This window comes from Arthrobacter sp. StoSoilB20 (assembly GCF_019977295.1).
In the GTDB taxonomy this organism is placed as follows: domain Bacteria; phylum Actinomycetota; class Actinomycetes; order Actinomycetales; family Micrococcaceae; genus Arthrobacter; species Arthrobacter nicotinovorans_A.
This window is the reverse complement of the sequence record NZ_AP024651.1, coordinates 681,512-912,197: the sequence shown is the minus strand read 5'-3', so window position 1 is coordinate 912,197 and position 230,686 is coordinate 681,512. Positions and strand designations below refer to the sequence as shown.

Genomic DNA, 230,686 nt, shown 5'->3' with positions numbered 1-230,686 from the left:
AGAACAAATTGGTCACGATATTGCGTTTGCTTGGCCGCAGACTCGCAGCACTGCCATTGATGATCCTGGGCATTACGTTGCTCGTCTTCCTCGTCCTGCAGGCCGCTCCCGGCGATCAGGCAAGCTCCGCCCTCGGTGACGGCGCCAGCGAAGAAGCGAAGCAACAGTACCGCCAGGACAATGGCTTGAACGATCCCCTGGTCCTGCAGTACTTCCGCTTCCTCGGAAAGCTCCTGCAGTTCGACCTCGGCGTTACCACCCCGCCGGCAAAGTCGGTGGCCTCCATGATCGGCTCGGCGTTCCCCCTGACGCTGCAGCTCACGTTCCTGGGTGTCCTGATCGCGATCGTGCTCTCGCTCGCGTTCGGCATCCTCGGCGCCCTCTACCGCGACAAGTGGCAGGACCAGTTGGTCCGTGTCTTCTCCATCGCCGCGATCGCCACGCCATCGTTCTGGCTGGGCATCCTGCTCATCCAGTGGTTCGCGCTCGGTGAGAACCCGATGTTCCCCTCAGGCGGAATTGCGACGCCGGAATCCGGCTTCGGCGGTTGGCTCAACTCCATGGCCCTCCCGGCGCTTGCGCTCGGCATCCCCGTCTCGGCGTCGCTGATCCGTGTGGTCCGTACCTCCATGGTGGAAGAACTGGACCGCGACTACGTCCGCACCGCCATCGGCAACGGTGTCCCCTACCGCGAGGTTGTCTCCAAGAACGTCCTCCGCAACGCACTCGTCACCCCGGTGACCGTACTGGGACTGCGCGTGGGCTACCTGCTGGGCGGCGCCGTCGTGATTGAAATGATTTTCGCCCTCCCTGGCATGGGCCAGCTGATCCTCAACGGCATCACCAACCTGGACGTCAACCTGGTCCAGGGCGTGGTGCTCACCATCTCGGTCACCTTCGTTCTGGTGAACATCGTGGTGGACCTTCTCTACCTGCTCATCAACCCCCGAATCAGGACGGTATAGCTCATGCGCAGCAAGCTCGCAGAACGGCTGAGTGCCCCGGGCATTCGCTTCAAAGCCCTGCCCTGGGGTTCCCGTATCGCCCTGCTCTTCCTCATCGTGATTGTCCTGGCGGCCATTTTCGCCCCGGTCATTGCCCCGCACGATCCCTTGGAGACCTTCATCCCGGCCACACCGCCGGGCGCTGAACACTTCTTCGGCACCGACCGTTTGGGCCGGGATATCTTCTCCCGCCTCCTTTTCGGCGCACAGTCGTCGTTGATGATCGGCCTCGGCGCCGTGGCTTTGGCCATCCTGGCCGGCGCGCTCCTTGGCTCCTTCGCCGCAACGTCCAGCAAGTCCGTGAACGAGATCATCATGCGGCTCATGGACATCCTCATGGCATTCCCCGGCATCGCGCTGGCCGCCGTGCTGCTGGCGGCGTTCGGTAACTCGGTGCCCACCATCATCATCGCAATTGCCATCATCTACACACCCCAGCTGGCCCGCGTGGTCCGCGCCAACGTGCTGGCACAGTACGGCGAAGACTACGTCCGCGCCGAGCGCGTGATCGGTGCAGGCCGTTTCTACATCCTGGTCAAGCACATCGTCCGCAACACCGCCGCTCCGGTGCTGGTGTTCGCTACCGTGATGGTCGCCGACGCCATCATCCTCGAAGCCTCACTCTCCTTTCTGGGTGCCGGAGTGCAGGACCCCGCGCCGTCATGGGGCAACGTGATTTCCTACGGCCGCAACCTGGTCCTGTCCGGTGGCTGGTGGGCAACCACCTTCGCGGGCCTGACCATCCTGTTGACCGTGCTGTCCCTTAACATCCTGGCCGAGGGCCTCACCGACGCCATGGTCAACCCGAAGCTGCGCCGCGCCCCGGCCGTAAAGGACGACGACGGCGCGTCAGCCGCCGTTGCTGTCGACGCCGAAGTGGCAACCTCCGTGGCCCAGCCCTCCGTCGTGGAGGAACACGAGCTCGACGGCGTCCGTGCAGCTTCCGGCGACACCGTCACCTCGGATGCAGGCACCTCAGCCGTCCTCACCGACGTGAAGGTGGCCGCCGCCAACCCGCACCTCCTCCTGGACCGTGAACTGGAACTGTTGGCCGCCATCGAAGCCAAACGCACCGACAGGCTCCCGCAGGTTTCCCCTGACGCCCGCAACGTCCTTGAGGTGAAGAACCTGTCCATTCGCTTCCCGGGCCGGTTCGGCGACATTGCGATCGTGGACAACGTCTCCTTTACAGTCCGCGAAGGCGAAACCATGGGCCTGGTGGGCGAGTCAGGTTGTGGCAAGTCGATCACCTCGTTGGCTGTCATGGGCCTGCTGCCCAAGACAGCCCAGGTCACCGGATCCATCACCTTCGATGGCAAGGAACTCCTGGACTCCAGCACCAAGCACAGCAGTCCCAAGGCCTATGAGGGCCTCCGCGGCGAGCAGATTGCCATGGTCTACCAGGACGCGTTGAGCTCCCTGAACCCGTCCATGAAGATCAAGGACCAGATGGAGCAACTCACCAAGCGTGGCGGCCGCAAGACTCCGGCAGAGCTGCTGGAGATGGTGAAACTGGATCCCGTCCGGACCCTCGCCAGCTACCCGCACGAGCTCTCCGGTGGGCAGCGCCAACGTGTGTTGATCGCCATGGCCCTCTCCCGCTCGCCCAGGATCGTGGTGGCCGATGAGCCCACCACTGCGTTGGACGTCACAGTCCAGAAGCAGGTGGTGGACCTCCTCAACGAACTCCGGGAGCAGCTCGGATTCGCCATGGTATTCGTCAGCCACGACCTCGCCCTGGTGGCTTCCCTCGCCCACCGGATCACCGTGATGTACGCCGGCCAGGTGGTGGAATCCGCACAGGCATCGGAGCTCCTGCAGAACCCCAAGCATGAGTACACCCGCGGCTTGCTCGGCGCTGTGCTCTCCATCGAGGCCGACGCCGTCCGGCTCCATCAGATCCCCGGCACGGTTCCCTCGCCACGGGACTTCGCCACGGGCGACCGCTTCGCGGCCCGCTCGCTGAGGCCCGACGCCGATCCCCACCAGCCACTGGTCCTCACCAAGGTTTCTTCGGTTGACACCGTCAACGGCGGCGATGCCGACCACTACTGGGCAAGCCACTTGAAGGAGGACGCGAAATGAGCCTCTCAATCCAGCAAGACCCTAAGCCGGTCATCGAACTCAAGGACGTCAAGGTCTACCACCGCGCACGGACCGGTGGGCTGTTCCGGCCGAACATCGTCAAAGCCGTGGACGGCGTGGACTTCACCATCAGCCGTGGCGAAACCGTGGGCATCGTGGGTGAGTCCGGCTGCGGCAAGTCCACGCTCGCTTCAGTGCTTGTGGGACTCCAGCCGCCGACGTCGGGCGAGGTCTTGTTCCACGGAAAGCCAGCCATCAAGCGGAACGCGGCCATGCGCAAGCAGTTTGGCAGGTCCGTCTCCGTGGTTTTCCAGGACCCGGCAACAGCATTGAACCCGCGTATGACCATCCAGGACATCCTCACCGATCCCCTGCAGATCCACGGCATCGGCAACGCCGCCTCCCGCGCTGCCAAGGTCAAGGAACTGTTGGCGCTGGTTGGCTTGCCGGAATCGGCAGCCGAGGTGACGCCGTCGCAGGTCTCCGGCGGCCAGCGCCAGCGCGTGGCGATCGCCCGCGCACTCGCGTTGGACCCGGACATCATCGTGGCGGACGAGCCGACGTCGGCCCTGGACGTCTCGGTCCGCGCGCAGGTCCTGAACCTGCTGTCCGACCTGAAGAAGCAGCTGAACCTGGGCATGGTTTTCATTTCCCATGACATCCAGACCGTCCGCTACGTCTCGGACCGCATCTGCGTCATGTACTTCGGCAAGATCGTGGAGCAAGGCACAGCCAGCCAGGTCTTCGACAACCCGAGCAACGACTACACCAAGAAGCTGCTGGGCGCCGCGCCGAGCCTGCTCCACATCTAGTTTTTCCCTTCACAAGCTACAAACAACGGAGAATTCTGTGTCCACTCAGTTCCAGGGCGTCATCCCCCCGGTCATCACCCCCCGCCACGCCGACGGCAGCATCGACACCGCGTCGCTGAAGAACGTCACCAAACACCTGATCGACGGCGGTGTGTCCGGACTTTTCGTCCTCGGCTCCTCCGGCGAAGTGCCCTACCTGACCAACGACGAGCGTGAGCTGGTGGTCTCCACCATCGCCGATGCCAACGCAGGAGCCGTCCCCCTGATCGTGGGGGCCAACGAGCAAACCACCCACCGTGTGATCGAAGAAGCGCGGAAGGTAGTGGACCTCGGCGCCGACGCGATCGTTGTCACGTCCATGTACTACGCGATCGGCAATGCCGCGGAAACCGAGACCCACTTCCGCGGCATCCACGCCGCCATCGACAAGCCGATCTTCGCTTACGACGTCCCGGTCCGCACGCACTTCAAGCTGCCCACCGAGCTCTTGGTCCGCCTCGGCCGCGATGGAGTCATTGCCGGCGTCAAGGACTCCTCCGGCGACGACGTCTCCTTCCGCCAGCTCCTGCTCGCGGCAAAAGACATCCCCAACTTCGACATCTTTACAGGCCACGAAGTAGTAGTGGACGGCGCCCTCCTGGGCGGCGCGCAGGGCGTTGTTCCAGGCCTTGGCAACGTTGATCCGGCCGGTTACCGTCGGCTGTTCGACGCCGCCCAGGCCGGTGACTGGGCCCTTGCTGCACGGGAACAGGACCGTTTGGCGGACGTCTTCGAGATCGTTTACACCCCCAACGGCCGTGTCTCCGGAGGTGCTGCAGGCTTGGGCGCGTTCAAGACCGCTTTGCAGGTGATGGGCGTCATCGAGTCCAACACCATGAGCTCGCCGATGCTGTCTTTGAATGATGCTGAGACCGCCGCGATTCGCGAAATCCTGGAGCGGAACGGGCTGGTCTAGGTTTCAATGACCGCTCCCCTGACCCAAGCCGCCCACGTGATCGGCGTTGACCTCGGTGGCACCAAGACGGCCGCCGGGGTTGTCTCCCCTTCCGGCGACGTGCTCATCTCGGAGACCATTCCGACGTTGAACCGGGCCGGTGGCGAAGCCATCCTCGACGCCACCGCTGCGCTGATCACGGGCTTGGCGGAGCGCGCTGCCGACGCCGGAATTTCGGTTTCCGGCGTCGGCGTCGGCTCCGCGGGGGTTATTGACGCTTCTTCCGGGGTTGTTGTGTCAGCGACCGACGCGATTCATGGCTGGGCCGGCACTGCACTTGTCTCCGGGCTGTGTTCCCGGCTTGCCCTGCCGGCCGCCGCGGTGCGGGCCGTCAACGATGTCCATGCGCACGCCCTGGGTGAAGCCTGGCTGGGCGCGGCCGCTGGTTCCTCCAGCTCGCTCATGGTGGCGTTCGGTACGGGCGTAGGCGGCAGCTTTGTGGTGGACGGCGCTCCCGTTTTGGGGCACCGGTTTGTGGGCGGGCATGTTGGACATTTCGCTTCCCCTTATGCCTGCGCTGACGGTGCTCCCTTGCCGTGCGTCTGCGGTGCTTCCGGGCACGTTGAGGCCATTGCTTCCGGCCCTGCCTTGTATCAGGCCTACCTTCGCTTTGGCGGTTCGTCCCTGGACGCAGCCGACACGCGGGGCGTGTTTGCGCTGGCGGCTTCGGCCTCAGACACGCACGACGACGGTGCTGCCGCAGCGTCCGCGGACAGCCGGGCTGCTGCTTTGCGTGCCGTCGAGGTTGGCGCAGCAGCGGCAGGCCAAGCCGTGGGCGGGCTCATTAATATCCTCGATCCCGAGACCGTGGTGGTCTCCGGTGGCTTGGCCGATGCCGGCGACCCCTGGTGGAAGCCCATGGAGTCTGCCCTGCGTTTGGAACTACTGGCACCCCTGGCTGCAGTGCCCGTCATCCGGGCAACCCTCGGCAACACCGCCGCCATTGTTGGCGCCGCGAAACTCGTCCTTGAAATAAGGGAAACATCATGATCCTCACGCCCGAAGGCCTCGAAGCCCTCCGTTCCCAGCTGATCGTCTCTTGCCAGGCGTACCCCGGAGAGCCCATGCGCGATCCCCGGACCACGGCGCAAGTGGCGGCATCAGCGGTCATCGGCGGCGCGGCGGCGATCCGCGTCCAAGGGTTGGCCGACGTACAGTTCACGCGCACCGCCGTCGAGGTCCCTGTTATTGGCCTTTGGAAAGACGGTCACGACGGCGTTTTCATCACCCCGACGCTTCGGCATGCCTTTGCCGTTGCGAACGCCGGGGCCCATGTTGTTGCGATTGATGGAACCCGGCGTCCCCGGCCGGATGGGCTGTCCCTATCCGATACCGTGGCGGGTATCCACGCAGAATCACACGCGCTGGTCATGGCAGATTGTGGCTCGTTTGACGATGCCGTGGCAGCCGTCGAGGCCGGGGCTGACTTGATCGGCACCACGTTGTCCGGCTACACCGGCGAGCGCCCCAAGACGGACGGCCCGGATGTGGAGCTGTTGGAGCAGATTGCTTCTGCTGGGTTGGGCAAGCCGCTCATCGCTGAGGGCCGGATCCACACCCCTACCCACGCACGGCAAGCCCTGGACGCCGGAGCGTTCGCGGTGGTGGTTGGTACAGCGATCACCCACCCGGCGAGCATCACGGGCTGGTTCAAGGGTGCGATGCAGGCTTAGCCCCTCGCGTTGCCCCTCGCGTTGCGGGGCCCGCTCTGCGCCCTAAAAGGCAGGCGAAGCCCGCAAAGCAGGCCTCACAACGGGGCGTAAGGCTGGATCATGGTCGCCACGGGCCTCTCCTGCGCGCGCGAGTACTGGGACCATCCGCCGACGAACAGCCTGCCCTGACCCATTCCAAGCTGTTCCATCACCAGCAGGTTGTGGCAGGCCGTCACTCCGGAACCGCAGTAGGAGATGATGTTCTGCGCGGACTCGACGCCGGCGCGTTCAAAGTTGGCGCGAATCTGAAGCTCGGGAAGCAGCTGTCCCGAGGGGTCAAGGTTTCCACGGCAAGGGACATTCACGGCGCCGGGTATGTGCCCTGGACGAGGGTCCACAGGATCCTGACGCCCTTCAAAGCGGTCGGTGTTTCTCGCATCCAATCTCAGGTACGCGGTGGAAGAAGCCTCGGAGATGTCCGCCAGAAGGTGCACCGGCCACGCGCGGGATGAGAAGTTTCCCTTCGGTCGGGACGAGGATTCCGTGCTGAGGCCGCCCGGATAAGCGGCCATGCCCCCGTTAAGGATGGCGGCTTTGTGCCCCGTTGACCGGAGCATCCAGACGAGCCTGGCGGCAATGACTCCCCCGGCGTCGTCATAGACAACCACCGTGTCAGCATCGCTGATGCCCACATCCCGCATGCCTTGGGCAAAGACCTCGGGATCAGGCAACGGGTTTCTCCCGGCCCCAGGAGACGCAGGGCCGGACAACCACTGATCCAAGTCGATGAAAACGGCCCCGGGAAGATGGCCGCTCTCGTAGGCGTCCTTCCCTGAAGATCCATCGAGGTACCACCGGGAATCTGCGAGAACAAACGTCCCGGGGTTGGCCGCACACCAGCTCCAGTCGACGAAAGGCTTCAGTTCTTCTTCCATGCACAGCAGCCTAGGCAGGAAATCCATATTTTGAGATATGTATCCCAATATATGGACAGAGCCGAGTTGCGAGGCCCACTCCGCACCCTCCAACTCACGCAAACCCTGCACACCGGGCCTCCCAACACACCACCCACACTTGCGAGGCCCGCTCTGCACCCTCCAACCCACGCGAACCCTGCACACCGGCCTCCCAAGACAAGGGTGCGTCTTGCCAGGCCCGCTCTGCACCCTCCAACGCACGCAAACCCTGCACACCAGGCCTCTCAACACACCACCCACACTTGCGAGGCCCACTCTGCGCCCTCCCACCCACGCAAACCCTGCACACCAGGCCTCACAACACACCACCCACACTTGCCAGGCCCACTCCGCACCCTCCAACCCACGCAAACCCTGCACACCAGGCCTCACAACCCCAAGGGAGCGGCTGTAGGCTTTCCCCATGACTGCCGAGAGCTCCCGGGAATTCGACGTAATTGTGATCGGCGCGGGCGCCGTAGGAGAAAACGTGGCGGACCGGGTGGTCCGGGGCGGCTTGACGGCGGTGATTGTTGAGAGCGAACTGGTAGGCGGCGAGTGCTCCTATTGGGCCTGCATACCCTCCAAGGCACTGCTCCGGCCAGGGAATGTCCTCCATGCAGCCCAGGTGGTGCCCGGCGCCTCCGAGGCTGTGACCGGAGTGGTGGACCCCCAGGCCGTGCTGAAAAACCGGGACTGGTTCACCAATAACTGGCAGGACGGCAGCCAGGTCGAATGGCTTGATAGCGCCGGCATCGAGTTGATCCGTGGACGCGGCCGTATTACAGGCCCACGTGAGGTTCAGGTGGACGGGATCGATGGCACCAACTACGCGCTCAAGGCCCACCATGCGGTGGTCATCGCGACGGGGTCGACCCCCACCATCCCGGACATTGAGGGCTTGAAGGATGTTCCCTTCTGGACCACCCGCGGCGCCACGGCAGCCAAGGAAGTTCCCCGGCGATTCACAGTCCTCGGCGGTGGCGTGGCCGGCGTGGAGATGGCCCAGGCTTTCGCCCGCCTCGGCTCGGACGTCACACTGATTGCCCGCGGCCGCCTGCTGAGCAGCTACCCGGAAGAGGCCGCCGACCTGGTCATGGCCGGGCTCCGCGCCGATGGGGTGACCGTCCACGTCCACACTGATGTGGAGAAAACAGAGAAGAACGACGACGGCTCAGTGACTGTGACGTTCGACGGCAAAAAGGTCACAGCCGACAAACTTCTGGTCGCTTCCGGGCGGCACCCGGCCCTGTCCAATCTGGGCCTGGACAACGTGGGCGTCGAAGCCCGGGACGGCAAACCGCTCCGCCTCACCACCGATCCAAGCGGGCTCGTGGAAGGTCCTGCAAGCGATGGCACCAGTGGGCTCTGGCTGTATGCCGCCGGAGACGCGGCCGGCAAGGTACTCCTGACCCACCAAGGCAAATACGAGGCCCGGGCCACCGGCGATGCAATCGTCGCCCGGGCCAATGGCAAGCTCAAAGGATCACCCGAACCGTGGAGCCCGTGGGCCCACACCGCCAATGACCATGCTGTCCCAAGCGTCGTGTTCACCGATCCCGAAGTTGCCGCAGTGGGCCCAAGCCTGGAGCAGGCGCTCCTGCAAGGCAGGAATGTCACCGGAGTGGAACTTCCCATCAACGTCTCCGGCTCCCAACTGTATTCACCGGACTACAAGGGCTGGGCGCAGATCGTGGTGGATGAGGATCGGAAGGTGATCCTTGGAGCCACTTTTGTGGGCCCGGGTGTCGCCGAACTGCTCCACTCGGCCACCATAGCCATTGTGGGCGAAGTGCCGCTGGACCGCCTGTGGCATGCGGTTCCGTCGTATCCCACCATCAGCGAAGTGTGGCTGCGGCTTCTGGAAAAGTACGGACTCTAAATCTCTATTTGAACTGACTGGTCAGTTTAGTTAGACTTTCTGCAGACACTATTTCTGCGAAAGGCTTCATTGTGCTGTCCGTACAGCAACTCCAGATCAACGGCCGCCGGGGCGATCTCCTTCCGGCAACGTCACTTCAAGTCCGCCGGGGCGAACTCCTGCTCGTCGCCGGAGAGGGCCAAGACCAGCGGACCGCTTTGGCGTTGGCTTTGAGCGGCCGCATGAAGCCAAGCAACGGCATCCTCAGCTGGGACACCACCACCAAGACCAAGAAGATCCGCCTGGCCAGCGCTTTGGTGGATTCCCCGGGCGTCAACGAGCCCGAGCAGCACCTCAGCGTCCGAGACCTCGTTACCGAGGATCTGTCCCTCATTCCCCGCCGTTACCGCGGCGCCTTGCTCAGCAAGCCCTGGCTGAAGGTCAACAGCTTTGAAGACATCGCCGGGCTCTGGATTGAACAAATTCCCGCCGCCCGCCGCCTGGAACTCCTGACGGCATTGGCCCTGGCAGATCCCGCCACCGACCTCCTCGTGGTGGACTCTCCCGACCGCCACAGCGCAGACCCCGCTGCCTGGCTGCCCCGGCTTCAGGCTTTGGCGTCCGACGCCGGGCGGCCGCTTGCCGTCGTCGCCGTCGTCGGTGCCCTACCGGACAACTGGACCGGAGCCGCCGCGGTCATCGGCAACTCAGTGACGCATCCGCCCGAACCGGAGGCGGAGAGCACCGCCGTCGAACCAGCCGAGCCAGCCACCGCCGTCGGACCAGCCGAGCCCGAGCCAGCCACCGCCGTCGAACCAGCCGAGCCGGCCACCGCCGTCGAGCCCAAAGCAAAGCACGCTGCCGCAACGGCACTCGACAAGCCGGAAACGCCCGCAACATCTACAACACCCACGGCGCACCAATCAGCCGCCGACCCTGAAAACGAAACCCTTCAAAGGACTGCAAAGTGACTGTTCTGCGGCTCGCCCGCTCCGAACTCAAGCGCATGACCGGCGGGCTCCTGCCCAAGCTGACCATCCTCGCCCTGACCATGGTTCCGCTGCTCTACGGAGCCGTGTACCTCTACGCGAACTGGGATCCATACGGCAACCTGAACCAGATCGACGCTGCCCTGGTGGTCGAAGATACGGGAGCCACGTCCTCTGACGGCACGGAGCTTCAGGCCGGCAGGAAAGTTGCAGACAGCCTGGTTGAGGGCCACGTCTTCAGCTGGAAGCAAGTCTCCAGCGCCGAGGACGCAGATGCCGGTGTCCGGACAGGTGAGTACGCTTTCGCCCTGCGGATCCCCAAGGACTTCTCCGCCAATCTGGCCTCCCCCGGCAGCTTCGACGCTGCCAACCAGGCCATGCTCCACGTCACCACCAACGATGCCAACAACTACCTCCTGAGCACCATCGTGGACAAGCTCACCACCGCAGTGCATTCCACCGTGGCCAAGGAAGTGGGCGAGGAAACAGCCAATCAGCTCCTCACCGGATTCGGCACCATCCACGCGTCCATCGTGAAGGCAGCCGACGGAGCCTCCGAGCTGGCCACGGGCGTGGGAAAACTCAGTGACGGCGCAGCTACCCTCCATGGCGGAACCACCCAACTGGTGACCGGCGCCGATCAACTCGTGGCCGGACAGACCCAATTGCGCGATGGTGCCGTTCAGCTCAACAACGGTGCAGGCCAACTCAGCTCAGGCCTCACCGAACTGAAAAACAAAACGGCAACCCTGCCTGCCGACTCCAAAAAGCTTGCCGACGGTGCCGCCCAGGTAGCTGCCGGAAACGCGGAGCTGAACGCGAAAGTCCAGGACGTCGTCGGCCAGTTGGAAGCGGCGGACAAGGGCCTGCGCACCAGAGTTGTAGAGTCCAACGCCCGGCTGGTCGCCGCCGGCGTTCTGACGCAGGAGCAGGCGGCCAAGGTCCTTGCTGACTTCGACGCCGCCGCGGCCTCGAGCCCCGTGACGGACGCCAAGGCAAAGATCTCCGGCGACGCCGCCAAGATCCAGCAACTCTCGGACGGTTCAGCCGCTGTAAGTGCCGGTGCCTCCAAGCTCGCCGCTGCCACGCCAACACTCACCGATGCCATCTCGAAGGCCGCTGCAGGTGCCGGCCAGCTCAGTACCGGCGCAGCAACGCTCGCGGCCGGACAGCAGTCCGCTTTGGACGGCGCAGCCAAGCTCGACGACGGCGCCCGCCAACTGGACGACGGCGCAGGCCAGCTCGCCACGGGTGCAGTGACGGCAGCCGATGGTTCGCACACCCTGGCCACGGAACTTGCCAAGGGTGCCGGGGATATCCCCAATCCGAACGATGACCAGAAGAGCAGCGTGTCCAAGGTGATCGCTGATCCGGTAGCTGTGGACAACGTCTCGCAGGCCAAAGCGGGCTCCTACGGCGCAGGCCTGGCACCGTTCTTCCTGACCCTGGCCTTGTGGATCGGCGTGTTCATGCTGGTCCAGGCCATGCGGCCCATCACCCAGCGGGCCTTGGCGTCGAACGCCCCCGCGTGGAAAATCGCCGTCGGAGGCTGGCTGCCGTTCTTCGTGGTCTCGGTACTGCAGGCCACCATCCTCACCCTCGTGGTGAACCTGGGACTGGGATTGAACCCGGCCCACCCCATCGGAATGTGGCTGTTCATGCTGGCCGCCGTGATGGCCTTCAGCGCGATCATCCAAGGCATCGTGGCGCTCATGGGAACACCCGGCAAGTTCGTGGTGCTGATTCTGCTGGTCCTGCAGCTGGTGTCCTCGGGCGGTACGTTCCCGTGGCAGACCACGCCTATGCCGCTGCACGTGGTGCACGAAGTCCTGCCCATGGGCTACGTGGTCACCGGCATGCGCCACCTCATCTACGGTGGTGAGCTCAGCATGATCTGGCCTACTGTCCTTGGCCTGCTTGGATACACTTTGCTGGGAATGGCGTTGTCCACGCTCGCCGTCCGCAAGCACAAGGTGTGGACCCTCAAGACGCTGAAGCCGGAGATCGCAGTATGAGCACCACCGAGCCGGGCACCACCGAGCCGGTCCCTGCCGAGCCGGGCGCCGCCGCAGGCGCTGCCGGCGCTGCTGCCGGAGAGAAGAAGCTCCGGCCCGGCCGCACCAACGCCACCAAGCAGCGCCTGTTCGAGGCTTCCATGGAACTGATCGGCGAGCGCGGAGCAGCCGGGGTGACGGTGGACGAGATCGCAGCCGCTGCCGGTGTGTCCAAAGGGACTGTCTATTACAACTTCGGCAGCAAATCGGATCTGATCGCCCAGTTGCTGCGCCATGGTGTGGACATCATGCTGGTCCGGCTCCAGGACGTTCGCGGCAAGGCCAACGATCCCCTGGAGTCCATGAACAACATGGTGGCCCAGGCCATGGAATTCATGGACGACTACCCTTCCTTCGCACGACTCTGGGTGAGCGAGAACTGGCGCACTCCCGGGGAATGGAGTGCTGTCTTTGCCGAACTCCGTGCCGAGCTGCTTGCCGTGATCGGTTCCGCGGTGGAGAGCGTGGCATCCGGATACAAGGTGAACGAGTCCATTGCCCGCGGTTCACTGGAGGCGGCAATTTTCGGGGCCATCTTTGTGGTGGGACTGGATCGCCAGACATACAACCCGGAACGGACCCGCGAGCAGAGCGTGGCGGCCGTGATGACCATCATGCACGGCTACGTCATCAAATAGCCTTGGCCGCCCCGTTGTGGGGCCCGTTCTGCGCACTCTCACTGGTGTTTAGGGCGCAGAGCGGGCCTCACAACGGTATCCAACTGCAATGTACGACGGCGTGGCGCGGCCACTGGGTCGGCGATGATTAACCTCATGCGTCACATGGGGAACAGCGGAAAGCTTGCGGTAGTGGCCGCCTTTGTATCCCTCGGGCTACTGGTCCTGGCAGCCGCAGTCCTTGAAGAACTGGTGTTGTACCTGTTTTTGGGCTCCATGCTGGTCTGCTATCTGGCATCGCTCGTCCAGGTCTTCAGCCGCCGTCGGTACTTGGTGGTCCTGCTGGCCGCAGCGGGGACCAGCCTGTTCATTGGTTGCAGCATCGCTTTCCTGCGGATGTGGGGAATTGCCTTCAACCAGGATGCCAACGCTTTGGGCAGTGCCGTGGGCACCAAGGATTCGGACATCTACTTCTACCTTGCCGCCGCAGCCGGACTGGGGACGCTGGCGGTGCTGTTCATCGGAGCGGTGGTGCCGTCCTTTGGATCCCGTGCCCCCGCGCCGGCCAAGCGAACACCGGCGCCGGCAAAGCGTACGGCTTCGGCGCGCAAACCCGCCCCTCGCGCGGGTACCCCCACCAAGCGCCCGGCCGGACCCCTTCCGCGTACTACCACTCCAGCTAAGGCTTCGACTGCAACGAAGAGCCCTGCCGTGAAGCGCCCAGCGCCCCGTACGCCAACAGCACCAGGCAAGCGACCGGCGTCGAGCGCTCCCTCTCAACGCAAGCCGGCTCCCAAGCGCTAACCACCCCCACGTTGCGAGGCCCGCTCTGCGCGCTTTCCCGCCACCAAACCCCGCAAAGCGGGCCCCACAACGCAACCACCCCCACGTTGCGAGGCCCGCTCTACACGCCTCCCCGGAACCAAACCGTGCAGACCAGGCCACACAACGCAACCAACCCCACGTTGCGAGGCCCGCTCTACACGCCTCCCCGGGACCAAACCGCGCAAAGCGGGCCCCACAACACAACCACCCCGCGTTGCGAGGCCCGCTTTACACCCATCCCCGCCACCAAACCCCGCAAAGCAGGCCACACAGCCAAACCACCCCTGCGTTGCGAGGCCCGCTCTACACCCCTCCCCGCCACCAAACCCCGCAAAGCAGGCCCCACAACGCAACCCCGCGGCGGCGAGGTCAGGAGTCGAAACCCAGCCCCACGGCGTCGAGCGCTTTGAGGATGAGGTTCCGCTTTCCCTGGTTGTGGTCGGCCCTGTCCATGGACCATCGGGTGAGGTTGATGCCCAATGAAGCCAGCGGCTCGGGAGGGAACGGGAGCGGCCGTTTCCGGACCATCTCCACACGGGTACGCTCAGTATCCAGCCCGGCCAGCAGGTCCAGCAGAACGTCAGCGGCGAACGCTGTGGCGCCCACCCCGAGTCCCGTGAAGCCCGCCGCATAAGCCACCCGTCCCTTCCGCGCGGTGCCGAAGAAGGCGCAGAACTGCGTGCTGGAATCGATGGGACCGGCCCACTTGTGCGTAAATTTCACACCCTCCAATTGCGGGAACGTGGTGAAGAAGTGTGAGGCGATCCGCTCCCACGTCGCCGGTTGGTACTCGTGCCGCTGGTCCACGCGGCGGCCCCGGAAGTAGAGGGCGTCGTACCCGCCAAAGAGGATCCTGTGGTCCTTGGTGATGCGGTAGTAATGGAACTGGTTGGCCATGTCCCCAATTCCTTGGCGCTTGGTCCAGCCAATGGACTCCAACTGCTCCGCGGACAGAGGTTCGGTCATGAGCGCGTAGTCGTACACCGGCACGGTCATGAGTTGGTTCCGCTTGAGCAGGGAGGGAAAAACGTTGGTGCCAAGGACCACATGCCCGGCTTCGACGTTTCCCCGTTCCGTCACCACCGTGACACCGTCTTCGTGGTCCTTGAGTTCACGGACGCGGGTGCCCTCGTGGATCACTACTCCCAGCTCCGTTGCCACCCGCGCCAGTTCAAGGCCGAGTTTGTACGGATGGACCATGGCCACGGAGTCCTTGTGCCAGCGGCCCGCCAAATACGTGGGGGAATTGACCTCGCCCCGGACGGCCTCCTGGTCCAGGTAGACGCTGCCGGGGCTGTCGTCCTCCTGGAGCCAAGCCACCTGGTGCGGTTCGACGGCGACGTTGAGCTCCCCGGTCCGCTCCCAATCACATTCCATGCCGTACTTCTGAACGGCTTCCTCCATGCGGTCCAGGTTCTCCATGCCCAGCCGGTCCAAAATCTCCAGCTCATCGGGCCAGCGGTTCTTGCCGTTCTCATGGCCGTGCGTGAGGCTGGCCTCGCAGAAGCCGCCGTTGCGGCCCGACGCCGCCCAGGCCACGTGCTCTGCTTCCAGCAGGATCACAGTCCTGCCGGGGTCCCGTTCCTTGGCACGAAGTGCCGTCCACAGGCCGGTGTAGCCGCCGCCGATAATGACGAGGTCGGCGGCAGCATTGCCGTCGAGCCGGGGGTAGTGCGTTGCTGAGTCCTTCAGGTCATCGATCCAGAAGGGCCGGTGGGCGGCACCTTCCAGCGCATGGGATACGACGGCGGCCTGCGGGACGTTCCGTTCGAAAACGGTGGTCTTCACGGGAGGTTCTCCTGTTTCAATGGTTGTATTCCCAGCCGGTCAGGCAATGACCGACTCGGCGTCCCACAAGGGCCGGGGACGGGAGGCGATGAGGTTCCGTGTGTACTCATCTCCGGGGTCCTCAAGGATTCTCGCGGTGGGCCCCTGCTCCACGATCCGTCCCTGGTGCATCACGATGAGGTCGGCGCAGAGCCGCGACACCACGGCCAGGTCATGGGTGACGAACAGGATGGTCAGTCCGAGTTGGTCCCGCAGTTCCTCCACGAGTTCCAACACCTGGGCCTGGACGGAGACGTCCAAAGCGCTGGTGGCCTCGTCCAGCACCAACAGGCGGGGGCGGGCAGCAAGGGCCTTGGCCAAGGCGACGCGTTGACGCTGTCCGCCCGAGAGGGCCCGGGGCTTGGCGTCGAACCGTTCGGGCCCGATCCCCACCCGTGCCAGAAGATCGCGTGCACTGTCCCTGGCCTCCTTGCGTCCTTGCTTTTGGTGCAGCCGGAAAACATCGGCCACGGCGTTGCCAACAGCGATCCGGGGATCCAAGGACAAGTACGGGTCCTGGAAGACAATCTGTACTTCCTTGGCCAGCACTTTCCGCTCGGTTGCCTTCAAGGGCCGGTGTGGCCTGGTGACTCCGCGAAGGGCGACTTCGCCTGCTGTCGCGGTTTCCAGCGCCAGCACCAGCCTGGCGAGCGTGGACTTCCCGGAGCCGGACTCGCCCACGATGCCCAAGGATCCGCCCTCCGGCAGGCTGAATTCCGCGCCATCCAAGGCGGTGATGACTTCGCCGCGGGGCAGGTGGTACGTCTTGGATAACCCGGTAACCTCCAGCAACGGAGGCCCTACCGGCTCAAGCCCGCGAGCCGCAGCCACGGCAGAGCCACCACCCACCTCAATGACAGGAGTCGCCTCCACCAACTGCCGCGTGTAGTCCTGCTGGGGCGTGAGGAAAACAGTCCGGGTTGCGCCGTGCTCCACCACTTCCCCGCGCCGGAGCACGTAGACCCGCTCACACAGGCTGGCCGCAAGGTTGAGGTCGTGGGTAATGAAGAGCATCCCCATCCCCCTGGACTGTTGTTCCTCGCGCAGGAGCCGCACGATCCCGGCCTGGGTGGTGACATCCAAGGCAGTGGTGGGCTCGTCGCAGAGCAACAGATCCGGGGAGTTCAGCAGGGCAGCGGCGATCATGACCCGTTGGAGCATGCCGCCGGAGAGCTGATGCGGGTACTGGCCCATGAGCTCCTTGGCCCGCCGAAGCCCCACCTGTTCCAATTGTTTGACGGCACGTTCGGTGGCCTCTGCCCGGGTCAGCCCGTCGAAGCGCACCAGGGTTTCGGTCAGGAAGTCCCCCACGGTCCGGACCGGGTTGATGCCCGCCCGGGGGTCCTGAAAGATCATCGAAGCATGCCTGCGGCGCAGCTCCATGAGCCGTTGCCTGGTGGCTGTCAGGGTGTCCAGGCCCTGGACGGAGACGCTGCCCGAGGACTCCGAGCCGCCGGGCAGCAACCCGAGCGCGGCACGCGTTGTCAGGGACTTACCTGAGCCGGACTCCCCCACCAGGGCGACCGCTTCGCCGTCGTCCACGTGCAGGGAAACGCTGTCCAGCAGCGGCGGCCTGCCCGGAAAGCCGAGCGTAAAGTTCTGAATCTGCAGCAGCTGGCTCATGAAAGTTTTCCTCCGATGCGGTCTGAGAGTTCCTCGCCGATGACGTTGACGGCCACTACCACCAGGACCACTACCAGTGCGGGCCAGAATGCGGGCAGGAGATATCCGCCCAACAGTGCGCCGCGGGATTCCTCGATCATGGCGCCCCAGTCGCTGGTGGGCGGCTGGACCCCGAGTCCGATGAAGGACAGCGCTGCGAGGTCGGCCAGCACGTAGCCGAAGTTCAGTGTTGATTGTGCGCCGACAGTGGGAACCAGGTTGGGCAGAACGCGTCCCAGCACCACCCAGGGCGTCCGGAATCCGAGTACCCGGTAGGCCTGGACATACGGCCGGCTACGCTCGGCGACCACCAGGGACTGCGCGAGCCTGGCAACGTAGGGAACATAGGCGATGGTCATGGCCAGGATGGGTGCAAAGAGTCCCTTGCCGAACAATGCGATGGCAAGCATGGCCATGAGCAGCGCCGGGAATGCGAAGAGGAGGTCGAACAGGCGGCCCAGGACCTTGCCCAGCCAGCCTTCGGACCAACCGGCCACCAAGCCCAGGAGCAGCCCCAGGACCGTTGATCCGATCACCACGATGGTGGGTCCAAGCAGCGAGGTCCGTCCGCCATGCATGATCCGGCTCAAAAGGTCACGCCCCAGCGCGTCGGTCCCCAGCAGATGCTGTCCGCTGGGACCGGCAAGGACGTTGTTGAGGTCCACATAGTCAGGGTCGTACGGCGCCAGGGCCGGGGCGAACAGGGATAGAAGTACGACGGCGGCGGCAACAGCCAGCGCGCCCCACGCCATGGGTGAGAGGAGGCTGCCATAGCGGCGCAGGCCTGCCTGTGGCAGCTGGATGGCCAACGTCATCGGGACTCCGTTCCGGCCGCGATCCGCGGATCAATGAGGGGTTGGATGAGGTCCACCACGGTGTTCACTACGACAAATGCGGCAACCACCACCATGACGATTGCCTGGACGACTGCGAAGTCCAGGCGGTCGATGGACTGCACCAGGAGTTGTCCGATGCCGGAGAGGCCGAAGGTCCGCTCGATGATGGCGCTGGAGACCAGGAGCCCGGCCACGAGCACGCCGCTCACTGTCAGGATGGGTCCCAGGGCGTTGCGCAACACATGGCGTGCCACCACGGATCCGCGGGTCAGCCCACGGCTGGTTGCCACTTCCACATGCTCACGGAGCAGTTGTTCGTTCATGGAGGAGCGCGTCACCCTGGCCACCATGGCGATGTAGGTGATGCCCAAGGCGAGCGCCGGGAGGGTCAGGTGCCAGATCCGGTCCGCTCCGCCGTCGCCACTTCCGAAGGAGGGGAACCAGCCCAGGCCTACGGAGAAGAGCGCAACCAAGGCGATGGCTGCCACGAACGGAGGCACTGCCCCGGCCGCGGTGAGGGTGATGAGGATGAAGCGGTCACCGAAGCCCTTGTTCAGGCTGGCCACGATGCCCGCGAACAACCCGAGGATGGTGATGAACACAGCGGCCAACGCCACGAGTTGCAGCGTGGTGGGCAGCCGGCCCAGCAGGACGTCGGAAACATTCTGGCGGTAGGTCAGGGAGCGGCCCCAGTCGCCGTGGAGTATGCCGCCGAGCCAATTAAAGTACTGTTCCCAGGCCGGTTTATCCAAGCCGAACTGGCGGGTGATTTCTTCGAGTGCTTCGGGCTTGGGGCTGCGTCCCCTCAGCAGGAAGCGGGCCGGATCTCCCGGAACGAGGAAGCGTGAGAAGAACACGGCCAGGGAGGCAACAAACAGTGTCAGCACCAGGGCCAACAACTTTTTCACGATATACATGGCCGGGCGTGCGGTGCCGGCTTTGGCCCGTTGACGGGTGGGACCTGCCGGGGAGGAAGCTGCCGGGAGCTTTTCTGCAACGGTCACGTCAGCGACCTCCTATCTGGGCTGCCCACGGGAAGTACATGTAATTGATGGACGGGTCCGCGCCGGTGATGCGCTTGCCCAGCCACATGGAGGTGACGGTCTCGTACAGCGGTCCCCAAACCACGTCTTCGCTGGCCAGCTTGGCCGCTTTGCCCGTGAGTTTGCCGCGGGCATCAGGGTCCTGCACTCCGTAGGCGGAGTTCACCACGTCATCGAATTCCGGGTTGCTCCACCCTCCGTAGTTGCTGAAGTCCCCGGTGCGCAACACGCTGTACATTTCCAGGGGCTCGGTGCTGGACAGGTACCAGGAAGTGACCAGGAGATCCACGTTCCTGCGGGCCTCGGGGTCGGAGAACAAGGTGGTGTATTTGTCGTTGGACATGGTCTGGATTTCCGGTTCCAAGCCGATCTCCTTGGCCGCGGAGGCTATGGCCCGGGCTGCGATGTCGAAGGCTGCATTGAGCGAGGCCGTAGCGAAGACGAAGGTGCTGCCCTCGGCCCCCGCTTCCTTGATGAGCCTCTTGGCTTCGGCAAGGTCATAGGGCGTGGACAACAGTCCGTCGAAGGCCTCGTCCGTTGTTCCCGGTTGAATGCTCTTCCATACGCTTTTGGTGGTCAGGGCATCTGTCTTCTTCGCGTACCCCTGCTCCGCGGCCTTGATCAGCGCGTCCCGGTTGATGGCCATCATGAGCGCTTTGCGGACGCGGACATCCTTGAACGTTCCGGCCAGGTTGGTAAAGACCATGCTCTGCACAGAGGTGTCCTTGCCGAAGTAGAGGGATCCTGCGTCTTTGTTGGCTTTGAGGATGTCGATCGCGTTGGACGGGATCGCGAACCCGCCGTCGATTTCGCCGGTTTGGAAGGCGTTGATGCGGGAGGTGGCGTCCGGGAGGATGGTGAAGGTGACCTGCTTCGATTTGGCTTTGAGGTCCGGATCCCAGTAGTCGTCGAAGCGTTTGAGGGTGATGCTCTCCCCCGCTTCCCATTGATCGAACTGGAAGGGTCCGGTGCAGTTCACGCCGGCTTTGGAGTTGCCGTAGTCCTTTCCAGCGTCCTCAAGGGTTTTGGCTGACTCCACAACCCCGGGGGCGCCAACCAGGGAAGCGTTGAACACGTAGTCCGGACGCGTGGTGGTGACAGTGACCTGGTAGTCGCCGGTCTTTACGATCGATTCCACATTTTGGTAGGACGACGCCCAGAACGAGCCCACTTCCGGGTCAAGGTGGCGGCTCAAGGAAGCTACGACGTCGTCCGCCGTCATCTCAGTGCCATCGTGGAACTTCACCCCTTGGCGGATGGTGTAAACCCATGTCAGGGGATCAGGATTCTCTACTCCCGTGGCCAGGCCGGGCGAGGACGAGAGGTCCGCGTTCCACCTGAAGAGCGATTCGCACACGTTGGACAGGACCGTGTTGTCCGGATAGTCGAAGGCGTAGGCGTAGTCCAGGGAGAAAGGCTCCGCGTACATGGCCCAGGTGAAGTTGTCGATTTCCTTGCTGGGAGGCTCGGTGGAGTCCGACACGGTGTACTTGGCACCGTCGGCTGCGTCAGTCACGCCGGCGGGCCGCACGCCGCAGCCGCCCAGGACCAAGCCGAGTACGACGCCGGCGACCGTCACCGCGGTGATGCGCGACGGCGTCGTCCGCTGTTTGGGTCGCACGGCGCCCTGCGAAGGTGTGGGTGCAGGTGTCTGCGCTTTTGGCTGCCTCACTGCGTCACCGCCGGTTGATGGCTACGGCGTGTTTCCGTGAGTGGGCTTTGGGCTGCCGCACGGTCATAGACGCACTCGCCCCCAATCCACGTCTGCGTCACCACTGCCCGGTGCAGTTCTTCCTCGGGGAGTTCGAAGATGTTCAGGTCGAGCACCACCAGATCTGCGAGTTTTCCAGGTTCAAGGGTGCCTGTCGCGGCATCGAGGTGGTTGATCCAGGCCGTACCGTGCGTGTAGGCGTCCACGATCTGCTTGAGGCTGAGCTTTTGTGACGCCGGGCCAAGGGGAGGCAGGTCCTCGCCGGGAGCAGTGCGGTTGACTGCCACATGGATGGCCGCGATGGGATCGGCAGTGGAGACCGGCCAGTCGCTGCCCGCCACTACAGTGGCCCCGGCGCTGGCCAGCTGGCCGAAGGGATAGTGCCGGTCCTCTGCGCCAGGCTCCAGGAAGGGGAGGGTCAGGGTGTCCATCTGTTCCTCATGGCAAGCCCAGAGCGCTTGCACGTTGGCGGCTGCGTCGAGCGCGGCAAAACGGGGAAGGTCTTCGTCCCGAACCACCTGAAGATGCGCAAGGTGGTGCCGGTGATCGTTGGCGCCGTTGGCCTCCCGGGCAGCCTGCAAGGCATCCAGTGCATCCGTCACAGCGCGGTCCCCGAGCGCATGGAAATGAACCTGCATGCCCTCGGCGTCAATGGCGGTCACGAACTCCTTCAGCTCCTCCGGTTCGAAGAACTCGATCCCGCGGTTGTCCGTGTGGTGTCCATGGTGGTCCAGGTAGACGTGGTGCATGGCTGCCGTGTAGTTCTCCGCAACACCGTCCACCATCACTTTGACGGTGTTGGCATTGAGGTGGAGGGGGTCGAAGGCGCCGGCGACGCTGTCCCGGCGTTCCACGATTGCGTCCAGTTGGGACATCCCGGCGGTCCTGTCCCACCACTGGCATGCCGTGACCCGGACCTTGAGGTCCCCGGCCTTCGCGGCGTCCTGGTAGACCTCAAGGTGATCGGCATGCCCGCCTTCCGGGATGGGAACCCAAGCGTCCTGCCAGGCGGTGATGCCCTGGGCGAGAAGTAGTTTCTGGGAGGCCATGAGGCCTTGGTACGCCAACTCATAAGGGACCTCCGGCTTCACCGGATTGAACAGGTCCATGGCGCCCTCGTGAACAGTACCTGCGGGTGTGCCATCTTCTTCACGCTCCAAGCGGCCACCCTCCGGATCAGGCGTTTCCTTGGTGATCCCGGCGGCTTTGAACGCCGCAGTGTTGGCCCACGCCCCGTGGTGATCCCTGTTGACGAGGTAAACAGGGCGGTCCGGCACCACTGCGTCCAGCAGCTGCCGTATGGGGGTGCCACCCGGAAACAGGTCCATGGACCACCCTGCGCCGAGGATCCATGGCTGGTCCGGGTTGTCCGCGGCGTAGCGGGCCACTGTTTCCACGGCTTCTTCGGCGCTGGCCACCTCCGTCAGGTCGCACTCGAGCAGCTCTATTCCGGCGAAAATGGGGTGGATGTGGGCATCCTGGAAACCGGGAAGCACCAGCTGTCCTTGGAGGTCCACGCGGCGGGTGTGCGGGGCGATGGTCCCCTGGATCCCTCCGGCGTCTCCTGCGTTCTGGGGGTTCTGGGCGTCTCCTGCGTCCTGGGGGTTCTCGGCATCCCGGGCGTCCCGGGCGTCCCGGGCGTCCCGGGCGTCCCGGGCGTCCCGGGCGTCCTGGGCGTTTTGGACAGCGATGATCCGGCCGCCCGCAATTGCTATATCCGCCCGGATGGGTCCGGCGTCTTTGCCGGTGTACACCCATCCGTTCTCCAACAAAATCTCTGCGTGCACGATTCGAGTCCTTTCAAGGGAAATTCAACTCTGGAGACAGACTATGAGCCGGATCACATTAAAGTCAACAGTGTTGACATCAGTGATGACAAAGACTTTGACTAGTCCTCGAAAGGAGGTGGCCATGAATCATGTAGGTTGATAGTCAACCGGGGAACGCATGGAAGGCGGACAAGCAGATGGTGCAGCCAGCACAGTCGACGGACCGCCGCACACGCCTGGATCCAGCCACCATCATCGACGCTGTCCTCCGGATTTCCAGCCAGGAACCCGGAGACCGGCTCACTGTCCGGCGGCTGGGACAGGAACTCGAGGTCGACGCCACTGCTGTTTACCGGCATTTCCGGAACAGGGATGCGATTGTCAGGGCCGCCTTGGACAAGCTGTTCATGACCTCGGTGGAGCGCACACTGGCAGTGACACGGGATAGGGACTGGCGCGCCCGGCTGGAGGCGTACCTGGACGAGCTCCTCAGGGTCTTCATGCAGCACCCCGCCCTGGGCAGCGAATCGTTCGCTACGGACACTTACGGTCCCGGCGAGTTGAAGGCCATTGAGTTCGTCCTCCAGTGCCTGACGGACGCCGGGCTGGAAGAAGACCGCGTGGTGCACTACTACGCAGCCCTTGAAAGCTACACCCTTGCGCTCGGTGCCGGCATTGCCGTTGAAATCCAACGGCTTCCCGACTCCGAGGGGCACGATCCCTGGCTCAACCCACGGGTCTTCACCCGCATTACCGGTCACCCCCTCCTTGAAAAGCATCACGCCGCACTGCAAAACCTCGATTCCCTGAAGGCATTCCAGGCAGGCCTCGCCGCCATCCTGGACAGCGCCGAGCGCGAAAGCACTCAGGGCTGACGCACCGCCTTTCGGCACCTTCGCAAAAGCCCCCGGACTTTCACCGGGCTTTCAGCCCCGAACTTTCACTGCACCGAACCTTTACCGCCCGGGACTTTCACCGGATCCTCACCTCGCTGCGCCAGATTTATTGCCCGTTTTCTGACCGGCTTTTTCGAATAGCCGCCCCGAAACGCAACCCATCCTCCGCACGCACGCCGCCACCCGGCGTCGTTCCTTCACCACTGTTCCTTCACCACTGCCGGACAGCGACGCCCGGCAGGGAAAGCACGGCACACCATGCATCAGTTCATCAATGGACAACTACTGCCCGGCACGTCGGGCACCACCCTGGACGTCATCAATCCGGCAACCTCCGAAGTGGTTGAAACCGTGAGCCTGGCTTCCGTGGCGGACCTCGAATCCGCGGTCGCAGCAGCCCGTTCCGCTTACCCCGCGTGGTCCAGGACCACGGCCGGGGAACGGGCCGGTATCCTGCAAAGGTTTGCCAGGATCATGGAGGAACGGGCCGCAGAGTTCTCCCGCGTGGAGAGTTCCCAGACGGGCAAGCCGTTGCGCCTGACCCGGGAGTTCGACGTCCCCGGAACCATCGACAACATCGACTTCTTCGCCGGGGCAGCCCGCCACCTGGAGGGCAAAGCCACAGCTGAATACTCCCCTCAGCACACCTCGTCCATCCGCCGCGAATCCATTGGCGTGGTGGGCTCCATCGCTCCCTGGAACTACCCGCTGCAGATGGCGGCGTGGAAGATCCTGCCCGCAATCGCGGCCGGCAACACCATGGTCCTCAAGCCCGCCGAGATCACACCCTTGACCTCCCTCCTCTTCGCGCAGGCGCTCACTGATGCGGGATTGCCCGACGGCGTGGTGAACGTGGTTGTGGGCGACGGCGCCACTGTTGGAGCTGCCCTCATGCGGCATCCGGACGTGGATATGGTGTCCTTCACGGGTTCCACCGCTGTAGGCCGCACGGTTCTGGAAGCTGCTGCCGTCAATGCCAAGCGCGTGCATCTTGAATTGGGCGGAAAAGCACCCTTCGTGGTGTTCGACGACGCCACGCTGGACGCCGCAGTGCATGGCGCTGTTGCTGGTTCGCTCATCAATACCGGGCAGGACTGCACCGCAGCCACCCGCGCCATTGTGCACCGGAGCGTGTACGAGGAATTCGTGGCCAAGGTCGCAGCCCGCTTCGAGGGGATCACCCTGGGGGTTCCTGGGGATGAGGACGCGGACCTTGGCCCACTGGCGTCATTCAAGCAGCGGGACCATGTGGCGGGGATGGTGGATCGCGCCCGGAGCTACAGCAAGGTGATGGCCGGCGGCTATGCGCCGACGGATGGGAGTTTGGGAAACGGCGCCTTCTACCGGCCCACCCTGGTGGTGGACGCAGGCCCGGACTCGGAAATCGTCAAGGATGAAGTGTTCGGCCCGGTCCTGGTGGTCCTTCCGTTCGATACGGATGACGAAGCGATCCACCTGGCCAACCACACCGTCTATGGACTGGCAGCGTCGGCCTGGACCAACAACCTGCAGCGGGCCATGCGTGCCACCCGCGAGATCAACGCCGGCTGCGTCTGGGTGAACGACCATATCCCGATCATTTCCGAGATGCCCCACGGCGGCTTCAAGCAATCCGGCTTCGGCAAGGACATGTCCGCCTACTCCTTTGAGGAATACACGCAGGTGAAGCATGTGATGGTCGAGCTGGACGGCGTTGTGGAGAAGGACTGGCACCGGACCATCTTCCGGCTGCGCTGATCCCCCACGTTGCGAGGCCCGCTCTGCGCGCTTTCCCGAGGTCTAAAGGCGCAGAGCGGGCCTCGCAACGGGAGTTTCCTTGCGGATTTTGCCTCGGGCGCCCAGCACAGCGATGGCCACTCCGAGGAGCAGTATCAGCCCGCCCATGATTTCGGTCAGCGTGGGAATCTCGTTGAGGACCAGCCACGCGGCTGTCATCCCTATCACCGGGACCAAAAGCGTGAAAGGCACGACGTCGGAACCCGGGTAGAGCGACAACAGCCGGTTCCAGATGCCGTAACCAACAAGGGACGCAAACACGGCAGTGTAGATCGCACTAAGAATGGTGGCCGGCTGCAGGTCCGTGAGCGTAGCCCAGACCGTGCCCGGGCCGTCAACCACCAGCGACAACCCCGCCAGGGGAACAGGTACCACCGCTCCCGACCACACCACCAGGCCCAAACCGGAGGCGGCTTTGGAATGCCTTGCCACCACGTTGCCGACAGCCCAGGACAAAGCCGCGGCCAGGACAATCATGAGGGGAAGCACCGGTGCCACAGCACTGCGCCCCAGCGCCACCACTCCCAGCCCTGCGATGCCGAGGACCACGCCGGCCAATTGACGCCGGCTGGGCCTCTCCCCCAGGAACTTCGAGGCCAGCAGGACGGTGAACAGCACCTGCGCTTGGAGCACCAGCGAGGCCAAACCTGCAGGCATCCCGAGCGCCATGCCCAGATACAGGAGGCCGAATTGTCCGGCGCTCATGAACAGTCCGACGCCGAGAATCGGCTTCCAGCCCACGTCCGGTTTTCGGATGAACAGGATGAAGGGGAAGACGACGAGGACAAAGCGCATCGCGACAAAAAGCAGTGGAGGAACTTCCCTGCCGTTGGTGTGCAGGCCGAGGTCGATGGCAACGAAATTGATGCCCCAGAGGACGGCGACCAGGACGGCGAGGGCAGAATGGCGAAGGTTCACAAGTACACTCTGACTTCCTTTAGCGTGAAGCACCAGCGTTGAATTGTGCATCCAACAGCGTAGATTTGCTTCATGATTGATATCCCCGCCTTGAGGGCGCTGGTTGCCGTGGAACAGCATGGCTCGGTAGTGGCGGCGTCCGAGGTGATGGGATTCAGCCCATCGGCGGTGTCGCAGCAGATCAAGAAACTGGAAAAGCAGACCGGCGTTACCGTTCTGGAGCGGAATGGCCGCGGCGTGCTCCTCACTGAGCGCGGACTGGCACTGGCCGGGTATGGGCGCCGGATCATGGGCGAACTGGAAGAGCTCCAGGCCACCTTGTTGGCTGATCCCGCGAAGCCGTCCGGCCTGCTGAGGCTGGTGGCGTTCTCCACCGCGTGCCGCGGGCTCGTGGGGCCGATGCTCGGGCGCATAGCGGCCAACCATCCCGCCGTGAAGGTCACGGTGCTGGCAGAAGACCCCCGCGAAGCGGTTCAAAGAGTGGCCAGTGGGGAGGCGGAACTGGCGGTCGTCCACAACTGGAACTCAGTGCCGCTGGTGATACCGGAAAACCTGGTGCACGAGGACCTCTGCATTGACCAAGCCGATGTCCTGGTCAACAGCACCCACCCGCTGGCGTCCCGCACCGCCGTCGAGCGTGAAGACCTGCTGGATGAGACGTGGATCAGTACCCCGGCGGGGGCTATCTGCAACGAGGCCCTGCTGCAGATCTTCGCCGGACTGGGCCGCGTTCCCGACATCCGCATTTATGATCCCGACTTCTCGACGCACGTTGCCATGGTGGAGCAGGGGGTGGCGGTGGCACTCGTCCCGCGTCTCGGAAGGCCGGAGCTGCCGCCGGGCGTCGTTGCGATTCCGGTCATCAACCCAGTGCAGCAACGATCCGTGGGCTTGGTCTACCGGAAAACGATGACCGCCAGCCCCACCATCCGGCAAGCAGTGCGCATGTTGCAGGACGTCGCCGCTGAAGACTTGCCGCTGCCACCAGTTTGATCGAAGTCACACAGGGGAACATTCGACGCCCCACCAGTTGTTAACTTAGGCTAACCTTACCTAGCTGTCCGCGCTGCTTGGAGCGCGATCGTCGAAACTCCTGAAGGGGCCCAACTGTGGAAGCAATCCTCTTTCCCACGGACATGAACCACCATCACACCTATGGCTTGGTCAGTTACCTCATGATCGATGACGGACTCTATCCGAGCGCCCACAACCGGCGGGACCCCTACGCCCTGCCGGCGTTCGATATCCGCGGGCAATGGGTCTATCCCAGCCGCTACAACGAATACATGGCACCCCAGTTGCCGGTGTACATGTTCGACGGCGAATACCTCGTCGCCACCGGACACGGCGATGAAGCGGCGGGCCTGCCCGTCTTTGAAATTCGCTGCATGTGCATGCCCCAGTTGGCCCACGGAGATTCGGGCAGCCAACAGTAGCCGGGGGCTGGGGGCAACGCCGCCGCTCCAACAAGCACCGGCGCTTCGGCTGCGGCTTTGCTGTAGGCGCGGCCTCGCTCCAGCCGCGCGCCGTCCTTTGGGGAGCCCGCTAGGTGCGGGGGACCGCGAAGTGCGTCAGCCGCGCGTCCTGCCCGTCCAGTTCAGCCCAGGATTTCTCCGTTTCCATTACCGTCAACGCACTCGTTGGGTAGCGGGTGGCGGCGTCCATGTACGCGTCGTGGTCCGAATCGCGCGAGGCCAAGTGCATGGCGAGATCCTGGACCCCGGGCATGTGCGAGATGATCATCAACGTGGTGACGGTATCGGGGACATGATTGATGACCGTCAACATACGGTTCGCTGAGGCTGAGTACAGGCCGTCCTCGAGTTTCGGCGTCGGCGCTTTGTCGCCCAGTTCATCGCAGACCCATGTGCATGTTTGCCGGGTCCTCAGCGCAGACGAGCACAGGATAAAGTCGGGCACCACGCCTTGCTCGAGCAACCATTTGCCGGCAAGCGGGGCCTCCCTGTGGCCCCGTTCCTCGAGGGGACGCTCGTGATCAGGCACCCCCATGGGCCAATCAGCCTTGGCATGCCGCATGATCACAAGGCGCTTGATGTGGTGATCGCTCATGGATCAACCCTATCCGCCCAAGGCACCGGGCGTTCCTGACCTTCTTTGAGAGGGAACCGCCCCGATAGCAACCGGATGCGGTTGCCTATGGGCTGCCGGCGCATCAAAGAGGGTCACGGCCCCAGGCGCCCCGGTCCCCCACCACCCACTTTGAACTCCGTACGCCCCCAACACGCGGAGGCAGCGGGCGTGCCAGGGGGCTTCCCCAGCCAATGTAGGTGGTAGCCGCACACACACCCGGCGCCCTGGACCCTTCAGCTGCGGAGGCCAATCCTCGTCAGGGCACGAAAAAGCCGAAAGGCGGCATATCCCGATAGCGCCGTTGTCGCAAGAAGAACGAGCGCAGGCACAGGGGGATGTTGCCGCCTTTCGGCTGCGGTGCTGCTTAGATCGAGTATTCCGGAGCGGCCCAGACGATGACCTCGGGGTGCTCGTAGAAACGGTAGCCCTGGCCACGGACCGTGCGGACGGTGTTGGCAAGGCGGCCCAGCTTGGAGCGGAGGCGGCGGATGTGGACGTCGATGGTGCGCTCGTTGGGGACCTCTTCGGCGTTGCGCCACAGTCCTTCAAGGAGTTCGTCGCGGCCCACGGTGCGGGTGCCGTTCTCCACGAGATAGTTGAGGAGTTCGAATTCCTTGAACGTCAGGTTCAGCGATTCGCCGTCCAGGTGCACTTCGCGGCGGGCGAGGTCGATCAGCACGCCGGAGGGGCGGGATTCCTGCTGCGGTGCCGGGCGGGCGGTTTCGGTGCGCTGGCGTGCGGCGACAGTCGGGTCACCGAAGGTTGAACGCACGACGTCGAGTGCGGACCCGGGCGCGCCGGCGGGGGCTACTGCCACGGCAGCATAGCTCTCTGCACCGGTCACGAGGGACTGGGCGTAGGCACGGATTTCCTGGGCCAGCTTGGCAATGGAGGTGCCTGCGGCCGCTGCGGTTTCTTCGTCAATGCCCATGTAGAGCACGAAGCCACGGGCTACGTTGTCGTTGGCAACGGGGCGGAGCCTGTCGGACTGGGCAATGACCGGCGTAGGCGCAGTCATGGGTGCCGGCTCGGCAGCGGGCACTGCCCGCAACTGGCCATAGGAGTTGGGGTTGTAACCCTGCGGAACGTAACCGGGGGCCTGCTGGCCTGCGCCCTGCTGGGAGGGAGCGTAGCCGGGGCGGTTGCCGAAGCCGGGGCGGAGCCCTGCGTTCGATGCGGCCTTGTTGGCGTTACGGACGGAGATGTGGACGTATCCAGATGCAACTGACATGGAGTGCTTACCTCAAAAGTGAATAGCCGTCATCGCGGCTTCGAATGCTGGTTGTCCCCGCAATGAGTTTGGGGAGGGGCGCCCAACGCTGGGCTAGGGGGCGAATGCCTGAAACTTCTTGGGGTGGAAAGTTAGGCTTGCATTCGACAACAGCGGTCATCATGGCCAGCGGGTGTGCTGGGCCAGGTTGCTGCGGCTGCAGGTGCTGTTGAGTTCTTGTTCACATTGGAAGTGTGCAACGTAACAATGGCAACACGCAAGTAACAAAGCGCAGAACCGTCCACATTTTGAGACGGAGAGGTCTATTGTGCCGTAAATCACAATTCAGTCGAGGGGATAAATGAACGCCATTTCATTCGGCTCGAGCAAGAAATAATTGCAATCCAGTGAACATTCTTCGGCCAATGGGGCATCATGTGCACTGACATTCCCGGGAACAGCCCGGCTGCGGAATCTCACGATCTGAAACACTTGTTGTCCAATCGTGGACGGCCCACTTCCGAAAAATCCGGACAAAAATCTGCTACAAGCCGTAGAAACAGGATTGCCAAGCGTTTCGGACACGCTGACTCCCACCTCGCTAGTGTTGACTTCACAGCATCCTCACAGGACGGGCAAAGCGCTGGCTAACCAGCAGAACGGAGAGTTGTCCCATGGCCTCCTCGCACTCCATGACCAACAACCTGCCCCAGCTCTCCCACCCTGATGGTTCTCCGATCCGCGCCTTGGTGGTGGATGACGAACCCAGCCTCGCCGAACTCATGAGCATGGGATTGCGCATGGCCGGTTGGTCTGTGTCCGTTGCCGGCGATGGTCCCGGGGCCGTGAAGCTGGCCAAGGATTTCCGGCCGGACGTCCTGGTCCTTGATGTCATGCTGCCCGGTTTCGACGGCGTGGAGGTCCTCAACCGCATCCGCGCCTTCGCCCCGGAAGTGCCCGCCCTCTTCCTCACCGCCAAGGATGCCGTGCAGGACAGGATCGTCGGATTGGCTGCCGGCGGCGATGACTACGTCACCAAACCTTTCAGCATGGAAGAAGTCCTCCTGCGACTCCACCGGCTGGTCCAGCGTTCGGGCGTCGCTGCCATGGACACCGCGGAACTGGTGGTGGGTGACCTCACCCTGAACGTGGACACCCGCGAAGTTACCCGCGCAGGCGAGGACATTCCCCTCACGGCAACCCAGTTCGAGCTTCTGCGCTACCTCATGGAGAACCCCAAACGGGTCATCAGCAAAGCCCAGATCCTGGACCGCGTGTGGGATTACGACTTCGGTGGGCAAGCCAACATCGTGGAGCTCTACATTTCCTACCTTCGCAAGAAAATCGAAGCCAACCATCCGCCGATGATCCACACCATTCGCGGCGCCGGCTACGTCATCAAGCCCGCGGACTAGGCGTTGAGCACACTTTCAGGAGTGGCCAGAAAATCCGGCCGCAGCTGGCTGAACCCCTCCACGTGGCATTTGCGTACCCGGCTGGTCCTGGTGGCGATGGCACTGCTGGTCGCTATCTGCGGGGCGGTAGGAGTGGTCAGCTACGCCTCCATGGACATGGTGTTCAACAAGCAGCTCGACAGGCAGCTCGAGCAGGCGTCCAGCCGCGCGAACGACTTCGGCAGGCCGCCGTCGAACTTTCCCTCCTCACCTTCGGGGAAGCCGGACCCGCTGGAGGCCAGGGGGCAGGCCGCCGGAACGCTCAACGCCAGGATCGACGGGTCCACTGTCCGCAGTTCAGGGCTCATTGACGCCCAAGGCAACCGTGTTGCGCTGTCCCCCGCGGATGAGCAAGTGCTGTTGGCGCTGCCCAAGAGCGGTGATCCGGTGGATCGTTCCCTCTCCAACGGGGACTATCGGCTGGTAGCGGTCGAGGCCCCCTATGGCGACGTGATCGTCACGGGCCTGCCTCTCGCGGACAAACAGAGCGCCGAGGCCTCACTGGTCTGGACAATGGTGTTGGTCTCGCTGGGCGGGCTGGTGGTCATCGGCCTCGCCGGCACCGTCATCATCCGCCGGACCATGCGGCCTCTGGAGCAGCTCTCCGAGGTGGCCACCAAGGTTTCACGTCTTCCGCTCGACGCCGGTGAAGTGGCACTTGCGGTGCGCGTACCGCCGTCGGCCGCCCATCCCGGAACGGAAGTGGGCAGCGTAGGCCATGCCCTGAACCTGATGCTGAACAACGTCTCCAGCGCTTTGGAAGCCCGCCAGGAAAGCGAAACCAAGGTACGCCAGTTCGTCGCGGACGCCTCACACGAGCTCCGAACGCCGCTCACTGCCATCCGCGGTTACACCGAACTGCTGAGGATGACCGAAAGCTTCACTGACGACGGCCGCAAATCCCTGGCCCGCGTGCAAAGCCAGTCAGAGCGGATGACAACGCTGGTGGAGGATCTCCTGCTGCTCGCCAGGTTGGACGAGGGCCAACCGGTCAAGGTTACCGATGTGGACCTCACCCAGTTGGTGATCGAAACGGTCAGTGACGAGAAGGTCATGGCGCCGGACCACATATGGCAACTGCAACTGCCGGACGAACCCGTCACGGTCCGCGGCGACTCCACCCAGCTGCACCAGGTCCTGGCCAATCTTTTGTCCAATGCCCGCAAACACACCGATGCCGGCACTACCGTGGTTACGGCCGTCATGCTCTCCGCCGATGGCAGCGCAGTGGTGACCGTGACAGACAACGGGCCGGGCATTCCAGAGGATTTCCAAGGCCGGATCTTCTCCCGCTTTGCCCGGGCGGATGCCGCGAGATCGGGGTCTGAAGGGACGTCGGGGCTGGGGTTGTCGATCGTGGAATCCATCGTCGAAGCGCACGGCGGTAGCGTGGAGGTCACGTCGCGCCCGGGTCGAACCGAATTCGCCCTGCGGCTACCTACCGTCACCGCCGAAGGGATGTAACGAACTCGGCAAGGCGACTCACCGGCGTCGTGATCTCTGTTACCTAAATGTGACTTCTGCGAATTCCTCCTGTACCGTCGAAAGGGTGGGTCGCCCCAACTGGCCCGCATCCGGGATGCGCCGAGCTCTGCCACTTCCCGGAGTCCGTTCTTACTCCGAGGCAGAGACGGGGGACCCAGAGTCTCCGGGCCCAGGCATTTATGCCGGACCCTTGGGGTGAAGCCGCAGCGACATGCGCGGCCGGATGACCTCATCCGAACCCGACAGCTAACTCCGCAGGCGCTGAGAGGTAATCACACATGTCTGAATTTAACGATCAGACGCGCCCTTCCGCGCGTCACCGCGATGAGCACAACGCACCGTTGACCAAGTCGCAAACCGTCCTCAAGAACGCTGCCCGCCAAGGTAAGTCCGGCCACCGCATGTCGGTTGTTGCCGGCGTCGTGGCCGCCGCGTTGGGCGTCGCATCGCTCGGTACTGCTGCCAACGCCACCCTGAACCTCCCTGAGGCCAGCCGCGTTGCAGAGACCCAGGCAGCTGCCCAGGTCAGCACTAACAAGACAGCCGAAATCTCCGCTTCCTTGGACGCAGCCGCCGCAAAGGGCGCTGCCGACCGGGCAGCCGTGGACAAGGCCGCTGCTGAAAAGGCTGCCGCCGAGAAGGCCGCCGCCGATCAGGCTGCTGCTGAAAAGGCTGCCGCCGAAAAGGCCGCCGCCGACCAAGCCGCTGCGGAGAAGGCAGCTGCTGACGCTGCAGCCAAGCAGGCCGCCGACGCCGCTGCTGCCGCCGAAAAGGCCGCCGCCGAAGCCGCTGCTGCAGCCCCGAAAGCCGTGGATGACCCCGCCGCTGCCAAGGCCTACGCCGCAAGCATCCTGGGCAGCTACGGCTGGAGCGCCGGCGAAATGACTGCCCTGAACACCTTGTGGGAGAAGGAATCCAACTGGAAGACCACTGCCACGAACGCTTCCAGCGGCGCGTACGGCATCGTCCAGTCCCTGCCTGCTTCCAAGATGGCCTCTGCCGGTGCTGACTGGCAGACCAACTACCAGACCCAGATCAAATGGGGCCTGAACTACATCAAGGAGCGCTACGGATCCCCGTCGGCCGCCCTGGCCTTCCACTTGGCCAACAACTGGTACTAAACCAGGCAGTTTGAAGACCGCGCCGGTTGCCGCCGATCGCACCAGTCCCCACTGGAGCGAACGGCGGGAACCGGCGCGGTCTTTGCATTTCACAGGTGACCGCCGTAGCTCACAGTGACGTCACAGCTTCCGCCTAAAGCCCTCATAATTGGCGAGCCCATGCTGGAGATATGACGCTCACAAATCCAACCACCAGCGCTCCCCCACGACGGTTCCACTCCGCGCGCTTCGGTGGCGGGGCGTTGCCTGCTTCGCAGCCGGAACTCTTGAACGTAAGGCCGGAGAACCCGCAGTTGCCCAGGCGCTCCCCCGTGGACACCGGGGCCGGCGTCCCCGTTCTCGATCTCACCGTCCCCGTGTTCAATGAGGAAGCGCACCTGGAGAAGAACCTCCGCACGCTTCACGGCCATCTCTCCGGCACTTTTCCGCACACTTTCCGGATCACGGTCGCTGACAACTCCAGCACGGACAGCACCCTAAGGATCGCCGAACGCCTGGCACGGGAACTTCCGGAACTGCGGGTGGTCCGGTTCCAGGAAAGAGGGCGCGGAAACGCCCTCCGCCGCCTCTGGCAATCCTCACCGTCACCCGTGCTGGCCTACATGGAAGCGGATCTGTCCACGGATTTGTCCGCCTTGGCTCCCCTCCTTGCGCCGCTGCTTTCAGGCCACTCCGACCTGGCTGTCGGCACGCGCCTGGCACCTGACTCGCGCGTGGTCCGCAGTGGTGGCCGCGAATTCACCTCCCGCAGCTACAACGCCCTGCTCCGCACCGTCCTGGGCACACGCATTTCCGATGCCCAGTGCGGCTTCAAAGCCGTCCGCGCGGACGTTGCGCACCTTCTCCTCCCGCATACCAAGGACGACGGCTGGTTTTTTGACACCGAGCTCCTCGTCATCGCCGAACGTTGTGGTTTACGCATTCATGAAGTCCCGGTCGACTGGACCGATGACCCCAACTCAAGTGTCGACGTCGTACGAACCGCGCTTGCCGACCTGCGGGGCATGGCGCGGCTGACCCGAGACCTTCGCCCCGGACGTTTTCCGGTCAGGGAGCTTCGGCTAGGACGGGACCGGACGGCTCCCGGAACCGGACTTGCGGGGCGTGTGCTTGGTGCGGTGGCGTGGACGTCGCTTTATGCCCTGTTCTTCGTGCTGCTCCGCAGTGTCGTGGATCCTTTGCCGGCGAACTTCATCGCCCTTGCCCTCATGGCCTCGACTACCCGCCTGCGCATCCAAGGACCGGTCATGCTTCTCCTGACGACGCTGCTGAGTACGGCTGCGCTTGCGATCCTGCCGGTAATGACGACGGCGGACCGCTGGCTTGAAGGAGCCGTGCTGGCTGCCGCTGGACTCGCCGGGCATATCGGCGGGTATGTGGCTGGCCGAAGAAGGCTTGCACCTGACGTTACGTGAGGATTTAGCGTATTCCCATGGGAACAGCGGAGAGCGGACAGTGGAGTATCGGCGAACTCGCCAAAGCCTGCGGAGTCAGCGTGCGGACACTCCATCACTACGATGAGATCGGCCTGCTGACCGCGAGCGGCCGGACGCCTTCCGGTCATCGACGGTACGGGGAGGGCGATCTTCGACGACTGTACCGGATCAGGGCCCTTCACATGCTCGGGATTCCGCTTGCTTCCATCACGACAGCGCTGGATGGACCCGGGAACGATGATGATGATCTCGGTTCCATGCGTGTCCTGCTGGACCGGCAATTACGGCATGTTCAACAGCACGCCCAACAAGTCCAGGCGCTTCAGGACCGGCTGGGTGAGCTGTTCAACCGACTGGACGCTCCAGCCATGCCCACCGCTGCCCAATTCATGTCAACTTTGGAGATGATCACCGTGTTCGAAAAACACTTCACACCGGAACAGCGTCGACAGCTTGCGGAGAAACGCCAGGAGCTGGGAGCAGAGAAGATCGAGGACTCAAAACGTCAATGGACCGCGCTGGTGGAAGAAGGCCTGGAGCATGTCCGGGCCGGTACTTCCATCTCGGATCCGGCAGTGCAGGAGTGGGTGCATTCCTGGGACCGCATCGGGGAGATGTTCCATTCGGGCGAGGATACAAAAACCGCGGCCCGCGCAGCCTGGCAGGAGAACGCCCAAACGATCAGCGCAGACCTGCCCTGGAGCGCCGAAGACCTGGCCGGCCTGATGGGGTACCTGCACAAAGCGAGGGCGCACGAGCCCCAGGCCTAAACTTCGGGCTCGACCTCCACAGCACCCCTGACTGCTGCAATGGAGGCGGCAACATCTCCGGCGTCGGTGGTCCAGTTGCTCACGGAAATACGCAGGATTTCACGGCCACGCCACGAGGATCCGGACATCCACACCGCGCCCTCGGCCATGAGCCGCTGCGTCACCCGGTGCGTCCGGTCGTCGCTGCCGAAGCTCACCGAGACCTGCGTGAACACCACATCGTTGAGCACCTCGACGCCCGGAATGGCGGCGAGTCCTTCGGCCAATGCCCGGGCGTTGGCCGCGAGGCGCTCAACCATGGAGATCACGCCATCGCGGCCCAGTTGCCTGAGTGCGGCCCATACGGGAATGCCACGGGCCCGGCGGGACATCTCAGGGACTTTCTCCAGCGGATCCCCCAGCCCGGTTTCGGTGGCTATGAGATAGCTGGTGTGGACACTGAAAGCACGCCTTAGGGATTCTGGCCTGGAGACAATCGCCAGGCCGCAGTCATAGGGGACGTTCAACGTCTTGTGGGCGTCCGTTGCCCAGGAGTCCGCGTCCTCCACCCCCGTCAGCCGACCCCGCAACGTGGGGCTCACAGCGGCCCACAAACCGAACGCCCCATCCACGTGCACCCAGGCTCCCCGATCATGGGCCACCGCAATGGCTTCCTCCATGGGATCAAACGCACCGGAATGCAGGTTTCCCGCTTGGAGGCAGACCAGCGAAGGCCCGGGCTGTTGGTCCATGGCCTCAGCCAGGGCATCGGGAAGGATCCGTCCTTGGTGGTCCGCCTCTACCGGAACGCAGGCCCCCAAGCCGAGGTACCGCAACGCCAAATCCACTGCAGCGTGGCGCTCCCGGCCGGCAAAGGTGGTGATGCGCGGGGCGCCGGTCAACCCAAGAGCCTCCAAGTCCCAGCCTGCCTCGTCCATCAGGTATTGACGTCCTGCCGCCAATCCCACGAAGTTGGCGGTGGTTGCGCCGGTGGTAAATCCGACGTCGGCGGTGGCGGGCAGTCCCAAGAGTTCCAGCAGCCAGGCGGCTGCAGATTCCTCGATCGCGGCAGCGGCAGGGGTGGCGAACCGAAGCCCCGTGTTCTGGTCCCACGCCGAAACAAGCCAATCCGCGGCCATGGCCGCAGGCAGGGTTCCGCCCATGACCCACCCAAAGAACCGTCCGGACTGGATTGCCATGAGGCCCGGCTCAGCCAGCGCGGCGAGCTCATCGACTACCTCGGCGGCATCTGTCGCTTCATCCGGCAGGCGCGGCAGGATGCTCTTGGCCACCTGATCGGCATCGGAGGACGGGCGGACTGGACGTGTTGGGACCGACGCAAGCCAGTCACCGGCGTGGACCATGGCCCGCTCCAGTGCAGCACCGTACGCCTCCGGCATCGCAGACATGCGCACAGCCTACGCCCGCTTGGTCCCTCGTGGAACAGCCTTTCGCCCGGCGGTACCAGCTGCGCTACTGGAGGGTCAGCGTGATGACGTGCCCGCCGTCGTCGTCCTTGACAGCGGTGACGGTCACGGCCGAGTAGTCCGGAATCTGCCACATGCCAGGCTCCAGGTCCGAATTGTGACCGGCAGCGGCTTTGCCCACCACCACGGTCCGCATCCCCGCCGCGCGCGCAGCAGCGATCCCGGCGGGTGCGTCTTCGAAAACCACGACGTCGGCCGGGTCGGCTCCCAGGAGTGCCGCCGCCTTCAGATAGCCCTCCGGATGCGGCTTGCCACGGCTGACGGACTCCGCAGTGACAGCAGTGGATGGCATGGTGAGTCCGGCTGCCTGCATGCGGATATCGGCAAGGATTTGATCTGCCGAGGTGACCAAGGCGATGGCATCATCCGGGAGGCCCGTCAGCAGGGCTTCAGCACCGGGAAGGGCAATGACACCGTCCGTCCGGGAACGTTCCATCTCGCCAAGTTCGGCCGTCAAAGCGGCGAAGTCGGCCCCTGCCGGGGCGTAGCGCCGCACGGTATCGCCTGCTTGGACACCGTGGGATGTGCGGAGGATTTCGTTGTAATCCAGGCCGTAGCGCTCAGCGAACTCGAGCCACACCTGCTCCACGACGGCCGTGGAATCCACCAGCGTGCCGTCCATGTCGAAGAGGACGGCACGGACAGTCAGCACGGGTGCGGCAGGATGGCTCATGGTTCCATCCTGCCGCACGCTCATGGGGTGGTGCTGAAGTGTGACTTAGCCATTGGGCCGCTGTGGGAGGTACTGCACCGCCCACTGGTTGCCGTCCGGGTCGGCAAAGTACACAAAGTGACCCCAGTCCTGGACGTCGACGTCGCTGACGTCCACGCCGTTGGCCTTGAGGTGCTCGTGGGCCTTGTTGATGTCCGCCACCACCACTTGCAGGTTGGGAGCCGAACCCGGAGGGGCGTCCGTGAGGCCCTCGCCGATAGCGATGGAACACGCCGAACCCGGCGGCGTCAGTTGCACGAAGCGGATGCCGTCCGTGGGACGCTCATCGAAATCGGCGTTGAAACCGACCTTGTTGACGTAGAAGTCCTTCGCGCGATCGACGTCGGAGACAGGGACAAATACCAGTTCAAGTTTCCAGTCCATGCGCCACAGGCTAACGGGCTGGGTGGGAAACCGGTAGGGGTCAATCGTTCCCTGTGAAGACTAGCCAGCCACGCCGTAGAGGCGGTCTCCGGCGTCGCCCAGGCCCGGCACGATGTATGACTTCTCGTTGAGTTTCTCGTCAATCGATGCGAGGACAATGTTGACGTTTGCGTCCGAGAGTTCCTCTTCCAGCTTGGCCAGGCCCTCGGGAGCGGCCAGCAGGCAGATGCAGGTGACGTCCGAAGCGCCGCGCTTGAAGAGGAACTTGATGGCCTCACGCAGGGTGCCGCCGGTAGCGAGCATAGGGTCCAGGACAAAGATCTGGCGGCCGGTGAGGTCCTCGGGGAGGCGCTCGGCGTAGGTGATGATGTCCAGGGTTTCTTCGTCGCGGGCCATGCCCAGGAAGCCCACCTCAGCGGTGGGGACCAGCTTGGTCATGCCCTCGAGCATGCCGAGGCCTGCGCGCAGGATGGGAACCACCAGCGGCGTGGGCTTGGTGAACGCCGTGCCGATGGTCTTGGTGACAGGGGTCTCGATCTCCACTGGCTGCGTCTTGACCTCGCGGGTGGCTTCGTAGGCCAGGAGGGTGACGAGTTCTTCAGTGAGTTGCCGGAAGACCGGTGAAGGGGTGTTCTTATCCCGCAGAACGGTGAGCTTGTGGGCGACCAGCGGGTGGTCCACGACGAGTGTGCGCATCCCCCAAAACTATCATTGAGACATGAGCGCCACCGAGCCGTATCACGCAGACCAAATGGCCTGGATGGGCCTTGCCCTGGACGAGGCCCGGTTGGCGCTGAAAACGGACGACGTACCCATTGGCGCGGTGGTGTTGGGTCCCGACGGCGGCGTACTGGGTTCCGGACGCAACGAACGTGAGGCGCATGGGGACCCGACCGCCCACGCGGAAGTGGTGGCCATCCGCCAGGCGGCTGCTTCGCTGCGACTTCGCGCTCAGGCTATGGGCGGCTCGGGTGACGGTTGGCGGCTTGAGGACTGCACCCTGGTGGTGACCCTTGAGCCGTGTGCCATGTGTGCCGGTGCCATTGTCCTGGCGCGTATCCCCAGAGTGGTGTTTGGCGCGTGGGATGAGAAGGCAGGAGCGGTGGGCTCGGTGTTCGATATCCTCCGTGAGCGCCGCCTCAACCACTGGGTGGAGGTCTATGCGGGTGTCCGTGAAGAGGAATGCGCGGCGCTTCTCAGGGAGTTCTTCGCCTCTCACCGGCTGCCGCCACCGGAGCACCGCCCACCCGCCTGACGAAGCCGAACATTTCGGGAGCAAGCCATGCCTGTCAGTTTCAACCACACCATCGTTTACGCCACGGACAAGCACCGTTCCGCGGAGTTCCTCGCCCGTATCTTCGGCCTTCCGAAGCCGCAACCCATGTGGTCCTTCGTCACGGTGGCGTAGGACAACGGTGTCACGTTGGACTTCCTTGAGGCGAGCGGTGCCATCGCCCCGCAGCACTACGCCTTTCTGGTGAGCGAAGAGGAATTCGACCAGATCTTCCTGCGAATCACCGCGGAGCACATTCCCTATTGGGCGGACCCTGCCCGTTCCCGAGCAAACCAGATCAACCACAACGACGGCGGCCGTGGAATCTACTTCTGCAACCCCGATGGGCATTTCCTTGAGGCGATCACGCGGCCGTACGGTTCGGGCTGACTTTGACCGTTTTGCCCGCGCGGCCGACGGTTGAGCTTAGACTGGCCCATGCTCGAAAAGTCGTGGGGAGCTTTTTGTCTTGCTGCTGTGGTGGTCGCAGGAACTATGACGGCATGCGGACAACAGGCATGCGATTCGATGCTTCGGCGCACTGACGTGAGCATCGATTTTTCCCGGCTTGGCGCGTCGTGGGGAACCTTGGAGTACACCGTCAACTGTCCGGGGCGGGAAGCATGTGTGTACACGCCGGACTCTGACACCAAGCGCCACGCCGCTGTGGCCGACAACCCCCTATGGATCGCCGCCGGAACAAAAACCATGGAAGTAACGGTCTACCTCACGGGCTCCACCACGCCCCTTGCGAAGACGACCGCCAAGTTGGAGTGGGATCCGCCGTTCGATCCCTCTGCCTGCTCGACCAGTGCTACAGCAAACTTTGTGGTTTAGTCGCCAGCGCGCTGAGGACAGTCGCGGCAGTGGCGTCCCAGCCTTGTAGATGCTCGCGGGCTTGGAGGGCATTGTTGCGCCAGCGCTTCTGCAGGGCGGGGTTGGTGAGCCAGGCGCGGAGCTTGTCGGCGAGAACTTTGGCGTCGGTGACAGCGCCAGCCCCGCTATCGCCAAGCGCTTCCTCCGCGCCCGTTCCCCGTCGTACCAGAACCGGAACCCCGTGGGCCAGCGATTCGGTGACCACCATGCCAAAAGATTCGGACTGCGACATGAGAACACTGAGGTCGGCCTTGTGCCACTCCTCATCGAGGGCGATGCCACTCAACTCGCCCGTGATGCTGATGCGGTCCTCAAGCCTGTAATGCTCGACGGCGGCCCGCACCTCCGCGGCGTACGCCGGGTCAGCGTTCTCCGAGCCGATAAGGGCGGCCTCCCACTCGAGGTCCTGCAAGCTGGCGAGGGATTCGACCAGGAGTGTCTGACTCTTGTTCGGCAGCAGTGCGGCCACGGCTACGATGCGCGGCGGCTGCGATCCCTGGGCGGGGTTTGCTTTGTCGGCCCCCGGCGTTGCGATGACGATGGTCTGCGGGCCGTGCCTCGCCTCGAGCTCAGCGGCGGAGTGGGAACTGGGGCAGATGATTCCGGTTGCGGCGGCCAGCGCCTTGGCTTCAAGCTCGCCATGGTCCGCCAACGCCATATGGGACAGGATCCAGACTTTGGTTCCTTTGCCCACGGCGCCGGCGACCTCCTCCGGCGCCCCACTCGCCACCAAGCCGTCGGCAATCACCGTTGTGCCGCCGTCGAGCGCTTCCGCGAATCGCTGCTTGTCCGCCGGGCTCCCAACCGGCCAGTCGCCGTCGACCCTTACGGTCTCAACGTCAGCGCCCAGGACGGTCAGATGCTCGGCGAGCTTGGCGTTGTACTTGTTTCCGCCGGAGCCGTGCCTGACGTTCCCCGGGACAAGGAAGCGGATGCGCACCTACTTGACCGGGAGCTCCAGCGAGTAACCGGCCCAGGCGTCGGGGTTTTCACGGAGGACGACGTCGATGCCGCTGAGTGCCGGGCCATCATCTGTGTCCTGGATCCGGGTGGCCATGGCGTCGGCGATGTGCTTGGCCAGTGCCTCGGTGGTGGAGAGCTTGCCCTTGAATGCCGGGTGCTCGTCGAGGTTCTTGTAGTTAAGGTCCTCCAGGATTTCCTCAAGGATTCCGCCCGCTGCGCCAATGTCCAGAACGATTGCGTCGTCATTGAGATCCGGGCGACGGAAACTGACTTCGGCCACAAACGTTGCACCATGGAGGCCCTGGGCCGGGCCGAACGCTTCGCGGGGAAGGCTGTGGGCGATCATGAAGTGGCGTCGGACGGTCAGGCTGAACATGTACTAATCCTCCGGGGTGGGGTAGGCGACCACGTGGCAGAAACCGCCGGGCCGTTCGAACAATTTAACGAGTGTGGTGGGCAGGTTCCGGAACTGGCATTCGCTGGTCAGGAATGTGTCGAACAGCGGGTCTTTCAGTTCTCTTGCCGCTTGCTCGAGTCGTTGGGCGTTGGTGCGCCTGTGCCGTCGCGGGAGGGCCACTGCACCCACCTGGCTGGAACGGATGTTCAGGCGGCGGGCATGGAAGTCCTCGCCGAGCGGCAGGGTAACTTCCTTATCGGCGAACCAGGAAAGCTCGATGACGTCGGAGTCATCGCCGGCCAGTTGCAGGCTCAATTTGAGGCCCTCGTTGGAAGCGGAACAGTGGAAGACGATGTCGTTGTCGCTTTTTGCAACCTCTGGTTCGGCGAATTCGATGTTGATGGTTTCCGCCAGCTTTCGCTTCTCCGGATCCGCATCCACCAACTGCAGGCGGCCCAGCGGATACTTCCGCAGCAGCGTCGCCAGGACGCCGCCCACCAAACCACCACCGACGACGGCGACCCGGTCACCCAGCCTCGGTCCGGCTTCCCAGAGTGCGTTGATGGCGACCTCAACGATGCCCGTGAGCACCGCGCGGCGGGCAGGGACGTCCTCGGGGATTGCGGTGAGCTGGCTGGTGGGGATCACGTAGAAGTCCTGATGGGGGTGCAGGCTGAAGACGGTTTTTCCTACCCACTGTTCCGGTCCTTGCTCGACCATCCCCACACTCAGGTAGCCGTACTTCACCGGGCCCGGGAAGTCGCCCTCCTGGTGCGGGGCCTGCATGAGGTCAGCCACGCGCTCCGGGACCCGGCCCTCGTGGACCACGCGCTCCGTGCCCCGGCTGACGCCTGAGTACAGGGTCCTGACGAGGGCTTCGCCTTCCTGCCTTTCCGGCAGGGCTTCCTGGCGCAGCTCACCATCGCCCGTCTCAGTGACCCAGTAGGCGTGGGCTTCGTGCCCGTGTTTCCGTTCGTGTTCCTGCGAAATCGTCATGATGCTTACGAATCTATCGGTGCGGAGCTGTGGACGGAAGTTGGCGTGGATTGAAGGGTACGCCACCTGCCTTTTGGGGAGGGTCCAGAGGGGCTCGTTTTGGGGAACGGGGCCAATCTCGGGTAGCCTATTTCAGTTGGTGACGTGTCCGAGCGGCCGAAGGTGCAACACTCGAAATGTTGTTTGGTGTAAAAGCCAACGTGGGTTCAAATCCCACCGTCACCGCCAATGAGAAAGGCCCTGCTTCCCTTTGTTTATGAGGGAGGCAGGGCCTTTCTCTTTGCCCAAATCAGGCGGGTGGGCACATTTTGGGCACACCCGCCAGAGATACAGCGTGATCTAGAGCGTCTGAAACTGAGTCCAAGTCCCCGTCAAAGGGATCCGCGTAGACGTCCAACGTCATTGCGGCCGAGCTGTGGCCAAGCACTTTTTGGACGGCCTTCACGCTGGCGCCGGCCGACACGGCTAAGCCGACAGCGGAGTGCCGGAGATCGCGCGGAGCGATCCTGAGGATCCCGGAACGCTTCACAGCGCCAGCAACCAGCTCATGTTGTCCTCGTGCACTCGTGGCAGCCGCATATGGTTACCGTCTTTGCCCGGGAACACCAGGTCATTGCGGCCTTTCCCTTCACACCGAGCCGCCAGCTGGTCGCTGAGGAATCGCGGGAAAGGGACAGTACGCTTCTTGTGATTCTTCGGGCCCGTCAACGGGGGTCGAAGCGCCGACCTTCCGCCTTGGAGGGCATAAGCGCCAGAATCAAAACAGCCAGTCCGCCGACTAGGGGAACAAGCCCAACGAACGCAAGCGGACCCGCAAGATTTGCGTCGTGCAAACGCCGCCAAAGCAACGACAGCTGCGGCACCAAAATGGCCAGCCCCAGAATAACGACGAGAATGAAACCTACCACCATGAGACTTCCAGTCGGGGCATTCACGATACCAGGAGCGGCCTCATAGAACACTTCTTGCCCGGTGGCCGGATCGAAACCCATGGATTGCACATTAGGGTTCTGTTGAGCCCAGGCAGTACTGGCCACGAACCCGACCGTCATCACGAGGTACGGGACCACCATCACCAGGAAAACGAAAAGCTGACTCCACCAGAACTCACTCCGCGAGGCGCGACCAGAGAACTTCGCATACTTGGCAAAGAACCGCTTCACCGACCTACCAAACGACGCACCATAGAGAGGACCAGCCAGCTCACCCGAACCTTTAACCTCCGCAACGCCTCCGCCTGCAGGATCAACAGTCTTCATATCCATCTGTCTTCATGTCCTTCCCAGAAATATATATAGAAACCAACAAACAACCATCTTCCGAACGCAAACGTTCCGCGCCGCAATATTCTCACCCGTAGAAGATAATATGAATGAACAGAACGAATAAACCACTGACCAGAAATGGAAACCTCACGCGCCCAGAATCGAATACTTTCTTCCATTAGAGCTCCCCGCGAAGGCTGCGCTTTACGGCAGCTCAAGCACCTGGGGGCATTCAACACAAATCACAGTCACCAACTCAATGCTAACGACGTTCGCCTGCAGTCAGTGTCAGACCAATCAATAGACCGGCTGCTGCACCCGCCCATAACGAACCGTAAGCGACTACGATGACCGGCACAACATGGGAGAGTCCGGCGACAGCCAAGCTTCCTCCTATGATTACAACCCCAAAAGCAACCGCAGAAACAAAGTTTGATTTCAAGTAAGTCAGCCCGCCCACACATAATACGGCGACCGCAAAAACCACAATGTTTGCAACCCAGACGGAAAACCCAAACTCCGACGCTCTTCTAATACACGTAATTAGAACCAGGGCACCTGGAAATAGAACCCCCAACCAGTAGTACCATTCGGGGGCTACCCGTTTAGTTGGAACATACGCCTTTTTCTTGGACACTAATTTAGTTCACTTCCACGACTCGTCAACAACAGCATTTGCGGTCAAACCAATTGCTCCATTCAATACTTCAGTACTCACATTAGTCTTAGTGAAGTAGTCGATGGGAGCAGAGGTACTTGTTCCAACAAGTTCCCTATACCCTTGCGGAGCAAGGCCTCGCAGGGCGGACGCCGTAGAGGCGCTGGTACCCGCCATGCTAGATGAAAGCAGAGCCTTTGCCGGGTTAAAGGCTTCTCCATTCACCCCGCTCTTCACCATCTCACCCGCAAATCCAGCGCCTGTGTTGATGCCCATAGATGAAACAACCTGAAGTCCTTTTGTAGCTGCGTGCCCAGCCGCAGGACTCAGTGCCCCGCTGATGACACCCGTGGAGGCACCTCCAGCCGCGCTACCCAACAGTCCTTGGGCTGTCCAGGGACCGCCCTTCTGAACGCGTTCCCGGACATAATCTACGGTTCCGGCTACACCTCCTGCTGCACCACTGCCGACCATGTCTTTCAACAAATTAGCGCCGAACCTCCGTGCAATGACTGCGGCATTGCCTGTGGCACGAGTCAACGTCGAAGTCGCAACATTTGAAGCCATACTTCGCGCAGCTTGGCCCGCCACCACTCTTCCAACAACCAGTGAAGCAGACTTAGTAACCATCATTCCCACGCCACCGCCGGCCACACCCATAACACCGCTCCCGATGGCATTACCCCAGTTGACTTGGCCGGTGGTTGCTTTTTGGATGACGACGTCGGCGCCGAAGCTCATCAATCCCATGCCCGCGAGTTGTCCGCCGGGGACGAACATCAACACGGCCCCGCCGACCACAGCGGCCCCTCCGACGACGTATTCCCAGTTGTCTCCGAGCCAGTCTCCGGTGGCGGCGATGGCGCCGCGGGACGACCCGTCGTAGGCTTTCAGGTCGGCATCGGTGAGGGGTTTCAGGCCGGTGGGGTCGGTGGTGTTGAGGGGGTTGTTTCCGGCGTAGGAGTAGGGGTTCCCGTCCCAGCCCGCGCCCAGGACGGGGGCGAGGGGGTCGGTGGAGAGGAATCCCCGGGTGGCCGGGTCGTACGCCCTGGCGCCGAGCCATTCGAGCCCTGCGATGTCGATCCCGCCACCGGCGGTCAGGCCGATACCGGCGGGCAACGCACCACCGAACCCAGCAGCGGAACCAACCCCTGTACTGGTTGTTGCGGGGCTGCCCGGGTGTGGGGTGGCGGGGGTGCCGAGGACGGCCCAGGGATCGTGCTGATCGGTCGGTCGGGCGGCACGCCACCCGGGTGTGGTCCACGCGTCGCCGATGCCGGTGACTCCGCCGGGCAGGGACACCACCTGGGTAGAGTTGGCACCGGCGAGGGTCGGCACGGGCGCTGCGGTGTCCCACCACAAGGTCGCCCCGTCCACGGTGGCGAGTTCACCGAGCGCGTCGACGTGGAGCCGGTGCCGGTTTCGTTCGGCCCCGTCCCGATCCTTCTCGATGGTGCCGGTGAGGTAGCCGGTGGGGCCCCAGGCGTATTCGGTCCAGGACCCGTCGGCCCCGATCACCCTGACCCGGCGGCCCAGCCCGTCATACACGTACTCAGTCCGGGCACCGTCAGGGTCCGTGACAGCAAGTAACTGCCCTGCGGCGTCATAGGCGAAGGTGCGGGCCCCAGTGGGGGTGGTTTCGCGGAGCAGCCGCCCACCGGCGTCGTACTCCCACCCCACCACCGAACCCGACGCCGACACGTTGTGGCTGTCGCTGGTGGTGGCGGAGACCATTTGCCCGGCAGTATCGTACCCGTACCGGGTCACGACCCCGCCCCTGGACAAGCCGGTAATCCGGCCGCCGTCCTCACGACCGATCAACGTCACATCAGCAGCACCCGGAGGGTTGGTGCCGTTGTCGGCGGTGGTGGTGCGGGTGTGCTCGCTGAGGTTCCCTCCCCGATACACCCACTCCTGCACCAGGTCCCCTGCGGTGGCGGTGGTGATCCGCCCGGAAGCGTCGTGGGTGAAGGCCGCATCCCCGAGCAACGGGTTCGACACCTTCACGACCCGGCCCGCGGCGTCGCGGATGTAACGGGTGGTGGTGCCGGTGGGGTCTGTGAAGGCGGTGCGGTTCCCGTCACCGTCATACTCCCACCCCAACACCTGACTCCCGGTCCCGGTCCCGTTGGAGCGGCGGGTGAGGAGGCCGCGGCGGTCAAAGCACAGTTCGTGCTCCACCGCATACCCCGCCCCGCCGGTATGGTCGGTGATGACCACCCGCCGGCCCGCCAGGTCACGTTCAATGGCGGCGATCAGGGCACCGTCCACCGAGGTGGACGCTTCCCGGCCCGCGGCGTCGTAGGCCCAGGTGGTGGCGTGCCCGTCCGGGTCCGTCTGGGAGAGTTGCCGGCCTGCCGCGTCGTAGGTCGCCGTGGTGACCCTCCCGAGCGGGTCCGTCACCGAATCGACTTGGTCCGTGGCCGTATACGTGCGGGTGGTGACCCCACCATTGGGGTCGGTGATGCGGGTGAGCCGGCCGCGGGTGTCGTACTCGAAGCCGGTCCTGCCACCCACCCCGTTGATGGTCCCGGTCAGTTCCCCGGCGAGGTTGTATTCGAAGCGGCGGGTCCCGTACCAGGAATCCTGGGCAAAACTCAGCCGCCCAACCTTGTCGTACCCGTACCGGGCCGTCCCGTCCCCGGGGGTGTGCTTCGCGGTCAACCGGCCACACGCGTCGTAAGCGAACGTTTCGACCTCACCGGTGGGCAGTCTCCTCGCGGTGAGGCGCTGGTCGACGTCGTAGGACAGTTCCGTGACCGCCCCGACCGGGTCAATGCTCTTCCACGGGCGGCCGCAGTGGTCGTACTCGAACCGGGTCACCGCCCCCGTCGGTGAGGTAATCGAGGTAATCTTCCCCGCAGCGTCACGGCCCAGGACCGTCAACCCGCCCTCACCATCGACCAACTCGACAGGGTTGCCCGCACCGTCATACGTGATGAGTTCCGCGGACCCGTCGACAGATTCGATTTTCGTGGGCCGGCCGTACTCATCAAAACTATAAGTATTCGCGGCGAACGCGTCCGTCAGGGACGCCGTCCCGGCCGTCCGGTCGGTGACCGCCCCGGTCCGGACACCGGTCGGATCGATCACGGCGGTCAGGGCACCGACCGTGTCGTACTCCCGCACCCAGTCATGCCCGGCAGGGTCCGTGATACCCACCAGCCGGGAGAGGTTGTCGTGGGTGAAGCCCCACCTGCCCCCGTCCGGCAACACCGCAGCCGTGAGGTTACCCAGCTCATCAACCACCCGCTCCACGACCCGGCCGAGCGGGTCGGTGGTGCGGGACAGTTCCCCGTTGGGGGCGTACTCGAACACCGTCCGGCCCCCATCCGGGGCGACCACCGCGGTGGTCCGGCCCGCGGCGTCGTGCTCGAACGCCCACACCGCCCCGTCCGGGTCCACCCGACGCACCAACACCCCGGCCTCGTCATAACCGAACCGTGTCTCAGCCCCCGACGGGCTCACCGCCGCCACCGGACGGCCCGCCCGGTCCCGCACAATCCTCGCGGTGTCACCTGCGGCGTTGGACGTTCCGGTCAGGTCCCCGAACCCGTCGTACTCAAAACCAATCATGACCCCAACCGGGTCCGTGACCTGGGTCAGGAGCCCGTCCCGCCACACCAGCTCGGTCCGGCCACCCAACGGGTCAACCACCACGGACGGGTCCCGGGACAGCTCATCGGCGTACTCATAGGTCACGACGGACCCGGACGCGGTCACCAGGGTGGTGATACGGTCCTGCTCGTCCCAGCCGTAGCTCAGGTCCGCGCCTTCCGGGGTCACGGTCCGGATCTTCCGGCCCCGGGTGTCGTAACCATGGACCGTGACCGCGCCGTCACGCTCGGTCAAGGACACCAGATTCGAGTGCCCGTCATAAGACATGGACTGGCGCCGGTCCTCCGCGTCCAGCACCCCCACCAGGCGGCCCTTCGAATCAGCGACCCAGGAATTCGACCGGGACCCGTCCTCATCAGAGACCACCGTGACCCGGCCCGGTAAATAAGCGAACCGCGTCCGCCGCCCATGCTGAGTGACCTGCATGATGACCCGGCCGGCCTCGTCATACGTGTTTTCGGCCTCCACCACACCCGCGGCCGAGACCACCGACCCGATCAAGCCCTGCTCGTTCCACCCATACCTACGGGTGCCGGTCTCCGTGCCCACGGTGACCAAACGGCCCTCGGCGTCGTACCCGTACTCAACCCGGCGCCCATCCGAGGAACGGACCACCCCGACCACACCATCAACGTAATCAATCTCCACAAACCGGCCCCGCACATGCACCAACCGGCACACCACACCCGGCACACCACCATCGACCGCAGTCTCCGCAACAGATGCAGCCGCGGCTTCACGGTGGGCGGAGATGGTCCGGCCGGGCCCTGCCCCGGTCCCGAGCCACACCCCGGCAGTGGTGTAAGCCCACCAACCGCCCTGGTTATCAGTCACAACCAACACCTCGGTAACACCTTCGGGGACCGAGGTCAGCTCCGCCAACCACGGTTCCTCGACCGGGTGGCGGGTGAGCCAGTAGTTCTCCCCGACGGCGCGGGCCCAACCCGCACCCTCACGCGGGAAGTCCACCGCCCGGCCGTCGGCCATCACCCACCGGCACCCCTCATCAGTCAAGGCCAGGTGCTGGTCCAGCACCGACGCCCACCCCGGACCAAACACCCCAACAGTGCCCAGGCCCGAACCGAGAGAGTTATACATCCTTGTGACCGCCAGGTCCGCGGCCGCCCCGGCGAACCCCAGATCCGTTTCCGGTTCAATAAAATTCCCCGTGGCCGTGTTCACCGGATCATTGGCATACCCGGACGAGGGCACCGCCCCGGCCGCCGTGGGCGGGTCAATGACCAACCCCGTCCGGGTCCCCGAAACCCCCGCCGCGGCCAACGCCTCGTTCACCGCCGCATCCGACAGGGTCGAGACCGCACCCTCACCCCCGGCAGCAGCAAACGCGTCCGCGACCACCACAGCCCACGCCGCATCCGCCTCATTGGCCTGCAAATACTGCCGGAACGCGCTCACCACACCAGCAGCGTCGATCCGGCCCCACCCGCACCGGTCCGCGAACGAAGACAACTCCCCCTCCAAGGACCCCGGCACCGACGCAATCCCCTCATCCAGGCCACGGGAACCCGCAGCGAAAGTCCGCAACGACTCCGGACGGGCCGAGGAGACCCCGCCCCCGTACCCGCCACCCGGGCCAGGGGTCTCCCGCGACCCCGACGCCGGGGCTTCGGACGGGAACGACGGCGCGTTCCCGGGCTCCATATTCGGACGCGCTTCCTCACCCCAAAGGCTGTCACCAAACTGCTCAAGCCAGTTGCGGTTGTTATGCCGCCGCACCCACTCGTTGTTCTCCCGACGCCGGTCATCCTCTTCCCGCGCACGCTCGATCATGGTGCCCACATACTCCGCGACTTTCCGCAACGCCGCGGCCAAGGACTCCGCGTCCCGGGACGCCGTCACCGCGTTCGCCGCGAACACCTCCGAAAAATGCCCCCGGAAATCCTCCCCCGCCCCGGTCACCAACGGCGTCCGCGACCCCGAATGCTCATCAACCCGCGACGCTGCGGACTCAAAAGCACCCTTCAACGACTCAGCAACCCCATACACAAACCGGCCACCATGGGCACCATCGGAATCCGGCAACAACGGCATCTCAACGAACTCGGTCACAACCACAGCCCCCCACAGAACAAGAACGCGAACAAAACCCAACAACCCACAAAAACCCGCACCACAACCCACACGGCACGACCCCGCACCACAACCACACGGCACGACCCCACACCACAGCCACCGGCACCACAGTGCAACGGCCGGGCAACCACACCACGCATCAACGCAGCACGATCACCCGGCCCCCACACTCACACCAAAAAAGAATCAGGCCCCGCCACCAGCAGAGAAAATATCCTGCGAAATCTTCTGCAACTGACCCCGCAACTGCTCCAGCTCTTCCTTGGCCTTATCCAACGCAGCCTTCGTCTCCGGCCACGTCGAACCACGGAACTCAGCAGCCAACGGACCATCCCACACATTCGGATCCGACAACACACGACCCTGGGCATCCAACGCCGAAATCTGATCCGTAAACCCACCAGTAATAATCGACTGCACCTGACCAATAGCAGCCTTGGCCTGCTCAGTAGACAACACACGCGACATAGAACTTTCCTCCCAATAAGAACAATCGCAACACCCAAGCCAAACCAGCCCAGGCAACCAGACGCACCCAAACTACCAACACCAACCAATAAATCCAACAAACAGAGAAACGCTTGTGGAAAAACATGAACCTGCCTGCCACCTGCGGTGATACTTAGCAGATGGATTAGTCCATTCGGGAGCGCAACCTTATGATACTCAAGGCACCGTGAACGGAAAGAGGGGGACGATCCATGCCCAGGCAGGCTAGTTTTAACCAGTACAAACCGGGGCGTCGTATCCCCCCGGTCCGTGCTCTGGGCATCGCCCTGATAGCGCTGGGACTGATCGCGACCACGTCGTGCACCCAGCCACCTGAGCCGGAGCCGGTGTCCAACCCGGTCAAACTCTTGCAGAGCGTCCGCGTGGGCCTGTCCCCGGCCGCCGGCGTGCAGAAGATCGAGGGCACCACCATCTCGGTGTCCGCTGCGGGTGACTCCTCGGCGGAAAACACCACATATGACACCGCCCAGGTTGTGGGCGAACTCCCGGTGCGCGTGAGCCTGCAGTACCGCGCCGGCGAGAAATCGGGTTCCGACCTCGCCGACTTGAAAGGCCATACCGGCCCGGTGGAGATCAACCTGACGCTTGAGAACCTCACGGTCAAACCACAGACCATCCAGTACGATGCCGCCGGCCAGGCCCGTTCTGACACGGCTTTGGTCGGTGCCCCGCTGACAATCGCCGCGTCTACCAAGCTCCCCGGCATCCGGGCGGACGACGTAACACCCGGCTCGGGCGACGGCACCACGGGTACCAACGGAGTCCTGAGCAGTACTGAAGACGGTGCCACCGTAGTCCAGTGGGCCACCGTCCTGGCTCCCCCGCGTTCCGGCGCCAGCACCACGCTGCGTCTCGCCGCCGACGTGAAAGACTTCCAGGTCCCCGAATTCGATGTCGCCGTCCAGCCGGGCCTCAATACAGACCTCAGTGCCAACGGTGTTCTTGCCAGCGCCTTCTCGTCCGGAACAGGCTCGGAGATGGAATTGCAGCGCCGCACCATTTCGCTGGTCTCTGATGTCAACACCGTCCTGGCGAAAGCCGGATCCACCATCACCGATGTCCGCCGGAACCTCCAGGCAACCTCGCAGACCCTTGGCGCAAAGACAGCCGGTGAACTGCGGGACAACTCCAAGGCCCTTGCCGCGACGATGTCGGACCTGAAGCAGCAACTGCAGGTTCTGGGCTCCGACCTGGAGTCTTCAACCACGGCCACCCAGTCCACCACCATGTCGCAGCTGAAACTGACGGTCTCCGCGGTGGATGCAATGCTGGGCGACACTTCCGCCACACCGCCGGTCACCCCCATTACAGGCGACGGCTGCACCGCTGAGGTGGCAAAGGCCGCGCCCGCATCCACCGTCTATTCCAGCGTTCTCACCATGTCCTCGCAGCTGGATGCCTATGCACAGGTCAGCGCTGGTTGCCGTGACACCGTGGCCGGCGCCCTCAAAGCGACGATGGGACCCGAGAACCCTACCCCTGCAGAGTGTGCTGAACAGGGTTCAATGACCTGCTCCCTCTACGGTTCCGCCGTCACTGTCACCGGAGCACTTCTGGGCCTGGTCCAAGAAGGCGACAAACTCGTCTCCGGCCTTCAGCCGCAGGTCGTGGAAGGTGCCATTAAAGACCAGGCGACGTCCGCCGTCGCACTTGAAAAGGTGCGCACGAACCTCGGTGCGATGCTTGACGGCTCCGGAACTTCGGAGGACTACAGCAAGGCACTCGCAGCGCTGGATGCAGCCATCAAGTCAGCCGAGGACTCTGCAACCGCAACCCGAAAAGCAGCCACCGCGGCGCAGAACAGTGTTGACACCCTCCGGCAGAAACTCATCGCTATCGCTGCCAATGCCAAGGCAGCAAAAGGCGAACTCGGTCAGGGAACCTGGCTGAACGGCTCCATGCTGCAGCAAAACCAGAAACTGGCCGACGAACTCTGCAAGCTGTCCGACGACGGACTCATCCCTGGCAAGGGCAAACTGTCCGCCAAGGACGTTGACAGGTTGCGCTCCTACCTGACGTCAGTGCCGTGCGAACCGACTGATGAAGACGGCAACCCCTCACCTGCGCTGAATCCGCCGCCGGGCTTCAAGGAGCCCCTGGACGTCCGACTCGAAGCTCAGTCAGCTGCCTGGGACGAAGTGCTCGCAGCGACTGACACCACCGCCGCCGACCAGGCAATTGGCCAGGCCTTCACGGCCTTGGAGGCTACGTTCGACGCCACCGACACCAAACTGGAGGCGATCAAGACCGCCGTCAAGACGCTCGACGGCGCCGCAACAGGAAACGTGAACGGAACCAAAAAGGGACTCGAGGCGCTCGACGCTGCCCTCGCTGACGCGATTGAATCTTCCGGCACGGTGACCACAGCACTTGCGAAATTGAAAGAGCAGCAGGACATGCTCGGCGACAAGATCAAGGAATCACTCCGCGACGTTTCGGCCGAAACTGCCGCCGAGGTCTACAAAACCGTGGACGAACAAGTGCGGCAGGTTGCCGACATCGGCGATGCCAGTTCCGAAGCCGTGACGTCAGCGTTCAACCGGTCCATTTCCGGGCTGAAATCCACCTCGGACGACGTTGTGAAAGACGCCGAGGGAACGGTCAACAAGCAGCGTGACGAGCTCCTGGGGCAGAGCGGTGACCTGACTGCTGCCCTATCCAAGAGCACCCAAGCTTCCTTGGACAACATCGCAGCCAGCACGTCGGGCTCCACCCGCGACGTCGAAGGTGCCAGCGCGCTTCTCGCGTCCAGCCTCAACAAGGTGATGCTGGACCTCGGGGACAGGGCGGTGAACGGTTCAGGCCTGCTCGGCTCGATGGCCACCAGCGCGGCAAAAGCGGACACCGCGGACTTCCAGTTGGCCCTTGCCTCGCAGAACGCCGAAGGCTACGCAAACATCCGTTCCCGGGACGTGGCAGGACTCCTGCTGCGTCAGGCCCAGTTCAAGGCCTCGCTCACCGCGGTGGATGAAATGCCGCCGTTCCAACTCGAAGTGCCGGCCGGCGCTACGTCTCAGACGCTTTACACACTGAAGATCGGCGGTGCAGCATGAGCCCCCGCGCACGTCTCATCGCCCTGATTGCTGCGGGAGCCGCCGTCGTCATTGCTGCAGCGGCAGTCCTGGTGATGACGCTGAACCGTCCTACGGAAGCTCCCCGGCCCGATCCTGTGGCCGCAACCGTTCCTGTTGCACTGAAGGCTGATGGCCTGCCAGCGGACCTTTCGATCGGCGTCGTCATGACGTTCGGCCAGTCCGGCGAGCCAGGTACCGAATACAACCGAGCAGCGCAGGGCGCCGTGGTGGCCGCGCAGCGCTTCGCCCAAAGCGGCGCAAAGGTCACCCTGCCCACCCAGAACGACCAAGGCACCGAAGACGGCGCACGTGCAGCTGTCGGCGCCCTTGCTGAGCAGGGTGTGTCCGGAGTCGTTGTTGCAAGCACCGGGCCTCAGGCCCTTGCCGCAGCGAAGGCGGCCGAGGAGCGCAACCTCCCGGTCATTCTGCCCTACGCCGAAGCCTCCGAACCCGCTCAGACCACGTGGACCACCGGACCCACGGCAGCGTCAGTACAGGCCGCCCTGAGTACCGCACTTGCCGGCAAGAGCCGGGTGCTGTTGGTCAGCGACGGAGGTCAGGCCCCGGCGTCCGTGACGGTGGCTGACACCCTGGCGCTCGAGGGTTTCACTGAGGTAGCCGACCTTGCCCAGGAAGCAGCCATCCGTACAGGCGACCAGCTCCGTCCTCCGGCCAAGGACGCGCCGGCAGATGCTGAAGGCATACGGATAGCCAACCCGGCTGACGCTGTTGTGGTGTCGGCGGCAACGCCGCAGCGCCTCGCCCGCCTGGTCCAAGCCCTCCAGTCCCGCGATGTGTCAGTTCCGCTGGTACTTCCCGACGGCGCCATCACCCCCGCGTTCGCATCCTCGCTCGCGGAGCTGGACGGCACCGCTTCAGGACAACTCGTCAGCGTTGCCCCGGCCACCGGAGATGCAATCGCACTCCAGCAGGATGCCCAAGGGCGGGGAATGTCCGCGTTCCTCTCCGGCATCAGATTGGCTGGAGGGAATCCGGAGGTCAAGAACCTGACGGTCGATACCCCCTTCTCCGCGGATGCGTGGGCCGCGGACGCCCGAAGCCATGATGCCGTGGTGGCCTTGGTTCGGGCAGCTGCATTGGCCGGGAGCAAAGAACCGTCAAAGGTCGCAGCGTCGCTGCGCACCTTGTCCCTCGGCCCTGGAGAAGGCCTCGCCGGACCCACACTGGACTTCTCGCAATCCCAGGCACTGACCGCTGATGCAATCCCCGTCTTCGCGTCCCCACAGGACCTCGGTCTTCGTCCGGCAGACGAAAACGCTCCACGGCTCGTCTGGGTTCCGGCGCCTGCCAGCCCCTAACAACCCTTTCTGTCCCCACGCCTGAGGGGAACAGTTCCACTACAGGAGGAGCGCCCGGTGCGTGTGCTGATCGACCTGGACGATCGTCGTTTCGAGTGCGAGGTTGCCCACGCTGCGCCCGCCATCACGTTGTCCGACTTAGTGGAAGCCGCCGGAGGACCCCGTGTTGGCCCTGAGGAACCTGTGTTCGTCAATGAAACAGAGGTTCGTGGGGCCACACCGCTGTCCGAGCTGATTCTGCTGGAAGGCAGCCGCATCTCACGTGCACCGTGGGCAATGCCGCACCGCGTGAGTGATTGGAGCCTCACACTGGCCGGCGGTCAGCGTACTGGGGGCGTGGCGGACGTTCCGCAAGGCCGCGACATGCTCATCGGCAGGTCACCCCACGCCGATCTCAGCCTCCCCACTGAAAGTGCCTCATGGGACCACTTCCGTCTTCGCCGTGAAGAGGAGGGGCTCCGCGTGGTGGATGGCGGGTCCACCAATGGCACTTTGGTCAACGGGGAACCTGTGGGCGAGGACGGGGTCCTGGTCACTCAAACGGCCACCATCACGGCAGGCGGCACGGTCCTTCTCCTCCGCCCTGCCTTGGACGAGACCCCGGCTCCCGCGCCAGGCAGCCTGCACAACCTGACGCCAGCAGCCACTGCTCCCTTTAACAGGCCACCGCGTCCAGGGCGTGCACCGGCCGGGGATCCTTTGGTCCCGCCGAGCCGCAAGGACGTCCCCCCGGCCAACAAGTTCAGCTACATCACGGTGCTGGCTCCGCTGGTCATGGCGGTTGCGATGGTGATGATCCTCCGTGACATGCGGTTCGCCATGTTCGCCATGCTCAGTCCGGTGATGGCCGTGGGCATGTGGTTCGAGCAAAAGCGCCGCCATGCCCGTGGCTTGAAGGAAGAGGCCGAGCGCTTCGACGGAGCGCTCAAGGAGTTTGAGAAACAGATCCGCACTGCCGCCGAGGTGGAAACCGCCCGCCGGCACAGGATGGTCCCCGATCCCGCCACAGTAGTTCGCCGGCCTGCGCTTCCGGCAACGTCACTGTGGCAGCGGCGTGCGGAATCGGACGACTTCCTGGCCCTGCATGCGGGCACCGGCGATGTGCCGTGGAAGCCGGAGGTGGACCGTGCTGCGGGCTCGCGCCCAGACGAAAAGGTCAAGGAAACCCTCACGGCAGCCCGTCTCCTGGCGGCACCCGTACTGGTGGACCTGACCGACGCCGGAGTAGTGGGCATCGTTGGCTCGCGGGAAGGCGCCCTCGCATTGGCCCGTTCCCTGGTGGCCCAAGCCGCCGTGCATGTTGGTCCGGCAGATCTGACAATCGGCGTTTTCTGCGACGCCGGACGGGCCGACGAATGGGAATGGGCCTCGTGGCTCCCCCACACGCGCCAAACCGGCAGCAGCACGGGTGAACGCTGGATGTCCGCGCACCGTGAGACCAGCCTGGCCATGCTGCGCATGCTGAAGGACTCAGTGGAAGAATTGCCCACTCCTGCACTGATGGTGGTCCTCGATTCCGACGTACTAACAGAGGGCAGGGATGCCCCGGCACGGGCCTTGCTCGGCATGGGACGTTCCCTGCCCGGCAGCAACGTCAACCCCCAGCAACGCCCACCCCGTGTGGCGGGCATCGTCATAGCGACGTCCGAGGAGCAGTTGCCAGCCTCCTGCACCACCATCATCAGGGTTGGCACAGATGCTGCCGCGACCGTTGAGCAGCCTGAGGACCTCACTCGCGTGGAGGATGTGATTCTGGCAGGCCTCGACCAGGAGGAAGCCCTGCGCTGCGCCACGCGACTGGCACACTTCGACGATCCTGAACTCAGCGTTCCAGGGGCATCCCTGCCCGCTTTGGTGCGGATGCCGGGCCTTCTTGGCTATGAGCGCCCCGACGCCGCGACCATTCGCAGGCTGTGGCGGGCCCCCACCGGGATTTCCACCCCCATTGGTACCGGCGAAAACGGGCCACTCACCCTGGACCTGGTCAAAGACGGTCCACACGGCTTGGTGGGCGGTACCACCGGCTCTGGAAAGTCCGAGTTCCTACGGTCCCTGGTGGCCGGACTCGCGGCCCGCAACGATCCCACCCGGTTGAACTTCATTTTGGTGGACTTCAAGGGCGGGGCCGCTTTCAAGGCCTGCGAGCGTCTGCCGCACACTATCGGAACCATCTCCAACCTGGACGAACAGCTGGCCGACCGGGCCCTGATCGCACTTGAAGCAGAGATGGAGCGCCGCCAACGGGTTTTCGCGGAGGCAGGCGAGGGCATCGACAACCTCAACGCCTACCTGGCCACCAACCCGGCCGAGCCGATGCCACGCCTGCTGCTGGTGGTGGATGAGTTCGCCATGCTGGCCAAGGATTTCCCGGACGTCCTGACCGCCTTGGTCAGCATCGGCGCCGTCGGACGCACCTTGGGGGTGCACATGATCCTGGCTACGCAGCGCCCGGCCGGTGTGGTCAGTGATGACATCCTCGCCAATACCAACCTTCGGGTAGCGTTGCGCGTCCAGAGCCGCGATGACTCCAACAATGTGATTGGCGTTCCCGCTGCCTCGGCCATCGGCAGGGCCCAAATGGGCCGTGCCTTCGTGAAACTCGGCCAGGACGACATCACGCCCGTCCAGACCGCGCTGGTCACCGGACAGGCACAGCTCGACGGCGGTCCCGCCGTCGATGTCCGCGACATCCGGCAATTCGGTGTCCCGGCCCCCGCGCCTGCGGTAGCCCGGTCCGCTGCTATGGACGAGAACGACCTCGACCTGCTCATCGACGCCGTGGTTGATGCCAATGTTGAAGCCGGATACGCCCCTCCGAGGCAGGTCTGGCCGGAAGCGTTGGGCGAGCGGGTGGAACTGGAGGGATTCCTGACGGATGAGTCTCCGGAGGGCGCCGTGACAGCCAGCCATCCAACAGTCGGCAGCGTGCAGGGGTCCACCGTTCTGGTGACCTTGCTGGACGAACCTGAGCTGCAGCGCCAGTCGCCCGCCGGCTGGGACTTGTCCGTGGGCAACCTGATGCTCATGGGCGTGGCGGGCTCAGGTACGAGCACCACCTTGGCGACCATCGCGTTGACCCTTGCGAAGGACGCAGATCCGGCCGATTTGGACCTCATGGTCCTGGACATGGGTTCCGGTGATCTTGAGATGCTTAAACGCCTGCCGCACACAATGGCCTATGTGGGGACCGGTGCCGGCGCGAAGGAGCAACAGGCACGGTTCCTGCGGCACCTGAACACAGAGTTGGAAAGTCGCAGGGCAGCACCGGGTACGCATCGGCGCACTGTGGTCCTGCTTGACGGCCTGGCCTCCCTGCGCGATGAATTCCAGGACTTCGAAGGACAGCAACTCCTGGGCCTGTTGTACCGGGCCTATGCCGACGGACCAGCGCTGGGGCTCTCCTTCGCCGTGACCACCACCCGGGCCAAAGCAGTTCCTTCTGTGATGAACGAAGTGACACTGCAGAAGTGGCTCTTCCGGCTTGCCGATACCTATGACTACTCGTCGCTCGGGGTGCGGGCGAAACACGTCCCGGCTGCCCTCCCGGGACGCTGCGTGGATCCGCGGACCTCCCTGCAGATGCACGTTGCTACTCCCGCAATCGGGATGGAGGCCGCGGTGGACCGTGTCCGGCAAAACTGGGCAGGTTCGCCCGCCAAGACCACGGCAATCCGGAGCCTGCCCACCAACGTCACCATGGCGGATCTGGGCGTGAAACCGCAACTGGAGACCGAACCGTGGCACATCCCTGTGGGCATCCGCGAAACGGACCTCTCACCGGCCTTCCTGGAAATTTATGAGGGCGAGCATGCCCTCATTGCCGGCCCGGCCCGTTCCGGGAAGTCCACCGTGCTTCTTGCTTTGGCCGAGGCTGTCCGTGGCGTAGCCACTTCCCGGGGACCGGCCCAGGTCTGGGGCATTTGCGACCGCCGATCCCCGTTGGCCACCGCTGATCTGGACCGGGTAGCCGTAGGCGCGGACGAAGTGCCTGCGTTGCTGGCTTCCCTGCGGATCGAGAGGGGTACGGTGTTCCTGCTGGTCGACGACTCCGAACGCTTCGAGGATGCCGATCAGTCCATTGCGGGGATTATCGCTTCAGGGCCTCCGGGGCTCTGCATCGTTGCCTCGGGACGGGCTGCTGACCTGCGTGGGCTGTACAGCCACTGGACCAAGTCCATCCGCAAATCGCGCTTGGGCGTGGTGCTCCAGCCCGACGTCAACTACGACGGCGAACTGCTGGGCGCCACCCTTCCACGGAAGGCACCCGTGGCGCTGACCGCCGGTCGAGGCTACCTTGGCGTCGGCGGGCAGATGTCGCTCATCCAGTCCTTGAGCCCCGGGAGCTAGCTTTGCAGGGGACCACAGGATGGCCTCGGGAATCAGATCGATAGCTTTGGAGAGTACGGACATGCAATTGGCACAAACCGGTCAGGCCCTGGGCGCGTCCTACCGCTTCGGCGAGCGCGTGGGCTCCGGCGCTGTTGGTGAAGTCTGGACCGTCACGTCCACCGATGGCCGCACCCTGGCAGCCAAAGTGCTGCGGCCGGAACATGCCGATGACCCCTCCCTGGTGGAACGGTTCGTTCGCGAGCGGTCCGTCCTGCTTGGTCTGCAGGACTCCGGCATCGTCACCGTACGGGACATGGTGGTGGAGGGTGAACGGCTGGCCATCGTCATGGACTACATCGCGGGTGGCTCGCTGCGAGACGTCGTCAAAGACAGTGGACCTTTGCCGTCCGAGGACGCCGCAAGAGTGGCCGCCGAGATTTTCGATGCCCTCGCCTTTGCCCACTCACGCGGCGTGACACACCGGGATATCAAGCCGGACAATGTGCTCCTGGCCCGCCCGTGGACTGAGTCTGAAAGCGGCGACGTGCGGGTCTCCGACTTCGGCATTTCCGACGTCGTGGGTGAGAAGATCCGTCAAACGACCGGCCTGATCGGCACTCCGCAGTACATGCCGCCCGAACTCATCAGCCAAGGGCGGTCCGGCCCCGCCGGAGATGTCTATTCCACGGGCGTCCTGCTCTACGAGCTCCTGGCCGGCCGCACGCCCTTCGCAGGTCCAGGCACGGACTTCAGCGTGGCCTACCGCCATGTCTCATCGCGCCCACCCCGTATTCCCGTCGACGATGCCTTGTGGGGTGTCCTCGAACGGATGTTGTCCAAGGATCCCGACCAACGCCCAACAGCGGGTGAGGCGGCTTCGAACCTTCGGCGCTTGGCGCCTGGACTTGCGGGCAAGCCCGCTCTTCCGCGGGGGACAGCGCCTGAAGAGTTCGACGACGTCGAGCGCCCGGCTACCGTCGTCCGCGGCGCCTTCACAGATGACGAACTCACCGCGTTCGCGGCTGCCCCACCTGCCGGCGTCGATGTCGTTGCCCCGGACCTGGGACAAGCAGGCAGCGCTACTATTGCCCGTCCCATGCCGCGCCGCGAAGTCCGTCCCCAGGCTGAGGAGCCGGCAAAGGAAAAGGACGCGACCCCGTTCTGGCGGACACGCAAAGCGTTGCTTCTGGGCGTCGGCGCGATCTTCCTGATAGTGGCTATGGTGGTGGGCTTCGTCCTTCTATCCCCCACCAGCACGCAGCCGGCCCCCACGCCGCCTGGACAACAGTTGTCGGCCCAGTTGCAGGACCCTGCCCTGCCGACCGGCCTCACCATTTCACGAAGCGCCACGTACGAGCCTTCGTCCGGTCAGGTCCGTTTGACGGTGTCCTACTCGGCGCAGAAAGCGCCGTTGTCCGGTGAGTTCCTGGAGGTCATTCCAGGTCTTGCCGATGGCGAAACCTGCCCGGCTGTGACGTGGGATGGCGGCACTGTGAGCCGTAACCAGGCTTCCATCACCGGCCTCGATGTTGAGTGCGGCTGGAAGGTCTCCGGGGTGGAGATTCCGGCCGGAGGATCTGTGCAACTGACCGCAAAGGTACCTGTTCAACCCGCTGACCAGAAGGCAATGGATGCCTGGATTCGCCGCGGATCGGCCGCAACCACGGCTGTCACGCAAAATCCTGCAGTCAAAGGCACCGCGTACCCGGTGCAACGACTCAAGGGCGTAGAGGTCCGCACCCCTGCACGCGTTGTCACGCCCAGCCCCCTGAAAATCACACTGGTCCCTGTGTGGGCCGGCGGTGCCGATGAACTCAATCCCCTCTACGTCAGCCCGGCCTCAGGTAAGGCATCCCAAATGCTCGCAGCCGTCACCGGTGGTGAGCAGGGGGTGCGGTTCGCCGATGGCTGCGGAGGGGCGCTGGCAGTGGACAGCTCAGGGCTCACCGTCACCGCCCTGCAGATCACGCCCCAATGCACGGTCCGGGCCAGCGTGGGAAACTTCACCGAGCTCAAGTCAGCCCCGTTCGGCATCACCTCGCGGGAGAACTCGGGCGAGTAGCTCCCCATGCGTCTCCGCCGAGGGGCGGGATCTCACCCCTTTCATGAGCTCAAAAGGCCGAAAGCTAACCCCTCGGCGAAGGGTTAGATCTCACCCCTTTGGGCCACTCAAAGAGACGAAAGCTAACCCCTCGGCGAAGGGTTAGATCCCACACCTTCGACAACCGCCGAGGGGCGGGATCTCAACTCTTTCACCCACTCAAAAGGGCGAAAGCTAACCCCTCGCCGAAGGGCGGGATCTCACACCTTCCACAACAGCCGAGGGGCGGGATCTCACCCCTTTGGGCCACTCAAAAGGCCGAGAGCTAACCCCTCGGCGAGGCCAGGAGTAGATTAGCTCCGGATGCCATCAGACACCCTCGGAACCTGCCCACCTCGGAGGCAATAATGGCCGGGCCCAACAGAACGGGCAAAAGCACGGACTACGAGTTCGTCACCGTGTGGCGCGTAGCGGGAACACGCCAGGAAGTGCTGGACGTCCTTGCCAACGCAGCGACGCTCCCCCAATGGTGGCCCTCCGTCTACCTGAAGGTCACTGCCGTGACCCCCGGCGGACCCGATGGCGTAGGCGCCACCTTCGACCTCCACACCAAGGGCTGGCTTCCGTACACACTGCGTTGGCGGCTCACCGTTACCGAACCGGTGAGCCTCGACGGCTTCGCCCTCACCGCAGAAGGGGATCTCAACGGAACGGGTCACTGGACATTCGAGACCGACGGCCCGGAAGTCGTCATCACCTACGACTGGCGGGTCAGCGCAGCCAAACCACTGCTTCGGCGGCTGAGCTGGCTCCTGAAACCAGTGTTCTCGGCCAACCATCACTGGGCCATGGCGCGGGGTGAGGAGAGCCTCAAACTGGAGCTCCGCCGTCGTCGTTCTCCATCCGGTGCGAAGCTCCCCGAACCCCCGCAACCCACCTTTGTCCGACGTGCGAGGGGTTAGCTCTCACCTCTTTCAGCGCTGCCAAAGTGCCGAGAGCCAACCCCTCGGCGCGAGTATCCACATAGCGACCCATCCGAGGCCAGAGCGGCGCCGAACTCCCGATAGAATCAAGACGCCGGCAACGAGCAAGCAAACAGGCCAGAGCGGCCATCGAGACAAGGGAGGACCACGTGCGCACATCGCGGACCCGTGCTCCCTTCCATGCGCTGCGATCGGGTGCCATCTCGCTTGTAGTGGTCCTGCTCGCCGCCGGCGCGCACGTGGTGGGCGGCGGAACGCTTCCAGCTGTTCCGGTCTTGCTTGCCCTTGTCGCATTGACGGCATTGGTTGCCACACTCGCTACGCGCTTCAAGCTGAACCTCGTCTTCATGGCGGGCCTCTTGGGCGCGGGACAATTGGCGCTGCACGAGGCCTTCACCGCCTTGGGGCCCATCAGAGCCACGGGTCCGGCAGCGAACCACCACCTCGGCGCCGAATCCTTGAGTCCCGGGATGGAGATTGCAGCAGCCCACACCCATGAGCTCGGGACCGCTTTTGGCACCCTGATGCTGGTTGGCCACGTGATCGCCACCCTCGCTTCTGCCGTGATTCTCACCAAGGGTGAGGAAGCCCTTTGGCAGTTGGCGGCCTGGCTGCGGCCCCTGCTCGCCCTTCCGGCGTTGGTCTTCAGGCCCGACGCCGGCGCCTCGCCTGTCGCAGTTGGCGCACCCGATGTCTTCATCCCCCGCCCCTGGCGGAACCTGAGGCAAGACAGCCGGCGCGGCCCGCCCGCCGTCGTCGTACTTCCTTAGTTCCGCCCGGCACCAAGGCGACGCATAAGCGCCGCAAACGCGAAGCCTTCGCGAGGTGACGGGCTCCCAAACCCGTACCCGCGCCGCCTCTGCCGGCGCCCCCGAAAGGCATTCCCATGAACAAGTCCGCCCTCCGCCGCACCCTTTCTGCTACCGCCGTCGCTGGCGGAACCGCCGCCCTGATGATGGCAGGGCTGGCCGGTGCTTCGGCCCACGTTTCTGCTGATCCGAATAAGACCGCTGCCAACTCATACGCTCTGGTCACCTTCGGCATCCCCCACGGTTGCGATACGTTCGGGACCACAAAAGTTGCCATTTCACTCCCCGAAGAGCTGAATGACGCACAGCCGACCGTCAACCCGAACTGGACCGTTGAGAAGGTCACCGAAACCCTCGCCGAGCCCAAGAAGCTGGACGATGGCACCACCATCACCAAGCGCACCAGCCAGATCGTCTACACGGCCAAGGCGCCTTTGGATCCGCACCTGCGTGACGCGTTGGTCTTGTCGGTAAAGCTGCCCGATGCAGCCGGCAAGACCATCTACTTCCCCACCTTGCAGACGTGCGAGCAGGGCCAGACTGACTGGTCCGAGATCGCCAAGGAGGGGCAGGATGAGCATGAGCTTAAGGCACCGGCACCGTCGGTCACCATCACCCCCGCGGCAGCAGAAGGTGACCACCACGCCGCGACAGCTGTGTCTACTGAGCAGGCCGCCGCAGTAACCTCCGACGACGGCTCGCAGGCCCGCAGCTGGGCCGGCCTGATCGCCGGCGTCGCAGGCCTTGCCCTGGGCGGTGCCGCATTCTTCCGCAGCCGTGCTGCCAAGCCCGCAGTGGCCAAGGCTGATTCCGCCAAGTAGCCGGCTCCGGGTTGGCGTCCGGAAGATTACGATCCGGACGCCAATCCAGGCTCTTGGCCGTGGCTCAATTGACTCCCGTCACAGCCGGGGCAAGGCTGGTGCCCATGTGGACTCAGCGCATCAAAACCGGACTTGTGACGACCACGGCAGCGGCATCACTGCTGCTTCTTGCAGCTTGCGGGCCAAGCCCCAGCCCCGCGGGAACCAGCAGTCCCCCGCCCACTTCCTCGACGCCGTCAGCGTCGTCGACGCCCAGTTCTCCTTCTGCGACGGCCACCACCACGCCATCGACTGCCCCTACGTCGGCTGCTCCGGCAGGCGCCACGGCATGCAAAGCAGCGTCCCTGACTGTGGCTACCGATTCAACCGGGGGCGGAGCAGCGGGCAGCATTTACGAGAAACTGATCCTGACGAACTCCGGCACCGCTCCCTGCATACTTGAGGGCTTCGCGGGTGTCTCACTGACCGCAGATGCCAACGGTGAGCCAATCGGCGAGCCGGCTACCCGTGAAACCACCACCCCCGTTACCAAGATCGAACTGGCCCCGGGCAAGTCGGCTTGGGCGGAGATCCGTTACACACAGGCCGGAAATTACGGCGATTGCACCAAGGTCCCGGCTGCCGGCTTCCGTATTTACCCGCCTAACGACACCGCTTCGCTGTTCGTCGCCGAGCCCCACGATGCCTGCAGCAACGCCGGTATCAAGCTCCTGACCATCACGGCATTCCAAGCAGTCTGACGCTGTCCCCACGGCTCCGTCTTATTCTGTCGGGGCCGTGGGGCATGATGGAGGAATGCAGGAGCCGCAGGCGTCGGATGGCGCCATCAGCCGTTTCAGCCAGGCAACCAGGGAATGGTTCCTCGGCGCTTTTTCCGAGCCCACGCCAGCGCAGGACGGGGCATGGAACGCCATCTCCTCAGGCTCGCATGCCCTGGTAGTAGCTCCTACCGGTTCCGGTAAAACCCTCGCAGCGTTCCTTTGGGCCTTGGACCGCCTGCACTCGACTCCATCAGACACCCTCCCCGGGCTGGAGAGCGTCCCGGCCAACGGCAAGGGCCGGGCCAAACGCCCCAAAACCAAAACCCGCGTCCTCTACATTTCACCGCTGAAGGCTCTGGGCGTGGACGTTGAGCGGAACCTCCGGGCACCGCTGATCGGTATCACCCAGACCGCAAAACGCTTGGGGCTGCCTGCACCACTGGTCACGGTCGGTGTCCGTTCAGGAGATACGACGGCGGCAGATCGCCGCACGCTGTTGACGAACCCCCCCGATATCCTCATCACCACGCCGGAGTCCTTGTTCCTCATGCTGACCTCCCGTGCCCGGGAAACGCTCAGCGAAGTGGACACCATCATCATCGACGAAGTGCATGCCGTCGCGGGCACCAAGCGCGGGGCCCATCTCGCCGTATCACTGGAACGTCTTGATGCCTTGCTGCCCAAGCCTGCGCAACGCATCGGACTCTCGGCCACGGTCCAACCGCGCGAGTTGGTGGCGCAGTTCCTGGCAGGCCAGGCCCCGGTGGAGATCGTGGCTCCGCCGTCCAAGAAGAACTGGAACCTCACCGTCACGGTGCCTGTGGAGGACATGTCAGACCTCCAGGGCGCTGCCGGCGCGTTCGATTCCGGCCCGGCTTCCGGACTGCAGCCCCAAGCCTCCATCTGGCCACATGTGGAGGAGCAGATTGTTGATCTGGTCCTTTCCAAGCAATCGACCATTGTGTTCGCCAATTCCCGCCGCCTCTCAGAGCGTCTAACGGCGCGACTGAACGAAATCTACGCCGAACGGCAGTTGATGGCTGTGGGCGGCGGGGAGTGGGCAGCACCACAGGCTGGACCCGGCGCTCAGGCATCCACAAGCCCCGCGTCCGCAAGCACCACCTCCACAGCTCCAGCCTCCACTGCCACTCCGGCTCATATGATGGCGCAGGCCGGCAGCACGACCGGCGCGGATCCCGTACTGGCCCGCGCCCACCATGGCTCGGTCTCCAAAGACCAGCGGGCCATGATCGAGGACGACCTCAAGTCCGGCAGGCTTCGGTGCGTGGTGGCAACATCCTCACTGGAACTTGGCATCGACATGGGCGCTGTGGACCTGGTCATACAAGTGGAGTCTCCGCCGTCGGTGGCCAGTGGCCTGCAGCGGGTAGGTCGTGCCGGACACCAGGTGGGCGAGATTTCCGAAGGCGTGCTGTTCCCCAAGCACAGGGCGGATCTCCTGCACACGAGCGTCACGGTGGAACGCATGCTCAGCGGGCAGATTGAACGCCTGAGCATCCCGACGAATCCCTTGGATATCCTTGCCCAGCAGACCGTGGCCGCAACTGCCTTGGGGAGCATCGACGTCGAGGACTGGTTCAGCACCGTACGGCGGTCAGCACCATTCGCGAGCCTGCCCCGGTCAGCTTTTGAAGCAACACTGGACCTGCTGGCGGGACGTTATCCGTCGGATGAGTTTGCGGAGCTGCGGCCACGCATCATTTGGGACAGGCACGCTGGAACCATCGAGGGCAGGCCCGGAGCCCAGCGCCTGGCGGTGACCTCCGGTGGAACCATCCCGGACCGCGGACTCTTCGGTGTCTACATCATCGGCACGGAAGTTGAGGGCTCCGCTTCCACTGGAAGCGCTGACGGCAGTGAGCCTACAGCCTCGGCCCGGGCGGCCAAGGGTGGGCGCCGTGTGGGTGAACTCGACGAGGAAATGGTCTATGAATCCCGCGTGGGCGACGTCTTTGCGCTGGGCGCCACCAGCTGGAAAATTGAGGACATCACGCACGACCGCGTGCTGGTATCCCCTGCCTTCGGCCAACCCGGCAAGCTCCCCTTCTGGAAGGGTGATTCACTCGGCAGGCCTGTTGACCTCGGCCGGGCCCTGGGAGCTTTCATCCGGGAGCTCTCGGCAGCGGACGAGGCACCAGCCATGGAACGCTGCCAAGCCAGCGGCCTGGATGCCTTCGCAGCAAGCAACCTGCTTCAGTACCTGCGGGAACAGAAGGACGCCACGGAGATTGTTCCCAGCGACAGAACCCTTGTGGTGGAGCGCTTCCACGACGAGCTTGGCGATTGGCGGGTAGTCCTCCACAGCCCCTTCGGGATGCCGGTCCATGCTCCATGGGCTCTGGCCGTAGGGCAACGGCTCCAACAACGGTACGGACTGGACGGCTCCGCAATGGCGGCCGACGACGGCATCGTCTTGCGGGTGCCCATGATGGAAGACGAACCACCCGGTGCTGAACTGTTCCTCTTTGACCCGGAGGAACTGGAGCAGATTGTTACAGCGGAAGTAGGCGGCAGCGCACTGTTTGCCTCACGTTTCCGCGAGTGTGCAGCCAGGGCTTTGTTGTTGCCCCGCCAGAACCCCGCCAAACGCCAGCCGCTGTGGCAGCAGCGGCAACGTTCAGCCCAATTGCTGGACGTCGCCCGAAAGTACCCGTCATTCCCCATCGTGCTCGAAACGGTGCGTGAATGCTTGCAGGATGTTTACGACCTCCCCGCACTCAAAGACATTGCCGCTTCTGTGGAGCGCCGTGAACTCAGAATCGTGGAAACCACCACGCAGCAGCCTTCCCCGTTCGCGAAGTCGCTGTTGTTTGGCTACGTAGCCCAGTTCCTCTACGAGGGCGACTCCCCCTTGGCAGAACGCCGGGCTGCTGCCCTGGCCTTGGACTCGACACTCCTCAATGAACTCCTGGGGCGTGTGGAACTGCGTGAGCTCCTGGATGCCGCGGTCATTGATTCCACGGAAAGGGAATTGCAGCGGCTCGCCTCCGACCGCAGGGTGCGCGGGATGGAGGGCGTAGCTGATCTGCTGCGTTTGCTCGGTCCGCTCAGTGTTGAGGAAGTCGCGGAACGGCTTCAAGGCGTGGAAACGGCTGAAACCATACAGCAGCTTGTCAGCGCAGATCCCCCTGTCACCGCAGATCACTCTGACAGCACTGACACGCTGGAGGGAACCGAACACTTGGACGCAACTCCCCCGGCCCCGCCGGGCACGGTCAAGGACGCCGGATCCCATCTCGCCGCGCTCCAGAAGGCCAACCGTGCACTCAAGGTGACCATCGGCGGCGTCGAGCGCTTCGCTGCGGTGGAGGATGCCGCGAGGCTCCGCGACGCAATCGGCGTGCCCCTGCCCATGGGTGTTCCGCTGGCGTTCATTGAGCCGGTCAATGATCCTTTGGGCGATCTGGTCTCCCGGTATGCCCGCACGCACGGACCTTTCACAGCCTCGGAAGCTGCCGCGAGGTTGGGGCTTGGCGTGGCGGTGGTCAACACAGCACTGAAGCGCCTGGCCGGGGACGGCCGGGTGGTGGAGGGTGAGTTCCGTCCGCATGCTGTTGCCGAACCCCAGCCCACGGCGCAAGGAACAGATCCGGAACTGATGTCGCCGGACGCACCACCGTCCAGCGAGTGGTGCGATGCGGAAGTCCTCCGAAAACTGCGTCGGCGTTCCCTCGCTGCACTCCGCGCCGAAGTGGAGCCCGTGGACACCGCCGCTTACGGGCGGTTCCTGCCGGCTTGGCAAAACGTCACCGCTCCCGGCAAGTCGCGCAGCCAGGCGCTGCGCGGACTGGACGGGATCATCACGGCTGTGGACCAGCTCTCCGGAGTTCCCATCCCCGCCTCAGCCTGGGAGCCGCTGGTGCTGGCAAGCCGGGTGGCGGACTACAAACCGGCCATGCTGGACGAACTGATGGCCGCCGGCGAACTCCTCTGGTCCGGGGCGGGGTCGCTGCCCGGAAATGATGGCTGGATCAGCCTCCACGTGGCCGACTCCGCCGAACTCACGCTCAACCCCTCCCCGGAGTTCGAACCCGGCGATGCCCAGCAGCGGCTCCTGGAGCACTTCAGCGCAGGCGGTGGCTATTTCTTCCGGCAACTTACGGACGTGGCTGGCGGCATGGATTCAGTGTTGAGTGACGACGCCGTGGTCTCGGCGCTGTGGGACCTGGTCTGGGCCGGCCGGGTCACGGGTGACACTTTCGCCCCCGTACGCGCCATGATCGCCGGTGGAAAGACAGCCCACCGGCAAGTCGCGAAAGCACCAAGGGCACGGGCTCCACGGCTGAGCCGCCTGGGCCGCTCCCATGGCACAGGTCTGCTGGGCTCCCCCGGACTTACAGGTGGCCGGTACGGGGCGGTTTCAGGCGGAATAGCTGCTGCGCCGCCGTCGGCCGTGGGCCGCTGGTCCGCCCTGCCTGCCCCGGAACTGGATCCCACCATCCATGCCCGTGGCACGGCCGAACTGCTGCTGGACAGGTATGGCGTGGTGACCCGCGGTTCGGTCATGGCGGAGAACATCATTGGCGGCTTCGGGCTCATGTATAAGGTGCTGGCCCGGTTGGAGGAAGCAGGCCGTTGCCGCCGCGGCTACTTCATTGAACATTTGGGAGCTGCCCAGTTCGCCGTTCCTGCAACAGTGGACCGGTTGAGATCCTTCACGGAGGACGCCCGCATTTCCAAAGCGGAGCCGTCGGCCCTGGCGTTGGCCGCAACGGATCCCGCGAATCCGTACGGAGCGGCACTTCCTTGGCCTGCGTTGTCCGTAGATGCCGGCTCCGGGCACCGCCCCGGACGGAAAGCCGGTGCGCTGGTGGTGATGGTCGACGGCGCGTTGGTCCTTTACGTCGAACGCGGCGGCAAGACGCTGCTCACCTTCAGCCAGGACGATACCGTGCTCACACTGGCAGCCCAGGCGCTGGTGGATGTGGTGCGCCGGGGCGCGGTGGACAAGCTCTTCATGGAGAAGGTTAACGGCCATGACCTCCTCGAAACCCCTATAGCCGTCGCACTGGCTGCGGCCGGTGCCTACTCCACTCCGAAAGGACTCCGGATCCGTGCCTGAGGGCGATTCCATTTGGCGCGCTGCGTCCCGGCTGAACGAGGCCTTGGCCGGGCAAACCATCACAGCCTCCGACTTCCGTGTGCCCCGCTTCGCCACCTTAAACCTTGCGGGCTGGACCATGACCGAGGTGGTACCCCGGGGAAAGCACCTCCTGATGCGCCTCGCCGGCCCCGTGGATGAGGAACCCGGTGCCAGCAAAAAGCCGCGCGCCCTGACAATCCACTCCCACCTGAAAATGGAGGGGAACTGGATGATCTATCCTCCGGGGGGCCGATGGACCAAGCCCGGCCATACGGCACGGTGTGTGCTCCGCACAGCTTCGGCTGACGCGGTAGGGTTCTCGCTGGGCATCCTGGAAGTGGTGCCCACTGCTGAGGAAGACAAAATTGTTGGACATTTGGGGCCGGACCTCTTGGGCCCTGACTGGGACGAAGAAGAAGCCCTGCGCAGGCTCCGGGCCGAGCCGGACGTCACCGTCGGTTTCGCATTGCTGGACCAGCGGAAGCTCGCTGGCATCGGCAACATCTACCGTTGCGAAGCCTGCTTCCTCTCCGGCATTCACCCCACACTCCCGGTTCGTGACGTTCCGGACCTGGCCAAAACAATCAACGACGCCAAACGACTCCTGGGTGAAAACCTCGGTCCCGGTCGGCGCACCACCCTCGGCCCGCGGGCCATGCGGCCCGGATACTGGGTTTACGGCCGGGAACGCCAGCCGTGCCGGCGATGCGGCACCACTGTCCGCCGCGCTCTCCTTGCTGCGCCGGATGGGACAGAGGAACGGGACATCTACTTCTGCCCGCGCTGCCAGCCGGCCCCGTAGCTTGTTGGGCACGGCTAGCTTGTTGGGCCCGTAGCTTGCTGGGCGCCGTAGCTCGTTTGGCCCCGTAGCTTGTTGTGCACGGCTGGATTGGCGGGCGCAGCTGGTTTGTTGGCCGGGGCTACCTGTCGGGCCGGCCAGCGCCGCAGGCCAGCGCGCCTCGAAGCAGCCTCTTCACGACGCTGTAGGAGCTGCCTCAACGGTTTGCACGGAGTCTGTTGCCGGACCAGAAGCCAAGCCGTCAGTTGTCTTGGCCCGTTCCGGGACCATGAATTTGGGCAGCAGTACTTGCACGATCGGGCCAATCGCCACGGCATAGACCACGGTTCCCACGCCGACGGAGCCTCCCAACAGGAACCCCACGGCCAGGACCACCACTTCGATGCCGGTGCGCACCAACCTGACGGACCATCCGGTACGGCGGACCAGGCCCGTCATCAGGCCGTCGCGGGCACCGGGGCCAAGCCTGGCCCCGATGTAGCAGGCAGAGGCGATGCCGTTGAGGACCACGGCTCCCGCAAGCATGGCGATCTGGCCGCCAAGGTGGGTGACCTCAGGAATGAGCCACAGTCCCAGATCGGCGAAGAGTCCTACGAGCACCGCGTTGGCGATGGTTCCGATCCCCGGCATCTGCCGCAACGGAATCCAGAGGAGCAGGACCAGGAAGCTGACCGCGATGACCACCACTCCCATGCTGAAACCGGTCTTCTGGGACAGGCCTTGATGGAACACATCCCAAGGATCCAAGCCCAGGCCAGCCCGGATGAAAATGGCCAAGGAGATGCCATACATCGCCAGGCCGATCAGGAGTTGTGTGATTCTTCGGGTCATCATGGTGTCCATCTTCCAAGAGAACTGGCCTTGTAATCCATAGCCAGTTTGGAATACTGGTCTTATGTCCGGCTCACTGAACCCCACTGCCCTCCTCCGCCTCCTGGGCGCTTGGAATTCCGGCGTCCTGCCCGCCTACCGCGAGTTGGCCGACGTCGTGCGTTTGTTGGTAATGGATGGGCGCATCCCGCTGGACGTCGCGCTGCCCAGCGAACGCGCGCTGGCCCAGACACTTGGCGTCAGCCGCACCACGGTCACGGCAGCCTATGCGAGCCTGCGCGAGCAGGGGTTCCTCACCGCCGGGCAAGGCAGCCGCGGACGGACATGCATCCCGCATCGCTCAACGCCGGTCAGCGCGCCGGGGCTTGCGGTTCCGGACGGGCTGCTGGACCTCGCCTATGCATCGCTGCCCGCCGCGGGTGAAGTTGTGCACAGGGCATTCGCGGAAGCACTGACCGAACTCCCTGCGCTCTTGCCGGGTTTCGGGTACGACGCCGTCGGAGTACCCGCCCTGCGTGAAGCCATTGCGGAAAGGTACACGGCCGAGGGCGTACCCACCACGGCGGGTCAGATCCTGGTCACCTCGGGCGCCCAGCACGCCCTGAACATCGTGCTGCGCACGCTTGCCGGAAAGCAGGACCGGGTCATGGTGGAACACCCCACCTATCCCAATGCCTTGGACGCCATCCGCGCTGCCGGCTGCAAGCCTCTTCCGGTCGCGCTACCGGCATTGGAGTCAAGTACCTCGCCGGCCTGGGATATCGATGCGATGGTCGCCACCATGAACCAGCAGCGACCCGCCATGGCTTACCTCGTGCCGGACTTCCACAACCCGACAGGACGCATTATGTCGGATTTGCAGCGGAGGCGCCTTGCCCGCGCCGCAAGCGCGTCCGGGACGGTGCTGGTGGTGGACGAGACGCTGCGCGGGTTGAACCTCGACGGCGCCCGCACCGCTCCGATGTCATCGTTCAGTTCGTCAGTGGTGTCCATTGGGTCGCTGAGCAAGTCCCATTGGGCAGGTCTTAGGACCGGGTGGATCCGGGCTGACGAAGCCATGATTACCCGTTTTGTTGCGACGAGGACAGTCATGGACTTGGGCGGACCCGTGGTGGAGCAATTGGCAGCGGCACGCTTGGTGCGGGCCTACACCGAGCCCTTGGATGCCCGGCTGGAAGAACTCCGGCATAACAGGGACGCATTGATGGGGTTGCTCGCCGAACACTTGCCGTCATGGGACGTAGAGCGGCCACGTGGCGGCCTGACTCTCTGGTGCCGGCTTCCTTCGCCTTGCAGCACTGCATTGACCGTCCTGGCGCCGGACTTCGGTCTCCGCCTGGCAGCGGGCCCCCGCTTCGGAGTGGGCGGGGCGTTCGAGCAGTACATGCGCGTGCCCTTCACCTTGCCGCCTGCGCAGTTGGAGTTTGCCGTCGGTGCGCTCCGCGCCGCCCAGGACAAGCTCGACGCCGCTCCGCACCTGCGGCGGACTCTCAGGGCCGAGCGGCCTGCCGCCGTCGCGGTCGCCTAAGGGGTGGCCCGCACCACCTCCGAAGTGACCCAACCGAGTCGCAGTTGATGCCGTTTTGAGGGTGCAAAACAGCATGTGCTGCTACTTGGTTTGGTTTGTGGATCGCGCCCGCGCGCCCATGCGTTGCTTCGCGGTGTTGCTGCCGGGGCCCACGGGAATATGCGAGGTTGCCTTGGCCAGGCCAAACTCCGGCATCCCGTTGTAAACCACTTCAATGCCCGACGCCGGAACCTGGTACGTCTCGTGCCATACGCCGATGTCCCCGCCGCCCGCGATCTCCTTCATGAATTTCCGCCAAGGGCCCAGATGCGGCGAGTCCTTGTCGGCGGCGAAGGCGCGGAGATGCTCCGGGCTTTCCCAATAGCTGAGCAAAATGGTGGTCCGCCCAAACCACTGTTCGCTTCCCAGCAGTCCAGCCTCTGGGTTCGACGCCAAGTGGCGCATCATCACGGGCATCGCGGAGGCCACTTGTGCCAGACGGCCTATCTTCCACCACCTGTTGGCACGCATTCCGATGAGGAAGACGGTCACGGCGTCCCGCCCGATGTCCGCGGTGTAGCGCCCGGGGAAAATCTCCTGTGCCATGTGCATCCTTCCAGGGTGCTGGTTTCATAACATTGTTATGAAACGATGTTATGAAACACTTGGAGACATGGCAAGACCCATCGTTCATGATCAACAGGTTCAGCAACGGCTTTTGGATGTCACCGCCGAACTCGTGGACCGGGAAGGACCTGCCCGCGTCACCCTTCGGGACGTCGCTGCCGCGGCGCAGACCTCCACTACCGCGATCTACTCGCTCTTCGGCGGGAAGGCGCAACTGCTGACGGCCGCCGTCGACGACGGTTTTCGCTCCTTCGGCGAGTCCCAAAAGGAAGCCGCCAAAGACGGACTCCTGGGACTCGGGCGGGCATACCGGGTGTGGGCGTTGGAACATCCGGCCCTGTACCGGCTCATGTTCGGCGGCGCCCTGGCCGCCTACGTGGATTGCAGCCCGACGCCGGAGGTCGCCTCGGATTCGATGCTCCCCCTGGTGGATGCGGTCATGGCCGCCCAGTCAACGGGCACCCTGGGCAAGGAGGGTCCCAACGTGGTGGCCATGGCCATCTGGGGGCAGGTCCACGGGCTGGTCAGCCTTGAACTGGCGCAAATGAATGACCCCGCCACGGACTGGGCCGGCATCTACGAGGCGGCCCTGGGATCCGTAGCACGGGCCTGGGCCGCCTAGTCACGCAGGAAAACCGCCCGACTTATGCGTACACCTTTTCAAAAAACGCACCCCAGGCCTTGGCCGTGAGTTCGGAATCTCCGGAACCACTGAAGTCGTGCACCGTCATGCCCACCGGAGCACCGAAGGCATTACGGCCAAAGAAGCGATAGAGGGCATCGCCCGTCCGCAAGCCCAGGAAGTTCTCGTTGGAGAAGTCGACCTCGCCGCTGAGCCGTCCCACGCCGTCGACGTCCACGTCCACGGCAGTCCCTGCTGCAGTGCCATCCACGCCCAAGGCCCGCTTCAACTGCACGAAACCGTCGGAAGTCTGGGAGGCGGCGGGGGCCTGGATATCTGTGAAGACCACCGGCTTGCCGTCGAAGTACTGAAGGTATTGGCCCAGCGTGTGGAGGTAGAACGCCGTGTGCTTGCTGGCGCCGTCGTACTGCTCGTCCCAGTTGTCAGCGAAGATGCCGCTATGGACGTAGTGGAGCTTGGCGCGGCCGCCTTCGAGCGGCTCCAGAACATGCTCCAACTGGTTGAACCAGCCATCCGGGCCGTCCATCCGGGACACCAAATGCGTGGGGAACTCCTCGGTGGTCTTCACAGCCGGCCACTGATCGGTGGGGAACATCCACGATGCCGTGTCTGCGGTGACGGCATTCCACACCCGCTCAGGGGTGCCGGGCAGTTCGGTGTCCGCCACGATTTCGAATTTCCGGTTGTCAGTCATTGCTGTGGTCCTTATCTGCTGTGTGATCGGTTGAGGTCTCTTGCTGCAGTGTTGCTTTGAGTGCGGGATGAAGCACGACGACGAGCCGGTGCTTGCGCGCCCCGCCCGCCTCTGCGGCAGCGCCGCCGTCGTGGTACTTGTCCACCAGCCGGGTCACCGCCACCCCCAGCTCTTCGGCAAAGGCGGCGCGCTCCGCGGCAGAGCGGAAGGTAATCTCGCCGTCGATGGCGAAGCTGGCCAGCTTCTTCTTGGCCAGGGCTGCGCCGGAAATAAGCTTGCCCATTTCCTGGACGGTTCGCGAGGCCAGGGAGAGCAGCCAGAAGGCGGAAAAGCGGTCGGCAAAGCGTCGGGGGTCCGGCGCCACGGATGCCAGGGCGATGGGCGAAATCAGGTACGAGGCCGCCGTCGCACGCACCACGCGCTCGGTGACGTTGCCCTTGCGGCGCTCCTCCACCAGCTCAACCAGGCCGTGCCGCTCGAGCGACTTCAGGTGGTAGTTCACCTTTTGCCGCGGCAGGCCGACTTTGAGGGCCAGTTGCGTGGCGGACGCGGGCTCGGCGAGCTCGTGGAGGATGCGGGTACGGATCGGGTCCAGCGACGCTTCCGCCGCGGCCGGGTCCTCGATCACTTCAATGTCCAACATGCTTCAAGTATGCTCACCGACAACTTTTCTTGTCAAGAACTATTTTCTCGTCGGTGGTCTTAGCGTTGTGAGGCCCGCTCTCCACGCTTTAGCGCAGCCAAAGCACGCAAAGCGGGCCACGCAACGCGGCCACAGTAGAATTGTCCGGTGATGCAATCCCCCCTCCCCGTGCGCGACGGCGTGAACGCCACCCGCCTCCGCCTTCCGGACGAGGGCCCGTGGATCACCGCCATGGACTACATGATGCACCGCTGGGGACACATAGATCCCCAAGGCATCGAGGACCGTTTCGACGCCGGCGAGATCGTTGGCGAAGGCGGCGTGCCGCTGGACCGGAGCACCAAGCTGGAGGACCACACCTTCATTTGGTACTACCGCACCCTCCCGCCGGAGACGCGGCTGCCGGTTGAAATCAACATCCTGCACCAGGACGAGCACATCCTCGTGGTGGACAAGCCGCATTTCCTGCCCACCACTCCCGGGGGTACCTACATCCAGGAATCCGCCCTGGTCCGCCTCCGGAACCTGCTGGATCTCCCGGACCTCATCCCCATGCACCGCCTGGACCGCATGACCGCCGGACTCCTGCTCCTCTCCACCAACCCCGAAACCCGGGGAAAGTACCAGGTCCTCTTCGAGAAGCGCCAGGTCCAGAAGGAATACGAGTGCGTGTCCGCCGCGACGCCCGCCGCAGGGTATCCCGCCGTCGAATTCCCCGCCGTGGTCCGCAACCGCATGACCAAGTCGCGCAGCTACCTGCTTGCCGAAGTCATTGACGGCGAACCGAACGCAGAAACGCGCATCGAACAGACAAAAACGTTCGACGCCGGCACTCACCAGCGCGCGCTGTACCGGCTGGAGCCACACACCGGAAAAACGCATCAGCTCCGGGTCCACATGGCATCGTTGGGCCTGGGCATCATCAACGATGCTTTCTACCCTGAACTGCTGGACAAGGCTCCGGACGATTACACCAAGCCGCTCCAGCTTCTGGCCCGTGGCATCCGGTTCGTCGATCCAATCACCAGGCAACCCGTGGAGTACCGCAGCCGGTTGGAGCTCAGCGAAGCCCACGGCTAAGGAACCGGCCGCCGCCGTCAGCGCGACCGCGTTACTGCCTCCCGCGTCACGGCCGCCCGCGTCACTGCCCCGGCGTCAGGTGGTCGAATACCAGGTTCGTTTGAGTGTTTGCGATGGCCGGATCCGAGGCCAGATGCACTGCGATGAAATCCCGGAGTTCCTTGGGAGTCCCGCAGGCTACGTGCATGAGGAAATCCTGGTCTCCGGCCAACAGGAAAACGCTCTGGACGTTGGGCAATGCCCGCAAACGCTGACCAATGGCCAGCATTTTGTTGCGCGCTTGGGAATTCACCCGTACCGAAATCAACGCGTACACCAGGAGCCCCAGGGCCTCGAGGTCCACGGAAGCATGGAATCCGCGGATGATCCCGGCGTCACGCAAAGCCCGCACCCGCCCGAGGCACGTTGAAGGGGCGATCCCTGCCTTCGAGGCAAGGACATTATTGGGGATCCTGGCGTCCGCCATGAGTTCTTTGAGGATCAGCCGGTCTGTCTCGTCGAGCCGAACCCGGTTCGGAAGAGACCCCTGAGTCCGGGCCATAGGTGAATCCGTCACAAACACTTCTCCAATTATTTTGTGATGCTTCGAAATCCTTGGTAACTACCTGAGCTGGATTCTATCTTGAACCGATTTGCAGAATCGACGAGGAGGTCGCGATGGGCAGTTTCAACAAGATCCAGGAACGTGAAGGTGGGCTCAAACGGCAGCTCACATCCCGGCAGATGACCATGATTGCCCTGGGCGGTGCCATCGGCACGGGACTCTTCCTGGGGAGCAAGTTCGCCATCGGCCTTGCCGGCCCCAGCGTGATCATCAGCTATGCCATTGGTGGGCTGATTGCCCTGCTCCTGATGGGCAGTTTGTCGGAGATGACTGTGGCCCACCCGACGTCGGGCTCGTTCGGTGCGTTCGCAGAGCACTATGTGAGCCCGCTGGCCGGCTTCCTGGTCAAATACATGTACTGGTCCTGCATTGTGCTGGCGGTGGGAACAGAGGTTACCGCCGTAGGTGAATACATGAAGCTCTGGTTCCCCAACGTGCCCTCACTACTCTGGGTCATCTTTTTCTCCGCGGTTCTGATCGCTGTCAACACCATGAACGTCAAGGTGTTCGGAACTCTGGAGTACTGGTTCTCCAGCATCAAGGTCTTCGCGATCATCGCCTTCATCGTGCTGGGCGCTTACATCGTGTTCGGCACCCGCACCGAAGGCACGGGTTTCCAGAACTACACAGCCGAAGGGGGCTTCTTCCCCAACGGCTTGTCCGGCACCTGGTTCGCCGTGATCGTGTCCATCTTCAGCTACCTCAGCATCGAAATGATCGCCATCGCGGCCGGGGAAGCAAAAGACCCCGCAACAGCTGTGAAGAAGGCCTTCCGCACCACCATCGCCCGGTTGCTTTTGTTCTACATCGTTACGCTTGCGCTCATCCTCGCCATCGCGCCAGTCAGCCAGATCCTGGCGGGCGGCAGTCCCTTCGTCACCGTCATGCAGAACCTTGGCATCCCCTTCGCGGACAGCCTGCTGACCTTCGTGGTCATCATCGCCGCGCTCTCGGCCATGAACAGCCAGCTCTACATTTCCACCCGCATGATCTTCAGCCTTTCCCGCAGCGGCGACGCTCCGGCCGTGTTCGGCAAGCTTCGTTCCAACGGCGCCCCCGTGAATGCCCTGGTGCTCTCCACGGCAGGAATCGCCATTGCCACGGTGGTCTACGCGATGTTCCCCGAGACGGCTTTCACTTTGATGATGGCCATCTCCATGTTCGGGGCAATGTTTACCTGGTTCATGATCTTCGTGACCCACTGGTTCTTCCGCCGCAGCATGAAGCGCAGCGGCACGGAACTTTCCTACAAGACCCGTTTCTACCCCGGCGGCACCATCCTCGGGGCCGTACTCATGCTCGCCATCGCCATCAGCACGCTGGGCACCTCGGCCTTCAACATGACGCTGGTCTTTGGCCTGCCGTCGTTGGCCCTCTTCACGGTGCTGTTCTACGTGGTCAAGCGCCGCAAACGCCACTCCGAGGCCGGCACGTCCTCGGATCAGGGTGAGGAGTCAAACACGGTCCGGAAGACCGCCGTCGTTCCTTCCGAAAACAGCACAAACTCCACCACCTCAAGCCGGCTGTCCGCTGGCGCACCTGAGGGAGACGGCGACGAAAAGGACCTGACGGCGTCGAACGCTACCTCTGCGACCTGACGAGCGTCCCAGCCGTAGATACCGGCGCTGATTGCGGGGAAGGCGATGGAACGGGCACCAAGGCCGGCCGCCACCTTCAGGCTTTCGTGGAAACAGGACGCGAGCAGCGCCGGGTCCGTCTGTCCGGCGTGCCGGTTTGGGCCCACGGTATGGATCACCCACGTGGCAGGAAGCAGGAACCCGGGGGTCGCGACGGCGGCACCCACCGGCAGCCCGTCCGGCAACTCCGTGCGTCGTAGCTCGCGGCACGCGGCAAGGAGCTCCGGGCCCGCGGCCCTGTGAATCGCGCCGTCCACTCCCCCTCCACCGAACAATGAGGAATTGGCGGCGTTGACGATCGCATCCACCGTGCGGGTGGTGATGTCTCCTTGCAGGACTTCGATTTCCATGGCGCCAGTCTCCCGCCGAAGCGGCAGGAGCGGCAAGTGCGGTACCTTGTGCCCATGGACATCACCGCCCCGGCTACATGGGGATCCGCTATCTACCTGTGGATCGTTCCCATGGTGCTGGGCGACGCCTTCTTCCCGCCCATTCCCTCAGAGATGGTGGTGATCACCGGAGGCGCACTCGCCGCCGACGGCCACGCCAACTTCTGGCTGATCCTGGTGCTCGCCGCCTTCGCATCCTGGCTCGGGGACATGGCGGTCTATGCGTTGTTCAAGCGGCGCATCAGCCACGTCCTGGACCGATGGTCATGGGGTCGGCGTGTCCACCGCGGAATTCACGAGGCCATCGCCAAAGCCGGCCGATCGTCCACCTACGGCGCCATCATCGGCGCGCGGTTTATCCCCGGCGGCAGGCTCGCCACCTCGTCCGCCGCGGGCATCGCCAACGTTTCGGTCCGCGGTTTCAGCCTCTGCGCCGGCTTGGGCGCAGTCCTCTGGGCCGTATGGCAAGTCGGCCTTGGCTACTTCACCGGGTCCACCACCAGGCTTCCCTTTTGGGCGAGTTCGCTGATCGGAGTGGGTGTAGGGCTGGTGATCGGCGTAGTGGTTGGCCTGATCGTCACACGGCGTCGCGGGAGCCGCTCCCCCGTGGAAGAACCGTTCGACGCCGACAACCCCGGCGACGTGCCCCAGCCTGACTAACGCCGGCGTTTCTAAACCGGAGACCAACGTCCGCGGTTGCGGCGCAGGACGTACAAACTTCCTGTAATGGCCACACGCTCGACGGCGTCACGCATCATGGCTGCCGACGTCCGGGCTTCGTCGTTCTCACCGCTGTAATCACGATCGCCCACGGTGAAGCGGAGGCTGATCTGGGGGACGCCGCCCACGATGTCCAACTGGTTCGACTCCACGTGGTGGCGGGTTTCCAGGGCTTCGACAGCTGCGGCCATCACTGATTCGGGCGCATTTCCCGGTTTGAGGCCAGTGATCTTCAATTTGGTTTGGAACGACGGCATCCCACCACCCTAACCCTCTGTCACATCCCCCACCCCGGGGCCGAACCCTCTGTCACATCCCCCACCCCGGGGCCGAACCCTCCGTCAGCAGGTGATAGAGGGATCCGTCCGAACCCCGGGGGATGTGGGAGAGCGTTGCCTAGCCGGTGTTGCGAAGGCCTGCGGCCACGCCGTTGACGGTAATGAGCATGGCGCGCTGGAGCCGTTCATCGATTTCGGCCCCGGACACGGACTCTTCACGTACGCGGCGGAGCAATTCCACCTGAAGGTAGCTGATCGGGTCCAGGTATTGGTCACGGATTTCCAACGAGCGCTTGAGCGTCGGTTGAGCATCGAGGAGTTCAATCTCGCCGGTCAGCCGCTCAATCTCGGCCACGGTGAGCTCATACTCGTCACGGATCATGTGGAACAAGCGGTGCAGTTCTTCCGGCACAAGAGAGGACACGTAATGTCCGGCGATCTCCATGTCGGTTTTGGCCAGCGTCATCTCCACATTCGAGATCACTGAGCGGAAGAAGTGCCAGCGGTCCATCATTTCGATGAGCTGATCGGTGTTGCCTGCCTCCCGGGCGGCCTTCAGCCCGGAGCCCACGCCGAACCAGCCCGGAACGATCTGCCGGGACTGGGTCCAGCCGAAGACCCAAGGAATGGCACGCAGACCACCCAGTCCCGCGCCGGAATCCGGCCGCTTGGACGGTCGCGACCCAATGTTCAACGAACCCAACTGCTCCACCGGAGTTGAAGCAAGGAAATAGGCGGGCAGATCGGGATCGTCGATCAGGGTCCGGTACCGGTGGAACGCTGAGTCCGAGATGGTTTCCATGACATTCGCGTAGCGCTCGCGCTCGTCCTCGGACGTACGGGGCGTCCGGTGCAGGGCCGAGCCCTGCATGACAGCTGCCAGGGAAAGTTCAAGATTTTCGCGGGCAAGTTCCGGCAGGGAGTACTTATCCGAAATGACCTCACCCTGCTCGGTGAACTTGATCTCACCTTCAAGGACTCCATTCGGCTGGGCCATGATGGCGTCGTAGGTCGGTCCGCCACCGCGGCCCACGGAACCACCCCGGCCATGGAACAGACGGACACGCACACCGTGTTTGGCCGCCACATCACGCAGCTTGCGCTGGGTCTTATGGATTTCCCACTGACTCGTCATGACGCCGGATTCCTTGTTGGAATCGGAGTAGCCCAACATCACTTCCTGGACATCACCGCGAAGGCGAACGAGTTCCCTGTACGACGGATCGGACAGCAGCTGGTCCACAATTTCCGCAGATGCGCGCAGTTCCTCCACGGTTTCCAGCAGCGGGGCGAATCCGATCTTGGCGTGCGGTTTCGCGCCGAAGAGGTCGATCAAGCCGGCCTCACGGGCCAGAACCGCTGCGGCCAGGACGTCATCGGCTCCACGGGTCATGGAGATGATGTAAGTCTCCACAACATCCGGTCCATACGTGTGGAGCGCTTGCCGGATGCTCCGGAAGACGTCGTAGGTGCCGTCAGCGGTGCCCTCAAGCTTAATGGGGTGCCCCGAAAGTGGGCGGTGGGAAGCCAATTCAGCTCCCAGGAACGCGAAGCGCTCCTCACGGCTCAGGCCGCCATAGGGCTTTTCCGTGCCGAGCCGGTCCACGAGCTGACCCACGGCATCATGGTGGTAATCGGCGTGTTCGCGGATGTCCAGCGTGGCCAAGTGAAGGCCGAAGGCGGCGAGCGCCCGGCGAACGCGGGCCAGCGCGCCGTCGGCCACCAGCGCGGCCGAATGGTTGCGCAGCGAATCCTCGAGCAGCCCGAACTCTGCCAGCAACTCGGACGTGGTGGCATAGTCGCGGCCGGGCTCATGATAGGTCGAGGCAGAAACGCGGCGCCCGGTGTTGATGAGCTTGGCCTTGATGCACGTCAGTTTGAGCCTGTACGGTTCCTGCGCGTTCAGTTCAAGAATGCGCTTGTCCAGCCCGGGCAGGTTCTTGAGGTCCTCCGTGATGGAGTCCAACAGCACCTGGTCGGCGCCAAAGAGTGCCGTGGAGTTGGAGAGCACAGAAATGAGTTCGTCGATCAAGGCAATGCTGATGCGCACGGCGTTCTGGTTCTGCAGTTGCAGGATTTCGCGGGTTACAGCGGCCGTGACGTTCGGGTTGCCATCGCGGTCTCCGCCAATCCATGAACCGAAACGCAATGGCGCAGCCGCTGCCGGAAGTGTGACCCCGTGCTCAGCCAGAAGCTCAGACAAGTCCGTCAGCATCTCCGGCATGGCGTCGGTGAGAATGCTGTTCAAGTAATAGATGGCGTTTCGCGCCTCGTCCACGGGCGTCGGGCGTACCTGGCGCAGCTCATCTGTCTGCCACATCTGGTCGATGATTTCGGCGAGTTGCCGGTCCTGTCGACGACGTGCGGAGGTGCCCTCAGTCGTCGGCTCCGCCAGGACATCCGAAAGCTTACGGACCTTGTCCAGCACGGAACGGCGGGAAGCTTCGGTGGGGTGCGCCGTGAATATGGGGCGGACGTCGAGTTCATTGATCACGTCCTGCAGGACCTGTGGACCAGCCTGTCCGGCAATCTCAGAAACAGCCTTCGCCAGCCAGCCATCCTTCTCCTGCCGGGTGCGGAGTCCGCGAACGCGATGAACCTGTTCGGCTGCGTTGGTGAGGTGGAAGTAAAAGGCGAAGGCCCGTACAAGGTCGGTCGCCTGGTCCAGCGGCAGGGAGGCGAGCAATTCACGGACCTGGGCGACGACGTCGTGCGCGCTCCAAGGCCCGGTGGCATCGGCACCGCCGCGCGCCGCTTCCTTGGATTCCTTGGTCAGCAAACGGACCTGCTCTACGAGGTCGAGCAGTTCGGGACCGTGCTGACGGACCAGCGATTCGCCCAGGAGGGTGGAAACGCGGCGCACGTCCGCTCGCAGTTCGGCAGCGAGATCAGTGTCTTGCGGGGCAGTGTGAACCATGGATGCATACCTTCGGGATCTGGTTTTGGCCCGTACACTGCGCTGGATACTGTGAGCCGGATTACTAGGGTTTCCTACGGGATCTTACCCGCACCGAACTCCACCCATGGAATGCGTCTCAGATTTTGGCGTCACGCTGCGGGGTCCGTCCTGTCCGGCAGAACCACCTTGCCGCTCATGAGCTCTTCGTGCGCGGCAGCAGGCCCGGCGGAGAGTTGTTCGTGCCGGCGCTGGCGCATCTCTTCAATCGCAGCAGCAGCCTCCACCCTTGTGGGCGCACCGGTTGCAGGTTCAATCATGGACAGGACACTTCCCAACGTTCCTGTTGCACCCTTCGTTGGAACTCCTCGTTGGACAAGCCGTGTGCCGGCCCAAATCGAGCCAAGTATCAGGGCACTGCTGACCAGGATTGCGACCACTGCATCCATCCCCATGCGGTCAGCGTACTCCCCGGGGAATCGGCTCAACAGCCCGCACCTCCCTGGTCCAGGCCTTCCTCAGTTCCTCCCAGTGCTGGTCCTCCATGAGGCTGGCCGGAGTCACAGACACCGAAGTGGCCCCGCCGAGCGCCGCCTCCCGCAAAGCTGTACCGAACACCCGCGCCGATATCCGGCCCTCATTGGACCAAAGTCCCACCGACAACGACATGCGGGAGCCCGCACGGCGGTTCATTGATTCAGCTAATTCCCTGGTCTTTGGTGACCGTTCGCTGTTGAGCCCCACGTACTCCCACACGTGAAGCCGGTCCGCCTCCGTGAGCAGGAGATCGTAGTCATGTCCGCTGTCCGCCCGGTCCCCGGACGGTGAATCGCGCGGCGAGCGCACGTCCATCTCCACCTTGACGCCGTGAGGTTCGACGGCGGCACTCACCTTGCGCACGATGTCCCCCATGGCTTCGCTGCGCCAGGTGTTGATACGCGGGTCTGACGCATCGATGGATCCGTCACCGTTCCGGGGCCAATCCGTGGAGCCGGTGGTGGCTTTGAAGTCCTCGAGGTCGTCGCGGCCAAACGTGAAGTCGTCGAACATGAGCTCAGTGATGTTCACCGCCGTGGGCGTGTACTTCATGGCGACAGCAGCAGCCAGGGAAGCCAGTCGTGTTCCGGCTTCTCCGTGCCTCAACGAGTTAACGCTCGCAAAGGAATCGGAAGCCGTCCCGTCAACACTGCGCCCCGCGATGGCGGGGTCGTCCTTCAGCGCGCGGCCCAAAAGGGCGTCGATGGTCAGGACGACATCGCGCTTGCTTCCGTCGTTCGCGGTCTCAAGCGCCGTGATGGACTCCGCCACAAAGTCCCGTCCTGATTGGGAGACCTCACTGGACTCCGAACCTGCGTGCCCGGGCCACGGGAAGGCCGTCCAGTCGGTGCGTCCAACGGAGATGGATACCGCCGTGGCACTGACTGAGTCCAAACGTTCTGAGAGTTTGCCAAGGTAGCCGGGCTCACTGTTCACCACGTCCTCAAAGCCCAGGTTGACCATGCGATCCCCTGGTACCGCAACTGGTTGGCCGGCACACCCGGCCAGCACCAGGCTCGAGGCCAATAGTGCTCCCGTTAACCCGGTAGCCGATCCGCGTTTCAAGCGCTCACCCCTTCCCGGATTTTAGCCTCTGCCGCTATCACGCTGACGACGCCGGTCCGCTGCAATTTGTTCCACTTGGCCGGGCTGCCCCTTATTTCCTTGACGATGGCGCTGGTCAGGGCCATCCCCACAAAGACTGAATAGAAGGGCCACAAAGGGAGGGTCCACAGGAAACGCAGATCCCGCCAGGAACGGTTGAGGCCGATGGAGAAACAGACCAGTGACAAGGACACGAAGAGTCCCAGCCAACCAAGAATCGCGAACACCTGCCCTGGCACCGGACCCACCCCGGCGATATACAGGAAGGGCAGGACAGCCAGGATGGCCAACTGCAGAACCGGGATTACCACCATCGTGATGGCGTTGAAGACAAGAAACATGCCAAACAGCCCGTAACGGCGCCGCCCGAGCATGCCCGCATGCATTCGCAGTGTTTGCAACAGCCCGCGCGACCAGCGAACGCGCTGACGCCAAAGTCCGCCCATGGTGGAAGGTGACTCAGCGTAGACCAACGCATTGGGTTGGAATCGAACACGGAAGCCTGCCTTGTAGACCCTCCACGTCAGTTCAAGATCCTCGCCCAAGGTGTCCTCGTGGAATCCGCCCAACTGCCGGACCAGGTCACTCCGGAAGGCGCCGATGTTCCCGGAGACTATCGGGAGGCAGTGCAGCAATGAAAGTGCCCTGCGGACAAGGCCCGTTCCAACATGGCTCAGGACAGCAAGCATCATGGTTTGGATACGATCAAGATTAACGGGCCGGTCGTCACCGCACACCGCACCAACCTTTGGATGGTCAAAACCTTCCAACATGTTCATCAGGGTGTCCGGAGCAAAGATCCCGTCGGCGTCAACGAACATCAGGATGTCGCCGTGCGCTGCGGCGATTCCATGGTTGAGCGCGGCGCCCTTCCCCGCGTTCGCCTGCGACAAAAAGCGCACTCTGTCGTACTGCTGCGACAGGCCCATCATGATCTCTGCGGTGGAGTCGGTGGAACCGTCATCCACCAGAATGACCTCAAGCCGCAGGTATCGGCTCGCCAGGATCGACTCCACACATTTGGTGATAACCACGGCCTCGTTATAACCGGGGACGATCACAGACACCAAGGGCCGCTGGCTGAGGACAGAGTAGCGATGCTTTGGAGGCTTGGCGCGGTGGAACCAATTGAAATACAGGGCAAGCGGAACGTAGGCGATCTTGACCACTCCGAAGCTTAGGATCAGCAAGCCGCCACATTGGACGAACATCAAGGCCACGTCAAGCAATGTCACACAGCCCGCCCAGGCAGTGTGCTCCGGGCGAAACTCCTCAGGACCCGCTCCAGGAGTTCCGGAACGTAGGCACTGTTGGCGCCAAACCTGGCGTTGACCTCCAGAACTACAGGCGTTCCGTCCCACATGCGGCGAATGTCAACATCGACCGGACCCACCAAGCCCAGCGCGGCGGATGCCTCTTGCGCCAAGCCTGCGACGTCGGCGGTCTCTTGCCCATCCACTCTTTTGACCGATAGCGCATTTCCAATCCGCCCCTGTTTGAGCTCCACCTTCTCCAGCACACCCACGAGCTCTTCCTGCCCGGAGTCTTGCCAGGGCCGAAAAACCACGGGCGCGTACTCTGTACCCGGCGCAAACCGCTGCACTATCCAGGAATCATCCAGAAAGGACCACGCCTCAGCGGCTTTCCTTGCGCCGTCGGCAGTCCTTTCCAGCAGCTGGACTCCGCGGCCACCCCTCGACACCCTGGGCTTCACCACCAAGGACCCCCCAAGGCGGGCCATTGCCTCGTTAATGGAACTGAAATCCCCGGGCAATGCGAAATCCGGAACAGCCACATTGGCGTTGGCCAGGCACTTCATAGTGAGGTACTTGTCGTTCGCGATCCGCACGGGTTCCGGGTCTGCAATCAGGACCTCTACTCCCGGGGCGAAACCATCCCTGGCGTCCGCCACCATCACCAGTTCGTCGCTGACCGTCGGCACTACCAGGTCTATTCCGTGGGCAGCGACGAGCCCGCGGAGTTCCCACAAGTAGCCGGGCGCGCTTGAGGGAGACACCACGGACAAGGCGTCCGCCGTCGACGCGGGAAACCGCTTCATATCGACACCCAGAACCCAGTGTCCGAGGTCCATCAATTGACGTGCCAGCGAGAAGCCTGCCGGCCCGCCAACACCCGTAACCAGCACGCGCACCATTAGAACTCCCCTACGGCTGAGCCGAGCAATCGAACAGGTTCGAAACCTTCTGCATACGCCGTCTTCACCTGTGAACCCCGGAAGGCCGCCAGACTGCGGACCCTTTCGGCGCTCATGTACGGCTTGCCCTTTTGATTCCGGTGCATGCCGACAGCATGGATTTTCACATCCACATATCCGGCGATGTCTACAAAAACGCTGGGATCAAACTGCCTGGTAGATGAGGGGCTCTCAAAACACAGGATCGAGGAGTGCCGCCGTGCCGCGCGCATGGTGGCGCTGTGGACCGCCTGATGATCCTGGTGGTAATCATGGCGGGAATGCGTGATGACGACGTCGGGATGGAAGTCCTCGATTGCTTTCTCGATCGCTTTCACCATCTCCTGCCCGTGCTCTGACAAGTTGGTGTCCTGGAATTGATGGACGTGAACTGCCGTTGCCCCCATGAAGTCCGAGCCTGCAGCAGCCTCAATCACCCGGATACTGCTGTCTCCGCCCTTGCTCCCAGTGCTCATCACCATGGTTCTGACGTCATGGCCGGCATCGGATAGCTTGGCGATCGTGGCTCCACAGGCCAATTCCAGATCATCAGGATGCGCGCCGATGGCGAGGACCCTTCGGGGTTGGAATGCCATTCTGGAAGGAATCCGGAACGCCGGTGCAACCAGGCACGCAAAGATCAAAGCTGTGCCTGCAACCACAACTACCGTGTTCAGCCAGGAAGGATGCGGCCGTCCGACGGCACACCCCGCCAGCGCCGCCAGCAGCAGAATGCCCAGCCCGGCCAGCGTCCAACGAAGCCGATGCGGTGAACTGAACTTCCGCACAAACCAGCTCCGGCCGGGCGGAATCAAAGCCCAGCCAGCCACCAGAATCCCCAACAATCCAGCAACGGCGAACAACGTTGCCTCCATAGTGCCCCCATAACGCATATCGAATCAGCACGGTTTCAATCTCCGAAGACCGCCGTAGAAGTAGTGGGTAGGGAAGAAAATTCGTGACGCCGCACGCCCAACCCGATTAGTAGCGGTAGTCAAACTCCCCCTTGGCCAGCCCGCTCCCGCTCAGGGAGTACGTCAGTACACCGTCGGTCTGATGGCGCCTGGATTGCACAGTGACATGGAAGTGCAGATCGCTGCGCTGGACTGAATCCGTTGTGCATGTGACTTCAGTGCCGCCCGCCATGGAACAGGACCATCCGCCCGGTGCTTTGATGGAATCCTCCACGATCCGCGAGTCCCTGCCGACGGAAAAGACCGCCGTGCCCGCCCCAAGCGGCCCGGAGCCTGAGGCCTTGAAGTCTATTTCCATGGCCACACCGCGGAAGTAGCCTTCATCAGTGCGCCTGGCAGTACCGGAAACCTTCGCCGGTCCAGGCGCCGACGGCACCTCCGAGGGTGTGGGCGCCGGCGTGGTTGGAGTGGACGTGGGCGTCGGCAGCGGATCCGGAACAAGCGGCGCGACTGGCTCCGTTGGCGGCTCCGGTTGCGGCACTGGTGCCATGGTTTCGAGCGGCGGAGGCGGAACCAAGGCCGAAGGGGCTGGCTCCGATGTGCTGGTTGTGGACGGCGATGGGGTAGCCGGCACCGGGTCCTTCTCCAGTGCCGGGGCGCCTGTTTCGACGGCACGCTCTTCCATATAGGCATCAGGGATCAGTTGATCCACTATGCCCACGGCTCCCAGCGCCAGCCCCACGCCCGCCGCAGCAATGATGGCCATGACGGCGGGTTTGGCCAAGGCAGGAACGGCAAACACCGCTTTTGTTGGCGCCATTCCCCCGAGGACGCCGAGTCCGCCCCCATGGACGGCCCAGGCAGCAGCCGGTATGCCCGTCACCAGGGGAAGAAGGACCACCCTCATGCTGTTCTCAACGTCCTTGAGCTCCGCAAGGGCTGCTGTGCACTTGGAGCAACCATTCAAGTGTTCGCGGACTTTGCGCTCCGTCGCTGTGGAGAGCCCGCCCCGGAGGAAGTTTCCCAGCTTGGTGACGAATGCGGCGCAGCCGTCATCAGGCTGGTCGGCAATGTGGAACTGGAGGTAGTGCCGCCTCAACCCCTCACGCGCGCGAAGTGCCAGTGCGGAAACTGCGTTGGCGGAGAGCCCAAGAATCGGTGCGACCGCCGCTGGCTTCATGCGCTCAACGTCCAGGTACCACAGCACGGCCTGCCACCGTTCCGGCAGGGCCCGGAAGGCTTTTGCCACTGTGTGTGATTCAAAGGCGCTGACTGCGGAATCGGAGTTTGGCAACATTTGGTCCAGGACGGATTCGTCGCTGCTTGGGAGGACCCTGCCGGCCTTTCGATTCCTTTGGTGCGACAGCCTGGTCACGGTGGAGAGCAAGTAGGCCCGGAAAAAGGTATCCGGCCCCTTGCCGGCCACCAGGCTTTGAAGCACGGCTTGGAATGCCTCCGCAACAACGTCCTCGGCATCACTGGGATTGTCAACGTTGCGCTTGGCTACCGTGGAGGCAATGGAAATATGGCGCTCATAAAGCCCGTCGAATGCGGACAACTCGCCAGCACGGACCAACCCGATGAGGTGTCCGTCGCTGTCGACGTCGACATCCATCTGGCTGCCCGTTTGTGACCTTCGTGCCATCTAAGGCGCCCCCAACCCGTTAATAATCCTGCCCATATGTATTGAGTGGGGGTAGACGGCAAGACGTGACGCGATTTATACACTGTCTTTAGCAACGAATTGTGCTCTCCGCTTCGTCACGAAACGGCTTTTCTGCACACTCTTCGGATATGACATCGTTCCGGACAAAATCATTCGCAGAGTGTACGTTCTCGCGGCACCTTTTGCTGCGTAGATGGCAGACCACCAGTTACCAAACAGGTTGGCGGTTCCGCGCCGACTGGTTCCTGCCCGAGGTCCGGAGCGTCGTCACTTCGCTCGCATCCAGCGCAACTGTTCCGGCCCCTGCTGCCAAGTCGCTCGGCGCAGCCCGCGCAAGGAATGGCGTGAGCATCAGCGAAACGATGACCGATTTCCGGGCATTGTTCTCCGCTGCGGAAAGAGCATTGGACATCGATGCCCTGCAATCACTGGCGGAAGGCTGGGCAGAAGTTGCAGAAATGGCGCCGTCGATCTCGTGCACGGATGTGTACACAGGGCTGGCCACCCAGGCGCATTTTCAGCGACGCATCCACGAAGTGTCGTCCATGGGGACAGGACCGGACTGCAGGGGCGCCCATGCCTTGGCCATCATCTCCCTTGCCGGGCCACGTGACAGCCGGACCCACTGCTGGACTCTGCTGGCCCGCTTGGGAGAAGCCGTCAAAGGCCAACTGCACGGCACTGGAGCGATGGCCATGTACCAAAACTCGGCCGTGCATGTGCTCTTTCCCTTCAGCGAAAGCAACCTTTGCAGGTTGGTGGAGTGCAAGGCCGCCCTGGAAGCTTTAGGGGATGGCGCCATGGGCCCTGCAAGGCTTCGGTTCTACCCACTGTCTTCGGCAGCTGCAGCGGCGGCTTCCGCCACGGCAACATCGGCACAGGACTCGGCTTGCTGAACAAAAGAAGCCGGTTTTACGTGACGCCGTCACGAACCGGCGAGGCCCCCCACTCATCTATTGACGGAGCATCTCACCACGGATTTTAAGGACCATCCAGCACATGAAAAATCAGATCCATCTAAAAACCGCGTCATTGATAGCCGCCGTTCTGGCGGTTGTCATGGCCGTCCTGGGGCTGGGCATGTCCGCTTTGCCCGCCAATGCTGCAGAGCTGACGGATGCGGAAATCACCTTGACGACGGAATCAGTGGTTTCCAGTCAATGGGACCAAGTGGATCTGACATGTGAATGGTCCGTGCCGGACAATTCCCAGCCAGGTGATACCTTCAGCCTCCAGCTGCCGACGCAACTGCGCTGGTTTGGGGTCACGTCATTTGATCTGCAGAATCCCGACGGCGAAACGGTGGCCACCGCCACCGCAAACGACTCCGGCCTGGTGGTGTTCACCCTGACCGACTTCGTGGCAGAACAGCCACTCAATGTTGGGGGAACGTGTTCCTTCAGTACCCAGTATTCGGTTGATCCAGGCGACGGCGGGGTTGAAGAACTGAGCTTTACCGTAGGTTCCTCAGTGCTGCGCGTTCCAGTGGTTGTCCAGCCCTGCACGTCGGATTGCGGCCCCTCCGTCCCGACAGAGGCAGGCAAGGCGATGTGGTGGGTTGATCCCGCCCAGACGGTTCTTGAGTCGGTCTTCTACATGCCGCCCATGTCCGCGAAGACCAATGACGTGGTGGTCATCGATACCCCGTCCGCCGGTATGGAGATCGACTGCAGCCAGGTAACACCGCGCGTTGGGCGCGTGTTGAACGACGACGGGAACATCACCGAGCCTTACGCCAACGAACAATACCCGGCGACCCTCGAGTGCACTCCGCAAAAGCTTACTGCGAGCTGGACCGGCCTTCCCGAAGGTCTTCACGTGGAGCTGTATGTAGTGACCCGCGTGACAGATCCGGCATTGGATGTCTACGAGAACAGCGGAATTGTCACGATCTCGGGCCAGGAAACACCGGTGGGCGCCCAAACCCGGCGGAGCAGCGGAAGCGGTACAGGCGACGGCAGCCCGACGCCCACACCCACGGCCACACCAACCCCGAGCCCCAGCACCACCGCCCCCACGGCAACCGCGACGCCCACACCAACCCCGAGCCCAAGCACCACCACGGCCACACCAACCCCGAGCCCAAGCACCACCACGGCAACCCCCACGGGTACTGCAACGCCCGTACCTAGCTCGAGCACCACCGAACCCATCGCTGTGGTGCCGACGGAAGCCCCATCGGCACCTGCCACGGCTGAGCCTGGGGAGCCGCTGGCAAACACGGGAGCGGAGGGAACGGCATTCGTCTTTATCGCGGCCGCCCTCTTGGCCCTTGGATCTTTGCTCGCCTTCGCGGGATCACGTTGGTCCGGCCGTAGGTCGCACTAACGCCGAAGGTGCACTAACAAGGCCCACTAAGGGCTGTATCGACTGATGGGCTGGGCACAAGTTGTCCGCCCATCAGTCGATTTCTTAGTCTCGGCCCGCGCTGGCATGAGTTGGGGGCCAGCGCGGGCCGTTCCACTCCACCGCCGTTCCACTCCACCGCCGTTCCACTCCACCGCCGTTCCACTCCACCGCCGTTCCACTTCAGCGTCCACCCGCCACGCCATGGCCCCGGCTCAAATTCAGGGAATGTCCACGCCCGGCCCATAGTTGAGGGAAGTGCAGCACGCGATGTGACATCAAGACCAGCCCGAGGAGACCCATGAGCTCGCCCACCACAGCAACCGATGCCCAGCTTGCCCGTTGGGAGCGGTTCCGTGCAGGCCGGCACTCGGCGCTGGCTTCCGGGCACGGCTGGCTGACCCTGACTTCGTTCCAGTGGCTGGAACCGGACCCGAGCGAAGTAGAACTCGCGCCCGGTCTTTGGTCTACCGACGGAACTACCGCCTTTCTGTCGGCGAGCGCAGCGGACGGCTTAACGTTCGTGGCCACAGGAGAGCCTGTCGAAGGGACCATCAGCGCAGCTCTTGAGGACGAAGAGTCATTGATGTGGGTTCAGTATGGTGGCGCCGACGGCAAGCAAGTGGTGGTTGAACTCGCCATGCGTGCGGACAAGTACGCCATCCGAACCCGTGACAACAGCTCTCCCGTGCTGACGGAGTTTCAGGGTGTTCCCAGCTACGACTACAACCCGGATTGGGTCATTCAGGGACGTTTCGAAGCGTATGACGAGCCCCGGGATGTTCCCATCGGCACTGCCAACCCTTTGGTGGACGGGGTCCACCGCTCCGTGGGTGAAGTGGTTTTCCGGGTCCCGGGTGTCCCCCATGAAGTCCGGCTCCATGCGGAGGAAGAGAAACTGGGTGCCCTCAACGTGACCTTCCACGATGAGACCAATGGCCAAACGACGGACGAGTGGCGAAAGGTCTTCATTCCGAAGCCCCGCCCCGATGGCTCGGTGGTGATCGATTTCAACCGCAGCATCAACTACCCCAGCGCCTTCACTCCGTACGGGACGTGCCCCATGCCGGTGCGGGGCAATTCAATTGATGTACGGGTGGAAGCCGGCGAGAAACTTCCCCAAGAGTGAAGAACCCGACCATGGCCGCCCGGACCCTAGGTGATCGCTGAAACCCCGGTTACTGCCCTGCCCACAATCAGCGAGTTGATCTCGTAGGAGCCCTCGTAGGTGTAGATGGCTTCGGCGTCGGCAAAGATTTTGGCGATCCGGTAGTCGGTGACGATTCCGTTCCCACCCAGAATGGACCGGCCCAAAGCCACGCTCTCCCGCATCCGGGCGCTGCAGTAGGCCTTGGCGAGAGCCACTTGGGCCATGTCTGCCCCGCCGTGGCGAACGCCTTGCGCGTCCGTGGAGATGTCTTCCTGAAGCTGGGCGATCCTGACCATCATTCCCATGCTGGCTACCGCGTTTCCCAGCATGTCCACCAAGTGTTGTTGGATGAGTTGGAACTTGGCGAGCGGCTTTCCGAACTGCATGCGTTCGACGGCGTACTGCCGGGCGACGTCGAACGCGGCCAGTTGTTGGCCTACCGCTTGCCAGGCAACCATGATCCGGGAGCCGCGCAGCAGGTGGTTGGTGTCGGAGAAGCTGCTGATCCCGGCAAAGCGGTCAGCCTCGGCGACCTGTACGTCAACAAAGCGAATGTCAGCGTTCTGCACGGTCCGCAATGCGATTTTGTTCTCGATGCGGCTCCGGGTGATTCCCGGCAAGGTCGCGTCCACAATGAATGCGCGTACGGCTCCGTCGGCTTCGTCTTTGGCCCACACCAGCATGTAGTCGCAAAACGTCCCGTTGCCTATCCAGCGCTTGGCACCGTTGAGCACCCAGTAGTCGCCGCCGTCGGAAGTTGCCTGGCGGATCCTCCGGGCCGTGGTCTCCATGCCACCTGCGACGTCGGACCCGTGGTTGGGTTCGGTGAGCGCGAAGGCGCCGGTGGTGCGCAGGTTGGAGGCGTCGTCGAGGTAGCGGTCCTGTTGTGAGTCGCTGCCAAAGTCGTAGAGCGACTCCACGAAAAGATCGTGATGGACCATGAAGAACGTGGCAATCGAGGTATCTACCCGGGTCATTTCGGCGATGACCAGGCCGGCGAACAGATGGGTGTAGCCTCGCTGTGCCGGCGCGCTGAGCCTAAGCGCTGCGATCTTGGGCAGGATGTGTTCCGGGAACTCGGCCTTCTCCCACCATTGCCCGGCATAGGGTGCGATCTCAGAAGCCAGGAAAGCCCGAAGTTCGTTGAGTTTCCGCTGTTCCTGGACGCTGAGCAAGGACTCGAAGTCGAAGAAGTCGGCGGTGGGCAGGTCTGCCACCGAGGAAGGAGACACGCCACCGGCGCCCCCGGCAGTGCCACCGGCGCCCCCGGCAGAGGCACCGGCAGCGCTCCCGGCAGACGTGTCGCCGCTGTAGTCGCCCATCATTTGAGACCCATGCGGATGGCGCCGTCCAGCCGGATTGTTTCACCGTTGAGCATGGCGTTCTCCACGATGTGGGCGGCCAATTGGGCGTATTCCGCTGCACGGCCCAGTCGCGCCGGGTGCGGCACCTGCTGTCCCAGGGAGTCCTGCGCAGCCTGCGGAAGTCCGGCCATCATGGGTGTTTCAAAAATCCCTGGCGCGATGGTGGCCACCCTGATGAGCGAACGCGCGAATTCGCGTGCCAGCGGCAGGGTCATCGCAGCCACCGCACCTTTCGACGCAGCATAGGCAGGCTGTCCGATCTGGCCTTCGAAGGCGGCAACCGAGGCGGTATTGATGATGACGCCCCGCTCGGGCCCGCCCAGTTCAGTGGATACCGGCTCGGTTTCGACCATGGCTGCGGCGGCGAGCCGGATCACGTTGAAAGTCCCCACCAGGTTGATCTGGATGACTTTGTTGAACGTTTCCAGGGGCAGTACGCCGTCGCGTCCCAAGACCTTGCCGGGGGTGGCGATTCCGGCGCAGTTGACCACGATCCTCAGCGGCCCAAGGGCTGCGGCAGCGTCGACGGCGGCCTGGACTTGTTGTTCATTGGTGACGTCGGCGGGGACAAAAACGGCCCGGGCATCGGCGCCGGAGGCATTCAGTTCTGCCGCGTAGGTCTCACCCGCCGATTGCGGCAGATCGACCAGCACTACCGACGCACCGGCGTCGAACAACCGCTTTGCGGTGGCGGCTCCCAACCCTGAGGCCCCACCCGTAACCAGCGCGACCGTACCCTTGATGTCCATCCATCCTCCTTGATGCAGACTTGATGCAGAGCCAAAATCCGTTAATGCATGTTAACTGGAATTGGGAGCCAGCGCACCCTCGATAGGCTGGGGCCATGCCAGCCGACGCTTATCCTGCCGACCAGCCGTTGCCCTCCACAGACCCGGGCGAGTGGGCATCGCGCGCCAACCAAGCCGCCCGTTCAGTCACGCGGACCTTCGGCCGGCGCCTATGTTTCCTCCCCGGAACGCACATCGGGGCGGTCACCCTCCCCACGAAACCCCTCCGCCAAATCGCCGGTCCTTGGCATTACTGGTGGCAGGCACACTATGTTGATTGTCTGGTGGACGCCGGCCGCCGCGAGCTGGCTGCGGCAACAAAGTTCGACGGCGCCTCCCGCCCCAGCGCGGGCCGGCTGGCTTCGCGACTGGTCACCACCATCCGGCTGCGGAACCTGTTGAGGTTCGAGAACCACTTTTACGACGACATGGCCTGGCTGGCGCTCTCGACGTTGCGGTTGGAGAAGCTGGCCGAGGAAACCAGGAACCCGGGCCGTCGACGCAATGCGTACGTCCGCAAGAGGCTGACGTTGCAGTTCGATTCCGCCTCTACGGACGACCTCGGCGGAGGAACATTCTGGAGCACCGCACGGGACTTCAAGAACACCCCGGCTACAGCTCCCGTGGCGCTCTACTTTGCGCGGACCGGCCGCAGCGAACGGGCCCAGTCGCTGGTGAACTGGCTCAACAGCAGGCTCTTGAACCCCCAACGTGGGGTCTACATGGATGGCCTCCGGATCCGCCGGGGTGAAACCGTCCTCGAGGACGCCGTGTACACCTACAACCAGGGCCCGGTTCTTGGTGCCTTGCTGGAACTCGGTGGCCGGGAGAACCTGGAGCGCGCCGCCCAGCTGGTGCAGGCAGTGTCCCGCGAGCTGACAGTTCCCGGCACGCGCGTCATCCGTGGAGACGGGACCGGCGACGGTGGACTGTTCACCGGCATCCTGGTCCGCTATCTGGCAGTTGCAGCGCGGGATCAGCGATTGCCCGCAACGGCCCGGGACACTGCCCGGGGGCTGGTGCACGCAACGGCCGCCGGTTTCTGGTCGGGCCGCCGCGAAGCTCCTGAATTGCGCGGCACCAAAGACCGCGACGGAGAACCGGCGGTTCTTTTCTCTCCCGACCCCCTGCGACCGGCGGCCGAAACGTATCCGCCGGGTGCCGCCGTCGAACTTTCCACCCAGCTTCAGGCGTGGATGACGTTCGAAGCAGCAGCTACCCTCACGCCGGCAAGCCCGGGCTAGGCCGGACGTTGCTTCTGGGGGTACGGCGTTTCGTGCCTGGCCAGCATCTCCACGAACCCTGCGATCTTGCGGGCCCGGGTTTCTGCCCGCTTCACGCCGTTGGTGCGGTGGATCAGGGCGAAGCGGTTCTGGGAGGTCAGGACGTCGAACATCGCCTGGGCTTCGGGCACGGCGGCGATGGCTGCGGCGAGGTCCTCCGGAACAACGGCGTCGGCAGGTCCGGCGTAGGCAGCTTCCCAGCGGCCATCGGCCTTGGCAGCGGCGACGGCGGCGCGTCCGGCGTCGGTCATCTTGCCCTCGGATTCCAGCCGGGCAATGTGCCCCACGTTCCGGGCCGACCAGATGCTTTTGCGGCCCCGCGGGGTCATCCGCTGCATGTAGCTTTGGTCGTCGCGGCTTTTCGACTGGCCATCGATCCAGCCGAAGCACAGGGCCTCATCCAGGGCGGCGTCGTAATCCAATTCGGTGATGCTGCCCCCCTTCTTGTGCAGGATCAGCCACACGCCCGGGCTCTCGGCGGCGTGCACTGAAAGCCATTCACGCCACGCGGCGCCGTCTTTGACAAGGAGTTCCGGGAGCTCAAGGGGCATGGGTCCATTCTGCTGTGAAAGAGCCCGCCCCTGACAAGGCCACGCGGCATAGGCTGGGAACTGACCGCCCACTCCAGGAGGACCCATGCTGCGATCCCGACCCACCCACTACACGTCCCGGCCCGGGCCCTGGGCCGAGCTCCTCCAAGCGCTGGGTTTGGTCAAGACTGTGGACGACGCCGGGTGGTGGGAGTTCGACGCCGGTTCGGGTCGCCTCGCGGTGGGGGCCGTGGAGCACGGACACCCATTGGATGGCTCCACGATCTTCGGGGTGGAGGTGGGGAACCTGGAGGAGTTCGCGCGCCGCACCGAGGAAGCCGGCACCCAGGCAGAGGTCCAGGAAACCCCGGACGGGCCCACGGTGCAGATCTCTGCCGAGGACGGATTCGGGTTCTTCGCCTTCCCCGCCAGCCGTGCAGTAGATGGCACGTGGGCAACCTCCGCCGACGCCAACTCCGCCCTGACGGTGGTAGCCACCTGGGTCAGCCCCCTGGTTGGCCTGGCAGCGAACGACCTGCGGAACATCGGAGCCCGGCCCCGTTCGGAGGACGATGAATCAGCCACCTTCACTACCAAGAACGGCGGGATCCTGAGGATCATCCACGGCGCAGCCAGCACCCATGGCGACCTCGCTTTTGAGTACGACGGCGGCCTGGAACCGCTGCTGCGCCGGCTCAGCGAAGCGAACATCGAGGCCAGGATCAGCGACGACGTCCTGTACGTCGCCAACCCGGATGCCTCAGGTGGCGCTGCGCCGGCGTCGATTGTGATCGAACCACTCCGGCAGGCACCGGCGGCGTAGAATCCTTGCGCGCATAGCATCCAGGGAACCGCCCGCGTCCATTCCGGCCCTCCAATACCGCCGAGAGCGTAACCCCGCAGCTACGGCGACGCCTCCAAGGAAGTTCGGCGGGGGATGGGGTAGAACTTAACCATGAGCGTACGTACACCCGACCCGTATCCAGGCTGGCTTTCAGATGAAGACCTCTTCGAAGCCCGCGGCCGACTCCCCATGGTCTACGTGGAGGCTGTTCCGGTCAGGTTGGATCCGCTCGGTTATGTGAACGAGGTTGGCACGCTTCTCCAGGGCGACGCCGACGGAAACATGGTCCGCTACCTCGTCTCCGGCCGCGTCCTCTACCGCGAGACCATCCGTGCCGCCCTCCTGCGCCACATGGAAAAGGACCTCGGCCCCCTCGCATTTCCGCAGTTGCCCATCAGCCCCGTTCCCTTCACGGTGGCCGAGTACTTCCCGGCCCCGTCGCAGACAGGCTTCACCGATGACCGCCAGCACGCTGTTTCGCTTGCCTACATCATCCCCGTAACCGGCGAATGCGAGCCGCGCCAGGACGCCCTGGAACTGACCTGGATGACGCCGCAGGAAGTGTTGGGCGAGAACGTCCAGCAGGAATTCGACGGCGGCCGCGGGAACCTCGTGCGCCAGGCGTTGGCTTTCTCGGGCATCGTTCTCTAGCGGGTCCCGGCCCCCGCGCCGGCTGGTCTTTGTAGACTGGACGGCGGACCCCAAGAGAACCAAAGGACTTCCGATGACTCACAGCCCAGCCACACAGCAGTACAGAGAGAAGCAGGCTGGGGACCTGCGGCCCGGAGATTTTCTCTACCCGCCAGGGGACGGGCCAGCCGCTGAAATCGCCGGCATCGAGGTGCAGGACGACGACTACGGCGTTGCCGCAATGCTGTTGGTGACAATGGTCGACGGCGGCACGGTGCGGATCGCTGTTGGGTCCAGTGTGCCCGTGGGTGACGGAGCAGGGGTTGGCCCTGCACTGGACCCGGACGGCTCCGACGCCGCAGGCTCGAGCACCGCAGGCTCAAGCACCGCAGGCTCAAGCACCGCAGGCTCAAGCACCGCCGACGCAAGCACCGTCGACTCGAGCACCGCCGACTCCGACGTCGCCGGCTCCAACACCGCCGACGCAAGCACCCCGGACTCCAGCACCTCCGCAGGGCGCGACGAAGACACCCAGGCCGGACCCGCCGTCGTCGTGCCTCCACGCCCGGAAACGCCACCGTCGTACACCGGACCCAGCCCCGAAGAACTTGCCCTGATCCCTGAACCGGAGGGCACTCCGGAGGCCGTGGTGAGTGCCGCGGCCGCCAACCACAAGGGCAAAAACGGTGTGCAGGTCCTCGCTGACCGCCTGACGAAGGGCATCAACACCAAGTCCGGAAGCTGCCTCCGGGACCTCAGCAACCTGGCGTTCGACCTCTGCATCGTGCTGCGGGACCCGGACCATGCGCTGGCCGTTGCCGATCTGCTGAACGTCCTTCCTTTCGACGGCAACCTGGACCGATGGGCATCAATTGAACGTGCTCTGGCGCTGTCCAGTTTCATCTGCCGCGAAGCGGGCCAAAGCGATCGTGCAGCCGTTTACGAGAAACTGCTGCGGGCCCCCGAATCCCAGGAGGAAGATCCCTTCAAGGCCAGGATCAACGCCCGGGTCAGGCAGCGCTCACTGAACGAACCCAATCTCTATGACAAAGAAATCTTCCGCGCGATCGATAACGGCAACCACGAAGCCGAGCGTGAATGGCGGTTCCTCAGGCTCGAAGCACTCATGTTCCTCCGCGCGCACGGTGGATCCAAGACCATCGGTGAGGAAGAGTTGGCCCGTCGGATCGGCAACGAACTCGAATCGGTCCGCGCCTGACTTCCCCTGCCCGGTTTATCCAGGAAGATCAAGGCCTGTTTTGTGGACACGAACGGCGGTAGATTCGGGGCCATGACGAACAATCTGAGCGTTGTAATTAATGCCGACGCGCAGCAGGTTTGGACAATGCTGCGCGAACCGTCGCTGGTGGCTCAATGGCACGGCTGGGAAGCTGATGACCTCACCGACGAAATCAAACAGATCTACTTCAACACCGATGTCGTGGAAGGGCCGGATCACACCAGCCTGACCGTCAACGGCGGGGATGTCTTCGAACTCCACCCCGTTTCCGGCGGCACGGAAGTGAAGATCACCAGGGCCGCCCTGGACCACGATTCCGAATGGGCTGAGTGGGACGAAGACATCACCCAGGGGTGGCTCACGTTCCTGCATCAGCTCCGCTTTGCCTTGGAACGGCATCCCCACGGGCAGCGCCGGACCCACTTCATCTCCGTTCCAGGCAAAGGCGGGCCGGCCATTGAAAAACTCGGCATGGGCGATTTGCCGCCCGTTGGGGAGGAGTACTCGCTCACGCTTGCCACCGGAGAGAAGATATCCGGCAAGGTTTGGTTCAAGAGCCGGCACCAGGTGGGCCTCACCGTCCACAGCTACGCGGAGCACGGCGACGGACTCTTGATCGTCGCGGAGCAGTTGCCGATTCCGGAAAAGAGGCCCGACGGCGGATCCATGGTGATTGCCTCCACGTACGGTTTGGGGGCGCACACCTTGGCTGACATCCGGTCATCGTGGGACAACTGGAAGGCCGCGAACTCCGGGGCTTAGGGCTTTTTCGACAGGCTGCTCCCGGTAAAGCTGGCACACTTGATACCGTGCCAGCTTCCGTTCCTGCCTCCGCTTCTGCTTCTGCATCTTCCACGACCCCGGCCTTGCCTGACTTGGCTGGCTCGCCTGGCTCGCCTGGCTTGGCTGGCTTGGCGGGACCGTCTGGCTTGCCTGGCTTGGCTGCCCGGCAATCGGAGTTCTCGTTCTCGGTGGGCAAGCGCCTGACGGAAACGTGTTCGCCGTCGGACGCCCAAGTGGACGCCAACGGCGGCGCTTTCCTTGGCCGCACCGGCACCATCACCACCCCGCACGGGACCATCAAGACGCCCGCCTTCATTGCCGTCGGGACCAAAGCGACCGTCAAAGCCGTGCTCCCGGAGTCCATTGCCGAACTCGGTGCACAGGCTGTCCTTGCCAACGCCTACCACCTCTACTTGCAGCCGGGACCTGAAATCCTCGACGCCGCCGGCGGACTCGGTGCGTTCATGAACTGGTCGGGCCCCACCTTCACCGACTCCGGTGGATTCCAGGTCATGAGCCTTGGCTCCGGGTTCAAAAAAGTGATTGACATGAAGAACGTGGATTCTTCCGGGCCCGACGACGCAGTGGCGCCCGGCAAGGAACGGCTCGCCCACATCGACGACGACGGCGTCTGGTTCAAATCCCACCTGAACGGGGACAGGCACCGTTTCTCCCCCGAGATTTCCATGCAGGTCCAGCACCAGATCGGAGCGGACATCATGTTCGCCTTCGATGAGCTCACCACGCTGCAGAACTCGCGGGCGTACCAGGAGGAATCCCTCGAGCGCACGCGGCTCTGGGCCTTGCGCTGCCTGGAAGAGCACGCTGCGTTGACGTCATCCCGTGCGGGCAAGCCATACCAGGCTTTGTTCGGCGTGATCCAGGGCGCCCAGTACGAGGACCTGCGGCGCAAGGCCTGCCAGGATCTGGGGGCCATGCCGTTTGACGGGTACGGGATCGGCGGGGCGTTGGAGAAGGAAAACCTTGGCACGATTGTGCGCTGGTGCAACGAGGAACTGCCCGAAAACAAGCCGCGCCACCTGCTGGGTATCTCCGAACCGGATGACATCTTCACGGCCATCGAGAACGGCGCCGACACCTTTGACTGTGTCTCCCCCACACGGGTGGCGCGGAACTCTGCGTTCTACACGCCGTTTGGCCGGTTCAACTTGTCCGGGGCCAAGTACAAGACCGATTTCGGCCCCCTGCAGGACGGCTGCGACTGCTACACCTGCCTGAACTATTCGCGGGCCTACATCCACCACCTGTTCAAGGCCAAGGAAATGCTCTCGGCAACCCTGATCTCCATCCACAACGAGCGCTTCGTGGTGAAGATGGTGGACGACGCCCGCTTGGCCATCGAATCCGGGGATTTCTTCGAGTTCAAGGCCGAGACCTTGGGGCGGTACTACTCCTAGCACGTCCAGGCGCGCCGAGATCGCCGGAGGTGAACGGGATCGCCGGGCCTGTCCGGCTATCCCGCACAGGCCCGGCGTCCCCGGTAAAGGTCCGGCGATCTCGCGCGTTGTCCACATAACGACGGCGGGGGCTACTTTCGGCTGTGCGCGTGACCGAGGCTGGGTAGATGAGTCAGAAACAAGCTACCGCCCTCCCACAGCTGGGAACGCTCTGGCGCACCCAGCAGCTCAATGAACTGGGACTCAGTTCACGCGCAATCGGCGCACTGGTGCGGCAAGGTGACCTCCTCCGTGTGCGGCAAGGGTGCTATATACGTCGCGCGGCGTGGGACAAGCAGCCGGACGACGTCCGGGGAAAGCAACTGATCCACGCGCATGCACACGGAACGTTAACCACGTCCAACGGTGGCTACGTCTACAGCCACACGTCCGCGGCCAGGCTGCACGGGCTGTTTCTTTGGAACGTGGATCAAACCATCCACGTCGCGCTTCCGTCCAACCCATCCAGCGAGCGACTCGGCAAGGATGTTCGCGGACACAAGCTGCGATTGACTCCCTCGCAGATCACCACAGTGGAGTACCTAAAGGTCACCGATCTGGAACGAACCACCGTGGACTGTGCCAGGACCCTGAACTATAGGCAAGCGTTGATCATCATGGACCACGCACTGCGGCTCGGAGCGGACAAGCATCTCATGCACGCCCACGCGAATTCCTTGTCCGGACGCCGAGGAGTCCGAACCCTGCAGAGGTGCTTGGCTAATGCTGACCCCCTGTCCGAATCCCCTGGGGAGACTTTGACCCGCGAACTGCTTGCCCGCCTCAAATTGCCCATGCCCGCGGCTCAGGTGGAGGTGCAAAGCAGGATTGGCCGCCACCGGATGGACTTCGCATGGAAAAAGGAAAAGGTTGCCCTTGAGTTCGACGGTGAGGTCAAGTATTTCAGGTACGAACGCACGGACCGCGTGATCTTTGAGGAACGACGCCGGGAAAAGGCACTTGTTGAGGACGGATGGTCCTTCATCCGCGTCGAATGGCGCGACCTTTTTCAGGAGCAGGAGTTCAAAGCGCGGGTTCTGAAGGCCCTCCGTAGGTGACAGGAGCCGGGCGTCCTTCGAGAGTCCTGCGTCTCACTGGTTTTCGAGAACGCCGGACTGCGCGAACACGCGGGAGCCGCGCGAGGTCGCCGGGCTTTTCCGGCGATCTCGTACAGCTCCCGCGTCCTGGGCGTCTTCCGGTGAACTCAGCGCCGGGCCAGCCCAAGCCTAGGCTGCCGCTGCCCCGTAGCTCGGCTCGCGCTTCTTGATCCAGCCGACCACCAGCACGGTAACGGGTACGAACAGGAACTCCACGGCCGTCTTGTAGACGAAACCAGCCAGGGCGTAATTCAGGAATGAGCCGAAGTCCGTGATGCCGATGACCGACGCCGCGATGCTGCAGAAGATCAGGGTGTCCACCAATTCGCCCACCACGGAGGAGCCCATGAGTCGTGCCCACAGGCTCTTTTCACCGGTGCGGGCCTTCATCCTCACCAGGATCCAGGAGTTGATGGTCTGTCCGGCAAGGAAGGCCAGCAGCGAGGCGAGAACGATCTGCGGTACGGGTCCAAGCGCACCTTCGATGGCGGCCTGCTTGCTTGTGCCGTACTCGTCGCTGAAGCCGGGGAGCACAATGATGATCCAGTAGCAGAGGGAGGCAAACACCGAGAGTGCGAACGAGGTAATGATGGCCTTGCGCGCAACTTTGAAGCCATAAACCTCGCTCATCACATCGCCCAGGATGTACGCGATCGGGAACAGGAAGAACCCGCCATCGGTGATGATCGGTCCGAGAACCACCCCTTTGGAAGCGCCGATGTTGGACAGGATCAGCACCACGGCCATGATGGCCAGCATGATGCCGAAATACGGGGAGCCGATCGAAGCGAAGCGCGGCGCGGGCTTGCTCAAAGTACTGGAGCCTGAGGGCGAGGGCATGGGTCATCCATTTCTTAGTGGTTCGCGCAGGCTCCTTTCCGAAAGGGCGCCCCGCTGTATTAGCACTGTGGTTGGTGGGGCATCCGGCCCGGCACCGGTTCCATTCTCCCACTCCTTCAGCCAGCGCTCACTCACATCCCCCGGGCATCCCCACCAACCCTCACTCACCTCCCCCGGGCATCCCCCCCAACGCTCACTCACATCCCCCGGGCATCCCCACCAACCCTCATCCACCTCCCCCGGGCTTCCCCACCAACCCTCATCCACCTCCCCCGGGCTTCCCCACCAACCCTCATCCACCTCCCCCGGGCATCCCCCCAACGCTCACTCACATCACCTTTTGAACACGTTCAGAAATGTGGCATACTCAAACTTGAACACGTTCAAAAACTTCCTGAGGAGCGACTCCATGGCAGCAAAGAGTGAGCAAACCCGCCAACTGGTAGCCGACGTCGCGCTGAAGATGTTCCGTGAGATCGGCTTCGAAAAGACCACCATGCGTGCCATCGCGCAGGAGGCCGGGGTGTCCGTGGGGAACGCCTATTACTACTTCGGCTCGAAAGATGAGCTCGTCCAGGAGCTCTACCTCCAGGTACAGGATGAGCACGCAGTCGTTGCAGCACAGGCACTGGAAGGCGTTCACGACCTCGGGGGCCGCCTGAAAGCAGTGCTGCACACCGGCATCGACGTCATGGCGCCCTACCACCAGTTCGGTGCCGATTTCATCGCGACGGCGATCCGGCCGACGTCGCCCGTCAACCCGTTCGGCGAGGCTTCCACCGCCGCCCGCGAGGCCTCGCTCGCGATCTTCCGGTCCGCCGTCGAAGGTTCCTCGCCCGCCGTCGCGAAGAAGCTGCGAGGGGATCTGCCCGAATTGTTGTGGCTGGCGTACATGGGCGTCGCACTGTTCTGGGTCTACGACCGCTCCCAAGGGCAGCGCCGCACGCGAAAGCTGATCGATGGCGCGGCTCCCCTTCTGGCTCGGGGCTTGTCCCTGGCGAAAATCCCCGGAGTCAGCAAAGTCTTCGACGACGTTCTGGGGCTCGTGCGCAGCGTCAAGGAAGACTCGTGATGCCGCGGACTGTGGTGATCGCCGGTGCTAGCGGGTTCATTGGCAGCTACTTCACGCGGCGGTTTATTGCTGACGGTTGGCATGTCAGGACGGTTGGGCGGGACGCCTCGGCTGACGCACAATGGGACGACGACGGCGCTATCGCCAAGGTGCTGAACGGCGTCGAACTGCTGGTGAACCTCGCCGGACGATCCGTGAATTGCCGTTACGACGAGCGGCACCGGAGGGAGATTCTGGACTCCCGGGTTTTGACGACACGTGCGTTGGGCCGGGCGGTTGCTGCGTGTGCCGAACCTCCCCGGACATGGATCAACTCGAGTACGGGCACAATCTACCGGCATGCTGAAGACCAGCCGCAGTCTGAGGCTTCGGGCGAGTTGGGTACTGGGTTCTCCGTCGACGTGGCCCGCGCATGGGAGGACGAGTTGGCGGCGGCCGGTGTTCCCCGTACAAGGAAAGTGCCGCTTCGAATTGCCATTGTGTTGGGAGCCGGGGGCGTCATGGAACCCCTCCACAACCTTGCGCGGTTGGGTCTGGGTGGGCATATGGGGCCCGGCACGCAGAAGTTCAGCTGGATCCATGTGGAGGACTTGTACCGCGTGGTGCTGTTCGTTCACGATCACGCCGAGCTGTCCGGTCCTGTGAACGCGGCGACGCCTTACCCCGTGGACAACCGCGAATTGATGTCGCTGGTCCGGAGGAGTTTGGGCGTACCTTTTGGAATTCCGACGCCCGCCTGGCTGCTCGAGGCCGGAGCCGTCCTCATCCGGACCCAGACCGAGCTGGTGCTGAAGAGCCGCTGGGTGGAGCCTCGGAAGTTGCTCGACGCCGGCTTCGCGTTTGAATACCCAACCCTGGCCGGTGCCCTCAACCAGATCGGGCATCGGCAGCCGAGACCCTCTCGCAGATGACCACCCCTCCAGCCCAAACCCTCTCGCACATGATTACCCCTCCAGCCCCAACCCTCTCGCACATCCTCGGGGACTGCCGATCTCCATCGCGCTCGCAGCCGGTACCGACCGCCTGGCATCTGGAAGCTCGTCCACATCAACGGACAACCATCGGTCTGCTAATCGAGCCTTTAGCCAAACCGTCTCTCATATGATCGGCGCCTCAGCCGATCCCCTCTCCCCTCACTTGGAGGTACTTATGAACCAGGAACCATGGACCGACGAGGACGAGTACGGGCTTGCGAGGCCACACACCGCGGCCGGGTGGCGGTACGCGTCCAGGGACCGGGTAGTACTCGGCGGCAAGGGGCTGGCCACGGGAATCGCCATAGCGCACGTCACCTTTTGCGTATTTTGGGGAATCCAAGCACCGGGATGGGCCATTATTTTCTTCGTTTACAGCCTGCTCCCGGCCTGGGCAATCGGCGCGGCGGTAGGGGCCCTTCTCGGCGTGGTCCTGCGTCCTGTCCGGAATCAGTGGGTTCACGTTTCCGTGTTTTTCGGCGGAGCCTTGCTCATGTGCGTCCCTTTTGGGGGACTTTCATCGACTGGTGCGATTCTCTTCTCGTCGTCAATTGCTCTGGCAGCCGGTGTTGGCCGCCTCGCCGCGTGGAAGCTCGTGCGCATCAACGAAGCGTCCACGCTTATCGTGTAGTTCGCCTTTGACTCATCGAAACCTGTGGATCCCCAGCGCGGGGACCTGAGAGAGCGACGCACCCCAACCAAGGGGATGCGAAAGAGCGACGCACCCAAACCAAGGGGATGCGAAAGAGCGACGCACCCCAACACCGGGGGATGCGAAAGAGCGACGCACCCCAACACCGGGGGATGTGAAGGAGCGACGCACCCAAACCAAGGGGATGTGAAAGAGCGACGCACCCAAACCAAGGGGATGTGAAAGAGCGACGCACCCAAACCAAGGGGATGTGAAGGAGCGACGCACCCAAACCGGGGGGATGTGAGAGAGCGATCGATCCCAACACCGGGGATGTGAGCGAGCGTCGGCAAAGCGACCACGGGGCGGCGGTGACGACAGGCCGCTGGCCGACCACCGCCGTCGAGCCTTCCAGACGCAAGCCCGGTCCAGACACAACACCCCGTCCAGACGCAAGCCCGGTCCAGGCGCAAGCCCGGTCCAGACGCAAGCCCGGTCCAGACGCAAGCCCGGTCCAGACGCAAGCCCGGTCCGGACGCAAGGCCGGTCAGACGCAAGTCCAGCTCTAACGCCGACTCCGAAACCGCCCCCACCCCAGCCGAAAACCTAAGGAAGTGTTAGGAAATCCCTTCCAGGCTAGGGCTGTGCCGTGCATCACCCATAGTTTGGAACATGTCCTCTTTCACCTTGGAGGACCTTTCTTAGTCGACGAAGAGCCATGCGCAAGGACGCCATGAGCACCCGCTTCATGGACAGAACGAACTCATGCAAGACACGGCCGCGGCAAAACGCTGCCGTCCAGGAAGGTTCATTGATGAGCACCCAACAAGCTGCGCCCCTGAGCGAAGCCGCCCAGACACGCAAGGCCGTGAGCAACATCCTCAAGGGCTCCGCGGGCAACCTCGTGGAGTGGTTCGACCTTTACGTCTATACCGTTTTCGCGGCGTATTTCCAGTCGCACTTCTTCAACTCCTCGGACGATCTCCAGGCCGGGCTTGAGGCGATGGCTGTCTTTTCGACGTCGTTCCTCATGCGTCCGATCGGAAGCTGGTTCTTCGGCCGTTACGCCGATCGGAAGGGCCGCAAAGCTGCACTGACGCTGAGTGTGACCATGATGTCGGCGGGCTCGTTCGCCATCGCCGTCTTGCCGACGCAGGACGTGATCGGCTTGTGGGCCTTGATCCTGCTGGTGTTCATCCGCTGTGTGCAGGGCTTCTCCGTGGGCGGCGAGTACGGCACGAGTGCCACTTACATGTCCGAGGCCGCGACGGCCAAGCGGCGTGGTTTCTTCTCCAGTTTCCAGTACGTCACGTTGATCGGCGGGCAAATGCTTGCCCTCTTGGTGCTGGTGATCCTGCAGAACACCATGAGCAAGGAAGACCTCACTGCATGGGGTTGGCGGATTCCGTTCGCCATTGGCGGCGTCGCTGCGCTGGTTGTTCTTTGGCTGCGCCGCTCCATGGAAGAGACGCTCTCCGCAGATCAGCTCCGTGCTGCACACGTCAAGGTTGAGGGCGAGGCACAGCCAGGCACCTTGAAGCTGCTGTTCACCAAGCACTGGAAGCCGCTGCTCATCTGCATCGGCATCACTTTGGGCGGCACGGTGGCGTTCTACACGTACACCAACTTCATCCTGAAGTTCATGAACGATACTTCCGGCATCGCCAAGACCGACACTTCCGTCATCAACTTCTGGGCGCTGTTCATCTTCATGCTGCTGCAGCCTGTGTACGGCATGCTCTCTGACAAGATCGGCCGGAAGCCGCTCCTGGTCTGGTTTGGTGTGACAGGGGTGCTGTTCACTTGGCCGCTGCTCTCCACGCTGGCCGGCACCAAGGATCCCTTCATCGCTTTCCTGCTGATGATGGGTGGGCTCCTGATGGTTGGTGGTTACACGTCCATCAATGCGTTGGTGAAGGCTGAACTGTTCCCGGCATCCATCCGTGCGCTTGGCGTGGGGCTCGGCTACGCCATTGCCAACTCGCTGTTCGGCGGCACGGTCCCGCTGATCGGCGCAGCTCTGCAGAAGTCGGGCCAGGTGGACATGTTCTTCACGTATGTCACGGCGGCCATTTTCATCTCGCTGCTGGTGTACATCTTCGCGCTGAAGAACAAGAAGGCCACGCACTTGGATACTGAGCAGGGCCATGCCTGGGTTGCGAAGGGCGCAGCGGACGACGGCGGCGCGAAGGATCGCGTCGACGCCTGACCTGGGTGCGTTGCGAGGCCCGTTCTGCACACTTTGGCTACTCCGAAGGGCGCAGGGCGGGCCTCACAACGTTAAGCTCTAGTAGCGAACCCCGCATGAACCACCCATAGCGACCCCCGCACCGACACCATCAAGCCAAAGGAACCCAGGACAGTGCACGTGCTCATCGTCGAGGATGACGACGCCATGGCGTCGGCCTTGAGCGCAGCCGTAGCCTCGGCCGGGCACAAACACACACGGGTGTCCCGGGGAGAGGACGCACTCCTGGCGCACCGGCAGCACGAGGTGATCCTGCTGGACCTTGGCCTCCCGGACCTTGATGGTTTGGATGTGCTGCGCAAACTCCGCCAGGTCACCCAGATCCCCATCCTGATCCTGACCGCGCGCGACGACGAACGCAGCGTGGTGCTGGGCCTGCGGTCCGGGGCTGATGACTATCTGGTCAAACCCGTGAAGCTGGTGGAATTGCTCGCCCGAATCGAGGCAGTGACGCGTCGCACCAACCGCTTGGGGCCCGAAGCTCCACACACCATAGTTCTCGGGGAACTGGAAGTGGACCTCGACCGCCGCGTCGCATCAGTCAGCAACAAAGAGCTCGCCCTCACAGCAACCGAATTCGACCTCCTCAGCCTCTTGGTCAGGAACGCAGGGTCAGTGGTGACCCGTGAGCAAATCCTGGACGCACTGTGGGGTGACGCATTCCTGGCGCATTCCAGATCCTTGGACGTACACCTCACAGGATTGAGGTCCAAGCTCCAACTTCCCGGCTTCATCATCAACGTCCGGGGCGTCGGCTACCGGGTTGAACAGCCGTGAAAGTCCGGGTCCTTGGCATCCTGAGCCTGCTGGTAGTGATCATTGTGGCAACGGTGTCCAGCGTGATCCTCACATCTGCCGGCCGCGAGCTCACCCAGGAGCTGCAAATCAACCGGGTGGCCGCCCTCAACCGCTTCGCCCAGCTCGCCAGCGACGCCGCCGAGGACAACAACACCACCCAACTCCAGCGGGAAATGGACCGGTACTCCGAGCTTTATGGTGAAGGACTCCTGATCCGCCTCCAGGAGAAAACCCTCCGGTCAGGGGACCTCAGCGAGGACCAACCCGAGGTCAGGGACGCGCTCAACCGGGCGAGCCTGAACCTCAGTGACACCACCCTGAATCCGGTCCGCGCCTTCGGCACCGGCAACGATTTCATCTCCAGGTCGTTCGGAACAGCCAGCCAGGTACTCGGCGAGGTGGTTCTTGAAGTCAACCTCGATGCCGCCCGGCAGAAACTACGGGAGCGTTGGCTCGTCGTCGTGCTTGCTGCCGTGGCGCTGGGGGCGCTGCTCCTGCTGGCCGCCGCGCGTATCACGGCCTGGGTTTTGCGCCCGGTCCACCGGCTGGGCAAGGCAGTCCATGAGCTCGAAGCCACCGGCAAAACCAGTCAGCTGCCCGAGGCCGGCCCGCCCGAGCTTCGCGAGCTGAGCCGGTCCTTCACGGCCATGGCCGCGACCGTCACCCAGAGCATGGAGTCCCAGCGCCGGCTCATTGCCGATACTTCACATCAGCTCCGGAACCCGGTGGGTGCACTCCGGCTCCGGGTCGACCTGCTGCAGCTCGCCCTGCGGTCTGCGCCGGAGAAGGAAGCGGCGGCCGGCGTCGTGGCCGAACTTGAGCGGGTGGAGGAAATGCTCGACGGCGTGCTGAAGCTGGCTACCGCCGAACACCGCGCCTCTGAAGGATCTGCCCGTGAGTCGCCTGAATCCGAGCATAAACGCCTGTCCGTCATCGATCCCTACCCGGTCCTGCAGGGTGAAGTGGAGAGGGCTGCGCCGGCTGCCCGCCGCGCCGGTTCGGAGCTCACCCTGGAAGGCCCTGCGCCCGAAAGCCAGATCGTCTGCGATCCCGACGAGCTCGCACACATGGTCGGGGAACTCCTCGCCAACGCCATCAAGTACGCCCCCGGGGCCCGCATCAGCGTGGCGACCCGGCCGGCGCAAGGAGGCACCGCCGTCGAGATTTCCGACGACGGTCCCGGCCTCCCAGCCGATCAACTGGTTGCCTCCACCACCAGGTTCTGGCGGGCTCCGCAGCACAGCAAAATTCCAGGCAACGGCCTGGGCATGACCATCGTGGAAAGGTTGGCCGAAGCCAACGGGGCGCGGCTGGTCCTGGAAACCCGAAGTCCCCACGGCTTGATGGCCCGTCTGGAATTCGCGCGGCCGGGGGACGGTTCGCATGCCTGATCCAGCTGCAGTATCGAGGCGGAACGCCCTCAAAACCGCCGTCACTCTGGGGCTCGGTGGCGCCCTGCTCGCAGCAACAGCCGGCTGCACCACAGAGGACCGGCCACAGGAAATCACGGTCGCCGGTGGCGAATCGGGCGGCTTTTATCTGGAATTTGCCACCCTCCTGGCCCACCTGCTGCAGCGGGAAGGGGTGGCTGAAAGGGCCGTGGCGCAAACCACCGGCGGAAGTTTGGAGAACATCCAAAGGGTCCTCTCCGGGGAGGCCACGTTGGCGATCGCGCTCGCGGACGCCGCCGCGCAGGACACAGCCCGCGCTCAAACCTCCCCCGCCGGCACTGACGCCGGGCAGCTCGTGGCGCTGGGAAAGGTGTATCAGAACTATGTCCACTGCATCGTCCGGGAGGACAGCGGGATCCGTACTTTTGCCGACCTCGCCGGGAAGACTGCCGCCGTCGGCGAAGTGGGCTCGGGAACCACACTGACGGCCGGGCGAATCATCGCCGCGGCCGGACTGTCCGACCCGGGCCGCGCCATGCAGCAGGTCAACCTCGGTTTGAACCATGCCCTGGCGTCGCTGAAGGACCGTTCCATCGATGTGATGATCCAGTCCGGGGGTGTTCCCACTGCTCCCATAGCCGCCGCGGCGCAGGATTTTGGCGTGCGGCTCCTGGACCTTTCCGAGCTCATTCCCGCGACTCGGGGCAATTCGGGGTTCTTCTACGACCGTGTCCTCATCCCCGCCGGCAGCTACGGAACCGCTCCCGCTGTGTGGACCGTCGGGGTGGCCAACCTGCTCCTGTGCCGCAAGGACCTGGCCGATCATGTTGTCCGGCAGACCGTTGAACTCCTGGTGGAGCAAGCACAGGACCTGGTTCCGAAATCCAGCACGGGCGTTCAGTTCCTTAGCCCGGAAACCTTGATTAACACCGCCGGCGTGCCCTTGCATCCGGCAGCGCAGGCCGCGTACCGGGCGCTGCACGGTTAGCGGACCGGGCGCTGCACGGTTAGCGGACCAGCCCGAAATCGGCATGGGGCCGCGCGAATGGCAAAATGGAGGACATGACTTCAGCCGTTGCCCCTGCCATTGCCTTGACCATCGCCGGCTCCGAAGCGACCGGTGGCGCCGGCGCGCAGGCCGACCTCAAAACCTTCCAGGAACTCGGAGTGTTCGGCATCGCGAACCTCACCTGCATTGTTTCCTTCAACCCGAACGACAACTGGAACCACCGCTTTGTGCCGGTAGACCAGCAAGTTATCGCAGACCAATTGGAAGCCACGACGGCGGCCTATGGTGCCGCTTCGGGCGCACCGTCAGTGCTGGATACAGTGAAGATCGGCATGCTCGGAAGCCCGGCAACCATCAGCACCGTGGAGAAGGCCCTCGCCGCCGGCTCGTTTGCCAACGTGGTCCTGGACCCCGTCCTGATCTGCAAGGGCCAGGAACCCGGCCACGCACTGGACACGGACCAGGCGTTGAAGGCGCAGATACTGCCGCTGGCTACGTTCGTTACCCCGAACCACTTCGAGGCCGAGTCGCTTTCGGGCCTGACCATTGCTGACGAAGAATCCCTGAAAGCCGCCGCCATCCGCATCCACGAGATCAGCGGCGCAGCAGTCCTGGCCAAAGGCGGGGTGCGGCTGGAAGGCCCCGACGCCGTCGACGTTTACTACGACGGCGAAACGCTGGAAGTCCTGCGCGCTCCGAAAGTGGGCGAAGTTGCCGTGTCCGGCGCTGGTTGCTCGTTGGCCGCTGCTGTGACGGCGGAGCTGGCCAAGGGTGCCACTCCTCTGGAAGCTGCGCGCACTGCGAAGGCTTTCGTGACGGCCGGCATCAAAAACCGCGTGTCCTCGGGCGCTCCGTTCGATGCCCTGTGGCAGGGCGGCGCAATGTCCTAGCTGTTCGAACTCAAACGAAAACAGCCGCCCCGGAGTGATTCCGGGGCGGCTGTTTTGTGTCCTTGTCAGCGCGAAACCTTGCCCATGAGCGAGGCGATCGGGCGCAGGAACAGGGGCCGGGCCAGGAACCACGCAGCCGCCGTAAAGACGATGGATGCCGCGAAGATGCCGAAGCCCCACCAGCTGTAGTCGTTGTTGGAGGCGTACATGTGGTTCAGGTTGTTCAGCGCGCCGGTAGCCAGCACCAGCGTTACGTGGACAATCACGAACGCCACGAAGTAGATCATCACCGGGAAGTGGACCTTGCGGGCAAGTTCGATCGGGTAGAACTTGTTGATCGCCGCCTTCTTGGGCCAGGCGCCGGACATCCGGATGCCCGTGATGATGGCCAGCGGGGCGGCGATAAAGACCGTGATGAAGTATGTCAGGAGCTGGAGGCTGTTGTAGTTGTTCCAGCCGTTTTCGACCGGCCAGTTCAGCGAGGCATATTGCAGGCCCGCAGAGACAGCGTTGGGGAAGACGTCCCAGCTGGTGGGAACGATCCTCAACCATTGGCCCGTGGCGAAGAGCAGCACTATGAAGATGATGCCGTTGAGCACCCACAGTGCATCCAGGGTCAGGTGGAACCAGAGGTCCAGGCTGATCTTTGTGGGCGGGTTTTTGGTCTTGATGAGTCCCTTGTTGTTCCGGGTCCAGTTGGCCGCCGGACGGGTGGTGGTGCGCACCTGCCAGCCGGACCGGATGATCAGGACGATGAAGAACATGTTAAGGAAGTGCTGCCAGCCAAGCCATGCCGGGAATCCGGTGGGAGTGCCTTCCGGAACGGCAGAGTGCCCGGGGTAGTCAGTGAGGAACTGTTGCACGGGCTGGAGGGTCCTGAGCCATTGCGCAACGAGCACCAGGATCAGTGCCACCACCAAAGCTCCTGCGGTGACGGCGACGGGTTTGAACCACCTGTTCGACGTGATCCCGGACGACTTGCTTGAAACGGACATCAGGCCGCGTTCCTCTCTGGCTTGTTTGGCTGCGACCAGTTGGCGCTATACAGCGATTCAACCAGTTGAAGCCCGACGGCGAAAACGGCACCCGGGTTTCGGGGCGTCAGACGTCAAAAATCGCAGCATTCGGATACATGCCGCAATACGTATTTCTAGAACAGACTTCCAGAATTATTTCCCGTACTGCACGAGTCAGTCAAGACCATGTGTTGGCTATGTGGATTCTTTCAGGAGTAGGATTCCAAAAAATAGCCGGTCGACACTCCGGTGTCTGTTCTACCGCCGAGAGGAGCCCGCGTGGTTCGCAAAACATCCGAAGCCGCCACCACTACAGGCTCCTGGCAGTGGACCCGGACCGCCGCCACCCAACGCAATCTGCTGGATGCGGCCGCCGCCGTGTTCGTTGAGCACGGCTTTACGGATGCGAGCATCTCGGACATCGTGGCCCGCGCAGGTTCCAGCGTTGGCAGCCTCTATCACCATTTTGGCGGGAAGACCGAACTCTTCCTTGCCCTGTGGGATGACTACCAGAACGAGCACGAAAGGCTTGTTGCGGCAGCCGTAGCCAAGGCACGCAAAGGCGGCGAGGACGATCCCCTGGCGCTGTTCAACGTGGGCAGCCGCAGCTACTTCGAGTACACCTGGAAGCACAGAGACCTGGAACGTGTATTCATCGAGGGCGACACTCCCCCCGGCTTTGAAGTCCTCCGACGCGAACGCGGGCGTGAATGGGTGCGCCAGAATTCCGTGCTCCTCGGGACCCGGGACGACACACTGGGGCGTTTGACGGTCGCTGTGATCACCGACATCGTGACCGTGTCCGGGCAGGAGGTTGCGTTGAGCGCCACCAAGCGTGCGGCCGATGAGGTTGTGGATGCTGCGGCGGTGCTGGTGGCCCGGCTGGTCCACTGAGGCCCACTCCCGTTTGTTGCCGCGTCAGCGGTTCGCGGGCGGGATGTCTTTCAATCGTTCCGCAAAGTCCTTGATTTCACTGATGCTGAAAGAAAGGCCACGGCGCACGTCAGATGCCGGTTGCCTCTCCAGCGACAAGCCTTCACGCCACATGCGTGCCGGCCGAATCGGCCGGGGCGTGAACCCGCCACCGCAGTTCGGGCAAACATTCAGCAGCAGGTCATCCACGCAGTCAGCGCAAAACGTGCACTCGTAGGTGCAGATCCGTGCATCCAGCTACGCCGGCGGCAAATCCCGATCGCATGATTCGCAATTGGGTCGAAGTTCAAGGGCCATGTGCCAAGACTGCTGCACGCGCACAGGATGGGCAAACTACGGGCAAGAACTAGGGCAGTTTTGCCTTGAGCGCGAGCAAATGCTCTCGCGTGAGCGTGGCTGCCGCTGCCGCATCCCTGCCGGTAATCGCATCGAGGATGCGCATGTGGGTGAGTTGATCGGCGTCGCTGCCGTGTTCGCCGCGGCGCCGGAGCAGTTCGATCATCGCTTGCCTGCTGCGCGGGGTGAAGGTGTCGAACAATTCGGTGAGGATCGGATTATGTGCAGCAAGGATGATGCTGCGGTGAAGGACCGTGTCCGCGTCGACGTGTTCCTCCACGCCCGAGCGGTTCAGATCCCGCTCCCCCGCCGCCCGCCTCATGGCCCGGAGGTCGGCAGGGGTGCGCCTTTCCGCGGCCAGCGCCGACGCTTCAACCTCGATCGCGATTCGCGCCTCGATCACCGCGGCGATGTCCGCGCGTCGAAGGACCTGGTCCCAATCGTCGGGCTCGTCGAGCGCCGTGACGAAGACACCGGCACCTTGGCGGGAGGCGAGCACGCCGCGGCCGGCCAGGTGCCGTATGGCTTCGCGGATTGTGGACCGGCCTACGCCGAGCTGCGGAGCGAGCGTCGTCTCTCCTGGCAGCTTTTGACCGAGTGCCCATTCGCCGCCGCGGATACGTTCCAGAAGTGCTTCAGCGGCCTGTTCGGCAAGCGGTTCGCGGCGCAGTTGTGTCATGGGACCATCATCCCTTATCCCCAAACTTATCTACTTGTCTGAGGAGTTGTGCTAGCGTAAACCCATGCTTTACGGGCCTCTTCTTCTTCGCCGCCACGGCGGGGCATAGCCAGACCGGCTCCCCGACGTGGAGTCGAAACGCGCGCCGGTCTTCGGACTACAACAAATGAAGAAGGACCCACGTCATGACCACCAATGATTTCCCCCGCGTTTGCACCCCCGCCGGGCCAGTACCCGCCGTCGCGCCCTTTTGGAACCGCCAGCGAACCTCGCAAATGCCATCCCACCGCTATCGCGATGTCTATTCCCGCGTGGAGGTTCCGCTCACGGAACGGGACTGGCCTACCCGTCGCCTGGTTCAGGCGCCGTTGTGGGTACCCGTGGATTTGCGTGACGGCAACCAGGCCCTGGCCGAACCGATGGACCCGGAGCGCAAGCGCCGCTTCTTCGAGCTCATGGTGAAGATGGGCTACAAGGAGATCGAGGTCGGTTACCCGTCCGCGTCACAGACCGACTACGACTTCGTGCGCCTGATCGCTGAGACTGACATCGCGCCTGAGGATGTGACGATCGTCGTGTTCACCCCAGCCCGGCGCGATCTGATTGAGCGCACCGTCGCATCGATCCGCGGCATCCGCAACCAGGTAGTGATCCATATGTACACGGCCACCGCACCCGTCTGGCGCGATGTGGTCCTCGATAAGGACCGGGACGAGCTGCGGGAGCTGATCCTAAGCGGTGGGCGCGACGTGCTCGAATTCGCCGGGCACCTGCCGAACGTACGGTTTGAGTTCTCACCCGAGGTGTTCAACCTCACCGAACCCGACTACGTCATTGAGCTTTGCGACGCCATGACTGAGCTGTGGGAGGCGACCCCCGATCGTCCGGTGATCCTGAACTTGCCCGCCACCGTGGAGATCGCGACACCGAACGTCTATGCCGATCAGATCGAGTACATGCACAAGGGCCTCGCCCGCCGGGACGCTGTGATCCTCTCCGTACATCCGCACAACGACCGAGGCACCGGCATCGCCGGTGCCGAACTGGCTATACTTGCCGGCGCCCAACGGGTGGAGGGCTGCATCTTCGGCAACGGAGAGCGGACCGGCAACGTTGATATCGCCACGCTTGCCCTGAACCTGCATGCCCAAGGCATCGATCCGATGATCGATTTCTCCGACATCGACGAGATCCGCCGCACGGTCGAGTACAGCAACCGCCTCGAAATCCACCCACGCCACCCCTACGTGGGCGACTTGGTGCACACCGCGTTCAGCGGAACCCACCAGGACGCGATCAAGAAGGGCTTCGCCGAGCACCGTGCACGGGCGGCTGATGAGGGGCGTCCCGAAGGCGGGCTTGAATGGCGGGTGCCCTACCTGCCGATCGACCCGGCCGACATCGGCCGCAGCTATGACGCCGTCATTCGCGTCAACTCCCAATCCGGCAAAGGCGGCATCGCCTATCTGCTCGAAACGGACTATGGCATCGAACTGCCGCGCCGCTTGCAGATTGATTTCGCCCGACGCGTACAGGAGCACGCCGACAGCACCGGACTCGAAATCAACGCGGCAACGCTGCTGGAACTCTTCGAAGACAACTATCTGAACCTGGGCACCGACGTCATCGAATTGCTCGACCTCGGATCCCTAAGTGAAAACAACAAGACCACTACACGCGTCAGCGTCCTCATCGACGGCATCCAGCGGAGCGGCAGCTACGACACCATCGGCCCCGTGGAGGCGGTCACTCAGCTGCTCGGCGAACATGGAATCCCGATCGATGTCCTTTCGCTGCACCAAACCTCCCTCACTGCGGGCGCCGACAGCGAGGCCCTGACACTCATGGAGTACCGCGATGCTCAAGGCACACGCTGGGCGGCAGGCAAGGATCGCTCCATCCTGACGGCGAGCGTGAAGGCCGTGATATCGGCAGCTTCCAGCTCGGCCGCCGTCGCCGCCTCATGAAACAGAGGCAAAGGCACTGCCCGGTCCCCTACCCGGTTTCGCGCCGGCTACCGGCGCATCTTCCGGATCGAATAATCCTTGGTCGCGTAGTCCCCGCCCTGAGGCACGCCGGGATCGAAGTCCTCCCGCACTGCCCATTGGGCAGCATCGTCTTCGGGGAGGAACCCGACGTCGTATCCGGCCTTTAGGTCCCACCACCGGTCGGTGTTCGCGGACACTGCGTAGAAGACGGCTGCGCGTTCGGTTGTCGTCATTGCGGCGAGGAACGCCCGGACCGCGTCTGATGGGCTAAGCCAGGTCCGCTGCTCACGCGCGGATCCGGGCCGGACCTCGTAGCTGCCAATGCGCACCGCGATGGTGCTCATCCCGAATTTGTCCGCGTACAGTCGGCAGAGGGCTTCGCCGGCCACCTTCGACACTCCATAGAAGCCATCCGGCCGGGGCGGCATCCCAGGTGAGACGGCGACGCCGGCTGGATACATACCGGTCAGGCGGTTGCTGCTGGCGTAGACCACACGGGACACACCAGCTCGCCGGGCAGCCTCAAGAACATGGTAGGTACCGACGATGTTCACCTCTGCCAGGTCGTGGAAGTCCGCCTCATCCGGGATCCCGCCGAGGTGGATCACACCATCTGCGCCCGTGAACATTTCCTCCAACAAACCCAGGTCACTGAGATCCGCCGTCACGATTTCATCATGTGGGCCAGCCGGCAACACCGGGCGAATATCAGTGGATACCAAGTCAACCCGCATTTCGGAAAGGGCAGTGCGAAGGGCAGCGCCGATCGTTCCAGCAGCACCCGTGACTACCCAGCGACTCCCCGCAACATCAACCATGCTCCAACCGTACTGCGGCTTCATGCGCAGTACGGTTGGACATTCCGCGTGGAGGAGCGTCGCACTCTGCGGCCGAACCCGGGGGATGTGAGCGAGCGTCGCACTCGAGCGCGGGGGATGTGAGCGAGCGCGGGGGATGTGAGAGAGCGTTGCACTCGAGCGCGGGGGATGTGAGCGAGCGTTGCACTCGAGCGCGGGGGATGTGAGCGAGCGTTGCACTCAAACCCGGGGGACGTGATAGAGCGTTGCACTCAAACCCGGGGGACGTGATAGAGCGTTGCACTCAAACCCGGGGGATGTGAGAGAGCGTTGCACTCGAGCGCGGGGGATGTGAGCGAGCGTTGCACTCAAACCCGGGGGACGTGATAGAGCGTTGCACTCAAACCCGGGGGACGTGATAGAGCGTTGCACTCAAACCCGGGGGATGTGAGCGAGCGTCTCACTCGAGCGCGGGGGATGTGAGCGAGCGACGGAATCAGCGCTCGGAGTGGGCGGCCAGGAAGGAGTACACCTCGGTCTCGTCCACGCCGGGGAACGCGCCCGGAGGCATCGCGGCAAGCAGGTGCGAATGTGCGCGCGCGGAGGGCCAGGCGTTACCGGCCCATTCATTGGCCAAGGACTCCGGCGGACGCTTGCAGCAGTTCGGGTCCGGGCAGTTGGAGGTTGCCCGGGCCGTGGTTTCCCGGCCGCGGAACCATTTCACGTGCTGGTACGGCACTCCGATGCTCAACGAGAATTCCCCGGCAGCGGAGCGCTCCGTCCGCGCCGTGCACCAGTAAGTGCCCGATGGCGTGTCCGTGTACTGGCTGTAGGCGCTGAACTTGTCCGGCACGTCGAACACCGCGCGCGAGGTCCACGCTTTGCAGGATGGCTGCCCCTCAATCGCGCCGGTGTGGTCCTGGGGGAAGGTGACGCCGTCGTTCTCGTAGGCCTTGTAGATGATGCCGGACTGGTGGGTCTTCTGGAAATGCGTGGTGATGCCCAAGTGCTTGGTGGCGAGATTCGTGAAACGGTGCGCGGCAGTTTCGTAGGACACCGCAAAGGCATCCCTGATATCTTCCACGGCGATTTCCTTGGCGGCCTTGGCTTTCTGCAGGAACTCCACCGTGGCCTGCTCAGGCAGAAGCAGGGCCGCGGCGAAGTAATTGGTGGCCACCCGCTGCGCCAGGAAATCGCCGTAGTTCCGCGGCGTTTCATGCCCCAGGACGTAGTGACCCAGTGCCTGCAGGAGAACCGAGCGGGGATCGTGATCCTGGCGCTGGTTCTGCGTCAGATAAATTCTGCGGTTCTTCAAATCCGTCACGGACCGCGTGGAATGAGGTAGATCGCCCACATGATGAAGGGAAAAGCCGAGGTTCTCCGCGATGTCCGCAATGACGTGCTGGCTCAGTGGACCCGTGGTGTAACCCACCCCTTTGAGGACCTTCTGCGCCTCCGCCTCATACTCAGGGAAATAGTTACCGCGCTCGCGCATCATGGCACGCAACTCGCCGTTCGCGCGGCGGGCTTCTTCCGGCGTCGCGACTTGCTCATTAAGTTTGCGTTCGAGCTCCTGGAGCAGCCCCACCTGCGACTCGAGCACATCGAGCGGCAGCCGCGAGCTGATGCGGATTTTGGGGAGGTTGAGGGATTCGTACAGCGGCCCGCGCTGGTACCGTTCCAGCTCGATTTCCAGCGCGGCCCTGCGGCTCGGCGGCTCCGCTCCGAGCAGCTGATCGATGGTCACGTTCAGTGACGCAGCGAGCTGCTGAAGCAGCCCCAATTTTGGCTCGCGCTTACCGTTTTCAATCAGGCTCAGCTGGCTCGGCGCGGTCCCGACGGCGGCACTCAGGTCGTCCAGCGTCAGCCCGGCCTGCTTGCGAAGATGGCGCACGCGGCGGCCAAGGCTGATGACGTCCAGTTCAGGGGACGCAGCGGACAACGACGGCGATGCTACTTCGCGATTCCAGCTCACAGGCGACATTTCTTGAGAATACGCGAAGAAGTGCATTTCTTTCCATAGTTTTCCTCTAGTAACCCTCTTGGAAGTGCAGAAAAGTAGGACTTACGAAAAAGAAATACAGATCCCGGACAAGCCGGCCGACGCAGCAACGGCGCAGCGGAGGCCGGCCCGGGCACCACATAGGAGATAAAAATGACCGCATCATTTGAACCCGCAGAGCAGTCCGCAGAGCAGCAGGCCGCAGCGCTGGAACTTGAATGGTCCGCCAACCCGCGTTGGGAAGGCGTCACCCGCGATTACTCGGCCACCGACGTCGTCCGCCTCCGCGGTCGCGTCTCCGAAGAGCACACCCTGGCCCGGCGCGGTTCGGAGAAGCTCTGGAAGCAGCTCACCGAAGAAGCACCCAACGGTGGCTACACCAACGCATTGGGCGCCCTGACCGGTAACCAGGCAGTGCAGCAGGTCAAAGCGGGTCTCCGCGCCATCTACCTCTCAGGCTGGCAGGTGGCCGCAGACGCCAACCTCTCGGGCCAGACCTACCCGGACCAGTCCCTGTACCCGGCCAACTCGGTCCCCCAGGTTGTCCGTCGCATCAACAACGCCCTGCTCCGCGCAGACCAGATCGAATATGCAGAGGGCGTCAAGACTGTTGAGGACTGGTTGGTCCCGATCGTCGCCGACGCCGAAGCCGGCTTCGGTGGCCCGCTGAACGCCTACGAACTCATGAAATCCATGATCACAGCCGGCGCCTCGGGCGTTCACTGGGAAGACCAGCTCGCATCTGAGAAAAAGTGCGGCCACCTCGGCGGCAAGGTCCTGATTCCCACCCAGCAGCACATCCGGACCCTGAACGCAGCCCGCCTGGCAGCCGATGTCGCCGACACCCCCACCGTGGTCATCGCCCGTACCGACGCCGAAGCAGCAACCCTGATCACCTCGGACGTTGACGAGCGCGACCAGGAATTCATCCTCCGCGAAGGTGGACAACCGGTTCGCACTGCTGAAGGCTTCTACAAGGTCCGCAACGGCATCGAACCCTGCATCGCCCGTGCCAAGGCCTACGCACCGTACTCCGACCTCATCTGGATGGAGACCGGAACCCCGGATCTGGAACTGGCACGCAAGTTCGCCGAATCGGTCAAAGCCGACTTCCCGGACCAGATGCTCTCCTACAACTGCTCCCCCTCCTTCAACTGGCGCAAGCACCTGGACGACACCACCATCGCCAAGTTCCAGCGCGAACTCGGTGCCATGGGCTTCACGTTCCAGTTCATCACCCTGGCCGGCTTCCACGCCCTGAACTACTCGATGTTTGATCTCGCCCACGGCTACGCCCGTGAAGGCATGAGCGCCTACGTCGAACTCCAGGAAAAGGAATTCGCCTCCGAGTCCCGCGGCTACACCGCCACCAAGCACCAACGCGAAGTCGGTACCGGCTACTTCGACGACATCGCCACCGCGCTCAACCCGAACGCATCCACCCTGGCCCTGGTGGGATCCACCGAAGAAGGCCAGTTCCACTAACCACTTCCGACGGCGCCTTGCCCTCGCTGGCCGCGGTTATCACCTCCGGCCTACGGACCGGCAACGCTCTGCCTGCTATCCCCAGATCCGCCCTTTGACCTCGTAGAACTCGGTCGAGGGCGGATATAGGGCCCCTTTACGCAGGCTGCCGCATTACCGGCCCTCCGGCCTCGTGCGGATCGCGCCTTCCGGACCATACCGACTGCCGGGTTGGGTGATCCGGAAGCGTGCGTAAAAGGGGCCCTGTCCCGGACGCCGGCCGAGCTCTGCGAGGCCAAGCGGGCGGGATGGGGAATAGCCCGCGGAGGATTACCCACTCCGGCACCCCAGGTGACCCCCAGCCCGACGCGGCACCGCCGTCGAACTTTTGCTTCTCATAGGAGAGATTGAAATGAACAGCTTCACTGACAACTTCACTATCAACGGCATCACCATCACCGCGCAGCCCATTTGCCGGCAGAACGAGGTCTTGACGCCGGACGCTCTTGAGTTCATTGGCAAGTTGCACCGGGCTACGGCTGATCGTCGTCAGGAGCTGATGCAGGCACGGCACGCCCGCCGCAACCAGATTTCCGGTGGCCAGGATCCCCGGTTCCGCCCCGAGACCGAGGGCATCCGGAATGACCCGTCGTGGCGTGTGGCTCCCCCGGCTCCAGGTTTGGAGGATCGTCGCGTGGAGATCACGGGTCCGGTGGATAAGAAGATGACCATCAACGCCCTGAACTCGGGGGCGAAGGTCTGGCTCGCTGACATGGAGGACTCCTCCACGCCGACGTGGCGGAACGTGATCCAGGGTCAGCTGAACCTCACCGACGCTTTGGAGCGCCGCATCGATTTCACCTCTCCTGAGGGCAAGGAGTACAAGCTCAAAGCTGCCGAGGACCTGCCCACCATTGTGGTTCGTCCGCGTGGCTGGCACTTGCCGGAGAAGCACATGCTCGTGGATGGCAAGCCGATCGCCGGAGGAATCGTGGACTTCGGTTTGTTCTTCTTCCACAACGCCCGCCGCCTGCTGGCCCAGGGCAAGGGACCGTACTTCTACCTGCCGAAGATCGAGAACCACCTCGAAGCCCGGCTGTGGAATGACATCTTCGTCCTGGCGCAGGATCTTTTGGGCATCCCGCAGGGCACCATCCGCGCCACCGTGCTGATCGAAACCATCACGGCGGCGTTCGAGATGGAGGAGATCCTGTACGAACTGCGTGACCATGCCGCGGGTTTGAACGCCGGCCGGTGGGACTACATCTTCTCCCTGATCAAGAATTTCCGTACCCGCGGACCCCGTTTTGTTCTCCCGGACCGCGGCCAGGTGACCATGACCCAGCCGTTCATGCGCGCATACACCGAGCAGCTGGTCAGGGCCTGCCACCGACGTGGTGCCATGGCTATTGGGGGCATGGCAGCAGCTGTTCCCAACCGGAAGGACGAGGCCGCCAACGCTGCTTCGTTCGAGAAGGTTCGTGCGGACAAGACCCGTGAGGCCAACGACGGCTTTGACGGCTCGTGGGTGGCCCACCCGGATCTGGTGCCGGTATGCCGGGAAGTTTTTGACTCAGTTCTCGGAAACCGCCCCAACCAGCTGGACCGTTCCCGCGAGGATGTCACTCCCGATGACCGCGCGCTGATCGACATCGCCAGCACCGAGGGAACCATCACCGAGGGCGGGGTTCGACTGAACATCGAGGTAGGCATCCGCTACATCGAGTCCTGGCTGCGGGGCAACGGGGCCGTGGCCATCCACAACCTCATGGAAGACGCCGCCACCGCGGAGATCTCCCGCTCCCAGCTGTGGCAGTGGATCCACGCCCACGCCATCACTGACCACGGCGACATCATCACCCGCGAATGGGTGGAGGACATGTTGGACGAGGAATACGCCCGGCTGGAACGCTTCGACGGAGACCGGTTCGCGGATGCCCGCGCCATCTTTGAAGAAGTCACCCTGGCCGAGGAATTTCCCACCTTCCTGACCATCCCCGCCTACGCACGTTTCCTCACCGAGGCCCGTGAAGAGGCCACGGAGGAGGAACTCGTCGCCGCCTAGGTCCAGTGACCTGAGGTAGCGACACCTATCAAGCCCCGACGCTGGGCTGCCTGCACTCTTCGCAACAAGTGACCCCGACCGCCGGGGAGGCAGCCCAGCAGCGGGGCTTACCCATGCCCAGCCCGCACTGACCCTGTTCCCGCCCGCACCACTTCGATGCCCCACTGCACACCATGCCGTGCGCACGGCACGTTCTGCAGGGAACCCCCGAATCGGCGAAGAAACCAGGGACCAGACGCCAGGGACCAGCCTCGGCTCAGACGGCCCGCTGCCCGCAGCTACCCACGAAGACGGGAACGCGGGGGCAGACCCACGGGACCACGAACCACCCGCCACCTCGATGCCCCGCTGCACACCATGCCCTGCGCACGGCACGTTCTGCAGGAAACCCCCGAATCGGCGAAGAAACCAGGGACCAGACGCCAGGGACCAGCCTCGGCTTAGACGGCCCGCTGCCCACAGCTACCCGCGAAGATGCGAACGCGAGGGGCAGACTCCACCACCGGACCAGGGACCAGCCTCGGCTCAGACGGCCCGCTGCCCACAGCTACCCGCGAAGATGCGAACGCGGGGGCAGACCCACGGGACCACGAACCACCCGCCACCTCGATGCCCCACTGCACACCATGCCGTACGCACGGCACACCCAGCAGGAAACCCCCGAATCGGGCACCAAAGGAGCAGGAAGCGCACGACGCCACCACGGGACCACGAACCACCCGCCACCTCGATGCCCCGCTGCACACCATGCCCTGCGCACGGCACGTTCTGCAGGAAACCCCCGAATCGGCGAAGAAACCAGGGACCAGATACCACGGACCAGCCTCGGCTCAGACGGCCCGCAGCCCACAGCTACCCACGAAGATGCGAACGCGAGGGCAGACTCCACCACGGGACCACGAACCACCCGCCACCTCGATGCCCCACTGCACACCATGCCGCGCGCACGGCACACCCAGCAGGGAACCCCCGAATCGGGCGTCAAGGAAGCAGGAAGCGCACGACGACGGCCCCCACGCGCGCAGCCGGCTCACCCACCTCGCGCAGACAGCCCACCGACCCGCACCCCTACCGCTGTCGGGCCACCCATCGCACGGACAACGTGGTGCACACGCAGAACATGAGCACCGAACCGAGGATCACGAGCAGCGGCACAGTCCAGCCGTCGGTCACACTGTGCACGAACCCAACAACCGTGGGTGCCAGCGCAGCGAAGCAGTAGCCCACCCCCTGCACCACGGCGGACATTTTCCCGGCTGCGGCCTGGGACTGGGCGAACTTGATGATGGCAATGAAAATCACCGTGATGCCGCCGCCCTGGGCAACTCCGCCCAGCGAAGACCACAGCCACCACCATGAAGGTGCCAGCAACAAACCAACGGGAACCGTCAGCCACAGCGCGCTCAAGGTGAACGCCACCGCCGTCGTACTGGCGAAACGGGCCAGGAGCGGCACGCCCAGGCCGCCCACAATGGCGAAGATCTGGAACAGCGAGGAGCCGGCACCGGCGTCGGCGGTGCCCATGGCGAGTTCATCGGACAGGAAACTGGGCAGCCAGGCGGTGACGCCGTAGTAGGAGAAGGCCTGCCCGGCGAAACCGAGGGTCAGGCCGACTGTCAGCCAGCGCACCCCCGCAACCGGTCCGGACAACGAGGCCGGTGGAGCGGGAACCGCACGGGGAACAAACGCCCGCCGCGCACCCACGGTTGGCACCCAAAAAAGGATCGCGGCCAACGCAAGCAGGGCACTGGCCGCAAGGGCAAGCCGCCAGCCCACCAGGTCAGCCAAGGGTGCGGTGACCACGGAGGTCAGGAATGATCCAATGTTGAGCGCAGCCGTATAGACGCCCATGGCCGTGGCCTGGCGCCGCGGGGCGAAGTCGCGCCGGATGATCAGCGGCACCGCGATGTTCCCGATGGTGATGGCCACGCCAATGACCACCGTGCCCACCATGACCGATGCCCCACCCCCACTGGAGCGGACCACCACTCCTGCCAGCACGCCAAGCAAGGTCAGCATCACGGCGAATTCGGCCCCGAACCGGCGCCCCGCCAGCGAAGCCAACGGAGAAGCGAGGGAGAAACACAGCACAGGAATGCCGGTCAGCAGGCCGAGTTCAACAGGCGAGAATCCAAGGTCCTGCTGCAGTGAATCGACCACGGGGGCCACCGCTACAAAGGGACCACGCATGTTCAGCGCTATGAGGCCGATGCACGCAAGAATCAGCCAACCGCGTGGAATTTTCGCGAGGAACTGGCTCACCGGATGGACCGATGCGGGGCAGGAAGCGTTTTCATCACTTTCATTGCTATCACGGCGCTACCCGCCAACGGGCATCGAGCAACCCTTAGCCCGCTGCTTGGAGCGTGGCCTCAATCACTGCCGGCGACAGGACATGCTGGGTGACCATCTGGCTGGCACCGAGGATGGCGGCGCGGTCACCGGCCATGGAAATACTGATGCGCAGGTGGGTGGTGGCCAGCGGCAAGGACCTCCGATAGACCACTTCGCGGATGCCGGCCACCAGGTGTTCACCGGCCTCCCCCACGCTGCCGCCGATGATGATCACGGACGGGTTCAGCAGGTTGACTACCGTGGCCAGTACGTCGCCGACATCGCGGCCGGCTTGCCTGAGCGCCTGGATCGCCTGCAGGTTGCCGTCGCCGACAAGTCGCAGGACATCGGCGCCGGTGGACGCTTCCAGCCCTTGGGACTGGAGGTGACGCGCGACGGCGGGCCCTGAGGCCAGCGCCTCAAGGCACCCATGGTTGCCGCATCGGCAGAGGACGTCGTCGCCGCGGGGGACGCGCACGTGCCCGAGGTCACCGGCTGTGCCGTTGGCTCCACGCTGCAGTTGACCGCTGCTGATGATCCCGGCACCGATCCCCGTGGCGACTTTGACGAACACGAAATTCCGATTGTCCGGCCAGTAGGCGGTGCGCTCGCCGAGGGCCATGATGTTGACGTCGTTGTCCACCAGGACAGGGACGTCGAGGGACTGCTGAACGTACGACACGACGTCGAATCCGTCCCAGCCCGGCATGATGGGCGGCTTCACGGGCCTCCCGGTATCGTGCTCCACGGGCCCCGGGAGTCCGATTCCGATGCCGGCGAGGTCGCCGGGTTCGCGCCCGGCTTCGGCCAGGAGTTCACGGCCGGCAGCTACCACCCGGCTGAGGACTGCGCCCGGCCCTTCGGCAACTTCCTGCGCCAAACGCCGCTCGGCGAGGACGCTGCCCCCGAGGTCGGTGACGGCGACAATCACGTGGGTGGCTCCGACGTCGACGGCCAGGACGACCCGCGCGGCGGGTTTGAACGCAAAGCGCGACGGCGGCCTGCCGCCACTGGAGGAGGCCTCACCTGCCGGGCCCACGAGGCCAGAAGCAATGAGGGCATCGATGCGGGAAGCCACCGTGGAGCGGGCAAGTCCGGTGGTTTCGGCGAGCTCGGCGCGGGTACGGGCTTTGCCGTCGCGGAGAAGCTGGAAGAGATTCCCGGCCCGCGAGAGATTACCGGCTTCTGGCGCGGAGCTGTTTCCGGCGTCAGATCCGGCAGTCGTAGTCATCCAATTAGTGAAGCATGATTGCTTATGCATGTCACCCAGTGGAAGTTTGTCGGAATTATCGTAACTTTTGCTGGACGCTCGGCAAAAGTCCCTCTAGGCTGAAATGAGTGCATGACCAGCCCATTCATGGGTGGAATCGGTGGCTCCCTGATAGGGCGCTCACTAGACTGGCGCCAAGTCCCTGATCTGCCGGAAATACCCACTCCCGAAAAGGAACCCGAATGTCTTACTCACTTCAGCTGTACACCCTCCGCGATGCCATCGGGGAGGACCTGCCGGGAACCATCAAGAAGGTGGCCGAGATCGGCTTCACGCAGGTGGAGCCGTATAACTTCGTGGCCACGGCCAAGGAGCTCGGCGCGGCGTTGAAGGAGAACGGCCTGACCGCGCCGTCCGGACACGCCCCGCTGCTGTCCCAGGACCAGGACGAGATCTTCGCCGCAGCCAAGGAACTGGGCATCACCACGGTGATCGATCCGTTCCTTCCGGCAGAGCACTGGCAGTCCGCCGAGGACATCCAGGCCACCGCCGCCAAGCTCAATGCTGCAGCGAAGAAGGGTGCCGGGTACGGCATCCGCGTCGGCTACCACAACCACGCCTGGGAGCTGGAGTCCACCATTGAGGGCAAGACCGCCCTGGAATACTTCGAGGGTCTGCTGGATCCGGAACTGGTCCTGGAAGTCGACACCTACTGGGTTGCCGTGGGAGGCCAGGACCCCGTGGAGCTCCTGGCCCGCTTGGGCGACCGCGTGAAACTCATCCACATCAAGGACGGCCCGGCCACCACCGACACCAAGGCCCAGCAGCCCGCCGGACAGGGCAGCATCCCTGTCCTGGACGTGATCGCCGCAGCGAAGTCCCTGGAGGTAGGAGTGGTGGAGTTCGATGACTACTCCGGCGATATCTTCGAAGGCATCACCCAGAGCCTGGCCTACCTGACCGCCGCGGCCAGCGCCGACGCGGCCGGCAAAGACCCAGCCAGCGCCGACGCAGCAAGCACAGAAGCAGCAGAAGGAGCGCAGGCATGAGCTACGCACCGTCAACCCGCAAAGGCCCCGTAGGGGTTGCCGTCATCGGTGCGGGCAACATCTCCAAGCAGTACCTGGACAACCTCACGGTCTTCCCGGACCTGAAAGTCCTGGTCATCGCGGACCTCTTTGTCGAGGCCGCCGAAGCCCGTGCCAAGGAATACGGGATCGCCGAATTCGGTACGCCCGAGCTGGCACTGAACCATCCCGACGTCGAACTCATCGTGAACCTGACCATCCCGGCAGCCCACGTCGAGGTGGCCACCGCCGCGGTCAGCGCCGGCAAGCATGTGTGGACGGAGAAGCCCTTCTCCCTGGACCGCGAATCCGGCCTGGGCCTACTCAAAGCCGCCGACGCCGCCGGCATCCGCCTGGGCACCGCACCGGACACGTTCCTCGGCGCCGGGCTGCAAACCGCACGCCGCATCATCGAACGCGGGGACATCGGCACCCCGCTGACCGGCATGACCACGTTCCAGACCCCCGGCCCGGAATCCTGGCACCCGAACCCGGCCTTCCTGTTCCAGCACGGCGCCGGTCCCCTGTTCGACATGGGCCCGTACTACCTCACCGCACTGATCCAGACCTTCGGCTCCATCCGCAAGGTGGCCGCCGTCGGGTCCTCCGCCAAAGCAACCCGCATCATCGGTTCCGGGCCCAAGGCCGGCGAGGAATTCGCCGTCGAGGTCCCCACGCACGTCTCCGCGATGGCACAGTTCGAAGGCGGCCAATCCAGCCACAGCGTCTTCTCCTTCGAATCCCCGCGCCAACGCATGGGCTTCGTCGAAATCACCGGCTCCGAAGCAACCCTGTCCCTACCGGACCCGAACTACTTCGACGGCGACCTGAAACTCTGGCGGGCAGGTGCGGAAGAACCCGAAATCATCCCTGCAACCGGACCAGCCAACGGCCGCGGCCTGGGCGTGCTGGACATGGCCCGCGCTCTCCGCACAGGCACGGCCCACCGCGCCACAGGTGACCTCGCCTACCACGTGCTGGACAGCATGGTCTCCATCACCGAGTCCGTGGAATCAGGCACCTTCGTGGACGTCACCAGCAACGCTCCCGTCTCGGCCGCCCTCCCCGAGGACTGGGCGCCCGAAACGGCGACCCTCTAGAGGCGGGGAACACTATGACTACCTGTGGAAACACGCCGCTGGGTGTTGCGGCAATCGGCTACGCGTTCATGGGCAAGGCCCACTCGAACGCGTGGCGGAACGTCGCCAGTTTCTTCGATGTCCCGGCCTTCGAGCAGAAAGTGCTTGTTGGCCGGGACGCCGACGCCGTTGCTGAAGCGGCCGCCAAGTACGGCTGGGCAGAATCGGCAACCGACTGGCGGTCGGTGATCGAACGGGACGACATCCACATCATCGACATCTGCGCACCGGGCTGGATGCACGCCGAAATCGCCATCGCGGCGTTGGAAGCCGGCAAGCACGTGCTCGTGGAGAAGCCGCTGGCCAACACTTTGGGTGAAGCCGAGTTGATGACCGCAGCCGCCGCGAAGGCCCGGTCCCGCGGTGTTCAGTCCATGATCGGCTTCAACTACCGGCGGGTTCCGGCCTTGGCGTTGGCACGCGAACTCATTTCCGAAGGCCGCCTCGGCACCATCCGCCACATCCGCGCCGCTTATCTGCAGGATTGGTTGACCGACCCCGAATCCCCTATGAGCTGGCGCCTCCGCAAGGAAACCGCGGGCTCCGGAGCCTTGGGCGACATCGCCTCGCATGCCATCGACCAGATTCTCTACCTTCTGGGTGATGACGTCACGGAGGTTTCGGGCCGCCTGCGCACCTTCGTGGACCAGCGCCCCGGCGCAGAAGGTCCAGAGGATGTCACGGTCGACGACGCCGCCTGGGTCAACCTCTCGCTCGCCTCCGGGGCAATCGCTTCGGTGGAAGCCTCCCGGGTAGCGACGGGCCAAAAGAACTCCCTCCGGCTCGAAATCTACGGTTCGCTCGGTGCGCTGACCTTTGACCTCGAGAACCTGAACGAACTGAACTTCCTGGACACCACAGTGCCCGTCCGCGAACAGGGTTTCCGGCGGATCCTGGTCAACGAACCCGAGCACCCGTACTTGGGCGCGTGGTGGCCTCAGGGACACATCATCGGCTGGGAGCACACGTTCACGCATCAGATCCGGGACTTCCTCACCGCGATCGCGGCCGGCGAGTCGCCGTCGCCGTCGTTTGAAGAGGGCCTGAACGTCCAGCACATCCTGGCCGCTGTGGAAGAGTCCGCAGCCGCAAACAGCTCACTGATCCAGCTCAACGCATCCGTTCTTGAAGGAGCCTGACATGCCCCGCCCGTATACCCTGTTCACCGGCCAGTGGGCCGACCTCCCGTTCGAGGAAGTCGCACGGCTGGCTTCCGGCTGGGGATATGACGGCCTGGAAATCGCCGTCTCCGGAGACCATTTGGACGCCTGGCGTTGGGATGAGCCCGGCTACGTCGAATCCAAGCTCGCCGTCCTGGAGAAGTACAACCTGAAGGTTTGGGCCATTTCCAACCACCTCAAGGGCCAGGCAGTTTGCGATGACCCCATCGACTTCCGCCATGAAGCCATTGTTGGTTCCAAGGTGTGGGGCGACGGCGATCCTGAAGGCGTCCGCCAGCGCGCCGCCGAGGAAATGAAGCACACGGCCCGCCTCGCCAAAGCGCTCGGGGTGGATACCGTCGTCGGGTTCACCGGTTCCTCCATCTGGCAGTACGTCGCCATGTTCCCGCCGGTACCGGAAAAGGTCATCGACGCCGGTTACCAGGACTTCGCCGACCGCTGGAACCCCATCCTGGATGTCTTCGACGAATGCGGTGTCCGCTTCGCCCACGAAGTCCACCCCTCCGAAATCGCCTACGACTACTGGACCACCGTCCGGACCCTCGAAGCGATCGGCCATCGTCCTGCGTTCGGCTTGAACTGGGATCCTTCCCACTTTATGTGGCAGGGCATCGACCCCGTGTCCTTCATCTGGGACTTCAAGGACCGGATTTACCATGTGGACTGCAAGGACACCAAGCTCCGCCCCACCGGCCGCAACACCGTGATGGGTTCCCACCTGCCGTGGGGCGATCCCCGACGCGGCTGGGACTTCGTCTCCGCAGGACGCGGCGACGTTCCGTGGGAATCGTCCTTCCGGGCCCTCACCGCCATCGGCTACGACGGCCCTATCTCCATAGAATGGGAGGACGCAGGAATGGACCGGCTCCACGGGGCCCCCGAAGCCCTGGCCGCACTGAAGAAGTTCGATTTCCCGGCGTCGCAAACCTCCTTCGACGCCGCGTTCAGCAGCAAGGACTAGACACGTGACCCTCAGCAACGGCACCTCCGACGGCACCATCCGCTGGGGCATCCTCGGCACGGGATTCATTGCCGGGCTCCAGGCCAAAGATTTGAAGGAGAACGGTTTCACGGTCCAAGCCGTGGGGTCGCGCTCGTTGGAGTCGAGTGGATCGTTTGCTGGGGAGTACGGCGTGGCCACCGCTCACGGCAGCTATGAGGACCTGGTCGCCGACCCCATGGTTGACGTTGTGTACGTGGCCACGCCACACCCGTTCCACCACGCGAATGCCCTGCTGGCCTTGAACGCCGGCAAACACGTACTGGTGGAGAAGTCGTTCACCATGAACGCCCGCGAGGCACAGGAGATCGTTGACCTGGCCGAGTCCAAGGGGCTGGTGGTCCTGGAAGCGATGTGGACCAGGTTCCTTCCCCACATGATCCGCATCCGTGAGATCATCGCGGCCGGAACCATTGGTGAAGTGCGCAAGGTGGTGGCCACCCACAACCAAAGCCTCCCCAAGGACCCCGCCCACCGGCTGAATGATCCGGCACTGGGCGGCGGCGCACTGCTGGACCTGGGCATCTACCCCATCTCCTTTGCCTTCGACATCCTGGGTACGCCGGGGTCGATCAAGGCCAGCGCCTCGATGTCTGCCACAGGCGTTGACCGCCAAACGGCGGCCGTCTTTGAGTACCCCAACGGTGCCCAGGCGATTGTCGATTGCGAACTCGACGCCGCCAGCGCCAACCGTGCCATGGTGATCGGAACCGACGGGTGGATCGACATTGAACACACTTGGTACAACCCGGTGCCCTTCACGGTTTTCGCCGTCGATGGCACCGTTGTGGAGCGTTACGAGCAACCGGTCAGCAGCCGGGGCATGCAGTACCAGGCTGCAGAGTTGGAGCGCCTGATCCGGGTCGGTTCCACTGCGGGCACCATCCTGCCGCCGGGTGAAACCGTGGCCATCATGGCGGCCATGGACGAAATCCGTCAGCAGATTGGGCTCCGCTACGCCGCTGACTCCGAAGAAGCTGACTCTAAAGAAGCAGGCTCTGAAGGAGGCCCACAATGACTGACTCCCCGCGCATCGCCGAGCTGAAGCAGCAGGAGGAAGAGTTGGTTTTCGCTTCCTTCGACCACCACGACGCCTGGCGTTTGGGCTCCTTGATCGCGAACCATGCGATCTCGTCAGGGTTTGGCGTGGCGATCGATATCCGCCGGCACAACCTCATGCTCTTTCGGTGTGTCCTTCCCGGCGCCACGGCGGACCAGGAAGAGTGGATCCGCCGGAAATCCGCGTCCGTACTGAGGTTCGAGCACAGCACGGCCTTGTTGTCCGAGGAGTTCTCGGTCCGCGGGCACAGCCCACTGGGCGGCGGTTGGCTAGCCCACGAGGACTACACATTGGCCGGAGGTTCTTTTCCCGTCCGTGTTCGTGGGGCCGGCGTGGTCGGGGCCATCACCGTGTCCGGGCTGAGCTCTGACGAGGACCACCAGATGGTGGTGGACGGGATCCGGAACTACCTGAAGACCGTGGGGGTCCAGGCCTAGGGACTTTTACTTGACAGTTCAAGCTTCTGCATCTATATTTAGTTGTAGCTTCAACAAACAACCCCAGCAGAGCAGACTCCATGAAAAATTTCCTCGCCCGCATCCTCGGAAAGAAGACTCCCATGACCAACATGACCATCATCGGTAACGGCAACATGGCACGTGGCATCGCCACCCGCGCTCTCGCAGGCGGCCTCACTGTGGAGATTCTCGGACAGGACCCCATCAAGGCCCAGGAACTGGCCGCTGAATTGGGCGCCCGCGTCACCTCCGGTACCACTGCAGCGGCTCCGCAAGGAGACATCGTGGTTCTCGCGGTTCCTTTCGACGCCGCCAAGTCCATCGTCTCCACCTACGGCGAAGCCCTTGCCGGCAAGACGATTGTTGACATCACCAACCCGGTGAACTTCGAGACGTTCGATTCCCTCGTGGTAGAGCCCGGGACGTCGGCCGCCGAGGAAATCGCCCAGCTCGCCCCGTCCGGCTCCCACGTCGTGAAGGCTTTCAACACCACGTTCGCCGGCACCCTGGTTGCCGGTGAGTCCGGGGGCAAGCCGCTGGACGTGTTCATCGCGGGCGATGACGACGCAGCAACGGCCGCCGTCAGCGGCTTGGTCAGCGCGGGCGGCATGCGTCCCCTGGTGGTCGGACCCCTGAAGCGGGCTCGTGAACTTGAGGGCTTCCAGTTCGTCCTGATGACCATGCAAGCCAACCCGGCCTTCGAGGACTTCAACTGGGACACCGGCCTCCTGGTCACCAAGTAACGCGCGCCTGGAAGCACCCAAAGACAACTGAAGCGGACGACGCCGGGTTCCCACCCGGCGTCGTCCGCTTCAGTCGTTTTGTTGTCACCAACAGCTCACCGCCCCTTCAGGACGTATCGCCTTTCAGGACGCCCGACGCCGTACTTGAGCCTGACTTCCAGCGCACCTTCGTCGTGGAGGTACTCAAGGTAGCGCCTGGCACTGACGCGCGAGGTGCCTAGTTGCTCTGCGAGCTCAGCGGCTGAGAGGTCACCGGGCGCTGATTTCAGCGCCGATTCCACCAGTTCCAGTGTCTCCACGCTGCACCCCTTGGGCAGGGTCCGCTCGGAAATGCCCAGCCCGAAGACGCGGTTCACATCCGATTGCTCCGCCTCTACCTTGGACGCATCCAGGCCTTGGTAGGCGCTGAGGTAGTGCTGCAACCGTTCCTGCAGGTCGGACTGCGAAAACGGCTTGATCAGGTAGTGGACGATTCCGCCGCGCAGCGCTTTGCGCACGGTTTCCACCTCCCGGGCGGCGCTGATGACCAGAACGTCCAGGTCCGGAGCGACGTCGCGCAGTTGGTGCATGAGTTCCAACCCGTTGATATCGGGCAAATGGATGTCCAGCAGCACCAAGTCAGGCTGGAGCCGCCGGGTTTCGATCAGTGCCTGGGCGCCCGTGTGGGCAACCCCTACCACTCCGAAGCCGGGTGTCCGTTGAATGAATCCGGCGTGGACCTTGGCCACCATGAAGTCGTCATCGACAATCAGTACCTTGATCACGGCTGCGTTGCCCCTTTGTTGGAATTCCTGTCTTTCGTGGCTGGACCGGTCGTGCCTGGACCGGTTGCGCCGGCCTTGCCTGGACCCGTGTTGCCTGGGTCGGTCCTGCCTGAGACGGCCGGGCCCGGATCCGCCTTCCTGAACCGCGCCGTGAACACAGCCCCGTTGTCGTTGGAGAAGGTCAGCCCGCCTCCGGAGCGCCGGCAGATCACGCGCGACAACGCCAACCCAAAGCCCCTTGCATCACCGGGCCCGGGGTCTTTGGTGGAAAAACCCTGCCGGAAGATGTCCTCCGTTGCCCCGGAAGGGACTCCAGGCCCGTTGTCGCGGACGGTGACCGTCACGCCGTCGTGCGAGTCGACCACCAGCACCCGGACCAAGGCCCCGGCGCGGCCGGTCACGGCGTCGAACGCGTTGTCCACCAGGTTGCCCACCACGGTGGTGACGTCACGGGACAATTCCTCATCCACGCGAGGCAGGGCGGACTGCGGATCCAACTGCAGCTCAACGCCGCGTTCGGCGGCGAGGCTGGCTTTGGCGATGAGGAGGGCGGCGAGCGCCGGGTCTTCGATGCGGCTGGTGACGTCGTCGCTGAGCCGGGTGCGGTCCACGGTGGCGCCGTTGACGAACTGCACCACGGAATCGTATTCGCCAATTTGGATGAGGCCCGAAATGACGTGGAGTTGGTTGGCGAACTCGTGTGCTTGGGCCCGCAAGGTGTCCGTGACAGTGCGGGTGGCGCCGAGTTCGCTTTCCAACGAGGACAGCTCCGTCCGGTCCCTCAGTGTTGTCACGGAGCCAATGTCCCGTCCGTGGGAGTGCAGTGCCACCCTGTTCATGACCACCAGCCGTTCCCCGACAAGTACCAGTTGGTCCGGGTCTGATTGTTCGCGGGTGAGGACGGTTTTCAACGCCGGGTCCACGTGAAGGGAACGGAGTTTCTTTCCGACGCAGTCGGCGGGCAACCCCAGCAGTTGGCGGGCGCTCTGGTTCGCCACGGTGATCCGTTCGTGGGGGTCCAGGGCCACCACGCCTTCCTTCAAGCCCTGCAGCATTGCTTCCCTGTTTTCAACCAGGCCCGTGATTTCGCGCGGTTCCATACCCAGGGTCTGCCGTTTGACGCGCCGCGACAACAGCAGGGAGCCGGCCACTCCAAGGATGCTGGCCACACCAAGGTAAGTGAGGAGGTTTGGGACGGCATCGCCCAGTCTTTCCAACGTGGAGGGGTAATTGCGGCTGATGGAAGCGATGCCGATCATGTTTCCGGAATCGTCAATGACCGGCACGTGGGCCGAAAGGACTGCCCCGTTGCTGCCGTTGAGGACTCCGGTCCAAGCCCGTCCTTCCATGACCCTGCTCTCCCCCAGCGGCAAGGGCCGGCCGATCAGTCCCGGATCCGAGGCCGTGATCACGGTTCCGTCCAGTTTTGCGAGCGCAACGTGCGCTGAACCGGAGACCGTCCTGACCGATTCGGCCACGGCGGGCAGCGCCGATCCGCCGCGTGGTTCGGCGGTGGGCAGCAGCGCACGCACGGTGGGGTTGTTCCCCAGAGCCTCTGCTGCGGACAATGCCCGCCGGCCTTCGGTCCGTTCGAAGGCGGCGGCCGACTGGGCCAGGGAGATCGCTACCACTGCCACCAGAACGGCCAGGACAATGAGCAACTGCAACACCAGGTATTGCCCGGCCAGGGACATGCCTCTTCTTCGAGACAGTCGGGTCAGTCGAGTCACTGCTGAATCCTTTGATGGCGCCGGAGTAAGGAGTGGTCCGGGGTTGCTCCGCTTGGCGTATCGGAACTATACCCCAGAGCTCCACGGGGCCTTCGAAGACCGTGAACGCAATGAACTTAAAGATCACTGCGAACACAAGAGTGATAGCCGTCACGTGCGGACCTAGCATCAAATCAACGGGGCACAACGCTGATTGCCCTGCACCGAATTTTCGATGATGAGAAGAGGAACACCATGCGCCAGATCCGCGCATTGCGAATCGCCGCCGTCGCCGCCGGCATCGCCCTGATGGCCACCGGCTGCGGTGCCACAGGTAAGAGCTCCACCGGTACTGAAAGCTCCGGCGCTGCTGCCGGACCGATCACCGGCCTGCAGATCATGGTCCCGAATACTCCCGGTGGCGGTTATGACACCACCGCCCGGGCCGCGGCCAAGGTCCTGGACGATGAGAAGATCGCCAACAACACCGAGGTGTTCAACCTTGCCGGTGCAGGCGGCACAGTGGGCCTGGCCCGTGTGGTGAATGAAAAGGGCAATGGCGACCTCACTATGCTCATGGGCCTGGGCGTTGTGGGTGCCAGCTACACCAACAAGTCCCAGTCCAAGCTGACGGACACCACTCCTTTGGCCAAGCTGATTGAAGAGCCCGGCGCCATCATGGTCAGCAAGGACTCCCCTTACAAGACCATTGATGATCTGGTGAAGGCATGGAAGGCCGATCCCGCTTCCATCTCCGTTGGCGGCGGCTCCTCCCCCGGCGGCCCGGACCACCTTCTGCCGATGCAGTTGGCAGGTGCTGTGGGCATTGACGCCACCAAGGTCAACTTTGTCTCCTACGACGGCGGCGGCGATCTCCTTCCCGCCATCCTGGGCAACAAGCTCGGCTTTGCAGCCTCGGGTGCCGGCGAGTACCTGGAGCAGATCAAGTCCGGAGAAGTCCGAGTCCTTGCCACCAGCGGCGAGAAGCGGCTTGAAGGCGTGGATGCCCCGACGCTCAAGGAATCCAACATTGACCTGGTGTTCAGCAACTGGCGCGGCGTTGTGGCCCCTCCGGGCATCAGCGATGCCGACAAGCAGTCCCTGATTGCCGCACTCGAGAAGATGCACGAGTCTGCCGGCTGGAAGGAAGCACTGAAGACCCACAGCTGGACCGATGCCTTTGTCACCGGCGATGAGTTCAAGACCTTCCTGACCGACCAGGACAAGCGGGTGGCGGACGTCCTCACCAAGCTTGGTTTGGCGTGAGCTCTCCAGCAACAGGCTTGAAAGGCCGCGCCGAGCTGGGGGTAGCCCTCCTGCTCGGCGTGGTTGGGGTCCTCGTCTTCCTGGACGCCAACGGCCTGGTAACCCCGTACTCGAAATCGGACCCCGTGGGTCCAAAGACTGTCCCGTTCATTGTTGCCGGGATTCTCCTGATCTGCGCTGTGATGCTGGCCATCAACGTCCTCCGTGGCGGCAAAGGTGAAGCCGAAGAAGGCGAGGATGTGGACCTGACCCACCCTGCGGACTGGAAAACCATCCTTCCGCTGGCCGGCGCCTTCCTGTTGAACATCCTGCTCATCGACTGGGCCGGCTGGGTCATCTCCGGCACCATCCTGTTCTGGGGCAGCGTCCTTGCCTTGGGCAGCCGCCGGTACATCCGCGACGGAATCATCTCCGTGGCTCTTTCCCTGCTCACCTTCTACGGCTTCTACCTCGGCCTGGGCATTGCTTTGCCGGCCGGGCTCCTGGAAGGAATCCTCTGATGGACGTCTGGTCCTCCTTGATGGACGGTTTCTCCACCGCCCTGACCCCCTTGAACCTCATGTACGCCATGATCGGCGTCATCCTGGGCACCGCCGTCGGTGTCCTTCCGGGACTCGGCCCGGCCATGACCGTGGCTTTGCTGCTGCCGGTCACCTATGCCCTTGAACCCACCAGCGCCTTCATCATGTTCGCCGGTATCTACTACGGCGGCATGTACGGCGGCTCCACTACCTCCATCCTGCTGAACACTCCCGGGGAATCGTCGTCGGTGGTCACTGCCATCGAGGGCAACAAGATGGCCAAGGCGGGTCGCGCCGCCCAGGCACTTGCGACGGCGGCCATCGGCTCGTTCGTGGCGGGCACCATCGGCACCACCCTCCTTGCGGTCTGTGCGCCGATCGTTGTGAAGTTCGCCGTCAGCCTGGGCTCCCCCAGCTATTTCGCCATCATGATGCTGGCCTTGCTGGCCGTCACTGCCGTACTGGGCAAGTCACGGCTGCGCGGCTTTGCCTCCTTGGGCCTTGGCCTGGCTATCGGCTTGGTGGGCCTCGATTCCGTGACGGGTCAAAGCCGCCTCACGTTCGGCATTCCGCTGCTCTCTGACGGACTGGACATTGTGGTGGTGGCCGTGGCCATCTTCGCCGTGGGCGAGGCACTCTGGGTCGCCGCCCACTTGCGTCGTACCCCGTTGCACATCATTCCGGTTGGCCGTCCTTGGATGGGCAAGAAGGACTGGCAGCGTTCCTGGAAGCCGTGGCTTCGCGGCACAGTGTTTGGGTTCCCGTTTGGGGCTTTGCCCGCGGGCGGCGCCGAGATCCCCACCTTCCTCTCCTACGTCACGGAAAAGCGCCTCAGCAAGCACCCCGAAGAATTCGGACACGGCGCAATTGAGGGTGTAGCCGGGCCGGAAGCTGCCAACAACGCAGCGGCGGCAGGCACTCTCACCCCCATGCTGGCGCTCGGCCTGCCCACCAACGCAACGGCCGCCGTCATGCTTGCAGCGTTCACGTCCTACGGCATTCAGCCCGGACCGCAGCTGTTTTCCAGTCAGGGACCCCTGGTGTGGGCTTTGATTGCCAGCCTCTTCATTGGCAATCTCCTGCTCCTGCTGATCAACCTGCCGCTGGCACCCCTGTGGGCCAAGCTCCTGCAGCTCCCCCGCCCGTACCTGTACGCAGGCATCCTGTTCTTCGCCACCCTGGGCGCCTACTCGGTGAACCTGCAGGCGTTCGACCTGGTGATCCTGCTGGTCCTCGGTGCACTTGGTTTCATGATGCGGCGGTTCGGCCTCCCCGTCTTGCCGCTCATCCTGGGCGTCATTCTTGGCCCCCGTTTGGAAGGCCAGCTGCGCAAGACACTGCAGCTCAGTGCCGGAGACCCGGCCGGGCTCTTCAGTGAGCCGATCGCAATCGGAATCTACGTCATCATCGCGATCATCCTGGCCTGGCCGCTGGTCCTCAAGCTCATCCGCCGGAACCGCCCTGCAGCAGTTTTCGCAGGACCGTCCGAGCAGTTCGCAGGACCACCTGAGCAGGCAGCTCCCGTGGAAACAGCAACGGCTGCACCCATCGAACCGACAACAACAACCCACCGGAACCAGGAGAAACCATGACCATCGTGGTGGGATACGTCCCCACGCCGGAAGGCGAAGCGGCATTGACGCAAGCCATCGCCGAGGCCAAGAAAAGCAACGACACCCTGCTGGTCATCAACTCCTCCAAGGGCGACGCCCTGGTGGATAACCGGTACGCCCAGGAACCGGAGATCCAGAGCATCGAGGACCGGCTGGCGGAGCATGGCATCCAGCACATCATCAAGCAGCCCATCCGCGGCCATGATGCGGCGGCCGAGGTACTGGACGCAGCCGAAGAGCACGACGCCGGGCTGATTGTCATCGGTCTTCGCCGCCGCAGCCCGGTGGGCAAGCTCATCATGGGCAGCGTGTCCCAGCGGATCCTGCTGGAGGCGGACTGCCCGGTCCTGGCGGTCAAAGCCGACTAGGAGTTTTCACACAGCCAATGCCCTTAGGATTCCTTCTTAGGGGCATTTGCTGTGTAAAAAATCCAAGGGGGACCCACGTGACTGAAACCATCCGTACCGCAACAACGCACGACGCCGGGAAGCTGGCTGAGCTTGCGGCCGTCACCTTCCCGCTGGCGTGCCCGCCCGGCTCGTCCCCGGCGGATATCCAGGCCCACCTGGAAAAGACGCTGAGCGAAGCCAACTTCAAGGACTACCTGACCGACGCCAACATCACCATCCTGGTTCTCGATAACGACGGTCAGCTCACTGGGTACACCATGCTGATTGCCAAGCCGGCAAGCGACCCCGATGTCGCCGCAGTGCTTTCCGCGCTCCCTTCCACGGAGCTGAGCAAGTGCTACGTCCACCCCGACCATCATGGCAAGGGTGCAGCAACCCAGCTCATCAAGGCCTCACTGGCCCACGCCGCGGACAGGGGCGCAGCCGGTGTGTGGCTGGGCGTCAACAGCGAGAACGCGAAAGCAATCCGCTTTTACGAGAAGAGCGGCTTCCAACGGGTGGGCACCAAGTCATTCAAGCTCGGCAACACCGTGGAACACGACTACGTGATGGAACACCGGCTCTGAAAATCAGCTAGCCGAACATCTCCCCCGTCAACGGCGGTCTGGGATCTGACCGCAGCTCGAGCCCTGGCGGCAGCCCGGTCACCGTCCCGGAAGAACCGGCGGCCTGAACGGTAATCCGGGAGTTCCCCAGCAGCACGTTGTCGGCACGGAAGGACCCATAGGCGTCGGGCAGAATCGGGGCCAGGTGCAGCACGTTCCTGGTGAAGTCGGGATCGAACCGCAACAGGATCCGGGCCAGTTGTACCGGCGCCGCAGCCGCCCACGCTTGGGGGGAACACGCCGTCGGATACGGGACCGGCTTGGAAAAGTCTCCCCGGTCGAAGCCGCAGAAGAGTTCGGGGAGCTGACCGCCGAAGTGTTCGGCGGCGTCGAACAATCCGCTGGCAACCCGGCTGGCTTCCTTTACGAAGCCGTATCGCATGAGTCCGGTGGCGGCGAGCGCGGTGTCGTGGGGCCAGACGGAGCCGTTGTGGTAGCTGACGGGGTTGTATGCGCCCATGTCCGATCCCAACGTGCGGATGCCCCAGCCGGTGAACATCTCCGGGGACATCAGTCGCTCGGCCACCAGCGGCGCCTTGTCTTCGTCCACGATGCCCACCCACAGGCAGTGCCCCATGTTGGAGGTGCACGAGTCCACGGGCTTTTTGTCCTTGTCCAGCGCCAGCGCAAAATAGCCGCGGTCCGGGAGCCAGAAGGCCTCGTTGAAGGCCTCTTTCAGCGTTTCGGCCCTGTCCGCGCAACGGCGTTCGACGGCGGTGTCCCCGGCCGCCCGGGCCAGCAGCGAGCGGCCCACGTAGGCCGCGTAGGCGTAGGCCTGGACCTCGCAGAGGGCTATGGGCGTCTCAGCCATGCGGCCGTCGGCGAAGTTGATGCCGTCCCAGGAGTCCTTCCAGCCCTGGTTGACGAGTCCGTGCTCGTTGGGCCGTTGGTATTCGATGAAGCCGTCGCCGTCGCGGTCTCCGTACTGTTCCATCCATTCGATGGCGCGGTCGGCGTGCGGCAGGAGTGAGTCGATGATGTCCGCGCCAAGTCCCCACCTGCTCAGTTCGCCCAGCGTGGAGACGAACAGGGGTGTGGCGTCCGCGGTCCCGTAGTAGGCGGTGCCGCCCAGGGACAAACCGGCAGTAACTCCGAGCCTGACTTCGTGGGGCATGCGGCCGGGCTCTTCCTCGGAGTCCACATCCACTTTGCTGCCTTGCAGGGCCGCGAGTGTTTGCAAGGTTCCGGCGGCCAGCCGTGGGTCCACCATGAGGGACATGTAGGAGGACAACAGCGAATCGCGCCCGAACAGTGCCATGAACCAGGGCGCCCCGGCTGCCACAGCTACGCGGTCGGGGTGGGCGGGATCGAAGATGCGCAGGGAGCCCAGATCACGTTGACTCCGTTCCAGGACCTCTTCCACGTTGGTGTCTGTCACCGAGATCCGGGGGACGTGTTCTTCCCACGCAATGTGGCGGCGGACCCCTGGGGTGTGGTGGAGCGGTGTGGTTTCGGTGAAGGGATCAGTTGGCCCTTCACCGTTCACCAGTGGAAGAGCGATCACGCTGGTGGACCACTGGCTGCGCGCAGGGATGCTGACGTGGAACCGCAAACCATCCTCGGACACCGCGGCGCCGGAAGCCCTGAAGGCTACTCCCCGTCGCTGTCCGCTGGAGTGCAGGGAATCGATGTGAAGTTCATGGCCGTGGACGTTCCTGGTGGGCGCCCCGGCTTTGTTGGTCCGGCCACCCTTGACGTCGAAAAGGTCCGCCAGGTCGGCGTCGAGCAGCAGTTCAACCTCGCAGGGGGCGTCCTGTCCGGAGTAGTTCCTGATGGTGATGTCGTCCCGCAGGCCCGCGCCCACGTTCCGTTGGTGCTGCACCACCAGTGGGCTGTCGAACCGGCCGTCCGCAGAGCAGGCCCGGCCCACGTATTCGGCTTGGAAGGCTGTGGGATTCCGGGCCACCAGCGGTTCCCTGAGCGCGCCGTTGATCCGCAGGATCCAGCGCGAGACGATCCTCGTGTCCTGATAATAGGAACCCTGGGAGCCGCCCCCGTGGATATCGCCCGAGTGCGAGGAAATACAGAAGGATGAACCTTCGACGACGGTAACGGCACCGAGCTCTGACGCTCCGGCTTCGGTGTCTTCGTTCCAAGCGGTCATGTCTGATTCTCTTGCAACAGGCTCCCGTCCGGAAGTGCCTTTTCCTTGAATTCTTCGATGACTCTGGCGTAGAGGTCCAGGTGGTCCGCTGCCATTCGTTGTGCGCTGAAGGACTCTTTCACTGATCGCCGGCAGGCATCCCGGCTGAGGAACGGAACCCGTTCAACACAGGCCGCCAACTCGCGGGGGGACCCCACAAAGCCCGTGATCCCATGCCGGACAATTTCGGGGGCGGCACCCATCGGCGTTGCCAGGACAGGGGTTCCGGTGGCGAGTGCTTCGATCATCACCAGCCCAAAGGGTTCATGCCACTGGATGGGGTTGATCAGGGCGAGCGCATCTCCCATCAGCTCAAATTTCTCCGGATCCGAGAGCTCTCCCAGGAACTCCTCCTGATGACCCAGGGCCGGCCGCACCACGTCACGGAAGTACTCTTGCTCGTCCTTGGCGTGCATCTTTGCCGCGATCTTCAGGGGGACTCCGGCTTCCCGGGCAACGGCCACCGCTTCCAGGAGTCCTTTGTCCGGGCACATGCGGCCCACAAAGCAGGCATATCCCCCGGCGCCGCGGCCGACGCCCACTGCGGACAGGTCGATCCCGTGGTGGATGACGGCAGTGACCGGAACGTCCCGGGTCCTGCTGCATTGATCGTGGGAGATCGCAATGATGGCCGTGTCCTGTGCCATGGCCCGGTAGAGCGGTGTATACACGGGCGATAACGGCCCGTGAATGGTCGTAACCACGGGAATACCAGGTGGCCGGTGGGCATAGAGCGGTCCGGCCAAAGTGTGGTCATGGATGATGTCCACCTCCTGCATCCCTGCATAGGCCCGGATGACGTGCCCAAGTTCGCTGAAGGTGTGTCCCAGTTCCTCCGGGGCTGAGGGGCCAAAGCCGGGTACCTGGGGCACAGGGCAGGTGCTGTCCGAGGCGGTTGCCAGCAGGACATCGTGTCCCGCGTCCGCCAACGCCCGCGCGAGGGCATCAACTACGCGCTCTGTTCCGCCATATTTTTCCGGTGGCACGGTAAACCACGGTCCAACAATGAGTCCGATGCGCATGCTGGAGCCTCCGCGCAAAAACCCCCAGTCCAAGGGCTGGCTTCATAACCCATTCCAAGAGTATGAGGGCTGCGCCCGGACGGCAACGGGTGAGCAAAATAACAGCCGTGTAAGGAATGCTCAGCCGGCCCAACGGGTTGACCAAAGCATGAAGATTGAGATCTGGTCAGACGTCGCGTGTCCGTGGTGCTACATCGGCAAGCGCCGTTTTGAGACTGCGCTGGCACAGTTCCCGCACCGCGATTCCGTGGACATCGAGTGGAAGAGCTACCAGCTGGATCCTTCCCTGCCCGAGCATTATGACGGCACGGAGCTGGACTACCTGAGCAAGCGCAAGGGCATGGCCCCGGAGCAGGTCAAGCAGATGTTCGCCCATGTCACCGAGACCGCCAAGGCTGAGGGCCTGGACTACCACTTCGACAAGGTGGTGGTGGCCAACAGCTTCACCGCCCACCGCCTGATCCACCTTGCCGCTACCCATGGCCGCCAGGATGCCGCAAAGGAGCAGTTGCTCAGCGACCACTTTGAGCACGGCAAGGACATCGGCAACCAGGAGTACCTCACGGAACTCGGCGCCGCCCTTGAGCTGCCCGCCGATGAGGTTGCCGCGCTTTTCACCTCCGACAGGTTCGCCGAAGAGGTCACCCAGGACATCAACGAGGCCCGCGCCATCGGCGTCACCGGTGTTCCGTTCTTCGTCATCGACCGCAAGTACGGCATCTCCGGCGCCCAGCCCGCCGACCTCTTCAGCCAGGCGTTGAACCAGGCATGGCAGGAAGCAAACCCGCTGATCCCCGTGGGCGCCTTGGACGCCGAGGCCTGCGGCCCGGACGGCTGCGCGATCTAGCCGGCCAGCCGCCGTCGTGCGTTAGCCCAACCAGGTAACAGCAAACGTCGCTATGAGTGCTCATAGCGACGTTTGCTGTCTCTCAGTTGGGTACGGGGCTAGCCTTTCACCACGTCAAGCTCGACGACGGCCCAGGACAGTGCGGGCAGCGTCAGGCGGAGTTCGGACCCGGTGGCCTTCACTCCTTCCAGGGCCGTCAGGCCAACACGGTCCTGCTGATCCTGGGAATTGATGGTCAGGCGGTCGCCGCCCTCAGGAATTTCGAGGACTTCGGCGCGGAGCACCTGCCGGGCGTCGAAACCGCGCAGGGCCACCTCGACGTCGGCCGCTTCTTCCAGGCCGCGGTTCGCGAAGAAGAGTGCCACGCGGCCCGTTTCCTCATTCCACGTAGCGCTGACATCCACCAGGTCCGTGTCGCCGAACCGTGCATTCGAGTATTTGTCCGAGTCCACGGACAGCCGCAGGATTTGGCCCTTGGCGAGTTCGGCCATGCGTGCGAACGGGTGGAAGATGGTCTGCTTCCACGCCGGGCCGTTTTCCTCAGAGAGGATCGGCGCGATCACGTTGACCAACTGCGCCTGGTTCGCGATCTTCACGCGGTCTCCGTGCCGGAGCAGCGAGTTCAGCAGCGTCCCCACCACCACGGCATCAGTGACGTTGTACTTGTCCTCGATCACGCGCGGGTGCTCACGCCAACCGGCCTTGATCACGTTATGCGGCTGGTCCTCGGTGTCCAGTCCGCGCTGGTACCAAACGTTCCACTCATCGAAGGACAGGTTGATGTGCTTCTTGTGCTTGCCCTTTGCCCGCACTGCGTCCGCGGTGGCGATCACGGACTCGATGAAGTAGTCGGTGTCGACGGCGGAAGCCAGGAAGCTGCCGACGTCGCCGTCGTGTTCCTGGTAGTAGGCGTGGAGGGAGACGTAGTCCACCTCCTCGTAGGTGTGGGTGAGGACGGTCTGCTCCCAGGCGCCGAACGTCGGCATTCCGGAGTTGGAGCTGCCACAGGCCACCAGCTCAAGGGAGGGGTCCACAAAGCGCATGGCCTTGGCGGCTTCCTGCGCCAGACGGCCGTACTCGTCTGCGGTTTTGTGGCCGATCTGCCAGGGCCCGTCCATCTCGTTGCCCAGGCACCACAGCTTGATGTCGAACGGGTCCTTGTGGCCGTTTTTGGCGCGGAGATCGGACCAGTAGCTGCCACCGGGGTGGTTGGCGTACTCCACGATCTCCCGGGCAGCCTCCACTCCCCTGGTGCCCAGGTTGATGGCTTCCATGATTTCGGTGCCGGCCTGCTTGGACCAGTCCACAAACTCGTGCAGGCCAAAGGCATTGGTTTCAACGGTGTGCCAGGCACCGTCGAGCCGGCGCGGCCTGGTGTCGCGGGGACCGATCCCGTCTTCCCAGTTGTAGCCCGAGACGAAGTTGCCGCCGGGGTACCGGATGACGGTGGCGCCCAGTTCCTTGACGAGTTTCAGGACGTCCTGGCGGAAGCCGTTCTCGTCGGCTTCGGGGTGCCCGGGTTCGTAGATGCCGGTGTAGACGCAGCGGCCCATGTGCTCCACGAAGGAGCCGAAGAGTCGTCGGGGTACCTCGCCAATGGTGAAGTCGCGGTCGAGGGTGATGCGTGCGCGGGACATGGATCTCCTTGGTTGTGTTCTGAAAACTGTTGTTCTGAATCTTTTGCTTGGCTAAAAGGTGCCGGTCAGGTTCCGGCGAGTCCCGTCGTCGCGACGCCCTTGATGATTTGGCGTTGGAAGAACAGGAAGACCACGATCAGCGGCAGCGCGGCAAGCAGTGCGGACGCCATATTCTGCGCGTACTGGATGCCGTAGGCGCTCTTGATGGTCTGCAGGCCCACCGGCAGGGTGAGCAGGTTGCCGTCGTTGGTGGCGATGAACGGCCACAGGAAGTTGTTCCACGCGCCGATGAAAACGAAGATCGCGACGGCGGCCAGGATGGGCCGGGACAACGGCAGGATGATTTGGGTGAAGATCCGCAAGCGGCTGGCGCCATCCATGACGGCCGCTTCTTCGAGCTCACGCGGGATCTGGTCGAAGAACTTCTTCAGCACGAACACCATGGCCGGGTGGATGACCTGGGGCAGGATGATCGCCCACGAAGTATCGATCAGGTGCAGGGCCAGCATTTGGTAGAAAAGCGGAATGATCAGCACGGGCGGCGGGATGATGATGGACGCGATGATCACTGTCATCAGCACCTTCTTGCCCCTGAAGTCGATCCTCGAGAGCGCATAGGCAACCAGCGCGGAGATCACCAGCGTGATGGCCGTGATGGCCGCCGAGGTGTAGAGCGAGTTCCAGGTCCACAGCGGGATGTTGCCGTCCTGGAACACCTTGAGGAACGCGTCGGGGGTGAAGCCCGACGGCGGCAGCCAGGTCACGTCCGGGGCTGCGGCGTCCGTTTCGGTTTTGAAAGCGGTGGCGGTTGCCCAGGCGAAAGGAATCAGCCACAGCACTGCAATGAAGGCTGCAACGACGATGGCAGCGATCCTGCCAACTGTCAGCTTCTTGCGTGGCTGGCGGAGCTTGGGGTTCCTGGCGGTGGTGGAGCCGGGCGCGGGACGGGTCAGGGTAGGGGTTGCCATGGCTATGCGCTCCTGCGGCGGGTGATGACGAACTGCATGACCGAAACAACCACGATCAGTCCGAAGAAGATGTAGGAGATGGCTGCCGAGTAGCCCAACCGGTATCCGGTGAACCCGGTTTCGAAGATGTACTGCACCACGGGGCGGGTGGATCCTCCCGGACCGCCGGCGGTCATCTGGTACACCTGATCGAAGATCTTCAGCGATGCCAGGATCTGGAGCAGCACGATCATTACGGTGGTGGGGGTCAGTTGCGGCAGCGTGATGGAAAAGAACTGCCGCCACGCTCCGGCGCCGTCCAAGGAAGCGGCCTCGTAGTGCTGGGCGGGAATGTTCTGCATGGCCGCCAAGTACAGCAGGAAGTTGAAGCCCACAGTCCACCAGAGCGTAGCGATCACGATCGCCCACATGGCCACGTTGGGGTCATTGAGCCAGGCAACCCTGGGGAGCCCGATTCCTGTCAGGAACTCGTTGATCAAGCCAAGCTGCGGGTTGTACATCCAGGTGAAGAACAGTGAAACCACCGTGGAGGCCAGCAGGTAGGGCGCAAAGTAGGAGAGCCGCCACAGCCACTGGGCCGGAAGTCCGATGTTGAGCAGCGCGGCCATGACCAGGGCCACGAGGACCAGTGGGACAGTGCTGATCACCGTGAAGTAGAGGGTGTTGCCCAGGGACCGCCACATGTCGGCGTCGGCCAGGGCTTCGGCGTAGTTCGCAAAACCGATCAGGTTGTCATTGGCGCCAGTGAGGGATTTGCCCGTCAGGCTCATGTAGAAGCCGTAGATTATGGGCCAAACAAGGAAAACAAGGAAGAAGACGAGGAATGGTGCTGCGAATCCCCAGCCGCTGAGGTTGCTGCGGGTGCGGCTCCCGGATTTGCGCAAATTCTCCGGCCTCGGCCGGGACAGCGTAGAGGTACTCATTGAAGAACTCCTTTGTTCGCTCGGTACGGGGTCCGGCTAAACCGGGTTGGGACGGGAGAGGAGGGTGTTGGTGCGATGCTCGAAGGCATCCCACCCTGCGGCTGCCTTGTCCCTTCCCAGGAGGACGTTCTGTACCGTCTCCGCGAAGTAGGTTTGCCAGTCCGAGCCGGATCCGCTGAACCAGGATTCGGGATCATAGGCGATGATGTCCGCCGCGTTGGCGTAGTGGATCTGCGGCGTCAGCTCGCGGTACGCCTGGGACCGGACCACGGGCTGGTAGCCCGGAATGTGCCCGGCCTCCGCCCAGGACAGTGATCCCTTGAGGACATCGGTGACGAACTTGTAGACGTCCCGGCGCTTGTCCTCGTCCAGGTTCAGCTGGCGCGGGAGTACAAAGGAGTGCGAGTCAGCGTAGGAGGCCGGCGTCCCGTAGAGGGTAGGAATGGTGGCGGCGTCCACAGGTATTCCGGCCTTCTTCATGGTGGGCAGTTCCCACACGCCGCTGAACAGCATCCCCGATCCGCCGCGGGCAAACTCCGCGATGCCCGTGCTGATGTCTCCGGCCTGGGCGGCGATGGTGTCATCAAACAGGGACGCCATGAATTCCAGCGATTCAATGGCCGCGTCCCGGTCCACTTCCATGGGCCGGCCCGGTGTGAGCACCATGTCCGCGCCGTGCTGCTTGTAGAGGGTGTAGAACAAACGCCACATTTGCGATCCACTGCCGAGGTAGCCGAAGGACAACCCGTGGGCCTTGGTGACCTTCTGCATTTCCAAGGCCATGGCTTTGAACTCGTCAGGAGAATTCACTTCCTGCAGTTGCCCGTTGCTGCCCAGGACACCGGCTTTTCCTGCGATGTCCGTGTTGTAGAACATGACGAACGGGTGCGAGTCCAAGGCAATGGAGAAGACCTTGCCGTCATGCTGGCTCTTCTCCCAGATCCTGGGGGCGAAATCGGACGCCGTAACGCCGTTCTCCGCCAGCAGGTCCAGATCCCACGGCTCAATAAGTCCGCCCGGTGCATATCCGGGAACCCGGCTTGCGTGCATGATGGCTACCTCGGGAGGACGGCCACCTGCGGAGGCCATAGCCAATTTGGTGTAGTAGGGCGGTCCCCAGGCGAGCACTGTGGGGTGCACCTTGAAGCCCGGATTGGCCTGGTTGGCGGCGTTGATCATGGCCTGCATCTTGATGCCATCACCGCCGGAGAGGAGGTGCCAGAAAGCGATGTCCTGTACCGCTGCCGCCTGGGCCGCTCCTCCGCAGCCCGTGAGGCCGGTGGCCAGGAGGCCTCCGCCAAGAAGGGCCGAACCTGTCAATAACTGTCTCCGGGACAACCGCTTCCCGGTCAAAGATTCAAACTGCTTCACCCGTCACTCCTTTGGATGGGTCCGCTGAAAGGTCACTGCTGCATTGCTTTGTTGAATGCGTTATTGAAATGCGTGTTGAAAATGCAGGCAGAAGTGCGTTGCGTGCCTGCGTTGTTGCTGCAGCGCGTTGCGCGCCTGTGTAGTTGCTGCAACTGCTTCGCCGCTGCACTGCTGCGCTGCATAAAGTCCGGCTCCGGCGCGTCCCCGTTTCGGGTAATTGGTGGCCCGGGGGGTGACGCAGATCTCACATTACATCGTTGTAATAGGTAGGGCAAGAGAAAATTGTTAGCGCACACAATTTAGTGGAAGACTCTCGGATCAGCCCTTGCTGCTGTCCCGTTCCTCAATGGTGTAGTCGATTTCAACCAAACGCTGCCCATGGGACCTGTCGGACATGCGCTCAGTCAGCAGGCGCAGGGCCTGGGTGGCAATGGCTCGCTTGTCAAAGGAGACGGTGGTCAAGGAAGGCACCGCAAAACGCCCGTCGATCACGTCGTCGAAACCCGCCACGGCAATGTCATCCGGAACGCGGACTCCCCTTTTCCACAACGTGTTCAAGGCACCCAAAGCCATGGAGTCGGTGAAACAGAACAGTGCCTCGGGCAAAGGATTGGCATCCAAATACTCCGCCAGTGATTTCGCGGCTGAAGCGGGCGTCCAGCTGTCGCAAGAGATCATCAGCGATTCATCCTTGGCGATTCCCAGTGTTTGGAGCGCGGCTTCATAGCCGCCTGTCCGCTGGATCGCCGTGGCTGATTGCCTTCCCCGGTTGACGCCCAGAACAGCGATACGCCGGCGGCCGGGCCTGGCCAAGGCCAGGGTCATATCGCGTGCTGCGGCGAAGCTGTCCACAAAGACGCGGTCGGCCAGTTGCTGGGTAACCTCGCCCAGCAGTACCACTGGAGGCAAGGCCACACCCATCTGAACGGCGCTTTCCTTGAGCACCACGGGATTAAGAATCAGCCCATCAATGAGGTTGGCCCGGGCGCGGGTCATCAGCTCATGCTCACGGTGGGGGTCGGAGCCGGTCTCCTCGATCTGAACGCTGAACCCTTGGGCGTGGGCAACCTCCACAATGCTCTGCGCAAGTTCAGCCGAGAACGGGGTGGCAAGGTCCGGCAGCGCCAGGCCAATAACACCCGACCGGCCATTTCGCAGTCCGCGCGCCGAAAGGTTGGGTACGTAGTCGAGCTCCTGCATGGCCTGCTCCACCCTTAGCCGGGTGGGACCACTGACCGGAACGATGCCGTTCATGACGTTTGAGACCGTTTTAGGCGAAACCCCCGCACGGCGCGCTACGTCCTTGACCGTTGCGCGCAATACGCCCCCTTGCAGCAGTGTTGACCGGCGATGCGATTGACCGGGTTCCTTGATGCTACGCGAATTTCGCCGGTGAAGTCCGTGTTCCCCGCCCGCGGAGACCGCGCTCCCCCGCCCAATAAGGCTGCACCCCGCCGACCGGGAACGCGTTTCTTTGCCCGCACGCCCATGGACGCGGTGACGCCCGTTCCGCATTGGCCGTCCATGGGCGCAGTTCCGCAGTGGCCGGCCTTGTCGGAGCAAATGTTCCGCCGGCCGACCCGGGCCGCTGCTGCCGCCTAGTTCTCGAAGGCTGCGTTCTCGGAGACCGCGCTCTCGAAGGCAGCGCGGAAGGCAGCGCGGAAGGCAGCGAGTGCCGCATCGCCCGCGTCCACGCCGGCTCCTCCGGCGGCATTCGCTTCCAGGCCGACGACGCCCGTATACCCGACGTCCTGGAGAGCAGCCGCGACGCCCGGGTAGTTGATCTCCCCTGTCCCCGGTTCGCACCGGCCTGGAACGTCGGCCACCTGTATTTCTCCCACCCAAGGCAACGCGGCCCGGACCAGTTCGATCAGGTTCCCCTCGCCGATTTGGGCGTGATACAGGTCCAGCATCATCCTGACGTTGGGGTGGTCGACCGCCGAGACCAGCGCCAGGGTGTCTTTGGCCCGCGCCAACGGGATTCCCGGGTGGTCCAGGACGGTGTTCAGGTTCTCCAATGCGAACACCACGCCGTACTTTTCACCCAACACCCCCAAACGCTCAAGGGTTCTCCTGCCCGTCAGCCACATTTCGCCGGTAGAACGATGAACGGGCCGGACAGCCCGGCCACCCTCGCCCAGTTCCGCAGGGTGGACCACCATGCGCTCGATGCCGAGTTCCAGTGCAGTCGGAATTAACTTCTCCGCCGATGCCAGCACTTCATCGGCGCTTTCAGGATCGGTGAGGCTACCGCCAAAATAGCCGCTCATTGAGGAGAACCGGGCTCCCGTGGATGCCAAAGCCGCGATGTCCCGGCCGCGGGTGTCCCACAACTCCACCTCGAAGCCTTGCCCGTGAATCCTTTCCACCCGCTCCGTCAAGGGCAGCTCCCCGTACAGCATTTCGGCGCAGGCAGCCAGGCGGAAACTCACGCGTTTCCTCCTACGTTCAGAAGTGCAGGCTCCGCCGGCTGCAGTACGGCAATTGATGCCACCTCAACAGGCAGCCCTGTCTGAGCCGAACGGGAGGCGGCCAGGGCAACAGCCAGCGCGTTCCGTGCGTCGACCGCACCGGCGCGCGAACGGTTCCAGCGGCAGCCCCCGCCGTGGCTTCACTACCGTCGCGGTCCGCCTTGACGGCATCCACAAAGTGCGCCAGTTGAGCCGTGTAGGCGTCATGAAAGAGGTCTACGTTCAGGCGGACCGTATCCGAATGGATACCGGCGGCAGTGTAGCTCCTAGCCGTGCTGGCTTGGGGGCCTCCGGCCGTCACCATTCCGGCGGAGCCGAACACTTCTCCCCGTATGTCATAGCCGTAGAGGGCGTTGAAGTTGGCTTCGGCCACGGCTATGGCTCCATTGCTGTAGGTGACGGTGACCACGGCGGTGTCCAACAGCCCGCCCTCTTTTGCTTCGGGGGCTACCAGCGCATCAGCCACGGCATGGACGCGAACGGGGACAGCCCCCGGGTTCAGCCAGTTCAGGGTGTCAAAGTCATGAATGAGGGTCTCAAGGAAGATGGTGTCCGGGGGAATCCGCTCCGGATTGGCAATCCCCTCCAGGCTGCCCGGATCACGGGTCAAGGAGCGCAGCAACTGCGGGGTTCCCACAGCCCCCTGGTCAATCAACCTGCGGGCGGCAGCGAAGTCCTCAGCGTAGCGGCGGTTGAAACCGAACTGGACCACCACGCCTGCAGCCTCTGCCGCTTCCATAGCCTCGTCGAGTTCTTCCAGGGTCCGGCCACCCGGCTTTTCGCAGAAGACATGCTTTCCAGCACGCGCTGCCGCGGCTATCAGCCCGGAATGAAAGCGGGCCGGAGCAGCAATGAGAACAGCGTCCACCTCGGGGTCGTTCAGGACATCGGTGGGGTCAGTGCTGATTTTCCCGACGTCCAGGCGGTCGGCCAAGGCCTCGACGGCGGGAAGGGACGGATCCGCTATTGCCTCCAGTCGGGCATTGTGGATGCGTCGCGCGACGGACTCGGCGTGGAATCTCCCAATCCACCCGGCCCCAATCAGGCCGATGCGAACGGGCCGGTCTTCACTGACCGGATGCTGAAGGTATCCCATGGTTGCTCCTGAATATGTTCATCTAGATCGTTCTAGTTCGACTATATTGACATGCGGTTTCCGTCCCGTCTAGATCGTTCTATACACTGGTTGCAACTGGAGGATATATGTCAGAAGTGCAGCGCCGCCCCACCCTGATGGACGTAGCCGAAGCGGCCGGCGTCTCGCGCGCCCTGGTGTCCATCGTCATGCGGGGAGCTCCCGGAGCGGCCGAATCCACCCGGCAAAAGGTGCTTCAGGCAGCTAATGACCTTGGATACCGGGCAGACTCCCGTGCAAGGCTGCTGCGGAGCAGCCGGACCAAGCTCCTGGGCCTCTCTTTCTCCACCGCGCAGCCCTTTCATGCCGAAATTGTTGATGCCGCCTACGCCGAGGCGTCGGCCAAAGGCTATGAAATAACTCTTAGCGCCGTCGCCAACGGCAGGCCTGAGGCCCGCGCCATCGAGACCCTGCTGGATGTGGGCGCCGAGGCATTGATCGTCATAGCCCCCACCCTTGGCATGGAAGATCTCTCGCTGCACGCCCGCTCGGTGCCGGTGGTAAGCCTTCTGCGTGACGACGTGGGGCAGGCTGTGGATTCGGTCAGCAGCGACGACCAAGCCGGCATCGCCATGGCCGTTGACCACTTGGTCAGTTTGGGCCACCGGAGGATCGTTCACGTCGACGGCGGCACTGCGGTTTCGTCGGAAAATCGCCGGGACGCCTACCGCGCGGAGATGATCCGGCGCGGACTGACCCCCTGGGTTGTTCCGGGTGGTCCTGGAGAGGAAGACGGCATGGACGCGGGCAGGATCCTCCAGGCTGACCTTCCCACGGCCGTCATCGCCTTCAACGACAGGTCCGCGCTTGGAATTATGGAGAGTTTCAAGGCCGCAGGGATCAGCATTCCTGCGGATGTGTCAGTTATTGGCTACGACGACAGCCACTTCGCCAAGTTGAGCTACGTCCAACTGACCTCCGTCAGCCAGGACGCTCCGCTCCTTGCCGCCGCCGCCGTCAGCCGCGCCGTGGACCGGATCGAAGGAGTCTCGACGCCGGGCAGCGTGGTCCGGACGCCGCACTTGGTGCTTCGTAAAACGACCGCCCGGGTTCCTGATGGAATCAGCAACACCTGACAAAGCCCCCTCTTAGTGACAGATCACTGTAAAGTGTCTATATGCCCAGGATCACGGCCGCCACGAACGCTGCCCAACGCGCCGAGACCCAACGGAGGATTCTCACTGCCTTCGGTGAACTCCTCTTCACCCACGGCCTCCCCGGCCTCACCATGACAGACGTCGCCCGCCACGCGGGCGTTGGCCGCACCGCCGTCTACAACTACTACGCGGACATGGAACAACTGCTGATCGCGTACGCCCTGGACGAGACGGAGCGCTTCATTGTTGATCTCCGGGAGTCACTGGCCGCGTTGGAAAACCCTGTGGACAGGCTGGCCCTTTACGTCCGCGCGCAAGTGGAGGACCTGAGCCGCCGCCACCTGCCCCCGGGACCTGCCATGGCCGCAGTCCTCTCTCCCGGCTCCTTTGCCAAGCTCGCGGACCACGTGGGCGATCTCAATATCCTTCTGCAGGACATACTTCAAGACGGCGTCCGCCAGGGCTACCTTCCCGACGTCGACGTCGCCCAGCTGGCTCGACTCATTCACGGAACGCTGTCTGCCAGCGCCGCACGACGCAACCGAACGCCCGACGGCGGGACTACCGCGCCTGCCCAGGCCTCCGACGTCGAGGTCAAGTCAGCTGTTGAAGCACACGCATCTGTTGAAGCCCATACTGCGCAGACCGTACATTTCATCCAGCTCGGGGCGGGAGCACGCTTCGACGAAGCCGGGCGGCCGATCCGACTGGAAGCAGCCGTCCAGGAAGCACCCATCCACGACGCACCCATCCACGACGCCCTGGCGGGCTAGTGCAGGGGCGGCTGCCTGCCGTTACTGCCCCGCTGGAAGCGTCGGGATGATCGGCCACTTTGAGTTATCGGCAATCCGCAGGTCCTCGCGCGGGCACAGCAGCTTCCCCGGAGTTTGATCCACCAGTTCCGGTTCCACCAGGCCCTCGTAGCCTGAGGTGAGGATGACATCCACGGACTCGTCCTCACGGTTGTCCTGGAAGTAGTCCGTGCCGGCAAGGTTGCGCTGGACGTTGAACGCAGCCGCCTGGCCCTTGACGCCGGAAACTACTACGGCCACTCCGGCATAGGCGGTCTCGCTGTTATCCACCGAGGCCACTTTGAAGCCCCGGGCAGTAAATTGCTCAGCCACGGTACCTGCCAGGCCGCCGCGGGAGGTGGCGTTGAAGACGTTGAGGTTCACTGTTTCGTTCGGAACGTAGTCGAACGTGGTGGTGGGGCACAGGCTCACCGGGGCTTTACTGGCGATCGCGGTGGGGACTTTGATCACGCCGTTCATGATGGCCCAGGCTCCCACCGCCCCGGCAGCGATCACACCCACCAGCAGCACCAGGACAATTCCGTGAAGCAGCCGGCGCCGGAAACGGCTCTTCTGGGCCGCGGCATCCTCGGCAAAGGTGGCCCGGAGCTCCGGGCCGGTGACCACGTGGTGGCCATGGAGCAGCGTCACATCCTTGGGACGCTTACGTTTTTTTGCTGCGGGCTCCTCCGGACTGGTGGGACCCGTCCGCCTAGCCATCGATTACCAACACACGTGCGTGAATCGCGGTCCTTTGGTGCAGCGCCGTGCGGACGGCCCGGTGGAGGCCGTCCTCGAGGTACATGACGCCCTGGTACTGGACGACATGGGGGAACAGGTCGCCAAAGAAGGTTGAGTCCTCAGCCAACAATGCCTCCAAATCCAAGGTCCGTTTGGTGGTTACCAGTTCATCGAGGCGGATAGGGCGCGGAGGCAAGGCAGCCCAGTCCCGCGGCGCCGAGTATCCATGGTCAGGGTACGGGCGTCCCTCGCCCACAGCTTTGAAGATCACCCTGCAAGCCTATGGAAGTTGGCGCCCTAACGGAACTTGTGACCCGCGGCACAGGCAGGTTGTAGCCAAAAGGTGACTTCCGGTTCCTGCTCCAAGGCCCCGGACCTGGACGACCGCAGATCACCGGCTCAAGCAACACCTTGCCCAGATTCACTGACATATTCAGTTCCTCGGCTACCCGCTCCGCCGTCGGGCGCAGGTGCTTCCTGGCATCCTCCGGCATACATAACCTCCTAAAGCCGTCCAACACTACGACCACTACGACGTTCCAATTGCTCAAACAGCAGTTATGCTAGTCGTTGGATTTATTGTTCCGGTTTGGGGCGGGCATGGGAATTGCTTTTGATGAAGGCGCAGCCGACGCGCTGGTCAGTGCCGCGAACTCTGCCGACGAGGTTCTGCGGGCCGAGGGAGGCTTCCTGTGCGGGGCCATAGAGCAGGCAGTGCAGGACTTCAACGGGGGCTACGGGCGTCTGTTCAAGGACGCCTGCGCCATCACCGGCGGCACGGACGGCATCTACGGGTACTTCGACAGGAGAACCGAGTCATGTAAAAACCAGGCCAGGATCGCCTTGGGCTGGGCCGAACAACTCACGAACCCGAAAACATGACAACCACCCACCGCAGCCGGCACAGGCGAGTCCTTCCCGCGGCAATCCTTCTTCTCACCCTTGCAGGGTGCGGGACAGCGCCGAGCACCAATCCTCCTACCAGCACTGCGGAGCAGACCATGGGATCAGAACAAGCCCGCAAGGAATATCTCGACCTCTTCACCAAGATTCAAGCCCACGCCCCGGGCGACTGGTCAAAGGTCACGCCAGACAAACCCGGAGGGGTCTGTGATGGCCCTCCCGGCACTGAAGGCACCCAAGTCTCTTTCGATGCCACCCGAAGCCCGCTGAGCCGGGAAGAAATGGACGCTCTCCACGACAAGGTCAAGGCTGAGTTCGAAACCACAGGGTTCACCGTCACGCAACACACCGACGGAGGCGAAAACTCTGTCAGAAGAACCGACGTGTTCGGCCCCGAAAAGTTCGTCATGGGAATCACCACCGGCAAATACGGCATCGCCCTCGGCGGAAATACCCGCTGCGTTCCCGACCCGGAAAGCAAATTCCGGTAGGAAGCAATGACCACCACATACCGCCGCCGGTACTGGCGCATCCTTCCCGCCGCTGCGATCCTTCTTCTCACCCTTGCGGGGTGCGGGACAGCGCCGAGAACCAACCCACCTACCAGCACCGCGGAGCAGGCCATGGACCCGGAACAAGCCCGCAAGGAATACCTTGACCTCTTCACGGAAGTCCAAGCCCTCGCCCCCGGCGACTGGACAAAAGTCACTCCAGAGGCACAGGGGGACGTCTGCCATCTGCCTCTGGGCATGGAGGGGACTCAATTCAGCTTCGACAGCACGCAGGTCGCGATCTCAGAAGATCAGGCTGAAGCGATGCATAAGACGGTAAAGGAAGCCTTTGAAAGCAAAGGGCTAAGAGTTGTTCAAACCCAGCCTTCAGGGGCCAACCGAGACCAGATCACCACTGGCTTTGGCGATGGCAAGTTCTCCCTGCAGCTTGGGACGAGCAGCTTCGGCACCACGCTCGGCGGCAACACCCGTTGCGTTCCCGACCCTGAAAGCAAATTCCGGTAGGAAGCAATGACCACCACATACCGCCGCCGGTACTGGCGCGCCCTTTCCACGGGTGCCGTCTATATCCCTCCTGTGGCGTCACAGACGTCACAGCTGTGAGCGCACCCGCGCGGACTGACAGAATAGGGGCATGACTCAACCGCTCCAAGGTACTGACCGGACCGCTGCCCACACCACGCCTGCCCTGGCGTTGCTGTTGGATGTCGACGGCCCCATCGCCAGCCCTGTGACGCGCGACGTCAAGCCGGACATCATCGCGGACCTGGTGGCGCTGGCCTCGGCGGGCATTCCCGTCATTTTCAACACGGGCCGCTCGGATGCGTTCATCAGCGAGCAAGTCATGGAACCCATGATCGCCGCCGGAATGCCGGCCAACACTGTCATCCACGCGATCTGCGAGAAGGGTGCGGTGTGGTTCAGCTACACCGCCGAAGGCCCCGGTCCCATCCATGTGGACCACGAACTCGCCGTGCCCAAGGCCTACGGGGACGACATCCGCAGGCTGGTTGCCGAAGACTATTCCGCCCACATGTTCTTTGATGAGACGAAGCGCGCCATGGTTTCGGTGGAGCAGCACCTGAACGTAGCCAGCGCTGACTATTTGGCGGAACAGAAACTCTTCGACGCCGATGCCCTGGACATCATGGGACGCCACGGCCTCAGCGCCGCGATCCTGGACCACCATGCACCGGAATCCGATGACACGGCAGATTACCGGCTGGACCCCACCATCATCTCCACGGACATCGAATCCGTCCGCCTCGGCAAGGACCTCGGTGCCAGCCGCGCCGTCGAACTTCTCGCAGCCCAAGGCATTACGCCGCTTGCCTGGCGGACCGTGGGTGATTCCCGCACGGACTACGCCATGGCAGACTGGCTTCACCACAACGATCACGACGTAAAGCACGTGGACGTCCGGCCCGCAGACGGCGTACCGGTGAAGCCCTACACCATCCTGACGGCCGCTGACCTTCAACTGGCGGACGATGTCATCCACGACGACGCCGGCGGCGCTTTCCTTCGCAGCTGGCGCGAGGCGCTTTCCATCTAGCAACCAGTGAGACCAGTTCCACGCACCGACGATCCCGGAGAAACAGCCATCACACAAGCACAGGTCGATCCGATTTACCACGGCAGCCCGTCCATCGAAGAGGACACGATTGCTGAGGCGATTTCGCCTGCCGTCGTAGCGCATCTTAAACACAGGCCCGACGTCGTCCGTCACCGTGGGCGGTACGCCCTGGTCAACGCCGACCTCACCCCGCAACAAGCCATGGTGTCCGATCTTCTGGCTGTGAGGGCGGCGCTGGACGCTGCCGGCGTCGACTTCATCCTGGTGCGCGGCAACGATGAGCGGCCCGTCATCGCGGTGGACTGGGAGTCGCGCAAGGATGTCCGTGAGGCGCTGGTTTCAGCATTCCGCAACGAGCCCTTCTACTCCATGACCGTGGACGCCAAGAAGAAGACCTCGGTTCTGGTAGCCGACGGCGAGTTGTCCGCCAACCGAAAAGCCCGCATCTTCCGTTTGTACCGCCCCCGCGTCGAAACCGGCGGTGGCCTCTGGTACGGGCCGGCCCTGGGCGTCCAGCTGGAGCTGTGGCGCTTTGAAGGCGACCACCTTGAGCTGCCCGTGGAGAATTCCCTGACCCGCCGCACCATGCTGCGGCAGGACGCGGTCCGTGGCACCGTCCAGCGGCACGGCCTGACCTGGCCCACCATCGAGAACATGTTTGCGGACCACGCCAGCGACATCGACTTTGATATCGACATGGTGTTCTCCTGGGTAGACGGCAGCGACCCCGAGTACATTGCGCGGCGTCGCGCCCAGCAGGCTGAGGCAGTGCTTGGCGAAGGCGACGACCACGAGGCACGCTTCCGCCAGATCAACGAACTGAAGTATGCGCTGCGCTCGGTGCACATGTTCGCGCCCTGGGTCCGGCGGATCTTCATCGCCACCGACTCCCCCGCACCGGAATGGCTGGCCGACCACCCGTCCGTCACCATTGTTCGGAGCGAGGAGTTCTTCGCCGATACCTCGGTCCTGCCCACGCATAACTCGCAGGCCGTGGAATGCCAACTCCACCACATCGAGGGACTGTCAGAGCACTTCCTGTACTCCAACGACGACATGTTCTTTGGCCGCCCCGTAGGCCCGGACATGTTCTTTACGCCCGGTGGCATCACCAAGTTCATCGAAGCGGACACCAGGATCGGCTTGGGCGAGAACGACGCCGAGCGCAGTGGCTTCGAGAACGCGGCACGCGTTAACCGCAAGCTGCTCTGGGAACGCTTCGGCCGGATCACCACACGGCACCTCGAACACACTGCGGCTCCCCTGCGGCGCAGTGTGGTGGCTCAGATGGAGAAGGAATTCCCGGCCGAGTTCGCCAAGACCGCCGGAAGCCGTTTCCGCGCGGCGGACAACATCTCGGTCACCAACTCGTTCTACCACTACTACGCGCTGCTCACGGGCCGGGCAGTCACGCAGACCAGTGCCAAGGTCAGGTATGTGGACTCCACCATGTGGGCCGGCCTGCACTACCTGCCCAAGCTCCTGGCGAAGCGCCACATGGACTTCTTCTGCCTGAATGACGGCAGCTTCCCGGAGGTTGAGGCGAACGAGCGCGCCGACCTGGTGACGGACTTCCTGGAGAAGTACTTCCCGGTCAAGGCGCCTTGGGAGAAGTAAAGCCACTGGGAGCAACAAGCGGCATCGAGGAGGTGTGCGTGCCCGGCGAAGTATGGGCACCCACCCGCGATTCGTGCGGAATGCGGATGCCTGCCTCAGCCAGCCTGCGCTGAACCTCGGCTGCGTCCACGGGCTCGCCCACTGTGACGCCCCCGGACATGGGCACCACCGAGTGCACAATCGTGTGTTCGTACACGTGGATCATGTTGTACGACTGCGCGCCGTCCCTGCCCCGCTGTCCGCCCGCACGGACCCCAAGGTCCTGCGTGTAACACGTGGCTGAGGCGACCGATACCGGAATGCCGGCGAAGCCCGCCGTCGTGGAGTAGTGCAGGTGACCGGCCAGGATGGTGCGGACATCGGTATTACGCACGACGGCGGCCAGCGCGGCTTGGCCGCGCAGCTCCACCAGCACCGCGAGGTCCTGGACGCACGGGACGGGCGGGTGGTGCAGGGCAAGGATGGTGCCGTCGGGCGCGGGGGTGGCCAGTTCGGCGGCGAGCCATTCCAGCTGGGATTCGGAGAGTTCACCGTAGTGGTGTCCCGGAACGGTGGTGTCCAGCGTGATGATGCGCAGTCCGTTGACGAAGTAGCTGCGGTCCACCGGATCCTGGGGTTTGCTGGCCTCGGAAGCGTCGGCGAAGGCGGAGCGGAAGTTCGCACGGTTGTCGTGGTTGCCCATGGCCCAGATGGCCTTGGCTCCAAGGGCTTCGCAGACCGGTTCGATCATGTCGCGGAGCCGGTTGTAGGCTTCCAGCTCGCCCTTGTCCGCGAGGTCTCCGGTGAAGATGATGGCCTCAGGCCTGATCCTGGAGGCGACGATCTGGTCGCAGATCTCCTGGAGCCTGGTGGCGCTGTCCACGGAGCCGTAGAGCGTGCCTGGACCACCCACCAGGTGCAGATCACTCAGGTGCAAAAGCACATGACCTGGTTTGGGGTACTCGGCCTCGATGAGCTCCATGGCTGCCTTAGCGTTTGGTGGGAGACGGCGCCTCCCGTGTCAATCCAGTAGGGCCAATCCAACCAGACAACCAGCCAACATCTGGCTAACATCCGGCGGAATGTTGGAAAATTACTTTCCTCCCTTCCAAATTGATGGCCTTATGCCAGCGCCTTTTCCACTGCGTTCACAAGGTCTTCGGAGTCAGGCTCCACTGTGGATGGGAACCTCGCCACAAGTTCACCCTCCCGGTTTATGACGAACTTCTCGAAGTTCCACTTCACCTTGACCGGCTGGCCGTCCTCATCCTGGGTCAACTCCGCGAAGAGTGGATGTTGCTCCTTGCCCAGGACGTTTGCTTTGCTGGTCAGCGGGAAGGTCACACCGAAATTCCGCTCGCAGAACTCCGCGATCTCCGCATCCGCGCCTGGTTCCTGGCCGCCGAACTGGTTGCAGGGCACTCCGAGGATCTCCAGGCCCTGCCCGCGGTATTTGCCATACAGCTCCTCGAGCCCGGCGTACTGGCGGGTGAAGCCACATTCGGAAGCGACGTTGACCACCAGGACCGCTTTCCCCTCGAACCGGCCGAAGTCCGCTTCTGAGCCATCGTTGAAGGTGAGGGGAATGCTGTACAGGCTGGTCATGGGATTCGCTTCCTGACGTCGTCGGCTGGCGGGCTTGCCGCCATCGAGCTTACGGGAGCCTGCTTTGGGGCGCGAAACGCAGGAGCCTCTAGGGCGTCGGCGGCAGGACCAGGGTGGAGAGCAGAACCACCGTTCCGTTGGGCAGCCGGACCTTGTCCGGTGCCACCAGGACGTATCCAGGCGGAAGAACCACCGCCGGTGGGGTTGACGGCAGGACAGCAACGGGCGTTGGAGCCGGAACGGGAGCCACTGGTGCCACGGGAGCGGTAGCAGGCGCCACGGCCTGCGTCACGGCTGGGGCAACAGGCGCTGGAGCGACCACTACAGGAGCTACAGGAGCCGGGACTACTGCGGCGGGTGCTGCCGGGGCAACTACGGCCGGGGCCGGAGCGGGCGCGGCTGGCGCTGCGGGAGGCACGACGGCGGCCGGGGGTGCCACCGTTTTAGCGGCAGGTGCCGTGGTGGTGGTCGTCGCTGACGGAGCCGAGGTGCTCGGCGACGGTGTGGGAGTCGGGGTGGCGGTCTGCGTCGGCGCGGCGGTCTGCGTCGGCGCGGCGGTCTGCGTCGGCGTGGGCGTCGCTGTGGCAGTCGGCGTCGGGGTCGGCGTCGGCGTGGGCGTCGCTGTGGCAGTCGGCGTCGGCGTCGGCGTCGCTGTGGCAGTCGGCGTCGGGGTCGCCGTCGCGGACGGTGAGGAAGTCGCCGTCGGCGTCTGCGTTGCGGTTGGTGTCTGCGTTGCGGTTGGTGTTGTGGTGCCCGGCGGTGTGCTGGTGACCGGTGGCTTCGTGGTGACCGGTGGAACAACTACAGGCAGTGGCTCCGGCTCTTCGTGCTCTCCGCCGATGACGGCGCGGTTGGTGCCGTCGGCTACCGGAACAGCCCATACCGGGGCCGTGGACGTCCCTGTTCCAACACCGGGTTGGTAGTTGACCATGGTGATGTTCTGCAGCGGATCAATCTGCCGCATCGGCAGGTAGGTCCAGCCATTGGGATTGGTGTGCAGGCCGTTGACGATTGTCTCGAAGTGGAGGTGGCATCCGGTGGACCAACCGGTGGTCCCGACCTCGGCGATTACTTCGCCGACGCGGACCGATTGTCCTTTGGTGACCCCGATGGCCTGCAAGTGGTTGTAGGTGGTGACCAGGCCGTTGCCGTGTTCGATTTCCACGCGGTTGCCGCCGCCCCACAGGTGCCAGCCAACGGCCCTGACCACACCGGCGTCGGCAGCGTAGACGCGTGTCCCGCAGGCGGCGGCGTAATCCTGTCCCCAGTGGAATTCGCCTGCGAGACCCGTCAGCGGGCTGTAGCGGTATCCGTAGGGCGAACTCGGGTTGAGGACTTCAAGGGGAGCATACAAAGCGCCGGCAGGAGGGCGGGACAGTCCGGCTGAAGCCACTGTCAGACCTGTTGAGCCGTCTTTGCTGACGGTCCGGACCATGGCGCGGTCGAAAAATACCATCGGGGTGCCGGGGAGTTGTTCCGGGGGTTCGGGCGCGGGATCAATAACCAGGGTCTCGGCCTCGGGCGGCACCAGGCCGCCCAACGCTGCCGGCCCCACCACACCCTGTGCCAGGGAAGTATCAACGTTGCTCGAGAGGACCGCATTCAGCGGTTGGAAGCCAAAAGCGAAGAAGGCCAGAACGGCCAGGCTCCCCGCGATCAGCACGCGACGGAAACCTCCGGCACGGATCAGGTCTATTGCCCGGTCTGAATCATGATGCTTGCCCACAAAACACTCCCCAAAAGCCAGCGGCACCAAACCCCAGCCTGGCGTGCAAGCACCATTGTTGCGGGTATCAGAGAAGAAATAAAGGCTTCGTGGGCGCTTGCCGCGGAAAGGTTGCATCAGTTTTTGCTCAAGATGTCTTGAGCAAGGTTGGGACCTGCAGGACCGGATCGTTTCTGCACCTGAGGCCGCATGCAGGACCCCACCAGGAATGAGCCTGAATGACCATCCAGCCGGCACCTGAGGCCCGGGTTGGAGACCCATGACGGACGACGGCAGCGCCTACACCCATAACCTGACCCGGGCGGAGACCTCCCGAAGTACTCCGGATTCGTTCCCACCGCCGAAACCATTGGAACGGGCTGGGACATCATCAGCTCACTGATCCAGGCGGATTCAGCCTCTAGCCCAGGTTTTCCTTCAGCAGGGCACGGTGCTCGACGGCGGCCGTGGAGTGGAGCGCGCGGCCGGCATCCGTCAATTCCAGGAAGAGGGAGCGGCGATCGTCAACGCAGGTTTGGCGCGACACCAGTCCTGCCTTTTCCAATCGGTCAACCACCTTGGACACGGCACTTTGCGTCATGGGGGTGCGCTCCCCCAAGGACTTCATGCGGCACGCGGACTCTTCGCTTTCGGCCACGAGATCCAGGATTTCGAACTCATTGAGTCCAATGTCGAACTTCGCTTCCAGGGCGCGGTCGATCGCTCCTGCGGTTCGGAAGTAGGAGCTCTGGATGCTGCGCCACTGCTCAACCAGTTGACGGTCACGCGTCGTTGCCATGTGCCTGATTCTAGTTCATGACGCCGCTTGAATCCACGTCATACGATTCTGCGTCATAAAATGACATGTCATCGTAGTCCTTGTCATTGAATGACACGTCATATAGATTGAAGCGCATGACATCACCCACCACCCTCAAATCCTCAACTGAGCCGCCTTTGGTTTCAGCCGTTCACTGGACCCGCGCCCAGTGGCTGCTGCTGATGGTCGTCTGCACCGTTTTGGCCCTCGACGGGCTGGACGTTTCCATGGTTGGCGTTGCCCTGCCTTCCATCGGACAGGAACTGAACCTGGGAACCGATTCCCTGCAGTGGATCGTCTCCGCCTACGTTCTCGGCTACGGGAGCCTGCTGCTCCTGGGCGGCCGACTCGCGGACCTGTTGGGCCGCCGTCGTATCTTCCTTATCGCCTTGACGGTGTTCGCTGCTGCCTCGCTCCTGGGCGGACTGGTGGACGACCCCGCCATTCTGATCGCCACCCGGTTCGTTAAGGGACTTGCCGCCGCTTTCACCGCACCCACCGGCTTCTCCATCATCACCACCAACTTTGCAGAGGGACGCGAGCGCAACAAGGCGCTGTCCATCTTCACCACGTTCGGCGCAAGTGGGTTCTCGCTGGGCTTGGTGGTGGGCGGGCTGATGACCAGCCTCAGTTGGCGCTGGACGTTCCTGGTTTCGGTGCCGATCGCCGTGGTGGTGGTCCTCCTGGGCATGAAGTTCATACCCAAGGACAAGCCCTCCGTTGAAGACAGCGGGCATGACGTCTGGGGCGCAGTCACCCTCGCGTTGGGCATGCTCGGCCTCGTGTACACCTTGGTATCAGCACCGGAACAGGGCTGGGGATCTGTGGCAACAATCGCCGGATTCGCAGTTTCCGTAGCCGTGCTGGCCGCCTTCGCTGTCATCGAGAACAAGGTCAAGCACCCCCTGATCCGCTTCAGCATCCTCAAGGAAGGCTGGGTAGCGAGGGCCAACCTCAGCGCGGTGGGACTGTTCGGGTCCTACCTGAGCTTCCAGTTCATCGTCACCATGTACCTGCAGTCGGTGCTCGGCTGGACACCCCTGGGCATGGCACTGGCCCTGTTGCCCGCCGGCCTGTTGGTGGCCACAAGTGCCCCGTTCGCGGACCGGCTTATTGAGAAGTTCGGCGCCACGCAACTGATCCTGGCAGGCCTCACAGCCATGGGGTTGGGCTATGTCCTGTTCCTCCGAGTCGGCACCACGCCCAATTACGCCCTGGACATCCTGCCGTCGGTGGTGCTGCTGGGCGTCGGCTTTGCCTTGGCTTTCCCGTCCATCAACGTTCAGGCCACCGCAGGAATCAAGGACTCCGAACAGGGTCTTGCCGCCGGTTTGATCCAGACCAGCACCCAGGTGGGAGCCGCCCTCGTCCTGGCGGTCACGACGGCTTTGGTCAGCGGTCACGGCCAGGCCGCCGGCACCGTCAGCGCCCAAGCAATGCTGGAACAGTACCGGCCGGGGCTGATCCTCAGTGCCGCCGTCGCGATCGCCGCCCTGCTGGTCGCGGCTGCGCCGAAACGGCGCCGCGTGCATTCCTGACTCCGCCTATTGCGCCGGTGTATTCCTGCTCTGTACACCTGCTCTAGACACCTGCTCTGTACACCGGCGCAATTGCGGGGTCGAATGGGATGCATGAGGAATTACCTCACCGAGTACAGGCACGAACTGCAGCGCACCTTCACGGGGACGTCGGGCACGCCTCCGGAGTGGGTGCCGCGCTTGGCAGACGGGAACGACGCCGGATATCACCTTCCGGGGTCGGCCGTCTGGGCGGTGCACGGGCACGTTGCCACCATCGTGGCCGGGATCAGGGTGCTGCTGATGCAGGCCCTGCATCCCGGTGCGCTGGCTGGTGTGTACGAGCACTCCGGATTCCAGAAAGACCCTTTGGGCCGACTCGCCAATACCGTCCGCTGGATCTTCACGGTGACCTACGGCTCCACAGAAGCCGCCGAAGCCGCGACCGCCCGGGTCCGGAAAATCCACGAACGCGTCCGGGGAAGCTACCTTGACGGCAACGGCGTGAAGCATGACTACGCCGCCAACGACCCCGAACTCCTGCGCTGGGTCCACGTCACCTACGCGGACTCGTTCCTTGCCGCCAACCGCATCTGGGGCAGGCCGATACCCGGGGGTGCGGACGCCTATGTCCGGGAATGGGCCGCAGCGGGACGACTCATGGGAGTTCTGGATCCGCCGCTGACCGAAGCCCAGGTCCGCGCCGAACTGGAGCAGTGGTACGCCTCAGGGGTCCTGCGGGCCGACGAACGCCTGGCCGAGACGGTTTCCTTCATCCGCAACCCGCCCCTGAGCCCGTTGCTGGCGCCTGGCTACCGCATCCTGTTCGCGGCCGCCGTCGCAAGCCTTGAGCCCAAGTATCGGGACTTACTAGGCCTGCGCGCCCCGCGGGTCGGGCCAGTTCCTTTGCCGGTGGTCACCGCTGCCAGGGCCGTGCTGGGCATGGTCCGGTTTGCCTTGGGCTCCCACGGACCGAGCGAGCAAGCCGCCCGCCGAAGATTGCAAAGGCTGGGGTACGCAGAAGCTTAAGTGCCTTTTCGCTCTCCCCACCTCCGCCGAGGGGTCAGCTCTCAACCCTTTGAAGCCCACTTACTCCCGAGAACTCACCCCTCGGCAGAACCCCTAAACCCCCGGGAGCTTACCCCTTAAAGCCGAAAGCCAACCCCTGGACGCAAACCCACGTGGTGTGGACCTCGCCGAGGGGTCAGCTCTCAACCCTTTGAAGCCCACTTACTCCCGAAAGCTCACCCCTCGGCAGAACCCCTAAACCCCGGGAGCTCACCCCCTAAAGCCGAAAGCCAACCCCTCGACGCAAGTCCACGCCATGTGGACCTCGCCGAGGGGTCAGCTCTCAACCCTTTGAAACGCACTTACTGCCGAGAACTCACCCCTCGGCGGACGCCCTTGTGAACCCTAGATCAGGTGATCCGACAGGTGGTTCGGGGTGCCGAAGCGGTGGGCCGTGATGGACACAGCCTGCTCGCGGAGGAACGGCAGCATCTCGATCCGGCCGGCCTGGGTCACAGCACCGTGGTAAACGGCCACATCCGGCCGGCCACCCATGGCTGCGCTCAGCGCAGCGAAGTCGCCACCGATCAGGCGGATCCGGCCGGCGTCGAAGTTGGCCGCACGGGCCAGCCACGCGGCGTCGTCCTCGATCCTGACGCTGACGCCCAGGTTCGCGAACACGGTAACCACGGCGTCGGGAAGTACGACGGCGGAGCTCACGGTGAGCTTCGAGCCCGCCACTGCGCCGGCTGCTGCCACGCGGAGCAGTTCGGCGAGCGGCTCGCCTTCGGAGAGCCGGATGGTGACAGGAAGGGAGCGGTAGCGGAAGACGTTGCGCTCTGCGGACAAAGCGGAGACGTCCTTGCGGGTGCCGAACTCCGATTCCCAAGCTGCGGCATCGCTGAAGAGCGACTGCTCGAGGGTCTGCAGCTCAACACCAGTAACCCCGGCGGACTTCGCAGCAGCGAGAACCTGCGCCGCCGCACCCTGGAGCACGGTGCCGCGCTTGGCCTTGGCTTCGGCGGGGAGCCAGCTGCCGAGTCCAATCAGGTAGTTCGGTCCACCGGCCTTGGTGCCGGCGCCGACGGCCGACTTCTTCCATCCACCGAACGGCTGACGCTGGACAATAGCACCGGTGATGCCACGGTTGACGTACAGGTTTCCGGCCTGGATGGTGTCCAGCCAGACACCCATTTCAGTGGAGTCCAGGGAGTGCAGGCCGGCGGTGAGGCCATACTCGATCTCGTTCTGGATGGCGATGGCTTCCTCAAGGGTCTCAGCGGTCATGACACCCAGGACCGGGCCGAAGAACTCGGTGAGGTGGAAGTAGGAGCCGCGCTTGACGCCGGAGCGGATGCCCGGGGACCAGAGGCGGCCGGTCTCGTCGAGGCGTTCGGGCTTGATGGCCCAGGTCTCGCCGTCGCCCAGGGTGGTGAGGGCGTTGAGGAGCTTGCCGTTGGCCGGTTCGATGATCGGCCCCATCTGCGTGGTGGCGTCCTCCGGGTAACCAACAGTGAGGGAGCGTGCGGCGTCGATCAGCTGGTTGTGGAAGCGGGCGCTCTTGGCCACCGAGCCCACCAGGATCACCAGTGAGGCAGCAGAGCACTTCTGGCCGGCGTGCCCGAATGCCGAGTAAACAACATCCTTGGCAGCAAGGTCCAGGTCAGCACTCGGGGTGACGATGATGGCGTTCTTGCCGGAGGTCTCCGCGAGCAGCGGCAGGTCCTGGCGGAAGGAACGGAACAGCTCAGCCGTTTCGTAGCCGCCGGTGAGGATGACCCGGTCAACGCTGGGGTGCGAGACCAACTGGGTGCCAAGCTCGCGCTCTTCGAGCTGGACGAGGGCCAGCACTTCACGCGGCACACCGGCTTCCCACAGGGCATCCACCATGACCGAACCGGAGCGGCGGGCCTGCTTTGCAGGCTTGATCACGACGGCGGAGCCTGAGGCGAGCGCTGCAAGCGTCGAGCCTGCGGGGATCGCCACCGGGAAGTTCCACGGCGGGGTCACCACGGTGAGGTTGGCTGGGACGAACGTGGCGCCGTCGACCGTTTCCAGGTCCTTGGCGCGCTCGGCGTAGTAGTGCGCGAAGTCGATTGCTTCACTCACTTCGGGATCGCCCTGGTCAATGGTCTTGCCGGTTTCGGAGGCCATGACCTCAAGGAGCTCGGCGCGGCGGGATTCGAGGACCTCGCCGGCGCGGTGCAGGATCGCGGCACGCTCGGCGGCCGGACGTGCACCCCAGGCCTTGCCGTGGTCCACGGCGGTGGCGATGATGCGGTCAAGTTCAGCGGCGTCGGAAACCTTGGTGGATTCGACGATTTTGTTACCGGCGGTGGAGCCGGGGATGCGGCTGAGGATGTCGCGGCCCCAGGCACGGTTGGCAGGCAGTGCGGGGTCCGTGTCGGGGGTGTTGCTGAAGCCCTCGAGCAGTGCCGGCTCCGCGGGGAGACGGCGGTCCTGCTTGCGGTTGGGCCCCGGGACCTCGTCCTTCATGTTGGCCAGGGAGTCCAGGAAGCGCTTCTGCTCCCGCTTGAACAGGGCTTCATTTTCGCTCAGCTCGAAGACCGCGCTCATGAAGTTTTCCTGGCTGGCGCCCTCTTCGAGGCGGCGGATCAGGTAGGCGATGGCGACGTCGAACTCGCCCGGGTGCACCACGGGTGTGTAGAGCAGGAGGCTGCCGACGTCCTTGCGGACTGCGGTGGCCTGACCGGTCGCCATGCCCAGGAGCATCTCGAACTCAATGGCCTTAGGCCCCTGCTGGGCGATCCCACGCTGCTTGGCGAGGAGCCAGGCGAAGGCGACATCAAACAGGTTGTGCCCGGCGACGCCGATGCGGACGGCGTCGATGCGCTCGGGGGTGAGGGCGTAGTTGATGACGTTCTTGTAACTGGTGTCGGAGTCCTGCTTGCTACCCCAGGTAGCCAGCGGCCAGTCGTGGAGGGAGGCCTCGACCTGCTCCATGGGCAGGTTTGCGCCCTTGACCACACGGACCTTGATGGGAGCGCCGCCCTGGGCGCGGCGGGCGGCGGCCCACTCCTGCAGTTCCTGCATGGCACCGAGTGCGTCCGGAAGGTAGGCCTGGAGGACGATGCCGGCCTCGAGGTTCTTGAACTCGGGCATGTCCAGGATGCGCTTGAACACCGCGATGGTCATGCTGAGGTCCTTGTATTCCTCCATGTCCAGGTTGATGAACTTGGGCTTGGGGAAGGAAGCGGCAAGGCGGTACAGCGGGGTGAGCTTCTCCACCACGTGGTCCACGGCTTCATCGAAGGCCCATGGGGAGTGCGGTGCCACGGTGGAGGATTCCTTGATGGAAACGTAGTCCACGTCGTCGCGGGCAAGCAGCTTCAGGGTGCCTTCGAGTCGACGCTGGGCCTCGTGCTCACCCAGGACTGCTTCGCCAAGGAGGTTCACGTTCAGGTGGACGCCGTCCTGGCGGATCTTGGCGATGGCGGGGCCAAGCTTGGCATCGGTGGCATCCACGATCAGGTGGCCCACCATTTCGCGGAGAACCCGGCGGGCGATCGGGATGACTACCTGCGGGAGGATCGGAGCCATGACGCCACCCACGCGGACAGCGCTGCGCATGTACCACGGGAGGAACTTGGGCACCTTGGGCGCAAGCTCGGCGAGTTTGCGGCCGGCGACCGACAGGTCTTCAGGGCGGATGACGCCGTCGACGAATCCGACAGTGAAGTCAAGGCCGTTGGGGTCCTTCAAGACGCCGGCGAGGCGCTGTGCGGAGACGTCCACGGGGATCTTGCCGGCTTCTGTCAGCCAGTGCCGGACCAAGGCGATGGCTTCTTGTGCCAAGGCGTCGAACTGTCCGGAATCCTGGGTGCTCGGGGCGGTGGCATCCGGGATGGTGCTGGTCATGGGGGCTCCTTCTGAGGCGGAGAAGTTTGTTTGTTTCCATCAGTATGGATCTACAATCACGTTAGGAAAAGCGATCTTTTCTGACGAATATTGATTACCCATCCCGACCTTTTGGAGGCCGCCGTGCTGGACGTCCGCAGGCTGCGTTTGCTGCACGAACTTAAAATCCGCGGGACCCTCGCGGAAGTGGCCGACGCTATGCAGTACAGCCCTTCTTCGGTGTCCCAGCAACTGACCCTGCTGGAGAAGGAAGCGGGGGTTGAACTGCTGCGAAAAGCCGGGCGCCGGGTGCAACTGACACCCCAGGCTGAGATCCTCGTGGCGCATACCGCAGCACTCCTGGAGACCCTTGAGCGCGCCGAAACCGAGCTCGCAGCGTCGCTGTCCATGGTGACCGGAACCGTTCGCCTGGCAGTCTTCCAATCCGCCGCCTTGGCGCTGCTGCCCGATTTCCTCACCATCATGCGCCAGGAGTATCCCGAAGTGCGGGTGGAAATGACCCAGCGCGAACCCGAAACCGCACTCTACGAAACGTGGGCGCGGGACTTCGACCTGGTGGTGGCCGAGCAGTATCCCGGCCATGCTGCCCCGCACCACAGCGGGCTGGATCGAGTCATCCTCACCAGCGACGCCATCCGGCTGGCCACTCCCCCCGTTGGGCTGGGGGGCGAAACCGTCTCATCCCTTGCAGACACCGCCTCGATGCCGTGGGTCATGGAGCCCCGCGGCGCAGCGTCGCGGCACTGGGCGGAGCAAGCCTGCCGGTCTGCGGGTTTCGAGCCGGACGTGCGCTACGAAACGGCCGACCTCCAGGCACAGATCCGGCTCATCGAATCCGGCAATGCCGTGGCACTCATGCCGGACCTTGTGTGGACCGGGCGCAACCTGACCGTCCAACTGCTGGACCTTCCAAGCCTGCCGAAACGGACAGTCTTCACGTCCACCAGGACCGCCGGCCGCATTCACCCCGCAACCGCAGCCTGCCGCGAAGTACTGGAACGGGTGGCGGCAGCACAACAGCAGGATGCCGAGCAGCAGGCAGACGCCGGATAGCTTCAGGGAACGCAAAAGGCCCCAGTCCAAGGACTGGGGCCAACCGCGGAGAATGGGGGATTTGAACCCCCGAGGGCGTTAACCCAACACGCGTTCCAGGCGTGCGCCATAGGCCGCTAGGCGAATTCTCCTTGCTTCCGATTCGAAAGCAGATACTACTGTACCTGAGAATTTCAGCATCGTGTAATCGGGCTAAATGACCACCCCTGCGAAGCCTCGGAAACTCCCCGGATGCCGCCTCAAACACCCCCGTTAACGGAAAAATGGACGCCCCCAACGCGCCCATTCTTGCGGTACATCGTTGAGCTACCGGGTCCGGCCCCTCGCCCCCAGGCCCCGCAGCTCACAATCTTGAGATTGCCCCAATCGGTGTACATACCCATGGTCCGCTGTGGCTCCGGCTTTTGCAATGGTTGAGACCTGTTTGTAGCCGAACTTTATTGACACGATGTCTCCATGACGCAGCTGTACACCCTGGTTGTTTACGTTCCCGAGACACATATCGAGGAGGTTCTTCTGGCCATCGGCGACGCCGGCGCCGGCCGGATCGGCAACTACTCCCACTGTGCTTTCACCTCGCCCGGCACCGGCCGTTTTACGCCTTTGCCCGGTGCGCGTCCCGCTGTTGGCCAGGTGGGGATTGAGGAGCAAGTGCCCGAAACCCGGGTTGAGTGCGTGGTGGAGGAGGACAAGCTCGACGCCGTCGTGCGGGCTCTGCGGTCCGCACACCCTTACGAGGAGCCGGCTTTCATGACGTGGCCGGTGAATGGTTGGCGGTGATTCGGCGCAACCAAGCCACCCGCCGTCGAGCGTTATCCACAGACCTCCCGGCCGATTCGAACCCCAACCCAAGTTCGGGTAAGCTTGTCGACGGCCCCTCATGTGGCGTCATCCTGTTGAACTCCCCCAGGACCGGAAGGTAGCAAGGGTAGATGGGCTCTGGCGGGTGCATGAGGGGTCACTTATTTAAATGTCAGTCTCTATAGGTAGGTTTCACTTGTGACTGTTACAACTGCCCTGTATCGAAGGTATCGCCCGGACTCTTTCGCGGACGTTATCGGGCAGGAACACGTCACGGAGCCGCTGATGACAGCGCTCCGCAAGAACCGCGTGAACCACGCCTACCTTTTCTCCGGCCCCCGCGGTTGCGGCAAGACCACGTCCGCGCGCATCCTTGCACGCTGCCTGAACTGCGCCGAGGGCCCCACTGACACCCCTTGCGGCAAGTGCCCCAGTTGCATTGAACTTGCGCGCGGGGGCTCCGGCTCACTGGACGTCATCGAGATCGACGCCGCCAGCCACGGTGGCGTTGACGACGCCCGCGATCTCCGCGAACGCGCAACCTTCGCTCCCGTCCGGGACCGCTACAAGATCTTCATCATCGACGAAGCCCACATGGTCACGTCGGCCGGCTTCAACGCGCTCCTGAAGATCGTCGAAGAGCCGCCGGAACACATCAAGTTCATCTTTGCCACCACGGAGCCGGACAAGGTCATCGGCACCATCCGGTCCCGCACGCACCACTACCCCTTCCGATTGGTGCCGCCGGAGCCGCTGATGCAGTACCTCGAGCTCCTCTGCCAGCAGGAGAACGTTCCCGTGGCACCCGGCGTACTCTCGCTCGTCATCCGGGCAGGTGGGGGTTCCGTTCGCGATACTCTGTCCGTCCTGGACCAGCTGATGGCAGGCGCCGGACCGAATGGCCTGGACTACGAACTCGCTGTTGCGCTGCTCGGCTACACCCATGCTTCCTTGTTGGATGACATCGTGGACGCCGTTGCAGCCTCCGACGCCGCGGTGGTCTTCAAGGCTGTGGACCGCGTCATCCAGACCGGTCATGACCCCCGGCGGTTCGTTGAGGACCTGCTGGAACGCTTCCGCGACCTCATTATTGTCCAGGCGATGCCCGAGAGCGCCCAGGCGATCCTTCGCGGCATGCCGGCGGACCAAATCGCCCGGATGCGCAACCAGGCAACCAACCTCGGTGCGGCCGAGCTGTCCCGCGCAGCCGACGTCACCAACACCGCGCTGACGGAGATGACAGGCGCAACCTCGCCCCGGCTGCACCTTGAGCTGCTGTGCGCGCGGATACTGCTCCCCAGCGCCGAACAAACCGAGCGCGGTATCGCTGCCCGGATCGATCGCGTCGAACGCCGCCTCAATTACGGGGCCGACGGCGGCACCCCGGCTGTTGCTGCTGCCCCACCGGCTGCTGCGGCTACTGCTGCCCCACCGGCTGCTGCGGCTACGGCGGCTGCCCCGGCCGGTCAGCCGGTTCAGGCAACACGGGACAACCAGCCGGCACCCGCGGCTCAGGCGACACGGGACAACCAGCCGGCACCCGCGGTTCAGCCTGCCCCAGCGCCTGCGGGTGCTCCCCCGCACAGCACCCTAGCCCCGCGTTCGGAAAGCGAACCCAACGAGGCAGGGTCCCGTGGCGCCCTGACAGCTCCGCGGGTCTCGACCAACGATTGGCCTGTTGAGGACCGACCCACAGGTGGTCGTCCTCCGCAGGGTCCTTCAGCGGAAAGTGTCACGCAGGCCCCGCCCGCTTCGACGCCAGCGCAGCGGCCACAATCCGCACAGGCTCCAACAGCTCCACCGCAAACTGCCCAGCAAGCACAGCCCGCGGCAGCCCCGGAGCAGTCCGCACCCGCGCAGGCACCGGCACCCCAGGCACCAGCACACCAAGCACCGGCACCCCAGGCGCCAGCACCCCATGCACCGGCAGCGCAGCCGAACGCGACCGCGCAGCCGAACGCGACCGGAGGAGCGCCTGCTCCCGCCCACGCTGGCGGCGGCGGAGACGTGGAGGCCCTGCGTCGTGCATGGCCCGATGTCCTGCAGACGCTGACCAAGATCAAGCGCAGCACTTGGGCATTGGTGGAACCCAACGCCCAGGTTGCGCAGTTCGACGGCCAGGTTCTGACTCTTGCCTTCACTACTGGCGGCTTGGCGGGTGCTTTCGGCCGTGCTGATCACTCCGAGAACCTTCGCCAGGCTATTCACAAGACCCTTGGCATCGACTGCCAGATCATGGCAGTCGCTGGCGGCAACAGCTCAGCGAGCTCTGAGCCAAACCCAAAAGCGCCTACTAGCCGGCCGTCGCCGGCTGCTGCACCTGCGGGCGCCCCTGCGTCGGTTGGTGAGGACTCGCCCGCGGCAACAGCAGCAGGTGTAACGTCAGGGCCCGCTGAAACAGCAGTAGCACCGGCACCGGTGTCAGCTGTCGACTCCGCGTGGGGCCTTGCTCCGGCTTCCCCGCCTGCAGTAACTCCGCATGGCCCCGTCACAGGAGCAACAGCCCCGCATGCCCCCCTTGCAGGAGCAGCCGCGCCGGCCACCCCCGCCCGGGAAGAGCCCAATGCTCCCGCAGCTCCCACCGCCGTGGAACCGAACACCCCGGGACCAGTCCATGCTGTCCCGGCCGCCTCCGCTCCCCCGGCTCCCCCGGCTCCCGAGCCGTCGCAGCCGGCCCCCGAGCCGTCGCAGCCGTCCGGCGATTACTCGTACCCTGACGACGATTGGGGTCCACCGCTCGACGAGGATGCGCCTCCTCTGGATGAAGAGCCGCCAGCGGACTGGGAGCCGCCGTCGGGCTATGGCCGTATGAGCTCACAACCGGCGACCTCCCCAGCGGCGAGCCCCGTGAGCACAGCTTCCCCGTCCACACCTCCGGCCTCAGCGTTGGACAAAAACCCGGCCGCAACCACGACTCCGAGCACAGCCACGACTCCGCGCGCCTCGAGCAGCACGTCCGACGACCCCTGGTCGCGCGCAGTCGAGCAGACGCCGGGCACATGGGTTGTGACCGCCGAATCCAACGTGGGCAAGAACCCCGCCCAAACGGTCGAAGAGCCCTCACCGGCAACGCACACCCCTCACTACGCACCCGCGGCAGCCCAGGTCCCGGAGCAGGAGCGGACGCCGGAGCAGGAGCGGACCCCGGAGCCGGCCTCCGGAACTTACGGCCATCCGACCACTGCGGAGCAGAACCCAAGCTCCAGCTGGGACGTCGCACCGGCGTCGAGCTGGCCCGGCACGCAATCCATGCCCGCGGCGGCAACCACCAGCGTTTCCGGGGCGAGCCCCAGCGTCGCCCCTGCACCGTGGCCGTCCCTCGCCGCCCAACCCGAGGAAGCGCACGGTTCGGTTGCCACGCTCGAGGAGGACGCGCCGTCGGGCAGTCCGAACGGCCGCCAAAGCTTGTATCAGCGGCTGACCAACAGCCCCGAGGCCCAAGCCGGACGTGTCCAGGCGCCCGCGCGGACCCCGGCAGCACCCACCGCTGTGACTGAGGACATCCCCAGTCCGGAGGACGAAACCATTGAGGAATCGAGGGTCTTTGGGCGTGCTGCGGTGGAGCGTATTCTGGGCGGAAAGCTGATCGAAGAGCGCGCCTTGGACGGTTCTCCCCTGCAAACCCGCTGACTCCAGCATTGATTTCAAACGAACGAGGACATTGTGTACGAAGGTGCAGTTCAAGAGCTGATTGATGAGCTTGGCCGGCTTCCCGGTGTGGGCCCTAAATCGGCACAGCGCCTGGCGTTCCATATCCTTGAGGCCGATCCGGAGGATATGAAGCGTCTGGTCACCGCGATCACCACGGTTAAGGAACGCGTGAAGTTCTGCTCCGTTTGCTTCAACGTTACTGAGCAGGAAACCTGCAATATTTGCCGTGATCCGCGCAGGGATCCCTCGGTTATCTGCGTCGTGGAGGAGTCCAAGGATGTCCTTGCCGTCGAGCGCACCCGGTCCTTCCGGGGCCGCTACCACGTGCTGGGCGGGGCCATTAATCCCATTGCGGGCATCGGGCCCGAGCAGTTGCGGATCCGTGAGCTGCTGACGCGCCTGAATGACGGCGCCATCCAGGAAATCATCATCGCCACGGACCCCAACCTTGAGGGTGAAGCCACAGCTACCTACCTGGCCCGCATGCTCAAGTCGATCGGCATCGCTGTGACCCGGTTGGCCTCCGGTTTGCCGGTGGGCGGAGACCTTGAGTACGCCGATGAAGTGACCCTCGGCAGGGCCTTCGAGGGCAGGCGCAACGCACTGCTCTAAAGGACGGGAGCGTCAGCTGGTTCGGGCCTTCCGTGCCCTCCGCCGGCGGGCTGGAACGAGCACCGCTGCAGCCACCAGGGCCTGAAGCATAAGGCCGGTGATGGCCACCGGGACTGTCGGCGCAAGCCCTTCGCTGGACTCCCCGCCGAGACAAGGCACGTCGCGGGAGGGGCCGTCGGCGGTCCATTGCAGCCCGGACAGCACCCAGCCCAGTTCGTTATCGGCTGGGACCATATCGGCCGCAACGCTTCCCAGGAGCAGCCCGGGGTTGGATGCGGCCAGCCATGCGACCCGCTCAGTGTGGGCAACCTCCACCGGGCGAAGATCGCCGACGCACTCGTAGGCATTGATCCTGCCGGAATCGTCGCGTTCCACGTTGACCGGCACGGAGGCCTGGTCAATGACGGTGGTTCCAGGCAGCAACAGAATGGTCAGAACCACATTGCCTGCGCACAGGAAGGCGACCACCAGCACAGCCAAGGCAGCGCCTGGCCCCACGGTGGCAAAGCAGCTCCTGGCGCCCGAACCGATCAGCCCGAACAGCACCACTTCCAGGACAATAACGACGACGGCGGCACCGGCCAGCGCGATCGGGCCACCAACGGTGAGGCCCACCACGAGCAACGCAGCGCATGCCAGGAAGGCCAATGCCACGCCGCGCATGGCTCCGGAGAGAGCCAGGACAAGAATGCTTCCGTGGAAATGACGGAAACCCCAGAGGGTTCCCAGGATTGCGGCTGCCATGGCCAGGAACACCGCCATGATCAGGTGGATGGCGCTTCCGATCCTTACCTCGAACCAGCCGTTCGATTGCCCCAGGGCAACCACTGCCAATGCCGCGCCCCAAGCGAGGGCAATCCCCAGCACGCAGGCCAGCCAAAACCACCACGAGGCGAAGGACTTCCGGGTGTTCCCCCACGCCTCACGGACAGCAACATTGAAAGGACCCGGAGTTCCCGGCGGCCCGGGATCGCCCTTTGGGCCTGACCGGCTGGACGGTTGATCGTCGATCACGCCGCCGATCAGCTCGTATTCGGGCTCGTCCCGGGCCGGAGCCGCCCGTTTGTTCAGGTACGCCGGCCATCGCCGCTCGCTAACCTCATGAAGTGGATGGTACGCCCGGCGCGTCATCACCGATACGCCGGCAGGTTGAGGTTTCACGGGAAGATCCCAGCCTGGGGTGCCACCATAAGCCCATGGTCTCCAGCAATGGTCTGTTCAGGCGTCCCCGTCCCATCAAGCCCGCCCCGGGTCAGGAATCGGTGTGGGATTACCCGAGGCCGCCCAGGGTGGAGCCTCGGTCCGAACGGGTGGTGGTCCGGCTTGGAGGTCAGGTGATTGTTGATACCACCGATGCCGTGCGGGTCCTCGAAACCAGCCACCCTCCGGTCTACTACGTGCCCTTGGACGCTTTCCCTGCCGGGGTGCTCATCCCTGTTGGAGGCACCACTTTCTGCGAGTTCAAGGGGCAAGCCAGCTATTTCACCCTCACTGCCGGCGGCACCGTTGTTGAGCGTGGAGGCTGGACGTATCCGAGTCCCACCCGCGGCTTCGAAGCGCTGGCCGGCAAGGTGGCGCTTTACCCCGAACATATGGACTCGTGCGAGGTGGACGGAGAGCGGGTGACGTTCCAGGAGGGCAGCTTCTATGGAGGGTGGATTACCCGGGGAATCGTTGGTCCATTCAAGGGCGGTCCGGGCACTGCCGGATGGTAGTGATGGCAGGTGGCCGCCATGTGGTCACAATTCCTGCCGGGGCAGTGCGCGGCGATAAACTGGGCAAATAAGCTACGCAGGCGTGCCTGAATTGGAGCATGCCGCGTTCGAACCCTATTGATGCAGTGAGGGTGCGCGCATGACTATGCCCACTACCGAAGTGAAGATCGAAGAGCTCTCCAACGAGGCTGCCATTACCAAGCAGCTGATCGTTCAGAAGTTCGGCGGCTCCTCGGTTGCCGATGCTGATGGCATCAAGCGGGTCGCACAGCGCGTCGTGGATGCGCAGAAGGCCGGCAACGAGGTTGTGGTTGTTGTCTCCGCAATGGGTGACACCACAGATGAACTCCTGGACCTCGCGGGGCAAGTCACCGACTCTGCTCCCGCCCGCGAAATGGACATGCTGTTGTCCGCCGGCGAACGAATTTCCATGGCCCTGCTCGCCATGGCCATCAACAAGTTTGGCGCCTCGGCCCAGTCCTTCACGGGCTCCCAGGCCGGCATGATTACCGACGGCATCCACGGCAAGGCGCGGATTATCGACGTCGACCCCCACCGCATCCGCACCGCGCTGGACAAGGGCCACATTGCCATCGTGGCCGGTTTCCAGGGCATGAGCCGCAGCACCAATGAGATCACCACCCTGGGCCGCGGCGGCTCGGACACCACCGCCGTTGCTTTGGCCGCAGCGCTGGAAGCCGATGTCTGCGAGATCTACACGGACGTGGACGGCATCTACACCGCTGACCCCCGGGTGGTTGCCAGCGCCCAGAAGATCGACCGAATCTCCAGCGAGGAAATGCTGGAGCTGGCCGCTTCCGGAGCCAAGATCCTGCACTTGCGGTGCGTCGAGTACGCACGCCGCTTCGGGGTTCCCCTGCATGTCCGTTCGTCATTCAGCCAGCACGAAGGCACCTGGGTCATCCCGGGTGCCGAGGAAAAGTTCACCATTGAAGAGGGAGTTGCCTTGGAGCAGCCAATCATCTCCGGCGTTGCACACGACCGGTCCGAAGCCAAGGTCACCGTTGTGGGCGTACCGGATATCCCGGGCAAGGCTGCCGCGATCTTCCAGGTGATTGCGGATGCGCACTCGAACATCGACATGATTGTCCAGAACGTTTCCACCCACGGCACGGGCCGCACGGATATCTCGTTCACCCTGCCGATCGTTGAAGGCGCAGATGCCCTGGCCGCCCTTCGCGCTGCCGAGGGCCAGATTGGCTTCGAGAGCATCGAGTACAACGAGAATGTTGGCAAGCTATCCCTGATCGGCGCGGGCATGCGGTCGCACCCGGGCGTTTCTGCCACGTTCTTCAAAGCCCTCTCCGACGCCGGGATCAACATCGACATGATCTCCACCTCGGAAATCCGCATCTCCGTGGTGACCAGCGCCGACGCCTTGGATGACGCCGTCCGGGCCATCCACAATGCGTTCGAGCTCGACGGCGATGCCGAGGCTACCGTTTACGGCGGCACCGGCCGCTAAGCCAACCGCGGGCAACCGCCCCCCAAAGTACGTACCAGTTAAGGCCGTTCCGAGCTCTCGGAACGGCCTTAACTTTTACTTACTTGGGTGCTCAGTTGGGTGGGCGGGGGCCAGCAGGACGTCGATGAGTTGCCGGAGCCCGTCAGCCATGTCCACGTTCTTGTCATAGAGCCATTGCAGCTGGAGCCCGTCGAAAGCCGCCACTGTCAGCCGTGCCAGCATGACGGCGTCGACGTCGGTGCGCACCGCGCCGGAAGCCTGCCGCTGTGCGATGTCCTCAGCGATGTCGCTGACCACCGTCTGGTACCGCTCTTTGAAGTAGCCGTGTGAGGCGTGTTCGGGATCGTTCGCAGTAGCTGAGGCTACTGCGTAAAGGGTTGTCAGTCCGGGTTCACGCACGTTCCGCTCCGCGATGGGCGGCATCAGCCCCAGGCCCACCCCGGCGTCGCCACCTACGGCCAGTGACCGGCGGTCCCGTTCGGCGAGGACGGCCGTGAGCAGTTCCTGCTTGCCCTTGAAGTAGTGGAACAGGGTTGCTTCCTTGACACCCACCAATTCGGCAACGCGCTTGAGGGCGGTGCCCTCAAAGCCCTCGGTGGCGAAAACATCGGTTGCCGTTTGGATGATCTGTTCGCGGCGTTCGGCTCCCTTGGCATACGGGCCACGGGCCTTGGACGTAGACATTTGTTCAGTCTATTTCACGGCTTGAATATCGAGGGTCACTCGACTTTTTCGATAAAAACCTAGTCACACTAGGTTTTTGTCGCTAGAGTCATTGCAGCGGCCCAACGGTGGGCCACCCGATTCATCAGGAGGCAATGTGGCCCTCAATCTCGATCAGCACACGGCCGGCACGGAAGCCGCCGGGGCTGGAAACACCCCGCCAAAATCCGCTTCGCGCGCTTACGTCATCGGCATGCCCATCGCGAGCGCCGGGCTGTGGATGGCCGTCCTTGCACCAGCCTTGGTAGTTCTCGCCATCAAGGTTTCGGAGATCACCACCCCGGACACCCGCGCCGGGGCACTGAGCCTGGTGGCCGGCGTAGGCGCGGCAGTCGCTTTGCTCGCGAATCCCTTCGTCGGCCGCCTCAGCGACCGCACCACCTCCCGTTTCGGCATGCGTAAACCGTGGATTGTGGGCGGTGCCCTGGTGGGCTTGGCCGCCCTGTTCCTCCTGGGCTCGGCGACGAACGTGGGCACGGTCCTCATCGCCTGGGTAATAGCACAGCTGGGCTTCAACGCGGCACTGGCTGCCCTGGTCGCCACCCTTCCGGACCAAGCTGCCCCCGCCGAGCGCGGGCTGCTCTCCGGCCTGATAGGCATGACGCTGCCCATCGGCATGGTGGCGGCGGCTTTCTTCGCGCAGATGTTCGATAACGCGCTGCAGATGGCAGTAGTCCCCGGCATCGTGGGGACAGCCGTTGCCATCGTGTTCGCCTTTACGTTCAAGGACCGCGTCCTTGCCCAGAAACCTGCACCGCTGAATTTCAGGGAAATCGTGGGGTCCTTCTACTTCAATCCCAAGGCCCACCCGGGCCTGGGCTGGGCCTGGGTCACCAAGTTCCTGATCTACGTTGGCTACTGTGCCGGACTGCTCTACCTGCCGTACTTCTTCACGGACCACCTCCATGTCCCCGAGACCCAGGTGACCACCCTGGTGTTCCAAGCAACTTTGGTGAGCTCCGCAGGCACAGTGGTCACCAGCCTTGCTGCCGGATGGATCAGCGACAGGCTCGGCAAGCGCAAAGCCATGGTCATCCTCTCTGCCCTGATCATGATGGGCGGCCTGATTGTCATCGCCACCAGCACCACCACCGATCAAGTATTGGTGGGCCAGGGCATCCTCGGGCTGGGGGTCGGTGTCTTCAGCGCCGTCGACGTTGCCCTCATCACGGACCTCTTGCCCAAGGACCAGTCTGAGAACGCCAAGACCTTTGGGGTCTTCAACATCGCCCAAGCCCTCCCCCAGTCCTTGGTGCCCGCTATTGCCTTCCCTGTCATCGCCCTGGGCGGCTACCCCGCGTTGTTCCTCGGTGGTGCAGTTGTGGGCATCATCGGAGCCCTCCTCGTCACACGTATCAAAGGAGTCAAGTAAATGAATCTATCGGCAGCAGTCACAGCACCGGAAACAGGAGCACCGGACGCGGAAACCAGGATCCAGGAACTCGCCCGGAGCCTGACCCTCGAGCAGCAGGTGCAACTCCTGACCGGCGCAGATGTGTGGTCCACACACGCCGTCCCTGGGATCGGCCTGTCCCGCGTGGTCCTGTCCGACGGACCGGCAGGCGTCCGGGGCGAAGACTTCGATGAGCGGCATGACTCCGTCTCCTTGCCATCGTCGTCGGCCTTGTCCGCCACCTGGAGCGTCGAAACAGCTCACCGCTACGGGCAGGTCCTAGGCCAGGAGGCCCGCCGTAAAGGCGTACATGCCGTGCTGGGCCCCACCATCAACTTGCACCGCTCCCCGTTGGGCGGCCGCCATTTTGAGTGCATGAGCGAGGACCCCCGGCTCACTGCCACCATGGCCGCCGGGTACGTTGCCGGCGTGCAGTCCATGGGTGTTGGTGCCACGCCCAAGCACTACCTCGCCAACGAGGCCGAAACCGAGCGTTTCACCGCCGACTCCGTAGTGGACGAGCGTCCGCTCCGCGAGCTCTACCTGGCAGCCTTCGAGGACGCCATTACAGAAGCCCGCGCCTGGCTGGTGATGAGCTCCTACAACTCCATCAACGGCACCACTGCGAGCGAGAACAAGTTGCTGGAGACCCCGCTGTCCACTGAATGGGGCTTCGACGGCGTCGTAGTGTCCGACTGGACCGGCGTACGCTCCGTGGAGGCCGCAAACGCCCACCAGGACCTGGAAATGCCCGGCCCCGTGGGCCACTGGGGTCCCAAACTCCTGGCAGCGGTCAATGATGGCCGCGTCAGCCGGGAGGCGATCCTTGAGAAGGTCACCCGGATCCTGCGCCTCGCAGCCCGCGTGGGCTCCCTCGAAGGCTTCGAACCTGCAGTAACCCAGCTCCCGACGCAACTGGACGGGGCCGCCGTCGCGCGCGAAGTTGCCGTCCGCGGCGCTGTACTGGTCCGCAACAAGGGCATCCTGCCGCTGGATGCCAGGACGCTCGGCAGCGTCGCCGTGATCGGCCACAACGCCGACGAAGCCCGTACCCAGGGCGGCGGCAGCGCTACCGTCATGCCTAAGTACACCGTCTCGCCCTTGGAAGGCCTGCGGAAAGCACTGCCCGACGACGTCACGGTCACCTATGCGCGCGGCGCAAAGGTAGCCGAGGGCATCCAGCCCTTCCCCCGCACGTCCCTCCACAACCCGGTTACCGGCGTGCCCGGGCTTCGCGTGACATTCCTCGCCGACGACGGTACCGAAATCTCCGGTGAGGACCGACTGGCCTCGCACCTGATCTGGTTCGGCATCGGGATTCCCGACGGCGCCGCCTCCATCCGCATGGAAGCGGACTGGACAGCCGAAACAGCAGGGGTCCATCATCTGGGCGTCGGCACGGTGGGCCACATCCGTTTTGTCCTGGACGGGACGGAAGTGTTCAACGACGAGATCAAGGACGATACCGAAGTTTTGGGCGCCGCCCTGTTCGATCCGCCCAAGACCGTCCATGCCGTGGAAACCACCGCCGGCCAGAAGGTCAGGATCGAGGCCGAGTACCAGTTGCCCAAGGAGCAGGTCATTCCGTTCACGGCCATCCTCCTGGGCGAGGAAACAGTGGTGGCGGATCCGCAGGCCGAGATCGATGCCGCCGTGGACGCTGTCCGGAACTCCGACGTAGCTGTGGTGGTTGTCGGCACCAACGCAGCCATCGAATCCGAGGGCTTCGACCGCAAGGACCTGGACCTGCCGGGGTACCAAAACCGCCTCGTTGAAGCTGTGGTTGCGGCCAACCCGCGCACAGTAGTGGTGGTCAACTCCGGTTCGCCGGTGCTGATGCCGTGGCTGGACACTGTGGAAGCAGTCCTCCTGGGCTGGTTCGGCGGCCAGGAGTTCGGCAATGCCATCGCTGACATCCTGCTGGGCATCGAAGAGCCCGGTGGCCGCCTTCCCACCACCTGGCCTGCCACCCTGGAAGACGTTCCGGTCCTGAACACCACCCCCGTTGACGGCAAGGTGGTTTACAGCGAAGGAATCCACATCGGCTACCGCGCGTGGCTCAAGCAGCAAGCCGCAGGCGGCGCCGCTCCGGCCGTGCCGTTCGGCTATGGACTGGGCTACACCACCTTTGAACTCGGCACGCCCCATGCCTCCCGGGTGGTCACTGCCGGCAACGGCGTGGTGGTACACGTTCCGGTCAAGAACACCGGGACCCGTACCGGGCGGGAAGTCGTCCAGGTCTATCTGGAGCGCCCGGAATCGGACGTGGAACGCCCTGTCCGCTGGCTTGCCGGCTACGCCGGAACGCACCTCGCCGCCAATGGCACCGAGAGCGTGGAAATACATATCCCCGCCAAGGCGTTTGGACATTACGACGGCGGCTGGCAGTTTGAGCAGGGCACGTTCCGGCTGTTGGTGGGTCGCCATGCGGCCGACCAATTCCAGTCCTTGGACATCGAACTCCGGTAATACATGAGTAAAATCACGCCGGGTGGCGGGCTTTTTTGGCCGTCACCCACGTGGTTTTCGCCACAAGCGATGGAACTGGGGTATGGTATGGAATTTTCGTGGCATGCTGTACGTTGCATACCCGGTAACCCCCTAACACGAAGAGGCATTAAAAAGTGGCAGCCGATTACGACGAACTCCGTACCGATGTAAAAGAGAACCAGGAGCAGTCCCTCCAGGCTCTCCAGTCCGCCAGCGCTCCCACGGCCAAGAGTGTCGTGCTTGAACTGGACGAAACCGATGGCCTCGACGCCAACGGCCCCGGCGGCGAAATTGTTGCCGAAGAATTGGTGATCCAGGTTATTCCGCAGGCCAGTGACGAATTCACTTGTCATTCCTGCTTCCTGGTCCGCCACCGCTCGCAGATCGCACGCGAAAAAGATGGCGTCGCCTACTGCACCGACTGCGAAGGCTAAGACAGCCCACCCACCCCGGCGGAATCAACATCGTCAGGGAGTGCCGCCGTCGGGATTAAATTGCGGAAGGACCGGAGCAAACGCTCCGGTCCTTCCGCAATTAACAGCCCCTAAGGCCCAACTCCGGGACCGCCCATTGCCTTCTTACGGCGGTGGTTGGCGATCCTGAGTTGCAGGATCCTGGCCCCGCCCGCCAAGGCCACCAGCACGCCGCCGCCCACAGCCGCTATGAACAAGGTGGTGCCAAGGGCGAGTGTGCCTTCAAGGCCAAAGAACCGGACCGTGATCATGTCCTGGTTCTGGACGAAGAACACGATCAGCATCACCAGGACCACCAAGCCAACGGCCACGGCAACCCACAATGCGGCGGTACGTGTTGGCCTGTCGTGTCCCGTTGCCGGTGGCGGTATCGGGCGGCCCCGGTGCTCGGAACTACCTGGATCCGGGCGGGCCGAACTGCCCGGAACCCGTGCTGCATCTTCTTGGAAACTCATTGCGGCCCCCTCTGGACATCAGCATTTACCGTTCTTCCAACATAATAAGCATGCTGATTAGTTGCTCAACAGTGGCACGGTGGATTGACCGGGTCAAGGCGGCGGCCCTCAGCACAAGAGGAAGGGCCGGAGTTCGCGGTCCGGCCCTTCGGCATCTCACGCCCTGCTAGACGCTGTAATCGGTACTGGTGGGCCCGGGATCATTGTTCCGGACTGCATAGTGATGGCCTTCGGAATCTGTCTCGACGTCGAAGTTCTTCAGGTCCGCCTCGGAAGCGGTCTCGAAATCATCGTGCTTGTGCACCACGGGGCTGCCCGTGTCGCCGTGGGTCGCCGGTCCAAAAACAGACTGCAGCCGCTCGGTTACGTGGACGAAGCCTTCCATTCTGCGTCCCATGTTTCCACCTCCCTTCTTACCGGAGAGCGAAAAGCGGCAGGGCTGGCGCGTGCCGTTCAGTGAGGCAATATTACGCCCAAAACGAGGCTCCGAGGAGGGGTAATGCGGGGCCTACCGGAGGGATTTGTCGTCCGGATTGCGGGGCACAACGTAGGTGCTGCCATCGGGGCGCCGGAGGGTTTCCCACTGCTGGGTCTCGGCCTGGCGCTGGGCGAGCAGTTTCCGGTTGGCCTCGGTCATTTCATGGTCAAGGGAACTGCTGTGCGCGGGGCCGAAGACAACCCTGAACTTCCCCGTGGCACGCATGAACTTCCGGGTAAGAGATTCCTTGGCCACTTAAGATCGACTCCTTTTTAGACGGGTTCAATGAGTCCATAGTACGCTAATGATTAGTACACTAACTAATCAAGCAATCGTTCGGCGTAAGCTGATGGGTCCGCAAAACAGGAGGCAGCCGTGACGGCCGTAGACGAGACCATCCAGGAAACAGACGACCTCCTGCTGGAGCGCCAACTGTGCTTCGCCCTGACTGTGGCGTCCCGCAGCGTGGTGGGGGTCTATAAGCCCGTGCTGGAACGGCTTGGCCTCACGCACCCCCAGTACTTGGTGATGCTGGCCCTGTGGGAGCGCAGCCCCCGGACGTTGAAGGACATCAGCGACAGCCTCCTCCACGAGCCCGCAACGCTCTCCCCGCTGCTCAAACGCCTGGAGGAAGGCGGGCTCATCACCCGTGAGCGCGTTCCGGGGAACGAACGCGCCCTGGCCATCACCCTGACGGAAAAGGGCGCCGCCCTCCGGGGACAAGCAACCGCTGTGCCGGGTGAAATCCGCGAGCGCCTGCAGCTCAGCAGGGCGGAAGTGGCCGAACTGCACCAAGCCATGACGGGCCTGATCGCGGCAACCCAGCGGCACGACCGACCCTGACGGCGGCAGGCCGCCCGCGTGGCCCCTAGCCAAGCACCCCGCGCCGGTGGTCTTCTTGAAGCGAACACAGACGCGGGCATCACAAGAGCCCCGTAAAATGGACGCAACCTAGGAGATTCCATGCGCATGCGATTTGTTCGGCCCCTGTTGGCAGTCCTGGCCGTCGCCGGCCTGGCCGCATGCTCCGGTTCCCCCACGCCTGGTTCCACCAGCAGCGCAAGCCAAGCGCCGTCGTCGTCCGCCCCTTCAAGCGCGACCCAAAGCGCCACCCCAAGCGCCACCCCGTCCAGTAGCGCAACGGCAGCACCGGGAGCCGGCAACGCCGAACTTTCCATCACCCTGGTCGAGTCCACGGAAGCTGCGCCGCAGACGTTCACGCTCGTCTGCAAGGACGGCGTACCGGCCGCTGAAAGCAACCACCCGTCGGCCGCAGACGCCTGCACTACCATCAAGAACAGCCCGGCCATCCTCGGCCCCGCCCCCACCAAAACGGATCAGGCCTGCACCATGCAGTACGGTGGCCCGGCCACGGCCAAGGTGACCGGCGCAGTGGATGGCAAGGAAGTCACAGCGGCCTTCAACCGCACCGACGGCTGCCAGATCGCGCTGTGGGACGCCGCGAAGAGTGTCCTCGGATCAGATGGCGGCCTCTAGGCTGCGACACCTCCCCCAGGAGCAATGGCTCGGGCTGGAGGCAGCCCATCACGCCCGGGTGGCGCGCTACGCGGACCCCTACCTGGCGAGGCGTTCGGCCGGCAAAAAGCACCCCGTTGAGGACTTCCTGTTCACCTACTACACCCAGAAACCGGGACAGTTGCTGCGCTGGCATCCCGGCGACGGTACCGTCCTCAGCGGTCCGCGGGCCCTTGAGCGCGCCACCTGGAAGTTTTATCGAACGCTCGACGACACCGAACTCGCCGAGCACGGGCTGCCGGCAGGAACACCGGCGGTCACCTTTGATCGCGGCAGCTTCCTGGCCGACCGCGCCGAAGCTGTCCGCTTCGCGGGAATCATCCTTGCGGGCACGGCGAAGCGTCCAGCCCAGTTTGGCTGCTTCGGCCTGCACGAGTGGGCCATGGTGTACCGGCAGGAGAAGTTCGAACTCCGCCATGAATACCTGAAGCTGCGGCTTGGTGGTGAGGGCACGGATACCGTGGTGGAAGAGAACCGTATCCGGTGCTCGCACTTTGACGCGTTCCGCTTCTACACGCCGGACGCTACGCCACTGAATGAGCTCACCCCCACGCGCGAAAACCAACGGACCATGGAGCAGCCGGGCTGCCTGCATGCCAACATGGACCTCTACAAGTGGGCCTACAAGCTGACCCCTGCGCTGCCCAGCGAGCTGGTGATGGACTGCTTTGAGCTCTCGTGGCGGATCCGCGCCATGGATATGAAGGCCTCGCCGTACGATCTCGAAGAATGGGGCTACCCGCCCATCAGGATCGAGACACCGCAGGGCAAGGCCGAGTACGTTGAATACCAGCGGGCTTTCGCGGCCGAATCCCAGGAGCTGCGGGCCCGCGTGCTGCAGGCAGTAGATCCGCTCCTCACCGAGCTGGCCGGATTGGCCGCCTGAGCACCCGACGCCACCAGCGAAAGGTCACCATGGTTTCCCCCACGAGCGAGTCACCCAACAGCGAGTACGACGTCGACCTCACCGTCACGCTGACGGAGGCACCTGGCGCTGAACCACGCGAGTTCCGCCTTCGGTCCGCCGCCGGCGTCCTGTCACCGGACCCTGACTCCCTGGACTCAAACTTGCCGGACGCAGCCGCGGCGCTGGCCGCTGTCGAGCAATTCGGTGAGGAAGTCTTCTTTCCCGAGCCCCGCCCGGACCGGATCTGCACCCAGCAGTATGGCGGCCCGCAGGTAGCGGTGGTGACGGGCTGGTTCCGCGGGCGCAAAGTCAAGAGCCATTTCAGCCGCACGGACGGCTGCGAGATCGCACGCTGGAAGGCCCTGGCGTCCCTGCTGGGGAACACCGGAGGCTCCACAGGCAACATCTGATACACGCAACAGTGGCCGGCGGGAATCCCACCGGCCACTGTTTTTAAGGCATCAGTTACTGGATCAAGCGAACACTATCCGGCGTTGTTGCTCTGTGCCGGCTCGTCACCACGGATCTTGCCGTTGTTCTTTTTGTCCTTCTTGTCCTTCTTCGGGTCTTCCTCATCCGGAACCACTACGGCCCCGCCCGGGTTGACCAGGACGGTGACGAAGCTCGGCTCGCTGGTACCGGCGAAGGTGAGGCGGCCGATGTAGGAACCGGGCTCCAGGTTCTTCCAGTTCAGCGAGATCTGGCCCGTCTTGCCGTTGGCGAGGCGGATCGGATTCGGCGTCACGGTGGCGTTGCCCTGGTTGGCGCCGAGGACTGCGGCATCAACGGTGGCCTTGGTGGCCTGGTTGTTGGGGCTCGCATAGAGGTTGGCGAAGATGTAGTAATCCCCTGCTGCAGGGTTGGGAACGGACAGCGTTTCACTGGCCGATGCCGTGGCTGCCGGCAGCTGCTGGCCGGAAGGCGTGAGCACCAGCATGTCGAAGTCCGCGGCATCGTTGGAGGAGATGACCGAGAACTTGGCCAGGGCACTGCCCTCGCCAACTGTCACCTTCTTGACGTAGTTCGATGCGTTGGTTTCACCAGCGAACGGGCCGGGAACCAGCTCGACAGCCGAGGAATCGGCCTTGGACAGGCCATCAACGGTGACGCCGACCGGCAGGTTGGTGCCGGAGGTGATGTTGATGGCAGCGGAGCCGTTGGGACCCGTTCCGGTGAAGGCCAGGGCCTTGTCCGCAATGACGGACTGCGGCCGGACGGCGATCGGCGAGGTCACGGTCTTGTTGGCACCTTGCCAGCTCAGTGAACCCATGGCGAACTTGCCCAGGACTGCACTGTTGTTTTCGAACTGGACCTTGAAGGTCTTCTTTTCTCCTGCTGCCCCAAAGTTCAGGACGGAGGGGGTGACCTTGACGTTGACGCCGGGTACGTTGGCCGTGGCCCGGTAGAGGCCCGGAGTCAGGGCTGTGACCGTACGGGTGACCTCAATCTTGCCTGCGAGGTTGCCCAGGGCGAACGAAGGAACGTTCATGTCGCGCGGCGCCGTGGTGCCGAGCCCTTCCATGCCCAGGTCCATGCCCGTGCCCTGGATGAACTTCAGGTAGTCCTCGGTGGTGGCGTCATAGACGAGGCCCGGTGAGAGGACCTTGGCCGGATCAACCTGACCGGCACCTGTGGCGAAGACGTCCTTGTTGACTGAACCGTTGGCCAGCTTGACCGGTCCGGCGGTGGTCATCATGGCGGACTTCACCGTGGCCGGGGACCACTTCGGGTTCTTGCCCAGGATCAGCGCGCCGAAACCGGCGACGTGCGGTGAAGCCATGGATGTTCCGGACAGGAAGCCGAAGTTGTCTCCACCGGTTCCGATCGGCGAAACACCGGCGAGGATTGCGACGCCCGGAGCGGACACATCAGGCTTCAACAGGTCCGAATCGGTGGCCAGCAGCGGGCCACGGGAAGAGAAGCCGGCGATCTGCGGCTGCGCTTCGGCAGGCAGGCCAGTAGTGTCGCGGTTCAGCAGGGAAACGGTGATGGCCGGGTTGGCCGTGACCTTGTCCTTGATGGTCTGCGTTGCCGGCGGGTTCACGTGGACCGTGGGGATGACGTGCTTGTCCGTGTCCAGCGACGAATCGGTGAGGTTGACCAGGATCATGCCGACGCCACCGCCGCGCAGGACCTCAGCACTCTTGGCGGTGCGGTCAACCACGCCACGGTCGCAGACAACAACCTTGCCGGCTACCTTGGCCGGGTCCAACGAACCCGGGGCGCACAGTGCCGCGTTTCCTTCACCGCTTGCAGCGTTGGTGGACAGCACGACGCCGGCCCCACTCACCTCACGGTTCATGATGGACGCTCCGCGGAATTTGCTGCCATCGGAGAACTCAACGGTGCCCTGGAGCTCCTGCGAGAACGAGGTCGCCGCAACCGTTGTCAGCCACGGGGCTCCGTGGTTGACGGTGCTTGCGGTCGGGCCGGAGTTGCCGGCAGAGGTAGCCACGAAGATGCCTGCGGACGCTGCGGAGAGGAAGGCCAGCGAGACGGGGTCGGTGGTGCTCGTGGTGGAACCGGAGATGGAGTAGTTCAGGACGTCCACACCGTCCAGGATGGCTTGCTCGATCGCGTCCACCGAGGCGGAGCCGTAGCAACCGCCCGTAGCAGGATCGGTGTCTTCCCAGCAGACCTTGTAGATGGAGAGCTTGGCGGCGGGTGCGATCCCGCTGGTGGTCCCGAAGCTGCGACCGTCCACTACGGCGTCCACGTTGCCGTTGCCGGCCGCGGTGCTGGCGGTGTGGGTGCCGTGGCTGTCCACGTCCACGGGGGAAATAACTTCCTCGGGAGCGCGGTTTTCCGGGGCGACGGTTTCGAGGAAGGCGTCTGCGAAGTAGTGGGTGCTGAGGACCTTGGAGTTGCAGGCGCTGCCATCGTAGTCGGCACCGGTATCCTTGCCGGGCTGGCATTCACCGATGAAGGTGTCGCCGTCGGCCTTGAGCATGGCGATCTTGCCGTCGGCGGCGCGGTAGGGCACGCCGACCTGCGGATTGCCCACCAGTGGGCCTACAGGCTCACCGGCGAAGAAGGGGTTGGAGGGGGTGTAGCCGGTGTCGATCACACCAACAACGGTTCCCTTGCCGGCGTTGTCCTGGCCACCGTACTGGGTGGCCCAGGTGCCGTTGGGGCCGCTGAGCTTGAGGAAGTCGGTGGTGGAGTAGTCCGGCGCATACTGGGTGTCCGGTGCCACCATGAGGACTTTGGGGTCCTTGGCCAGGTTGATGGCCTGGTCTGCCGAGAGGTTGGCACTGAAGCCGTTGACGGCGGTGGTGAAGTCACGCTCAATGGTGATGTTTTCCTGGCTGGCAATTTCCTGCTGCTGCGTCTGCAGGTGCTGCTGGTATTCCTTCACCGGGGCGCTGTCGGCGTCGAGCTTCTTGCCTTCTTCCGGCTTGGTGGGCGCAAGGCCTGCCGTTCCGCCGTCGTAGGTTGCTGCAGGCTTCTCCGCCAGGACAACCATGTAGCGGCCATCCTTGTAGGCGCTGGGGTCAAGGTTCTTCTTGGCCACGCCTGCAACGTTCCCGGGCGTCTCCGGCGTGGGAGCGGCCTGGGCCGGCATCGCCATTGAAGAGAGAAGCAACGGCAAGCCCACGGCCAGTGCCGCGGCCTTTCGAAGCCCCCCGCTTCTGACGAAGCTCTTTCCTTGTGATTTCACGAGTGGTTGCACCTTTCACTGAGGGAGGACCAGGCTCCATCGCCTGGGCCTGTCAACTTTTAGTTGGTTGAACCTTTGACAGTTCTTGTCAAAGCCGCGCAACCAGCCGAGTCACAGAGTACCTAGTGAGAGACGAATATGACATAGAGCACATTTTGGGAAATTTGTCTTGTCACAATCACCTGGTCCTCCCCCGGAAAAGTGCTAGCCCTTTGGCGTCACCTGCAGCCTGTCAAAGGAGACCTGGACACCGTCCCTGTCCAGGACCACAACGTCGTCGCGCCCGTTGTTCACGTCAGCGGGAAGGATGAACTCCAGGGTGTCCTCCGTGGTCGGGAAGACCCAGCCGAGGCGGTATCCGGTCTTGTTCAGGTAGAGGTAGTACCAGTTCCCGTAATCAAGCCCCTGCAACACCACTTTCTGGCCAGTGCGGTACTTCGCGGCCGTGCCCAAGTCGGTGGGCGGCGTGCCAAGCTCCTGCACGGCCGGCGTCGGCGCGGATTCAGGCCGCGCCGGCTGCACAGCAAGCATCAACGGATCACCTTCGGCAGCCACGGCAACCTCACGGGAACCATTGCTTGCCTTTGCCGTAACCGAGGCCCTGTCCACGGTGCCCGCAGAAACGTCCGTAGCAGTGAGCACATGCTTGCGTGTGGCCGTCGCCGTTGATCCGGCGGCAAGCACGGCTTCGGAAATACCGGCATCCGGAGCCTCCAGCCCCGTCACCGCCACGTTGCCGGCGTTACCCACGGTGTAGGTGTAGATGACGGGATCGCCCGGGCTGGCGAAACGGTCGCCGTCGGCGTCTTCCCATATGGACGTGACGGTCGCTTCCAACTTGGGTTCGCGGACCTTGAGGTCCACTTCGCCCCCATCCACGGTGATGGTCTTGGTGCTTTGGCCCGCCGAGCTGACCTCCCACGTGGTCTTCGGGATGAAGAAGCCCTGCGCTGCTTCCTCTGCAGTCACCGTGTGGCGCGGGGTGGTGCACTGGTAGCTTTGTCCGGCCGGCAGCGCACTGTAGCGGCAGTTGCCCGGCCCTTCCGGCACGAAGGGGCTGAAGTTTCCGGCAGTCGGGACTACTTTTTCCATCAGTGGGCCCGTGTTCTTGACCGTGAAGGTATAGGGGACCAGCTCTCCGGCCGCGTACGGCCGGCTTGCAAGATCACGCCCGACGTCGGCACGCGCCCCGCTGATGTCCGCCGTCAAGAGACCGTCGCGCAAGGCAACCGCGGCACCGGTAAAGGGGACCGTCCTGGTGAGCGACGGCGTCGAACTTGCCGTGATGCTGAAGCTTGCTTCGGGAACGAAGTAGCCGCGCTCAATGTCCGCTGCAGTAATCGTGTGCTTGGCGGTGGTGCAGGTGTAGGAGGCCCCTGCGGCAAGGTTGTTATACCGGCAGTTGGGGGCCGACGGCGGCAGGAAACCGGAGTCGAACGTCCCGGAAACCGGCACGGAGTTGGCTGTGACGTTGGCGGTGCTCTTGACGGTCAGTGGGTAGCTGAGGACCTCACCCACTTGGTAAGGGCTGGCAACGACGTCGCGGGTGGGCGCTGTTCCGGTGATGGTGAGGCCTACCTGCGGGGCCACCGGCACTGTGGCGGTGAAGGCGGACTGCGAAACCCGGCCGTCCGTCGTCGTGAAGGCTGCATTCAGGTTCTGCGGACCGCCGGCATTCGCCGGTGCCGTCAGGGCGACGTTCACGCTCACCGAAGCACCGGGAGCTACGGCGGGAACCGGCACCGTGGTGGCGGACCAGCCGGCAGGGGTGTAAATCGTGGCGGTGGCACCGGTCAGCGTGGTGGCTTCCTGGTTGGTGACCGTCACGGGAACCTCCCGGGTAGCTCCGGGGGCAGTGGACACGGCCGGGACTGACAATGGTGCGCAGGCGTAGTTCAACCAGGCGTCGTCGAACGTCGCGAACGGCATGTTGTCGGTGTAATTGCCCTCGTAGAGCACCCCGAACATGCCATCCTGCAAGCGGGTCACCGTGGAGTAGGCGGAGAAACCCGGGCGGATGGTGCGGACACCCGGCCAGGTGGCGCCGTCGTCGCAGGAGACGCGGGCCGAGACGTTTTCGCGGCCCGTCTTGGAGTTGGCGTTGGTGAAAATAAGCTTCTTCGCATCCACCGAGCCTTGGGGCGCGTTGGGGAACATGCGCGCTATGGCACCATTGTTGGCCGGATCCGGCAATTCAGTGTCCTGCGTGACGGGACCATACGTGGCACCCCCGTCCGTGGAAACCGCCACCTTCCGGTAACCCTGGTTGGCGTTGTCCCTGGAGTTCAGGAGTACGCGGCCATCGGAAAGCTCAACTGTCTTGTTTTCGTCCATGCGGTCGCCGACGTTGGCCCCCTTCTTCCAGGTAACGCCGTGGTCATCGGAGTAGACGCTGTACGCCTGGATTTTGTTGGTGCCGTCCGCCTGGCGGATGTCGCCTGCGTACTGCTGGATGAGCCGGCCCTTGTACTGGCCGTACTTCAACTGGATGCCCTCGCCGGAGGAGGCAAAGTTGGAGCGGACGTCTCCCGCGGCCGGGCTGGCCTTGCTGCTCCCTGGCTTGGTCACGTTGGTGATGAGCCTGGGCTGGGACCAGGTCACGCCGTTGTCCGTGGATTCGATGACCGCCGAAGAGATCACAGTACGGTCGGCGTCGTCGTTGCCGAACTGGCTGCCGCCGAATCCTTGGTCCTTGGAGTAGACGAAGAAGGCGAACACCTTGCCCGCCTCGGAGTCGTAAACATAAGACGGATCGCTGTAGCCGTACTTGGGTCCGGAGGCATCGCCGACGTGACCTGCCGCGATGACCGTCACCGGCCCCCAGGTTTTTCCTCCGTCGGTGCTGCGGCGCTGGACGATCGAGTTCGGGTTCGGGGCGTCAGCGGCAGAACCCGGGCGTCCATCCCAGGCAGCAAGCACCACGTTGTTGCCGAGGTACGTCAAGGCGGGGATCCGGTAGAAGAAGTTCGCAGCTGTCCGGTCTGCGGCGATGTTGGCTTCCGTGAACGTGCCCGGTGCGGCTGCGGGGCTGTTGGGAGGAACCGGCGCTGCGATGGCGGGGAGGCCCAAGCCGGCCAGGAGGCCAATGCTTAGGGCGCCGGCGGCGGCGGTGCGGGCGAGGGGTGAAGAGGGGGATCTCAAATCCGATGTCCTTTCGAAACTGCTTCAGGAGGAGTCCGACGCCCTGCTTGTGTTACGTGCCACGTCGAACGTCCTACAACCATAAGGTGTCCGCGGTCACATTGCCAGAGATGACTCTTGGTTCAATGCCACCTGCCACCAGCCGGTAGCCTCAAAGACAAACCGCCCTCGCCCTGCGATCACAGGAGTTGCCGTGAAAATCCTCGTCCCCGACACCATCGAGTTGGACCTCGCCGACCTCACCGCGTCAGGGGATGAGGTTGCGGTTTACCAGGTAGACAAGCCCATTCCCGGCGAACTCCGGGACGCCGAGGTCCTGGTGGTGTGGCGCAACACTCCGGAGAACCTGGCCGACGCTGCACAGCAGATGGCATCGCTCAGGCTGGTCCAGACCCTCGCGGCCGGGCCGGACTCCGTCCTGGCGGCAGGCTTCGCAGAAAACGTGGCCATCACTTCAGGCCGCTCACTGCACGATGGTCCCGTGGCCGAACACGCGCTCGCCTTGGTCCTGGCTGCCGTCCGACGGCTCGACGTCCTGTTCGAATCCCAGAAGGACGCCACGTGGAACGCGCAGTACAACACGGCGCAGTCCAGCCCGGAGACTGAACAGCTCTACACGCTCGACGGCGCCAACGTCACCATCTGGGGCTTTGGTTCGATCGCCGGACGCCTCGCTCCCCTGCTGGCGGCTCTGGGAGCAAAGGTCACCGGGGTGGCCCATTCAAAGGGCGAACGTTACGGCTTCCCGGTGGTTTCAACGGACGAGCTTCCGCACATCCTAGGCTCCACCGACGTCCTGATTTCCATCCTGCCGGCCACTGCGGAAACGGCCGACGCCCTGGACGCACAAGTCCTGGCCGGCCTGCCCACAAGCGCCGTCTTTGTAAACGTGGGCCGTGGGGCAACGGTGGATGAGGACGCGCTCCTGGCAGCGCTGCAGGAAGGCAGGCTGCGTGCGGCAGCACTGGATGTGACCAAGGAAGAGCCCCTGCCCGAAGACTCCGCGCTATGGAACGCCCCCAACCTGATCGTCACGCCCCATGTGGCAGGCAATCGGCCCAAGGGTTCGGCCAAACTCGTCACCGCCAACATTGCGGCGCTCAAAGAAGGAGCAGCCCTGACTAACCAAGTGGCCTGAGAGTAGGGGTGGCCTGAGACGCAGCGGTGGCCTGAGACGCAAAAGGCGGGCCGGTCCCCCACGGGAGACCGGCCCGCCTCAGCGGAAGAGTCAGGGCATCAGGCGTGCTCGTACGTCAGGCAGTCGGCAGCCTCGCGGCCCGGACCAACCCGCACGTTGTGGGCCTCGCACATGAGGTTGTTGTTGTGGACACATTCGGAGCGCTGGCAAGCGCCCACGTGGGCGAGGACCTTGGGAAGGCCGCCCATGGCATTGGTGTCAATGAAGGTCGCGCAGGAAGCGTGGTCCTGGGTTCCACCAATGGTGATTCCGAAGGCGGTGCAGCCATCGTGGTTGAAACCGCAGCTGCCAACGCTACAGGCGGATACTTCGGCAATGTGTTCGGTCATTGTTCCTCCTGGTTGGATCCTGGAAAGTACTGGGGCTGAACCCCGCGTGTAATTTCCAAGCTACGCCGGAATGTGGCCATTTAACCGCTTTGAATAGCGCATTTGTATGTGCCGTAATCCGCGCCATTGCACCAAAAAACGGCCCTTGCCAGGTAAGCCTTTACTTACTTGGTGTCCGCAAAGCGTCGCTGATTTTGGCCCGCGTCTCCGCGTCCAGGGGCGCAGTCACGCGGCTGTTCCGGGCCGACCGGTCCGCCTTGATTTTCTGGATGACCATGCGGCCCAAACCAGCAAAAACTGCCGCGGCCACAACGCCCAGCACCATCGATTTCGGTTTCTCAGCCATTCCGCAATCCTAGTGACGCCGGCCACCCCCTGCCAGTACCTCCAGCGGCCGGGGACCAGCGCCGCCGTCGAGCCTTCACTTGGGTCTTTTTGCCCCGCCGCGGCGGGGTGCCCTCGCACAATCCGGCTGAATAGGGTATGTGCGCTGCTCCCGGTAGAATAGGTGTGCAAGCTCGCGGAGCGCCCCCCATGCCGTTCAAACAATGCAGTTCACATCGTGGTCAGCCCTGTGCTGACCCGCTGTTTGAATGCGGCTGAACGGCGTGAGACGGCACCTCCGCGGCAGCCTTATTTAAGGTTCACCCAACTCACGCACAGGAGTTACCGGATGCCCCGGATCGTCGTTGACGTCATGCCCAAGCCCGAGATTCTGGACCCCCAGGGGAAGGCCATCGTGGGTGCACTGCCCCGCCTCGGCTTCAACAGCTTCAGCGCAGTCCGCCAAGGCAAGCGCTTCGAACTGACCGTCGACGGCGAGGTGACCGACGCTATCCTGGCCCAGGCCCGCGAAGCTGCCGAGACGCTCCTGTCCAACCCGGTGATCGAGGATGTTGTCAACGTCGAGGTCGTCGAGGCCTGATATGACGTCGATCCCCCTGATTGGCGAGGCTGTAGCCGTCGCCGCAGAACCCCGCCTCGCCGGCGCGAAGATCGGCGTCGTGACCTTCCCCGGCACCCTTGACGACCGCGACGCCGCCCGTGCAGTGCGGCTTGCAGGTGGCACGGCGGTGCCGCTGTGGCACGGAGATTCCGAACTCGGCGATGTTGACGCCGTCATCATCCCCGGCGGGTTCTCCTACGGTGACTACCTCCGCGCAGGCGCCATTTCGCGTTTCGCGCCGCTGATGTCCAAGATCATCGACGCCGCAAACTCCGAGGCGAAGCTCCCCGTGCTGGGTATTTGCAACGGCTTCCAGATCCTGACCGAATCGCACTTGCTGCCCGGTTCCATGATCAAGAACGACCACCTGAAGTTCATCTGCCGCGACCAGACGCTTCGCGTGGAGAACGCCAACACTGCCTGGACCGTGGACTACACGGACGGCCAGGAAATCATCGTGCCGTTGAAGAACCAGGACGGCCAGTACATCGCCGACGAGAAGACCCTGGATGCCCTTGAGGCTGAGGGCCGCGTGGTGTTCCGCTACGTGGGCTTCAACCCGAACGGCTCCCGCCGCGACATCGCCGGCATCTCCAACGCCGCCGGCAACGTGGTGGGCCTCATGCCGCACCCCGAGCACGCAGTGGAGGCCGGCTTCGGACCCGAGGCTGGTTTGTCCGGCTCCGCCGGTGCAACCCGCGACACCGATGGCCTGGGTTTCTTCACTTCCGTACTGACCAAGATTGTGGGAGGCGACAAGTGACCACGGAAACCACCAAGAAGTTCAACATCGACACCGTTGAGCACGCTGCGAAGACCCCGGACACGGAACTCCCGTGGGCCGAACTGGGCCTGAAGCAGAACGAATTCGACGAAATCGTCAAGGTCCTTGGCCGCCGCCCCACCGGCGCCGAGCTGGCCATGTACTCCGTCATGTGGAGCGAGCACTGCTCCTACAAGTCCTCCAAGAACCACCTCCGCCAGTTCGGCGAGAAGGTCACCGAGGAAATGAAGAAGGACATGCTGGTTGGCATCGGCGAGAACGCCGGCGTCACCAACCTCGGCGACGGCTGGGCCGTGACGTTCAAGATCGAGTCCCACAACTCGCCGTCGTTCGTTGAGCCTTACCAGGGTGCCGCTACCGGCATCGGCGGCATCGTCCGCGACATCATCTCCATGGGCGCCCGCCCGGTTGCCGTGATGGACCCGTTGCGTTTCGGCGCGATCGACCACCCGGACACCGCCCGCGTCATGCACGGTGCCGTTGCCGGCATCGGCGGCTATGGCAACTGCCTGGGCCTGCCGAACATCGGTGGCGAAATGGTGTTCGACTCCGTCTACCAGGGCAACCCGCTGGTCAACGCACTGGCAGTGGGCGTCATGCGCCACGAGGACATCCGCCTGGCCAACGCATCGGGCAAGGGCAACAAGGTTGTCCTGTTCGGTGCCCGCACCGGCGGCGACGGCATTGGCGGCGCTTCGGTGCTGGCCTCGGAGTCCTTCGATGACACCAAGCCCTCCAAGCGTCCTGCCGTCCAGGTGGGCGACCCCTTCGCTGAAAAGGTCCTCATTGAGTGCTGCCTGGAGCTCTTCAAGGGCTCGCTGGTTGAAGGCATCCAGGACCTCGGCGCTGCAGGCATTTCCTGCGCCACGTCCGAGCTCGCTTCCAACGGCGACGGCGGCATGGAGGTGGAGCTGACCTCGGTCCTGCTGCGCGACCCCACGCTGACCCCGGGCGAGATCCTCATGTCCGAGTCGCAGGAACGCATGATGGCCGTGGTCACCCCGGAGAACATCGCAGCGTTCGAAGCTGTGATGGACAAGTGGGCCGTGGAGTACTCCTGGTTGGGTGAGGTCACCGACACCGGCCGCCTCATCATCACCTGGGAAGGCGAAGTAATCGTCGACGTCGATCCCCGCACCGTTGCGCACGACGGCCCGGTCTACGACCGTCCGTTCGCCCGCCCGGAGTGGCAGGACTCGGTGCAGGCCAACACGTTCAGCGGTTCCGTTGAGGACGCCGGCCGTCCGTCGGCTCCTTCCGAGCTGGCCGCAGCCGTCACCGAACTCGTGGCATCGCCGAACATGTGCTCCAAGGCCTGGATCACCAACCAGTACGACCGCTACGTTGGCGGCAACACCGCCATGGCGTTCCCGGACGACTCCGGTGTGGTCCGCGTTGACGAGGAAACCGGCCTGGGCGTTGCCTTGGCCACCGACGCCAACGGCCGCTACACCTACCTTGAGCCGTACCAGGGCGCACAGCTGGCTTTGGCTGAGGCCTACCGCAACGTGGCCACCTCGGGCGCTGTTCCGATGGCTGTGAGTGACTGCCTGAACTTCGGTTCCCCCGAGGACCCGGACGTCATGTGGCAGCTCGCCGAGGCCATCCGTGGCCTGTCCGACGCCTGCATGGAGCTCGGAATCCCGGTCACCGGCGGCAACGTCTCGCTGTACAACCAGACCGGCACCACGCCCATCCACCCCTCCCCTGTGGTGGCAGTCCTGGGCAAGCTCGACGACGTCGCCCGCCGCACGCCGTCGGGTTGGCGCGAGGACGGCCAGGCCATCTACCTGCTGGGCACCACCGCAGCAGAGCTGGACGGTTCAGAATGGTCCAACCTCCGCGGACACCTTGGTGGCTTGCCGCCGAAGGTTGACCTTGCGGCCGAGCGCGCATTGGGCGAGATCCTGATCAACGCTTCACGCGACGGCATGGTTGACGCAGCACACGACCTCTCCGAGGGTGGCCTCGCGGCTGCGCTGGTGGAGTCCTCGCTGCGTTACGGCGTGGGCGCCCGCATCGCCCTTGAGGAACTCATGGAGCGCGACGGCGTGGACCTGTTCACGGCCCTCTTCTCCGAGTCCCAGGCCCGTGCGATCGTCTCCGTTCCGCGTTCGGAGGAAGTCCGTTTCAAGGACATGTGCACTGCCCGCGGCTTCGCCCACCTCCGGATCGGCGTCGTTGACGCTGCCGGCGGAAAGCTGGAGATCAACGGCGTGGACGAGCTCTCCCTGGACGCCCTCCGCGAAGCACACGAAGGAACCCTGCCGAAGTACTTCGGCTAAGGACAGCTGACATCGCAAGGCCCCGGCGCTCGTAGAGTGCCGGGGCCTTGCGGGTGTCTGCGGGGGTTCAGGCCGGCCAAACAGTCTGCCGCACCAGCTGCTCCGTGAACTCCGCCTCGGGCAGGGGCCTGCCGAAGTAGTACCCCTGGCCGCTGGCGCAGCCGATGCTGCGGAGAGCTTCTGCTTCTTCCGCGGTTTCGATGCCCTCCCACACCCCTTCCAGCCCACAGGACCGGATGACTTCCTGGATGGCTGCCAGGAACTTGAGCTGGGAAGGGTCCTTCCCCAGGTCCTTGACGAATTGCCTGTCCACTTTCACCCGGTCGACGGGCAGCTTGCGCAGGTATCCCATGGAGGAGTAGCCGGCACCGAAGTCGTCGATTTCCAGTCCCACACCCAGTTTGTGCAGGCTCGCCAAGGTATAGCGGTCCAGCTCGTTGTTCTGGATGATGGCGCTCTCCGTCAATTCCAGGACCAGCGCCTCCGGGGGCAGGCTTTCCTCGGCAAGGGCCTCGCTGACATCGTCCACGAATTCCAGGCTTTGCAGGTCCGCGGCGGAAACATTGATCCGCATGGAGAACCGGTGTTGTGCGGTGGCCGGGTTGTTCCGCCAGTGCCGCAACTGTCCCACGGCAGTGCGCAGGACCCATCGTCCCAGCTCGGCAATGAGTCCGGTAGCCTCGGCAACGGGGATGAACTGGTCCGGCATGATCAGGCCATGCACGGGGTGGTTCCAGCGGACCAAAGCCTCGCAGCCCTCGATTTTTCCGGTGGCCAGCTCCACAATCGGCTGATAGTTCAGGACCAGCTGGTCCGATCTGATGGCCTCGCGGAGTTCACCAACAATCTGCCGCTGAAGTTGGCGGGCATGCACCGTGGCAGGATCGAACATCTTGAGCTTGTTCCGGCCTTCGCTCTTGGATTCCTCCACGGCGAAATCGGCCTCCTGGAGCAGGTCCTCAAGGGTGTGGTGCGGCTCTGCGGTCCGCAGGCCCATGCTGGCGCCGCAACGGACGCTGTTGTTTCCGACGTCGATGTTCGGTTCCAGCGCGGCCAGGATCCGGTTCCCGACGGCGGTGGCCCTGGTTGGCGGCGTGGCGGGCAACAACACTGCGAATTCGTCGGCACCCAGGCGGGTGACGACGTCGTCCTCCCGGACGGCGGACTGGATGCGCATGGCCACGGCGACCAAAACCTGGTCTGCTGCGGCGTGGCCAGCCGAATTCTTCAGTGCCTTGAACCCGTCAAGGTTGATCAGGAGAAGCGCAGGCTGGGCGGATCCTGTTGCCGCGGCGTTCCGGGCTGCGGTGAAAGCGTCCATCAAGGCGTGGCGGTTGCCAAGTCCGGTGAGGGAATCGGTAAGGGCGTCCCGCCGTTGCTCGTTCCGGACGTGGTGAAGCTCTTCCATCAGGGCGCGGACGCGCTCCTCCAGTTGTTCAACACGGGAGTCGCTGGAAGCGAGCATCCTCCGGGGCTTCGTGCTGGTCACGACTCTTCCAGGCGTCGCAGCGTTGTGTCAGCGACTGCCTGGGGCATGGCGACCGGATTGCGCCGCTCGTCCAGGAACAAGCGGTAGGAGGCAACGTCCAACCGTCCGTTGGGCTCCACCTTCTTGCCGGCGCGGTAGACGTGCGTGATCCAGGAGCCTCCCATGATGGCCTCGATCCAGGCATCGCATTCGGCCAGCGGGAGGTGGACCCGGGTGCCGGTGTTCCTGCGGTGCCCTGCGATGGAGACTGTGATGCAGCTGCCCAAAAGGCCTTTGTCGGCCGTGAACCAGGCGAGTCCTTCGACGTCGGCCACGATGGTGAGGTTGGCGTTCGCATCCTCTACCGACTGGACCGGACCCATCCGGACCGACCGGCGGTCTGCATTGAGCAAGGTGGGCGTTCCCGCCATATAGGGCGCACTGGTGATGTTCTGCCGGAAAGCGGACAGCTCCTGGGTGTGCTGGATCTGGATCCTGGTGGTGAGTTCGTTGAAGGTCATGATCGTGCCTCATCCGCAATAATGGCCGCCTGGGGACGGTCCGCTCCTACAATCCGGTTTCTTCCTTGTGCTTTGGCGCTGTACAGGGCGGCGTCGGCCACCTCAATCATGAAAGTCAGGTCCGAGCCGGCGGGGATGCTGGAGGTAACCCCGTAGCTGATGGTCGGGAAGGCCACGCCCTCCGGTGCCGGGGCGGCTGCCATTCGGCGGCTGATTTCGGCCGCGATGTCCTCTGCCCGTTCCTGGGTGGCCCCTGGCAGGAAGAGGATGAATTCCTCGCCGCCATAACGCCCGATCAGGTCGGTGGACCGCACCGAGTCGCCGCAGGCTTCCGCGAAGGCCTGCAGGGCCAGGTCCCCAGCTCCATGGCCGAATTCGTCATTGACGGCTTTGAAATGGTCCAGGTCGGCCAGGACTATGGCTGCTCCGGAACCAGTGGAGTGGAGCCGGTGGAGTTCGGTGGTGGCCATGTCCAGGAAAGTCCCACGGTTGAGCAGGCCCGTCAGGTGATCGCGGTCGGCCCGTTCCTTGAGGCCCTTGATGAGCTGGTCACTGGTCAGGGCGGTCATGCTGAAAGACACGGTCACCAGGAGGACCATGGAAATCAGGGCAGAGGGAGCCGGCCCAAAGTAGGTAGTGAAGCTCTGGCTGTAAGGACCTTCAAGGGTGTAGACCATCCACCGGCCCAGGTAATAGGTGGCCAGGAGACCGGCGGCAAGGGAGAGCGCCTTGTGGACCTGGGAGTGCGAGGACTTGATGAACCAGAGGTCGTAGGCGGCCAAGGCGATGCCCGCGGTCATCATGGCCAGATAAACAAAGCCACCGGACCACACGTTGCTTGCCGGGCTTTCCAGGACTGAGGCCACAGCCGTAACTGCCGGGCCTACTGCCAGTTGCCAGGGAGCGGCTTTCCTGTCCCGGAGGGTTTTTGCTCCAGCCCAGACGCTGAAAGCGCCGGCCACCACCAGGACGTTGCCCAACGGATTGGCCCACTGCTGGTGGGGGCTGCCATTGAGCAGGAAGGCAGTGTTGCCCACCATGAATTCGAGGAGGGCCAGGCTCCACCAGCCGGCATACGGCGAGCGCGTGCGGTGGAAAGAGGCGCAGAACAGGATCAGGAGGGTCACGGTTATCACGCCTAGAGCAACCCGTACCGAGAAAGCATCGAGCACTGTGTCCAACCCCCTCAGCTGGTCATCCTGCAGCTTTGAGTTCAGTGTGGCGAGGCTTAATCAACCTCACTGCGGCATTTGCTCAAGATTTGATCAAGATCAGCTGTGGAACCCGGCCGGGTCCCGCTTAAGCGAGCCCGCCCTCACCCAACCCAGTGGCCGTCGTCGTGGTATTCGGCCTCAAGGCCGTGCGGCGTCTTCTCCCACTTGTGGGGGCTGGTGAGCATCTGCCATGCCGCCCGCCAGGCCGCTATGGAGTGCAGCACCCAGTAGAACGGATTGAGCAGGGCGAAGATGGCAATCCGCCAGCCATGCCGGCGGAGGGTGGCCACGCCGGAGACGATGATCATCATGGCGTTGCCAAACAGCATGGACACCACGCCGCCCACCAGCAGCCAGGTGGGCAGGACCAGTCCAACAATGTCGTAGCCGATGTACGTGACTACGGTGAACCCCACCACCAGCGGGTAGGCCAGGAATGCCAGGGGTGTCCCCAGGATCAGGCCAAGGAACCCGACGGCGCCTGCAACGCCGGTGCTCTTGATGTAGCGCACCGTGTTCCGGGTGTTGACGGCCGAGGTCACCATATAGCCCTTGATCCAGCGGGTGCGCTGCTTGATCCATGCCGGAACCTGCGAGCACGCTTCTTCCCAGGTGGTGGAGTCGATCACGCCCACGCGGTATCCCTCCACGGCAGCCCGGAGCCCCAGGTCGGCGTCCTCCGTGACGTTCCATGGATCCCAGGCGCCCACTTCCTTGAGCAGCGAAGTGACAAAGTGGTTGGAGGTGCCGCCCAGGGGAAGCGGTATGCCTGAGTTGTCCAGGCCGGGGAGCATCGAGTCGAACCAATGGGTGTATTCGATGGTGAACATCCGGGTCAGGACATTCTGGTCCGCGTTGAAGTAATTCAGCGCAGCCTGGACGCAGATCAGGGGCTTACGGTCCGGGTTGAGGTGTTCGCGCTCGAAGGCGTCCTGCTTGAACGCGGCGATGGATGCACGCAGCTGGCCGGGTTCGGGCCGGTCCTCGGCGTCGTAGATGACCACATACTCACCGCGGGCGAACGTCAGTCCGTAGTTGCATGCCCTGGGCTTGGTCTGCGGTTCACCCTTGGGCACGATGAGGATCCGGACGTACTCCGGTGGCCGTGACGCTTTCGCGGCGGCAATGGTCTCGGCGTCGTCCTCTTCGAGGAGTACCAGGACGTCCAGCTTGGATCGCGGGTAGTCCAACTGGCCCAGGTTGGTCAGGAGTTTGTCAATGATGTTCGCTTCCCGGAACACCGGTACCAGGATGGTGTAGACGGGCAGTTCGCCGTCGGGAACCCGTTCCTCTGCCAAGGCCGGCAGGCCGCGGCTTACTCTTTCCTTGTCCCTGGCTTTGGCCACGGCTGCTTCATTCCTCCGGTCAAAGGGACTGCGAAGACTGGCCAGTGTCTTGAACCCGATGCTCACCAAGAACACGATGTTTGCTGCTGCCAACAGCACGATGACCGCCGTCAGCGGGGACAGCGCGAATCCTGCGGCAATTCCCAGGACCAGGACCACCGGAAGGACGCGCTGCCACTGGGTCAGCGCGGTGCGGGCAGATTCTCCCGGCCGCTCTTCGGCCAGTCGCTCGGCGGATTCGTAGAGGAGATGGCGGCGGAAGGACCGCTGGATTGACTGGTTGATGTCCCAATCGGTGGTGGTTCGGAAAAAGACCTCCCGGGCACCGAACGCCAGGGCCGCTTCCGATGCGATGGCCGCGGAAGGAGCCACGGCAGTAGCCACCGTCAGCACTCCTGCGTCCATCTGCCATGGCAACCATTGCGGTTCGCCCACGGCGCTGTAGCCGAGCATCTCCATCAGCCGGTCATCCACCGGTTCGGCCACCAGGTCCACCAGCGGCGCGTCCCAGTGCTGGGCCAGGACTTCATAAATCCGACGGCGGTCCAGCCCGGCTTCCAGGATCAGGTGCCGGCCCAGCAATCCGCCCTCGCTGGCGGCCCGGTCCAACGCACGCTGGAGCTGTTCCGGGGTGACGAGTCCGGCTGCGAGCAGTGCCTGGCCGATGGATTGCCGGTTGAGCGTGCCGTCCGCAACGGGCGAAGAAGGCGTCATCAGTAGGAGGACCTTTCATAGATCCGGTGGGTGGGAGTCGAGAAAACCACGGAGTAGCGGACAGTGAACGATTTGTTCGCAGCGATTGCCTGGTACACCAGGTCCGTGGGCCCCGAATCCCGTGCCCCTGTTCCGGCTTCAACGTTGACGAAAACCCAGCGGGCGAATTTTGCGGGGTCCTCCAGCGCCGGGGAAAAGTAGTCTCCGGAGGCCCGGTTATAGATTTCCTTGAGCGGAATTCCCATGACGGGGAGCACGGCGTTGCCCCTGGCGCTCTCATCCATGAGGATTCCGCCGGACTGGTAATGCTCGTTGAGCCATCGCGCGGCGGCGGTGGAGTTCGCGGTGGATTCTGCGGACATCCGGCCCTCTGCCAACACGGCAAGCCGGCCTGCCGGGTCCGCACCCCACCACGCGTTTTGCATCACCAGCCCGGCCAGCAAAGCGCCGATCACAACGGCCCTGAGCCGCAACGGCCGGGTGACCTCCTCCACCAGGACAGCCACCAGGATGGTCACCAGGGGCAAGGCCGTCAGGGCGAACCGGTTGTTCCACCAAGTCGAGGGCAGGGAGTGATCGTTGTTGATGGCGGTCTGGCCTAGGAACAGGCTCAGCAGCGCAAAGGCGTACGCGCTGCCGGTCACCGCCACCAGCAGGGTGCTGTTGGAGAAGCCGCGCCGGAAGACCAGTACGATCGCGCCACAGGCCGCCAGGGCAAGGACGACGACGCCGGATGTCTCCAGCAGCGACCAATGGAAAGTAGACAACGTGAGCCCCAGGTTGCCCTTGGTAGGCAACAAGCCGCCGTCGGTGATGTTTTTCTGCTGGGCGTAAGCGGAGTATTGCCCGAACATGAACTCCAGCGGGTTTCCATAGATGGCCCAGTTGTAGGAAATCCACCAGAGAACTGCCGCGGCCGGGATCATCACATAGCCGCCGGCCATGATCAACGCTTCCCGCCAAGCCCGGGTACGGCGCATGGACACGACCAGGACAAAGATGGTCCCTGTCATCACCAGCGCCCAGCCCTCGTACCGTGACAGCACTGCCGCGGCCGACGGAATACCGGCGAAGACAGCCAGCTCTCCGGCACTCATTCGACGCCGGCTGGTTGCCCAATGCGCCAGGCCGGCCATGCCGCCCACCATGCACATGATCAGCACCGGTTCGGTCAACGCCGTGGTGTAGACGTACAGGATTGCGGGGTTCGCGAGCACCACCAGAGTGGTGGACAGTCGTCCGGCCCGGCCCAATCCGAGCCGGGCCGCGATCAAGTAGAGGCCGGTGGTAGTGGCGGACAGTGCCAGCATTCCCAGGATTCCCGCGGCCCAGCCCGTGCTGAACAACCACATGTTCAGCACGAACGGGGCCAGCAGCAGGTGTGGCATGGGCAGCCAAACGGTGCCCAGCTGTTCAAAGCCGGGCGCCTTGCTGTCGAAGATGCGCCGGGCGATGGTCAGGTGGCTTTGCGCGTCCGAATAGTCCAGGTTGGTGCCGTGGCCGATCGTGTACAGGCAAGCAAGGTATCCCACCAGCAGCGACACCACCGCGACGATTCGAGTGCCGGGAACCTTGCGGCCCGTCACAGGAGCACCGAGCCGAAGCCAACCCTGCCGAAGCCAGCCCTGCTGGACAAACTCTGCCAGCGATCCAAGCGGCGACGGCGAACCCAACAGCGCCGGAGAAGCCAGCAGAGCCGCCGGGGGCTGCCGGTGGGCTGCCCCCGGCCGGGTGGCGACGCTAGTTGCCATGATCCGGATTGCCCGCCGCCTGTTCAGCATCCACGTAGGCCCGCGCCGCCTGGGCACGCCGCCTCAAGAGCACGGTCCGTGCGGCATACGCCAGGCCCAGCACCAGCACTGCCCCGGCGATCCACCAGGCATAGGGACGGTAATCGTCGGTAACGGCCTTCTGGGGAACCACCACATTGCTCTCCAGCAGGACGGGCGTTCCGGACGGCTGGGTGACCAGGAGGTTCCGCGACAACGATGCCCAGCCGCCTTCAACGCCACCCACGTGCGAGGCCAGGGAGGCCTGGAGCATGCCGGCCGCAGCCGTGTCGCCCTCAGGTGCCCAGGCCCCTAGCAGCAGCAGGTCACGCCCACCCTGTTCAAAGGCTTCGAGCACGCCGTACGGAGCAGAAGCACCCACGCCGAATTCGACGTCGTCGGGCGAGATGGTGCGGAACTCCGCCAACCGCAGGGGTGCGGAGAGCTTGTTGGCAACCTCCGCGGTGGCACCCACCACGATCCCGGACTCGGTGGAGCCGGCCAGGGAGTCGATGCCCACCACCTTGGTCTCCAGCAGGGAAGCACTTCCACGCTGCAGGGAGGCTACCAACGTGGCCGCATTGACGGTGTTGGCTTGGGCGTTGCCATCGCCGAAGGCCACCGGAACGCTCTGGCCGAGGACCTGGGGGAACCGGGCGAAGCCGGCTTTGGTGGATCCGCCACGGACAGCGGTGAGGGTGGATCCCGCGGTGTCCACGGTGACTTCCATGGGCATGACGCCGGCGGGTCCGTTGCAGTCGCCGCCGGCGGGAAGTGCCGCGAGCCGGATACGGAGTCCGTTCCTGGCCTGGAGCTGTCCAGCTGGAACGTCGGCATCCACCGTGAAGGTGTCACCGCCGTCGAGGTTCCTGGAGCTGAGCAGGTAGTCGTTCCAGAAAACCGAGAGCTGCGCCTGGGCGTTGTCCGGGACTGCGGTGTGTGTGCCTTTGAGCTGGACTTTTACGGAGGAAACGGGCCCACCGAACTGCGACTGGGTGACGCCGACATAGGATTCGGGCGTGCCGTAGCCGGACAGTTTGAGGGTGGTGCTGCCCAGGTCCTTGAGGCTCTGGGTCAGCCCGGCAGCGGCAGGCAGCGCAGAGGTCAGCCCGGTCACCGAGGACGTCACGGCGAGAGCCGTCTTGTCACTGGCCAGGGCCCTGGCGGCGGTGCGGAGTTCGTCGTTGTGGCCGCTGAGGACCAGCTGCGGGAGGCCGGCCGCGGTGGCCAGTTTGGTTGTGGTTTCGCTTTGGTCGGCGACGACGCTGAGGATGCGGCTGCCCGCCGGAAGGCCGGCTGCGCGCGCCTCGAGTTCGGCTTCGGGAACTGTGGTGATGGCAGCATCCGGGTAGCGCTGGGCCATGGCGGCCGACGCCGTCATGATCGCTGCAGAGACATCCGCGCCGGGATCCGCCGGCACAGGAAGTACGACGGCGGGCACGGAGGCCGGGAAGAACTCGCCAACTGTGGTGGGAGCCTTGGCTGTTCCGCTGAAGTCCACCTGAAGGTTGTTCAGGGTGGCGGTGGCGTTGGAGACGACGCACATGGTCTGGGTCACCGGGACGAACTGCAGCCCCACGGTGAGCTGCTGGCCCACGACGTCGGCGTTGCTGACCGCCTGGTCCAAGGCAACGGTGGCAGCTGCGTTGCTTTCAAGGACAACCCTGCCGTTGACTGTTGCCCGGACGGTGCCCTCGGGCTTCCCCGACACCGCGATGGTCCCCTTCACCCTGGTGGGTTCCAGCCCTGCCGTGACAGGCACCACGATGGTCTGCTCGGCCTGGCCCGCCAGGGCGGAGACGCTCGATGATGCCCGTACAGCTGCTCCATCAGCCGGTGCGCCGGGGGCCGGCGAGGCGGTGGCGGGTGAAGCGGCAATCCCCAACGCGCTGACGGTGGCCAGCGTGAGCGTTGCGGCGCAGGCGAGCAGGATCCTGACCGGGTGGGGTCGGGACAGACGGTGGAGGTGTGGTCCGGCGGGCGTTTGGGGCACGATTGCAGTCCTGGGTAGCTAGCAGCGAATGAGTCCGTCAGCCGTTGTGGGGCCAACCTCATAGACACTGCCGAACGGAACTCAAGGCCCCTTGCTGCATTGGCTCAAGATTCCCTCAAGAACGCATTCCTCCCGCCCTGACCTGCGGTGATAATGAATTATGTGGATCGGCTGGGTTGAATTCGATGTCCTTTTGGGAGATATCCATAGCCTCAAGGAGAAGCGCTCCCTGGTGAGGCCGCTGCTCGCCGAGTTGAAACGGCGCTTCGAGGTCTCAGCTGCCGAAACCGGGCTTCAGGACCAGCATCGGCGGGCACTGATCGGCGCTGCGCTGGTAGCCCCGGATCACGCCCACCTTCAGCAAATGCTCGACGCCGTTGAACGGTTCGTGGCTGCCCGGCCGGAGTTTGAGCTGCTCAGCGCACGGCAACGGGAGATCCACAGCGAGGACTAGTTAGTCGATGGTCAACTCGCCCATGCGGTCCCAGCCGCTGCCTTCGAGCTGGCGGCTGATGATGTGCGGAGTCTCCGCGAGGGCTTGGGGCATGTCCGCCATGGCCTTCTTGAAATGATCGCTGTTGACGTGGGCCTCCGCGGCGTCGTCCTGGAACGCTTCGAGCAGGACGAATTCGTGGGGGTTGTCCACACTGCGGGACCAGTCGAACCACAGGTTGCCGGGTTCAGCCCTGGTTGCCTCGGTGAAGTCGGCCACCAGGTCCAGCCAGCGCTCTGACCAGTCGGGCTTGACGTTGAACTTGACCACAATGAAGATCACGGGCTGCTGCCTTTCGTTGCACTACAGATTCCGTTCCATCCTGACAGAGTTTTTGTACAGGAAATGCCCTTAAACGGCCTTCTAAAGGGCGGGAGCTGTACAAAAACTCGACGGCGGCCCCCACCAAAAGGTGGGGACCGCCGTCGAACGCTGCTTGTTAGCTTGGGTGCACTACTTTTCGAACTACTTGGACGTGCCCTGCGAAACGGAACCCTGCAGCTGGCGCTGGAAGATCACGTAGACAATGAGCACCGGAATGACGGTGACGCTGACGGCTGCGAACAGCGCGCCGTAGTCCACCGCGTAGCCCATCTGGCCGGCGAAGGCTGCGAGTTCCTGGGAGAGGACACGCGGGCCGGCGGCGTTGATGGACACCGGAATCAGGAACTGGTTCCACAAGCCCAGGAAGTTGAAGATGGCAACCGAGGCCAGGCCCGGCTTTGCCATCGGCAGCATGACTTGGAAGAACGTCCGCCACTCCCCCGCGCCGTCAAGGGCTGCTGCTTCGGTAATTTCGTGCGGCAGCGACTTGAAGAAGGAGAACAGGAAGAACACGGTGAACGGGAGCGCGAAGCCCACGTACACCAGGATCAGGCCGGGCAGGGTATTCAGGAGTCCCATGTTCTTCAGGACGAAGAACAAAGGCACCATGGCCAGGAAGATCGGGAACGTCAGGCCTGCCAGCATCAGGTAGTAGATGGCCCTGCTGCCCCGGAAGGTGTACCGCGCCAGGACATAGGCACACATCGCGCCCAGGACCATGACAATCACCAGCGCTGCTGCCACAACAATGATCGAGTTCAGGAAGGCGCTGCCGATGCCGGCTTCGCTCCAGGCCTTGACGTAGTTGTCCAGCTTCCATTCACCGGGCAGGGCGAACGGCGAAGCGAAAATCTCGCTGGAGGTCTTGAAGGAGGACATGAACGTCCACAGGAGCGGCAGGATAACGATCAGCGTCCAGATGGTCAGCGCAGTGTGGGACACCGCTCCCACCACTTTGTCACCCTTTGTGGTTGCCGGGGTCCGGGGCTGGAAGTGCAGTGACTTCATTTCCGGAGTTGAGACTTTGGTACTCATTACAGGCTCACATCCTTATCGCCGCCGGTGAGCCGGTTGACCAGGAACACCAATCCGGAGAAGATCAGCGTGGCAATGGCCAGCACAACGCCCATGGCGCTGGCGAGACCGAACTGTCCCTTGCTGAAAGCCGTGAAGAACAACTGCTGTGCCATGACCAGCGTGGAATTGTCCGGACCACCGCCGGAGTTCAGCGCGGCCATGTAAACGAACGCGTCCAGTGCCAGGATGCCCATGTAGATGTAGGCGGTCTGGATGTTGTCGCGGATCAGCGGGATGGTGATGGACATTGCGGTGCGGAAGCGGCCCGCACCGTCGATCCTGGCGGCCTCGAAAAGCTCCGCAGGAATGCCCTTGATGCCGGCGACGAACAGGACCATGTAGAAGCCTACGAAGCCCCACACAATCACGAACATCGTGGCGATCATGGCGGTGTTCTTGTCACCCAGCCAAGCGAAGTCCTTGAACTGGTCCAGGCCCATCCCGGTGAGGATGCCGTTCAGCAGCCCGCCGGAGGGATCGTAGATCTGCCCCCACATGATGCCAATGGCCACTGCGGGAATGGTGTACGGGAAGAACGAGACCACGCGGTAGAAGCTGGAATTGCGCAAGCCCTTGATCTGGCCTTTGCTGCTTCCGCCGACCGTTACCAGCGAGGCAAGGACCAAACTGAGGATGATGGTGATGATCGGGAGGAAGATCACCAGGACGATGTTGTTGGACATCGCCTTCATGAAGATGTCGTCGGTAAAGATCTTCACGTAGTTTTCAAGGCCGATGAAGTTCTGGTTCGGCGAAAAACCGGACCAGTCCGTCAGCGAATATCCGAACGCCTGGATGAACGGCCAAATGACGAACAAGAGGTAGATCGCCAACGGCAGTCCGAGGAAGACGGCAAAGAAACTGACCTTGTCCCACGTCAACGGCTTCCGCCGCCGCTTAATCACTTGCGGTGGAGCCGGCGCCGGAACGACGGCGGCCAGGCCGTCGTCGTTCCGGCTCTGCTGAGTTTTCACTGAAGTCACTTCACTTCGATCTTCTTGACCGAGCTGTCATTGCGGACCTTGTCGGTGATGTTCTGGAGTGCCGAGGTGAGGGTTGCAACGTCGGACTTGCCGTCCAGGAAGGTGTTCCAAACCACCAGCTGGTCCTTGTTGGTGCCGTACAGGTCGATGAAGTTCCAGGTGTAGATGTTCTCGCCGGCGTCGCTGAGCATTTTCGTCTGCGAAACCAGGGCCGTGGACCCGAAACCATCGGCCGGGACGGTGTCCTTGACGATCGTGGGTGCGAGCTTGGTTTTGGCGAAGTTGGTGGCAGCTTCCTTGGAGAGCATGATCCGGAGCAGCTCCTTGCCACCGGCGGCGTTCTTGCCCTGGCTCGGAACAATGAACGGCTCGCCTGCAGCGCTGTGAAGTGCTGTCTGCGGCATCTTGGGGCTGGCGCTCACGGACGGGGCCGGGGCACCCATCATGTTGAAGCCGGCCTTGGTCTGGTCCTTCATTTCGTTCTCGATCCAGGAACCCGAGGGGTAGAACACGGCCTCCTGGGCGTTGCTCCACTGTGCCTGGGCGGCCGTGAACTGGGTGCCGGAACCACCGGGCTTGAAGAAGCCGGCCTTGACGATCTTGTCCAGAGCCGTGAAGACGGACTGGATGGCCGGGTGCGACCAGCAATCGGCCTTGAGGTTCTCCAGGGCGAGGCGAACGTCGTCGCCACCTTCCTTGATGGCGGAGGCAATGGCCAGTTCCTGGTAGTACGTGGCCGCTTCCTTGCCCCAGACAAAGAGGTACTTGCCCTTGGCTTTGGCCTGCTCGCCGAGTGCGTACATCTCATCCCAGGTCTTCGGAACGGTCCAGCCGTTTTCCTTGAGCAGGGAGTCCGAGTACCAAACAGCAAAGACGGTCAAGACGTAGTTCAGTGCAGCAAGCTTGCCGTCGAAGGTGCCCGGAGCCAGTACGCCTGTGTACAGGGTGTCCTTGATGACCTTGCCTTCAAGGTTCTTGGCCTCCACAACGCTGGTGAGGTCCTCGAGCTGGGCAAGGATGGTGCTGAAGCCAATGGCCTTGGCGCCGGAGTTGTCGATCAGGTCCGGCGGGTTGCCACCGACGAAGCGGGGCTGGAGTTCCTGGGCGATGTCCGTTGACGGGGAAATCTTGGCTGTGGAGCCCTCATGTGTCTTTTCGAAGATCTTGCCGGCGAACTCGACGTAGTCGATCCCGTAGCCACCCTTGAAGATCACGGCGTCGAGGGCGGCCTTGTCAGCCATGCCGAACGGGTTGGTGTCGGAGACGGTGCCCGTGGGGCCGGCGGTGGTGGTGCCGCCACCCGCGGCGCATGAAGCAATGGTTCCCCCCATGGGCACGAGCACGGCTGCAGCGAGTGCTCCACGCAGGAATCCACGGCGACCGACGGACTGGTGCTGAACGTTCATTTCTAAACCCTCCAGTGACTCGTAGTGTCGACTGTTGCGGCAGGAAGGCCGTTCAGTCAGACAGTCTGGGTTGGCGCTCTGGCAGCACCAACCTTCTGTGACATAATTCACCACGAATGATCGAAAATCAATATTTCGTGGCAGTTTCGATCAACATTTGTCAAAGTGTGATCTTTCTACGGGCCTTCGGCGAGGGCCTTTCCGCACTCAGTGATGGCTTCCCGGGCCAACGCCCCATGGGCCTCGGATCCCAGTCGTTCCGCCCATTGTTCGGCTAATTGGAACTCCACCAAGGCCTCCGTGAGCCGGTTTTTACCCCGCAGAAACGTCCCCAAGGCAACGTGCAAAACAATCATCCAGTGCTTGGTTCGCTCATCGTAGGCCGTGGAGGCATATTCCAAGGCACTTCGCATCCACACCTCGGCGTGTGCGGTGTCCGCGAGCGCGAGCATATGGAGTGCATCCACGGCCAGGAATTCCTCACCAAGGTGGTCCGCCAACTCGGCAGCCTGTTCCAACAACGGAACGGCCATGGCAGGACGGCCACCGGCATTCAAAACCCGGCCACGCTCCAAAAGGATGCGTACACCCACGGTGGGTTCGTCGTCGTCGATCCCGTCCAGGAGCGCGTCGGCTTCCTCAAAGCGGCCTTGCAGACTGATGGCCCGCCCCAGCTGGGTTGCGAGCTCGGCGCGTTCGTCGGCGTCGTACTTTTCCCCGGTCATCGCGGCCCTGAACGCGGCTTCCGAGGCTGCCGGATCGCGGAAATTCCATAGGTGGTCCAGTGTCTTCTGATCCAGCATCAAACCGCTCCTGACCAGCGCTTGGCTGAGGTCCTTAGGTATGCAGTATCAATCTAGCCCCATGTCAGCGCCGTGGGGAGGGTGCGCGCGGGCGTGTCAGCTGCCCTGCGGTTTTGCCAGCCGCGCCCAGCCCAGTTGCTCCTGCTGTTTGCGGCTGAGGGTAGCCACCACCAGGTCATAGGAGTCCTCCACCATGTCCCGCACCATGTCATCGGACAGCGCCCCATCCAGCCGCACGCCGTTCCAGTGGGTCTTGTTCATGTGCCAGGCGCCGGTGATCTCAGGATTTGCTGCCCTGAGTTGCTCTGCCAGCGCCGGCTCGCACTTGAGGCTCACGGACCAGTTGTCCGGATCCATGGTGGAGAGTGCGAACATCTTGGCTTCGTGGCGTGCACCACCGGCGACGGCGGCACGGACCTTGAAGACGGACGTTTCGGGTCCGAACGGAAAGTCTTCAAAGGCGCCGGGAAAGCCGAGGCAGATCGCACGGAGGGTGGAAACGTCCATGGAGCGAGCCTACTCAACCCCCAGGAAGTCCTCCAGCAGCACCACTTCCAGTCCCGCAGCCAACTGCGCGGCCCGGAAAGCGGCGAGGTCTGCGGCAAACTCAGCACGGAAATGCATGAGCACAATGTCGCCGGGGCGCAAGGAGTTGCCCACTTGGTAGTCCATCTTCCCGGCGTTCGCCTTCGCTTCCCAGGTGATGATCGCTTTCATGCCCGACGCCGCAACGGCCTGGCGCATCACGGTGGAGTAGGCACCTCCCGGCGGCCTGAACAACGTGGGTCGGCGGCCATAGTGCGCGAAGGCGTACTCCTGCATTCCCACCATGTCGTTCACCTGCTGCTGGTAACCCCACTGCCGGACCATGTTGATGTTGTGGCTGACTGTGTGGTTCTCAACCAAGCTGCCCTGGGCCTTGAACGCGTTGAAGAAGGCCGGGTTGTCGGCCACCGTGTCCCTGGTGAGGAAGAGTGAGGCCGGGTAGTCGTACTCCGCCATCAGCTTCACCGACTCCGGCGACTTGATGTTGCCATCATCGATGGTCAGGAACACCACCGGGTGCTTGGTCTCGATCTTGGTAATCACGGGCGCCAATCCGCCCACGATCGGCGGCAGCTGGTAGTCCGGGATGAAGGTGCGCCGGATGCGCTTGGCCGGGGTCGGGCTTGGTGTGGCAGTTGGTGTGGGAGTAGCGGACGACGTCGGAATCTCGCCTCCGACGGCCAGCGCACCATTCGGACCCGGCGCTTCGGGCGAGGCGGCAGCGCCACTGGGCGTCAGCACCGGCGTCGAACCTTCAGGTGGGGTGCTTTCAGGCGGCGTGCAGGCAGCCAGGCCGGCCACCATGGACGCACCCAGGAGTCCGAAGGCCGCCCGTCTGCTGGGAGTGGAAAGTGGCACCGCAGAATGGCCGCCCGGCATGGCTGTCCCCCAAGACTCAAAAAATGATTCAGGTGCAATCTAACAGAGGAACAAGGCGCGGAATCACAAGCCGTAGTGCCAGCCTTCGCGTGCCGGACAGGAGTTCACTACCACTTCCAGGCCCGCGTCCTTGGCGCGCTGGGTGGCTTCGTCGTCGAATACGCCCAACTGGAGCCACACCGCCTTGGCGCCGATGGCAATGGCTTGGTCGATCACCGCGCCAACCCGCTGGGAATTGACGAAGCAGTCCACAACGTCAATCGGGTGCCTTGACTCCGGGATGTCGGCAAGGGTCTTGTACCCCTTCTCTCCGTGGACGTCCTCCCCTTTGAGGTTGACGGGGATGATCTCCATGCCCATCTTGTCCCGGACGTAGAGGGAGACGTCGTAAGCGGAGCGCCATTGGTTGGTGCTGAGGCCAACGATGGCCCAGGTACCTTTTGTTCGCATCAAGCGTTCCACTACCGCCGGATCGTTGACATGCATCATGACCCAAGCCTACTCCCGCCCGCCAGTGAGCGGCTTTGCCGAATAATCTGCATCTTTTTGCACCCAAGCTGCTTAGCCGCTGAATATTACGCATCGAGACCGGCCAATTAGGAGCGAAATGATCGATCCGGTTGAGTGGACTTCGACCATCCCGGCGGACCCAAGGGCGACCATCCCTTGACCCGCCCTGCGCCAATTCCAGGCATGGAGATTACGCATGACTTCTGCCGTACCCAAAATTTCACAATCCACTTCGGACGCGACGGCCTCCGAAGCAGGGCTGCTTGACGCGCCCGGTTCCTCTCTTGGCTCTTCGGGATGGTCCTCGACTGAGCCTGCGGACGGCGCTGTGCACGGCGCCGGTTCCGGCGGGCGGGCGCGTCACGGCAGTTTCGACCAAGCCGGGTCCGCAGTGGATTTCTGGGAAGAGCAGGCCCGGCGATTGCACTGGGCGGCGCCTTGGCACACAGCGCATAGCTGGAAGCCGGTGGACGTCGAGGCGGGCCACGGCCCGGAGATCCGCTGGTTCGACGGCGGCAAGCTGAACGTTGCGTACAACTGCGTGGACCGGCATGTGCTGGCCGGACGCGGTGGCAAGGTGGCTTTGTACTTCGAGGGCGAACCCGGTGACCGCCGCGCCATCACGTATGCCGAACTGCAGCGTGAAGTCTGCAAAGCGGCCAATGCCCTCCTGGATTTGGGCATTACCAAGGGTGACCGCGTGGTCATCTACCTCCCCGTGATTCCTGAAACCGTGATCATCACCCTGGCTGTGGCCCGCATCGGCGCGATCCATTCACTGGTCTTCGGCGGATTCTCCGCAGAGGCGCTGCGGTTCCGGGTGGAGGACACCGGGGCAAAACTCCTGGTGACCACGGATGGGCAGTACCGTCGCGGGGTTGCCGTGCCCGTCAAGGACAACGCAGATGCCGCCGTCGCCGGTGACAACGCAATCGAACACGTCCTGGTCATCAACCGGACCACCCCTGCCGGGGATCTCGCTTCCGTCCCCATGGAAGGAGGCCGTGATGTCTGGTGGCACGACGCTGTGGGCACCGCCTCCGACGTTCACGAGCCCGAAGCCTTCGACGCCGAGACTCCCCTGTTCATCATGTACACCTCCGGGACCACCGGAAAGCCGAAAGGCCTGGTCCATACCTCCGGCGGCTACCTGACCCAGGCGTCCTGGAGCTTCGAGTACCTCTTCAGCAACCCGGATCCGGCCCTGCGGGACAGTGACGTCCATTGGTGCACCGCTGACCTCGCATGGGTCACGGCGCACACGTACGAGATCTACGGGCCGCTCTCCAACGGCGTGACGCAGGTAATCTTCGAGGGCACACCCAACACCCCGCACCCGGGCCGTCACTTCGAGATCATCGAGCGCTACAAGGTCACCCAGTATTACACCGCTCCCACCTTGGTACGGTCCCTCATGGGCTGGTTTCCCGACGGCGTCCCTGACAGCTACGATTTCTCGTCCATCCGTGTCCTGGGAACCGTGGGCGAAGCGGTCAATCCCGAAGCCTGGCGCTGGCTCCGCGACAACATCGGCGGCGGCACCACTCCCATGGTGGATACGTGGTGGCAGTCCGAGACCGGCGCCTGCATCATGTCGCCCTCGCCCACGGATACGGACTTCAAGCCGGGTTGCGCCGCACGTGCATTGCCGGGTGTGAGCACGCGGGTAGTGGACGAGGCCGGGGTACTTTCAGCACCGGGCGTCCAGGGCTTCATCGTGGTGGACCGCCCCGGCCCCGCTATCGCCCGGACCGTGTGGGGCAACCCGCGCCGCTACTTCGATTCCTACTGGAGCCAGTACCCGGAGCAGGGTTGGTTCCTTGCCGGTGACGGTGCAAAATACGACACCGACGGCGACATCTGGATCCTCGGGCGCGTGGACGACACCCTCAATGTTTCGGGCCACTTGCTGTCCACCATCGAGATCGAGTCCGCACTGGTCTCCCACCCGGACGTGGTGGAGGCCGGAGTCTGTCCCGTCGCCGATCCCACAACCGGGCACGCAGTGGTGGCGTTCGTAGTCCTCCGCAGCGATGCCGTGACTGCCGCGAACGGCGACGCCTCCGGCGGGCCGGCTGCGGACGTCACCAACGACCTCCGCAACCACGTTGCCAAGGAGATCGGCCCGATCGCCAAGCCGCGCGACGTCGTCGTGGTTGCCGACGTACCCAAGACCCGCAGCGGCAAGATCATGCGCCGGCTGCTGACCCAACTGTTCGAGGGAACCGCCCTGGGCGATACCACCTCGCTCCAGAACGAACCGGCGATTGCCGGAATCCAGGACGTCCTGCGCGAGCGGGCATTAGTAAAGGAAAATTCATGACCGAGATCAGCAACGTCGCCCGACTCTCCGAGCCGCTCAAATTCGCCTACTGGGTTCCCAACGTCTCCGGCGGCCTGGTGGTGTCCACCATCGAGCAGCGCACCGGCTGGGACTTCGACTACAACAAGAAGCTGGCACAGATCGCCGAGAACTCCGGCTTTGAGTACGCGCTCACGCAGACCCGTTACGCGGCTTCCTACGGTGCGGACAAGCAGCACGAAGCAACGTCCTTCAGCCTTGCACTGCTGGCTGCGACGGAGCGACTCAAGGTCATAGCCGCCGTCCACCCGGGCATGTGGCACCCCGGTGTGCTGGCCAAGTACATCATCACCGCGGACCACATCTCCAATGGTCGAGCCGCCGTCAACATCGTCTCCGGCTGGCTCAAGAGCGAGTTCATCAACTTCGGCCTCGAATGGCTGGAGCACGACGAACGCTACGTCCGCACCGAGGAATTCATCAACGTCCTCCGGGGCCTCTGGACCGAACAGGGCTACAGCCAAGGCGGCAAGTACTACAACATCACCGACTTCACCCTGAACCCGGCACCCGTTGACGTTCCCGGCCGGACGCACCCGGAAATCTTCTTCGGCGGAAACTCGACGGCGGCACAGGCCACCGCGGGTCGAGTAGCGGACTGGTACTTCTCCAACGGCAAGGACCTTGAGGGCTTCAAGGACAACATTGCCGGCGTAGTTGCAGCGTCCGGCGAGACGAAGCGCGGCACCGAAGGGGCCCTTGCCGCCCCGCGCTTTGGGCTCAACGGCTTCGTGATTGCCCGCGACTCGGAGAAGGAAGCCCGCGATACCCTCCGCGAGATCGTGGAGAAAGCACACAAGCCCGCAGTCCAGGGGTTCCGCGATGCCGTGCAGGAAGCCGGCGCGTCCACCAAGGACGGCAAAGGCATGTGGGCCGACTCCACCTTCGAGGACCTGGTCCAGTACAACGACGGCTTCAAGACCCAGCTGATCGGCACGCCCGAGCAGATCGCCGAGAGGATCGTGGAATACAAGAAGATCGGCGTGAACCTGTTCCTCACCGGCTACCTGCACTTCCAGGAAGAGATCGCCGCGTTCGGGCAGGACATCCTCCCGATCGTCCGCGAACTCGAAGCCGACCTCGCACGCAGGAACGGCACCGAGCTGGACCTCTCCTCCACACCCGTCGCCTCCACACCTGTCGCAGAGTCGGTGGCCGTCTGATGGCTGACCGTACTTTCGGCTTCCGCACCCGCGCCCTGCACGCCGGCGGCACCCCCGACGCCGAGCACGGCGCCCGCGCGGTACCCATCTACCAGACCACGTCGTTTGTCTTCAAGGACACCAACGACGCCGCCAACCTCTTCGCACTGCAGAAGTACGGCAACATCTACTCACGCATCGGCAACCCCACCGTCGCGGCTTTCGAAGAACGCATCGCATCCCTTGAGGGCGGAATCGGGGCGGTAGCAACGGCGTCGGGCATGGCCGCAGAATTCATCACCTTTGCCGCCTTGACGCAATCCGGTGACCACATTGTGGCCGCTTCGCAGCTCTACGGCGGCACCGTGACTCAGTTGGACGTTTCGCTGCGGCGCTTCGGCGTGGACACCACGTTCGTGCCGGGAACCGACCCCGCGGACTACGCTGCGGCCATCCAGGAAAACACCAAAGCACTGTTCGTCGAAGTGGTGGCCAACCCGTCCTCGGAAGTCCAGGACCTCGCGGGGCTGGCCAAGGTAGCGCACGACGCCGGTATCCCCTTGGTGGTTGACGCCACCTTGAGCACGCCTTACCTCGTGCGGCCGTTTGAGCACGGCGCCGACATTGTGATCCACTCGGCCACGAAGTTCCTCGGCGGCCATGGCACCACCCTGGGCGGTGTCATTGTGGAGAGCGGCCGGTTTAACTGGGGCAACGGTAAATTCCCCATGATGACCGAGCCCGTGGCGTCCTATGGGAACGTCTCGTGGTGGGGCAACTTCGGTGAGTATGGTTTCCTCACCAAACTCCGCTGCGAGCACCTGCGTGACATCGGTCCGGCGCTCTCTCCCTTATCCGCATTCCAGCTCCTGCAGGGCGTTGAGACACTCCCCCAGCGACTGGACGAGCACCTGAAGAACGCCCAGGCCGTGGCGGAGTGGCTGGACGCAGATCCCCGCGTGGCCTACGTGAACTACTCCGGTCTGCCGTCCCACCCGCACTTTGAACGGGCCCGCAAATACCTGCCCAAGGGGCCGGGATCGGTGTTCTCGTTCGGTGTTGCGGGTGGCCGTGCTGCCGGGCAAAAGTTCATTGAGTCCTTGCAACTGGCCTCCCACTTGGCCAACGTTGGCGACTCACGAACCCTCGTGATCCACCCTGGCTCCACCACGCACCAGCAACTCAGCGCCGAACAGCTGGAGTCTGCAGGCGTTCCGGAGGATCTGGTCCGTATTTCAGTTGGCTTGGAGGACCTGGAGGACATCCTTTGGGACCTTGACCAGGCGCTGGCTGAGGCCCAATCTGCGGGCGATTCTGCAGATGATGAGGCCCTTGAAACCCGCAGTGCCCTCGAAGCCCAGGGTGCCCCTGAATCCCAGGGTGCCGGCATTCACGCTGCGGGCGATTCAACAGTAGGAGTGAAGGCATGAGCACCGCTGCACGCACGTGGGAAGGCCCCTCCGCTCCGGAACGCCTGGCGCTCCTCCGTCAGGCGAAGTCCATCGCGATCGTTGGAGCCTCGGACAAACCGTCGCGGGCCAGCTACTTCGTGGCAACCTACCTTCAGTCGTCCACCCGGTACAAGGTGTACTTTGTGAACCCGGTGGTCAAGGAAATCCTGGGCCAGCCGACGTACGCCTCCCTGGCCGACCTCCCCAAATCCCCGGATATTGTGGATGTCTTCCGCAAGCACGACGACCTCCCCGGCGTCCTCGACGAAGCCATCGCGGCGGGAGCGAAGACCCTGTGGCTGCAACTCGGTTCGTGGCATGAAGAGGTTGCCCGTGATGCCGAAGCAGCGGGCCTGCATGTGGTGATGGACCGGTGCGTGAAGATCGAGCACGCCCGATTCCACGGCGGCCTCCACTTGGCCGGCTTCGACACCGGGGTTATTTCCTCCAAGCGCCAGGTTCTGGCGTAGGGCTGGAGCCACGCAACGGGTTCTGGCGTAGGGCTGGAGCCACGCGCCAAGTTCTGGCCTACGGCCGCAGCCACGCGCCAAGTTCTGGCCTACGGCCGCAGCCACGCGCCAAGTTCTGGCCTACGGCCGCAGCCACGCGCCAAGTTCTGGCCTACGGCCGGAGCCACGCGCCAAGGCGCCTAGCGGTGACCCTGCTTCAGCCGCTTCTTCCATTCGTCGATCGCGGCTTGGAACTGTTCCTCTGTACTTTTTTGGGACACCGGAGGAAGCTGCGGCCCTTGCTTGACGTTGGTCCCGGGCTTGGCTGGCTTCCCGGCGTCGGTTTTTGGTGTTTCCGCCTTAGTGGCCTCCGCGCCTCGGCGAGTGACCTGGTTCAATCGTGGCTGGGGCTCGGGGTCTGGGCCTTGAAGTAGTTGGTGTGGCGGGACAGGGTTGGGGTTGGCATTGTTTGGCAGGCCAGGCTTCGGCACGGCACGGTTCGCTGCCTCCTGCGAGGGATCTGCCGGCACGGGTGCCTGTGCCTGTGCCTGTGCCTGTGCCTGTGCCTGTGCCTGTGCCTGTGCCTGTGCCTGTGCCTGTGCCTGATTATCAGTGGGCGCTGCCGTGGGCACGGGAATTGACTGTGTCTTTGAGTCCGACGGAACTGACGTGGGATCTGAAGCAGACGCAGGATCCGGGGCGGGGGCCGGTTCCGTACTGACCCTGGGGGCGTCGGGCAGGGGCATTTCCGGGGCCGCTGCTGGTGACCGGGGTTGGAAGTTGCTGATGAGCTGGTCAATGAAGGACGGGTTCCGGGTGAAACCAGAGCTGGCGGCGGCAACGCCACTGACCCCAAGCCCCATAGCAGCCACCACAGCAATACTGACCACCGCGGTCCGGTGCTGGTGGCGCCAACGGCGCTTGGAGAGTTCGTCGTGGGGGCCGGCGATCATGGCAGCGAGTTCCGGGCTGGGGGCGGGGGCCGAAAGGTGGGCGAAGGCACCCAGAGAAACCAGCGCTTGCCGGAGGTCCGAAGCATCGGCAAGATCGGCGTCGAGCAGGAGCTCGTCCACGATCTCTTCGCGTTCTGTATCCCTGAATGTCATGGCGACACGTATTCCTTTACTACCGAATGCTCACGGAGCGTTATGAGGGCCCGGCGCTGTAATTGCTTGACTGCGCCAGTTGACTTCCCCATGATGTCGGCCACCTGTTCAACCGTCAGGCCGGCCACGATGCGGAGATTCAGGACCTCCCGTTGGTCTTCACCCAGGTTGTCCAGAAGTGCGGCGACCTCAGACGGCGCCAGCCTGGACAGCGCTTCGGCCTCTGCGGAGCTCGATTCGCGGGTGTCCCGCTCAGGCTCGAACTCGTGCTGGATTGGTGCTCGACTTTGCTTCCTGTGCTCATCCACCATGCGTGCATGGGCCACCGAGAAGATGAAGGTCCGCAGGCCGTTGAGCCCACCATCCAAGTCATCAAGCCTGGGCAACACCGCCAGGAACACGTCCTGTGTAGTTGCCTCAGGATCAGGCACGCCTTTGGCTGTCAGGTATCCGAGGACCTGGCCCGCGTAGGCCTGGTAAACGGCGCTGAACAACTCCGCGGTATTGCCCTTGAGCGCATGCAGCGCTTCGTCGGTCAACGCGTCAGTCACAGTTGTGGGACTTTCGATCGGCGGCAGGTCCGTGGCTTTCCAGCCAGGTCACCCGACGTGTACGACGGACGACCCCACCAAGGGTAACTGCTATGACGGGTCATCCCCAGGGAAGACCCGCTTGTCCGGAAAAACTGCTGTGGACAAGGAAGAGCCGAGCTGGAACATGATGGGGGACAAATTCCAGCTCGGCCCTTTCACAGACGTAATCGACGGGACAACCCAAAGGGTTACGGCGGTGACAAACTTTTTTTGAAAACTTTTGCCGGGTGCTTCACGGCAGCCCGCCGGCACCCCGTGCAGTGTTTTCACAAACAGGCGCAAGGCCCCGAAACGTGTCCCGGCGCATCGGCATGAGGGCAGCCGCGAGTAGCACTTCAATAGCGCGAACTGCGCTTCATCATGTTCTGGAGGGTCGGTGTCCGGGTAGTGGTGGGGCTTTGGATTGGTAGGTGTGTCCGGTGGGGGTGCTGATACTCAGGGTGTGGGTGTCTTCGGGTAGGGGTGTGGCGGCCCAGCCGGGGTTTTCTTTGGTGTGGTTGCATGCTTCGCAGAGCCCTGCTGCGTTGTCCAGGGTGGTGGCCCCGCCGGAGTGCCACGGTACGACGTGATCGATGTGCCGGATGGGCGCGTCGCAGTACGGTGTCCTGCAGGTATGGTCGCGGGCTTCGATGAATCGTCGGTGCCGGTGCGGGAAGAGCCTGGCTTTGGAGTCCATGGCCAGCAGCTCACCGCTTTCGGGTGCGGTGTAGAGCCGCCGGAGCCAGACCTTGAACTCCTGGTCCGGCTCGGGTGCCGGCTGTAGGTCCTGTGCGGGGGCACCTCGTGCTGGTGTCCCTTCTGCTGCGCCGATCAGGGTTCTTGCCCAGGGTGCGGGGACGATGCCGTAGCCGTGGAGCCTGGCCGGTTCGGAATCGCTTTGGAACAGGGTGCGGTCGGTCATGACGATTTGAAGTTCAACCCCGGAGATCCCGCCCGGGGTGCCGGTGACGCGCTGGACCAAGGTGTCAGCCATGATCTGTCCGCGGGTCGGGACACTCCCGGACCCGGCAGCACCCCCGGAGCCCGTGCCACCCCCAGGGCCGGCAGCACTGCCGGATCCTGCGCCACTGCCGGATACTGCGTCCCAACCGCGGGACCGGGCAGAGTCAGCGGTCCGGGTCAGTGCCGCGTACACGGCCACGCCTTGGGCGACCGGAAGCAGCGCGGTCAGATAGGTCATGGTGTCCGGTGCCGGTCTGAGGCTGACGGTTCGTTCGGTGGCGGCGTGGCTGGCGCGTTGGGCCACGGACCGCGGGTCACGGCGGTACGCGGCAGCTTTCGCGGCGGCGATGATGGCTTTGTCTCCGGCGCCGTCGAACGTCCCGGCGTCGGGGGCGAGTTCGGCGTCCACCGCGGCCCGGTCTTCCACGGACAGGCAGGCTGTTTCCTTGACCAGCAGCGTGGCCCGCCACTCGTTAAGCAGGCCTTTGTTCAACGCCGCCAGGGTCCGAGGCATCTCCGTCACCAGGGCTTTGGCAAGTCCCAACAACCGTGAGCCGCGGTTCGGTGATTCCCGACGCGCCAACGCCACCTGCGCACCAACACCCTTGCCACGTTCGGCCGCAGGTACTCCCGCTTGGGCCTGTTCAGCGCGTTGGGCCAGATCAAAGGCCACAGCAATCTGCGCCTGCAGACCGGAGATAGCCGACTTCATCTCCTCCAGCACCCGCAACTGACCAATAAGGTCACCGCTGATGGTCCCGGCCTGCGCCACACCACGGGACAAGGGCTGCGCCACACCACGGGACAAGGAAACAGCAGGCACAGCAGACACCGTTGCCTGTGCTTGCCTTGCCCCGCTCTGCTTCATGCCCCAACTCTCGCAAGAGGCACTGACATTATTAGACCGGCCGCCAGAGACTGAGCTCGCACCATCAGGAGAAGCCCCTGGGCCGCAATGGTCCCTGGCTGAGCCACACCACGGGCCGAGGAAACACCAAGCACAGCAGACATAACAGACACCGTTGCTTGTGCTTGCCTTTCCCCGATCTGCTTCATGCCTCAACTCTCGCAAGAGGCACCGACATTATTAGACCGGCCGCCAGAGACTGAGCTCGCACCATCAGGAGAAGCCCCTGGGCCGCAATGGTCCCGGGCTGAGCCACACCACGGGCCGAGGAAACACCAAGCACAGCAGGCATAACAGAGACCGCTGCCCGTGCCCGCCCTTCCCCAAGATGCTTCATGCCCCAACTCTCGCAAGAGGCACCGACATTATTAGACCGGCCGCCAGAGACTGAGCTCGCACCATCCGGAGAAGCCCCTGGGCCGCAATGGTCCCTGGCTGAGCGACACCCCGGGCCGAGGAAAATGCCGGGCGCAGCGCGGGCACCGTTGGGTCGCCCCCGCCTGCACAACAGGCACCACTGGGATGCCCCGGCCGGCGAAGCATTGAGAACCCCACACCCACGAACCTTCCAAAGAAGGCGGGAACGCTAGTCCGGCGCGTCCGTGGGGGCCTCGTATCCTTCGGGGATCGTGGGCACTCCAGCATCCAGGGCTCCGGTGTAGACGCGCGCCGACTTGAGCCTTCCCCCGCCGCCCGTGGCCCCGCCCGGAACACTGCGGGCAACACTGCTGGCAAGACCGCCATCAGCTCCGGTATCGCCCGCTCCAGAAAGTTTCACGTGCAACCTATTTGCGGTGACAACGGGCAGTTGGTGGATGCGCCGGTTGCCTACCGTCTTCCCCTCAACAAGGACACCCCCATCACCAACATCACCAACATCACCAGCAAAGACAACCCCATCACCAACACCACCAGCAAACACCTCGTGCTGTGTGATCCGCTGCCCCGACCCCAGGTCCTCCACCAGCTCGAGGTGATTGAACGTCACCGCAGCGGGAAAGGTCAGGGTCGCGCCGCCGTCGTGATGTTCCACGGTTGCCTCAACAGCGCCGGAAAGGCGACGGTCCAGCTCAACTTTCCACTCCCGGAGCCTCGCCACATCCAGCTCAGGAATGAGCCCACGGGTGTCCGGCGTCAGGTTCAGCAGGAGGTTCGCCCCCATTCCCACCGATTGGTAGTAGATGGCGAGTAAGTGTTCCGTGGATTTGGGTTCATCGTCCGGGTGCCAGAACCAGCCGCGACGGAGTGAAACATCGCACTCCGGCGGCAGATAGTGTTCGGTCCGCAGCCCCGAGGTGGAATCGGTGTACTGGGTATCGGACGTTCGGTCCACCACATAGTTCACGGGGTCCGACGCCAGGCCGTTCTCGTTGCCCACCCAGCGGATGGTGGGTTGGCCCATGTTGAAGATCATGGCGTCGGGCTGATGCTCCTTAACGACGCCGATGATCCGGTCCCAGTCGTACTCCCGTCCCACGGACCCGGCACCGTCGAACCACAACTCCATGAGGGGCCCATAGCCGGTGCAGAGCTCCGTAAGTTGCTGGACGTAGAAGTCGTCATACGCTGCCGGGTCGCTGTAGCAGTCCGCGTTCCGGTCCCAAGGCGACAGGTAGAGGCCCAGTCCTACGCCCTGTTCTGCACAGGCCTCGGCAACCTCGCGGACGACATCGCCGGAACCACCGTGCCACGGGGACGACTCCACCGAGTAGTCAGTGGTGGCAGTAGGCCAGAGGCAGAATCCGTCGTGGTGCTTGGCTGTGAGGATCAAGTACCTCGCGCCGGCCTCCTTTGCCGTGCGGACCCAGCTGCCGGCGTCGAGCCCTTCAGGGTTAAACAAAGACGCCGGAAGGGTTCCGTCGCTCCACTCCTTGCCGGCAAAGGTGTTAATGCCGAAATGGATGAAGGCGCCGAATTCGAGTTGTTGCCAACGGAGCTGTGCGGGAGTGGGCGTCAGGAGGGTCACTGGGCGGTTTCCTGTCCGTGGATCAACCACTGTGCGGTTCGGATGATGGCTTCGTCACCGGAGGCAGTCCGCAACCCGGCGATCTCGGATCGGGTGACGGCTGCTCCCTCAAAGAGGCTGACGATCGCGGCCGCCACCCCATTGGGTGAGGACTCCGGCAGCTCCGGCCTTCCGCGCCTGACCACGCCTTCTACGTGCCCGGTGTACTGGGCGTAAAAAGAACGCAAAGCACCGGCCGCGTGCTCATCCGAGGCCGCCAGCGCCCAGATCTCAAGGTGCATCCTCACCTCGGCCAACGCGGAATGCTCCTGAAGCAGCGCTGTGAGCAGTCGATGGGAATCCTCGCGGGAGATTGTGCCTGTCGCATCGGAGCTGAGCTCGAATCCGGCCGTATCCTCCAGCCGCCGCAGTGAGCGTTCCAAGGCCCGCTCAAGGACAGCCCGGAGGAGGTCGGAACGGGTTGGAAAGTAGTGCTGCAAATGTCCGATCCGCACCCCGGCGGCAGCGGCAAAGTCCCGCATTGCAGCGTTTGCATTGCCCTTGCTGACCAGCACTTCTTCAGCGGCGTCAAGGAGCGCCGCCTTTCTCAGGGCGCCCTTGCTTTCGATCATGACCTCAATATTGTCACACCGTGCGTTTCAAGCTTGGCGAGGGAAGCGCCCGGATCCTTATCCGATTCCGGGAACGAAACTCCCGGTGTGGCCCCGGCCGCCAGGACGTTGTGCAGCCCCAGCAATCCGCCCAACGCGGTCAGATGTGCCTGGCCCTGCGGGTCTGAAATGACGGCCGTTCGCAGCCCTTTTGGCCCATTCACATCGACTCGGATGTGGGCGGTTCCGCCCGCACCGGGCGAGTACAAAAGGGAACGCCGCAGCGGCGCCCACCGCTCACCGCTCCCCCAACGGAACAGTCCCACCGCGCCGGCGGCGAGCAGCGCCGTCGTGGATGTCTTTGAACTGAAACCGATCCTGGTGGCCACCGAACCGGCGCCGAGGGTGAGCGGGAGGGTGAACTGTTCCGGGGTGTCGAGCCTGGCCACTTTGGTGCGGTGCCCGGCGATGTCCACCCAGCGGGTATCGCCCAGAGGACGCACGACGGCGGCCTTACCGCCTTTTCGTACTTCGAAGTCCAGTCCCAGCCTGTCCATGAAGTCGACGGAATCGACTCCAGCGGTGTCGTTGATGTCGTAGCGGATGGCGACGTCGATTTGGTCCCCACCGCCGGCGTCCTGGGCCAGAGCTGCTGCCACGATGTTGACGACCCCGCCCATCCAGCCCGAGCTCAGCAGGACCGGAGCAGTGGGACGCATAAGTGTTGCCTGCGCGGTGGCCCTGGTGACGCGGCTGGTCCATCGGGTGACGTCAACATAGGGAATTCCGGCACTGACGGCTGCGCGGAGCACTCTGTCGTCAGGGTCGTTGACGGTGCTGATGACGGCCCTGGCTTTTGCTGCGAAGGGTTCCGGCTGGCCGAGGTCCCACCTTTCAACCGTCACGTTTCCGCCCGCAAGGTGGCTGCCCCGGCCCGGGTTCCTGCCGGTGAG

At 63.8% G+C, this 230,686-nt stretch carries 197 protein-coding genes, 2 tRNA genes, 1 other RNA gene, 2 pseudogenes and 1 riboswitch (1 of these 203 only partly in view); of the genes and pseudogenes, 107 read left to right on the top strand and 95 right to left on the bottom strand.

All coding sequences use genetic code 11. From position 1 onward, the window contains the following. Positions 1–59: 59 nt before the first annotated feature. The 6 genes from LDN85_RS04265 to LDN85_RS04240 are packed head-to-tail and all read left to right on the top strand — an operon-like array spanning position 60 to position 6,568. Complete coding sequence (locus tag LDN85_RS04265; RefSeq protein ID WP_051420905.1) at positions 60–965, top strand: ABC transporter permease; 906 nt, start codon at positions 60–62, stop codon at positions 963–965. Positions 966–968: 3 nt separating this feature from the next. Then, on the top strand, positions 969–3,089 hold the full coding sequence (locus LDN85_RS04260) for a dipeptide/oligopeptide/nickel ABC transporter permease/ATP-binding protein (RefSeq protein WP_026547682.1): 2,121 nt from the start codon (positions 969–971) through the stop codon (positions 3,087–3,089). Beyond that, positions 3,086–3,901 carry an ATP-binding cassette domain-containing protein gene (locus LDN85_RS04255; RefSeq protein WP_223944689.1) on the top strand — a complete coding sequence of 272 codons (816 nt, stop codon included), beginning with the start codon at positions 3,086–3,088 and terminating at the stop codon, positions 3,899–3,901. Before LDN85_RS04260 ends, LDN85_RS04255 begins: the two co-directional genes overlap by 4 nt. Before the next feature lie 37 nt (positions 3,902–3,938). Then, positions 3,939–4,856, top strand: a complete 918-nt coding sequence (locus tag LDN85_RS04250) for a dihydrodipicolinate synthase family protein (protein ID WP_223944688.1) — start codon at positions 3,939–3,941, stop codon at positions 4,854–4,856. A 6-nt stretch (positions 4,857–4,862) separates the two neighbouring features. Beyond that, the gene (locus LDN85_RS04245; protein ID WP_223944687.1) at positions 4,863–5,885 is read left to right on the top strand and encodes an ROK family protein; all 1,023 of its coding nucleotides are present in this window, start codon (positions 4,863–4,865) and stop codon (positions 5,883–5,885) included. Next, positions 5,882–6,568 (top strand): N-acetylmannosamine-6-phosphate 2-epimerase, encoded by a 687-nt coding sequence (locus LDN85_RS04240; RefSeq protein WP_223944686.1) that lies wholly within the window; start codon positions 5,882–5,884, stop codon positions 6,566–6,568. The genes LDN85_RS04245 and LDN85_RS04240 overlap by 4 nt, the downstream gene beginning before the upstream one ends. 74 nt (positions 6,569–6,642) lie before the next feature. Here the strand turns inward: LDN85_RS04240 and LDN85_RS04235 are convergent, their stop codons facing one another. Beyond that, positions 6,643–7,482 (bottom strand): sulfurtransferase, encoded by an 840-nt coding sequence (locus LDN85_RS04235; RefSeq protein ID WP_223944685.1) that lies wholly within the window; start codon positions 7,480–7,482, stop codon positions 6,643–6,645. 445 nt (positions 7,483–7,927) lie between these two features. Here LDN85_RS04235 and LDN85_RS04230 point away from each other — a divergent pair, with 445 nt between their 5' ends. From LDN85_RS04230 to LDN85_RS04210, 5 genes are all read left to right on the top strand, one after another. Beyond that, entirely contained in the window at positions 7,928–9,385 is a 1,458-nt protein-coding gene (locus LDN85_RS04230; protein ID WP_223944684.1) for an NAD(P)/FAD-dependent oxidoreductase, read from the top strand. A gap of 71 nt (positions 9,386–9,456) precedes the next feature. After that, positions 9,457–10,335 carry an ABC transporter ATP-binding protein gene (locus tag LDN85_RS04225; protein WP_223944683.1) on the top strand — a complete coding sequence of 293 codons (879 nt, stop codon included), beginning with the start codon at positions 9,457–9,459 and terminating at the stop codon, positions 10,333–10,335. Continuing rightward, positions 10,332–12,368 (top strand): YhgE/Pip domain-containing protein, encoded by a 2,037-nt coding sequence (locus LDN85_RS04220; protein WP_223944682.1) that lies wholly within the window; start codon positions 10,332–10,334, stop codon positions 12,366–12,368. The genes LDN85_RS04225 and LDN85_RS04220 overlap by 4 nt, the downstream gene beginning before the upstream one ends. After that, complete coding sequence (locus LDN85_RS04215) at positions 12,365–13,045, top strand: TetR/AcrR family transcriptional regulator (protein ID WP_223944681.1); 681 nt, start codon at positions 12,365–12,367, stop codon at positions 13,043–13,045. Before LDN85_RS04220 ends, LDN85_RS04215 begins: the two co-directional genes overlap by 4 nt. Before the next feature lie 144 nt (positions 13,046–13,189). After that, positions 13,190–13,828, top strand: a complete 639-nt coding sequence (locus tag LDN85_RS04210; protein WP_223944680.1) for a hypothetical protein — start codon at positions 13,190–13,192, stop codon at positions 13,826–13,828. 390 nt (positions 13,829–14,218) lie between these two features. Here the strand turns inward: LDN85_RS04210 and LDN85_RS04205 are convergent, their stop codons facing one another. Genes LDN85_RS04205 through LDN85_RS04180 form a run of 6 tightly spaced genes read right to left on the bottom strand, consistent with a single transcriptional unit; the run spans position 14,219 to position 22,715 of the window. Further along, positions 14,219–15,637 (bottom strand): FAD-binding oxidoreductase, encoded by a 1,419-nt coding sequence (locus LDN85_RS04205; protein WP_026542218.1) that lies wholly within the window; start codon positions 15,635–15,637, stop codon positions 14,219–14,221. A 39-nt stretch (positions 15,638–15,676) separates the two neighbouring features. Continuing rightward, the gene (locus tag LDN85_RS04200) at positions 15,677–17,299 is read right to left on the bottom strand and encodes an ABC transporter ATP-binding protein (RefSeq protein ID WP_223944679.1); all 1,623 of its coding nucleotides are present in this window, start codon (positions 17,297–17,299) and stop codon (positions 15,677–15,679) included. After that, on the bottom strand, positions 17,296–18,153 hold the full coding sequence (locus LDN85_RS04195; RefSeq protein WP_026547670.1) for an ABC transporter permease: 858 nt from the start codon (positions 18,151–18,153) through the stop codon (positions 17,296–17,298). Before LDN85_RS04195 ends, LDN85_RS04200 begins: the two co-directional genes overlap by 4 nt. Then, on the bottom strand, positions 18,150–19,178 hold the full coding sequence (locus LDN85_RS04190) for an ABC transporter permease (RefSeq protein ID WP_223944678.1): 1,029 nt from the start codon (positions 19,176–19,178) through the stop codon (positions 18,150–18,152). Before LDN85_RS04190 ends, LDN85_RS04195 begins: the two co-directional genes overlap by 4 nt. A 1-nt stretch (position 19,179) precedes the next feature. Beyond that, on the bottom strand, positions 19,180–20,838 hold the full coding sequence (locus LDN85_RS04185; protein WP_223944677.1) for an ABC transporter substrate-binding protein: 1,659 nt from the start codon (positions 20,836–20,838) through the stop codon (positions 19,180–19,182). Positions 20,839–20,885: 47 nt separating this feature from the next. Then, the gene (locus LDN85_RS04180; RefSeq protein WP_223944676.1) at positions 20,886–22,715 is read right to left on the bottom strand and encodes an amidohydrolase; all 1,830 of its coding nucleotides are present in this window, start codon (positions 22,713–22,715) and stop codon (positions 20,886–20,888) included. A gap of 179 nt (positions 22,716–22,894) precedes the next feature. Between LDN85_RS04180 and LDN85_RS04175 the strand changes: the two genes are divergently transcribed. Next, the gene (locus LDN85_RS04175) at positions 22,895–23,572 is read left to right on the top strand and encodes a TetR/AcrR family transcriptional regulator (RefSeq protein WP_091552882.1); all 678 of its coding nucleotides are present in this window, start codon (positions 22,895–22,897) and stop codon (positions 23,570–23,572) included. Positions 23,573–23,851: 279 nt separating this feature from the next. Further along, positions 23,852–25,330 (top strand): gamma-aminobutyraldehyde dehydrogenase, encoded by a 1,479-nt coding sequence (locus tag LDN85_RS04170; protein WP_026542225.1) that lies wholly within the window; start codon positions 23,852–23,854, stop codon positions 25,328–25,330. Positions 25,331–25,372: 42 nt separating this feature from the next. Here LDN85_RS04170 and LDN85_RS04165 read toward each other — a convergent pair whose 3' ends face one another. Continuing rightward, positions 25,373–26,287 carry an EamA family transporter gene (locus tag LDN85_RS04165; RefSeq protein WP_223944675.1) on the bottom strand — a complete coding sequence of 305 codons (915 nt, stop codon included), beginning with the start codon at positions 26,285–26,287 and terminating at the stop codon, positions 25,373–25,375. 72 nt (positions 26,288–26,359) lie between these two features. Between LDN85_RS04165 and LDN85_RS04160 the strand changes: the two genes are divergently transcribed. Continuing rightward, the gene (locus tag LDN85_RS04160; protein ID WP_091552889.1) at positions 26,360–27,280 is read left to right on the top strand and encodes a LysR family transcriptional regulator; all 921 of its coding nucleotides are present in this window, start codon (positions 26,360–26,362) and stop codon (positions 27,278–27,280) included. A gap of 116 nt (positions 27,281–27,396) precedes the next feature. Further along, positions 27,397–27,723 (top strand): hypothetical protein, encoded by a 327-nt coding sequence (locus tag LDN85_RS04155; protein WP_223944674.1) that lies wholly within the window; start codon positions 27,397–27,399, stop codon positions 27,721–27,723. 109 nt (positions 27,724–27,832) lie between these two features. Here LDN85_RS04155 and LDN85_RS04150 read toward each other — a convergent pair whose 3' ends face one another. Both LDN85_RS04150 and LDN85_RS04145 read right to left on the bottom strand, forming a co-directional pair. After that, on the bottom strand, positions 27,833–28,357 hold the full coding sequence (locus LDN85_RS04150; protein ID WP_026547663.1) for a histidine phosphatase family protein: 525 nt from the start codon (positions 28,355–28,357) through the stop codon (positions 27,833–27,835). A 385-nt stretch (positions 28,358–28,742) separates the two neighbouring features. Next, positions 28,743–29,609: a winged helix-turn-helix domain-containing protein gene (locus tag LDN85_RS04145; RefSeq protein ID WP_026542230.1), complete on the bottom strand. Its 867-nt coding sequence runs from the start codon at positions 29,607–29,609 to the stop codon at positions 28,743–28,745. A gap of 653 nt (positions 29,610–30,262) precedes the next feature. Between LDN85_RS04145 and LDN85_RS04140 the strand changes: the two genes are divergently transcribed. From LDN85_RS04140 to LDN85_RS04120, 5 genes are all read left to right on the top strand, one after another. Further along, positions 30,263–31,003 (top strand): response regulator transcription factor, encoded by a 741-nt coding sequence (locus LDN85_RS04140; protein WP_223944673.1) that lies wholly within the window; start codon positions 30,263–30,265, stop codon positions 31,001–31,003. A 3-nt stretch (positions 31,004–31,006) separates the two neighbouring features. Continuing rightward, positions 31,007–32,506: a HAMP domain-containing sensor histidine kinase gene (locus LDN85_RS04135; RefSeq protein ID WP_026547662.1), complete on the top strand. Its 1,500-nt coding sequence runs from the start codon at positions 31,007–31,009 to the stop codon at positions 32,504–32,506. A gap of 108 nt (positions 32,507–32,614) precedes the next feature. Further along, positions 32,615–32,802: riboswitch (cyclic di-AMP (ydaO/yuaA leader) on the top strand. A 3-nt stretch (positions 32,803–32,805) separates the two neighbouring features. Next, entirely contained in the window at positions 32,806–33,648 is an 843-nt protein-coding gene (locus tag LDN85_RS04130) for a hypothetical protein (RefSeq protein WP_026547661.1), read from the top strand. A gap of 170 nt (positions 33,649–33,818) precedes the next feature. Further along, positions 33,819–35,063: a glycosyltransferase gene (locus LDN85_RS04125; RefSeq protein ID WP_223944672.1), complete on the top strand. Its 1,245-nt coding sequence runs from the start codon at positions 33,819–33,821 to the stop codon at positions 35,061–35,063. 17 nt (positions 35,064–35,080) lie between these two features. After that, positions 35,081–35,854, top strand: coding sequence for a MerR family DNA-binding transcriptional regulator (locus tag LDN85_RS04120; RefSeq protein WP_223944671.1), 774 nt, complete (start codon positions 35,081–35,083; stop codon positions 35,852–35,854). Here LDN85_RS04120 and LDN85_RS04115 read toward each other — a convergent pair. From LDN85_RS04115 to upp, 4 genes are all read right to left on the bottom strand, one after another. Then, a complete protein-coding gene (locus tag LDN85_RS04115) occupies positions 35,851–37,242 on the bottom strand; it encodes an aminotransferase class V-fold PLP-dependent enzyme (protein ID WP_223944670.1) in 1,392 nt (463 codons plus the stop codon). The two genes, LDN85_RS04120 and LDN85_RS04115, sit on opposite strands and share 4 nt — an antisense overlap. A gap of 64 nt (positions 37,243–37,306) precedes the next feature. Beyond that, a complete protein-coding gene (locus LDN85_RS04110) occupies positions 37,307–37,993 on the bottom strand; it encodes an HAD-IA family hydrolase (RefSeq protein ID WP_223944669.1) in 687 nt (228 codons plus the stop codon). 45 nt (positions 37,994–38,038) lie between these two features. After that, complete coding sequence (locus LDN85_RS04105) at positions 38,039–38,416, bottom strand: glyoxalase superfamily protein (protein WP_026542237.1); 378 nt, start codon at positions 38,414–38,416, stop codon at positions 38,039–38,041. A 60-nt stretch (positions 38,417–38,476) separates the two neighbouring features. Further along, the gene (gene upp, locus LDN85_RS04100) at positions 38,477–39,112 is read right to left on the bottom strand and encodes a uracil phosphoribosyltransferase (protein ID WP_026542238.1); all 636 of its coding nucleotides are present in this window, start codon (positions 39,110–39,112) and stop codon (positions 38,477–38,479) included. Positions 39,113–39,134: 22 nt separating this feature from the next. Here upp and LDN85_RS04095 point away from each other — a divergent pair, with 22 nt between their 5' ends. The 4 genes from LDN85_RS04095 to LDN85_RS04085 all read left to right on the top strand — a co-directional run bounded on the left by LDN85_RS04095 (position 39,135) and on the right by LDN85_RS04085 (position 40,526). After that, positions 39,135–39,671 (top strand): nucleoside deaminase, encoded by a 537-nt coding sequence (locus LDN85_RS04095; protein WP_223944668.1) that lies wholly within the window; start codon positions 39,135–39,137, stop codon positions 39,669–39,671. 27 nt (positions 39,672–39,698) lie between these two features. Next, positions 39,699–39,824, top strand: coding sequence for a hypothetical protein (locus LDN85_RS21915; protein WP_263422079.1), 126 nt, complete (start codon positions 39,699–39,701; stop codon positions 39,822–39,824). 15 nt (positions 39,825–39,839) lie between these two features. Then, positions 39,840–40,079, top strand: coding sequence for a hypothetical protein (locus tag LDN85_RS04090; protein ID WP_223944667.1), 240 nt, complete (start codon positions 39,840–39,842; stop codon positions 40,077–40,079). Positions 40,080–40,235: 156 nt separating this feature from the next. Further along, the gene (locus LDN85_RS04085; protein ID WP_223944666.1) at positions 40,236–40,526 is read left to right on the top strand and encodes a hypothetical protein; all 291 of its coding nucleotides are present in this window, start codon (positions 40,236–40,238) and stop codon (positions 40,524–40,526) included. On the opposite strand, the gene LDN85_RS04080 is transcribed toward LDN85_RS04085, so the two are convergent. The 3 genes from LDN85_RS04080 to LDN85_RS04070 are packed head-to-tail and all read right to left on the bottom strand — an operon-like array spanning position 40,504 to position 42,921. Then, positions 40,504–41,505 (bottom strand): glycosyltransferase family 4 protein, encoded by a 1,002-nt coding sequence (locus LDN85_RS04080; protein ID WP_223944665.1) that lies wholly within the window; start codon positions 41,503–41,505, stop codon positions 40,504–40,506. The two genes, LDN85_RS04085 and LDN85_RS04080, sit on opposite strands and share 23 nt — an antisense overlap. Next, positions 41,506–41,904, bottom strand: coding sequence for a 6-carboxytetrahydropterin synthase (locus tag LDN85_RS04075; protein ID WP_172325081.1), 399 nt, complete (start codon positions 41,902–41,904; stop codon positions 41,506–41,508). Between the two features lie 3 nt (positions 41,905–41,907). Continuing rightward, positions 41,908–42,921 carry a zinc-binding alcohol dehydrogenase gene (locus tag LDN85_RS04070; protein WP_223944664.1) on the bottom strand — a complete coding sequence of 338 codons (1,014 nt, stop codon included), beginning with the start codon at positions 42,919–42,921 and terminating at the stop codon, positions 41,908–41,910. Positions 42,922–43,059: 138 nt separating this feature from the next. Here LDN85_RS04070 and LDN85_RS04065 point away from each other — a divergent pair. After that, a tRNA-Ser gene (locus LDN85_RS04065) sits at positions 43,060–43,149 on the top strand. 61 nt (positions 43,150–43,210) lie between these two features. Here the strand turns inward: LDN85_RS04065 and LDN85_RS04060 are convergent. The 5 genes from LDN85_RS04060 to LDN85_RS04040 all read right to left on the bottom strand — a co-directional run bounded on the left by LDN85_RS04060 (position 43,211) and on the right by LDN85_RS04040 (position 51,024). After that, a complete protein-coding gene (locus tag LDN85_RS04060; RefSeq protein WP_026542244.1) occupies positions 43,211–43,450 on the bottom strand; it encodes a tyrosine-type recombinase/integrase in 240 nt (79 codons plus the stop codon). A 175-nt stretch (positions 43,451–43,625) separates the two neighbouring features. Next, entirely contained in the window at positions 43,626–44,186 is a 561-nt protein-coding gene (locus tag LDN85_RS04055) for a DUF805 domain-containing protein (RefSeq protein ID WP_051420904.1), read from the bottom strand. 262 nt (positions 44,187–44,448) lie between these two features. Continuing rightward, positions 44,449–44,823 carry a hypothetical protein gene (locus tag LDN85_RS04050; RefSeq protein ID WP_139183507.1) on the bottom strand — a complete coding sequence of 125 codons (375 nt, stop codon included), beginning with the start codon at positions 44,821–44,823 and terminating at the stop codon, positions 44,449–44,451. Positions 44,824–44,832: 9 nt separating this feature from the next. Next, a complete protein-coding gene (locus tag LDN85_RS04045) occupies positions 44,833–50,532 on the bottom strand; it encodes a DUF6531 domain-containing protein (RefSeq protein ID WP_223944663.1) in 5,700 nt (1,899 codons plus the stop codon). A 210-nt stretch (positions 50,533–50,742) separates the two neighbouring features. After that, complete coding sequence (locus LDN85_RS04040; protein ID WP_026547649.1) at positions 50,743–51,024, bottom strand: hypothetical protein; 282 nt, start codon at positions 51,022–51,024, stop codon at positions 50,743–50,745. A 233-nt stretch (positions 51,025–51,257) separates the two neighbouring features. Between LDN85_RS04040 and LDN85_RS04035 the strand changes: the two genes are divergently transcribed. From LDN85_RS04035 to LDN85_RS03990, 10 genes are all read left to right on the top strand, one after another. Then, on the top strand, positions 51,258–54,119 hold the full coding sequence (locus LDN85_RS04035) for a hypothetical protein (RefSeq protein ID WP_091552911.1): 2,862 nt from the start codon (positions 51,258–51,260) through the stop codon (positions 54,117–54,119). Next, the gene (locus LDN85_RS04030; RefSeq protein WP_223944662.1) at positions 54,116–55,459 is read left to right on the top strand and encodes a hypothetical protein; all 1,344 of its coding nucleotides are present in this window, start codon (positions 54,116–54,118) and stop codon (positions 55,457–55,459) included. Before LDN85_RS04035 ends, LDN85_RS04030 begins: the two co-directional genes overlap by 4 nt. A gap of 57 nt (positions 55,460–55,516) precedes the next feature. Continuing rightward, positions 55,517–59,806 carry an FtsK/SpoIIIE domain-containing protein gene (locus LDN85_RS04025; RefSeq protein WP_223944661.1) on the top strand — a complete coding sequence of 1,430 codons (4,290 nt, stop codon included), beginning with the start codon at positions 55,517–55,519 and terminating at the stop codon, positions 59,804–59,806. 61 nt (positions 59,807–59,867) lie between these two features. Continuing rightward, complete coding sequence (locus LDN85_RS04020; protein WP_026541918.1) at positions 59,868–61,850, top strand: serine/threonine-protein kinase; 1,983 nt, start codon at positions 59,868–59,870, stop codon at positions 61,848–61,850. A gap of 386 nt (positions 61,851–62,236) precedes the next feature. Beyond that, positions 62,237–62,791: an SRPBCC family protein gene (locus tag LDN85_RS04015; RefSeq protein WP_223944660.1), complete on the top strand. Its 555-nt coding sequence runs from the start codon at positions 62,237–62,239 to the stop codon at positions 62,789–62,791. Between the two features lie 170 nt (positions 62,792–62,961). Then, positions 62,962–63,582: a hypothetical protein gene (locus tag LDN85_RS04010; protein ID WP_026547645.1), complete on the top strand. Its 621-nt coding sequence runs from the start codon at positions 62,962–62,964 to the stop codon at positions 63,580–63,582. Between the two features lie 116 nt (positions 63,583–63,698). Next, entirely contained in the window at positions 63,699–64,442 is a 744-nt protein-coding gene (locus tag LDN85_RS04005; protein WP_223944659.1) for a YcnI family protein, read from the top strand. 104 nt (positions 64,443–64,546) lie between these two features. Beyond that, positions 64,547–65,182: a DUF4232 domain-containing protein gene (locus LDN85_RS04000; protein WP_026541914.1), complete on the top strand. Its 636-nt coding sequence runs from the start codon at positions 64,547–64,549 to the stop codon at positions 65,180–65,182. 55 nt (positions 65,183–65,237) lie between these two features. After that, a complete protein-coding gene (locus LDN85_RS03995) occupies positions 65,238–70,286 on the top strand; it encodes a DEAD/DEAH box helicase (RefSeq protein ID WP_223944658.1) in 5,049 nt (1,682 codons plus the stop codon). Then, complete coding sequence (locus LDN85_RS03990; RefSeq protein ID WP_223944657.1) at positions 70,279–71,109, top strand: DNA-formamidopyrimidine glycosylase family protein; 831 nt, start codon at positions 70,279–70,281, stop codon at positions 71,107–71,109. Before LDN85_RS03995 ends, LDN85_RS03990 begins: the two co-directional genes overlap by 8 nt. Positions 71,110–71,280: 171 nt before the next feature. Here LDN85_RS03990 and LDN85_RS03985 read toward each other — a convergent pair whose 3' ends face one another. Continuing rightward, positions 71,281–71,940: a hypothetical protein gene (locus LDN85_RS03985; protein WP_223944656.1), complete on the bottom strand. Its 660-nt coding sequence runs from the start codon at positions 71,938–71,940 to the stop codon at positions 71,281–71,283. A gap of 61 nt (positions 71,941–72,001) precedes the next feature. Here LDN85_RS03985 and LDN85_RS03980 point away from each other — a divergent pair, with 61 nt between their 5' ends. After that, positions 72,002–73,465, top strand: coding sequence for a PLP-dependent aminotransferase family protein (locus LDN85_RS03980; RefSeq protein WP_223944655.1), 1,464 nt, complete (start codon positions 72,002–72,004; stop codon positions 73,463–73,465). Between the two features lie 81 nt (positions 73,466–73,546). Here LDN85_RS03980 and LDN85_RS03975 read toward each other — a convergent pair whose 3' ends face one another. After that, positions 73,547–74,050, bottom strand: a complete 504-nt coding sequence (locus LDN85_RS03975; protein WP_223944654.1) for a DUF4188 domain-containing protein — start codon at positions 74,048–74,050, stop codon at positions 73,547–73,549. Between the two features lie 67 nt (positions 74,051–74,117). Here LDN85_RS03975 and LDN85_RS03970 point away from each other — a divergent pair, with 67 nt between their 5' ends. Continuing rightward, positions 74,118–74,693, top strand: a complete 576-nt coding sequence (locus LDN85_RS03970; protein ID WP_223944653.1) for a TetR-like C-terminal domain-containing protein — start codon at positions 74,118–74,120, stop codon at positions 74,691–74,693. 22 nt (positions 74,694–74,715) lie between these two features. On the opposite strand, the gene LDN85_RS03965 is transcribed toward LDN85_RS03970, so the two are convergent. Together LDN85_RS03965 and LDN85_RS03960 are read right to left on the bottom strand one after the other, a co-directional pair. Continuing rightward, positions 74,716–75,408, bottom strand: coding sequence for an SRPBCC domain-containing protein (locus LDN85_RS03965; protein WP_223944652.1), 693 nt, complete (start codon positions 75,406–75,408; stop codon positions 74,716–74,718). Beyond that, the gene (locus tag LDN85_RS03960; protein WP_223944651.1) at positions 75,401–76,051 is read right to left on the bottom strand and encodes a helix-turn-helix domain-containing protein; all 651 of its coding nucleotides are present in this window, start codon (positions 76,049–76,051) and stop codon (positions 75,401–75,403) included. The genes LDN85_RS03965 and LDN85_RS03960 overlap by 8 nt, the downstream gene beginning before the upstream one ends. Positions 76,052–76,201: 150 nt before the next feature. Between LDN85_RS03960 and LDN85_RS03955 the strand changes: the two genes are divergently transcribed. Then, complete coding sequence (locus LDN85_RS03955; protein WP_223945418.1) at positions 76,202–77,131, top strand: RluA family pseudouridine synthase; 930 nt, start codon at positions 76,202–76,204, stop codon at positions 77,129–77,131. A gap of 61 nt (positions 77,132–77,192) precedes the next feature. Here the strand turns inward: LDN85_RS03955 and LDN85_RS03950 are convergent, their stop codons facing one another. Continuing rightward, positions 77,193–77,672, bottom strand: a complete 480-nt coding sequence (locus LDN85_RS03950; protein WP_026541904.1) for an Lrp/AsnC family transcriptional regulator — start codon at positions 77,670–77,672, stop codon at positions 77,193–77,195. A 116-nt stretch (positions 77,673–77,788) separates the two neighbouring features. Here LDN85_RS03950 and LDN85_RS03945 point away from each other — a divergent pair. Further along, positions 77,789–79,006: pseudogene (locus tag LDN85_RS03945) on the top strand (amino acid permease); the annotation flags it as partial. Between the two features lie 170 nt (positions 79,007–79,176). Here the strand turns inward: LDN85_RS03945 and LDN85_RS03940 are convergent. Beyond that, positions 79,177–79,722 (bottom strand): O-acetyl-ADP-ribose deacetylase, encoded by a 546-nt coding sequence (locus LDN85_RS03940; RefSeq protein WP_155854623.1) that lies wholly within the window; start codon positions 79,720–79,722, stop codon positions 79,177–79,179. Positions 79,723–79,776: 54 nt separating this feature from the next. Between LDN85_RS03940 and LDN85_RS03935 the strand changes: the two genes are divergently transcribed. Next, the gene (locus LDN85_RS03935) at positions 79,777–80,421 is read left to right on the top strand and encodes a VTT domain-containing protein (protein ID WP_091553052.1); all 645 of its coding nucleotides are present in this window, start codon (positions 79,777–79,779) and stop codon (positions 80,419–80,421) included. An 11-nt stretch (positions 80,422–80,432) separates the two neighbouring features. Here LDN85_RS03935 and LDN85_RS03930 read toward each other — a convergent pair whose 3' ends face one another. The 8 genes from LDN85_RS03930 to LDN85_RS03895 form a co-directional block, all read right to left on the bottom strand. Further along, a complete protein-coding gene (locus LDN85_RS03930) occupies positions 80,433–80,738 on the bottom strand; it encodes a hypothetical protein (protein WP_026541902.1) in 306 nt (101 codons plus the stop codon). Positions 80,739–80,877: 139 nt separating this feature from the next. Next, a complete protein-coding gene (gene ppc, locus LDN85_RS03925; protein WP_026541901.1) occupies positions 80,878–83,676 on the bottom strand; it encodes a phosphoenolpyruvate carboxylase in 2,799 nt (932 codons plus the stop codon). 131 nt (positions 83,677–83,807) lie between these two features. Continuing rightward, positions 83,808–84,110, bottom strand: coding sequence for a hypothetical protein (locus LDN85_RS03920; protein WP_223944650.1), 303 nt, complete (start codon positions 84,108–84,110; stop codon positions 83,808–83,810). 4 nt (positions 84,111–84,114) lie between these two features. Beyond that, a complete protein-coding gene (locus LDN85_RS03915; RefSeq protein ID WP_223944649.1) occupies positions 84,115–85,155 on the bottom strand; it encodes a hypothetical protein in 1,041 nt (346 codons plus the stop codon). Positions 85,156–85,253: 98 nt separating this feature from the next. Continuing rightward, the gene (locus LDN85_RS03910; protein WP_081733596.1) at positions 85,254–86,531 is read right to left on the bottom strand and encodes a glycosyltransferase family 2 protein; all 1,278 of its coding nucleotides are present in this window, start codon (positions 86,529–86,531) and stop codon (positions 85,254–85,256) included. After that, positions 86,528–87,451 (bottom strand): ATP-grasp domain-containing protein, encoded by a 924-nt coding sequence (locus LDN85_RS03905; RefSeq protein WP_223944648.1) that lies wholly within the window; start codon positions 87,449–87,451, stop codon positions 86,528–86,530. Before LDN85_RS03905 ends, LDN85_RS03910 begins: the two co-directional genes overlap by 4 nt. Continuing rightward, on the bottom strand, positions 87,451–88,365 hold the full coding sequence (locus LDN85_RS03900) for a PIG-L deacetylase family protein (RefSeq protein ID WP_223944647.1): 915 nt from the start codon (positions 88,363–88,365) through the stop codon (positions 87,451–87,453). Before LDN85_RS03900 ends, LDN85_RS03905 begins: the two co-directional genes overlap by 1 nt. Positions 88,366–88,471: 106 nt before the next feature. Beyond that, positions 88,472–90,049, bottom strand: coding sequence for a sigma-70 family RNA polymerase sigma factor (locus tag LDN85_RS03895; RefSeq protein WP_223944646.1), 1,578 nt, complete (start codon positions 90,047–90,049; stop codon positions 88,472–88,474). A gap of 365 nt (positions 90,050–90,414) precedes the next feature. Between LDN85_RS03895 and LDN85_RS03890 the strand changes: the two genes are divergently transcribed. From LDN85_RS03890 to LDN85_RS03880, 3 genes are all read left to right on the top strand, one after another. After that, positions 90,415–90,966 (top strand): hypothetical protein, encoded by a 552-nt coding sequence (locus LDN85_RS03890; RefSeq protein WP_223944645.1) that lies wholly within the window; start codon positions 90,415–90,417, stop codon positions 90,964–90,966. 103 nt (positions 90,967–91,069) lie between these two features. Beyond that, on the top strand, positions 91,070–92,398 hold the full coding sequence (locus LDN85_RS03885) for an Ig-like domain-containing protein (protein ID WP_223944644.1): 1,329 nt from the start codon (positions 91,070–91,072) through the stop codon (positions 92,396–92,398). Positions 92,399–92,717: 319 nt separating this feature from the next. Further along, positions 92,718–93,545: a DUF1684 domain-containing protein gene (locus LDN85_RS03880; protein ID WP_223944643.1), complete on the top strand. Its 828-nt coding sequence runs from the start codon at positions 92,718–92,720 to the stop codon at positions 93,543–93,545. 26 nt (positions 93,546–93,571) lie between these two features. Here LDN85_RS03880 and LDN85_RS03875 read toward each other — a convergent pair whose 3' ends face one another. After that, complete coding sequence (locus tag LDN85_RS03875; protein WP_223944642.1) at positions 93,572–94,891, bottom strand: acyl-CoA dehydrogenase family protein; 1,320 nt, start codon at positions 94,889–94,891, stop codon at positions 93,572–93,574. After that, positions 94,888–95,679, bottom strand: coding sequence for an SDR family NAD(P)-dependent oxidoreductase (locus LDN85_RS03870; protein ID WP_223944641.1), 792 nt, complete (start codon positions 95,677–95,679; stop codon positions 94,888–94,890). The genes LDN85_RS03875 and LDN85_RS03870 overlap by 4 nt, the downstream gene beginning before the upstream one ends. Before the next feature lie 95 nt (positions 95,680–95,774). Between LDN85_RS03870 and LDN85_RS03865 the strand changes: the two genes are divergently transcribed. Further along, positions 95,775–96,962, top strand: coding sequence for a glycoside hydrolase family 76 protein (locus LDN85_RS03865; RefSeq protein ID WP_223944640.1), 1,188 nt, complete (start codon positions 95,775–95,777; stop codon positions 96,960–96,962). Here the strand turns inward: LDN85_RS03865 and LDN85_RS03860 are convergent. Further along, positions 96,959–97,552 (bottom strand): YdeI/OmpD-associated family protein, encoded by a 594-nt coding sequence (locus LDN85_RS03860; protein WP_223944639.1) that lies wholly within the window; start codon positions 97,550–97,552, stop codon positions 96,959–96,961. The two genes, LDN85_RS03865 and LDN85_RS03860, sit on opposite strands and share 4 nt — an antisense overlap. Positions 97,553–97,637: 85 nt before the next feature. On the opposite strand from LDN85_RS03860, the gene LDN85_RS03855 reads away from it, so the two are divergent. The 6 genes from LDN85_RS03855 (at position 97,638) to LDN85_RS03830 (ending at position 103,543) form a co-directional block, all read left to right on the top strand. After that, entirely contained in the window at positions 97,638–98,354 is a 717-nt protein-coding gene (locus tag LDN85_RS03855; RefSeq protein ID WP_223944638.1) for a hypothetical protein, read from the top strand. 132 nt (positions 98,355–98,486) lie between these two features. Continuing rightward, positions 98,487–99,026, top strand: coding sequence for an NUDIX hydrolase family protein (locus LDN85_RS03850; RefSeq protein ID WP_026541888.1), 540 nt, complete (start codon positions 98,487–98,489; stop codon positions 99,024–99,026). Between the two features lie 73 nt (positions 99,027–99,099). Further along, a complete protein-coding gene (locus LDN85_RS03845; protein WP_026541887.1) occupies positions 99,100–100,224 on the top strand; it encodes a DUF6707 family protein in 1,125 nt (374 codons plus the stop codon). A gap of 72 nt (positions 100,225–100,296) precedes the next feature. Next, positions 100,297–101,007, top strand: a complete 711-nt coding sequence (locus LDN85_RS03840; protein ID WP_026541886.1) for an SRPBCC domain-containing protein — start codon at positions 100,297–100,299, stop codon at positions 101,005–101,007. A gap of 167 nt (positions 101,008–101,174) precedes the next feature. Further along, positions 101,175–102,446 carry a tRNA guanosine(34) transglycosylase Tgt gene (gene tgt / locus LDN85_RS03835; protein WP_202900180.1) on the top strand — a complete coding sequence of 424 codons (1,272 nt, stop codon included), beginning with the start codon at positions 101,175–101,177 and terminating at the stop codon, positions 102,444–102,446. A 167-nt stretch (positions 102,447–102,613) separates the two neighbouring features. Next, entirely contained in the window at positions 102,614–103,543 is a 930-nt protein-coding gene (locus LDN85_RS03830; protein WP_026541884.1) for a type IV toxin-antitoxin system AbiEi family antitoxin domain-containing protein, read from the top strand. A gap of 168 nt (positions 103,544–103,711) precedes the next feature. Here LDN85_RS03830 and LDN85_RS03825 read toward each other — a convergent pair whose 3' ends face one another. Next, entirely contained in the window at positions 103,712–104,422 is a 711-nt protein-coding gene (locus LDN85_RS03825) for a queuosine precursor transporter (RefSeq protein WP_026541883.1), read from the bottom strand. A 409-nt stretch (positions 104,423–104,831) separates the two neighbouring features. Here LDN85_RS03825 and LDN85_RS03820 point away from each other — a divergent pair, with 409 nt between their 5' ends. The 8 genes from LDN85_RS03820 (at position 104,832) to LDN85_RS03785 (ending at position 113,435) form a co-directional block, all read left to right on the top strand. Next, entirely contained in the window at positions 104,832–105,494 is a 663-nt protein-coding gene (locus LDN85_RS03820; RefSeq protein ID WP_026541882.1) for a TetR family transcriptional regulator, read from the top strand. Continuing rightward, positions 105,491–106,405 (top strand): TIGR01777 family oxidoreductase, encoded by a 915-nt coding sequence (locus LDN85_RS03815; protein ID WP_026541881.1) that lies wholly within the window; start codon positions 105,491–105,493, stop codon positions 106,403–106,405. The genes LDN85_RS03820 and LDN85_RS03815 overlap by 4 nt, the downstream gene beginning before the upstream one ends. Positions 106,406–106,643: 238 nt before the next feature. Then, entirely contained in the window at positions 106,644–107,099 is a 456-nt protein-coding gene (locus LDN85_RS03810; RefSeq protein ID WP_026541880.1) for a hypothetical protein, read from the top strand. Positions 107,100–107,913: 814 nt separating this feature from the next. Next, a complete protein-coding gene (locus tag LDN85_RS03805) occupies positions 107,914–109,308 on the top strand; it encodes an MFS transporter (RefSeq protein ID WP_091553055.1) in 1,395 nt (464 codons plus the stop codon). A 153-nt stretch (positions 109,309–109,461) separates the two neighbouring features. Continuing rightward, the gene (locus LDN85_RS03800; protein ID WP_223944637.1) at positions 109,462–110,124 is read left to right on the top strand and encodes a response regulator transcription factor; all 663 of its coding nucleotides are present in this window, start codon (positions 109,462–109,464) and stop codon (positions 110,122–110,124) included. Continuing rightward, positions 110,121–111,536, top strand: a complete 1,416-nt coding sequence (locus tag LDN85_RS03795) for a HAMP domain-containing sensor histidine kinase (protein ID WP_223944636.1) — start codon at positions 110,121–110,123, stop codon at positions 111,534–111,536. The genes LDN85_RS03800 and LDN85_RS03795 overlap by 4 nt, the downstream gene beginning before the upstream one ends. Further along, positions 111,529–112,524 (top strand): TAXI family TRAP transporter solute-binding subunit, encoded by a 996-nt coding sequence (locus tag LDN85_RS03790; RefSeq protein WP_223944635.1) that lies wholly within the window; start codon positions 111,529–111,531, stop codon positions 112,522–112,524. Before LDN85_RS03795 ends, LDN85_RS03790 begins: the two co-directional genes overlap by 8 nt. 65 nt (positions 112,525–112,589) lie before the next feature. Then, a complete protein-coding gene (locus tag LDN85_RS03785) occupies positions 112,590–113,435 on the top strand; it encodes a hydroxymethylpyrimidine/phosphomethylpyrimidine kinase (RefSeq protein ID WP_223944634.1) in 846 nt (281 codons plus the stop codon). A 65-nt stretch (positions 113,436–113,500) separates the two neighbouring features. On the opposite strand, the gene LDN85_RS03780 is transcribed toward LDN85_RS03785, so the two are convergent. Beyond that, a complete protein-coding gene (locus tag LDN85_RS03780) occupies positions 113,501–114,430 on the bottom strand; it encodes a cytochrome b/b6 domain-containing protein (protein ID WP_026541874.1) in 930 nt (309 codons plus the stop codon). A 300-nt stretch (positions 114,431–114,730) separates the two neighbouring features. Between LDN85_RS03780 and LDN85_RS03775 the strand changes: the two genes are divergently transcribed. Further along, positions 114,731–115,345: a TetR/AcrR family transcriptional regulator gene (locus LDN85_RS03775; RefSeq protein ID WP_223944633.1), complete on the top strand. Its 615-nt coding sequence runs from the start codon at positions 114,731–114,733 to the stop codon at positions 115,343–115,345. A gap of 24 nt (positions 115,346–115,369) precedes the next feature. Here the strand turns inward: LDN85_RS03775 and LDN85_RS03770 are convergent, their stop codons facing one another. Then, entirely contained in the window at positions 115,370–115,573 is a 204-nt protein-coding gene (locus tag LDN85_RS03770; RefSeq protein WP_263422078.1) for a DUF1272 domain-containing protein, read from the bottom strand. 157 nt (positions 115,574–115,730) lie between these two features. Next, positions 115,731–116,399, bottom strand: a complete 669-nt coding sequence (locus tag LDN85_RS03765; RefSeq protein ID WP_026541871.1) for an FCD domain-containing protein — start codon at positions 116,397–116,399, stop codon at positions 115,731–115,733. A gap of 185 nt (positions 116,400–116,584) precedes the next feature. Between LDN85_RS03765 and LDN85_RS03760 the strand changes: the two genes are divergently transcribed. Beyond that, positions 116,585–118,366 carry a 2-isopropylmalate synthase gene (locus LDN85_RS03760; protein ID WP_223944632.1) on the top strand — a complete coding sequence of 594 codons (1,782 nt, stop codon included), beginning with the start codon at positions 116,585–116,587 and terminating at the stop codon, positions 118,364–118,366. 47 nt (positions 118,367–118,413) lie between these two features. Here LDN85_RS03760 and LDN85_RS03755 read toward each other — a convergent pair whose 3' ends face one another. Together LDN85_RS03755 and LDN85_RS03750 are read right to left on the bottom strand one after the other, a co-directional pair. Further along, on the bottom strand, positions 118,414–119,229 hold the full coding sequence (locus LDN85_RS03755; protein WP_223944631.1) for an NAD(P)-dependent oxidoreductase: 816 nt from the start codon (positions 119,227–119,229) through the stop codon (positions 118,414–118,416). 451 nt (positions 119,230–119,680) lie between these two features. Next, the gene (locus LDN85_RS03750) at positions 119,681–121,195 is read right to left on the bottom strand and encodes an XRE family transcriptional regulator (protein ID WP_091552961.1); all 1,515 of its coding nucleotides are present in this window, start codon (positions 121,193–121,195) and stop codon (positions 119,681–119,683) included. Between the two features lie 144 nt (positions 121,196–121,339). On the opposite strand from LDN85_RS03750, the gene aceA reads away from it, so the two are divergent. Both aceA and aceB read left to right on the top strand, forming a co-directional pair. Then, the gene (aceA, locus tag LDN85_RS03745; protein ID WP_026547611.1) at positions 121,340–122,671 is read left to right on the top strand and encodes an isocitrate lyase; all 1,332 of its coding nucleotides are present in this window, start codon (positions 121,340–121,342) and stop codon (positions 122,669–122,671) included. Between the two features lie 391 nt (positions 122,672–123,062). Further along, positions 123,063–124,715: a malate synthase A gene (gene aceB / locus LDN85_RS03740; protein ID WP_223944630.1), complete on the top strand. Its 1,653-nt coding sequence runs from the start codon at positions 123,063–123,065 to the stop codon at positions 124,713–124,715. 1,068 nt (positions 124,716–125,783) lie between these two features. Here the strand turns inward: aceB and LDN85_RS03735 are convergent. Continuing rightward, positions 125,784–126,977 carry an MFS transporter gene (locus tag LDN85_RS03735; protein WP_026541866.1) on the bottom strand — a complete coding sequence of 398 codons (1,194 nt, stop codon included), beginning with the start codon at positions 126,975–126,977 and terminating at the stop codon, positions 125,784–125,786. A gap of 85 nt (positions 126,978–127,062) precedes the next feature. Then, positions 127,063–128,280 carry an ROK family transcriptional regulator gene (locus tag LDN85_RS03730; protein WP_026541865.1) on the bottom strand — a complete coding sequence of 406 codons (1,218 nt, stop codon included), beginning with the start codon at positions 128,278–128,280 and terminating at the stop codon, positions 127,063–127,065. Positions 128,281–128,501: 221 nt separating this feature from the next. Here LDN85_RS03730 and LDN85_RS03725 point away from each other — a divergent pair, with 221 nt between their 5' ends. From LDN85_RS03725 to LDN85_RS03695, 7 genes are all read left to right on the top strand, one after another. Beyond that, positions 128,502–129,308 carry a sugar phosphate isomerase/epimerase gene (locus LDN85_RS03725; protein WP_026541864.1) on the top strand — a complete coding sequence of 269 codons (807 nt, stop codon included), beginning with the start codon at positions 128,502–128,504 and terminating at the stop codon, positions 129,306–129,308. Continuing rightward, positions 129,305–130,426 carry a Gfo/Idh/MocA family oxidoreductase gene (locus LDN85_RS03720; protein ID WP_223944629.1) on the top strand — a complete coding sequence of 374 codons (1,122 nt, stop codon included), beginning with the start codon at positions 129,305–129,307 and terminating at the stop codon, positions 130,424–130,426. The genes LDN85_RS03725 and LDN85_RS03720 overlap by 4 nt, the downstream gene beginning before the upstream one ends. 14 nt (positions 130,427–130,440) lie before the next feature. Beyond that, the gene (locus tag LDN85_RS03715) at positions 130,441–131,604 is read left to right on the top strand and encodes a Gfo/Idh/MocA family oxidoreductase (RefSeq protein ID WP_223944628.1); all 1,164 of its coding nucleotides are present in this window, start codon (positions 130,441–130,443) and stop codon (positions 131,602–131,604) included. A 1-nt stretch (position 131,605) separates the two neighbouring features. Continuing rightward, on the top strand, positions 131,606–132,607 hold the full coding sequence (locus tag LDN85_RS03710; RefSeq protein WP_223944627.1) for a sugar phosphate isomerase/epimerase family protein: 1,002 nt from the start codon (positions 131,606–131,608) through the stop codon (positions 132,605–132,607). 4 nt (positions 132,608–132,611) lie between these two features. Further along, the gene (locus LDN85_RS03705; RefSeq protein ID WP_223944626.1) at positions 132,612–133,664 is read left to right on the top strand and encodes a Gfo/Idh/MocA family oxidoreductase; all 1,053 of its coding nucleotides are present in this window, start codon (positions 132,612–132,614) and stop codon (positions 133,662–133,664) included. Next, positions 133,661–134,143, top strand: a complete 483-nt coding sequence (locus LDN85_RS03700) for a heme-degrading domain-containing protein (RefSeq protein WP_223944625.1) — start codon at positions 133,661–133,663, stop codon at positions 134,141–134,143. The genes LDN85_RS03705 and LDN85_RS03700 overlap by 4 nt, the downstream gene beginning before the upstream one ends. 80 nt (positions 134,144–134,223) lie before the next feature. Then, positions 134,224–134,907, top strand: coding sequence for an NAD(P)-binding domain-containing protein (locus LDN85_RS03695; RefSeq protein ID WP_223944624.1), 684 nt, complete (start codon positions 134,224–134,226; stop codon positions 134,905–134,907). 95 nt (positions 134,908–135,002) lie between these two features. Here the strand turns inward: LDN85_RS03695 and LDN85_RS03690 are convergent, their stop codons facing one another. Next, on the bottom strand, positions 135,003–135,671 hold the full coding sequence (locus LDN85_RS03690; protein WP_026541857.1) for a response regulator: 669 nt from the start codon (positions 135,669–135,671) through the stop codon (positions 135,003–135,005). After that, positions 135,668–137,365 (bottom strand): sensor histidine kinase, encoded by a 1,698-nt coding sequence (locus LDN85_RS03685; protein WP_223945416.1) that lies wholly within the window; start codon positions 137,363–137,365, stop codon positions 135,668–135,670. The genes LDN85_RS03690 and LDN85_RS03685 overlap by 4 nt, the downstream gene beginning before the upstream one ends. 270 nt (positions 137,366–137,635) lie before the next feature. Between LDN85_RS03685 and LDN85_RS03680 the strand changes: the two genes are divergently transcribed. From LDN85_RS03680 to LDN85_RS03660, 5 genes are all read left to right on the top strand, one after another. Further along, positions 137,636–138,646: a tripartite tricarboxylate transporter substrate-binding protein gene (locus tag LDN85_RS03680; RefSeq protein ID WP_026541856.1), complete on the top strand. Its 1,011-nt coding sequence runs from the start codon at positions 137,636–137,638 to the stop codon at positions 138,644–138,646. Continuing rightward, positions 138,643–139,146: a tripartite tricarboxylate transporter TctB family protein gene (locus tag LDN85_RS03675; RefSeq protein ID WP_026541855.1), complete on the top strand. Its 504-nt coding sequence runs from the start codon at positions 138,643–138,645 to the stop codon at positions 139,144–139,146. The genes LDN85_RS03680 and LDN85_RS03675 overlap by 4 nt, the downstream gene beginning before the upstream one ends. Beyond that, a complete protein-coding gene (locus LDN85_RS03670; RefSeq protein ID WP_223944623.1) occupies positions 139,146–140,759 on the top strand; it encodes a tripartite tricarboxylate transporter permease in 1,614 nt (537 codons plus the stop codon). Before LDN85_RS03675 ends, LDN85_RS03670 begins: the two co-directional genes overlap by 1 nt. Then, positions 140,756–141,148 carry a universal stress protein gene (locus tag LDN85_RS03665; RefSeq protein ID WP_026541853.1) on the top strand — a complete coding sequence of 131 codons (393 nt, stop codon included), beginning with the start codon at positions 140,756–140,758 and terminating at the stop codon, positions 141,146–141,148. The genes LDN85_RS03670 and LDN85_RS03665 overlap by 4 nt, the downstream gene beginning before the upstream one ends. A gap of 77 nt (positions 141,149–141,225) precedes the next feature. Beyond that, positions 141,226–141,756 (top strand): GNAT family N-acetyltransferase, encoded by a 531-nt coding sequence (locus LDN85_RS03660; protein WP_223944622.1) that lies wholly within the window; start codon positions 141,226–141,228, stop codon positions 141,754–141,756. Positions 141,757–141,763: 7 nt separating this feature from the next. Here the strand turns inward: LDN85_RS03660 and LDN85_RS03655 are convergent, their stop codons facing one another. Both LDN85_RS03655 and LDN85_RS03650 read right to left on the bottom strand, forming a co-directional pair. Beyond that, positions 141,764–143,899: a glycogen debranching N-terminal domain-containing protein gene (locus LDN85_RS03655; protein WP_223944621.1), complete on the bottom strand. Its 2,136-nt coding sequence runs from the start codon at positions 143,897–143,899 to the stop codon at positions 141,764–141,766. Continuing rightward, on the bottom strand, positions 143,896–144,960 hold the full coding sequence (locus tag LDN85_RS03650) for a glycosyltransferase family 4 protein (RefSeq protein WP_223944620.1): 1,065 nt from the start codon (positions 144,958–144,960) through the stop codon (positions 143,896–143,898). Before LDN85_RS03650 ends, LDN85_RS03655 begins: the two co-directional genes overlap by 4 nt. Positions 144,961–145,108: 148 nt before the next feature. Here LDN85_RS03650 and LDN85_RS03645 point away from each other — a divergent pair, with 148 nt between their 5' ends. Further along, complete coding sequence (locus tag LDN85_RS03645) at positions 145,109–145,807, top strand: DsbA family oxidoreductase (protein ID WP_223944619.1); 699 nt, start codon at positions 145,109–145,111, stop codon at positions 145,805–145,807. Between the two features lie 98 nt (positions 145,808–145,905). On the opposite strand, the gene LDN85_RS03640 is transcribed toward LDN85_RS03645, so the two are convergent. The 7 genes and pseudogenes from LDN85_RS03640 to LDN85_RS03610 form a co-directional block, all read right to left on the bottom strand. Continuing rightward, positions 145,906–147,444 carry an alpha-N-arabinofuranosidase gene (locus LDN85_RS03640; protein WP_223944618.1) on the bottom strand — a complete coding sequence of 513 codons (1,539 nt, stop codon included), beginning with the start codon at positions 147,442–147,444 and terminating at the stop codon, positions 145,906–145,908. Positions 147,445–147,509: 65 nt separating this feature from the next. Then, positions 147,510–148,412, bottom strand: a complete 903-nt coding sequence (locus LDN85_RS03635; protein WP_223944617.1) for a carbohydrate ABC transporter permease — start codon at positions 148,410–148,412, stop codon at positions 147,510–147,512. A gap of 2 nt (positions 148,413–148,414) precedes the next feature. Further along, a complete protein-coding gene (locus LDN85_RS03630) occupies positions 148,415–149,335 on the bottom strand; it encodes a sugar ABC transporter permease (RefSeq protein ID WP_026541846.1) in 921 nt (306 codons plus the stop codon). Between the two features lie 36 nt (positions 149,336–149,371). Continuing rightward, positions 149,372–150,706, bottom strand: coding sequence for an extracellular solute-binding protein (locus tag LDN85_RS03625; protein ID WP_026547598.1), 1,335 nt, complete (start codon positions 150,704–150,706; stop codon positions 149,372–149,374). Positions 150,707–151,024: 318 nt separating this feature from the next. Further along, positions 151,025–151,960 (bottom strand): LacI family DNA-binding transcriptional regulator, encoded by a 936-nt coding sequence (locus tag LDN85_RS03620; RefSeq protein ID WP_051420907.1) that lies wholly within the window; start codon positions 151,958–151,960, stop codon positions 151,025–151,027. 344 nt (positions 151,961–152,304) lie between these two features. Beyond that, a complete protein-coding gene (locus LDN85_RS03615) occupies positions 152,305–153,138 on the bottom strand; it encodes a TIM barrel protein (RefSeq protein WP_223944616.1) in 834 nt (277 codons plus the stop codon). Next, positions 153,135–154,273, bottom strand: a pseudogene (locus LDN85_RS03610) (Gfo/Idh/MocA family oxidoreductase). The gene LDN85_RS03615 and the pseudogene LDN85_RS03610 overlap by 4 nt, the downstream one beginning before the upstream one ends. Before the next feature lie 107 nt (positions 154,274–154,380). Here LDN85_RS03610 and LDN85_RS03605 point away from each other — a divergent pair. Both LDN85_RS03605 and LDN85_RS03600 read left to right on the top strand, forming a co-directional pair. After that, positions 154,381–155,388, top strand: coding sequence for a LacI family DNA-binding transcriptional regulator (locus LDN85_RS03605; RefSeq protein WP_223944615.1), 1,008 nt, complete (start codon positions 154,381–154,383; stop codon positions 155,386–155,388). A gap of 41 nt (positions 155,389–155,429) precedes the next feature. Further along, on the top strand, positions 155,430–156,182 hold the full coding sequence (locus tag LDN85_RS03600) for a TetR/AcrR family transcriptional regulator (RefSeq protein WP_223944614.1): 753 nt from the start codon (positions 155,430–155,432) through the stop codon (positions 156,180–156,182). Between the two features lie 21 nt (positions 156,183–156,203). Here LDN85_RS03600 and LDN85_RS03595 read toward each other — a convergent pair whose 3' ends face one another. Both LDN85_RS03595 and LDN85_RS03590 read right to left on the bottom strand, forming a co-directional pair. Further along, positions 156,204–156,851, bottom strand: coding sequence for a LytR C-terminal domain-containing protein (locus tag LDN85_RS03595; RefSeq protein ID WP_026541840.1), 648 nt, complete (start codon positions 156,849–156,851; stop codon positions 156,204–156,206). Between the two features lie 61 nt (positions 156,852–156,912). Beyond that, positions 156,913–157,212 (bottom strand): type II toxin-antitoxin system VapB family antitoxin, encoded by a 300-nt coding sequence (locus tag LDN85_RS03590; protein WP_011773432.1) that lies wholly within the window; start codon positions 157,210–157,212, stop codon positions 156,913–156,915. Positions 157,213–157,541: 329 nt separating this feature from the next. Between LDN85_RS03590 and LDN85_RS03585 the strand changes: the two genes are divergently transcribed. From LDN85_RS03585 to LDN85_RS03565, 5 genes are all read left to right on the top strand, one after another. Continuing rightward, positions 157,542–157,823: a hypothetical protein gene (locus tag LDN85_RS03585; protein WP_223944613.1), complete on the top strand. Its 282-nt coding sequence runs from the start codon at positions 157,542–157,544 to the stop codon at positions 157,821–157,823. A gap of 119 nt (positions 157,824–157,942) precedes the next feature. Further along, the gene (locus LDN85_RS03580; RefSeq protein ID WP_223944612.1) at positions 157,943–158,335 is read left to right on the top strand and encodes a hypothetical protein; all 393 of its coding nucleotides are present in this window, start codon (positions 157,943–157,945) and stop codon (positions 158,333–158,335) included. A gap of 132 nt (positions 158,336–158,467) precedes the next feature. Then, positions 158,468–158,860, top strand: a complete 393-nt coding sequence (locus LDN85_RS03575; protein ID WP_223944611.1) for a hypothetical protein — start codon at positions 158,468–158,470, stop codon at positions 158,858–158,860. Between the two features lie 130 nt (positions 158,861–158,990). After that, a complete protein-coding gene (locus LDN85_RS03570; RefSeq protein ID WP_026541836.1) occupies positions 158,991–159,911 on the top strand; it encodes a hypothetical protein in 921 nt (306 codons plus the stop codon). Positions 159,912–159,917: 6 nt separating this feature from the next. After that, a complete protein-coding gene (locus LDN85_RS03565) occupies positions 159,918–161,549 on the top strand; it encodes a stealth family protein (RefSeq protein ID WP_175493466.1) in 1,632 nt (543 codons plus the stop codon). Here LDN85_RS03565 and LDN85_RS03560 read toward each other — a convergent pair. The 4 genes from LDN85_RS03560 to LDN85_RS03545 form a co-directional block, all read right to left on the bottom strand. Next, positions 161,527–162,510, bottom strand: coding sequence for a phosphodiesterase (locus LDN85_RS03560; protein ID WP_026548299.1), 984 nt, complete (start codon positions 162,508–162,510; stop codon positions 161,527–161,529). The genes LDN85_RS03565 and LDN85_RS03560 overlap by 23 nt on opposite strands. A 140-nt stretch (positions 162,511–162,650) precedes the next feature. Then, entirely contained in the window at positions 162,651–163,133 is a 483-nt protein-coding gene (locus tag LDN85_RS03555; RefSeq protein ID WP_026548300.1) for a glutathione peroxidase, read from the bottom strand. An 88-nt stretch (positions 163,134–163,221) separates the two neighbouring features. Continuing rightward, positions 163,222–164,859, bottom strand: a complete 1,638-nt coding sequence (locus tag LDN85_RS03550) for a M23 family metallopeptidase (RefSeq protein WP_223944610.1) — start codon at positions 164,857–164,859, stop codon at positions 163,222–163,224. A 400-nt stretch (positions 164,860–165,259) separates the two neighbouring features. Further along, positions 165,260–165,637 carry a MarR family transcriptional regulator gene (locus LDN85_RS03545; RefSeq protein ID WP_026541831.1) on the bottom strand — a complete coding sequence of 126 codons (378 nt, stop codon included), beginning with the start codon at positions 165,635–165,637 and terminating at the stop codon, positions 165,260–165,262. 116 nt (positions 165,638–165,753) lie between these two features. Between LDN85_RS03545 and LDN85_RS03540 the strand changes: the two genes are divergently transcribed. Together LDN85_RS03540 and LDN85_RS03535 are read left to right on the top strand one after the other, a co-directional pair. Further along, positions 165,754–167,196: an MFS transporter gene (locus LDN85_RS03540; protein ID WP_026541830.1), complete on the top strand. Its 1,443-nt coding sequence runs from the start codon at positions 165,754–165,756 to the stop codon at positions 167,194–167,196. 84 nt (positions 167,197–167,280) lie between these two features. Further along, positions 167,281–168,204, top strand: a complete 924-nt coding sequence (locus tag LDN85_RS03535) for an oxygenase MpaB family protein (protein ID WP_223944609.1) — start codon at positions 167,281–167,283, stop codon at positions 168,202–168,204. Between the two features lie 384 nt (positions 168,205–168,588). Here LDN85_RS03535 and LDN85_RS03530 read toward each other — a convergent pair whose 3' ends face one another. Continuing rightward, positions 168,589–172,062, bottom strand: a complete 3,474-nt coding sequence (locus tag LDN85_RS03530) for a proline dehydrogenase family protein (RefSeq protein WP_223944608.1) — start codon at positions 172,060–172,062, stop codon at positions 168,589–168,591. Positions 172,063–172,185: 123 nt separating this feature from the next. Here LDN85_RS03530 and LDN85_RS03525 point away from each other — a divergent pair, with 123 nt between their 5' ends. Further along, the gene (locus LDN85_RS03525; RefSeq protein WP_026548306.1) at positions 172,186–173,115 is read left to right on the top strand and encodes a LysR family transcriptional regulator; all 930 of its coding nucleotides are present in this window, start codon (positions 172,186–172,188) and stop codon (positions 173,113–173,115) included. A 46-nt stretch (positions 173,116–173,161) separates the two neighbouring features. Here the strand turns inward: LDN85_RS03525 and LDN85_RS03520 are convergent. Further along, a tRNA-Ser gene (locus LDN85_RS03520) sits at positions 173,162–173,246 on the bottom strand. Positions 173,247–173,571: 325 nt separating this feature from the next. Here LDN85_RS03520 and LDN85_RS03515 point away from each other — a divergent pair. The 4 genes from LDN85_RS03515 to recR all read left to right on the top strand — a co-directional run bounded on the left by LDN85_RS03515 (position 173,572) and on the right by recR (position 178,179). Continuing rightward, positions 173,572–173,895, top strand: coding sequence for a hypothetical protein (locus tag LDN85_RS03515; protein WP_026548307.1), 324 nt, complete (start codon positions 173,572–173,574; stop codon positions 173,893–173,895). 89 nt (positions 173,896–173,984) lie between these two features. Beyond that, positions 173,985–174,081, top strand: an RNA gene (ffs, locus tag LDN85_RS03510) — signal recognition particle sRNA small type. Positions 174,082–174,114: 33 nt separating this feature from the next. Next, positions 174,115–177,546, top strand: a complete 3,432-nt coding sequence (locus tag LDN85_RS03505) for a DNA polymerase III subunit gamma and tau (protein WP_223944607.1) — start codon at positions 174,115–174,117, stop codon at positions 177,544–177,546. 33 nt (positions 177,547–177,579) lie between these two features. Further along, positions 177,580–178,179 (top strand): recombination mediator RecR, encoded by a 600-nt coding sequence (gene recR, locus LDN85_RS03500; protein ID WP_026541824.1) that lies wholly within the window; start codon positions 177,580–177,582, stop codon positions 178,177–178,179. Positions 178,180–178,191: 12 nt separating this feature from the next. Here the strand turns inward: recR and LDN85_RS03495 are convergent, their stop codons facing one another. Beyond that, positions 178,192–179,340, bottom strand: a complete 1,149-nt coding sequence (locus tag LDN85_RS03495) for a hypothetical protein (protein WP_223944606.1) — start codon at positions 179,338–179,340, stop codon at positions 178,192–178,194. 35 nt (positions 179,341–179,375) lie between these two features. Here LDN85_RS03495 and LDN85_RS03490 point away from each other — a divergent pair, with 35 nt between their 5' ends. Continuing rightward, positions 179,376–179,894 carry a DUF427 domain-containing protein gene (locus tag LDN85_RS03490; protein WP_223944605.1) on the top strand — a complete coding sequence of 173 codons (519 nt, stop codon included), beginning with the start codon at positions 179,376–179,378 and terminating at the stop codon, positions 179,892–179,894. Between the two features lie 139 nt (positions 179,895–180,033). Then, on the top strand, positions 180,034–181,380 hold the full coding sequence (locus tag LDN85_RS03485) for an aspartate kinase (protein WP_026541822.1): 1,347 nt from the start codon (positions 180,034–180,036) through the stop codon (positions 181,378–181,380). A gap of 75 nt (positions 181,381–181,455) precedes the next feature. On the opposite strand, the gene LDN85_RS03480 is transcribed toward LDN85_RS03485, so the two are convergent. Next, a complete protein-coding gene (locus LDN85_RS03480) occupies positions 181,456–182,064 on the bottom strand; it encodes a TetR/AcrR family transcriptional regulator (protein ID WP_026548310.1) in 609 nt (202 codons plus the stop codon). 136 nt (positions 182,065–182,200) lie between these two features. On the opposite strand from LDN85_RS03480, the gene LDN85_RS03475 reads away from it, so the two are divergent. The 3 genes from LDN85_RS03475 (at position 182,201) to LDN85_RS03465 (ending at position 186,420) form a co-directional block, all read left to right on the top strand. After that, positions 182,201–183,475, top strand: a complete 1,275-nt coding sequence (locus LDN85_RS03475) for an MFS transporter (RefSeq protein ID WP_223944604.1) — start codon at positions 182,201–182,203, stop codon at positions 183,473–183,475. After that, positions 183,476–185,965 carry a glycoside hydrolase family 3 C-terminal domain-containing protein gene (locus LDN85_RS03470; protein ID WP_223944603.1) on the top strand — a complete coding sequence of 830 codons (2,490 nt, stop codon included), beginning with the start codon at positions 183,476–183,478 and terminating at the stop codon, positions 185,963–185,965. Between the two features lie 155 nt (positions 185,966–186,120). After that, entirely contained in the window at positions 186,121–186,420 is a 300-nt protein-coding gene (locus LDN85_RS03465; protein ID WP_026541818.1) for a DUF4193 domain-containing protein, read from the top strand. Between the two features lie 110 nt (positions 186,421–186,530). On the opposite strand, the gene LDN85_RS03460 is transcribed toward LDN85_RS03465, so the two are convergent. The 3 genes from LDN85_RS03460 to LDN85_RS03450 form a co-directional block, all read right to left on the bottom strand. Continuing rightward, positions 186,531–186,914, bottom strand: coding sequence for a LapA family protein (locus tag LDN85_RS03460; protein WP_026548313.1), 384 nt, complete (start codon positions 186,912–186,914; stop codon positions 186,531–186,533). 166 nt (positions 186,915–187,080) lie between these two features. Continuing rightward, positions 187,081–187,311 (bottom strand): hypothetical protein, encoded by a 231-nt coding sequence (locus tag LDN85_RS03455; RefSeq protein WP_026541817.1) that lies wholly within the window; start codon positions 187,309–187,311, stop codon positions 187,081–187,083. 111 nt (positions 187,312–187,422) lie between these two features. Beyond that, the gene (locus tag LDN85_RS03450; RefSeq protein WP_026541816.1) at positions 187,423–187,647 is read right to left on the bottom strand and encodes a hypothetical protein; all 225 of its coding nucleotides are present in this window, start codon (positions 187,645–187,647) and stop codon (positions 187,423–187,425) included. A 120-nt stretch (positions 187,648–187,767) separates the two neighbouring features. Here LDN85_RS03450 and LDN85_RS03445 point away from each other — a divergent pair, with 120 nt between their 5' ends. The 4 genes from LDN85_RS03445 (at position 187,768) to LDN85_RS03430 (ending at position 190,245) form a co-directional block, all read left to right on the top strand. Continuing rightward, on the top strand, positions 187,768–188,235 hold the full coding sequence (locus tag LDN85_RS03445) for a MarR family transcriptional regulator (RefSeq protein WP_223944602.1): 468 nt from the start codon (positions 187,768–187,770) through the stop codon (positions 188,233–188,235). Between the two features lie 120 nt (positions 188,236–188,355). Continuing rightward, positions 188,356–188,889, top strand: coding sequence for an SSI family serine proteinase inhibitor (locus LDN85_RS03440; RefSeq protein ID WP_223944601.1), 534 nt, complete (start codon positions 188,356–188,358; stop codon positions 188,887–188,889). Further along, positions 188,876–189,814: a 3-methyladenine DNA glycosylase gene (locus LDN85_RS03435; RefSeq protein ID WP_223944600.1), complete on the top strand. Its 939-nt coding sequence runs from the start codon at positions 188,876–188,878 to the stop codon at positions 189,812–189,814. The genes LDN85_RS03440 and LDN85_RS03435 overlap by 14 nt, the downstream gene beginning before the upstream one ends. 29 nt (positions 189,815–189,843) lie before the next feature. Further along, complete coding sequence (locus LDN85_RS03430) at positions 189,844–190,245, top strand: serine protease inhibitor (protein ID WP_223944599.1); 402 nt, start codon at positions 189,844–189,846, stop codon at positions 190,243–190,245. Between the two features lie 74 nt (positions 190,246–190,319). On the opposite strand, the gene LDN85_RS03425 is transcribed toward LDN85_RS03430, so the two are convergent. Both LDN85_RS03425 and LDN85_RS03420 read right to left on the bottom strand, forming a co-directional pair. Continuing rightward, complete coding sequence (locus LDN85_RS03425) at positions 190,320–193,406, bottom strand: S8 family serine peptidase (protein ID WP_223945415.1); 3,087 nt, start codon at positions 193,404–193,406, stop codon at positions 190,320–190,322. A gap of 294 nt (positions 193,407–193,700) precedes the next feature. Next, positions 193,701–196,637 carry an exo-alpha-sialidase gene (locus LDN85_RS03420; RefSeq protein ID WP_223944598.1) on the bottom strand — a complete coding sequence of 979 codons (2,937 nt, stop codon included), beginning with the start codon at positions 196,635–196,637 and terminating at the stop codon, positions 193,701–193,703. 193 nt (positions 196,638–196,830) lie between these two features. Here LDN85_RS03420 and LDN85_RS03415 point away from each other — a divergent pair, with 193 nt between their 5' ends. Next, positions 196,831–197,775 carry an NAD(P)-dependent oxidoreductase gene (locus LDN85_RS03415; RefSeq protein ID WP_223944597.1) on the top strand — a complete coding sequence of 315 codons (945 nt, stop codon included), beginning with the start codon at positions 196,831–196,833 and terminating at the stop codon, positions 197,773–197,775. Positions 197,776–197,873: 98 nt separating this feature from the next. On the opposite strand, the gene LDN85_RS03410 is transcribed toward LDN85_RS03415, so the two are convergent. Together LDN85_RS03410 and LDN85_RS03405 are read right to left on the bottom strand one after the other, a co-directional pair. After that, positions 197,874–198,164: a DUF1540 domain-containing protein gene (locus tag LDN85_RS03410; RefSeq protein WP_081733365.1), complete on the bottom strand. Its 291-nt coding sequence runs from the start codon at positions 198,162–198,164 to the stop codon at positions 197,874–197,876. 160 nt (positions 198,165–198,324) lie between these two features. Next, complete coding sequence (locus LDN85_RS03405; RefSeq protein ID WP_026541808.1) at positions 198,325–198,510, bottom strand: hypothetical protein; 186 nt, start codon at positions 198,508–198,510, stop codon at positions 198,325–198,327. A gap of 327 nt (positions 198,511–198,837) precedes the next feature. Between LDN85_RS03405 and purS the strand changes: the two genes are divergently transcribed. Genes purS through purL form a run of 3 tightly spaced genes read left to right on the top strand, consistent with a single transcriptional unit; the run spans position 198,838 to position 202,179 of the window. After that, entirely contained in the window at positions 198,838–199,089 is a 252-nt protein-coding gene (gene purS / locus LDN85_RS03400) for a phosphoribosylformylglycinamidine synthase subunit PurS (RefSeq protein WP_011773385.1), read from the top strand. A 1-nt stretch (position 199,090) separates the two neighbouring features. Beyond that, complete coding sequence (gene purQ / locus LDN85_RS03395; RefSeq protein ID WP_026541807.1) at positions 199,091–199,873, top strand: phosphoribosylformylglycinamidine synthase subunit PurQ; 783 nt, start codon at positions 199,091–199,093, stop codon at positions 199,871–199,873. After that, positions 199,870–202,179 (top strand): phosphoribosylformylglycinamidine synthase subunit PurL, encoded by a 2,310-nt coding sequence (gene purL, locus LDN85_RS03390; RefSeq protein WP_026541806.1) that lies wholly within the window; start codon positions 199,870–199,872, stop codon positions 202,177–202,179. Before purQ ends, purL begins: the two co-directional genes overlap by 4 nt. 67 nt (positions 202,180–202,246) lie before the next feature. Here purL and LDN85_RS03385 read toward each other — a convergent pair whose 3' ends face one another. The 6 genes from LDN85_RS03385 to LDN85_RS03360 all read right to left on the bottom strand — a co-directional run bounded on the left by LDN85_RS03385 (position 202,247) and on the right by LDN85_RS03360 (position 211,204). Then, positions 202,247–203,668, bottom strand: a complete 1,422-nt coding sequence (locus tag LDN85_RS03385) for a bifunctional diguanylate cyclase/phosphodiesterase (RefSeq protein WP_223944596.1) — start codon at positions 203,666–203,668, stop codon at positions 202,247–202,249. Further along, positions 203,665–204,168 (bottom strand): hypothetical protein, encoded by a 504-nt coding sequence (locus LDN85_RS03380; protein WP_026541804.1) that lies wholly within the window; start codon positions 204,166–204,168, stop codon positions 203,665–203,667. The genes LDN85_RS03385 and LDN85_RS03380 overlap by 4 nt, the downstream gene beginning before the upstream one ends. Further along, positions 204,165–205,349 carry a GGDEF domain-containing protein gene (locus LDN85_RS03375; protein ID WP_223944595.1) on the bottom strand — a complete coding sequence of 395 codons (1,185 nt, stop codon included), beginning with the start codon at positions 205,347–205,349 and terminating at the stop codon, positions 204,165–204,167. Before LDN85_RS03375 ends, LDN85_RS03380 begins: the two co-directional genes overlap by 4 nt. A gap of 134 nt (positions 205,350–205,483) precedes the next feature. Beyond that, positions 205,484–207,442 (bottom strand): glycosyltransferase, encoded by a 1,959-nt coding sequence (locus LDN85_RS03370; RefSeq protein WP_223944594.1) that lies wholly within the window; start codon positions 207,440–207,442, stop codon positions 205,484–205,486. Continuing rightward, positions 207,442–209,193 carry a hypothetical protein gene (locus LDN85_RS03365; RefSeq protein WP_223944593.1) on the bottom strand — a complete coding sequence of 584 codons (1,752 nt, stop codon included), beginning with the start codon at positions 209,191–209,193 and terminating at the stop codon, positions 207,442–207,444. The genes LDN85_RS03370 and LDN85_RS03365 overlap by 1 nt, the downstream gene beginning before the upstream one ends. Further along, complete coding sequence (locus LDN85_RS03360; RefSeq protein WP_223944592.1) at positions 209,183–211,204, bottom strand: cellulose biosynthesis cyclic di-GMP-binding regulatory protein BcsB; 2,022 nt, start codon at positions 211,202–211,204, stop codon at positions 209,183–209,185. Before LDN85_RS03360 ends, LDN85_RS03365 begins: the two co-directional genes overlap by 11 nt. Before the next feature lie 160 nt (positions 211,205–211,364). Here LDN85_RS03360 and LDN85_RS03355 point away from each other — a divergent pair, with 160 nt between their 5' ends. Further along, positions 211,365–211,658, top strand: a complete 294-nt coding sequence (locus LDN85_RS03355; RefSeq protein ID WP_026541799.1) for a DUF503 domain-containing protein — start codon at positions 211,365–211,367, stop codon at positions 211,656–211,658. Here LDN85_RS03355 and LDN85_RS03350 read toward each other — a convergent pair whose 3' ends face one another. The 8 genes from LDN85_RS03350 to LDN85_RS03315 all read right to left on the bottom strand — a co-directional run bounded on the left by LDN85_RS03350 (position 211,659) and on the right by LDN85_RS03315 (position 218,204). Then, entirely contained in the window at positions 211,659–211,979 is a 321-nt protein-coding gene (locus LDN85_RS03350) for a putative quinol monooxygenase (RefSeq protein ID WP_026541798.1), read from the bottom strand. Positions 211,980–212,162: 183 nt separating this feature from the next. Next, positions 212,163–213,056: a carbohydrate ABC transporter permease gene (locus tag LDN85_RS03345; RefSeq protein WP_026541797.1), complete on the bottom strand. Its 894-nt coding sequence runs from the start codon at positions 213,054–213,056 to the stop codon at positions 212,163–212,165. Then, entirely contained in the window at positions 213,056–214,072 is a 1,017-nt protein-coding gene (locus LDN85_RS03340) for a sugar ABC transporter permease (protein ID WP_026541796.1), read from the bottom strand. The genes LDN85_RS03345 and LDN85_RS03340 overlap by 1 nt, the downstream gene beginning before the upstream one ends. Before the next feature lie 5 nt (positions 214,073–214,077). Then, the gene (ngcE, locus tag LDN85_RS03335; RefSeq protein ID WP_026541795.1) at positions 214,078–215,487 is read right to left on the bottom strand and encodes an N-acetylglucosamine/diacetylchitobiose ABC transporter substrate-binding protein; all 1,410 of its coding nucleotides are present in this window, start codon (positions 215,485–215,487) and stop codon (positions 214,078–214,080) included. 176 nt (positions 215,488–215,663) lie between these two features. Beyond that, the gene (locus LDN85_RS03330; RefSeq protein ID WP_223944591.1) at positions 215,664–216,290 is read right to left on the bottom strand and encodes a hypothetical protein; all 627 of its coding nucleotides are present in this window, start codon (positions 216,288–216,290) and stop codon (positions 215,664–215,666) included. 96 nt (positions 216,291–216,386) lie between these two features. Next, positions 216,387–216,797: an MmcQ/YjbR family DNA-binding protein gene (locus LDN85_RS03325; RefSeq protein WP_026541793.1), complete on the bottom strand. Its 411-nt coding sequence runs from the start codon at positions 216,795–216,797 to the stop codon at positions 216,387–216,389. A 9-nt stretch (positions 216,798–216,806) separates the two neighbouring features. Then, entirely contained in the window at positions 216,807–217,694 is an 888-nt protein-coding gene (locus LDN85_RS03320) for a polysaccharide deacetylase family protein (RefSeq protein ID WP_223944590.1), read from the bottom strand. Positions 217,695–217,778: 84 nt separating this feature from the next. Next, on the bottom strand, positions 217,779–218,204 hold the full coding sequence (locus LDN85_RS03315) for a CoA-binding protein (protein ID WP_026541791.1): 426 nt from the start codon (positions 218,202–218,204) through the stop codon (positions 217,779–217,781). A gap of 217 nt (positions 218,205–218,421) precedes the next feature. On the opposite strand from LDN85_RS03315, the gene acs reads away from it, so the two are divergent. Genes acs through LDN85_RS03295 form a run of 4 tightly spaced genes read left to right on the top strand, consistent with a single transcriptional unit; the run spans position 218,422 to position 223,650 of the window. Next, positions 218,422–220,548: an acetate--CoA ligase gene (gene acs / locus LDN85_RS03310; RefSeq protein ID WP_223944589.1), complete on the top strand. Its 2,127-nt coding sequence runs from the start codon at positions 218,422–218,424 to the stop codon at positions 220,546–220,548. Then, the gene (sfnG, locus tag LDN85_RS03305) at positions 220,545–221,750 is read left to right on the top strand and encodes a dimethylsulfone monooxygenase SfnG (protein ID WP_026548330.1); all 1,206 of its coding nucleotides are present in this window, start codon (positions 220,545–220,547) and stop codon (positions 221,748–221,750) included. Before acs ends, sfnG begins: the two co-directional genes overlap by 4 nt. After that, positions 221,750–223,159, top strand: a complete 1,410-nt coding sequence (locus tag LDN85_RS03300) for an O-acetylhomoserine aminocarboxypropyltransferase/cysteine synthase family protein (protein WP_223944588.1) — start codon at positions 221,750–221,752, stop codon at positions 223,157–223,159. The genes sfnG and LDN85_RS03300 overlap by 1 nt, the downstream gene beginning before the upstream one ends. Next, on the top strand, positions 223,156–223,650 hold the full coding sequence (locus LDN85_RS03295; protein ID WP_223944587.1) for a CoA-binding protein: 495 nt from the start codon (positions 223,156–223,158) through the stop codon (positions 223,648–223,650). The genes LDN85_RS03300 and LDN85_RS03295 overlap by 4 nt, the downstream gene beginning before the upstream one ends. A gap of 179 nt (positions 223,651–223,829) precedes the next feature. Here the strand turns inward: LDN85_RS03295 and LDN85_RS03290 are convergent, their stop codons facing one another. The 6 genes from LDN85_RS03290 to LDN85_RS03265 all read right to left on the bottom strand — a co-directional run. Beyond that, on the bottom strand, positions 223,830–224,735 hold the full coding sequence (locus LDN85_RS03290) for a hypothetical protein (RefSeq protein ID WP_223944586.1): 906 nt from the start codon (positions 224,733–224,735) through the stop codon (positions 223,830–223,832). Further along, positions 224,732–225,286 (bottom strand): sigma-70 family RNA polymerase sigma factor, encoded by a 555-nt coding sequence (locus LDN85_RS03285; RefSeq protein WP_223944585.1) that lies wholly within the window; start codon positions 225,284–225,286, stop codon positions 224,732–224,734. The genes LDN85_RS03290 and LDN85_RS03285 overlap by 4 nt, the downstream gene beginning before the upstream one ends. A 400-nt stretch (positions 225,287–225,686) precedes the next feature. Continuing rightward, on the bottom strand, positions 225,687–227,138 hold the full coding sequence (locus LDN85_RS03280) for an HNH endonuclease signature motif containing protein (RefSeq protein ID WP_223944584.1): 1,452 nt from the start codon (positions 227,136–227,138) through the stop codon (positions 225,687–225,689). A 625-nt stretch (positions 227,139–227,763) separates the two neighbouring features. Further along, the gene (locus LDN85_RS03275) at positions 227,764–229,143 is read right to left on the bottom strand and encodes an alpha-L-fucosidase (protein ID WP_223944583.1); all 1,380 of its coding nucleotides are present in this window, start codon (positions 229,141–229,143) and stop codon (positions 227,764–227,766) included. Continuing rightward, a complete protein-coding gene (locus LDN85_RS03270; protein WP_223944582.1) occupies positions 229,140–229,754 on the bottom strand; it encodes a TetR/AcrR family transcriptional regulator in 615 nt (204 codons plus the stop codon). Before LDN85_RS03270 ends, LDN85_RS03275 begins: the two co-directional genes overlap by 4 nt. Next, positions 229,751–230,686: the 3' portion of a saccharopine dehydrogenase gene (locus LDN85_RS03265; RefSeq protein WP_223944581.1), read on the bottom strand. Its footprint extends 111 nt past the window's final position; 936 of the gene's 1,047 nt are visible here — the last part of the coding sequence; the start codon falls outside the window, past its right edge — the gene reads right to left on this strand; it ends in the stop codon at positions 229,751–229,753. The genes LDN85_RS03270 and LDN85_RS03265 overlap by 4 nt, the downstream gene beginning before the upstream one ends.

Bases quoted from the DNA above. Each gene is read 5' to 3' on its own strand.
- LDN85_RS04265 (WP_051420905.1), top strand. From the start codon at position 60: ATGATCCTGGGCATTACGTTGCTCGTCTTCCTCGTCCTGCAGGCCGCT.
- LDN85_RS04260 (WP_026547682.1), top strand. From the start codon at position 969: ATGCGCAGCAAGCTCGCAGAACGGCTGAGTGCCCCGGGCATTCGCTTC.
- LDN85_RS04255 (WP_223944689.1), top strand. From the start codon at position 3,086: ATGAGCCTCTCAATCCAGCAAGACCCTAAGCCGGTCATCGAACTCAAG.
- LDN85_RS04245 (WP_223944687.1), top strand. From the start codon at position 4,863: ATGACCGCTCCCCTGACCCAAGCCGCCCACGTGATCGGCGTTGACCTC.
- LDN85_RS04240 (WP_223944686.1), top strand. From the start codon at position 5,882: ATGATCCTCACGCCCGAAGGCCTCGAAGCCCTCCGTTCCCAGCTGATC.
- LDN85_RS04235 (WP_223944685.1), bottom strand. From the start codon at position 7,482: ATGGAAGAAGAACTGAAGCCTTTCGTCGACTGGAGCTGGTGTGCGGCC.
- LDN85_RS04230 (WP_223944684.1), top strand. From the start codon at position 7,928: ATGACTGCCGAGAGCTCCCGGGAATTCGACGTAATTGTGATCGGCGCG.
- LDN85_RS04215 (WP_223944681.1), top strand. From the start codon at position 12,365: ATGAGCACCACCGAGCCGGGCACCACCGAGCCGGTCCCTGCCGAGCCG.
- LDN85_RS04210 (WP_223944680.1), top strand. From the start codon at position 13,190: ATGGGGAACAGCGGAAAGCTTGCGGTAGTGGCCGCCTTTGTATCCCTC.
- LDN85_RS04200 (WP_223944679.1), bottom strand. From the start codon at position 17,299: ATGAGCCAGCTGCTGCAGATTCAGAACTTTACGCTCGGCTTTCCGGGC.
- LDN85_RS04195 (WP_026547670.1), bottom strand. From the start codon at position 18,153: ATGACGTTGGCCATCCAGCTGCCACAGGCAGGCCTGCGCCGCTATGGC.
- LDN85_RS04175 (WP_091552882.1), top strand. From the start codon at position 22,895: ATGGTGCAGCCAGCACAGTCGACGGACCGCCGCACACGCCTGGATCCA.
- LDN85_RS04170 (WP_026542225.1), top strand. From the start codon at position 23,852: ATGCATCAGTTCATCAATGGACAACTACTGCCCGGCACGTCGGGCACC.
- LDN85_RS04160 (WP_091552889.1), top strand. From the start codon at position 26,360: ATGATTGATATCCCCGCCTTGAGGGCGCTGGTTGCCGTGGAACAGCAT.
- LDN85_RS04150 (WP_026547663.1), bottom strand. From the start codon at position 28,357: ATGAGCGATCACCACATCAAGCGCCTTGTGATCATGCGGCATGCCAAG.
- LDN85_RS04145 (WP_026542230.1), bottom strand. From the start codon at position 29,609: ATGTCAGTTGCATCTGGATACGTCCACATCTCCGTCCGTAACGCCAAC.
- LDN85_RS04140 (WP_223944673.1), top strand. From the start codon at position 30,263: ATGGCCTCCTCGCACTCCATGACCAACAACCTGCCCCAGCTCTCCCAC.
- LDN85_RS04130 (WP_026547661.1), top strand. From the start codon at position 32,806: ATGTCTGAATTTAACGATCAGACGCGCCCTTCCGCGCGTCACCGCGAT.
- LDN85_RS04125 (WP_223944672.1), top strand. From the start codon at position 33,819: ATGACGCTCACAAATCCAACCACCAGCGCTCCCCCACGACGGTTCCAC.
- LDN85_RS04120 (WP_223944671.1), top strand. From the start codon at position 35,081: ATGGGAACAGCGGAGAGCGGACAGTGGAGTATCGGCGAACTCGCCAAA.
- LDN85_RS04115 (WP_223944670.1), bottom strand. From the start codon at position 37,242: ATGTCTGCGATGCCGGAGGCGTACGGTGCTGCACTGGAGCGGGCCATG.
- LDN85_RS04110 (WP_223944669.1), bottom strand. From the start codon at position 37,993: ATGAGCCATCCTGCCGCACCCGTGCTGACTGTCCGTGCCGTCCTCTTC.
- LDN85_RS04105 (WP_026542237.1), bottom strand. From the start codon at position 38,416: ATGGACTGGAAACTTGAACTGGTATTTGTCCCTGTCTCCGACGTCGAT.
- upp (WP_026542238.1), bottom strand. From the start codon at position 39,112: ATGCGCACACTCGTCGTGGACCACCCGCTGGTCGCCCACAAGCTCACC.
- LDN85_RS04095 (WP_223944668.1), top strand. From the start codon at position 39,135: ATGAGCGCCACCGAGCCGTATCACGCAGACCAAATGGCCTGGATGGGC.
- LDN85_RS21915 (WP_263422079.1), top strand. From the start codon at position 39,699: ATGCCTGTCAGTTTCAACCACACCATCGTTTACGCCACGGACAAGCAC.
- LDN85_RS04075 (WP_172325081.1), bottom strand. From the start codon at position 41,904: ATGTTCAGCCTGACCGTCCGACGCCACTTCATGATCGCCCACAGCCTT.
- LDN85_RS04070 (WP_223944664.1), bottom strand. From the start codon at position 42,921: ATGACGATTTCGCAGGAACACGAACGGAAACACGGGCACGAAGCCCAC.
- LDN85_RS04055 (WP_051420904.1), bottom strand. From the start codon at position 44,186: ATGGATATGAAGACTGTTGATCCTGCAGGCGGAGGCGTTGCGGAGGTT.
- LDN85_RS04040 (WP_026547649.1), bottom strand. From the start codon at position 51,024: ATGTCGCGTGTGTTGTCTACTGAGCAGGCCAAGGCTGCTATTGGTCAG.
- LDN85_RS04035 (WP_091552911.1), top strand. From the start codon at position 51,258: ATGCCCAGGCAGGCTAGTTTTAACCAGTACAAACCGGGGCGTCGTATC.
- LDN85_RS04030 (WP_223944662.1), top strand. From the start codon at position 54,116: ATGAGCCCCCGCGCACGTCTCATCGCCCTGATTGCTGCGGGAGCCGCC.
- LDN85_RS04020 (WP_026541918.1), top strand. From the start codon at position 59,868: ATGCAATTGGCACAAACCGGTCAGGCCCTGGGCGCGTCCTACCGCTTC.
- LDN85_RS04015 (WP_223944660.1), top strand. From the start codon at position 62,237: ATGGCCGGGCCCAACAGAACGGGCAAAAGCACGGACTACGAGTTCGTC.
- LDN85_RS04005 (WP_223944659.1), top strand. From the start codon at position 63,699: ATGAACAAGTCCGCCCTCCGCCGCACCCTTTCTGCTACCGCCGTCGCT.
- LDN85_RS04000 (WP_026541914.1), top strand. From the start codon at position 64,547: ATGTGGACTCAGCGCATCAAAACCGGACTTGTGACGACCACGGCAGCG.
- LDN85_RS03995 (WP_223944658.1), top strand. From the start codon at position 65,238: ATGCAGGAGCCGCAGGCGTCGGATGGCGCCATCAGCCGTTTCAGCCAG.
- LDN85_RS03985 (WP_223944656.1), bottom strand. From the start codon at position 71,940: ATGATGACCCGAAGAATCACACAACTCCTGATCGGCCTGGCGATGTAT.
- LDN85_RS03980 (WP_223944655.1), top strand. From the start codon at position 72,002: ATGTCCGGCTCACTGAACCCCACTGCCCTCCTCCGCCTCCTGGGCGCT.
- LDN85_RS03975 (WP_223944654.1), bottom strand. From the start codon at position 74,050: ATGGCACAGGAGATTTTCCCCGGGCGCTACACCGCGGACATCGGGCGG.
- LDN85_RS03970 (WP_223944653.1), top strand. From the start codon at position 74,118: ATGGCAAGACCCATCGTTCATGATCAACAGGTTCAGCAACGGCTTTTG.
- LDN85_RS03965 (WP_223944652.1), bottom strand. From the start codon at position 75,408: ATGACTGACAACCGGAAATTCGAAATCGTGGCGGACACCGAACTGCCC.
- LDN85_RS03960 (WP_223944651.1), bottom strand. From the start codon at position 76,051: ATGTTGGACATTGAAGTGATCGAGGACCCGGCCGCGGCGGAAGCGTCG.
- LDN85_RS03955 (WP_223945418.1), top strand. From the start codon at position 76,202: ATGCAATCCCCCCTCCCCGTGCGCGACGGCGTGAACGCCACCCGCCTC.
- LDN85_RS03950 (WP_026541904.1), bottom strand. From the start codon at position 77,672: ATGGCCCGGACTCAGGGGTCTCTTCCGAACCGGGTTCGGCTCGACGAG.
- LDN85_RS03940 (WP_155854623.1), bottom strand. From the start codon at position 79,722: ATGGAAATCGAAGTCCTGCAAGGAGACATCACCACCCGCACGGTGGAT.
- LDN85_RS03935 (WP_091553052.1), top strand. From the start codon at position 79,777: ATGGACATCACCGCCCCGGCTACATGGGGATCCGCTATCTACCTGTGG.
- LDN85_RS03930 (WP_026541902.1), bottom strand. From the start codon at position 80,738: ATGCCGTCGTTCCAAACCAAATTGAAGATCACTGGCCTCAAACCGGGA.
- ppc (WP_026541901.1), bottom strand. From the start codon at position 83,676: ATGGTTCACACTGCCCCGCAAGACACTGATCTCGCTGCCGAACTGCGA.
- LDN85_RS03920 (WP_223944650.1), bottom strand. From the start codon at position 84,110: ATGGGGATGGATGCAGTGGTCGCAATCCTGGTCAGCAGTGCCCTGATA.
- LDN85_RS03915 (WP_223944649.1), bottom strand. From the start codon at position 85,155: ATGGTCAACCTGGGCTTTGAGGACGTGGTGAACAGTGAGCCCGGCTAC.
- LDN85_RS03905 (WP_223944648.1), bottom strand. From the start codon at position 87,451: ATGGTGCGCGTGCTGGTTACGGGTGTTGGCGGGCCGGCAGGCTTCTCG.
- LDN85_RS03900 (WP_223944647.1), bottom strand. From the start codon at position 88,365: ATGGAGGCAACGTTGTTCGCCGTTGCTGGATTGTTGGGGATTCTGGTG.
- LDN85_RS03895 (WP_223944646.1), bottom strand. From the start codon at position 90,049: ATGGCACGAAGGTCACAAACGGGCAGCCAGATGGATGTCGACGTCGAC.
- LDN85_RS03885 (WP_223944644.1), top strand. From the start codon at position 91,070: ATGAAAAATCAGATCCATCTAAAAACCGCGTCATTGATAGCCGCCGTT.
- LDN85_RS03880 (WP_223944643.1), top strand. From the start codon at position 92,718: ATGAGCTCGCCCACCACAGCAACCGATGCCCAGCTTGCCCGTTGGGAG.
- LDN85_RS03875 (WP_223944642.1), bottom strand. From the start codon at position 94,891: ATGATGGGCGACTACAGCGGCGACACGTCTGCCGGGAGCGCTGCCGGT.
- LDN85_RS03870 (WP_223944641.1), bottom strand. From the start codon at position 95,679: ATGGACATCAAGGGTACGGTCGCGCTGGTTACGGGTGGGGCCTCAGGG.
- LDN85_RS03865 (WP_223944640.1), top strand. From the start codon at position 95,775: ATGCCAGCCGACGCTTATCCTGCCGACCAGCCGTTGCCCTCCACAGAC.
- LDN85_RS03860 (WP_223944639.1), bottom strand. From the start codon at position 97,552: ATGCCCCTTGAGCTCCCGGAACTCCTTGTCAAAGACGGCGCCGCGTGG.
- LDN85_RS03855 (WP_223944638.1), top strand. From the start codon at position 97,638: ATGCTGCGATCCCGACCCACCCACTACACGTCCCGGCCCGGGCCCTGG.
- LDN85_RS03850 (WP_026541888.1), top strand. From the start codon at position 98,487: ATGAGCGTACGTACACCCGACCCGTATCCAGGCTGGCTTTCAGATGAA.
- LDN85_RS03845 (WP_026541887.1), top strand. From the start codon at position 99,100: ATGACTCACAGCCCAGCCACACAGCAGTACAGAGAGAAGCAGGCTGGG.
- LDN85_RS03840 (WP_026541886.1), top strand. From the start codon at position 100,297: ATGACGAACAATCTGAGCGTTGTAATTAATGCCGACGCGCAGCAGGTT.
- LDN85_RS03830 (WP_026541884.1), top strand. From the start codon at position 102,614: ATGAGTCAGAAACAAGCTACCGCCCTCCCACAGCTGGGAACGCTCTGG.
- LDN85_RS03825 (WP_026541883.1), bottom strand. From the start codon at position 104,422: ATGCCCTCGCCCTCAGGCTCCAGTACTTTGAGCAAGCCCGCGCCGCGC.
- LDN85_RS03820 (WP_026541882.1), top strand. From the start codon at position 104,832: ATGGCAGCAAAGAGTGAGCAAACCCGCCAACTGGTAGCCGACGTCGCG.
- LDN85_RS03810 (WP_026541880.1), top strand. From the start codon at position 106,644: ATGAACCAGGAACCATGGACCGACGAGGACGAGTACGGGCTTGCGAGG.
- LDN85_RS03805 (WP_091553055.1), top strand. From the start codon at position 107,914: ATGAGCACCCAACAAGCTGCGCCCCTGAGCGAAGCCGCCCAGACACGC.
- LDN85_RS03790 (WP_223944635.1), top strand. From the start codon at position 111,529: ATGCCTGATCCAGCTGCAGTATCGAGGCGGAACGCCCTCAAAACCGCC.
- LDN85_RS03785 (WP_223944634.1), top strand. From the start codon at position 112,590: ATGGAGGACATGACTTCAGCCGTTGCCCCTGCCATTGCCTTGACCATC.
- LDN85_RS03780 (WP_026541874.1), bottom strand. From the start codon at position 114,430: ATGTCCGTTTCAAGCAAGTCGTCCGGGATCACGTCGAACAGGTGGTTC.
- LDN85_RS03765 (WP_026541871.1), bottom strand. From the start codon at position 116,399: ATGACACAACTGCGCCGCGAACCGCTTGCCGAACAGGCCGCTGAAGCA.
- LDN85_RS03760 (WP_223944632.1), top strand. From the start codon at position 116,585: ATGACCACCAATGATTTCCCCCGCGTTTGCACCCCCGCCGGGCCAGTA.
- LDN85_RS03755 (WP_223944631.1), bottom strand. From the start codon at position 119,229: ATGAAGCCGCAGTACGGTTGGAGCATGGTTGATGTTGCGGGGAGTCGC.
- LDN85_RS03750 (WP_091552961.1), bottom strand. From the start codon at position 121,195: ATGCACTTCTTCGCGTATTCTCAAGAAATGTCGCCTGTGAGCTGGAAT.
- aceA (WP_026547611.1), top strand. From the start codon at position 121,340: ATGACCGCATCATTTGAACCCGCAGAGCAGTCCGCAGAGCAGCAGGCC.
- aceB (WP_223944630.1), top strand. From the start codon at position 123,063: ATGAACAGCTTCACTGACAACTTCACTATCAACGGCATCACCATCACC.
- LDN85_RS03730 (WP_026541865.1), bottom strand. From the start codon at position 128,280: ATGACTACGACTGCCGGATCTGACGCCGGAAACAGCTCCGCGCCAGAA.
- LDN85_RS03725 (WP_026541864.1), top strand. From the start codon at position 128,502: ATGTCTTACTCACTTCAGCTGTACACCCTCCGCGATGCCATCGGGGAG.
- LDN85_RS03720 (WP_223944629.1), top strand. From the start codon at position 129,305: ATGAGCTACGCACCGTCAACCCGCAAAGGCCCCGTAGGGGTTGCCGTC.
- LDN85_RS03715 (WP_223944628.1), top strand. From the start codon at position 130,441: ATGACTACCTGTGGAAACACGCCGCTGGGTGTTGCGGCAATCGGCTAC.
- LDN85_RS03710 (WP_223944627.1), top strand. From the start codon at position 131,606: ATGCCCCGCCCGTATACCCTGTTCACCGGCCAGTGGGCCGACCTCCCG.
- LDN85_RS03700 (WP_223944625.1), top strand. From the start codon at position 133,661: ATGACTGACTCCCCGCGCATCGCCGAGCTGAAGCAGCAGGAGGAAGAG.
- LDN85_RS03695 (WP_223944624.1), top strand. From the start codon at position 134,224: ATGAAAAATTTCCTCGCCCGCATCCTCGGAAAGAAGACTCCCATGACC.
- LDN85_RS03685 (WP_223945416.1), bottom strand. From the start codon at position 137,365: ATGTCCCTGGCCGGGCAATACCTGGTGTTGCAGTTGCTCATTGTCCTG.
- LDN85_RS03680 (WP_026541856.1), top strand. From the start codon at position 137,636: ATGCGCCAGATCCGCGCATTGCGAATCGCCGCCGTCGCCGCCGGCATC.
- LDN85_RS03670 (WP_223944623.1), top strand. From the start codon at position 139,146: ATGGACGTCTGGTCCTCCTTGATGGACGGTTTCTCCACCGCCCTGACC.
- LDN85_RS03665 (WP_026541853.1), top strand. From the start codon at position 140,756: ATGACCATCGTGGTGGGATACGTCCCCACGCCGGAAGGCGAAGCGGCA.
- LDN85_RS03655 (WP_223944621.1), bottom strand. From the start codon at position 143,899: ATGACCGCTTGGAACGAAGACACCGAAGCCGGAGCGTCAGAGCTCGGT.
- LDN85_RS03650 (WP_223944620.1), bottom strand. From the start codon at position 144,960: ATGCGCATCGGACTCATTGTTGGACCGTGGTTTACCGTGCCACCGGAA.
- LDN85_RS03645 (WP_223944619.1), top strand. From the start codon at position 145,109: ATGAAGATTGAGATCTGGTCAGACGTCGCGTGTCCGTGGTGCTACATC.
- LDN85_RS03640 (WP_223944618.1), bottom strand. From the start codon at position 147,444: ATGTCCCGCGCACGCATCACCCTCGACCGCGACTTCACCATTGGCGAG.
- LDN85_RS03635 (WP_223944617.1), bottom strand. From the start codon at position 148,412: ATGGCAACCCCTACCCTGACCCGTCCCGCGCCCGGCTCCACCACCGCC.
- LDN85_RS03630 (WP_026541846.1), bottom strand. From the start codon at position 149,335: ATGAGTACCTCTACGCTGTCCCGGCCGAGGCCGGAGAATTTGCGCAAA.
- LDN85_RS03620 (WP_051420907.1), bottom strand. From the start codon at position 151,960: ATGAACGGCATCGTTCCGGTCAGTGGTCCCACCCGGCTAAGGGTGGAG.
- LDN85_RS03605 (WP_223944615.1), top strand. From the start codon at position 154,381: ATGTCAGAAGTGCAGCGCCGCCCCACCCTGATGGACGTAGCCGAAGCG.
- LDN85_RS03600 (WP_223944614.1), top strand. From the start codon at position 155,430: ATGCCCAGGATCACGGCCGCCACGAACGCTGCCCAACGCGCCGAGACC.
- LDN85_RS03585 (WP_223944613.1), top strand. From the start codon at position 157,542: ATGGGAATTGCTTTTGATGAAGGCGCAGCCGACGCGCTGGTCAGTGCC.
- LDN85_RS03580 (WP_223944612.1), top strand. From the start codon at position 157,943: ATGGGATCAGAACAAGCCCGCAAGGAATATCTCGACCTCTTCACCAAG.
- LDN85_RS03575 (WP_223944611.1), top strand. From the start codon at position 158,468: ATGGACCCGGAACAAGCCCGCAAGGAATACCTTGACCTCTTCACGGAA.
- LDN85_RS03570 (WP_026541836.1), top strand. From the start codon at position 158,991: ATGACTCAACCGCTCCAAGGTACTGACCGGACCGCTGCCCACACCACG.
- LDN85_RS03560 (WP_026548299.1), bottom strand. From the start codon at position 162,510: ATGGAGCTCATCGAGGCCGAGTACCCCAAACCAGGTCATGTGCTTTTG.
- LDN85_RS03555 (WP_026548300.1), bottom strand. From the start codon at position 163,133: ATGACCAGCCTGTACAGCATTCCCCTCACCTTCAACGATGGCTCAGAA.
- LDN85_RS03545 (WP_026541831.1), bottom strand. From the start codon at position 165,637: ATGGCAACGACGCGTGACCGTCAACTGGTTGAGCAGTGGCGCAGCATC.
- LDN85_RS03540 (WP_026541830.1), top strand. From the start codon at position 165,754: ATGACATCACCCACCACCCTCAAATCCTCAACTGAGCCGCCTTTGGTT.
- LDN85_RS03535 (WP_223944609.1), top strand. From the start codon at position 167,281: ATGGGATGCATGAGGAATTACCTCACCGAGTACAGGCACGAACTGCAG.
- LDN85_RS03530 (WP_223944608.1), bottom strand. From the start codon at position 172,062: ATGACCAGCACCATCCCGGATGCCACCGCCCCGAGCACCCAGGATTCC.
- LDN85_RS03515 (WP_026548307.1), top strand. From the start codon at position 173,572: ATGACGCAGCTGTACACCCTGGTTGTTTACGTTCCCGAGACACATATC.
- LDN85_RS03490 (WP_223944605.1), top strand. From the start codon at position 179,376: ATGGTCTCCAGCAATGGTCTGTTCAGGCGTCCCCGTCCCATCAAGCCC.
- LDN85_RS03485 (WP_026541822.1), top strand. From the start codon at position 180,034: ATGACTATGCCCACTACCGAAGTGAAGATCGAAGAGCTCTCCAACGAG.
- LDN85_RS03480 (WP_026548310.1), bottom strand. From the start codon at position 182,064: ATGTCTACGTCCAAGGCCCGTGGCCCGTATGCCAAGGGAGCCGAACGC.
- LDN85_RS03470 (WP_223944603.1), top strand. From the start codon at position 183,476: ATGAATCTATCGGCAGCAGTCACAGCACCGGAAACAGGAGCACCGGAC.
- LDN85_RS03460 (WP_026548313.1), bottom strand. From the start codon at position 186,914: ATGAGTTTCCAAGAAGATGCAGCACGGGTTCCGGGCAGTTCGGCCCGC.
- LDN85_RS03455 (WP_026541817.1), bottom strand. From the start codon at position 187,311: ATGGGACGCAGAATGGAAGGCTTCGTCCACGTAACCGAGCGGCTGCAG.
- LDN85_RS03440 (WP_223944601.1), top strand. From the start codon at position 188,356: ATGCGCATGCGATTTGTTCGGCCCCTGTTGGCAGTCCTGGCCGTCGCC.
- LDN85_RS03435 (WP_223944600.1), top strand. From the start codon at position 188,876: ATGGCGGCCTCTAGGCTGCGACACCTCCCCCAGGAGCAATGGCTCGGG.
- LDN85_RS03430 (WP_223944599.1), top strand. From the start codon at position 189,844: ATGGTTTCCCCCACGAGCGAGTCACCCAACAGCGAGTACGACGTCGAC.
- LDN85_RS03425 (WP_223945415.1), bottom strand. From the start codon at position 193,406: ATGGCGATGCCGGCCCAGGCCGCTCCCACGCCGGAGACGCCCGGGAAC.
- LDN85_RS03410 (WP_081733365.1), bottom strand. From the start codon at position 198,164: ATGACCGAACACATTGCCGAAGTATCCGCCTGTAGCGTTGGCAGCTGC.
- LDN85_RS03405 (WP_026541808.1), bottom strand. From the start codon at position 198,510: ATGGCTGAGAAACCGAAATCGATGGTGCTGGGCGTTGTGGCCGCGGCA.
- purS (WP_011773385.1), top strand. From the start codon at position 198,838: ATGCCCCGGATCGTCGTTGACGTCATGCCCAAGCCCGAGATTCTGGAC.
- purQ (WP_026541807.1), top strand. From the start codon at position 199,091: ATGACGTCGATCCCCCTGATTGGCGAGGCTGTAGCCGTCGCCGCAGAA.
- LDN85_RS03380 (WP_026541804.1), bottom strand. From the start codon at position 204,168: ATGACCTTCAACGAACTCACCACCAGGATCCAGATCCAGCACACCCAG.
- LDN85_RS03370 (WP_223944594.1), bottom strand. From the start codon at position 207,442: ATGACGCCTTCTTCGCCCGTTGCGGACGGCACGCTCAACCGGCAATCC.
- LDN85_RS03365 (WP_223944593.1), bottom strand. From the start codon at position 209,193: ATGGCAACTAGCGTCGCCACCCGGCCGGGGGCAGCCCACCGGCAGCCC.
- LDN85_RS03355 (WP_026541799.1), top strand. From the start codon at position 211,365: ATGTGGATCGGCTGGGTTGAATTCGATGTCCTTTTGGGAGATATCCAT.
- LDN85_RS03345 (WP_026541797.1), bottom strand. From the start codon at position 213,056: ATGAGTACCAAAGTCTCAACTCCGGAAATGAAGTCACTGCACTTCCAG.
- ngcE (WP_026541795.1), bottom strand. From the start codon at position 215,487: ATGAACGTTCAGCACCAGTCCGTCGGTCGCCGTGGATTCCTGCGTGGA.
- LDN85_RS03330 (WP_223944591.1), bottom strand. From the start codon at position 216,290: ATGCTGGATCAGAAGACACTGGACCACCTATGGAATTTCCGCGATCCG.
- LDN85_RS03325 (WP_026541793.1), bottom strand. From the start codon at position 216,797: ATGGACGTTTCCACCCTCCGTGCGATCTGCCTCGGCTTTCCCGGCGCC.
- LDN85_RS03315 (WP_026541791.1), bottom strand. From the start codon at position 218,204: ATGATGCATGTCAACGATCCGGCGGTAGTGGAACGCTTGATGCGAACA.
- acs (WP_223944589.1), top strand. From the start codon at position 218,422: ATGACTTCTGCCGTACCCAAAATTTCACAATCCACTTCGGACGCGACG.
- sfnG (WP_026548330.1), top strand. From the start codon at position 220,545: ATGACCGAGATCAGCAACGTCGCCCGACTCTCCGAGCCGCTCAAATTC.
- LDN85_RS03300 (WP_223944588.1), top strand. From the start codon at position 221,750: ATGGCTGACCGTACTTTCGGCTTCCGCACCCGCGCCCTGCACGCCGGC.
- LDN85_RS03295 (WP_223944587.1), top strand. From the start codon at position 223,156: ATGAGCACCGCTGCACGCACGTGGGAAGGCCCCTCCGCTCCGGAACGC.
- LDN85_RS03290 (WP_223944586.1), bottom strand. From the start codon at position 224,735: ATGACATTCAGGGATACAGAACGCGAAGAGATCGTGGACGAGCTCCTG.
- LDN85_RS03280 (WP_223944584.1), bottom strand. From the start codon at position 227,138: ATGAAGCAGAGCGGGGCAAGGCAAGCACAGGCAACGGTGTCTGCTGTG.
- LDN85_RS03270 (WP_223944582.1), bottom strand. From the start codon at position 229,754: ATGATCGAAAGCAAGGGCGCCCTGAGAAAGGCGGCGCTCCTTGACGCC.